This window comes from Mangrovibacterium lignilyticum (genome assembly GCF_010882175.1).
GTDB lineage: Bacteria > Bacteroidota > Bacteroidia > Bacteroidales > Prolixibacteraceae > Mangrovibacterium > Mangrovibacterium lignilyticum.
Map to the genome: position 1 here is coordinate 11,425 of NZ_WKLH01000004.1, position 230,686 is coordinate 242,110.

The following is a 230,686-nucleotide window of genomic DNA, read 5'->3' on the forward strand; positions in this document are numbered from 1 at the left end:
CAGGAGCATGTCCGCAGGAATACAGTGTGACCCGTACGTGGACAGCCACCGATTGTGTAGGCAATTCAAGCAGTTGCAGCAAAACTATCGACGTTGTTGATACTACTGCACCAGTGATTACCTGTCCGACAGTTGTATCACCGGTTGAGTGTCCGAATACACCAGTCTTTGGAGATGCAACGGCAGTTGATGCCTGTGATGACTCTCCGACGATTACGTATGAAGATGTAACCACACCAGGAGCATGTCCGCAGGAATACAGTGTGACCCGTACGTGGACAGCCACCGACTGTGTAGGTAATTCAAGCAGTTGCAGCAAAACGATCGATGTTGTTGATACTACTGCACCAGTGATTACCTGTCCAACAGTTGTTACACCGGTTGAGTGTCCGAATACACCCGTCTTTGGTGATGCAACGGTAGTTGATGCCTGTGATGACTCTCCAACGATTACGTATGAAGATGTAACCACACCAGGAGCATGTCCGCAGGAATACAGTGTGACCCGTACGTGGACAGCCACCGACTGTGTAGGTAATTCAAGCAGTTGCAGCAAAACGATCGACGTTGTTGATACAACACCGCCATCAATCACATGTCCTGGAGACAAAACACTTGAATGTGGCGAATCACCCGGAATTACCTTGCCAACAGCAGGTGATGCATGTGACAACGATGTATTAGTTACTGCCAGTCGTTCGGATGGTAAGACGCTGAATGAGCCTGTTGAGGCAGATGATTCACCGGTTACCGTAACACTGACTGCTACCGATGACTGTGGAAATAGTGCAACTTGTACATTTATGTTGTACTCAGTGCCGTGTGACCACATTTTCCCGACACAGACCACTTGTTGTCACTACCGGACGGAATCGGCTACCCAATTGTATAATATTTGTTACACGCCAAGTAACAAAGGTGGTGGTTCTGTAGGTAATGCAGTACCGGGGGTATTCTTCTATTACACTTATGTTGAAGCTCCATCAAGTTCCTTTACAATAAGAGTTGAGCAGGGAAATGATGGCAAGTTGAGTAAGTTGTTTAGTGTTGCTCAGTTGGATATCAAACTGTTTGATGAAAATTGTGACAAACTGAATACCGTCGAAGTTTCGGTGGATGGCATTGACAATAGTGTCGCTCATATGAAGGTAAGCGGTGCGAATACGGGAACAGTTTATGTTCTCGGTGTGAAATACGATACGAAGTCAATTATTGGAGCGACCTATACAAAACCTGCTCCGATTAGTTCATATTGGTTTAAAACTTACGTTAATAATACCTACGAGGTTGGTAGTACCGGTATGATCGATGCAGTACCAGGTTGTTCAGATGATACGCCGTTGCCAGGTAATTGTAGTTTGCCACAAGTTGCTTCAACGTTTGAATCAACTCAGACTTTGACTACGTTGAGTATGAAATCTGCAACAACGATTACGGCTTATCCGAATCCGTTCTCTCATGAGTTAACCTTTGAGTTTACAGCTAACCAGGATGGAAAGGCTACCATCGAACTGTTCAATATGTTTGGACAGAAAGTAGCTACCGTACTGAAACAACTGGTAACAGAAGGTGAATATGTTAAAACGACGTACAATCCGGAAGGACTTGTCTCAGGAACTTATATCTATCGATTTATTCTGGGAGACACCGTTCTGAACGGAGAGTTGATCTATCAGCAACAAAAATGACAGACCAAATAAATAAAGGAAAGCCATTTTTGATACGAGACTACTTTAATACGAGGTAGAGAGTAGTATTTCTGGAATCACAATGGGAGGCCGGGCAAGAGTGCCCGGCTTCTTTGAGTTCGACTATAGATTGTGAAGACGGGGAGCTGGATGTATTCGGCTCCCTGTTTTTTTAGCACAAACTAAAATTTATGGGGTGAGGTTGATAAAAAAAAAGGGAACAGATTTTCATCTATTCCCTTTTTATTTTCTGTAGCGAGAGGCGGGCATGATCCGCCGACCTCATGATTATGAATCATGCGCTCTAACCAGCTGAGCTACCTCGCCATTTTTTGTTTAGAACTCTCGATAAATGGCCCTATTTGTTGACCCGTTATCCAAAATTGCGGTGCAAATATAGCATTTAATTTTTAGCATTTGCAAGAATTTTTTTAGAAAATATTTTCACAATTTTAGGGCCATTGGTTAATTAGCCGATAATACCTATATTGCGATAAAGATTACAACCATGACCGCGAAATCGAAAATTCAATTAGAGTTCCCAATAAAATGTTCTCCCAGTGTTTTGTATAATCGGCTGAGTACGGCTTCCGGCTTGACTGAGTGGTTTGCCGATGATGTAAACGTGAAAGGAAAGCGATACATATTTATTTGGGATGGTTCAGAACAAGTGGCTGAAATGATTCAGAGTAAGGACAGTCGTTTGGTGCGGTTCAAATGGGAGGATGATGACGATGATGATACTTACTTCGAGTTTTTGATTGCCAAAGATGAGTTGACAGGCGATGTTACGCTATTGATAACAGACTTTGCCGATCCAGGTGAAGAAGAAGAAACGACAGAGCTCTGGAATAGCCAGATAACAGATTTGAGACGGGTGCTTGGTTGTTAATCTCAATTTAACTTTAAATTTCTCCAAAATAGCTTAGTTTTGTATCGTTTCCCAAAGGAATAAAATGAAACGATTACACCAATATGTGCTAAAGAGCTTTCTGGGCCCTTTCTTTATGACATTTTTTATCTGTGTTTTCATCCTGCTGATGCAGTTTTTATGGAAATACATTGATGATATGGTCGGGAAGGGATTGGAATGGGGCATTGTTGCAGAACTATTGCTTTATGCATCAATGGGCTTGATCCCAATGGCTTTCCCTTTGGCAACGCTTCTGGCTTCAATCATGACTTTTGGTAGTCTGGGCGAAAACTATGAGCTGGTTGCCATGAAAGCTTCCGGCATATCGCTATTCCGAATCATGAAACCCTTGGTTTTTGTTGCTATTGGCTTATCGCTTTTTGCTTTTTACTTTTCCAATAATATTCTTCCACAAACCAACCTGAAGTTTGGCGCTTTAATGTCCAGCATTAAGAAACAAAAGCCGGAGATGGTTATTACAGAAGGAATATTCACGAATGACATCGATGGTTATAGTATCAAAGTCGACCGGAAAAGCAAAAAGACCAACATGCTTTATAAGATTCTGATTTACGACCACAGAGACAATCATGGAAATACCTCGGTGACTGTAGCCGATTCAGGATTTATGAAAATTTCGGAAGATAAGAAGTTCATGATTATGACGCTGTTCGCCGGCGAAAATGCGAAAGATGAAGATCCTACGCAGAACAAGCGAACGAAGCGATACACCTTTCGACGAACGCATTTCCAGAAACAAGTTGTGACAGTTCCTTTGCGCGGATTCGATTTCAAACGAACCGACGAGGACAATCTCCGGAATATGTATCGCATGTTGACTTTAAATCAGCTGGAACATGTCGAGGATTCCCTGTATAAAGATTATAATTATCGGGTGAGGCGCTTTGCGATTAATATGCGCTACAATCAAAAGTTGAACAAATCGGTTGTCGACCTCTCAAATGTCGAAGATTCACTTCGTAGTTATACCCCGATCGTAGTTGATCGTGAATTGAATTACGATTCGTTGGTGTCGAATCTTGATCCGATGCAGCGAGATGAGTTGTACTCGACGGCTGTGAACCAAGCCCGAATGAATAAACAAACCATTGATCAGAATATTTTCGAACTCTATAATATCAAAAAGAACCTGAATAAATACACGATGGAGAAACATCGGAAGTTTACCTGGTCGGTCGCTTGCCTCATCTTCTTTTTTATTGGTGCGCCGCTTGGCGCGATCATCCGAAAAGGAGGGTTGGGGATGCCAACTGTGGTATCAATATTCATGTTTATTCTGTATTATATGGTCTCGATTTCAGGCGAAAAAGCAGCTCGGGAGGATGTTTGGACAATGACTGAAGGAATGTGGCTGGCTTCAATAATTTTCTTTCCGTTAGGATTTTTTCTCACATACAAGGCCGCTACCGATTCGGGCTTGATGAATGTTGAAACCTATCAATATAAATTAAAGAAATTCATAAATTTTATTCTGAGAAAAAAGAATCAACCTGAAAATTCAGAACATGCGAATTCTGCAGCTAACCAATAAAAATCCGTGGCCGCCAACCGATGGTGGTGCTATTGCGACCCTCACATTATCCAAAGGTTTCTTTCTTTTGGGTAACCAGGTGACCATTTTGGCGATGAATACGGCGAAGCATTATACTTTGTTAGAAGAAATTCCGGAACATTTGGCCGCTCAGATCGATTTTAAACTGGTTGATGTACCGGCAAAAATAACATTTACGGGTGCTGTGAATAATTTGCTGTTTTCCGATTTACCCTACATTGCAGCCCGTTTTATCAGCGAAGATTATAGCCTGGCTTTAATTCGGTTGTTGCAGGAACAGGAATTTGATGTGATCCAGCTGGAAGGGCTTTATTTGTGTCCTTACATTCCATTAATCCGCAAGCACAGCAAGGCTTTAGTGGCATATCGAGCTCATAATATTGAGCACGAAATTTGGGATCGGTCCCGCAAATTGTCGGTCGGATTCCGGAGACTCTATCTGGCCATGTTGACCCGTCGGATAAAAAAGTTTGGGATGAGTTACCTGAACGAATATGATGTTTTGGTTTCCATTACCGAGCGCGATGGCGAATTTCTGGATAAGCTGGGGAATATAAAACCACGAATCACTTCCCAAACCGGGATTGACTTATCATCGCTGGTTCCGACTGCAAAGGACCTTGAATTTCCTTCGCTCTTCCATATTGGTTCATTGGAGTGGGGGCCAAACCAGGAAGGTTTATTGTGGTTTTTGAATGAATGCTGGCCGCTGATCTACCGCAAGTATCCGGAACTCAAATTCTACGTTGCCGGGAGAAATGCGCCACACTGGCTCGAAACGAAATTGAAAATGGCCAATGTGGTTTTCCTTGGAGAGATAGAAGATGCCTACCAATTTATGAATTCAAAAGCCGTCATGATGGTTCCGCTGCGTTCCGGATCAGGTATGCGAATCAAAATTGTAGAGGGACTCGCCTTAGGGAAAGCAATTGTGTCGACTAAAATTGGGGTTGAAGGGATTGCCGCGAATGATCACGAACACATTCTCATTGCCAATGAACCGCATGAATTTCTTGATGCAGTAAGCGAGCTGATCGAAAATAAAGAGCTTTACAAAAAACTGTGTAAGAATGCCGTTCAATTTATTCGTGAAAAATTTGATAACCTCGCGATCGTTTCGTCCCTCATTGACTTTTACAAGAAACAACTAGATGATTGAGTGGCTGTTTTGGATAGCAGTGCTGGTTGTCGGCTATACTTTTGCCGGTTATGCGTTTCTATTAGCAATTCTTGTTCATCTCAAACGACTATTTTTTAAACGGACAAATGCTCCGGAACAGGAAGAATATCCAGAGGTTTGCTTGTTTGTTACCGCTTATAACGAGGCCGATTCGGTTGCGGCTAAAGTTGAAAACTCCTTTCAACTTAAATACCCGAAAGAAAATCTGAAATTTTTGTGGATTACAGATGGTTCTACTGATGGAACGCCCGAATTGCTTCGAAAATATTCACAAATTAAAGTTGAACATTTACCGGAAAGACGCGGGAAGGTTCATGCGATGAATCGCGGGATGCAGTTTGTCGATTCTCCTATTGTTGTTTTTACGGATAGCAATACCTTGTTATCACCTGACTCGATATTAAAAATGGTTCGTCATTTTCAGCATCAAAAGGTGGGCTGTGTGGCCGGCGAAAAGCGGGTGTTGAAAGGTGATGAAACGAATATGGCTGCGGCTGGTGAAAACTTGTACTGGAACCTGGAATCGCTCGTTAAGCAACTGGAATCTGACCTGAGTTCCGTTGTTGGTGCTGCAGGTGAGCTTTTTGCCATTCGGCGTAAGCTGTTCCGCCCTTTAGCCGATGACTGTTTGTTGGACGACTTTCAAATTTCGATGCAACTGGCAGCTGAGGGGTATCAGCTGGTTTACGAACCGGAGGCGGTGGCTTGGGAAGATGGATCGATGAATGTGAAGGAAGAGTTGAAACGTAAAAGCCGTATTGCTGCAGGAGGCTTACAGGCGATGGTTCAATTGCCTGTTTTGCTTAACCCGTTTCGGATGGGCTGGTTGAGTTTCCAATATTTTTCACACAAAATTCTTCGGTGGACGCTCGCTCCCTGGGCGCTGGTGATTACTTTCTTCTGTAATATTTATCTTGCTTTCGGCACAGGCAACAATTCTTTAGAATTAATTTACATCTCGATAATAGCAATACAAACGATCTGGTATTTGTTTGCGTTTGTGGGTTTTATGCGTGAGGGCGTCAGCTCAGGCAACAAGTTGTTTTATATTCCGTACTATTTTACTGCCATCAATTATGCCGCAGTGAAAGGGCTTTTTCGCTTCGTTAGTGGTCGCCAGTCAGTAACTTGGGAGAAGGCACAGCGAGCTTAACAGGGCGAAAGTCATTTGTAAATCGATAATTTTCCTTAGTTTTGCAGCGGCATTTTGAAAACCAACGAATTATAATGACCGAGTTCAAATTAAATACGATACCAGAAGCGATTGCCGCCATTAAAAATGGTGACTTGGTGATCGTTGTCGACGATGAAGATCGCGAAAATGAAGGTGACTTTATTGCCGCCGCAGAATTAATGACTCCCGAAAAGGTGAATTTTATGGCCACTCATGGTCGCGGACTGATTTGCGTTCCGTTGACTGAAAGTCGTTGTGAAGAACTGGAACTGGATTTGATGGTGGGGAAAAACACTTCCTCGCACGAAACACCATTTACTGTTTCTGTTGATTTAATCGGCTATGGCTGTACAACAGGGATTTCAGCAAGTGACCGATCGCAGACGATTCGCGCTTTGGTCAACTCAGAAACAAAGCCTGAAGAATTGGGACGTCCGGGGCACATTTTCCCGCTGAAAGCTAAAGATCGCGGTGTTTTGCGCCGTGCAGGTCATACCGAAGCAGCAGTTGATTTGGCACGTTTGGCCGGATTGCAACCAGCTGGTGTCTTAATCGAAATCATGAATGAGGATGGGACAATGGCTCGTCTTCCTCAGTTGATGGAAGTAGCTGGCCGTTTCGACCTGAAAATTGTGTCAATCAAGGATTTGATTGCCTATCTGCTTGACAAGGAAAGCCTAATCGATCGTGGCGAGGAAGTTCCGATGCCGACACGATATGGCGATTTCAATATTATTCCATTCCGTCAAAAATCAAACGGTGCAGAGCATGTTGCGTTGATCAAAGGAACTTGGGACGAAAATGAAGAAATACTGGTTCGGATGCACTCATCTTGTATGACCGGCGATATTTTTGGATCAATGCGTTGTGAGTGTGGCGACCAACTGCACAAATCAATGGACCTGATTGAAAAGGCTGGTAAAGGTGTTGTTGTATATATGATGCAGGAAGGACGCGGAATAGGCCTGATGAACAAGATTGCAGCCTATAAACTGCAGGATGAAGGTATGGATACCATCGAAGCGAATATTCACCTGGGATTTCAGGCTGATGAACGTGACTATGGTGTTGGAGCACAAATCCTGTGTAGTCTGGGTGTGAAAAAAATGAGACTGATGACCAACAATCCGGTGAAACGCGTTGGTATTGAAGGTTACGGATTGGAAGTAACTGAAATCGTTCCGTTGGAAGTTGCACCGAACGAGTTCAACCAACGTTACCTGAAAACCAAGCGTGATCGCATGGGCCACTTCCTTCAAAAATTCAAATACGATTAATTGCGATGGGAATGTTTGATCACATGTTCAGCGATGGATATGACGATTTTGTTGAAGGAGTTGATTTTTATCTGAGCAAAGAAGGTTACCGGGTCATGACAGAAAGTTATTTGGTGAAACGGGGCTATTGCTGCTCAAATGGATGTATGCATTGTCCGTATGATCCGAAGGCTCAAAAAGGAAATCGAAAATTAAGGCCCGATGTGGCTAAAAAATATTAATACCAAGCAAAGGCTGTCCGAATGGATGGCCTTTTTTATTGCCCGCCCCAAAGACCAGCGCATCTAAATACAAAGTGCGACGAATTCTATTGAAGTCTCGCGCAAACATTTTTCGCTTTTCTCCCTTATATAGAAAGTATTGTTTTGTTTTTATTGCGGAATAATGCGTAAACTTGTTTTAACGGTAACACCCGCTCGAAGAAAGGTGTTACGATTTTAAATGAAAGAATGATGAGTGACATGCAAAATCAAAATAAACTCGACCAGCTCGAAGAATGGTTTAAAGACCGAAAAGGCTCAATCGTTGCTTTTTCCGGAGGAATCGACTCAACCCTGGTGCTTTTTCTGGCTCGTAAGTTTCAGGGAAAGGACAATGCTATTGGGGTGATTTCGAATTCGGAGAGTTTAAAAGCGAAGGATTTCGAGTTAGCCCAGAACTTCTGCCGTGATTTCGACATCAAACTGGAAGTGATTAAGACCGAAGAGCTGGTTGACGAACGTTACAACCAAAATCCGGAGAACAGGTGCTATTTCTGCAAAGAACACTTGTTTCACTATCTGCAGCAGATCAAGGAAAAGTATCCCGATTTTGATGTGTTAAGCGGAACCAATCATGATGATTTGGGCGATTATCGCCCGGGCTTGCAGGCAGCTGCTCAGTACAAGGTTTTGGCCCCAATGGCCCAATGTCAGTTAACCAAAGAAGAGATTCGCGATATTGCCCGTAGTTTCGATTTGCCAAACTGGGATAAACCGGCAAGCCCGTGTCTGAGTTCCCGGATTCCTTATAATCATCATATCACCCGTGAAAAATTGCAGCAGGTGGAAGCAGCGGAGAATTTTCTAAACGAGTTGGGCTTTGTCGATGTTCGGGTACGCCATTACGGTTCTTACGGTCAGGTTGAAGTACAACAAACAGAAATAGAGCGTTTGTTTGCCATGGAAAATCAAGTGGTGAGCCAAATCAAAAACCTCGGTTTTCAGGATGTAAAGATCGATCGGGAAGGCTTGGTGTCCGGAAAGCTAAACCGGGTTATCAAGGGCATAAATCAAACAGAAACGAAATAATGAAAATATTATACTACGATTGTTTTGCCGGCATCAGCGGCGACATGAACCTCGGCGCTCTCGTTGATTTGGGCGTGGATGCCGAATATTTGAAACAAGAATTAGCGAAATTGAATATTGAAGGTTTTCATCTTGAAATCAAACAAGATCAGCGTCGTGGAATTACCGGAACAAAAGCGGATGTAATCGTCGAAAATCCGGATAACGAAAAGCACCGCCATTTGCGACATGTCGAAGAAATTGTGAATGGCAGTACGCTGTCGGGTACCGTGAAATCCAATTCGCTTAAAATCTTTCGGCTGATTGCAGAAGCAGAAGCCAAGGTGCATAATATCGATATTCAGAAAGTCCATTTTCATGAAGTGGGAGCCTTGGACTCCATTGCCGATATTGTTGGTGCGGCCATTTGTTTCGACTACCTAAAGGTTGACAAAGTGATGGCTTCACCGATCCAGTTGGGCGGAGGAACCGTAAAATGTGCTCATGGCATAATGCCTGTTCCGGCTCCGGCCACAGCCTTAATTGTTGAAGGGCTGCCGGTAAAAACCGGGTTGGTCAACCACGAAGCGACTACACCGACTGGTGCGGCTATTTTGGCTGCCATGGTTGATGAGTTTTCAAGCCAGCTTGAATTGCCGATCGTAAAGACCGCATACGGTATCGGGAATCGCGATGCTGAAGTGGCCAACGTACTTCGGGTATATTTGCTGGAAGATCAGGCAGCGCCAACGGATGTGGAAACCGTTGAAGCCGTTATGCTCGAAAGCAATATTGATGATATGAACCCCGAGCATTATGACTTTATTTTAAACGAGCTGTTTGAGGCAGGAGCTAGCGATGCCTGGCTGACACCGGTTATCATGAAAAAATCGCGGCCGGCGGTGACACTGTCGGTGCTATGTCAGCCTGGATTGGTAGAAGCCATGAAAACCATCATTTTTATGCACAGTACTTCGTTGGGTATTCGCGAGAGTCGTGTGAAAAAGCACATGTTGTTCCGCAAGGAGATTGAAGTGGAAATCAGTTTAGGGACGGTTCGTGTGAAGCAAAGTTATTACCAGGGAAGATTGTTGAAGTCGAAACCGGAAACCGATGATTGTAAGCGTTTGGCCCGCGAAAACGGGATGACCATGCGCGAAGTAGAGAGAATGGTCATTAATCAGTTGGAAGGATGAGCCCGAGAGAAATTTTAGAACGTTATAAGGACGGTGAAATTACCTTGACCGAAGCGTTGGAGCATTTGCCCAAGCACGGAATTGAAGAGATGGGATTTGCCACCATCGATACGGATCGGGAGCAACGCACCGGTTTACCCGAAGTAATTTACGCATCGGGGAAGACGGCTGAGCAGGTGGCACAAATCGCCGAACGCATGCACCAAAAGGGCATTGATGTACTGGCTACCCGTGCCACTCCCGATATGTTTGAGGCGGTAAAACAAGTAATTCCGGGAGCGACCTACAACGAACTGGCGAAGACCATTGTGTATCGGCACAGCGACCGGGAAAACAGCAACGGTTATATTGCTGTGGTAGCTGCCGGAACCTCTGATATGCCGGTGGCTGAAGAAGCCGTTGAAACTGCCCGCTTTTTGGGCAACAAAGTCGAGTCGGTTTACGATGTGGGTGTGGCAGGCATTCATCGCCTGTTTAATAAGCTCGAACTAATCCGCAATGCACGGGTGATTATCGTGGTTGCGGGGATGGAAGGCGCTTTGACCAGTGTGGTTGGTGGCCTGGTTGATAAGCCTGTAATTGGTGTGCCCACCAGTGTCGGATATGGAGCCAATTTCGAGGGACTTTCGGCTTTGCTGGCGATGCTGAATAGCTGTGCCAGCGGTGTGAGTGTTGTCAATATTAATAACGGTTTTGGAGCTGCTTGTCAGGCTTCGCTGATTAATAAATTATAAGATGAACGAATTGTATTTATTGGCGATATCAGCGTTGTCGCTGGGCTTTATCCATACCTTGTTGGGCCCCGACCACTACCTGCCATTTATTGTCATTAGCAAAGCGCGGAATTGGTCGACGGCAAAAACCATGCGGATTACCTTTGTTTCGGGTATCGGGCATGTGGGAAGTTCGGTACTCATCGGGATGATCGGTATTGCACTCGGCAGCAGCCTCAGCAAACTGGAAGGTATTGAGACTTTTCGAGGCGAACTCGTAGGCTGGCTGCTTTTTGCTTTTGGTCTGGCCTATACGTTTTTCGGTATTTATAAGTACATGACCAGTTCGCACCACGCGCATTTACCGGCTTTCCTGATGCCAAAGAACGTCCGCGAGAATCATCATTTGCCAACCAATGAGGAAGATGCGGAGAAAGTGAATATTACTCCATGGATTATTTTCCTGATTTTTGTATTTGGTCCTTGCGAAGTGCTGATTCCCTTACTCATCTTTCCGGCGTACTCGCATAGTGCGGGAGGGATGGCGTTGATCTCATCGTTGTTTGCCGTTGCAACAATTACGACCATGATGACCATTGTTTTCCTGGGACATAAGGGGGTGTCACGCATCAATTTTAAGAAGCAGGAACGTTATGTGCATTTGCTGGCTGGTGTTGTCATTTTGATCAGCGGAGCCGGAATGGTTTTCCTGGGCTGGTAGTTTGAACGATATTTTTTGTGGAAAGCTCCCTGGATTGGGCCATCGATAACGGCTAAATTGGGTGTTTGATGATTGGGGTTTAATTTTTTAAATCGGAGGCCGTAATTACAACGAAAACCAATACGAAAATTTTACCAGAAACACATTGTGTGGTTCAATTTGGAAGAGCTCGCGCATATCGCGCCCGTAATCGAACGAACCATCCGAAACGGATCCGGTTCGGCCCTGCGACCAAACCAGAAAAAGTGTCGATCCGGGTTTATATTCCCAACGCACCACAAAATTGGATCGGAACTGTCGGAAATTAAAGTCGGGATTATCGACTGTGTAATCACTTGATCCGTCACCGTTTTCATCAAAGGCATAACTGTTTTCCTCCGCATTATAACTAATTTTCTCCGACTGATAAATTCGGTATCGGTCGGCAAAACGATCGGCGTTAGTATTGGTCGTTCGCTTGTATTCACTGTATTTCCCGGCTGATATAAACGGTTGTCCATAGTATTCGAGCGATAGTTCCGGACTGAACGTGTAGTTTAGCCGGAAGGTGAAAATGGCCGTTTTCTGGTCGAGCGTGGCAAACAGGTAACGCGGATCGTCATTCATGTCGGTAGTTTCCACATACTGCATTTTGTTGTTCCCGATTCCATAGCTTGGTTCAAACGAAACAGAAAGAGCATTGGTTGGTCGAGCTTCAATTCCCGCCCAGTATTCCCGGTAGCGGTAGCTATTTACATCACCTAATCCGAGGTAGGAGCCCAGGTAAAAAGCCAGTTTTTTCGAATGGTCGGTTGATATATTCAGGTTCATTTCGCTGGAGCCGGGCACGGTAAATGATGGTCCTCCCCGCAACAAGCTAGTCGAAATATTCTCGCTAACCCAAGTGAAATTTCCATTCAGGCGCCATTTATTTTTGAACTGGGTATTGAAGTTTGTGTTGGCGAAGGTCGCTAATCGTTTCCCCGAAAAGTTCCAATACATCCAATAATTAGTGTTTAGGTAGAAATCGCGGAAGATGGCGAAAGGTTCGCGCAGGTAGTAAGCCACCCAAGAGCCGTGGTGAATGATATCGGAATAGCGCATGTAGCCAATATCGTTGAACTCGAGTCCCGGCGAACGAACCGTGAAGCTGGTTTCGAACTGAATGCGCTTTTTGCTCGTCCGCCCGAATCGAACTGTGCCTCCGTAGCCGGAAAGTGATGTTCGGGTTGAGTCGACCGACACATAGTCGGCATCAGGGCGTTGGTAGTAACGGGCCGAAGATTGCTGAAGTTCCAGCATGGCTTCCTCATCTCCTTTCACATGACTGAATTCAACGTTTCCTTTCACATACCAGGTCCGTTCGTTCCAGCTGTGGCTGAAATCAAGTCCGCCGGTGTAGGCAGCGGTTGGCAGAAAATCCATCGTGGGGTTATCGATGTCGCGGTTCACGGCTGTAACAATGCCGCCGAGAGTGGTTTCTCCTTTCTTAAAATCCTGTTGTACCCGGCCAACAAAATAGTTCGTCAGTGGCTCAACCGATTCTTTTCTTCTCGCTCCGTTGTAATCAATTGTCGCTTTTTCGTTGGCTGTCAGACTTTCCAGGATGCCAATTGAAAGTCCGTTTTTCGTTTTTCCCGACAGTTTCATGGCGCCCAATATCGTTGTGGCTTCGGGCAGATCGGCATACTCGTTATCATTCAAATCAGGGGAGTAATGAGGAAATCGCCCGATTCTTCTCGAATAAAAGAGATTGTCAGCGCCCATATTATGAATAACAATGGTGTTTGATGGCTGAAACTGGTAGATGTTTTTACCCTCCACAAAAAATGGCCGCCGTTCCGAAAAATACGATTCAAATGCCGACAGGTTTACTTCGGAAGGGTCGGCTTCGACCTGTCCAAAGTCCGGGTTAATGGTAAAATCGAGCGTGAGGTCGTTGGTGATGGCCGCTTTGCCGTCGAGACCGGCTGTGAAACTGCTTTTTTTACCGTCGAGGAATGGGTCGTCTTCATCTTTTTGAAAACGTTCAATTTTAGCCAGCGTGTATGGCAGCAACTCAATTTGCCTCTTCGGTTTGATGCCTTTAATACCATGCAGCTCGCCAAACAAGTGTACCATACCCGGCGACCCTTTAGGAATCATCTGCCAGGTTGAGCGTTCTTCAAGCCTAAAAATGTGGCGCATCACCTGGATTCCCCAAACGTGAACGTCTTTTGTTCCGAAGCGTAACTGGCTGAAAGGAATGCGCATTTCGGCACACCAGCCCTCATCATCGATCGAGGTCTTCAGGTACCAGACCGGATTCCAACTTGAGTCCCAGTTGTTGCCATCCTTGGTAACGGCTTCCTCACCTTTAGCGCCCGAGGCCATGGCCGTAAATGAAAAAGCGGTTTGCTGATCGTAATAGCTGTCAATATTAATTTCAACCATGTCGCCGTCAAAGTTATCGCGGCGGGAAATGCGGCGGCTAATTTTGTCGGGCTCGGTATCGTAGGCTCGAATAAACACATACAAATTGTTGTCGTCGTAAAGTATTTTGAAAGCTGTTTGCTGCGAGGGTGGTTTATTTTCGTAAGGCTGACTTTGAATGAAATCACCACCCCATTCCACCTGGTTCCAGCACGAATCATTTAAGAGGGCATCAATTCTCGGGGGAGAATCGGTCGATGCAGTTTGATAACTTTTTTTAGCAATTGCTTGTTCCTGTCCCGGAGAAAGGAAATATCCGAAGAGCAGGAATAAGAATGTGACACACTGGATTAACTGTTTCATCTCAGGTTGTTGTTCTTTGGTCAGTGAAACGGTATTATTTGGAAAGACTTTATTTTGTCGACTTTGTTACATCAATTTCAGCCGTTTTTAATAAAGATGTTGAAAAACAGCGGATTGTGATTGGTGGGAATGTGCTTGTCCGCTCAGAGAGTATACATTTTGCTAAAGTTGATATAACTCAATTGAATGAGAATGTGGTTTTGAGAGCTATTCAAGATCAATTCAAAATAGTAGTTTCGTGACGCGTAAATGAAAAGAAACAGCTGCTGATGGGAAACTTCGATCGTAAAAAGCATTGGGATAATATCTATCAAACAAAAGATCTTCACGAAGTGAGTTGGTTTCAGCCTAATCCGGAAACTTCACTCAACTTTGTTCACCAGTTTAAGGTGCCATACTCCGCCAAAATAATTGATATTGGAGGTGGCGACAGTCTTTTTGTGGATTACTTACTAGATGAAGGCTACAGCGATATTACCGTTCTGGATATTTCTGAATCGGCCATCGAACGGGCGAAAATTCGTCTGGGAGAAAGGGCTGGTTTGGTAAAATGGCTTGTAGCTGACGCTGCCAACTTTAGCCCATCTGAAAAGTATGACTTTTGGCACGACCGGGCAGCATTTCATTTTTTGACCGATGAGAAAGAGATTTCAAATTACCTGGAAACAGCTCAGAAGAGTATCAACCCGGTGGGAGTTCTGATAATCGGGACTTTTTCAGAACAAGGTCCCCAAAAGTGTAGCGGCATTGAAATTCGGCAGTATTCCGAAAATTCGATGACCGAGAGATTACAGCACTTTTTTGAGAAAGTAAAATGCATTAAAGTGGATCATAAAACTCCCTCCGAAACTATTCAGAATTTTGTGTTTTGTAGCTTCAAAAAAATAGAGCGTGTGTGAGTGATGTGCACTGTCGGACTTTCGGAAATAGAAAAAGCCTGAACATGTGATAACATATTCAGGCTTTTTTAAGCTGTTTGCCGTTTTAGACGTACGTTAGTCGTTCATTTTGTTCTTGTCCGATTCGTTGGTGAAAATTGCATCCAGAGCGGCAATTGTTGCCATGTTCACAATCTCACGAACGGTACTTTCCATCGGTAAAACGTGTACCGGTTTATCAATTCCCAGTAGGATCGGGCCAATGATCTCGTAACCCGAAAGCTCGTGCAGCAACTTATGAGTGATGTTGGCTGTTTCGTGGCTTGGGAAAATCAAGGTATTCACACTTTTATCACCCCATTTGGCAAAAGGGAATTTCTCCATCCGCAGTTTCTTGTTCAGGGCGAAGTTGGCTTGAATCTCGCCATCAACGATGATGTCAGGGTTTTCCTCATGCAACAATTCAACGGCTTTCCGCGGGGTGGCAGGATCACCTTGTTCAACTGATCCGAAGTTCGAGTGCGAAAGCAGGGCGATTACTGGTTCAATGTTAAAGCGGCTTACAGTTCGGTTAACCAGTAAGGTGATTGCTTTCAAGGCTTCGGCATCAGGGTTCGAATTGATAATGGTGGTGTCGGCAAGGAAAATCGGGCCGCGTTTGGCCATCACCATGTACATTCCCGCGATGTGTTTGCCCGGGTTGTTGGTGCCAATAATTTGTTTGATCGGGCGGACGGTATCTGAATATTTGGTGGCATAACCTGACACAAAGGCATCGGCATCGCCCATTTCAACCATCATGATTCCGAAATATTCATTGGCATACATCATCCGGTTGGCTTCCTGTAAGGTAACTCCTTTGCGTTTGCGCTTTTCGAATAAGGCCTGTGCGTAAGATTCGCGTTGAGCAGCTCCTTCTTGTCCGTAAAACTCAAGAATGGTTGCACCGTCAATATCCAATTTGTTTTCCTTGGCCAGCTGAAGAATTCTACTGCGGTTACCCAACAGTATCGGAATACAAATACCTTCCTGAATCATGGCTTGCGCTGCCTGCAACACATTTAAACGGCTGCCTTCAGCCAGCACAATGCGCTTTCCTGAATTTTTTATCCGATCGCGGATGGTGCGGATGAGTGAGTTGTCATGTCCCAGGCGGCGATCCAGTTCGTCACTGTATGCATCCCAGTCAACTTTTGTTTTTCGGGCAACACCTGACTCAATTGCGGCCTTGGCCACAGCGGTTGAAATCGTTGAAATCAGTCGGGGATCAAGTGGCTTTGGAATCAGGTAATCACGTCCAAAGCTGATTGTATTTTGGTTGTATGCTGTTGAAACAATTTCAGGAACTGGCTCCTTGGCCAAAGAGGCAAGTGCTCTCACGGCAGCTATCTTCATTTCCTCGTTAATGGCTTTGGCACGAACGTCCAATGCACCGCGGAAAATATAAGGGAATCCCAGTACGTTGTTCACTTGGTTGGGATGGTCACTTCGTCCGGTACCGAAAATAATGTCGGGACGGGCAGCGATTGCTTTTTCGTAGGCAATTTCCGGATTGGGATTAGCCAGTGCGAAAACGATGGGGGTGTCATTCATCGTGCGAATCATATCTTCAGTTAAGATATCGGCGACCGACAAACCGAGGAACATATCAGCGCCTTTCAGCGCATCTTCGAGCGTATGTACGTCACGACTGGTCGCAAATTCGGTTTTCATGTGGTTCAGGTCGGTCCGCGAACGATGGATGACACCTTTCGAATCGCACATGACCAGGTTCTCGCGTTTCACCCCAAGCGAGAAATATAACTTCGAGCAAGCCATTGCCGATGCTCCGGCACCATTCACCACAACTTTAACTTCTTCAATTTTCTTTCCTGCAACTTCCAGAGCATTCAAAAATGCTGCAGAAGAGATGATCGCTGTTCCGTGCTGGTCATCATGCATCACCGGAATATCCAATTCGGCTTTCAGGCGCTCCTCAATCTCGAAACACTCCGGTGCTTTAATGTCTTCCAGGTTAATTCCCCCGAAGGTCGGAGCGATAATCTTTACCGTTTGAATGAACTTCTCAATGTCCATGGTATCCAGTTCGATATCGAATACGTCGATGTCGGCAAAGGTTTTAAACAGAAGACCTTTTCCCTCCATAACCGGTTTTCCGGCTAAGGCACCAATGTTTCCAAGGCCAAGAACCGCAGTTCCGTTGGAGATAACACCAACTAAGTTGCCTTTGGCAGTGTAGTTGTAGGCATCTTCCGGATTTTTTTCGATTTCGAGGCATGGAACCGCCACGCCAGGGCTATATGCTAAAGAAAGGTCTTTTTGGGTACTGTAAGGTTTAGTCGGAACGACTTCAATCTTTCCAGGTCTGCCTTGCGAATGATATAGCAAAGCGTCCTCTTTGAGTTGTTTTGACATTTTTTTTTGATTTTATTGGAACTCTAAATTTAAGGTTTTCGCAAGAATAATTAGTTGATGCTAATTCTAAATAAAAAACGATCTTGTTGTGAGTCAAATGATAAGAGAGATTGTAGGGTTCCACAATATTTAAATCTTAATAATAGGCTAATTTTGACCATCGTTTCCTACCGATTTGTAGGTGATTCGGACATCGAAAGTACAGGATGCGGTAAAAAAGGAATTGTTTATTTTTGTTTGAAACGAGTGCATTCCGAAACAACAAAGACAATTAGAAATGGTATATAAAGGCGTAATTTTCGATTTAGACGGTACTTTACTGGACACCCTGGACGATTTAACGGATGCGGTGAATGCGGTGATGAAAAAACAAGCTTATCCGCTCCACGATAAGCAGGCAATCCGATCTTTTGTCGGATCCGGACTTCGCTCATTAATGCAGCGGGCAATTCCGGAGAAGGAACGATCGGAGGAAATGATTGGCCAATGTTTTGGGGAGATGATGACCGTTTATCGTGAAAATTATAAAGATAAGACTGCACCTTATTCCGGCATCGCAGGTTTGCTGGATTGGATGGTCGGACAGAATATCCCGATGGCTGTGTTTTCCAATAAAGCCGACGAGTTGACGAAAGGTTTGGTTGCCGAGAAATTGCCCTTCAGCTTTCAGGCGGTGAAGGGCATGACGACAGAAGAACTGAAGAAACCCAATCCGACAGTCGCTTTGGAATTAGCTGCGGTAATGGATCTGAAACCGGAAGAATGTCTGTATGTAGGCGACAGCGATACGGATATGATTACGGCGAATAATGCCGGGATGTATGCTGTTGGAGTGACCTGGGGCTTTCGCGACCGGGAAGATTTGATTAGTTCAGGTGCCCGCCAACTGATAGAAGAGCCGACGGAATTGATGTCGCTTTTTGGAGCCTGACCGGTGTTGCGGTGAATTTGTTTTTTGAGCTGAAAAAACAAATAACTTTTGGTGATGGAGCGAAGTATAAATGCAATGAAAACCAAAACTAACCACATGAAAAAGTCTATTTCAACCATCGTTTTGATGGTCTCGCTCATATTGACCGCCAATTCAACCTTTGCGCAGTTCAGCACTTCGACCATTTCAGGTACTTGGCTTCGGATGGGGCACGATGGCCCGGTTCGCCTTCATTTTACAGCGGATAACGAGGTTGAAGTGGATTTTGGCAATGACCAGTTTGTTGATGTTGTTTCAAGTTATGAGCTGTCGAATGATACCATTTCCTTTCGTGATCAGGAAGGAGCAACCTGTCCTCAACCAGGGACTTATAAGATTTACCGAACAGATGACTATCTCGCTTTTGATCTGATTGATGACAACTGCGGAGGTCGCCTTAAAATGACCATGGGGTTTTGGGTGAAGCCGGATTTTCAGGAGCGGCTGAAATCATTAAGTGCCGAAATTGAGAACACGGGTAATCCGGAATTACGCCTAAACCGTGGTCGGATGTATATGGCCTTGGGGAGGTCTGCTGACGCCAAAGCCGACTTTGATTTTTATTTAACGAAACGGGAACCCGATGCTCGAGTGCTGGTTAATCGTGCCGGAACGCGCTTTCCCTCCGATATGGATGGTGTGATTGTTGATTGCACAGCGGCCCTGAAACTTGATTCGGTTAATAAAAATGCCTGGTTTCTGCGAGGGCTGGCTTTGTACGAAACGGGTAGGGCAGAGGAGGCCTGCAGTGATTTTTACCGGGCTATTGAGTTGGGATTTGCAGTGCTGAAAGAAGCCGAAAGAGAAAAATGTGCTGAGTACTGGAAAGCGATGACCGAGCTTGAATAGAAAAGTGGAGAGGACTGCGGAATTTGGTTTTTATTAAGCTTCCCCGAAAGGTAATTTCATCGAAATTGATTCTGAGTTATGGGAGCACTGGTGTTCTTAAAAAAATCCCTCTTGCGAGATGGCAAAAGGGATTGATATTAAATATAAGTGTGTTTGCTATGGACTTAAGCTAAAATGGCGCTACTGTATTCTTTGGCGTTGGCTTTTACAGCTTCTTCTTCCAATCCGTGGCTGGCACCGTAAATACGGTGTGTTGGCAACACTTCGCAACCGCAAAACTTGAAACTAATCGTCATTGGTTTTAACAAATCATCTAACGATACGCCACCTTCATAAGCTGCTTTGTCGCCACCGGTAGAAGCCGCTAAACGGATTTTCTTACCTTTCATGTTTTCTCCGCCCGGGCCAAAAGCCCAACCGTAAGCCAAAACCTCATCAATGTATTTTTTGAGGGCATAAGGAACGTTGAACCAGTGAATCGGGAATTGAAAAATGATCTCGTCGTATTGCGACAAAAGTTCTTGCTCAGCTTGAATGTCGAATTTCAAATCGGGGTACTTTTCGTACAGCGAATGAACTTTAACGACCTCGCCCAGATTTGCTAATTCTTCAATCCATAAACGGTTGACTAGTGATTGGTTCAGGTTAGGATGGGTTACAACAACTAACTTTGGCATAAATTTAAAATTTAGATTTTCAATGCAAAGTTAGTTTCGGAGATTTGTTTTCGTCTTATCAATTTGCACGGATGATTATCAATCGCCGAATTGAGCGCGGTAAGTTGCGGGCGTGAACCCGGTGTGGGTTTTAAAAAAGCGTGTGAAGTTGGACGGAGCTGAAAAATTGTACTTATAGCTAATCTCAGCAACCGTCATCGGGCTACTTAGCAAATCGGTTTTGCAGGCTTGCAGCAGTTCGTCGCGAATAAGTAAGTGGGCTTGTTTGGCAAAAACCTTCACGCAAAGCTCATTCATTTTATTGCGGGGCATTCCCATCATCTCGGCATATGCCTGTACTGTTTGAGTATTGTGTATGTGTTGTTTTAATAGCGTTCTGAATTGAATGATCTCCGAATTTCTATTCAAATTCGGATCCAGCTCGTGGTAACCGGTATAAAACCGGTTGAAGTGCAGTAGTAGTTGGTAAAGGTACGACTGCAACAAGTATAGGTTGTCGGGGCGGTGTTGCTCCAATTCGCTTCTCAAAGCCAAGATCAATGGACTAATTGCCTGTTTTTGATTTTCGCTTAATGGTAAAACGGGTACCCTTAAACTACAGCTGAAAAAATGAAGTCGGTGTAAAAATGCGGAGTCCTTTAAAAAAGATTCCATGAACTCGCCTTCAAAAAACACCAGATACGATTCATCATCAAATTGAATATCCCACTGCCGCGCTGTTAACGGCGGAAAAAGTACAGCTGTGGGACCTTTTAGTGGTAGTTTTTCCCCCTCGACGATCAGTGTTCCTTCAACCTGGTTGAAAAAGAACAGCTCGTAGAAAGTCGTTGTATGCAACTCGTCCATCGAAGGAGAATAGCTATTTAAATCCCTCACGCGATGGCTGTCAACCAAGAGGTCGTTCCCATTTCCTGATCTTTTAAAATAGATGGTGTGCATCGTTTTCGGGTTAAACCCGGTTTTGTATTTGTTGAATTACAAAGATTGAATTTTTGATTTAAATACGGACGGTTTTTCGCTCTAATCTCAACTCTCGAAGTGTCGAAAATTTGCCCTGATTCGACTCATTCAAACGGACTTCTACAGGTTATTTGTCAAAATCAGTCCAATTGGATTTCTTAAAATCGACCCAAACGTCGGTGAAATCCGCCCAAACTTCGATTGCTTTTTTAATAGCGCAGCACTCCCGGTACATTTGGAGTCAAATCATCAATGTACAGAAAAATGAATCGAAAAAAATTAGTAATAGTGAGTATCCTGTGGATCGGTTCCCTTGTTGGGGTACAAGCCCAAACGCAGACATGGTCACTGGACGACTGCATTGACTACGCGATCAGCAAAAATGTTGATGTGGTGAAGGCGCAGTTGTCGAATCGGGATAGCGAGCTTGATGTGGAACAAAGCAAAGCGAACCAGCTACCCTCATTCAGCGGGTCTGCAAGTACCAATTACAGTTGGAGTAAAGAGGTTTATACCGAATCGGATAACTTCGGCGACAGAAGCCGTTCAAATACCACAAACTTTTCAGTCAATGCAAGTATGACCTTGTTTAACGGGTTCAAATTGAAGAACCAGGTTGAGCAGTCAAAACTCGATTTACAAAGCAGTCAGTACTATTCCGAAGCCGTAAAGGAGTCGTTGGAATTGAATATTCTGAATGCATACCTGCAGGTTTTATATGCGCAGGAGACATTGAATAATTCGTTGGAACAAATCGCCGCTACCCAGGAGGAATTGAATCTGGCTGAAGAGCGAATGAATGTTGGGGTAATTTCTAAATCAGATTACCTGCAAATTAAATCCGAGTTATCGACCGAACGCCTGACAGCAGCCAATGCGCAAAGCACGCTGTCGATTGCCAAGTTGGATTTGATGCAGCTGATGGAACTACCGGTTACAACAGACTTCAGTGTTGAGTCACCGGATTTGACGGTTCTGCTGGCCAACCAAGAGATTCCCAACGCTGCTGATGTTTACGCGCAATCGCTTGGAATAAGACCTCAGATTAAGCAGGTAGAAACAGAATTGGAGAGTGTGAAATTGAATGAACAGATTGCCAAAGCATCGTTGATGCCCAGCTTGTCGCTAAACTCAGGTTTGTCAACCGGTTGGTCGGATAATATTACCGGGTTTGATTATAGCGAACAGTTGAAAAATCAGTTTACACCAACCGTTGGATTGAGTTTGTCTATTCCGATTTTTCAGAATAAACAAGGGACGATCAGTGTGAAGAAAGCGAAGATTGCGACCACGGAGGCTGAGGTTGATCAAATGAATACCAAAAACGAATTGCGCAAAAATGTTGAACAAGCTTGTTTGGATGTGATGACCGCGCAAACGCAGTACGAAGCCAGCATGGAGCAATATGAATCAGCAACTGAATCGTATGACGTAGCTTCGGAAAAATACACCGAAGGGTTGGTGAATTCAGTTGACTTTTTGACCGTGAAAACCACCATGATCACTTCAGAAAGTGACTTTACACAAGCAAAATATAACCTGGTTTTTAGTAGTAAAATACTTGATTTCTATAAAGGATTACCCATTCATTTGACAAATTAAAATCTCAGCCATGAATAAAAAATTGATATACACGATTATTGGGGCAGCCATTATTGCCGGTGGTTCATTCGCCTTCAAAATGTTTGGCGGCAATGCGCAGACGATCGCTGTGAAAACCGAAAAAGTCGGGCGTGCAACGATTAGCAATGTGGTGACTGCTACCGGAACAATTGAAGCAACTGTAACCGTTGAGGTTGGTACGCAGGTTTCCGGACGAATAAACAAGATTTACGTCGATTACAACTCGGACGTTAAAAAGGGGCAGCTGCTTGCAGTGCTGGATACCCAGTCTTTGACATCGACTTTACAATCGAGTGAAGCGTCGCTGAATAAAGCCAAAGCCGAATTCGAGTACCAGGAGGCTAATTACGAACGCTATAAGCGATTGATCGAAAAGAAACTGATTGCTCAGTCGGATTTCGATGAAGTGGTTTACAATTACCAATCAGCCAAAGCGTCACTTAAGTCGGCCGAAGCACAGTACAATACCAATAAAACGAATTTGGGTTATGCTTACATTTATTCACCGATTGATGGAATTGTGCTGGAACGCGATGTGGAAGAAGGTGAAACTGTTGCTGCCAGTTATTCAACTCCGACCTTGTTTACCATTGCCAACGACTTGACTCAGATGGAGATTGAGGCAGATGTGGATGAAGCAGATATCGGTCAGGTGAAATTACACCAACGGGTTGAATTTACAGTTGATGCTTTCCCGGACCGCATATTTCAGGGTTCAGTGAAGGACATTCACCTAAACCCAACGGGAGACGAGTCGGTCGTGACCTACACCGTTGTGATTGATGCTCCGAACCCTGAAAAGATCTTGATGCCGGGGATGACCGCCAATGCTGAGTTTTATGTGACCGAGAAAAAAGACATTGCTGTGATTCCGAATTTGGCTGTTGAATTTCATCCCGATCCCCAACTATTGATGCAATACCAGGAAGCCCATCCAGACGTTCAGGTTCAGATGCCGAACCCGGGTGATGAGCAAGAAGGAAATACCGTTTGGGTGAAAGCGGCTAATAAGATTTATCAGGAAAAAGTGTCAGTCGGAGAAACCGATGAGATTAATTACGAGCTGATTTCCGGTCCGAAAGAGGGAACCGAGTTGATCGTCTCTATGACTTCACAAAACGGCGAAGTGGCACAGGCCGACGAAGCGGCAAGAAGTCCATTTATGCCAACGCCTCCGGGAGGCAATAAAAAATAAGCGTTATGAGCAAAAAGATTATACAAGTTCAGGAATTGAAGAAAGACTTCCATGTGGGTGATATTACAGTGCATGCACTGAAAGGAATCAACCTGGAAATTGAAGAAGGAGAGTTCGTTGCCATTATGGGAACCAGTGGTTCCGGAAAATCGACCATGCTGAATATTCTGGGATGTTTGGATAAGCCGACTTCCGGCACTTACTCCCTAGATGGGGTAAGCATGGGAGGACTTAACAAGAACGAGCTGGCCGGATTGCGGAACAATAAGTTGGGGTTTGTTTTCCAGTCTTACAACCTGCTTCCGCGTACGACCGCCCTGGAAAATGTCGAGCTGCCTTTGTATTACAACACCCGCATTCGTGCGAAAGAACGTCGCGAACGGGCGCTGGAAGCGTTGGAAGCCGTGGGCCTTGCAGATCGGATGCATCACATGCCCAATCAAATGTCGGGTGGGCAGCAACAACGGGTAGCCATTGCGCGCTCACTGGTTAATGATCCCCGCGTGATTTTAGCCGATGAAGCAACCGGTAACCTCGATACCCGCACCTCATACGAAATTATGACCTTGCTTCAGGAACTGAATGATCAGGGGAAAACCATCATTTTCGTGACACATGAGAGCGATATCGCCCGCTTTATGAAACGCAATGTGGTTTTTAAAGACGGTCGCATTGTGAAAGAAGAATGGGTTAAAGACCGGTTTAATGCCAAACAAATGCTGGCCGATCTACCAGTCGATCAGGACGTCATTTAAACGTGAAAAAACATGAATTACACAAACTCAATAAAAATAGCGGTTAACGCCATCAGACGAAACAAGTTTCGGGCTTTCCTGACCATGTTGGGAATCATTATTGGTGTGGCTTCGGTTATTGCCATGCTGGCCATTGGACAGGGATCGAAGAAAAGCATCCAGGATGAAATGTCGTCGATGGGAACCAACATGATTTTTGTGATGCCGGGAACGGATCAACGCGGAGGTGTTCGGATGAGCGCCAGTGAAATGCAGACCCTAAAACTGGATGATGTTGAAGCTATTCGTCAAAGCTGCCCGGCTATTTCTGCGGTATCTCCCGTAGTGAGCTCGTCCGGACAGGCGGTAGTTGGCAACAACAACTGGCCAACTACAGTTTACGGAGTCAATGATGAGTACCTGGGAATTCGGAAATATGAAGTTGAAACGGGCCGAAACTTTTCGGATCGCGAAGTACAGACGTATGCCAAAGTCTGTTTGGTTGGTCAGACAATTGTTGAGAACCTTTTCCCGGATGGTGAAAATCCGATTGGACAGTCGGTCCGTATTGGAACGATTCCATTCAAAATTATCGGCATTCTGTCTGAAAAAGGAGAAAATGGCATGGGACAGGATCAGGATGATTTGATCATGGCGCCATACACCACTGTTCAAAAGAGGATGCTGGCGATTACTTACATTCAGAATATTTTCGCTTCGGCAGCTTCCGAGGGCCAAAACGATGAGGCAATTGAGCAGCTCTCTGAAACGTTGCGCAGAACACACAAAATAAAGGCTGCTGATGCAGATGATTTTAATGTTCGTTCACAGGCTGAAATGGTGCAAACATTTTCGTCAATCAGTGACGTGATGACCGGCTTGCTCGGTGCTATTGCCGGAATTTCACTCTTGGTTGGTGGTATTGGTATCATGAATATCATGTATGTGTCGGTAACCGAGCGAACCCGTGAAATCGGCTTACGCCTTTCGGTCGGTGGACGCGGTAATGACATTATGACTCAGTTTCTGATCGAGTCCATTTTGTTGAGCGTCAGTGGCGGTATTATTGGTATTTTACTTGGTCTTGGTGCCTCAGCCGGTGTTTCTGCTTTTATGAACTGGCCAACCGTTATTATGCCGATGTCGGTGATTTATGCTTTTGCGGTTTGTTCGCTGATTGGTGTGTTCTTTGGCTGGTATCCGGCTCGCAAAGCGGCAGCTTTAAACCCAATTGATGCACTTCGTTATGAATAATTAATCAAAGGATTAGAACTATGAATTGGATCAAAAGTAATTGGAATTGGATGCTTGTCGTTATCATTGGGTTTTTACCGCTGACCGGCATCCTCGCGATGATTAACCTGGATTTTTCTTCATCGGCGGACTCCTGGATATCGATGGATTCATTAACTGTTCCAGGCAGGAATCCGGGTGACGCTCCACGTATAATCTCAGGAGCTCATATGGCAGTGAAGGAAACCGGCGAATGGGCAATTCGCTGGTTAGTCGCTATTCTTAGCTTAAGTCCGATTGCTATTCTCACCGGTATCAAATCCCGCTTATATGTGAGACAAACGATGGGAATAACAGCATTTGTTTATGCCGCGCTGCATTTCCTGTTTTTTTGCATCGATAAAAGCTGGGTGGAGACGTTTAAGGAATTTGGATTTGTGTTGGGATTGCTTGCAACGCTTGTTATGCTGGTTTTGGCCATCACCTCAAACCGCAAATCCATGAGATACCTCCGAAAAAAATGGAAGAAACTGCACCGGATGGCGTACCTCGCCGGTTTTCTGGCAGTGTTGCACGTTGTTTTATTAGAGCACGGAAGTTGGGCTCCTTACCTGGCTATTTTGGTAGTCGGCTTCATTTTGCGGACCACCTTTGTGAAAAGCAAGATCTCCCGGTTAAGAACAAAGAAGACCGTCGAATATGTTACAGCTTAATTTCACGGGAAGCGAAGTGGAACTTCTATTCAGGGGAGATCGCAACATCTCCTTCCTTTTTCGAGCAAATAATTATCTTTGGTTAAAATGAATCATTCTTGATGCAATTTACTTTACACTCCAATAATCGTCTGACTATTTTGCTCCATGCCTTGGGCTGGTGCATTATCCTGTTCATTCCCCGTTATTTGATAACAACTTACGGTGGAAGTCAGGGAAGTCATTTCCTGCACCAGTTTTATTTCAATGCGGCAGTGTACGGTACGATTTTCTATTTGAACTACCTGTGGCTGGTGCCGAAATATTTCATAGAAGATAAGAAAATCGCCTATTTCCTATTAGCTGCTATTGTCGTAGTTGGGTTGTATTTCCTGATGCATTATGTGAATGAATTTATTTTTCATGAGCCGGAGCACGAAGCAAAAATGGCCAGATTGATGGCTGAGCTGAATCAGGAGAAAGGTGAGTCCCGCCCGCCAATCGAGCAGTTTAAGATTTACAATTATTTCTCAACTGCCGCTTTGATAACCGGTTTTTCATTAGGATTAGGTGTCATACAGCAATTGTCGAAGAATGAGCAAAAGCGAAAAGAACTGGAGAAGGAAAAACTGAACTCCGAGTTGGCCTTCCTGAAAAGCCAGGTTAGCCCGCATTTCTTCTTCAATACACTGAATAATATTTATTCACTCATCGAAATTGACACCGAGGAGGCACAGGCTGCTGTCCTGAGATTGTCGAAGTTAATGCGCTATTTGCTGTATGATTCGGACAACGGGAATTCAAAGTTGATTGAGGAAATCAACTTCATGAACAATTATATCGACCTGATGAAATTGCGTGTTAGCAATAAGGTTGACCTTGTTGTGAACATGCCCGAGCAAGTTCCCGATATCAGCATTCCCCCTTTGCTGTTTGTCGCGTTTATTGAAAATGCGTTTAAGCACGGGGTTAGTTACCGGGAGCATTCGTTCATTCATATCAATATGACTATTGATGACAATGTGCTCCGGTTTGAGACTCAAAATAGTCTTGGTAAAAGCGGAGGTGAAGGAGAATCAAAGCATTCCGGAATCGGTCTGGAGAACGTGAAGAAACGACTGACCCTGCTGTATCCCGATAAGCATGATCTGCGGATTAGTCGGACCAATGATACCTTTAAAGTGAAACTGGAAATTGAGATTTAAAAAGGCTGACTATGAAAATCCGCACAATAGCGATCGACGATGAGCCGCTGGCTCTAACCCTTTTATCCGGCTACGTGGAGAAAACACCTTTCCTTGAACTGGCAGGTTCGTTTGACAATCCGCTGGATGCCATGGAATTTTTGTCGGAGAATGAGGTCGATTTGATTATTCTCGATATTCAGATGCCTGATTTAACCGGAATTGAATTTGCCCGGGTTCAGGAGACAAAGGCTAAACTAATTTTCACCACAGCCTACGAGAAGTACGCCTTGGAAGGCTTTAAGCTGAATGCAATCGACTATTTGTTGAAACCATACAGCTACCAGGAATTCCTAACGGCCGTTAACAAAGCAAAAAAACAGCTCGATTTGGAGCAGGGTGCTGCCACCACGATGGAAGCCAATAACCAGTTCCTTTTCCTGAAATCGGAGTATAAAATTCGCCGGATTAACTTCAACGACATTTTATACATCGAGGGAATGAAGGACTATGTGAAAGTTTACCTGCTTCACGAAGAAAAGCCGGTTCTTTCAATCAGTTCGGTCAAGGCAATCGAAGAAAAGTTGCCGGCCGGTAATTTTATGCGGGTACACCGTTCGTTTATCGTCAACCTCGATAAAATTGAAGTGATTGAGCGCAGCCGGATCGTGTTTGGAAAAACCTATATTCCGGTTAGCGAGCAATACAAGGAGAAGTTCCAGAATTACCTGAACCGGAATTTTTTGTGATGGCGCGGGGCCGAAGCCTCCAATACACGGCTACCAGCCAATCGCCCGCCGGGGATAGTCAATTTCCCCGATGTACTTAAGCCAATCCCGCGGGGGATAATCAATTTCCCCAATGTACTTAAGACGATCCCTTTGGGGATAGCCTATTTCCCCCATGTACGCGGCTTGTTCCCCAAGGGGATTGTGGCTTTCCCCCATGTACTTTTCATTTTCCCCGATGTACCCGACTATTTCCCCAAGGGGATAATCACCGTCCCCAATGGACCAGGCATTCTCCCCGGGAGGATTGTTGTTCTCCCTCGGGGGTTTGCCGCTATCCCCGATGTTTGTACTATCTTTGCACCAAAATTATTCAACAGACGTTATGACCGGAAAAGATTTACGGATTGTATTTATGGGAACGCCCGATTTTGCCGTGGCCAGTTTGAAAGCATTGGTTGATGGCGGTTATACGATTGCAGGTGTCATTACCGCACCCGATAAACCCGCTGGCCGGGGGCGCCAGTTGCAACAATCGGCAGTGAAACAATATGCCGTTGAGCAAGGGCTTCATGTGATGCAACCCGAAAAGTTGAAAAATCCGGAATTTATCAGCGAATTGGAAGCGTTGAAAGCCGATTTGCAGGTGATTGTTGCCTTCCGAATGTTGCCCGAAGTGGTTTGGCGCATGCCTCGTTTGGGCACCTTCAACCTACACGGATCGTTGTTGCCGCAGTATCGCGGAGCTGCCCCCTTGAACTGGGCGGTGATGAACGGCGACAAAGAAACAGGTGTCACAACTTTCCTGCTTTCGCACGAAATTGATACCGGAGCCATTCTTTTTCGCGAGAAAATTACCATTGGCGACGACGATAATGTGGGTGACATTCATGACCGGCTGATGGAAATTGGCGCCACGCTTGTTGTTAAAACGGTTGACGCTTTAGCCGCCGGAAACTTTCAGGCAATTGAGCAGGATGACATGGGAGCTGAAACTTTGAAGCCGGCTCCGAAAATATTTAAAGACGATTGTAAAATTGACTGGACAAAACCGGCTGTTGCAGTTCGGAACCAGATTCGGGGATTGTCTCCGTATCCGGCAGCCTGGACCGAACTGATCGACGGGAAAGGGAAGGCGTTGGGATTGAAAATCTTTAAGGCTGAAATAGAACCCTTGAATGGAGCCGCACCGGGAACACTGGAGACCGATGGTAAAACGTATCTCAAAATTGCGGCTTCGGATGGCTGGCTTGCGATTTCGGATTTGCAACTGTCGGGTAAAAAGCGGATGGCAACAGCCGATTTTCTTCGTGGCGTTCAGGATCCCGGTCAATTTAAAGTGCAATAAGAATTTATCGAAATAGCGGAACAAAAAAAGCTGACAGTCCACAAAGGATGTCAGCTTTTTCAATTCTTAAAGTTATGCTTAAGGTCGATTTACTCGCTATCTGGGTTTTTTGTCTCTGAGATAAATGACGGTTCCGGCAACCGGCCGTTCACCATATCTCATCCGGTTTAACCGATACAGTTTTTTAAGGCGAATGCCATACCGTTGCGACAGGTAGTGCATCGTATCGTCCGATTGGAAGACATGTGTTTTGAAACTTCTTAGTGCTTTGTTTCTTTTGGGAACGATGTAGAGGATTTCGTTCACTTTGATGCGGTGCTCCTCCGGCAGGTCATTGTATTTATACAATTCCCACATTTTCATATCAAATTCGTTAACAATACTCTGAGGAGTATCGCCCGATTTGACCACAATTGATTTTAAGCCGTTGCGGAATACAACTTTGCGGGTTTGATAAGGATTGATCAGATTTTTTGCTGGCTGTTTGGGACTGCTGTCTGTTGAAATCATGTCAATTTGCTGCCCGTCGACAACATGGTCGTAAACATACAATTTGTAGTCTTCAATGATTTTGATCAACGATTCGGCGTAGTGCGGAGCAGTGGCATAGCCCGCTTTTTTTAACCCGCGTGCCCAGCCTTTGTAGTCGGTAATTTCCAGTTGAAAGAGCCCACTGTAACGGGGGTTTGCAATCAGAAAATTACTGTGGTCGATAAATGACTCTTCCACCGAGTTGTAATGGCGGAAACACTCATTACGCATGTCATCATCGTGAAAAACGCGCTTTCCTGTCCAGTTACTTTTACATTTTATCCCGAAGTGGTTATTTGATTTTTGGCTCAGTTCGCTGTTCCCGTTGCCCGATTCGAGGCAGGCTTGTGCTAATTTAATGCTTGCCGGGATGCCGCAGCGTTGCATTTCGTGTACGGCGAGAGTCCGGTATTTTTGAATGTATTCCTCCCTGGTCAGCACACGCTGGGAAAAACTTACTAACGCAAGAGCGCATAGGGAAATAAGTAAACCAATTTTCCTGATCATAGTTCTTGTTTTCAACTTATAATAAATGCCAGCCCGTCCCGTTCGTGCACAAATACAATTTAAAAGATGTATTTTTGAAAAAAAGGCTTCCAGAATATGCGAACAAAAGAAATCAAAATATTGGTAACCGAATGTAAAAATTTGGAAGAGTTAATAACAACCGATCGTGAATTAGTTTTAGCAGCCAGACGGATTGCGGAAACCGCTTATGCACCCTACTCGATGTTCAAGGTTGGGGCGGCACTGCTATTAGAAGACGGGAAGGTGGTTACCGGCAGTAACCAGGAAAACGCCGCAACACCGGTGGGCGTTTGTGCCGAACGGTCGGCCTTGTTTTGGGCCAATTCCAACTACCCCGAATCAGCTGTGACCGCGATTGCTGTGAGCGCGATTGATCAGTCAGGGCAACAAGCATTGCGTTTAAGTCCTTGTGGGATCTGCCGTCAGGCGTTATTGGAAAGCCAGCACCGTTTTAAGAAGTCCATCCGGGTGATTCTTGACAGTCGAAATAAAATAGAAATACTGAATAGTATCGAGAGTTTGTTGCCTCTCAGCTTTAACGGCGATGCGTTGAATAGTGTTGAATAAGCACCTTCGTCGATATGTTTGAAGCAAATAAAAAGCTCCGTCAGGTTTGGCGGAGCTTTTTTATAGCGATTTATTCTTTTAAATCTTTGATCAGAATCAATTCATCCCAAATGGCATCGCCTTTGGGTGGACGGGCAACAATTTTAATTGGTACCTTTTTTATCGGATGAATAAACTCTAGTTTCCGGGCGTGCAGGTGAATACCACCATTGGTGTTACTGCGATCCGATCCGTACTTTAAATCTCCTTTGATGTGACACCCAATGGCATGCAGCTGAGCCCTGATCTGATGGTGACGGCCTGTCTGCAAATCAACAACCAGCAAATGGTAGCGATTCAATGTGGCTTTGTGCACATAGCTTAAGCTACAAAGCTTCGAGCCTTTTTTCTGTTTCTTTGAAGCAAAACTTTTATTCTTGGTTTCGTCCTTCCACAGGTAATGTTCCAGTGTTGCTTCCTCTTCTTCCGGCAATTCGGCAACAACGGCCCAATAGGTTTTTTTGATCGCTTCTTTGTCCTGAAACATTTCGTTTAAACGAGTCAGGGCTTTACTGGTCCTGGCAAAAAGAACAATTCCACTGGTTGGCCGGTCCAGCCGATGGGGAGATCCCAAATAGACATCGCCGGGTTTATTGTATTTCTCTTTGATGTAAGCTTTAACCTGGTCAATTAAAGTCTCATCACCGGTTTTGTCACCTTGTACGATTTCGCCGCAAGCCTTGTTGACAGCAATCAGGTGATTATCTTCGTATATAACTTGCATTTTAACAAGAGGTTTTAAGTTTAAAGTTTGAAGTTCAAAGCTGGTCAACTCAAAACTTTAAACTCGCAACTGGTAACTGATTAATATTGTTCGAGATCGTTCGGGAAATCTTTCGATTTGACATCCGATACGTAATGTGCCACTGCACCTTTGATTTCGTCGGCCAGGTTGAGGTAGCGACGAAGGAAACGCGGAGAAAACTCCTGTGTGATACCCAACATGTCGTGAATGACCAAAACTTGCCCGTCAACGCCATTACCGGCTCCGATACCGATAACCGGGATATGGAGCATTTCAGCAACCTTTTTTCCTAATGAGGCCGGGATTTTTTCCAAAACGACTGAAAAGCAACCTGCTTCTTCCAGTAACCGGGCATCTTCAATCAGTTTATTCGCTTCTTCTTCTTCTTTGGCGCGAACCGAATAAGTTCCGTAACGATTAATTGATTGTGGCATCAATCCTAAGTGTCCCATGACAGGAATACCGGCAGTCAGAATCCGATCGACAGACTCGATAATTTCTTTTCCACCTTCCAGTTTCACCGCATCAGCGGCTGTTTCTTTCATAATGCGAATGGCAGAGTGCAAAGCTTCTTTACTATTACCCTGGTATGTTCCAAAAGGAAGGTCGACAACAACTAATGCACGGTTGACAGCTTTACGCACTGAGGCTCCGTGATAAATCATGTTGTCCAGTGTCATCGGAAGGGTTGTTTCATTTCCGGCCATCACATTTGAGGCAGAGTCGCCTACCAAAATGACATCGCAACCGGCCTGATCAACCAGTTTAGCCATACTGTAATCGTAGCTTGTTAACATGGAAATTTTTTCACCTCTCAGTTTCATTGCTGACAAAACGTGAGTGGTTACCCGCTTAACTTCTTTATGTACTGACATCTTTTAAAACTTTATTTCAGATTGCAAAGTAAGTAACTTTTATCGAATCCGGCGGAATTCCCTGAACGATAAAATTACAGCCCGATTTTATGTCGTTTTGTCACCAATCCTGTCAGCATGAATTTCAGGAGACGCCGTATTGTGTCAATTTTTCACTTCAGACGACTGTTTTTTCCTTGGCATAAGGTTTGAATAAAACTGAGCGTGTTCAATTAATTCAAATTGCTAATAAATTAAAAACTATAGATAAGATGGGAAAAATTATTGGAATCGACTTAGGAACAACAAACTCATGTGTTGCCGTAATGGAAGGTAACGAGCCTGTTGTAATTCCTAACAGCGAAGGGAAAAGAACCACTCCGTCAATTGTTGCTTTTATTGAAAATGGAGAACGGAAGATTGGAGATCCTGCCAAACGTCAGGCTATTACCAACCCGCAAAAAACGATCTCTTCGATCAAACGTTTTATGGGTGAAGGTTTTTCAAATGTAAGTAAAGAAGTTGGCCGTGTACCTTATACTGTTGTAAAAGGTGACAACAATACACCTCGTGTACAAATCGACGATCGCAAATATTCACCACAAGAGATTTCTGCAATGATTCTTCAAAAAATGAAGAAAACTGCTGAAGATTACTTGGGACAAGAAGTTACTGAAGCTGTTATTACAGTTCCTGCATACTTTAACGACGCGCAACGCCAGGCAACCAAAGAAGCCGGTGAAATTGCCGGTCTGACAGTTCGTCGGATTATTAACGAGCCTACTGCTGCATCATTGGCCTACGGTTTGGACAAAATGCATCGGGATATGAAAGTTGCCGTATTCGACTTGGGTGGTGGTACTTTCGATATCTCTGTTTTGGAGTTGGGTGATGGCGTATTCGAAGTAAAATCAACCGATGGTGATACGCACCTTGGTGGTGATGACTTTGACCAGGTAGTTATTGACTGGTTGGCTCAGGAATTCCAAAACGAAGAAGGCATTGACTTGCGTAAAGATCCAATGGCTTTGCAACGTTTAAAAGAAGCTGCAGAAAAAGCAAAAATCGAATTGTCAAGTTCTACATCAACTGAGATCAACTTGCCGTATATTATGCCGGTAAATGGTATCCCAAAACACTTGGTGAAAACATTAAGCCGTGCCAAATTCGAGCAATTGGCTGACTCGCTGATCAATGCAACGATTGAGCCTTGTCGCAAAGCATTGCAAAATGCCGGCATGACTTCAGCAGACATTGACGAAGTAATTTTGGTTGGTGGTTCAACCCGTATTCCTGCTATTCAGGAAAAAGTACAACAGTTCTTCGGTAAAGCTCCTTCAAAAGGTGTAAACCCGGATGAGGTTGTTGCTGTAGGTGCTGCAATCCAAGGTGGTGTGTTAACCGGTGAAGTAAAGGATGTATTGTTGTTGGATGTTACTCCGCTTTCATTGGGTATTGAAACCATGGGTGGTGTAATGACAAAATTGATTGAAGCCAACACCACTATTCCAACTAAAAAGTCGGAAACATTTACAACTGCTGCCGATAACCAACCTTCAGTTGAGATTCACGTGTTGCAGGGTGAACGCCCAATGGCAAACGGTAACAAAACAATCGGACGTTTCCACCTGGACGGAATTCCACCAGCACGTCGTGGAGTGCCTCAGGTAGAAGTTACTTTCGATATTGATGCCAACGGTATTTTGCATGTAAGTGCGAAAGACAAAGCCACCGGTAAATCACAATCAATCCGTATCGAAGCTTCATCTGGTTTGAGCGATGACGAAATCAAACGGATGCGTGAAGAAGCAGCAGCAAATGCTGACGCTGATAAAGCTGCCCGCGAAAAAGTTGATAAACTGAACCAGGCTGACAGTTTGATTTTCCAAACTGAAAAACAAATGACTGAGTTCGGAGATAAACTTCCAGCAGATAAAAAAGCGCCTATCGAGGCTGCATTGAATAAGCTGAAAGAAGCACATAAAAATCAGGATGTTGATGCTATTGATGCTGCAACTGCTGAGCTGAACCAAGTGTTTCAGGCTGCTTCGCAAGATATGTACAATGCTCAAGGTCAACCAAACGGACAGCCCGGACCAGACGGCGGTGCCCAACCTGGACCTGATGCTGGTGCTAAATCGTCGCAGGACGGTGAAGTAACCGATGTGGACTTTGAAGAAGTAAAATAAAAAACCACGCGATTATATTGGAGCCCTGACAGTTTCGCTGTCAGGGCTTTTTTTATAGTCTAATTTTTGTATCCAGTGGAAGATGTGCTGGCTTTTCCTTCATCCTTGCGGGAATGTTATCACTCATCACGTCCAGAAAAACCTGGGCTGTTTTTTTCAGCCCGGTTGTTTTCAGGTAAGCAGCGCTGATTTCCCTTGTAGGAATTGGTGACGCGATGTCTTTGATCATGCTTTCATATTCAGCGGGGATATTACTTGTTGCCAATTCCGGTATAAATGTCAGCCCTCCCTGGTTTTCTACAATCCGTTTCAACGATTCGATAGAATTTGACATGTAGTTGAACGGGAGTTCATCTTTGTCCTGATTACTCATTTGACAAACTGAATTTACTTGATTTTGAAAGCAATTCCCTTCGTGTAAGTACCACAGTTCGTCCATATTCAAGTCTTTCAGATCAATCTCATCTGCCACGTATAAAGGATGCTTTTCGGATATATACAGATAAAAACGTTCGTAGAACAAGGGAATAAAACCGATATTTTTAGCTTTTACCGGAGTTGAAATAATACCTAAATCGATCTCATTGTGTGTTAGTTGAGACATAATATCTTCTGTCTTTAGTTCTACAATATTGATTTTCAAGCCCGGGTATTTTTCCTTCAGCCTGTCGATAAATAGCGGTGCTAGATAAGGAGATAGCGTTGGGATGATTCCAACTCGGAGCGTTCCTTCTACTTTATTTTCCATGTCCAGACTTAGTTGATCTAAATCGTCAACCAACTGTACAATTTGCAGCGCTTTCTCGTAGAATATTTCTCCTTCTTCTGTCAGGGACAATGGTTTCTTGGTTCGATCGATTAGTGTGAAGTCGTATTCTTCTTCCAATTTCTGAATTTGAAGGCTCAACGCCGGCTGGGTAATATCCAATACTTTGGCAGACTCAGTAAAGCTTTTGTGACGAACTAATTCAATGAAATACCTTAATTGGTTGAAATTCATATACTATAAATTTAATTAATAGGTGCATAAAAATAGTAAATATTGCTTATGGTATATTTGTAGTAACAAAAAAATAAAGACAGATAAATAATTAAAAGATAGTAACTATGAAAACAGAAGTAAAAAACAACACAGTAGATGTTTTATTGGTCAATGAGTTAAATCAATTTGTGGCAGACTTGCAAATTCACTATCAAAACCTGCGTGCATTTCATTGGAATGTAAAAGGAAATATGTTCTTTGTCCTTCACGCTAAGTTCGAAGAATATTATACCGAGACAGCAGAAGTAATTGATGAGGTGGCAGAACGGATACTAATGGTTGGAGGTCAGCCGTTGCACGCTTTCTCTGATTATTTGGCGAATGCCAGTTTGGATGAAATTAGAAATGTAACTGATGGTATAACAGCTGTCAAGTATGTGATCGCTCAATCGGAGCTTCTTCTGGAGCAGATGAATAAAATTCAGGCTGATGCTGCTGACAGAGCTGATGAAGGAACCAATGCGTTGTTTAGCGGTTTGATCAGCAATACCGAGAAAAGAGTGTGGATGTTGCGTACATTCCTGGCTTAATAATACATACAAGAGAATACAAAAAAGGGATCTTAGCAGATCCCTTTTTTGTATATGAAAATACAGCGTTTGCTCAATGAATGTAATCCATGATTTCTTCTTCGTCGGTTATTTCGCTGTTCGAAATTGTGATAGCCGTTTCGATTAAAGCCAGATGAGAATAGGCTTGCGGAAAGTTCCCAAGCATTCTTTTTGTTTCAAAATCCAAATCTTCGCTAAACAGTCCCAGGTGATTGGAATAAGTCAACAGTTTTTTATACTTCTGGATAGCTTCTTTCTTTCGGCCAATTTTATAGAGGGCGTTGATCAGCCAAAATGAACAAATGGTGAAGGCTGATCTTGGCGTTCCGAAATCATCTTTATTCCGATAGCGGAACATCAACCCGTTATATTCCAGGTCTTTTTGTATCGCGAAAACCGTATCAACATAGCGCTGATCGGTGGCTGAAATAAAACCATAGGTTTCCATGAGTAATACCGATGCATCCAGATCTTCGGAGCCATAGGCCTGAGCGAATGCATTTTTCTTTTCGGACCAGGCATTTTTATGGATGTCTGCCGATATCCTGTCGCGGAGGATAGTCCATTTGTCAATATATCGTTCGCGTTTGAGTAGTGCCGCAATTTTGACTGCCCGGTCAACGGCAGTCCAGCAAAGCACCTTGCTGAAGGTAAAATGTTTATTTTCACTTCTGATTTCCCAGATACCGCGATCCGGTTTTTGCCAATTGTCTTTGACAACTTTGATGATGTTTCGGACAATCGTCCAAAGTTCCTCGCTATGTTCCAGGCTATTGGTGTATAACTCGAAATGCTGATAAATTACATCGAGTAAAATGCCGTAAATATCGTTTTGTTTTTGTTTGTAGGCGGCGTTCCCAACCCGAACCGGGTACGAATTTTCATAGCCGGAAAGATGCCCGAGTGTTTGTTCTGTTAATTTCTTCTCACCGCGAATGCCATACATGATTTGCATTTTTTCATCTTTTTCGGGCAAAATGTCGATGATGAAGTTCAGGTAGTGGCGTGCCATTTTGAAGTGGCCTAGCGAGGTCATGATTTTCACGACCATTGATGCGTCGCGAATCCAGCAGAAGCGGTAATCCCAGTTGCGTTCCTCCCCAATAGTCTCTGGTAACGAAGTTGTTAAGGCAGCTAAAATAGCACCACTTTTGTCGAAGCTCAACATCTTAAGGGTGAGTGCACTGCGGATAATCTCTTCCTGGAAAACCTTGAAAAAAGTTGTTCTTTCAGACCAATTCAGCCAATACACCTTTGTTCGCTCCAGTTTTAGTTTTGATCGTCTGACATTTTGATGCAGTAATTTTTGGTTGTAGCTGATCAGGCAGAATTCATCCTTGGTCAGTTTTGCTGTTTTTGACCCGTCGAAAACAGTTAAATCGATGCTGGAATAGAAATAAAGCGAATCGTAAGGACCTTTGGTTGTGGATGATTTGATGTAATCCTGCTCAATCTCATTTTTAGTTTCGTGGATACCATATTCGAGTTGCGGCTGATAATGAAATACAATTTCCGGATCGCCCACGATATGTTTGATGTAGCGGACCAAATCGGGTGGAGTATAGTAAGCATCATTATTATCGATTCGGTACCGAGGCATGAAATCATGAATTTCAAAAACGCCATCCAAACAATGAAATCTGGTTACCAGAATGTTGGTTCGTTCGACATAGTGTTGTGTCGTGTTTTCAAGGTATTTTGGGGTGACAGAAAAGATACCTCCCTTTTGCTTATCCAAAATCGATGCAAAAACCGATGAGGAGTTGAATTGGGGCAAACAGAGCCATTCAACAGATCCTGTTTTTGAAATTAAAGCGGCACTCCTGCAATTGCCAACTATTCCGTAATCTAAGTTCTCCATATGTAAATATTATAAGGCTAGTCAAAGATTCTATACTGTTAAATATTTTGTTAACTAAGGAAAAATGACTATATTCGTAGCTCTTAATCAGAATGTCTGTTTATTGATGAGCCTTACTTTTAGCTCTTCATCCTAATTCTCAAACTTAGGCATTCTGTTCCGAAGCACCTGTATGAGGTGATATACCGGAAATGCCACATAAGCTATCCAACATTTTGCAGGCGAATATGTTGATACTACTGAACGTGGTTTTAGAAACAAATGATTTAAGATTAAAATAAAATACAGACTATGAACAAGATTCATATCGTTTCAAATCGATTACCTTTAAGTATTAACCAAGTAAAAGACGAATTTACCTTTACTCCCAGCGTTGGTGGCCTGGCTACCGGTATGCGCTCTATTTACAAAGATTTTGGAGGCCAATGGATTGGTTGGTCAGGTATTCCTTCAGAGGATTTAACCCAAGAACAATTAAACGGAATTGATGAAAAATTAGTTGATGAAAACTGTAAAGCCGTTCATTTGTCGAGCGAAGAGATTAATCTCTACTATGAAGGTTTCAGTAATAATGTCATATGGCCATTATTTCACTATTTCGCACAATACATAGAATACAATGTTGACTACTGGGAGGCTTATAAAAAGGTTAACCAGCGTTTTGCCGACAAAGTTGTGGCGGTTGCCGAAGAAGGTGACACTATTTGGGTGCATGATTACCAGCTGCTGCTTGTTCCGCAAATGATTCGCGAAAAGCTGCCGGATGTTACGATCGGTTTTTTTCTGCATATTCCTTTCCCTTCATTCGAGGTATTCCGAATATTACCTTGGCGGAAAGAGCTTATTTCAGGCATGTTGGGAGCCGATGTAATTGGATTTCATACCTACGATTACGAACGACATTTTTTCAGTTCCGTTCGTCGCCTGCTCGGTTATGAAGTTTCTTTCAATCAAATTCACATGGAAGACCGGATAATTTTGGGAGATGCATTCCCGATGGGGATTGACTACGAGAAATTCAGGTCGAATGCCGATTTGGTCTTCCGGAAATCCTTACCTGAGAAATCAGATCTGCACAAAGAGCTAGAGAAGTATTTTCTGATGGCGCCCGATCGGAAATTGATTCTTTCCATCGACCGATTAGACTATACAAAGGGGATTCCAAACCGGATACGGGCCTTTGAATATTTTCTGGAGCATTATCCGGAGTTTCGCAACCGCGTTACCTTAATCATGCTGGTGGTACCTTCGCGTGCCGAAGTGGAACAATACAAGCTTTTGAAGAGTGAAATTGATGAGTTGGTCGGTCGGATCAACGGGCGTTTTGGCGGAATTAATTATACTCCAATCTGGTATTTTTACCGGGCATTGCCATTCGAAAATTTAATTGAATTGTATAGTTCCTCTGATGTTGCCTTGGTAACACCAGTCCGTGACGGGATGAACCTGGTAGCAAAAGAATACATTGCGTCCCGGGTGAATCAAACCGGAGTCATGGTGATTAGTGAAATGGCCGGCGTAGCGAAAGAGTTGGGCGAAGCTATTATTATCAACCCAAATAACGAACCTGAAATTGCTGAAGCTATTTATCAGGCTCTGACGATGCCGCTGGAAGAACAGCGAGAGCGCATGGCGGTGCTTCAACAACGAATCAGTCGGTACGATGTCTTTAAATGGGCATCCGAATTTGTCGATTCAATGAAGAAAGTACAGACTCTGCAGCAAAACTTTTTGGCCAAAAAGATTACTGCCAATATTCGGAAAGAGTTGGTTACCCACATTCGGACAGCCAAGAAACGAGCTATTTTTCTGGATTATGACGGAACTTTGGTTGGTTTTAAAAACGATCCGCAGGCAGCCAAACCAGATCAGGAGTTGCATGATATTTTAACGGCACTGGAAAGTGATCCGGACAACATGGTTACCATCATTAGTGGACGTGATCGCGAAACTCTGGAACGTTGGCTGGGAGATCACAAAGTAAACCTGATAACAGAGCACGGAGTGTGGTTGCGGCGCATTGGAGAACAGTGGGAAATGATCGAAAACCTGAGTAGCAGTTGGAAACCGTTAATTCGCCCGTTGCTCGAGTCCTATGTCGACCGGACGCCGGGAACTTTTATTGAGGAGAAAAATTACTCGCTCGTTTGGCATTTTCGGAAAGCAGAACCGGAGCAAGGAGAGATGCGCGGCAATGAGTTGAAAGATGAATTGCATAATATGATTTCTAATCATAACCTCGAAATCATGGAAGGTAACAAAGTTATCGAGGTGAAAGCCGGAGGTATCAATAAAGGTGTGGCGGCTATGCGCTTTCTGGCTAATAAACAAGTGGATTGTATTTTGGCTCTGGGTGACGATTGGACGGATGAATACATGTTCCGCGAATTGCCGGAGTCTGCGATTACCGTGAAGGTTGGTTTAAAAAATACTGCTGCTTCATATAAAGTTGAATCGGTTAATTCGGTTCGCCAGCTACTGAAAGCATTGATTGAATAAGCTGTAGATATCAAAATACGACCTAAAGCGGCGTCTGTTTCAGACTCCGCTTTTTTCATTAGTTTTGGTGGTGGAAGGCTTTTGAAAGAGTTTAATAAAAATAAAATCGGATGAGAATGAAAGCAGTAATAACGTCAATTTTACTCGTTTTAATTTGTGTTGGGTCGGTGGTGGCCCAGGATGCTTTGAACCAGATGGATGCTGCAGGACTGAAGCAAGGGCATTGGGAGAAGAAACAAAGTAACGGGAAACTGATGTACAGTGGCGATTTTGAAGATGACTATCCCGTTGGGGAGTGGAAACGCTACCATCAAAATGGGGTCGTGAAGGCACTGATTAACTATCCGGAGAATTCAGACACAGCTTCTGTTACGCTATTTGACGACTACGGGAATAAGGTGGCCGAAGGATTTTATGTGGGACAAGAAAAGGCTGGTCATTGGGAATACTTTGAAAAAGGACGGAAGGTTTCGGAAGAAAATCAGGCCAACGGCAAAAAGAATGGTACCGCCAAAACTTATTATCCAACGGGTGAGCTTTTTGTTGAAACGACCTATGTTGATGGATTGGAAGAAGGAGTTTACAGAGCATATTATAAATCGGGAGAATTGTATTTCGAATGCCAAATGAAGGCCGATAAGCGAGACGGTTTTTGCCAGATTTTCTTTTCGAATGGGGAAATGGAAACCGATGCTTTTTACCTAAAAGGTGTTCGACAGAATGAATGGAAGTATTTTGATGAAACAGGGAAATACAGCTATTCGTTGATCTACGACAAGGGAGTTGTTGTGAACCCTGAGGTGCAGGATAGCATTGAGCAAATTCGGTATCAAAAACTGGATGATAATCGCAATAAAATCGTGGATCCGGAGCAATTTATGAGCGATCCGGTTGAGTACATGATGAAAGAAGGGATACACTAAATTTTATGCGTTCGACTCCAAACATATTGATTTTGGTTTGTATTTGCTTTAGTTCAACATTATCGTGGGCACAAAGCAGTCAAAATTATTATTGGGTAGCTTTTAACGATAAATCAGGCACAAATTATTCCATTGATCGGCCCGGAGAGTTCCTGTCGGCCCGAGCTATTAACCGGCGCGAAAAACAGGGAATCTCAATTGATCAGTCTGATCTTCCGGTTTCGCAAGTTTATATCGACAGCATCAGAACATTTGAGAGCCAGATAATTCAGCAATCCAAATGGCTGAATGGTTGCACTATTCTGGCTGCTTCGGACGTAGCGGGACAGATCGAAGGATTAGGCTTTGTTACTGAAGTGCAACTAACCAAGCCGGCTGTTTTAGCGAAAGGCATGAGACAAAAATGGGCTGATGAGCAATTTTATAGCCAGATAGACACAGCGTTTTATGCCGCTTCGGTCGATCAGGTTAGCCAGTTAAACGGGCAATATTTACACAATCAAAATTATACCGGGAGCGGACTGCAAATTGCCGTGTTTGATGCCGGTTTTTATAAGGTCGATGAATTTGACGCGTTTGCACAATTGTTGACTGACGGTCGCTTATTGGGCACCCGTGATTTTGTATCTCCCGTCAATGATGTTTTTGCTGAGCATACGCATGGTTTAAGTGTTTTATCGACGATGGGCGCTTATTTGCCGGAGCAATTAATTGGTACGGCTCCCGATGCTTCCTACTACTTATTTCGAACCGAAGATTCGTCTTCTGAGTTTTTGATAGAAGAAGACAATTGGATTGCTGCTGCCGAGTATGCCGACTCGCTTGGTGTCGACCTGATCAATTCTTCTTTGGGATATTACGAGTTTGATGATCCTGCAATGAATCACAGCTATGCCGATATGGATGGTGCAAGTACCCGGATAACGCTGGCTGCAGAGATGGCTGTTCAAAAAGGCATGTTAGTTTTTGCCAGTGCGGGTAACGAAGCGAACGATCCGTGGCGCTACCTCATCGCTCCTTCCGATGGTGATTTGGTTGTGGGAGTAGGTGCGGTAAATAAAGAGGGCATTTGGGCACCATTCAGTTCGTTGGGGCCTTCCGCCGATGGTAAAGTGAAACCAAATGTCGCGGCGATGGGCTGGGGCACAGCGTTGATTACGTCTGGCGGTACCGTCGGTTTTTCCAGTGGTACCTCTTTTTCTTCTCCGGTTTTATGCGGAATGGCTGCTTGTTTGTGGCAGTCCAATCCGGATGCTGGTGCAGTACAAATCAAGCAGGCGATTGAGCGAAGCTCAAGTCAATATGCAAACCCGGACTCATTGTTAGGCTATGGCATTCCCGACTTCGAATTGGCAGATCAGTACCTGAAATCAATTTTGTCCGAATCAGAGCTCGATTGGAAGGCTTATCCAAATCCTTTTTACCAGGATTTGTATTTGTATAAGTTTGGAGACATTCAGTCTGAATGGGTTGAGATTAGCGTTGTCAACCTGAATGGGATGGTCGTTTACAAGGAAAAAATTGCCGCAGCCAAGCAGCTATTCCTGTCGAATTTGGCTAACTTACCGCGGGGTTTGTACTTGGCGCGTATTCGTTCGGGATCAGCGCAAACAACCTTGAAATTGGTGAAGGTTGATCGTTAATTCGAGCCTGTCAATTTGAAAAATAAAAAGGCAATTCTGTTTATGAGTAAGATACAACTTTCTTTGTTGGAATTGAACCAACAAATTAAAGGCACACTGGATGATGCATTCGCAACATTGGTTTGGGTGAAGGCCGAAATCAGTGAAATAACGGTCAACAGGACCGGGCATTGTTACCTCGAGCTGGTTGACATGGATCCGTCAGGCAAGGAGGTGTTAGCGCGTGCACGGGCAACAATTTGGTCGTACAGTTTTCGCATGTTGAAACCTTATTTTGAAACAACCACCGGTCAGGCGTTCACCCAGGGAATTAAAATTTTGGTTAGTGCCAAAGTCGAGTTTCACCCGGTGTATGGCATGAGCTTGAACATCCGCGATATTGATCCCAGTTATACCATGGGGGACATGGCTCGAAAGAGACGGGAGATAATTCTGCAATTGCAGGAAGATGGTGTGTTCGACATGAATCGCGAACTGGAGTTGCCATTTGTGCCGCAGCGTATAGCGATTATTTCGTCGCCAACAGCAGCGGGCTTGCAGGATTTTATGAACCAATTGGAGAACAACGAGCGTAATATCCGTTTTTATACGAAATTGTTTCCGGCTGTTATGCAGGGAAATGAAACCGCCGATTCAGTTATAAACGCGTTGGAGCAGGTTTATCAGTATGAAGATTTTTTCGACGTAGTTGCCATTATTCGGGGAGGAGGTGCGCAACTCGATCTGGCTAGTTTCGATCATTATGAGTTGGCCTATCATGTTGCTCAGTTCCCCATTCCGGTGATTACGGGTATTGGTCATGATAAGGACGAGACGGTGATCGATTTGGTAGCGCATACCAAAATGAAGACTCCAACAGCTGTTGCCGAATTTCTGATTAATGGAGCTGAGAATTTCGAACAACTTTTGTTGGATCTTGAAACTCGCTTTGTTGACTTGGTACAGGTGCATTTGCAGGAAGAAAAATCGTACCTGGAACAAGTCGTTCAGCAATTGAAGCAGGGAGTCAAACAGCTGGTTACGGAAGAAGAACACCGATTCAATATAAACAGCCTGCAACTGAAAAACAGTATTCCGCAATATTTGAGAAAGCATAAAGACCGAATTCGCAACTATTCGCAGGAGTTGTCGGTCTCGGGACGAAGTTTATTGAAAGATCAGATGCATGAACTACAAAATAAAACCGGGAATATCACTTATTTTACGCAGCGAATGATGCGTGCAGGAGAGACCAAGCTGAATGAAAGTCGGCATGTGCTGAAAATAAGAATGACGGACGGCTTTCGGCTGCAACAAAATAGACTGGAAGCTTTTGATGTTAAAAACAGGTTGGTCGATCCGGTTCGTGTATTAAGAAGAGGCTACAGCCTGGTCTACAAAAATGGCAAAATCATAAAGTCGGTTGCTGATTTGCAGGAAGGAGACGAACTGCAAACCAGACTGTCTGATGGTAAAGTAACAAGCAAAATCATAAAAAAATCATAGCATGGCACCCAAAAAAGTAAGCTACAAAGAAGCCGTTGAGGAAATTGATGAGATTCTCGAGAAAATTGAGAATGAAGAATTGGATGTTGATGAGCTTTCAGATAAAGTAAAACGTGTATCGGTCCTCATCAAATTTTGCAAAGAGAAATTACACAAAACACAAAGCGAAGTAGAGAACATTTTGAAGGAAATGGAAGAATAAGTTTTGACTACCGATGAAACTTCAAACGGCAATGAATCTCATTGTTGAACGAGCATATCTAAAATAAACGTTAATACTATTCTGTTTCAGAGCGGAACGAGGGCCTTAATTCAGTCATCTTAGGTTTGTAAGAAAATTAGATTACCTTTGCGGCTCAATTTTCTGCATCGATGGCAAGGGGATATTTTGCAAAGTAAGTTTTTTGTCATCAGTGCTATTTGGACCGGAAGGGCGGTTAGCTCTTCAACTTAAATATACGATGATGACATTTGAACAAACGGGTTTAAAACCCGAATTACTGAGCGCCATTTCAGAAATGGGCTTTGAACAACCGACTCCTATCCAGGAAAAAACGATCCCTCACCTCTTAGACAACGACAACGACCTGATAGCTTTAGCTCAAACAGGAACAGGTAAGACTGCAGCTTTTGGACTACCTTTGTTGCATAATGTTGACTTAAACAGTAAAGCTGTTCAGGCTTTGGTGTTGTGTCCAACCCGTGAATTGTGTTTGCAGATTACTCGCGATTTAGAAGCTTTCTCGAAAAACCTGAGAGGTTTTAAAAATATTGCTGTTTATGGTGGTGCCGATATCGGTAAGCAAATCCGCGAACTGAGAAGTGGTGGACAAATTGTGGTTGGAACACCGGGACGTGTACACGACCTGATCCGTCGCAATGTGTTAAACGTGAGCGAGATTCGCTGGTTGGTGCTTGATGAGGCTGACGAGATGTTGACGATGGGTTTCAAAGAAGAGATGGACGCAATTTTGGCAAATACACCTGCCATTAAGCAGACTCTGCTCTTTTCTGCAACCATGCCGGCCGAAATTACGAACATGTCGAAAAAGTATCTGAATAACCCCGAAGAGCTTTCTGTTGGCCGCCGTAACCAAGGATCAGACAACGTGCAGCACCATTATTATGTGGTGCAGGCCCGCGATAAATACGCTACTTTGAAGCGGATTGCCGATAATTACCCGAACTGTTATGCCATTGTTTTCTGCCGTACACGGATGGAAACGCGTGAAGTAGCTGAGCGGTTAATGGAGGACGGCTACAACGCCGATGCATTGCATGGTGATCTGTCGCAGGCACAACGCGACCAGGTAATGGGGCGTTTCCGGAGCAAAAACCTGCAAATGTTGGTAGCAACTGACGTGGCAGCCCGTGGATTAGATGTGACTGAATTGACTCATGTAATTAACTACAGCTTACCGGACGATCCGGAAGTATATATTCACCGTAGTGGTCGTACCGGACGTGCCGGTAAAAAAGGTATTTCGGTTTCTATTCTGCACATGCGTGAAACCGGTAAAATGCGCCAGATTGAAAAAGTATCGAATAAAAAATTCGATCGGAAAATGGTACCGGGAGGTGAAGAGATTTGTGAAGTTCAGCTGATGCATTTAGTTGATAAAGTTGTTCAGACCGAGGTTGATAACAAGCGTATCGATCCTTATTTGGACGCCATTAAAGAGAAGTTCGAAGGCTTAAATAGCGACGAAATATTGAAACGCTTCGTTTCTGTTGAGTTTAATCGTTTCTTGGAATATTACAAGAATGCTCCGGATTTGAATGTACACGAGAGAGAGTCTCGTGGACGTGATCGCGGTGAAAGAGGAGAAAGAGGTGGACGTGGCGGAGATCGTGTGAACTTCTCTCGTTTGTTCATCAATGCCGGTAAAAAGCAAAACCTCAATGCTTCACGCTTATTAGGTGTGATCAACGAAAACCTGAAAAAGAAAAATATTGAAATCGGCAAAATCGATATTCAGCGTAAATTTTCATTCTTCGAAATTGACAGTCGTTACGAGTCTGATTTGATCAATGCCATGAGTAATGCGTCAATGGACGGACATACTTTGAAAGTTGATAAAGTTAGCGGTAATGCTCCAGCAGGTGGTTTCCAAAGCCCAAGAGGAAAGAAAAGAGATTTTTCCGGCTCGGGTAATAATAGCCGTAGAAGGCAACGTTAAGACCAAATTAAACAAAACATAAAGTCAGCGGCTGCAACAGGGTTTTAAAACCGGGTTGCAGCCGTTTTATTTTTACGCAGTTCCCAAAAATAAAGAGGACCATCAGCATTACTAATGGTCCCCGAACAAAAACTAAAAAAATTGAAATTTCGAATTAATGTACATTAGTGAGAAGTTGTTCTGCTCGCTCTAATATCTGTGTGTCGTCTAATAAAACGATTCCTCCATTGGGCCCTGGTTCGACGTGAATTCCAACTGATCTTCCCCGATCATAATTAGCCCCTCCAAAATAATTCCTGACGGTTTCAACTTCCAGGTTAAACTCATTGGCTAACTGGTGAATTGTACCCTCAGGTAAACTGTCTTTGATTTTACGAAGCTCGTTGAAGGTGATTTTTCTCTCCATGGCGGTAAAATTTTATGTGGTTTAAAAATCCATGTTAACTACCCTAAAGTTAGAATTAATAATTTAATAATGTAATAAGGCAGAAGTCTGAGTCAGGAGGAGAACATGGATTTTGGAAAAGTAAAGACAAGTGTAACCTTTTTTGCCTTTCGAAATACCCATCTAATGGGAGGTTGGGAGAATATAACTACTTGAAAAAGATCGAGATGTTAAAAAACATTTTAACAATTTTTAATAATCTCAAATTCCTCGGAACAGGGCGTCGTAAACGACTTGGTGCATGGCGGGACGAATGTTCAGGCGGCTGAGTTTGTTATTATTGCGGGTTGGATAAACCCTGTTGGAAAGAAAGATGAAAAGGATGTTGTATTTAGGGTCCATCCATACAAAAGTCCCGGTAAAACCGGTATGCCCAAAGCTCTCAGGGCTGGCGTCCACCGCAGGGAATGCATTCTCCAGGGTATTTTTGTAATTGTCGATGTAGGGCTTGTCAAATCCCAATCCGCGGCGGTTGTCATTTTTCGGATATTGTACTCTAGTAAATTCCGCGATACTAGTTGAGTCCAGGTATCTAATCCCGCCATAATGACCAAACTGCAGATACATTTCCATTAGTTTTGCTAAGTCGTTTGCATTGCTGAAAATACCGGCGTTGCCGGACACTCCGCCAAGCATGCTGGCCCCTTCATCGTGAACGTATCCCTGAAGCAGTTCGTGACGGAAGGAATCATCCTGTTCCGTTGGGACGATCCGTTTTTGTGGGAAATGCTTATATGCATTGTAAGTAATATTTGAAGCGCCCAATGGAAGGTAAAAGTTTTGTGCTAAATAGCTTTCATAATCCTGATTTGCCAATTCCTGAATAATTTTAGGGAATATCAAAAATCCGAGATCTGAGTAAGTGTATTTAGATCGGGATAATAGCGGAGAATCCTTTATTTCATTGTACATCCGGTTGATGTTGTGATGGTCCATGTACAGATGAGAACTGACACGAATATTGAAATCGTTATCAGGTGTTTCGCGAAAAACAGCCGATCTCAGGTTGCCGTTATTTTTCAGTTCGTTTTGCCAAAAGGGAATCCATGGTTTTAAACGCGCTTGGTGAGACAGAATCTGCCTCGAAGTCATTTTCTCTTTATCTGTTCCTCTGAAAGGAGGCCAATAAAATGAAAATGGCATATCGAGCTTAAATTTTTTTTCGTCGTAAAGTTTTATCAGGGCTGGGGTCGGGCCTGTAATTTTGGTTATTGAGGCAATATCGTACACATCACTTTCAAGAACCGGTTCTTGATCATCATAGGTATGATATCCATAGGCTTTATTCAAAATAACTTTACCATCGACTGCAATAAGTACCTGGCACCCAGGGTAGGCTTGCCGTTCGATGCCCAGCATGACAACACTATCAATTCGATGTTCCAGGTAAGTTGACGATATCTTCACTTCCTCGGGAATGGTATATTTCAGTCGGTCTATCTTTTTTAAATTAAGGCCATCGTTTAGCCGAAAATAAGCATTAACATTTACCGGAAGCTTTCCGTTTGCTTTAATCGATCCGAAAATGGCTTGGGCTGACAGCTCTTCGGTGATGCTGTTTTCCTGGTAGCTCAACAATAGTCCGTCTGCTGTTTCGATGTTTTTGATCTTATCCAAAGCATATGGGTTCCCAAAAACAGAAAGTATAAGTTTTTTATCCTTCAGTTTTTGAATGAGTTCACTCATCCCGGTTGTTGTGCCGTAATTCTTTATCGGTGATAAATTGAGATTGTGAATACCGCATATAACGAGGTTGTAAGGTTTTAGCTGATTGATTAGTTGATTAATCTCGTCAGCAGAGGCTTCCTTGCGAAGGTTGAATAAATCCACTGTCATGTATCGGGCTGCCATTTTTTGAAAAGCGGTTGTTGATGTCTTTCCAAATGAAACGACGGCTACTTGCAGTGTGTCAAGTTTTTGAAGTGGCATCATGTTATCCCGGTTTATCAACACGGTCATGGATTGTTCGTGCAGCAACCGACGGGTTAATTCGTAGCCTGGTTTGTTCAGGTCTTCCTGAATATTAACAGGATCAACTGTTTTTAGACTGTCCAGCTCCATCCATTTTTTTAGGGCTAATATTTTCCGGCAATGCAGATCAATCGCTTTTTCGCTGATCTGATTTTTACGAACAGCTTTGGTAACCTCTAAAATTGCCTCGCTCAGGTCGGGAACAATTTCCAGCATGTCATTCCCTGCTTTCAACGCTAAAACAGCGGCTTCTCCGGGGCTGTGCAGTTTAGTAACTCCCTGCATGTTCATGGCATCGGTGAATACGATTCCCCCAAATCCAAATTCGTTGATCAGTTTTTTTTGAATAATGGCAGGCGATAGTGAGGCCGGAAGTTTCGGGTCTGGCTCCAATGCCGGAACTTGAATGTGGGCTGTCATAACTCCGCCAATACCTTCCTGAATAAGTTCCTTGAATGGATACATTTCGACTTGATCTAAGCGTGATTTATCATGCTTAATAACCGGAAGGCCGATATGTGAGTCAACGTTGGTGTCGCCATGTCCCGGAAAATGTTTGGCTACCGCGAGTAGTCCGACATCTTGCATTCCTTTGGCGTATAGCCACGCTTTTTTTGCTACGTTTTCCGGGTTTTCGCCAAAGCTTCGGTAGTTGATCACAGGGTTGTTGGGGTTATTGTTGACATCGCTGACCGGCGCAAAATTGATGTGGACACCCATTCTTCTGAATTGTGTTCCAATCTCACGCCCCATTTGGTAAATCAGGCTATCTTCCTGGATAGCTCCCAATGCCATTTGAACGGGATAGCGTGGTGTGTCTTTTAGCCGGAATGCCGGCCCCCATTCGCCATCAATCGCGATTAGTAATGGGATTTTGCTTGCTTCCTGAAATTGATTCGTCAATTCAACCTGCCGAGGTGCTGTTCCTTGCATAAAAATTATACCACCAACCTGGTGATTTCGAATATCAGCTAAAACCGCATCAGCTGTTTTCCCTTCCGTGCTGTATGCCTGAACAATAAACAACTGCCCGATTTTTTCATCCAGACTCATGTGATCAATCAAACTGTCGACCCAAGCGTCATGCAAATGGTCGAGAAATTTGGGCTTTGTTTGTGCGGTGGAATATGAGGTTGAAAGGCAAAAAATCACTACTACAACTAGTGCTCTGCTAAGGTATTTCATAGTTCTCTGTTTTCACTGTCAAATTTAATAAAGAATAATTGAATGGGGAAAATCCGAAGCTTTTATACACGAATTATTACATTCGTAGAAAACAAACGAATTGATATGAAGTTGCTATTATTAAGTCTTTTATTTTTTGCGGCCTCGTGCACGGTTGATGCTCAAGCGATCTTATGTGGAGCTGACCAGCCCAGTGAATATTTGGGCTTGTTAGAAGGGAAAAAAGTTGGCCTTGTTGTGAATCAAAGTTCGCAAGTTGGCGATCAGCATTTGCTCGATTTTTTACTTGATAATGGGGTGGCTGTTCAATCGATATTTTGCCCGGAACATGGTTTTCGAGGCGATGCTGATGCTGGAGAAGAAGTTGGTGATCAGAAGGATGAGAAAACGGGCTTGCCGGTCATCTCTCTTTACGGCAAAAATAGAAAGCCGACATTAGCGCAATTGGCTGGTTTGGATGTGTTGGTGTTCGATATTCAGGATGTTGGTGTTCGGTTCTATACATATCTCAGCACATTGAATTATGTGATGGAAGCCTGCGCCGAAGAAGATTTGTCTTTGTTAGTTCTGGATCGGCCCAATCCCAATGGTGATTATGTTGCCGGACCAATATTGAAGCCTGAGTTTAAATCATTTGTGGGCATGCATCCGATTCCTGTCGTTCATGGTTGTACTTTGGGAGAACTGGCACGCATGATCAATGGCGAAGGATGGTTGGAAAATAGTGTTGCCTGTCGTTTGACGGTTATCCCGGTTCAAAATTATACCCATCAAGCAGCCTATTCTTTGCCCATAAAACCGTCCCCGAATTTGCCCAACGATCTATCTATTCGGTTGTATCCGTCACTTTGCTTTTTCGAGGCAACAAACATGAGTATCGGGCGTGGTACTTACTTTCCTTTTCAGGTCATCGGTTATCCGGATCCGAAAATGGGAGAATTTCAGTTTACTCCGGAGAGTATTGCGGGCATGGCCAAGAATCCCAAACAGGAAGGGAAGATCTGCTATGGTGTGGACTTACGGGATGCAAGTTTATCTCATCGGTTTAGTCTTGAATATTTTTTGAGGTATTACCATCAATTCAATAATGAAGCCGATTTTCTGAGTTCTGCTAAGTGGTTCAACTTGCTGGCTGGAACCGATGAACTGTTAAAAATGATTCGTTCCGGTGCCGATTGGCCCGAAATTGAAGCCTCATGGGAAGGGGAGCTGGACTCATACAAGAGCATGCGGAAAAAATATTTGCTGTACTCTGATGTTGTCGATTAACGTCGAGGTCTTTCTTTGTATCGACTGCTGATATTAAATTAAAGGTAAATTGATTACGGAATTCTTTGGATTAAACAAAACTGTTAAAAAATGTGAAAATCATTTTGTACTTTAGCATACTACCGACAGGGAAAATCTCGTTAAACCTAAAAGAGTTGTTTGAGAAAAATCGCCTACATATGCCTTGTTATCTTTTCGTTGGGTTACCTGGTTTCCTGCGAAGATGAAAAGTACCTGTCTGCAACCGATGCAAAGTTGATTTTTTCAGTCGACACAGTTATGTTTGATACTATTTTTACCACTGTCGGATCTACTACACAGCATCTCAAGATTTACAATCCCTATGATCAGGCCATATTAATTTCGAGCATTCGTTTACACGGGAACGGCGATTCAAAATTTCGGTTGAACATCAATGGCATTTCATCGGACGAATTGTTTGATGTGGAACTTCCGCCCAAAGACAGCATTTATGTGTTTGTTGAGGTTACAATCGATCCGATGGGAGATGATCAGCCAATAATCGTTAAAGATTCAATCGAATTTATTACCAATACGAATTTGCAGCACGTTAACCTGGTAGCCTGGGGGCAAGATATTGAACTTGTAAAAGATCCGATTTTGCAATCCACAACCTGGACGGGTGAAAAGCCTTACGTCGTATATGAGAATATCAGTGTTGAGGAAGAAGCCACTTTGACCGTCGATCCTGGTGCTCGTGTCTATTTTCATCAGGGGACGGGTTTATATGTGAAAGGTAAGCTCCTGGTGAACGGTACGCTCGAAAAGCCGGTTGTTTTCCAAGCTGATCGGTTGGAAGATGTCTACAAGGATGTACCGGATCAATGGAACGGCATTTTGCTGTATTCCGGTAGTCATGACAATGTGTTGAGTTACGCTGAAATTAAGAATGCCAACATTGGCCTTCAAGTCGGGAATATTGAAAATGATGGATCTGCTTCTGTGAGCATTCAAAATACAAAAATATACAACCATGCTTACGCCGGTATTTTTGCTCTCAAATCGAAAATTACAGCTTATAATTCTGTGATTTACAATTGTGGCTTTTATGCTGCTGCATTATTGATTGGAGGCGAGTACGAATTTTACCATACAACGATTGCGAATTACTGGGGGGGCTATTCCACGCGCACCCGCACAACTTCTTCATTGATGATTTCTGATCATGTCGTCGTGGAACAGGCGAACGGCAGTAATGTGACTTTTTCCGGCGATCTAACGAAAGCTTACTTTGCCAATAGTATTGTTGCCGGAAATATTATCACCGGAAATGAATTAGAACTCGCAAGTTTAGGAGAACTGGAATTCAATTATCACTTTGATCATTGCTTGCTGCAACTGGCCGATACATTTAGTGTCGAAAATCCCACTTATTACAGTGATGTTCTAAAGAATGCGCTGCCCAGGTTCAAAGATCCGTATGTTAAAATGAATTTTGAACTCGATACCCTTAGCGATGCTAAAGACGCTGGTCTTTCTGAAATCGGTCGACTCTTTCCTCATGACATTCTCAATCAAAACAGAACCTTGGATGCGGCTCCCGATCTTGGTGCTTACGAAAGAGTGGAAGAAAGTTCAAACTAGTATTTTCATTCTTATTATAGCGGGTTTTTTCGGTAGGAATTGCGTTGCCCAGAATTCTCCTCCGGATCGTTCCATTTCCGTTATGTTTTATAATGTTGAAAATCTTTTCGACGCGGAAAATGATCCTGTGACCGAAGACGATGAATTTTGTCCGGGAGGAATGCGGAACTGGAATAATTATCGGCTGAAAGTAAAGCTGAACCAAATTTCGAAGGTAGTAATGGCGGCTAATGGTTTTGAACCTCCGGTTATAATTGGTTTGTGTGAGGTTGAGAATCGGCACGTATTGGAACGTTTACTTAGCCAAACTCCACTTGGGCGGTTCAATTATCGGATTGTCCATAAAAATTCACCCGATAAGCGCGGAATTGATGTTGCAATGTTGTACCGTGCTGATAAACTGGTGCCACTTCGGTACAAATATCATCCGTTGATTGATGGCGGCGGAGATACTTTGAGCTCCCGTGAAATACTTGAAAGCTCCTTTGGCACGGCCAACGATACGTTGCATGTTTTGGTGAATCATTGGCCATCGCGTTATCGGGGTCAAGCTGAAACAGAATCCGACCGGTTGTTGGCTGCAACACAATTGAGAAACGTGGTCGAGTCTATTTATAGAAAGGAACCCAAGGCTAAGATTATCATTCTGGGGGATTTTAATGATCAGCCGGATAATGCCAGTTTAAAAAATGGACTGAACGCTGTTGTCACGGATCACCCCGAGCAAGAAGGTGAGCTGGTCAATCTTTCTGCACAATGGAAGCCAAAGGGAACATTAAAGCATCAGCAAAGTTGGCAGATTTTTGACCAGATCATAGTTTCTGATTTTCTGCTTTCCGGGGAAAAATTGAGTTGTACTCCGGCTGACACACACATTGTTGAATTCCCCTTTTTATTCGAGGAAGATTCGCGCTGGGGTGGAAAACGTTTGTTTCGCACCTATCGCGGCTACCGGTATACCGGTGGCTTTTCCGACCATCTTCCGGTGGTGTTGCGAATTCACACAATAAATTAAGACTGAACAGGAGTTAATCCCATTTCGGAAGCGATCTTTAACATGAACGCAAACGCCTCATCGTGATTGTTGTGTATTTCTCCCTCCAGAATAGCTTCTTTGATGGCATTTTTGATTACACCGACTTCCCGACATGGTTGCAGTGCAAAGGTTTCCATGATTTCCTCGCCCGAGACAGGGGGCTGGAAATTGCGAACGTGATCCCGTTCTTCCAGGTCTTTCAGTTTCTCGCGAACCAGTTGAAAGTTTTTCATGTACCTTTTTACTTTCTCCGTATTTTTCGAGGTAATATCGGCTTCGCAAAGAGTCATGAGATCATCGATATCATCGCCGGCTTCAAAAAGTAATCGTCGAACAGCAGAGTCAGATACTTCTTCTTCCGACAATACAATCGGGCGCATGTGCAATGAAACCATTTTCTGAATGTATTTCATCTTTTCATTCATGGGCAGTTTCATCCGCCGAAATAAGCCGGGAATCATTTTCTCTCCAATGTGATTGTGGGCATGGAAAGTCCATCCAATTCCGGGAACGAATCGTTTCGTTCTTGGTTTGGCAATGTCGTGCAGCAAAGCCGACCAGCGTAACCACAGATTGTTGGTGTTGGGCACAATGCGATCCAGTACTTCCAGTGTATGGTAGAAATTATCTTTGTGTGCTATTCCGTTTCGTTGATCAATTCCCTTCATCTTATGGAGCTCAGGAAAGATCAAGGGGAGCAGGCCCGTTTTATCAAGCAGTTTAAACCCGATTGATGGCTTGTCCGAAAGAATAATCTTATTGAGTTCTTCGATGATTCTTTCCTTGGAGATGATTTCGATCCGTTCTTTAAAATCAGAAATAGCCTGAAGTGTTTCATCTTCAATTCTGAAATTTAGCTGGGTTGCAAATCGAATCGCCCGCATCATTCGCAGCGGATCATCAGAGAATGTGATGCCCGGCTCAAGAGGAGTACGGATGATTTTCTTTTTCAGATCCCCTATGCCGTCGAATGGATCAATCAGGTTTCCAAAATTGTCCTTGTTCAGACAAATGGCCAGTGCATTTATTGTGAAATCTCTACGTTGTTGATCATCTTCCAGGGTGCCGTCTTCAACAATTGGTTTTCTTGAATCCCGGTTGTATGATTCCTTTCGGGCTCCCACAAATTCAACTTCCCAATCGGCACTTTTTATCATAGCCGTTCCGAAATTTTTGAATACGCTCACTGGTGTTTTGGGCCCCAAACGTTTAGCAACACGTTTGGCTAATTCAATCCCGCTTCCCAGGGTTACAACGTCAATGTCTTTGGAATTTCGTTTGAGAATTAGATCTCTGACAAAACCACCGATTACAAAACAAGCTTGTCCTAACTGGTCAGCTTCTTCTGAAATAACAGTAAATACAGGGTGTTTTAAATGCTCTCTCATGAATCAACAACTAGCTGTTTTAAACGATCATAAAGGATTAATATGTCATTTTGTTTAAAACCGTGACAAAATTACAATTATTTCCCTAGTATGAACTGGAAATAAAGTTTTAAATTTAATGGCATGACAATTGATATTTAGATATCTAAAAAAGTATATATTTGTATTCATTTAAAGTATGAGCTATGTTAGAACATTTGACCAAAGAAACATTTAAAGAGAAAGTCTTCAATTTTGAACTCAATAAAGAATGGAAATACGAAGGTGATAAACCTTGTTTGATTGATTTTTACGCCGACTGGTGTGGACCATGTAAAATGGTTGCTCCTATTTTGGACGAGTTACAGAAAGAATATGGTGACAACCTACATATTTACAAAGTTGATACCGAAGATCAACAGGAATTAGCCGGAATGTTTGGTGTTCAAAGTATCCCATCGTTACTGTTTGTTCCGGTTGACGGACAACCACAGATGGCCCAGGGGGCACTTCCTAAAACAACTTTTGAACAAGCTATTTCGGAAGTTCTGAAGGTTGAAAAGCCGGTTTTATAAGAAATTTAATTTAGTGAGTATTGGTCTCTGTATTAAAGATGATCCAAAATCTTTTCGAGGTGAATACCTCGGGACCCTTTAATCAGGATCAAGTTACTTTTCATTTGTTTTTGTTGAAATAGGTATTTTGCGAGAAGTTCGATTGATTCGAACTTCTTTGCTTTTGTAGCGGTTTCAACCTGGCAAAAACTGGGTCCCACCAGGTAGATGTCGTCAAAATCCTGTTCGGTTAAGAAGTCAGCAATTTTCTGATGTTCTTCCTTTGCATATTCGCCCAATTCGAGCATGTCGCCCAAAATCACAGTTTTAGAGGAGTGATTGATTTTTTTGAAATTTTCCAACGCTGCCAACATGCTTGTCGGGTTGGCATTATAGGCATCCAATATGATGCGGGTGGCACCATGCTGAATGAATTGTGAACGGTTGTTGGTAGGAACGTATTTCTCAACCGACTTTTGAATGAGTAGGGGATCAATGTCGAAATACAAACCCACACGCGCAGCGGCCATGATGTTTTCAAAATTGTAGGAGCCGACTAATTTGGAACGAAAGTAAAGCCAGCCTTTCGGAAACAGAATCTTGGCTGTCAGAAAATAAGAGGATCCCTCGGATTCGCCTTTTAATTGTGCTTTGTCGCTTGTTCCGTAACTCAAGTGTTCCAGTCCTTCAGCTTGTTTAAGTAGTAACTCGTTATCAGCGTTAATGAAGCATTTCCCGTTGTTTGACCTTAGGAAATCGTACATCTCCGACTTTGTTTTGATCACTCCTTCAAACGATCCAAAACCTTCGAGGTGAGCTTTACCCATATTTGTCACCAGTCCGAAATTTGGTTCTGCGATTTTACAGAGTTCAGCAATTTCGCCCGGATGATTGGCTCCCATTTCAATAACAGCGATCTGGGTTTCTTCGGTCATTCGGAGCAAGGTTAGCGGCACTCCAATGTGGTTGTTTAAATTCCCTTGGGTGAAAGTGACGCTGAATCGATTCTTCAGAACTGTTGCAATCAGTTCTTTGCTGGTCGTCTTACCATTTGTGCCGGTAATTGCCAGCACCGGTAATTTTAGCGTCCTCCTGTGTAGATTCGCTAAATCCTGCAAGGTAGATAAGACATCGTCAACCAATATTATTTTGGGATCATTGGCGTACTTCGGATTATCGACTACGGCATATTCAGCACCTTTTTGAAGAGATTCAGCTGCAAATTGATTCCCGTCAAAATTATGACCTTTTAACGCGAAAAATATACTGTTCTCCAGAATATGGCGACTGTCTGTTGAAATTGTTGGATATTTTTTGAAAAGTTCGTAGAGTTCTGATGTATTCATAGGGGTATAAAAAAAATAAAACCTCATTGCAAAAATGAGGTTTTTATCTGTTATATCAATTTGTTTCGAATTAAAATCCTTGCGGGCTTCCGACACGGGTCATCGCACAGCGGAATCCAAGGTCGTTTGTCGATTCTGTTTGATCTTTGTAACGACGTGTTCCCGGGACCATCCAATAAGGGCGATCTTTCCATGAACCACCTTTGTAAACACGTATCTTGTCGGTTATTAAAGATGTGAATCCTCCGTCAGTACCGTCTGACTGGACATACATGTTTTCAGTATTCAGGTTGTCTTTTTCCATATTCCAGTCTTGGCCTTCAATAATTTGAGATTGATAATCTCCATCCTGGAAATTGCGGAAGTCAGCGACTGTATCAACCAACAATTCACCAAACTCATCACGCATTAGGTTTCCGCTTTCATCCTGACGATATTTGGTGTAAACAGTTCCGCGGAATGGTTGGAACTCGTTTACTTCTTCCTGAGAAAGAGGACGGTAAACATCGGCGACCCACTCGTTAACGTTACCCGCCATACAATACAAACCAAAGTCGTTTGGATTATATGAATTTACGGGAGCTGTAATATCTGCATTATCATTTAACGCACCCGCCATACCCATCATATCACCACGTCCACGAACGAAGTTGGCATTCATTTGTCCACGTTCTCTGCGGCTATCGTCGCGTAAATAGCTTCCGTTCCAAGGATATAGTTTGCGTTCTGTCAACAATTCACCATCTGTATTACCGATTAAGCCGTAAGCAGCGTATTCCCACTCAGCCTCCGTTGGAAGGCGATAGTCGGGAAGTAAAATACCATCTTCCCAACGTATTTTACGAGCGTTTCCACTGGCATCTTCAATTGGTTTCTCGCCTTGAGTACCTTCGTACATTCCTGCGAGATAAGTTTCTGTTGTAAATACATTTTGACCGCCTTGGGTGGCATCGTGCGCTAAAACACCGCGATTAATCAATAGTTGTTCGTTTACACGATCGGTACGCCATTTGCAATAAGCAGTAGCTTGTTCCCAGTTTACACCAACTACCGGATACTTACTATATGCCGGGTGACGCAAGTAGTTATCAAGGTAGGGTTCGTTGTAGGCCAACTCTTCACGCCAAACCAGCGTGTCAGGCAGTGCCTGCAAATATCTTTCGCGACTTTCCGGGTAAACTCGTTGGATCCAGAATAGATATTCCCGGTAATCAACGTTTGCAACTTCAGTCTCATCCATATAAAAAGAAGCAACAGTTACACGGCGGGGTATGTTGTTCCAATCGTACATAACATCTTGCTCTACACGTCCCATCGTGAAAGTACCGCCTTGAATGAATTTTAATCCAGGCCCGGCAAATTGTGCATAATCTGCATCGTTTTGAAAACCTCCGTTTTCAGGGTTATTATATTCCCAGCCAGTTGTGTTTGAAGAATTTTTATTGCTAAATCCACCTCCATCTTTCTTAAACAGACTACAACTGGCGAAGAGCACGGTCAAACCCACGAATAATATGGCCTTAAATTTCATCTTTCTGAATTTTCAGTTTGGTTTATTCTCGACAAATATAATTAAATAGTTCAAGTTGAATTGAACAGCTTTTAGAACTTTGATCTAACGCTGCAATGCTTATTCTTATTGTATGCTTGCTGTCTTTTGTCGTAAAAAGATTAAGGCATACGAAGATTTTAGCTTTCCTGAAATAAACACAGCACAAACTCGTTATTAGTCAGGAATTGTTAAATTGCCGCATGAGAAAAACGCTCCTTCCGATAATATTATTGCTTCTGTGCATAAATCTTTTAGGAATCTGTCCTCTTTTTGGCAGTTTGCCTCAAGATCGGGCAATGACAGGATTATCGCTTGCAGATCAAACGACTCCAGAGCGCTTTTCTGCAGCAGTCCAAACTAGAAATGGTATCGCGGATTGGGTTTCCTCGTCAGTATTGGCAAGTGGAAAATGGGTGAAAGTTAAAGCTGAAAAGCGGGGAATTTATAAAATCAGTTTCAATACGCTGCGAAGCTGGGGATTTAATGAACCGGCTTCTGTTTGTTTATACGGGAACGGTGGTTACATGCTTTCAAAGTTGAATAGTGATCCCACGATAGACGACCTGCAACAAAATCCGGTGTGGTACGGTAAAGATGCCAGCAATGCAGATTGTCTGTTTTTCTATTCGTCAGGAACTGTTGAATGGACGTATTACAAATCGGTTGATGCGTTCAAACACATTGGAAATGATTATTCGGATGTCACCTATTTTTACTTGTCCGATCAGGGAACACCAATGGAAGTGCCGGAACTGCCGGAAGAAACTTCCAGTTATACAGATAATGTGACGACCTTTTTGGATTATCAGCTTTATGAAGTTGATCAGGAGAACTTGATACAATCCGGGCGACGGTGGTTTGGAGACCGATTTCAAAACGGGCAATCACGGCAATACAGCTTTACCGTGAATAATCCCGTGACCAGTGAGCCATTCAATATATATACTGAAACCGCAGGTCGGTCTTCTCAGAGTTCGTCTTTTTCTGTTTATTACAATGGCGCATTACGAGCCTCTGTGGGGATGGTTGCTGTTGATACCAGCGATCCGATCGGACAATATGCTAATGTTGGACAGGTTCGAACCTTAGTGTCCAATCCGGACGTTTCGAGTGTTTTGGGATTTGACTATGGGGCATCGAATAGTTCGGCTGTTGGTTGGTTGGATTATATTGAACTCAATGCATACAGATACCTGGAGATGGATGGCTCGGTGCTAAATTTCAGGGTACCGCAAAGTGTTGGTGTTGGAAAAGTAAGTCGCTTCAATTTGAGTAATGCAAGTGATAATTTGCAAATCTGGGATGTGACTGACTATTTGAGTCCCAAAACGGTGTCATACACGAACCAGACGGCTTTGACACAATTCACCTTAATAACAGACTATTTGAGGGAGTTTGTTGCTTTTTATCCCAATGGAACGATTCCTGAAGCCGAAAAGGTTGAAGATATCTCAACTCAAAATCTGCATCAAATGGATATTCCGGATATGATTATTATTAGTCATCCTGATTTTTTGAGCAGCGCTGAAGAACTGGCATCTTTTCACTTTGAAAAAGATCAGATGCAAATCGCGATTGTTGAACCGGAACAGATTTACAATGAATTTTCATCGGGAATGCCAGATGTTGCAGGGATCCGCAATTTCTTGCGCTTCTGCTACAATAAATCAACTGATGAATCAGGGCGATTGAAATATGTGTTGTTTTTAGGTGATGGCTCATATGATAATAAAAATATATTGGGTGAGGGGTTGAATTTTATTCCCACCTATCAATCAGAGAATTCGTTATTGCCGACAGCCTCATTCGTTTCGGACGATTTTTTTGTTTTGCTTGATCCGGAGGAAGGGGAGTACAACGGATTAATTGATTTGGGCGTTGGACGAATTCCCGCAAAAACAGAAGAGGAGGCGCAGGTTGTTATCAATAAGATAAAAAACTACGTTAGTTCTGCTGCCTTGGGTGAATGGCGAAATGTTATTTGTTTTATTGCTGATGATGAGGATTCGAATGCGCATGTTTCGCAAGCAGATCGTTTAGCGACGATTGTCAATACTGATATGCAGGCTGTGGCAACGAGTAAAATTTATTTTGATGCCTTTACCGAGCAATCAACACCGGCAGGAGATCAATATCCGGAAGTTACGACGGCAATTAACAGCAGGGTGAAAGATGGCGTATTGGTGCTGAATTATACCGGACATGCCAACGAAACGGCTTTGGCTGCTGAGAAAGTGCTCGGAGTTCAGGATATTGACGAGTGGACCAACTACAATAAACTACCGGTTTTTGTGACCGCAACCTGCGAGTTTAGCCGATTCGATGGGGAGGAGCAGTCGGGAGGGGAGCACATTCTTTTTAATCCCAACGGTGGTGGCGTAGCGCTCTTTAGCACGACCCGAGTCGTGTATTCGAACCCGAATTTTGTATTAAACAGCGAGTTCTATAATCAGCTTTTTAAACGCGATGCAGATGGTAATTACTTGCGGATGGGAGATGTGATGAAACAGACCAAGAATGCTGTGTCGACTGGGATAAACAAACGAAATTTCATGTTTTTGGGAGATCCGGCACTTCGGTTGGCAATACCAAAATACAATGTTGTTACGCGGACAATCAATGGTGTTGATCCTGCGATGCTGATTGAGCCGATTGGTGCGCTGTCGAAAGTAGTGGTTACCGGTGAGGTGGTTGATGGAGACGGAATTCTTATGAGCGATTTTAACGGTGAGCTGGTTCCGGTCGTCTATGACAAGGAAATGACTGCCGAAACATTGGGGAATGCAGGGCAAACACCTTTCGAATATAATGTTCGAAACAACAGGATTTACAGCGGTGTTTCCTCTGTGAAAAATGGTCAGTTTGAGTTTACATTCATTGTTCCAAAGGATATTTCCTACGCCGTTGGAACAGGGAAGATTCTATATTATGCCAGCAACGATAGTATTGATGCGCATGGGGCGAACTCTGAGTTTATCATCGGGGGCAATTCGGGGAACGAAGTCTCCGATATGGAGGGCCCGAAGATGGAACTTTATTTAAATAATCCAACTTTTCAATCCGGCGATCAGGTTGGTATAAATTCACTCTTATACCTGAACTTGACCGATGAAAGCGGCATTAATACTTTAGGGACGGGCATTGGGCACGATATAACAGCAGTGCTGGATGGTGATTATTCCAATGTGATTGTTTTGAATGACTATTACCTGGCCGATCTGGATAGTTACACTTCGGGAACACTGGTTTATCCGATGAGTGGATTAACAGTTGGAGAGCATACCCTGACTATAAAAGTTTGGGATGTGATGAATAACTCAACTGAAGTAACGGTTCATTTTGTTGTTAGTGAGGATTTACAGATTGACGATGTCATTTGTTATCCCAATCCAATGTCGGAATACACCCGGTTTAAAATTATTCACAACCGACCGGGAGAAGTTTTCGATGCCCAAATCGAATTTTTTGATTCGCGAGGAAGTATCATAGATATTCTGAAAGAGAAGTTAATTTCGGAGGGAACAGAAACCGAGCCGGTCTTGTGGCAGCTTTCAGACAGACAGGTACTTGTTCGAAGTGGTTCGTGTTATTACAGGGTTGTTATGACCGGTTCAGATGGCACTTCTTCCAGTAAATCTGGAGTCTTGATTATTTTGAGAAGATAAGCGTTGAGATTATACTTTTTAGGGACAAATTTCGTTTCATAAGTTAAAAGTCCGATTTAATTCAAAAATATATCTTTGCAGCACAATCTATAAAATGAAAAAAATGAGAGGTCAATTGGTGTTGACGATACTTGTGGTGGCCCTTTTGTTAGGTACCGGCAGGTCTTTCGCTCAAAGTTCTACATCAGGGTCGAATGTGGTTTCGACAGCTGTTCCGTTTTTAACAATTGCTCCCGACTCCCGGGCCGGTGCAATGGGGGATGCAGGTGTTGCAACTTCACCCGATATGAATTCGCAGCACTGGAACCCCGCGAAATATGCATTTATCGAAACAGATTTGGGAGTAGCCTTGTCATATTCTCCCTGGTTAAGAAACCTGGTCGACGATATTAATCTTGCTTATTTGTCTGCTTTTAAGCGCATTGATGACCAGCAGGTTGTGAGTGCTTCTCTACGGTATTTCTCATTGGGTGGGATTACTTTTCGCAACGAATACGGGGAACTACAAGGACAGCAAAATCCGAACGAGTTTGCTTTTGATATGGGCTATACCAGAATGTTATCAGAGAAGTTTTCGGGATCAGTTGCACTGCGGTATATTCGTTCCGACCTGACCGGTGGAATGCCTGTTGGAGGAGTTGAGTCTCATGCCGGAAATTCATTCGCTGCCGATATTGCATTTTATTATCGCAACGAGATGCGCCATAATCGTCAAAATTCAGTTTTCTCTGCGGGTGTTAACATTTCAAATATTGGTAGCAAAATCTCTTATACCGACGGGGAAACGAAGGATTTTATTCCTACCAACTTGCGGTTAGGGGTTGCTTACGAAATGGAACTGGATCAATATAATTCATTGAACTTTGCAGTAGACCTCAACAAGTTGTTGGTTCCAACTCCAAATGCCCAGTCTATTACCGATGATAATGGCGTAATTGTTGGTGGCGGTTTTAGCCAGGATAAATCTGTGATTGGAGGTATCTTTAGCTCTTTTTCGGATGCTCCGGGCGGATTCAAGGAAGAAATGCAAGAGATCACGGTATCTTTAGGTGTTGAATATTGGTACCAAAACCAATTTGCACTACGTGCGGGATATTTTCATGAAAATGAAAACAAAGGTAACCGCAAGTATCTGACTGCCGGTGCAGGCTTTAAATTGAATGTGTTTACATTAGACTTCTCATATTTATTTCCAACACAGCGGAATCATCCATTGGAGAATACCTTGCGTTTCTCTCTGGCATTCGATTTCGATCAATTAAGCGGCAAAAGAAGATGATAATAAGAGTAGGGCTCGGCTATGACGTACATAGTCTGGCAGAAGGTGAAAGTCTGTGGATTGGCGGCATCCTTGTTCCGCATACCAAGGGAACGGTTGCACATTCTGATGGTGATGTGTTGATTCATGCCATATGCGATGCGATGTTGGGAGCTGCAAAATTGCGTGACATCGGGTATCATTTTCCGGATACTTCGTCGGATTTTAAAAATGTAGACAGTAAGATTTTACTTCGGAGATGTAAAGAACTGATAGCCGAAAAAGGCTATGAAATCGGTAATATTGATGCGACCATTGCTGCTCAAAAACCGAAGTTAAAAGATTTTATTCCAGCTATGGAGGATAAGATGGCAGAAGTGCTCGATATTGAAGCTGACGCCGTTTCAGTAAAAGCCACAACCACTGAGAAATTAGGGTTTGAAGGCCGACAAGAAGGGATTTCAGCCTATGCAGTCGTATTGATTCAAAAGACATAACAGATGAAGAAAACATTGGTGATTGGAGCCAGCGAAAAACCGGAACGCTATTCCTATAAGGCGATAAAGGCCTTGCGACAACATAATCACGAGGTTGTTGCTTTAGCGCCTCGTATCGGAAAAGTTGAAGATGTTACGTTTGAAACTGAAGCCAAAGAATTTAGTGACATTGATACCGTGACTTTGTATGTCGGTCCCCAAAATCAGGATGGATATATGGATTATATTGAACGGCTGAAACCTCGTCGGGTGATATTTAACCCGGGAACAGAGAATCAAAAATTTAAGGAGCGGTTAGATAAGGTCGGAATCGAATCGGAGATTGCCTGCACCTTAGTATTGTTAAGCATAGGTCAATACTGATGACTGAATTTAACGGGACAAGCCTCCAGTTTTCATACTTCGTGCAACAAAGGCCCGCTGTTATCGCTTACTTCTCGACCAATGATTGTCAGGTTTGCAAAGTCTTGAAGCCCAGAGTTGCAGAAATGGTTGAGGCTAACTTTAAACAATTAAACTTAGTCTATATTTCATTGGATAAGCACCCTGATATTGCAGGGCAGTTTCGTATTTTTACAGTTCCAACCATTGTTGTATTCTTTGAAGGCCGTGAATTTTTGCGAAAAAGCAGGAGTTTTGGCGTTGAGGAACTAAAAAATGATATTTCTCGTCCCTATCATCTCATGTTTTCTTAAGTCATATTTGAAAAACAGGGAAATAAGTCTATTTTTAATCTCACGAAAAAACGGATTTGCTTGAAGAGAACGCTTTATAAATTCATTTGCCTTGTCGTTTTTAGCTTAAGTGCGCTTATAAGTTATTCACAAACGGCGAAGATTGATAGTCTTTCAGCTTTGTTACCTCAGGTTAAGGGAGAGGAGCTGGCTGATTTGTATCTGGAGCTTTCTAAGGAATATTCATTCGTTGATCCATCCAAGACTATTTATTACGGGAAATTAGCTCTGCCAATTGCATTGGAGCATCATAACAGGGAGCAGGAGTGTGCTTGCTATCTGCGAATTGGAGCTGGTCATATTTTTACCGGGAACTTTGAAGAAGGTAAAGCTTTCAGCGAAAAGGCACTGGCTTTAGCAAAAGAGTTAGAGGATGAAGAATCCGTTGTCATGGCCATGAATTCGCTGGCTGCCTACCATATGAATCTGGGACACTACTCCGAATCATTCGATTTGTTTTTTAGCTCGTTGAAAAAAGCTCAAGAGTTGGGGCTGGATGATCGGGTTGCTACAATTGAGCTGAATATTGGATCAATATTGACAACGAGAGGAGATCGGGTCAACGGACTGAGGTATTTACTCAAATCATTAAGTTATTACGAGCAACACAACGATGAAAAAATACAGGCGCGGATATTAAACAATGTTGCTGTTAATTATCACTATTGGAAGGATTACGATAAGGCATTGGAGTATTATGAGAAGACGCTGGAAGTCGACAAACGCTTAAATGACTTTGTTGGGCAATCGGCTGTTCTGAACAATATCGGCGAAATATATAAAGACAAAGGCCTTTTTGACAAAGCGATCCCTTATTATAATGAAGTAATTCACATTGCAGATAGCATTGATATGGGCGATTACTATAAAGCCTACGGATGGATTGGTTTGGCAGAGGTATATTTGAAAAAGAAAGAATTCCGGAATTCAGATCATTATATCGGGTTAGCACTTTCGATCTTTGAAGAGGTTAAAATGCAAGAGGGGATTGCAACTGCCAATTTATTCTTAGCCCAGATTAGCTACAACTTGAATTATCTGGATCAGGCACTGAGGCAGATAAACGTGTGTCTGGATATTGCGAAAACCTGCGGGATTATCGATTTGGAGCAGCAGGCGTATTTGATCAAGTCGCAAATTCTTGACCGAAAAGGGAAGAGCAAGGAGGCTTATGAAAATCTGAAGCAATACACCGTAATTACAGATACTTTATACAGTCAGGAAAGAACGAGTGCCTTTACTCAGGCTAAGGCTGAGATGGAAATGACCCAAAAGCAGAGTGAAATTGAGCTGCTTCAAAAGGATAATCAGATCAAAGACCTGAAGATTAAAAAGCAAACGTCGAACACGCTTATTTTGTCGTTAGGAATTGCGTCCCTGTTTGTGGTTTTTCTGGTCATGCTGAGCTACATTAAGTCGCGGAAAAAGGCGAATGATTTATTGACTGAAAAGAACCGCAAGATTGGACTTCAACATAAGGAGCTTTTAAAAGTCAATGAAACCAAGGATAAATTCATGTCGATCATTGGGCACGATCTTCGAAATCCGATTGGTGCATTTAAAGATGTGATTGGGCAATTGGCTGATTTCCCCGAAATGTTTACCGAGGAGCTTCGCCGACAAATCATCAATGAGCTTCGCGATGAAGCAGAAAGCACCTATTTCTTGTTAGATAATTTGCTTTCGTGGGCAAAAAGCCAGAAAGACACGATTAACTATAAGCCCGAAAAATTGGATATACCGACCTTGGTGAAGAATAATATTCAACTCAATTTTCGCGCCTCTGAAAGTAAAAAAATTAGAGTGGTGACAGAATTTGAGGGTGATCTGGTAGCCTATGCGGATCACAATATGGTTAACCTGATTCTTCGGAATTTGATCTCGAATGCGATTAAGTTTACAGAGTCTGGTGGATTAGTTCAGGTGCTCGCCAAATTGGAAGGCGATTTTCTGGCGATTTCCGTGAAGGATTCGGGCATTGGCATTTCGCAATCCGATCTTCCAAAGTTGTTTGACTCTACAGCTCATATTACAACCTATGGAACCAATCACGAAACCGGTTCCGGCTTAGGACTTTTGCTATGTAAGGAGTTCGTTGAAGCGAATGGAGGAGTGATTAAAGTCGAATCGAAAAAGGGGAAAGGCAGTACTTTCACATTTACACTCAAGCAATACAGCGATACCATTTAACGGTTATTTCGTTTTTTCTTCTTTCCTCCCTTGCTTTCTAAAATCAAATCAGGAAATTCTGGCTGATTCTCCGTAATCCGTTCAAAATCTATCCCGTTTTGTCAGGTTTTTCTTTTTGGTCCGCCTTTTGATAAATACTATACAACGGCAAAATCGGAGTATTCCCCGAAAAAGTGGAATTTCAACCGAGCTTTTTCGCAATATTTATGTTTCTAAAATAAAGTCAACGATTAAAATTTAATTTATAATGAAGAAATCTTGGATAATTCTAGCTGTTGTAGCGGTTGTTATTATAGTTATTTATTCGTCATTTAAGGGAACCTACAACAACATGGTTCGGATGGATGAAGGAGTGAACTCAAGTTGGGCACAAGTTGAAAACGTTTATCAACGTCGTGCTGATTTGATCCCCAATCTGGTAAATACAGTGAAAGGCTACGCTTCGCACGAGCAGGAAACGTTGCAGGGAGTAATTGAGGCCCGTTCGAAAGCGACTTCAGTAAACTTAAATGCTGACAATTTAACGCCACAAAATTTGGAGCAATTTCAAAATGCTCAGGCTGGCCTAAGTTCGGCATTGAGTAAATTGATGGTTGTTGTTGAGCGTTATCCTGATTTAAAGGCAAATCAAAACTTCCTGGATTTGCAGGCCCAATTGGAGGGAACTGAAAATAGAATTGCTGTTGAACGGCGTAAATTTAACGAGTCGGCTCAAAGTTTCAACACCTATATTCGTTCTTTCCCGAAGAATATTTATGCCAATATGTTCGGATTTGAAAAGAAAGCTTATTTCGCAGCAGAGCAAGGTGCTGATAAAGCACCGGTTGTAAACTTCGACTAAAACAAAAAAAATGTCAATAGCAGATTTTTTTACAGCAGAAGAGAAGAAGCATATAACTGATGCCATAAAGGCAGCAGAATTGGACACTTCGGGCGAAATCCGGGTGCATGTGGAAGGACGTTGTAAAGGCGAAGCGCTGGATTGTGCCGCCTATTGGTTCGGCCAACTGAAAATGCACAAAACAGCCGCTCGGAATGGTGTCCTGTTTTATCTGGCAGTTAGCGACCGCAAGTTTGCCATTTTAGGTGATGCCGGAATTAATGCAAAAGTTGCTGATGATTTTTGGGAAAATATTAAAGAGCACATGCTTTTCCTGTTCAAGGAAGGGCGTTTTGCCGATGGCCTTTCGGAAGGAATAATTATGGCCGGTGAGCAGTTGAAAAAACATTTCCCGTATCAAAGTGACGATGTGAACGAACTTTCGGATGAAATATCGTTCGGAAAAAAATAAACATGATGAAGAAAAGAATTCTCTTTTTAGTAGCCTTACTAGTTGGTTTTTCAACTTTCGCACAGGATATTCCCGATAAAACGGATCGGCTGGTCAATGACTTTGCAAATGTTCTGAGCTCGCGCGAAGTGAACCAGTTGGAAGGTGAACTTGAAAACTTTGCCCGGCGAACTTCAACACAAATTGTGATTGTAACCGTACCAACATTGAATGGTTATGATGCTTCAGATTATGCATTCCAATTGGGTGAGAAGTGGGGCGTTGGCCAAGGAGATAAGGACAACGGTGTTGTTGTATTGTTTAAGCCAAAAACAGCAGACTCCAGAGGCCAGGTTTTCGTGGCTACCGGATATGGCCTGGAAGGAATTATTCCGGATGCTGTTGCCAATCGCGATATTGTGGACAATGAGATGATTCCGCGTTTTAAGCAGAATGATATCTATGGCGGTTTGGTCGCCGGAACACAAGTTATTATGGCTTTAGCCTCGAAGGAATACACTGCAGATCAATATCACGAGAAAGTAAGTGGAGCTCCGGCTGGTGGCGTTGGAATCGGCTTTTTGCTCTTTATTATCATTATTGTGATCGGAATCTTTCGCAGTCGCCGATCTTATTATACCGGTGGTAGTAATTTACCTTTCTGGCTGTTACTGGGCGGAATGATGGGATCAGGGAGTCATCGCGGATCGTATGGAAACTTCTCAAGCGGAAGCGGCGGTTTTAGCGGAAGCGGCGGTTTTAGTGGAGGTGGCGGTTTTGGTGGCTTTGGCGGCGGCGGCTTTGGCGGGGGCGGAGCTGGCGGAAGCTGGTAGTTACAAGCTAAAAGAACTTAATTGAGAAGGATTCGTTCCTGAAAAAAAAAAAAAGGCCGACTTGAACAGTTGGCCTTTATACAATCTTTTAAATCCAAAATTAACGCTGGGTTACAATGCTGCTTTAATCTTATCGATTACCGCAATATACTCTGCGTCTGACAAGCTTGTTTTTTGAGGATTCATCTCGAAAACACCTCCGAAACCATACGCATCCTTGTATTTTGGAACGATGTGCATGTGCAAATGCGATAAGGTATCGGCATAGGCTCCGTAATTAATCTTAGTTGGATTGAAAGCTGTAGCAATTGCTTTTCCTACTTTGGCAACATCGCGCATAAAGGCATCGCGTTGTTCGTCGCTCAATTCATGGAATTCAACTCCATGATCCTTATAAACCACATTGCATCTTCCGTGGTACGATTGTTCTTTAAATAAAAAAAGTTGAGAGACTTCCAGATCGCAGATTTTAATCATTAAACTGTGTAAAGTATCGTTGTTCTGACAATACAGACACTCTGCTATTGGTGATGGCATAATTTAAAAATTTATGGATGATTATTTTCAGCGCAAGTTACTCCACCCGATTTTAAATGCAGGGGTGTAAATTGGTGGATGTTTCGTCTATTTACTCAAGAATACTTGATTGGTGATGTTTCCAGGGTAAATTTAAAAGGATAGGTACTCAATAGAATGTAAATATCCTTCGGGGCAATTCGGGGCGATAAAAGATTTTTAATAAGTCAATTTCGTTGTTCAGACATGGTTAATTTTTTTTCGATAGACTTTACGCTGTAGTCTTCAAAAATGATGGCGATGGCAATTTTAACGAGAAAAGTAAAGAGTAAAAACCCTAGTGAAAAGATCATTGCGGCAGTGCGGATTTCGGTCATCGAAGGCGTGTAGACATAAATTTGTCCCAGTGTGTCGGGGGTAAAGCCGGGAATAATAAGGGCGATTCCCTTTTCAACATAAACACTGGCATAAATTAAAACAGCCCCAATGTTGAGTGTGACAAAATTCTTCCGCGTTCGCGGTACTAAGAACAGCAGAAAAGCGATGCACCCCATGATGATAGAAGACCAGCTGTAGGGGACCAATTCTTTGTTGTCGCCAATTCCAAAGAGTAAATATTTCCAATACAAAATATGTTCTGTGCCCGAATAGAACTCTTTGAATAGTTCGGCAACGGTAAAAAACAGGTAGATAAACATGGCGTAAACCATCAGTTCTGCAATTGTCCAAATGGCTTCGTCTTTGATTTCGAAGTGTGTGAATTTTCGTAGCAGTTGAAACAGAATGAGTAGGATGGCAGGTCCGGAGCAGAAGGCCGAAGCCAGAAAACGGGGAGCCAACAATGCGCTGTTCCAGAATGGTCTGGCCGGAATAGCATTGTAAAGAAAAGCGGTAACTGTATGTATGGCAACAGCCATGGGGATGCTGATGAAAACCAAAACGAGCACCGCTTTTTTGTTGTATTCTTTACCGTAGAAAATACTGTATAGCAAATGCGACACGACAGCAAAATTGATGATCAAGTAAGTCAACAGCACAAAAAAGTCCCACGATAGCATGGAGGAAGGGAAGTTCATCGTTCCCAGGCCGGGGAGCATATGCCAGAACCGTTGCGGATTACCGATATCGACAATAATAAATGCAATGGACATGATGACAGCACAGACGGCCAGCAGTTCCCCGAAGATCACAATTTCTTTAATCGGTTTCCAATTGTAGATGTAGGCGGGAATAACCAACATAACCGCTGCCGCAGCAATCCCTACTAAGAAGGTGAAATTGCCGATGTAGAAAGCCCACGACACAGAATCGCGCATATGTGTTTTTACAAGTCCTTCAGCGAGTTGGTTTCCGTATCCCAGCGCACCCCAAAGAATCATCAGAAAAAGAAAGAGCAACCAGGCATAGTACATTTTACTACCTTGGAAAATTATTTTCAAACTACCTCGAATAAAATGGATGAAATTCATATCTCTGCTATTAAAAGTTCGATTTGTTGTTTGGTTAACCTTTGTTACACACCAAAGAAATAGTAGAACTTTGGCTGGGTGTTCAGTTCCTGTTTCAATACCAACACCCGCTTGTTCTCCAGAATATACCTGATCTCACTTTCCGGGTCGAGTAGGTTGCCAAATTTGCGTGCTCCAACAGGGCAAACTTCGACGCAAGCCGGATAGCGTCCTTCTCTTACCCGCTGAATGCAGAACGTGCATTTTTCAACAACACCCTTGAGTCGCGGACGGTTGCCCAGGTAGTGAGTCTCTGTATTTATCTTGTCAGCCGGGACATTGGGTTCAGCCCAGTTGAAATGCCGCGCTCCGTATGGGCAAGCTGCCATGCAGTAGCGGCAACCAATACACCAGTTGTAATCGACCACCACGATGCCATCCGGCTCCTGCCAGGTAGCCTTTACCGGGCACACGGTTGTACATTGCGGATTTCTGCATTGCTGGCATTGTACAGGCAGGTAGAAATGCCCTTCTTCCGGTACTTTCTCCGGATTGTAGTGCACATCGGAATGAGCAAAGTCAACACCTTTTTCTTTTTCCATCTGCAAAACCTGTATCCAGTGAATTTGCGGGTCACGCGACTGGTTATTTTCTTCGACACAGGCGTAGACGCAACGTCGGCAACCGATACACCTGGAGATATCCAATGCATAACCGAACAGTGTTTGATCAGTCGCAGGTTTGGCAGACACATGAAATTCTTTCCCGTATTTGGTTTGGTAATCTTCCTCCAGTTCTTTTATCATTTGGTCGATCTCCTTCTTTGAGAGTGTTCTGAAATTTTTCTGAAAGAATTTGTCCAATGATTTTAATTCGCAGGAAGACAGCGCTAATGCGGAGGCAGTTGCAAATGATATATTTTTGAGAAATGACCTTCTTGATTTATTTGCTTTCATTCGGATGAATTTTTCAGTTATCAAAATAATTATTGGATATCCTCCTGACGGACGGGAGGAGGCTCTGGTGTTAAACTCTCAAACTTCGGTGCATGCGGATTATGGCAGTGAACGCAAAGCAGGTACTCTTTTTCCCCATTCCATTCGCCGGTTCTTTTGCCGTGAACCCCGACTTTCCAGTCCCTGAGTTTTTCCCCGTGGCATTGTCCGCAGAGTTTGTACGATTCTTTGAAATTCAAAAGCTTTCCACTTGCCAGTCGCAGCGAATCTCTGTTTTCGAGGTCGTGACAATCTAAACACCAGCGATTTTCACTGTCATGATCAAAAATGCCGGTAATCTCCTCATGCCAGTCCAGAGTCCGGCGTTCCGGATTGGGCTCCAGTTCGCTGTGACAATCCGAACAAGGAAAGATGCCTTCTGTTAACGGCGGCGCTTCAACAGCATATTCAGTCGACTTTAAGGTGTCTTTTATCGCTTGATTCGGAAGAACATTTTTGTTGTAAGCCGACTCTTTACGGTGGCACGAAAATATAAGTGTCGCGCAGAGGAGCAATAGAACTAATTGGGGGAAACTTCGCTGGACCTGGAATCCTTCGGCTTTATCTGGACTGTGAAGTTTCCGGTTTGTTGGTATGTTCGTTTTTTTAGTCATAATTTGGTCAGACTTATTTGTTGCTATTCTTTTTTCTGCTTGTAAAATTTGGTGTAAAGAATGGAGGCTGTTATTGAGATGATGGCAAAAACAAGGAATAAGAGAACCCGGTAGCCGATGTCAATATTGGCCATGTCGGAAAAAATGAGCTTAATCGCAGAGGCGACCATTGATGCAATGGCCAGCCATCGATATTTGACATTCTTCAATACCAGGCTTGTTACAAAAAACAGGATCGCTGCCAGTATCCACGATGCGGTAATCAGGGACTCGGGAAACGCATGATAGAATGCGACCAGGGTCATCATAAAACCAGCGAGCAGGTAGACATTTCGGATTAATTCGGTTTTCAGGTTTAAGCGTTCTTTTTTCCAGTTGATGACCCGTGCTGTCACAAAGGCAACGACCATGAACGAAAAATTGGTGCCGGAATAATTGGCTTCATCACTTAAATACAAAACCAGCAGTACCAAAAACAGGATCGTATTCATCACAACAATAAAGCGAGAACGAAACCAAAGTGCCATAGAAACAACCAGCATACTTTGCAGTGCAAGCAAGGTGTAGGCTTTGGGCAATAGAAAGATACCATAAAACGCCACGCTCATCGCCAGAAAACTATAGAGAGCGTACATGGCCGGAATTATTTTTACCGCCGATTTTGACTGTAGCAGAATGGAATAAAACAGGCAGACTGCAGAGATTGAAAGAAAAAGAAGGACATACGAATCCTTGTAGTATAGTAGGGTTGAAAATAGCAGTACGATTGAGAAACCAATGCCGTTCCAGATTATCGCTGAAATTAGAAATTCATCTGATATTTTTTCTTTTTGTGGAAGGATGGCAATCAAGGAAAAGATAATGGCAGTGAGCAGGAAGGCCAGGTATTTCAATCCGGGTGATTCGGGCAAAGTCAACTGATTACCCATGATCGGGTTGTTGAGCAGCCAATTGGAATGAAAGAGGTACACAAGTAACACAAAAGCAAAAGCGAGTTTGAGCCATCCGTACCGGGCGTATACCACGATGGCCAGTATCGATACGAATAGTGTAATGACAGCTGTGACTGGTAATGAATTGCCGATGAGCCCAGTAATCAGGAGCATGATTAAGGACAGGAATGTCAGTGTCGCAGATTGACGTCTATAGGCCAAATAGAACAAGATCCCGGAAACTACTATTAACAGAGCAAGGCCCGTAGTTTTGCTTGCGATTAACGGATCGGTTTCAAAAAAATGGAGCCTAAGTGTTACATAGAACAGTAAAAGGTGTCCGTTAACGGTGAAGAGTTTCGAGAGGTAGCTAAAAGATGCTTGGCTGAAGTGAGCAGCGGAATATATTGCAGCAACAGCAACAAATCCGACAAGAGCAGACAAAAGTGGATTTGTAAGGTATTGGACAAGAAAAGCTATTCCAAAAAGCAAAACAATATTGCCTAACCAAGCCATCCCGTATTCACCAACTCTGAACTCAACAGATTTTTCATTCTCAAGTGAAATGCCGATATCGATACTTTCGTTGTCTGCTGAATGCCTTTCCGGTTGAATCGCAGCTTTCGTCGCCGACATGGTCTTTACTGATGATTCAATTCGATCCAGTCGTTTCTTCAAGAGTTCGATTTCGTTATTAATCTTCTTTAATTCCGATGAATCTGATTTTTCCATTCCTTTCGTTTCAGCGTTTAGGCATGATTCCCTTTGCGGGGAATCGTATTCAATTGCAAGCCCGCCATTCGGGCAAGTCCACTAGTGGGTGTGTGTTTGTTTCAAAGGAATGATTGGGGCAGTGTCAATTCTCCTACAAACGAAGAGAATGGTTTTACAAAAAGACTGCCGATCAAACGAAGGAGGTATTTAAAGCTAGGAATTAATTTTGGAGAAATGCTCGATGAAAGAATGATATTTGTCAATTAAGGTGCTGGTGAATAGTTCGTTAAGGGTTATGTGGATGTCGATTGGGCAAAATCGCAAACGAGAATTAGTAATTTGGAAGTTCGATTCCCGACCCAAATAAATAGAATTTCGGATTATGGTTAACCGCTGATTTCTCTTCGCTTAAAGCGAAGAACGAAGTAGCGGGAGGGAGCTGTAGCAACCGTTTTTGTTGAGAATATTGGAATATTAGTATCTTGTGGCCTGACATTATTAAGAACATAGAAAACGAAAAACAATGTTTAAATCTTTATTAGCAGCACTGGTATTTTTCACTGCCGGCCAGTCCTCTGCATGGGCTTGTACCAATATTTTGGTGAGCCCCGGTGCATCTAAAGACGGATCGGCGATGATTGTGTATTTGAATGATGGCGAATGGATTCAGCAGTTGCAAAAATATCCCGCAGCTGATCATGAAAAAGGAGAGTGGCTGAAAGTTGGAAACGGACAAGTGAAGCAAATTGCACATACCTATGGCCGAATTGGTTTCCAAATGAATGAGAAGCAAGTCGCCATTGGTGAAACGACATTTACAGGCCGGGAAGAGTTGTGGAATCACGATGTCTTTTTAAAATACTGGCATCTGATGGAACTGGCACTTGATCGCTCAGCTTCAGCTCGCGAGGCGATTGAGGTGATGACTTCGTTGGTTGAAGAGTACGGCTATGGCAGCGAAGGGGAATCTTTCTCAATTGCAGATAAGAACGAAGCCTGGATTCTTGAAATGATCGGTGCGGGAGCGGATCAAAAAGGAGCAGTTTGGGTCGCACGGAAAGTTCCTGACGGCATGATTTCCGCTCATGCAAATCATTCTCGGATTGGTGAATTTCCACTGGATGATCCGGAGAATTGCCTGTATTCTGAGAATGTGGTTTCGTTGGCCATTGAACGAGGTTACTACGATCCGAATTCGGGTGAACCTTTTCGTTTTAACGAGGTGTATTGCCCCGCAACTCCGGCGAGTTTGCGGTATTGTGAATCCCGCGTTTGGAGTATTTTTCGCAGGGCTGCACCGTCACAAAATTTCTCACCCGACTATCACCGGGGCGTGAAAGGTGCAAAACCTTATCCTTTATTCATTCAGCCTGATTACAAAATTGGGGTGGCTGAGTTGATGGCTTTGGTTCGCGATCATTACGAAGGAACACGCTGGGACATGACCAAAGGGTTGGAGGCAGGTCCCTACGGAACGCCAAATCGCGATCGCCCGCTGACTTTTAAGGTGGATGGTGAGGATTGTGCCTGGGAGCGTCCGATTTCGAATGTAAACACGGCGTTTTCGTTCATCAGTCAAAGCCGCGCCTGGTTGCCTGATGCAATTGGTGGAGTGATGTGGTACTCCCCCGACGATACTTTTACCAATTGTTATACGCCCTTCTACCCGGCTATTCAGGAGATCCCGGAAGCTTATGCAAAAGGTGATCAGGGAAAATTTTCCTGGGAATCGGCCTGGTGGGCCTTTAATTTTGTTTCAAATTACATCAATTTGAAATACAGTTATATGATTCAGGATGTACTTCCGGTTCAAAAACAATTGGAAACACAGGCGCTTGCGCGACAGGATTCGGTTGAACAAGCTGCATTGAAAATTTATGCTACAAAACCAGCCGACGCTATTTTGGCCCTGAATAACTATTGCTCTGGCAATGCAAATGAGGTGGTGAAGGAGTGGCGGGAACTTGGACAATTTTTGGTCATGAAATATATTGATGGCTATATGAATGATGAAAGAGGTTCAGGGCAAACAGCTGGCTATACGCAGGAATGGTATGACCGGGCAGTTCAGGATAAATCAAGCTTGAGAAATGCTGTGTGGAATGAAAAGGAAGAAAGTAAAGAGCCCCAAAGTTATTAGCAAGACAAGTTAAAAGTTGATGCAAAATAAAAGTCCATCAGGCATTTGCCTGATGGACTTTTTATATAATCATTCTTGATTTAAGCTTAATCCTCAATGACAGCGTCAGGATTCAGAATGTCCTTGTCAACCAGGATGCGACCACAGTATTCGCATACAATAATTTTTTTGCGGTTGGCAATGTCCATTTGACGTTGTGGCGGAATTTTATTGAAGCAACCACCACAGGCATCACGCTGCACAGTTACAACAGCCAAGCCATTGCGTGCGTTTTTGCGGATACGTTTGAAGGCAGTCAGTAAGCGCGTCTCGATCATGTTTTCAATCTTTTCGCCTTTACCTTTCAGCTTTTCTTCTTCAATTTTTGTTTCAGCGGTAATTTCGTCCAATTCCTTCTTTTTACGATCTAAATCTTCTTCGCGGTCAGAAAGCTGAACTTTTGAACTGTCAATCGTTTCTTTCTTTGAATTCATTTCTGTTGTGAATTCGCGGATGCGTTTTTCAGAAAGTTCGATTTCCAATTTTTGGAATTCAATTTCTTTGTTCAATGAATCGTACTCGCGGTTATTGCGAACATTGTTTTGCTGTTCAGTGTATTTTGTAATCAGCGCTTCAGATTCTTTGATAGCAGCTTTCCGGTTCTGAATAGAAGTTTCCAGGTTTCTTACATCGTCTTCGAAATTACTGATACGTGTTTTCAAACCAGTGATGTCATCTTCAAGGTCTTGAACCTCCAAAGGAAGCTCGCCACGCAGGATCTTGATTTTGTCAATGTCTGACGCAACGGTTTGTAATTCGAAAAGTGCTTTCAGTTTCTCACTAATTGGCACGGTTTTGTCTTCTTCGCGATACTGTGTATTCATATTTTGAATGCTGTTTTGTTCTTTTTAAATCAAGTAGTTAATCGGGTTCGTATTGATACCCGACAAACGGATGGCAAATTTAGGGAATTTTTTCGTAAGTAATTCATAAAAAACTTCTTTAGTGTATTGTTCACTCTCAAAGTGACCAATATCGGCTAAAATGATTTTCCCTTCAGCCTCGAAAAATTGATGATATTTTAAATCGCCGGTAATGAAAATGTCGGCTCCCGAATTGATTGCCTGACGAATAAGGAAACTTCCGGAACCACCACAAACCGCCACTTTTTGGATGTTTTTTCCGAAAAGCGGACTGTGGCGAATGACTCCGCAGCCGAACTGTTTCTTCACCATTTGCAGAAATCCAACTTCGTCCATAGCTTGCGGCAATTCACCAACCATTCCGGCACCAACCGTTTCAAATTGATTGTCGAGTGAAAAAATATCGTAGGCAACTTCCTCGTATGGATGGGCTGATAGCAGTGCTGAAATCACATTTCTTTGTTTGTTCGCCGGAAAAATGGTTTCAAACCGGACTTCTTTTTCAGTATGGAGCTCTCCTTTTTCACCTACAAAGGGATTTGTATTTTCATTACCGCGAAAACTACCCTCGCCGTTTAGGCTGAAACCGCAGGAATCATAGTTTCCAATATGCCCGGCGCCTGCTTCAAAAACAGCTTGCTGAACCGATTGAGCTTGCTCTGTTGGAATGAAGGTGACAAGTTTCTTGAGCTGGTTTTTCGCGGGAGCCAGAATCTGACAATTCGTCAAACCGATCTTTTCGCATATTTTGCTGTTAACGCCACCGTGTACACTGTCGAGGTTGGTGTGTGCCGCATAAATGGCAATATCGTTTTTGATCGCTTTCAGCAAACAACGCTCAACTTCATTTTTCCCGTTTAGTTTTTTGATGCCGCTGAAAATAAGCGGGTGATGGGCAATGATGAGTTGAAAACCTTCGGTGATAGCCTCGTCAATAACTGCTTCTGTAACATCGAGGCAAATCAATGCATTCGAAACATCATCGGAGGGGCTGCCAACCAGCAAACCCGCATTGTCATAACTCTCCTGGTATGCTAACGGAGCAATCGATTCAATATGTTGGGTGATTTCGCTTATTCGCATGGTTCAAATTTCTTCTGGTATGTTGTCGGCAATCAACAGATTCCCGCATGGTAATCTCAGGAAAAGCCGGCAGTCTATTGCTCGTCGAGCTCGTTTTTAATATCAATGAGCATTTGGCGGATCGACTGCAGCCGGTCAATCATTTCATGATTGTCAACGGTTTCTTCTTTGTTGTCTTTCAGCTTCTGCTTGGCGCCTTTCAGGGTCATGCCTTTTTCTTTTACCAAGTGGTAGATGAGCTTTAATTGCTCAATATCATCTTTGGTAAACAGCCTGTTGCCCTTTTTGTTTTTATGTGGTTTAAGGACATCAAATTCCTTTTCCCAATAGCGGATGTGCGACGTATTTACATGAAACATGTCAGCCACTTCGCTGATGGAATAGTAAATTTTTTCTATTTGAGGCTTTTTGTAAGGCACTGATCCGAAGATTAATCGTACGATTGTCCGGCATTGGTTGAAAGAGCGATCATTCGGTCGTACTCTTCCGGTGTCAAATCTTTGAAATAATAGAATTGCGGATTGACAGCCTTGTCGTTTTTATGAACCTCGTAGTGAAGGTGAGGACCTGTTGATTTACCGGCATTGCCAACGAACCCAATAATACTTCCGCGTTTTACTTTTTGTCCAACTTTCACATTGAATTCATTCAGGTGACCATATAAAGTTTGGTATCCAAAGCCATGATCAACAACAATCCAGCGTCCAAATCCACTACGCGAAGTTTTAACTTCTTTCACAACCCCGTCTCCTGTCGAATAAACTTCAGTACCAATCGGTGCACTGAAATCCATCCCGTGGTGGAACCGACGAATCTTATAAATCGGGTCAATACGGAATCCCCATCCCGAAGCTGTCCGCTTCAGATCTTTATTGGAAATGGGCATAATTGCCGGAATGCTGGCGAGCATTTTTTCTTTGTCCATCGCCAGTGTCACTAACTCGTCGTACGATTTGGATTGTACGTATGCTTGTTTGGAAATAATATCCAGTTTACGAGCTGTCTTGATAACCAACTTGGAGTTGTCCAGGGTTTCCAGTTGGGCGTATTTATTAATACCACCAAACCCGGCTTTACGAACAGAGTTCGGAATCGGATCGGCTTCAAAAATCACGCGGTACAGATTGTCATCTCTCTCCTGAAGATCGCCAAGAACTTTCTCAACGTCCTGCAAGTTTTTGAACATCAGTTCGTATTGGGTGGCCAAGCGTTTATTTTCCCGCTCTAAAGATCTCGTTTTCGGAGTTTCGTAGAATTGAAGAAAAACCACCAACATGATGATTCCCATCATCAAGCTGACAGAAAAAAGAATAAGCAGGCGAGATAGTTTAGCTTTAAAGTTGTGTTCAACCTTCACATAACTCAACGTTTCGGGGTTGAATTTATACTTTGCTTTTACCATAGAAAAACCAATTTCTTTTTTACAAGTGTAACAAATTTAAGTAAATAATCTAACTTTGCAAGACTTTTGGTCGAGCTGGTTTGACAGGCGCAAAAATACGTTTTTTCGGTTGGAAAGCAGTTTGATAGGATTGCAATTAAAGCTTTTTAACAAATATTATAACTTATCAGAAACGATGGATATGAATTCCAAAGCGATTCGGAAGGCCTTTCTGGATTTTTTTATTTCAAAGCAGCATACAATCGTTGATTCTGCCCCGATGGTGGTAAAAGATGACCCGACGTTGATGTTTACCAATGCGGGTATGAACCAGTTTAAAGATATTTTCCTGGGGAACCAGCCTGCCAAATCGGTCCGTGTTGCCGATACGCAAAAGTGTTTGCGTGTCAGTGGTAAGCACAACGACCTGGAAGAGGTTGGACACGACACCTACCACCATACCATGTTCGAGATGTTGGGAAACTGGTCGTTTGGCGACTATTTTAAGACCGATGCGATCGACTGGGCGTGGGAATTTTTACACGATAAAATGGGTATAGCAGCAGATCGGATGTATGCCACCGTTTTTGAAGGAAGTGAAGATGATAAACTTGAACTGGATGAAGAAGCCAAAAATTTATGGCTGAAACACCTGCCGGCAGAACGCGTTCTGCATGGTAATAAAAAGGATAATTTCTGGGAAATGGGAGAATCCGGTCCCTGTGGTCCTTGTTCCGAAATCCACGTAGACTTGCGTGATGATGACGAGCGAGCCAAAATCTCAGGCGCCGAATTGGTGAATAAAGATCACCCCTTGGTGATTGAAATCTGGAACCTAGTATTCATCCAGTTTAATCGGAAAGCTGATGGTCGGCTGGAAGAGTTGCCTGCCAAACATGTGGATACCGGAATGGGATTCGAACGTTTGTGTATGGTGCTTCAAGGTAAAAAGTCGAATTACGATACTGACGTTTTCCAAACCATCATTGGAGAAATTTCGACTTTGTGTGGCATCAAATATGGCGAAAACGATAAATCGAATATCGCCATGCGCGTAATTGCCGACCATTTGCGTGCGATTTCTTTCGCTATTGCCGATGGTCAGTTACCATCAAACAACAAAGCAGGCTATGTGATCCGTCGTATTTTGCGTCGTGCCGTGCGTTATGGTTATACTTTCCTGAACTTCCGCGAGGCATTCATTTACAAGCTTGTTGATCAGTTGAAAGAAAACATGGGCGACGCTTTTCCTGAATTGAAAGCACAGCAGGTGTTGATCGAAAAGGTGATCAAAGAAGAAGAAGAGAGCTTTTTGCGTACACTTTCAACAGGTATTAAATTGCTCGATGATATTATTGAAAAGGCAAAAGCAGAGAACAAAACGGTTATTGAAGGGAAAGATGCATTTTCCTTATACGATACGTTTGGCTTTCCACTTGATTTGACTGAACTGATTGCTCGTGAGAACAACATGACTGTTGACGGAGCCGGTTTTAACGATGAAATGGACGCACAGAAAAACCGTTCGCGAAGTGCAGCCCAGCAGGAAACTGATGACTGGGTTGAGTTGATGAGGATTGAGTCGACCGAATTTTTGGGCTACGACAAGCTGGAAGCGGGAGTTCATATTGCTCGTTACCGAAAAGTGACACAAAAGAAAAAAGCATATTATCAGCTGGTATTCGACCAAACACCATTTTACGGCGAGTCAGGTGGTCAGGTTGGCGACCAGGGGTACATTGAAGCCAAAGGTTTGAAAACCGCGGTTTTCGATACACAGAAAGAAAATAACCTGATTGTTCACCTGGTTGAAAAGCTGCCTGAAGATCCGGAACGAGCTTTTAAAGCCGTCGTAAATGTCGGTCGACGTCAGCAGATTGCGAATAACCACACAGCCACGCACTTGTTACATGCAGCTTTGCGCGAAGTGTTGGGAACGCATGTTGAACAAAAGGGTTCGTTGGTGAATGCTGATCATCTGCGCTTTGACTTCTCGCACTTCCAAAAAGTTAGCGATGAAGAATTGGCTAAGGTCGAATTGTTGGTGAATGAAAAGATTCGGCAAAATGCAACTCTAACCGAAAAAAGATCGGTTCCTATTGACGAGGCAAAAGGGATGGGAGCAATGATGCTTTTTGGTGAAAAATATGGCGACCAGGTGCGCGTGATAAAGTTTGGCGATTCGGTTGAACTTTGTGGAGGAACACACGTGGAAGCTACCGGTCAAATCGGGATGTTGAAAATTGTATCAGAAAGCGCTGTGGCTGCCGGTATTCGTCGGATCGAAGCAATTACCGCTGCTCGCGCCGAGAAATATATCAATGATCAGCTTGGACTGCTCCAGCAAATTAAAGAAGCGATTAAAGGCTCGAGTGATGTCTTGGGAAGTGTTTCGGGATTGATTCAGCAAAATAACGAGCTGTCGAAACAAATCGAAATTTTCCAGCGCGAAGGCTTGAAAATTGTGAAGTCGAACCTGAAGAGTAAGGTGCTGATGGAGCATGGTGTAAATATCATTGCCGATAAGGTTGAACTCGATAATGCAGCCCTGGTTAAGGATCTGGCTTTCCAATTAAAAGGAGAGGTTGAGAACTTGTTCCTGGTTGTTGGAGCCGAAATAGAAGGCAAACCGTTGCTTACCGTAATGATTGCAGACAATATTGTTGCTGATAAAGGCTTACATGCCGGCAAAATTATTCGCGAGGCAGCCAAGGAAATGAAAGGTGGCGGTGGCGGACAGCCATTCTATGCGACTGCAGGCGGCAAAGATGTTGCCGGTTTGGAAGCAGCCATCGAGAAAGCTTGCTCATTCTTGAAATAAGAATCGATTCGTACAAAATAAGTCAACCATCGGCAGCAATGTCGGTGGTTTTTTTGTGCCAATATGCTAGTATTCCAATTTGTCGCTCGTGTTCCCGCGATGTAACAGCAAGCTGCGCGTTTTATCCTGGTAGGTGAGCTGAATGATGTTTTGCTGGTCTTTATATAGTTCGAAGAAAAGGGTATTAGTGGCTTCAAAAGTTTGAATTGATGCGACATTATCAACTTCAATGTAGGCCCAAAGTGAGGAACCGTCAAAATCCTTGCCCAGGTAATTCAGTTCTTTCTCCTCGCTGTTTATTGTTAGCAATAAAACTTTTTGCAGGTAGGTTTTTAAGATGAGGTCTGCATCTTCCTTTTCATCGGCTTCTCCAAAATGTTGATCTTCAATTCCGCTCTTGCTCAATGCCATATTCAAGTCGTCAATGAAAATTTTCAGCGCAATTTCGAGACGCTGTTCATCGGCATTGTATTTCACCTCGCACATGCTCACGTGAAAAGGATGAGCTTTAGCTTTTTGCGGTAATGCAGCGATCAGTAAAACTGACAAAATGAGAATAAAAAAGCGCTTCATTCGGGTAATTTGTGTAATAAATTCGGATATTCGATACAAATGCATCGATTGCGAAGATAGAAATTCGCGATTAGAATCAAACAATTTAACTTTCCATGAGTACGTTTCAGCTTTATTTGAAGTTAGGTTTTGAGCACATCATCAACCTGAACGGATACGATCATATTGTTTTTGTATTGGCCCTGTGTGCCGGTTATCAATTTGGCGAAGTGAAAAGATTATTGATTTTAATCACTGCATTCACAATTGGCCATTCGGTGACCCTGGCCCTGTCAACACTGAATTACGTCCTGATTTCACCCGGTTTGATTGAGTTCTTAATTCCAGTCACCATTCTCATAACAGCGCTTTCCAATTTACGTCAGCCAAGTGACCGGCAACGCTACTTGATTTACATCGTCGTCCTGTTTTTTGGATTAATTCATGGCCTGGGTTTTTCCAATTATCTGAAAGAATTGTTAGGAACTGAGGTGTCAATTGTTGGTCCGTTGCTGGCTTTCAATTTAGGACTCGAATTCGGACAACTGCTTATCCTGCTGGTCTATTTCATGGTGTTTGCTTTATCAACGCTTTTGTTTTCGATGGAACATCTTCGATGGAAGATATTCATATCGGGGGCTGCTGCCGGCATCGCCCTGACAATAATCCTTCAACATGAATATATCGCGTTGTAAACTTTTTTCAAGAAAAAATGTCATCTAACTGTAATTATGACCTTGTAGATAATACAAATTGCTTGTTAAAATTAATCCCAATGAGAAAAATGTCCGTTTTTGTTTTCCTGCTGATGATTGTTGTCAGTGGAATGGCGCAGGAAAATACAAATCACAACAAGTTTCGTCAGTTGAAACAAGAGTTTGCAACGCCCAATGTTTACCGCACGGCCTCCGGCGCCCCGGGACATGAGTATTGGCAACAAAAGGCAGATTATAAGATTAAGCTGGCCCTGGATGACGAGAAACAACAAATTCATGGTTCCGAAACCATTACGTATCACAACCAGTCTCCGGATGCTTTGAACTACCTGTGGTTGCAGCTGGATCAAAACATGCGGGCCAAAGATTCTGATACTCCTTTGGTGGCAACCTCGAAATTGGATAACCGCACTGGATTATACCAGTTGAAAAAGATCACAGGAAGTGATTTTGAAGGGGGTTTTAAAATTGAAGCGGTGACAGATGCCAAAGGCAATGAGCTGTCGTATGTGATCAATAAAACGATGATGCGCATTGATTTGCCAGCGCAGCTGAAACCCGGAAGTGAAGTGAGTTTTTCGGTAAAATGGTGGTACAATGTGAATGACCGCGAGAAAGATGGCGGGCGTTCAGGCTACGAGTATTTAAAAAATGACAGCAACTACATCTATACCATTGCTCAGTTTTATCCACGCATGGCTGTTTACAATGAAGTTGAAGGATGGCAAAACAAGCAGTTTTTGGGACGTGGTGAATTTACGCTTCCATTTGGCGATTTTGAAGTAAGCATAACTGCTCCTGCTGATCATATCGTTGGTTCTACCGGAGTTCTTCAAAATAAATCGACCGTATTGACAAGCGAACAAATGAATCGCCTTAAAAAGGCTGAGAATGCTGACCAACCGGTTCTGATCGTTACGCAGGAAGAGGCTGAAAAAGCAACTGCCGGTCGTTCTTCGAAAACGAAGACCTGGGTATTTAAAGCTGAAAATGTACGCGACTTTGCTTTTGTGAGTTCCCGTAAGTTTATCTGGGATGCGATTGGAGTAAAATTCGGCGATCGTACCGTTATGGCTATGTCGTATTATCCCAAAGAAGGTAATCCGCTTTGGGGACAGTATTCGACTAAAGTGGTGGCCCATACGCTTCGGACTTATTCAAAACATACCTTCGATTATCCATATCCGGTAGCGATTTCGGTGCATACCAAAGATATTGGCATGGAGTACCCGATGATTTGTTTCAACGGTGGTCGTCCTGAAAAAGATGGTACCTACAGCGAAAGCACAAAAGCCGGAATGATCGGTGTGATTGTGCATGAGGTTGGCCATAATTTCTTCCCGATGATTATTAATTCCGATGAGCGTCAGTGGACCTGGATGGATGAGGGACTAAACTCGTTTCTGGAATACCTGACCGAAAAGGAATGGGACGTTGATTTTCCAACCAACCGTCGTGGTGGGGAGCCCTACACGATTGTTGACTACATGAAAATGGATAAGAAATTCTTATCGCCCATCATGACCAACTCTGAGTCGATCTGGAATTTCGGCAGCAATGCTTATCACAAACCAACCGTTGCCTTGAACATCCTGCGCGAAACAATCATGGGACGCGAGCTTTTTGATTACGCGTTTAAAGAATATGCGAATCGTTGGAAATTCAAGCATCCGTCGCCGGAAGATTTTTTCCGCACCATGGAAGATGCTTCAGCTGTTGATTTGGATTGGTTTTGGAGAGGCTGGTTTTATACCACCGACAATGTTGATATTTCATTGGACAAAGTGACCTGGTATCAGGCAAATACAACGAATCCCGAAGTTGAAAAACCCTTGCAGAAGGAGCGTGACGCTGACCAAAGACGTTCGATGACAACGATTCGGAACGAAAAGAACCGTACCAATACAATGGTTGAATTGGATACATTGACTCGTGACTTCTACAATAGCTACGATCAATATCTGGTTACCGAGGACGATATGAAAGATTATGAAAAAGGATTGAAAGGATATTCTGAAGCGGAGTTGGCATACCTCAACAATGGACACAACTACTACCAGCTCGACTTCAAAAATATTGGCGGGTTAGTGATGCCTTTGCTTCTCAAGTTTGAATTCACTGATGGCACTTCAGAGGACGTTCGCATTCCGGCAGAAATCTGGAGACTGGACAATGAGCAAGTGTCGAAGGTATTTGAATTTGAGAAAGAAGTTTCGCAGGTAATTCTCGATCCATACCAGGAAACGGCGGATGTCGATATGAATAATAATTACTGGCCTCCAAGGGTTCAGCCAACAAGGTTCGAGTTGTACAAATCCAGTGGATGGAACCGTTCGCGCCCGAACCCAATGCAAAAGAGCTTGAAAAAAGAAGAAAAGACCGAAGAATAAGTTACGTAGAAGAAGGGGCAAAAGTTAAAAGGCAGCCAGATGAGTTGGGGGACTCAAAAGGCTGCCTTTTGTATTTCTTGAATTTACGATTTAATAGTACCGGAACTAGAGAGGCTTGAGGTGTCGCAGTGATTCCTCAACAACCGACTTGTATTAAACCGGGCCCATTTTACCTGTTTTATAGCCGATGTTATCAGGCTAGGAGAATTACTGGTTTAAGGACGTTTCAGCAATTGCAACCTGTTTTGTTTTTCACAGACCTGATGATTCCATTAAGTGATTTCATCCTTCAATACCCAGCTGGTCGAAAATGAAAGCATCTTCCAAAGCCAATTCCCGAATCCATTCAAAACGTCCGGATGCGCCACCATGACCGTAATCCATGTTGATTTTAAGGAGCAGCGGATTGTCGTCCGTTTTCAGATCTCGCAGCTTGGCCACCCATTTGGTCGGTTCCCAATATTGCACTTGCGAATCGTGCAAGCCGGTTGTAACCAGCATGGCCGGGTAGTCTTTAGCTTCCACCTGATCGTAGGGCGAATAAGAAAGAATATAGTCGTAGTATTCTTTTTCCTTCGGATTACCCCATTCATCAAATTCTCCGGTGGTTAGCGGAATAGATTCATCAAGCATGGTGGTGACCACGTCAACAAAAGGTACTGCAGCGATTATCCCTTTGTACAAGTCGGGACGCATATTGACCACTGCACCCATCAGCAAACCACCGGCGCTACCACCTTTGGCGAACAATTTATCGCTATTGGTGTATTTGCTGTCAATCAGGTGTTCGGAGCAGGCTATAAAGTCGGTGAAGGTGTTTCTCTTTTTCAGCAACTTGCCATTGTCGTACCACTTACGGCCGTTAATTTGTCCACCACGAATGTGAGCAATGGCGTAAACAAATCCCCGATCGAGCAGACTCAAGCGGCTTGAGCTGAAAGTTGGATCAATCGTATTGCCGTACGATCCGTAGCCGTATATCATAGCCGGATTGTTGCCATCTTTTTTTAGCCCTTTGTGGTAAACAATGCTCATGGGTATTTTGGTGCCGTCGTCGGCTATGGCATATTCACGTTTGGCTTCGTAGTTCGCCGGGTCAAAATCACCGATCACCGGTTGTCGCTTCATCAGTTTCTTTTCCCGGCTGTCCATATTGTAATCGAAAACTGAGGAGGGAGTTGTCAATGATGAATAGCCAAAACGCAGCATATTGGTATCATACTCCTTGTTGGTACTAATCCACGCCGAGTAGACTTCTTCATCAAATGAAATGTAATGTTCATCACCTTTCCAAGGCATTACACGCAGTAAGCTTAGCCCTTCCTTGCGTTCCTGAACCACCATGTAGTTTTTAAACAGGTCGAATCCTTCAATAAAAACATCTTCCCGTTCCGGAATCACTTCAATCCAGTTGTCTTTGCCAGGCTTTTGGACCGGTGTTTTCATCAGTCGGAAGTTTTGTGCATCGAGGTTGGTGCGAATGTAAAAGTAGCCATTGTAGTAATTCGCACTGTATTCCAGTCCTCGGGTACGGGGCTGTAAAACTGTAAAATTGCCCTCCGGCTTATTGGCATCCAAAAACTGGTATTCGGTTGTCAATGTGCTGAACGAAACAATCATCAGGTAATCGTAGCCCTTGGTTTTGAAGATACCGACCCCAAAGGTTTCGTCATCTTCGTAAAACACTTCCTGGTCATCTTCGATAGGTGTTCCCAGCACGTGTTTCATAATTTTGATGCTGCGCAGGGTTTCCTCGTCGCGCAGGGTATAGAAAACGGTTTTGTTATCGTTTGCCCATACTACATGGCCGGTTGTCATCGGAATTTCATCAGCCAACAGTTCGCCGGTTTCCAGGTTCTTGAAATAGACGGTATAATTGCGTCGGCTGACCGTGTCGGCTCCGTACGCCAGAATCTGGTTGTTGGTGCTCACCGAACTTCCGCCAATAGCATAGAACGGATGACCTTTCGCCAGTTGGTTGACATCCAGCAGGATCTCTTCGTCACTCTCGGTCGAGCCTTTTTTGCGGCAGAGCAAGTGATATTCTGTTTCGGGAACCGTGCGTGTATAATAATAATAACCATTGGAGAGAAAGGGGACTGATTCATCATCTTGTTTGATTCGGTCTTTTATTTCTTCGTACAGTTTTTCCTGAAGGGCCGCGGTATGTGCCATCACCTTTTCGGTGTAGGCGTTTTCTGCATTCAGATAGTCTAATACAGCACTGTCTTCCCGCTGATTTAGCCAGTAGTAGTTGTCAACGCGGGTGTGGCCGTGGACAGTTAACTCATGTGGGATTTTTTTTGCCATCGGGGCTTCTTCAACTTTTTTTGTTTGGCAAGAAGTTATAAAAAATAACGCTGCTAAAATCGTAATCAGTGGAAGTTTTAACATGGTAATTTGTTTTGGTTTCCTTTTTGGTGTTACTCGATATTACAAGTTACGCTAATTGATTAAGATCGCCACAGCCTACCCGAATTTTGCAGCTTCTGTCTTGCCGGTTATTTTTGCAGCCTTGTACAATTACAACGGTTGCTGATATTCTGTTATATGCTTTGCGGTTTGCTCAGCTAAACTGTGATCACAATCATGCCGTTCGTGATTTGAAGCGGATATGTTTTAAGAGGACCAAAGGGTAAATTATCAACATCAATTTGTTCCAGTAAATCCTCATCGATTTTGTCGACGCGTATTTCTCCTGTTTTTAAATCGAAACAAGCGCCGTGATTTGAGCAGGTTAATGTTCCTTCTTCAACTCTGCCGCTGATTAAGCGGGTGCGTGCATGGGGACAGATATTGTCTACCGCAAAATATTCACCATCTGAATGGATGAGTAATATTTCCTGTCCGTCAATCGTCAAGACTTTTTTTCCCAATGAATTACATTCTTCCACTGTGCAAACTTCGATGTTTTTCATGCTTAATCTTTCGTCTTAAAGGGTTCAGTAATGAGTCTTTCAGTTGAAACAGGAGTGTAAATCCCGGTTGTTGGACTCACTTTCGGTTTTCAATTTACAAAACTTTGCAAAAGATATTCCACCGGGAAGCCAATCTGCCTTCGTTCTTAATAAAAGCAGTTAACTATCGGGAAGGAGCGTTTTCAAGGAGGAAAGTATTCCGGCAAGAGAACTTCGGATCAACGATTGCCGATGGTATTTGGAATAAGGTTACTTTGTTGCCAATGGCGGTAAAACAACACCAGCGAACAAGCAGCGATTAAATAACCGGCACCAATAATGGCGGTATAGTTGACTCCTTTGTTAGCCGCGATAGCCAGTCCTCCATTCCACGCGCCAATGGCATTTCCCATGTTAAAGGCAACTTGCACAAAAGCAGCTCCCATCATTTCTCCCCCGCGTGAATTGCGTAACAGCAATAGTTGCGTCGGCGACGAGATTGCAAAGAGCGATGCCGAGCAAATTATCAGCATCGGGAGAACCAGCAAGGGAGAGGTCGAGAAAAAGAAAATGGCGATCAATGAGAGTCCTGCTACAGCATGAATACTGCTCAGCACATTGTGCATCGGGAATTTATCAGAAAGCCTTCCGCCGATGATGTTGCCAATGACCATGGCGAGTCCGCAAAGAATCATAATCCAGCTCATGTCGGCAGCACTGAAGCCTGCCATATCGGTCATCAGCGGGGTAACGTAGCTGTACATGCAAAATATGCCACCGTTTGCGAGGGCCGTTGAGCCAATTAACAGCCAGGGTGAAAGATTTTTCAGGAAGGCAAATTGTCCTTTTAACCCGGTATTGGGCATGGGCTCCAGGTCAGGCAACCAGCGGATGATCGCCAGTAGGTTAAGGAGTCCCCAGACACCGTTGGCAATAAAGATGATGCGCCACGAAAACAGGTTACTCAGGAAAGTTCCCAATGGCACACCTGCCAGGTTGGCAACTGTCATCCCGGCTACCATCAGGGCAACGGCACGTGCACTTTTCCCTTTATCGGCCAGTTTCTCAGCAACGATTGAACCAACACCAAAGAAGGCGCCGTGGGGCAATCCCGATACAAAACGCATAAACAGAATCGTCCAGTAGCTGGGAGTAAAGCCGGTGAAGAGGTTTCCCAGGGCATAAACCGCCACCAGGACCAACAAGATTTTTTTCAGTGGAAGGGTTCGGGCAACAAGTACGGTTAGCGGTGCGCCAACACATACGCCCAGGGCATAAGCCGAAATTAAATGTCCGGCTTGTGGAATACTAATATTAAAATCGCGGGCAACATTGGGGAGAATTCCCATCATCACAAACTCGGCTATACCAAGCCCAAAGGTCCCAAACGATAGAGTTAACAGACTTTTCTTCATTCTAATGTTCACTTAATTGCAATATCAACTTCACTTGTCCCGGTCTGATTAGTCTGTTTCTTGCATGCAAAAATACGAAGGAAATGATTCGGTGATGTGTGTCGGTGCTACACTTTAACTAAAAGTAAAGGAAATTTAAAAGATGCAGGTGTCTTTTAAATAAGCCAGACAAAGTCAAGTGCGCAGATTGGCGCTGGCGGCGAAACATTGAACAGTGTGGATGTAAAAAACGGAAGTAAAGCAACGTTTCAAGAACGCTTACAGAAACACAAAAAGATCCGATCTTTTGCAGGACCGGATCTTTTTGTTTGTTGATGCTGTAAGGAAACTTTCAATGGAGATTAAAATTCAAATACAGGTTTTCCGTCAGCATCAAAGTTTACTTCCATCACTCTGGCATGTCTATTTGGATCGTATAACGGATCCTTAATGATTTCGTCCAATGGTCGGGTGTCGCTCTTCGGAACAACAGTCGGATCGCCAACCGCATTCTCGTAATCGCGGGCATGATAAACACACAGCGGTTTGACATCATCCTCGGCTACTGTAAAGCAGTTGTGTCCCGGTCCGTAGATGCCTTTTTCGTAGTCGGTTTTCAATACCGGGTATCTCGATTTTTTCCAGGAGTTCCGATCCAGCAAATCTGCATCTTCATCGGCCTCCATCATTCCCATACAATAGCAGGCACCGGTAGCACTTGCTGAGAATGTGATATATATTTTCCCCTTATTTTTGATCACTGCCGGTCCTTCGTTCACCCAGAAACCAATGCGTTCCCAGTCGTAGTCGGGTGTTGTCAGCATAAACTGCACCGTTTTCAGTTTAATGGGCGATTCCATTTCAGCCAAATACAGATTCGATGCAGCAAATTGTCCACCGGTTTTTTCAGCCCAGCAGTAATAGCGTTTTCCTTTATTTTCAAAGATGGTGGCATCCAGCGAGAAGTCGATGAATGTTTTTTCATCGCCATCGGCTGCCTGCATCTGTCCCAGTTCAATCCAGTCGTCTTTTAATGGATCCTGACCGGAACATTCCAACACGTAGGGACGCAGTTTCCAAATATCCTCTTCTTCACTGGCCGCAAAATAAACATACCATTTCCCATCGAGGTAATGAATCTCGGGTGCCCAGATATGCCGGCTCATTGGCCCCGATTCGTGTTTGTACCAAACATTGAATGTTTCAGCATCCTTCAGTCCGGTCAGCGTTTTCGAACGTCGAAGCTCGATGCAATCGTAGGTCGGAACCGAACCCGTGAAATAATAGTAACCATCGGTATGTTTGTAAACGAATGGATCGGCGCGTTGCTCGACCAGCGGTGCATTTGTTGGTGTTGTATTCATTAGATGTGTATTTGCGCTTTTATAACAGTTTCGTAGTATTCATCGGTAATTTTGTATCGCATAATCAATAGACCGTTGATGACATGGAAGACGGCTGGTATGAGCGTTAGCATGAGCGCAATGCCCAAAAGAGCTGTATCTGTTTGAACAGGGAGTGGAACCGCTTCGGTTGGTGCAGCGTAGTTGAATGCGCTAAGCAATAAACCAACGACACCACCGGCAATACCCATTCCGGCTTTCTGTGCAAAGGAAATCCCACCGAAGGCCAATCCTGAAACACGAACGCCTGTTTCTGCTTGTCCGTAGTCAACCGCTTCGGCAATGGCTGTCCAGAATACCGGAGCATGAACATCAACCACCAATGACAACGTAAAATAAAGAATATAGGCCATCATCATACTATCGGGTTGTGGGTTTACCAGGAAAAACATCAACGCACTAAATATGCCGACTCCAAATTGCGATATCCAGAAGAGTTTCACCTTGCAAAAGTGTTTGGTGATTAAGGTTGAAAGCGGCATGGCTAATATTGCTGCCGCTACGCCGGTACCCATAAAGGTTGACTGTACAATCTCGTCGCCGCCCAGGTAATACTTGGCGTAGTAAATGGCCACCGACGCACGAATAACATAGCCTGTTGTTCCCGATAAACAAGAACCAACCAACAGCATCCACTGTCCGTTTTTAACCAGGTATTTCAATTGTTGCAGATAGGGTGTTTTTTCGACGATATGCTCCACGCGTTCTTTTGTTGTCACGAAGCAGAACAGGAACAGCAATGTTCCGATCAAGGCCATAACACCCATGGCCAACTGGTATCCGTGGGCCAGGTTTCCGGCACCAAAGGCTTTCGCCATGATTGGCACCAGGATGGAGACTCCAAAGGCTGCTACCTTCGCAAAAAACAAGCGATAGCCACTGGCCTCCAGTCGTTCCTGCGGGTCGTTCGTTAATACCCCGATTAACGAGATATAGGGGATCGTAACGGATGTAAACATCAGTGTCACCAAGATGTAGGTGGAATAGGCCCAGATCAGTTTGCCTGCATAATCAAAGTCAGGAGTTGTGAAGGTTAGGAAGACTGAGATCCCAAAAGGGACGGACAGGTAAAGGAAGTAAGGTCTGAAACGACCCCATTTTGCTGATTTATATTTATCCGTGATGATTCCCATTAACGGGTCACTTACGGCATCGATCAACCGAACCAGTCCAAACATTAAAGCAACATCGGTTGGTTTGATGCCAAAAATATCGGTGTAAAAATAAGTGATGATCAGGAACATCGAGGAAATAACGACGTTTACGGCGGCATCTCCCGATCCGTATCCGATCTTTTCAAGAACGCTTAGCTTTTGAGGTTTCATTGGTTGTTTTAGACGTGATTAGTTAATGACAGGTTTGAGAGTTGTTGCTCTTTTGCTTGACGTTGCGGATGACTTCTTAAAAAAAAGCCACCACCGGCAATGATTGCTTATCCTTGCCAGTAGTGCAAACAATACCTGCACAGCTCCAACGCAAATATCGCTGACAAATTTATAAAACAGGTGGAGTATTGGGTAATATAGGTGGAGATATGATACCCTTCGCTGGTTGAATAAAATGCATTAGGCGTAGTAAGTGGTTTAATGATAGGTTTTTATTTGAGTTTTAACTGGCTGCTGCGTTTAGTCGGTCTCCTTCTGTTCGCCTGTTTACAAACGAGGGTGTTTTTGTTGACTGTTTTATGAATGCCCCGGAGACTGTCGTTACAAACGACCATAGAACAAACGCCTCGTCACCGAAGCGGAGACGAGGCGTATATGGGAAGTCGAGTACTTTCATTGCCATTACTGATGTAAAATGTTGGCAGCGGTTAATTCTCGTAAACTGTCATTCCTTCTTTTATCGTTTCAACAACTTTGGTGTTTTTTATATCGTCGATCGTTGATTCATCTATATCAAGTGGATTTTTATCTAAAATAACCAGGTCAGCAAGTTTTCCCACTTCCAGCGTGCCTTTGGTATCTTCTTCATGATATTGATAGGCAACATTGGAGGTCAGCATTTGTAAGGCCTGATATATCGTGGCTCGTTCTTCCGGACCAATAATCTGACCACTTCTGGTTTCTCTTTTAACTGCCGTCCAGATGGTCATAAACGGATCTAAAGGAGTTACAGAATAGTCGGTATGATTGGTTGGACGTAGTCCTTTTTTGTAAGCCGATTCTATTGGAGATAGTTTATTGGCGACCTCAAATCCAAAATTTTTAATGTGAACGTCGCCCCAATAGAAAGCATGGTTGGTAAAAAATGAAGGGACCATTCCTAACTCTGCGATTTTATCTAATTGCTCATTGGTAACGAACTGACAATGGACGGAGCACCACCGTAAGTCTTTCGATTTGTCGTAATTAATTTCATCCATGCCGTCGATCATTTCTTGTATTGCTCCGCTTCCGTTCGTATGGACATTTAATTGCAGGTTGTTGTCATAACAAGTTTGCATGACTTTAAAGAATACATCTTTAGGAACAAAAGATACCCCCTGCCAATGGGCTTCTCCATTCGGCCCGGGAGTTAAATAGTCCTGCATGGCTGTTCCGCCTTGGGGAGAACCATCCAGCAACACCTTGATTCCACCGACCTTTAAGTGCTTCTTATATTGCCCAAAATTTTCTTTGCCTATAATTTTATCCATATCAATAAATAAAGGATAGGAAATAATATCGATGACCAATAAATCGTCGTCACTGGCTTTTTTCAATAGTTGCAGATCATCAAAGGAGCTTGCTCCTTCCTGAGCCGTAGTATAGCCCCATTTCGTATACTCTTCCTGTGCTTTATCAAAGGACTTTAAGAGGTCGTCGATCGTTGGTTTGGGCATATTTTGGTGAACCGGGAGGAAGGCATTTTCCATCAATAAACCCGAAGGTTTCTTTGAATTGGGCATCCTGGAAATTACGCCCCCAGCCGGATCTTTTGTTTCAGCGGTAATATTTGAAATTTCAAGTGCTTTTGAGTTCAACAAGGCTCCATGAGATGAAACATGAATAATCAAGAGCGGGTTATCGGGCACAACTTCATCCAAATCGTAACATGTTGCTTCCCGATCTTCAAACATGGTTTGATCATAGCCGTACCCAACCAGCCATTCGTTTTCTTTTAGCGGTTTGTTTTTAATAAACTCAGCAATCGTATTTTTTAGTTCTTCAACGCTATTTACCTGACCAACTGGTCTTGGTGAAACATTTACCCAATTCACCAATTGTGTTGCATTAATAAAGTGGCTATGAGGATCGATAAAGCCAGGTAACATCGTTTTGCCTTCAAGATTATTTATTATGGTAGAATCGCCTCGATATTTTTTAGCTTCTGCCTCCGAACCGACAAAAAGTATTTTTCCATCTTTAACCGCAATTGCTTCAGCATACTGTGCCGAATCGCCTTTCATGGTAATAATATTTCCGCCAAGATAAATTGTATCGGCTGGGTTGTCCGGTGTCGAATTGCAGCTAAGCAGCGTTAGCAGTAAGGCGTACAAGAGTATTCGTTTTTTCATGATTTGTATTTTTTTATTGTTGTCAATGCTGTTCGTTATCAGAGAAAGCTACCTGATATGAGGCTATTTTCATGTTTTAGATGTCGCTTTTGTTATCGCATAAATTCAAGTCTTTCAATCGGTTTACTTTCGTATCCTCAAATTACGAAACCTTTCTGAGTTTAGCATAAGCAAAATTCAACTTATTGCCATTCGAACTGATTTTCTTTGTTGCCGAACGGTTGCATCGTGTGGCAAAATAAACAGCATATGAAAGTTTGCTTGCAGCAGTGAGGGATTCGCGCGGTAGCCGGGGGAATTGGTTCTTTGTTAGAAAAAATTCCCGTTCAAATCAAAACAGGCAATGCAGCCACTTTTAGTTTCGCTCCTACGGAGCTCTTGTTTTCTCTCTGTCCTTTTCTACAAAGATGCCGTCCCTACAGGACTGGCCTTGGGGGTGTCCTAACATTCCGTTTTAATTGTCGTTACAAACGACCATCGAACAAATGCTTTCGTCGCTGCTTTGCTAGCAGGAAGGGGAGAAGGATAAATTCTTTAGGGAACATGAATTTTTCTTTTTCGCCATATGCGAACGATGATAAATACGATCCAAAAAGCTGCGGCGACACTTATTACAAATCCATAAGGAAATAGTGGAATGATCGCATAGGCATTCAATTCCTTCAGTGAGATATTTGTCAAGCTTTTTAGGATATATTGGGTACAGGGATGATTCATGCTGTTTATCATGACGACAAGAGTCAAATGTTGCTTCGGCAGATAAACCATCGTGGCCGAAGTTCCAATATTCGCGCCGCTATGTCCGTATGACTTTTTCCCATTTGAATACTTTCTTTTAAATAATTCCACGCCTAATCCATAATCATTCATATTCGTGTTTAGCCCGGAACTTACAAATTGCAACATTTCATCCATGGACTGTTGATTTAAGATATGCCCTTCAAAAAGGGAATGGCACCAAAAAGCCAAATCCCCGGCAGTTATAAAAATACCGCCGGAACCATGAGTTATACTTTCATGTGATGCTCGCGGAAGGAATGTTACATCTTGATACGAACCATCATTGTTGAAATTATCGCCATACACATGTGCTTGATTGTCGGGTATTTTCTCTTCGATTGAGAGATAGGCATTTTCAATCTGCAATGGTTTCCAGAAACGGTCCTTAAATTCAGCCGAAAGACTGGAACCGGTCGCTTTTTCAATGATCATCGCCATTAGCAAATAGTTCGTGTTGGAATAACGATACCCTTCTCCCGGTTCAAAATAGGGTTCCCTGATATAGCTTAACACTTCTTCGGGAGTAAATATTTTATCTCTTTCTTTTTTCAGATCATCCCATATTTTCTGATTGCTCCAGAACATATAGACCCCACTGGTATGATTTAAGAGTTGCCGGATCGTAATGGCACTATTTACATGTTGATATTCAGGTAGCCATTTAGATAAAGGGTCATTGAGGGAAAGTTTGCCTTCCTCAGCAAGTTTTAGGGTAAGTGCGGCAACAACATTTTTTGTGATACTCCCAATCGCAAAAACCATATCCGGTTTCATTTTAATGCGATCGTGTGAGATCCCACTTGTTCCGATCCATTTTTTTCCATCCGGAAAAATTATTGCTGCAGAAGCACCTTCAACATGGTATTTATTGATGCCCTTATCCAGTGCGGTTTGTAGTTTTTGTTCTAGTGGCACCTTATTGTCGTCAACGCACGAAAGAAAAACAATAACGACGATGAATAAAATAGAAGTCAGGTAAATCTTATGCGTTTTCATAAGCCAGGTTTGTTTCGATTAATCTCCCCCCCGCATTGCGCACCCCGCATCGCCCCTACAAGCAATTTACAATTTATTAGCGGGAATTTGTTTATTTAATGAATCAGCATGACTTATGATTTCGTCAATCTTATCACATTCATTTTCCCTGGCCATCTTAACCTTAAAGCTGATTTCTTTCAATTCAGGCGCGTTCGGATTCGGATATAGCTTGACCTTATAGGAGATTAGATAAACGTTCTCTTGAATAGAATCTCTGGCAATTTCCTGTTAAATTACAAGAGAAATGAAACGAACAAAGGCGCTTACATCTCCATTATCCGGCTATTCTATTTGAAGACATCGCTTTCAACCTTATTGGAGCCGAAGAAAGGTCGGAAATATATCGTTCTTTTCGGTTGAACGATTGATGAAAAAACTTCTTCTTGTTCTGCCGTCGTAAATTGAGATTTATAACAACTCATTGCCTCTCTGGCAGCTTGCATATCTTTTTCGTCATAGGGTATTCGGTAGGTCAAGTATTTATTTTGATTTTTGGAAGCTTTTCATTTTGTTTTATTTATCCTTTATGTAAGTAAAAACTTTATCCGACAAATCTGTGTCAATATAACTTTCGGTAAAGTTGATAGTTCCAGTTGCTAATATTTTAAATTCAAGCCTCCAATACATACCGTCCGGATTATTTGCTTCTTCAAATATATTATTTCCTATATACTCGAATTTGTTACCAAATGCTTCGTTCTTCATCCAAAGCCTATTTTGAAATTTAAATAGTTCTATTACTTTTTCTTTGTCATTAACTTGAGTGTATTTACCAAGCAGCTTATCAATACTTGCAACTTCCAAATTCAGCACTTCAGACATTCCTACACTGTATTCTACTTTTGTCGTGCCGGTGCTCATTTTTTTAACTTCTAAGATCCTTTTTTTGGCATTTGGAGATGACGCATAAAGATCGTCATCAATATGCTTGTCCCCTTTGAAATATAATTGAGTTATCAGGGGTTGATAGCTTTCAGCTGTAATCATCATGTGAAAATGGGCTGGACGAATAAATCCTTCGCCTGCATAGGCTACAGGAAACACTGTTTGAAAAGAATAAAAGCCTTTTTCATCCGTAAAAACAGTGCCTCGGTAACGGAATTCCGGAGATTGATTGTCATAAATCCCATTACGGTCGCAATGCCATAATTCTACTTTAGCATTCTTATATGGCGTAAGACAATCATTATGCCTAATATAGCCACTTAACTCGACCAGTTCATGGGTATCTCCTGTAATTCTTAAATTACTTCGGACTGGACTATTCGGACGATAATAGGGACCTAAAATATCGCTTGTTGTTTCACAATCACCAATATATTGTTCCCCATCAAAATGTATAAAACCATAGGCACTAATTGCAAATGCAGATAAAGTGCTGGTTTTGATAAAGTTCCTTCGTTTCATAACTGTTATCTTATAAATTATAACTATCAACTATACCTGTAATTAAATTACCGCTAACGGTTGGTATAAATACTGTGCGGGATTTCAAAGCTACTACCTTTAAAATCATCCCAATGTTTGCTAAAAGCTAAACCGCCAATGATTAGCACTTCACTCGCATGGAATTTATAACTTGTGTGTGTGCACAGTTTTTATCGACTTTTTACATATTCGACAAATCCGATATAATAGTCGTCAATATATTTGTTATAGCTTCCCAATCGTATTTGGGTTACTTAATTGAAGGAATTTAAAATGGTTTCCAGTCCAATAATATCACTAGTGCTTAATTGATATTTTCCCAGGTTATAGATTTGCATAAAAAATTGCAAAAGAATTAAACCATTCCGTTTGTACAATTATATCTACAGTTAGTAACATTGATACGTAATAAACCAACAAAGCTGCATAGGGCCAGCGAGACCTTTTGCGCCATCGCTCTATGACAACCAATGTGGCCATAAGCACGATAAGCGTAATAACTGATGTGTAAAAAGCGACATTGAAATTTGGGACAAGGCTGGGAGTCCCATAAATATATGTCCTTTCCAATGCAGCTTCCAGGGGAATAATTGCAGTACAGGCCATCAATCGCATATGAAGCGAAAAATCACCTTGTCGTGCAGCTTTAATCGCCAACCAAAGGAAAGTGCAAAATAAAAATAGAGCAGTAATATCAGCATATAAAAACTTAATAGCGAGCAAAGGATTGCTTCCATCCACACTATTATCTTTAAGCAGCATGGTTTGGAGTACTCGAAGCCCGCTTAGTACCAATATAACCGCAAGCACAAGCGATGCATAACCTAAAGTACGATGGTGTTTGCGCCATCTGTTTTTAATCAACCATGCTTGAACCACTGCCAATAACATCCAGGAAATTGCACTAATTCCATGAATAATAATGTGCGTCTCGATATTGACAATTGCTGAAAAGAAACTGGGCCAGAACGATATAAATGTGAGTATGAAAATTGCTGCGAACCATACCCACCATTGTTGTAACCAACTAGACATGGATCTGAGTGATTTTGTCATGGCGTTCTATTTAAAAATAGATTAAGCGTAAGTTATAATAAAAAGAAATAGAAAGTAAAAGTTAATTTCAAATGATTGATAATAAATCAAATCAGACTTTTCTTTGCTCTATAACGCTTGTTTTTAGGTATTGCACTTTGCGGACAGTTTATAGCGTGAAACAAATTATAGCTCCTGAATATTCCATGTTCAAGCTCGCATACGATCACAATTGTGCATAACGAATGGCGGTCTGATTAGAGCGGGTTTCGAAGCACTTACTTATCAAACCGTTGCTATTTTCATTTAATGTACTCATGTTGAATCTATCACATCGCCCCGCATTACTTATGACCGCATGCTGTACACGGGTTTATTTTATTTTATAAACTTTATACCTTACACCACCTTCAATTAATTCACCTACTCCAACGGCAATTGTATAATTCAACCAACCATACTTTTTCGAAGAAGTTTCAAATACTGGATTAGTTCTGAAATAATAACTTCCATCAGTATTCCAATGAATAAACCCACCGTAATGAGTATATATTTTTTCACCTTCATTGGTTTCTAAAACTGCTCTAACATCTAATTTTTCTGTTAAAGAATCAATCATTATTACCCAATCTCCACCGTTTGGCAACACTTTACCTTTTATTTCTGGTCCGTTGAAGGTTCCTCCAGATACAGGATAAATAGTACGCTTCCCCATTGGAGAATCACCAATTTCTATCGGTTCATCTAACAAAGCTGTCATCTCAAACAAAAGTTCATGTTCTAACTCAAGTTTTTGACTACTAGCGGTGAAAGGGATAACGAAAATTGAAAAGAATAATATAAAAAATACAACTTCTATTTTATTCATGTCATTATGTTTATTTAGTTTTTCAACTTGTGTACAACGAACACCACTGCACCAGCAATGCAATTTACAAATTATTGAACGAAACCTAAAGGTAGCTAAAGTGCTCAGGTTCCGGTACCTTTAGTGTGTTGACTTCAAATCTGTTGATGATGAAAAAAAAGCACCACCTTAATTGAGCAAGCTTGTTTTTCACTCTCTGAATTTAAGCAAGTTTATGAAAAGCTGCAACGCCAGGTTGAACTTTCAGGCAAAAGTGAGCGTCCCCTTAACAACTATGCGCTATACTTTAACGAACCACTGTACATGTACCTGGAATTTAAATGCCCGGGGGGACAATTGAATTGAAAAGGAGGAACGTAGCTCGCGTACGTATCCCGATAGCTATCGGGAGTGTGAGAGGCTCTCCCCGCCAGTTCTTACTGGCGGGGCAGTCTACTCGATTATAGCACGTTTTTATAGTTTATCAAGAGACAGTTTTACTATTGTGTCTTCTAGTTTCTCTATTAATTCATCTTCATGTTTGAATAGTAATATATTTTTCGATTTTATATCAAAAGTCGCATCATTCAAATTCTCCGATATTATTATTGTTGGTTTGTTTAAAGCATGCGCAATACCTAATTCATAGAAAACATTTGGATTTCTTCCTGTGATATTTGCTATAATAATCTTTGCACTTACAATATGTTTTAAAATTTCAGGAAAGATATCTCCATCTACAAATTTTTCGTCTCCACGCAAACATCTAAGTCCAAATCTATTACATACGCTTGAAATAGCTCTATACGTGTTATTGAATCGTTCATTAAATGGTGTTAGAACAAACACTAAAGAATTGTCAATTTTTGAATTTCTTTCATTGACCTTAGAATTACGTAGAAACTCATTATAATAAACTTTTTCTGATTTATTTAGGTCGTAATTTATTTTGTCTTGGGAAGAAATGATTAAATGATTTAAATCTTTCCATCTCCTTTCTGTTTCTTCCATTTTCATTGCAAGTTCATACTGCTGGCGTTCCAAGTTTTTTCTAAAATAATCTAATTCAATCATTTTAGAATTCTCGTCATAACGTTCCATTGAACTTTTATTCGATTTTTTTCTAACAATATTTAATGCTATTGCCAGTGCCGCACCAAGAATACCTAATAAACCCAATACGATTGCTATATATTCAATTTTTAAATTATCCATAGTTTAATTTGTAAGGGTTATTATAGAATAGACAAATAAAGGGGCAGCTATTGCTAGGTTAAGTATTCCCAACCAAAAAGCAGGTTTAAGTTTTTCTCGTTCGTAGTAAACTACCGAGCGTTTCCAGAAAAATACGCTAAAAATTGAAGCTATCAATGTCCCTAGAAACCATTTGAAACCTAAATCTGCCTGACTAATATTTGTTATTACAAGTGCTGCAAAAAAAGACAAACTTAGGAACATTATACTCAATGGTAATTCCAAAATTGATATGACAAAATCATATGTCGTAGCCTCTTTGTCAATAAAGAACTTATAACAGAATTGAAGAGTTAATAGCATGAGAGGTAAACCCCCAGCTTTTAGTATTATATCCATATTTTAATATTTTATTTCAGTCATGTAATATTTATCGTTGTCTTTAAATGTGCTATAACGTCTGTGTATATGTACTGGTACATATATTCCACTATTAGCGGTTAGCTGTGTTAAGCTACCCAAAGTACAAAACCTTCCCGAAACTTAGCATAAGCAAAATTCAATTTATTCCCATTCCAAATAGTTTCGTTAACAACAACAAAAAAAGGGAAGCTTGCGCCTCCCTTTTCTTGATTGGTTTTGTTGGTTGAAACCGCAAAACCGATTTACTGTTGTTTGTTCTCCCTTACTTAATGTGTTGGATCGGTTAAAGTACGAAGCTGCTTACCTCGTTACTCCAATTACGTTGCGGATTACTCCCTACCGCCATCACACGGAAAGCATATTGGCCTCCGCTTACTAAGCCGGTAACGAGTATATTGTGCTTGGTCGAATCAACACGGATCCAACCATTATCTGATTCAGTTTGCAACTGGCGGTATTCGAAACCATAACTGCCGGCTCCGGCTACCCGTTTGCAACTCACGCTGAGCGAACCTCTTGCGTTACCCGCTTTTACCTGCAGGCCTTCAGGTGCGTCGAGTGGTCCAACCGCTTCGGCTTTTTTAGCCAATTCGAAACCACTGCTTAACAAGATCGCTTCGTCGCCATCGGCTGTCAGGTTCACATAGACAGCCAGGGCATGAAGCAGTTTCTCCAAATTCTTCCTTTTCTGATTTTTAATCGCCACATCCTGGTGTGAACCAGTTTTCGATTTTTCATCAGAAGTCAGGAATTCATCCGTAGCAGTTTGTACGGTAATCAGCTCCGGCGAAGGAGTAGGGAAGTGCGGGTTGCCATTCATTTGACTGCAAGCCCCGCCGCTTAGTACAATCAATTCAGAATCGGTTAATCGATTGGGTGAGAAACTGGTTAAAACTTTATTCATAATGACTCATTTTTTTGGTTTTTAATTTATCGGGATTTGAAACAACAATTTCAGTGAAATGACCGAATTGCCCGGTTTGGGAGAACACAGTCCGGCAGCTCCCTTGCTGAAACCGACGGAGTTGGTTCGTAGAGGTGCTTGTTGACTTGTTTTTACGGGTTTTTCGGTGTAACGCGAACAGTTGATGCTGGTGTGGCCCTGGAATACGAGGCCTGAAGGCGCAGATACAACCAGATAGTCGGCGGAGACAGTTAATCGGGCAGCCTGTACAATGTATACGAGCCCATATACAACCATATTTTAAGCGGATACAGTTAACAATTTTGCAGATACGGTTGTATATGCCGTTTATATGGTTGTATATGTCATTTATATGGTTGTATATGTCGTTTATATGGTCATATAATTCATTTATATGGTTGTATATGCCGTTTATATGGTTGTATATGTCATTTATATGGTTGTATATGCCGTTTATATGGTCGTATAATTCATTTATATGGTTGTATATGCCGTTTATATGGTTGTATATGTCATTTATATGGTTGTATATGCCGTTTATATGGTCGTATAATTCATTTATATGGTTGTATATGCCATTTATATGGTTGTATTTTAGTGGATATTGTTCAATACAGCCCCTTTTTGGGCTGTTTTGGGGCGAAATGGCCCAAAATGGCACTTGTGTTGGTTGATCGATTGGCGATCGTTCTAAAAGATTTAAACAGACCATGGGTGATGGTTAAAGGTTTTAGTTGTTTATTTTCTGTCGAAAACAACTTTAATCGCTTTTAGAATGATCCACTTGTAGTAACCGCTTTACTCTTTGTCCTGTCAGGCTGCACAGAGGCAATCCTTTTTAAAAATCGATGCTGCCAGGCACCGCAAAATGCGCTGCAGCTTTTTATTTGTTCCTTTGTTGAACGGGTCGGCAGACTTTATGTCTACGGAACAGCAAGTTATGACTGTTAAGCATAAGAATTGCAAACAATGAAACAATAAAATGCACAAATGTGCTGAACAGCAGGTTTGTGGGTGCTTGTAACTAGGGGGTTGCTTATTTAAATTAGTTTCATTTTTGCTTGTAGGCAGGTGTTGAGACCGGGTTTCCGGCCATTAGTCGGAGCGCATCGTTACCGCCCGATTCAGTCGCGTTAACTTGTTTTAGCTTCCATTCGGTAAACCTCCCGGAACGGTGAGGCTTCAGTCGTCTTTAAGGGGATTCAGGTGTCAGGAACCCGGGCCGGCCTTGCAAGCTAATTGTACCGACAAAACTCAATGGACTTTCGGCCCAAGCCCCTTCCGTTTCCGGGCACAGTCTTCCCGGGCGGTCACTCTTTCGGGCAGCAGATTTCAAATCACGGGTTGATGGCAACCGGGCGAAACATTTAGGCGAAGGGTTTGGTGTGCCTTATTTTCCACCATTGATCATACCCGAAACAATACCCCGGGATTTTCCGATATCGGCTAGAATAACGCCGCTCAAGTGAAAAAAGATAAACGCATAAATGAGGTATTGGCCAAAACCATGAATCTCTTTGATTAAATGGTTGGTATCGCGCGAGAGGCCCAGGTCGCGACCAAAAGCCAGTGAAAGACCACTGAGAACCATATACAGGATAAGCAGGTAAAAAAGCGTGTAGCTGAATTTGACAATCAAATAGTGCTTTGCTTCTTTCTTGTTCCAGCCATTTTGTTTGGACAAGTTAAGCGCATTCTTGAGTTTCGATTTCAGTTTCTCATCGGTTGGTTGTGTCAGTTCAATACCAATACGGGCAAGCAACAGGAACGAGAGGCCATAGCCCAGCAATTTATGGAGATCCCACAATTTATCGTCGAAGATATGGGTAACGGAGAATGCCTGGTTGTTGTCGATAACGATTCCCTTGCCGGCCAGCTTATTTTGTACCTCGGGAATATTTTGCCTGGGACTAAACAGCGTTGACGCCAGCAAAACAGTGAGTACGATAAAGCTTATCACCAGAAAAGTCAGCCAATGCCAAAGACGGATGGCGACTGAATGTGTTTGAAGAAAGAGCGATTGATTTCCGTTGGTCTGGCTTTGTGTTTGTCCCATCATCATTTTGCGAGTTGATTCCACTTTTTAAAGCAATATAAACCCATTTGCGGTCAGTAGGTTTATGGATGGGCAGTTTATTTTGGTGGTTTCGGCCAAATTGGGTGAATGACGACACGGGGCAGGGGCATTGGGCTGTTTTTTCGCCGGTTTTCCGTTCGACGTTTCAGCCAAGGCTTCGATCAGCGACAATTCCGGTGAGCTGTTTTCACTGTAAGCGGGCGGCAACAGGCGTTTAGCGGCACTTTCCTTTAATGGCGAGTGCTCTGCCCAACAGTTTAATCGAGCCATCGGCCTGGGTGGGCAATTTTTCGCTGAGGGTATTTTTTAGCTTTGCCTGTAATTCCGGGCTTAAAGACGATAAGTAACCGGGAGCAGGTCCCTGTCCTCCGAGAAACGGATTCCAGTAATCGTCAAAATCGGTGAAAACCGTGTCAATGTCTAAAACGGTTGATTCAATTTCGACCAATCCGGCTTGTTGAAACGCTTCCGTTAGCCGGACCGAATGACAAAGGGGGAATCGGATGCCCTCGTCAAGTTTTTCGGAAGTGGGATCGACCTCGAAAGCCGCATCCCAGAAATACCGTAAGAAATCCATGCGTCCTGCATAGTCCCACACGTAGGCGCCGACAAGTCCATGCGGTTTTAGCACCCGTTTTATTTCCGCCAGTGCCTGATCCAAATTCGGAAAGAAATTTAAAGCCAGTCCGGAGACGGCTATTTCGAAGCTTTCGTTCCCGAAGGGCAAATGATCGGCCGTGCCAAGCCGGAATTCGGCCCCGGTGGCCAGTCGTTTGCTGACTTGCGCAATAAAACTGGCCGATGGGTCGACACCGGCGATGCGTTGAGGGGTGCCATGTTGCTCAATCGCTTGACTCAAGGCACCTGTTCCACAGCCAATGTCAATCCAGCTGCTGTTGGCAGGGGCATTGAGCCAGCTCACGAATTTGGGTGCCATTAATGTACTCCATCGGCCCATGAAATAGTCGTAAGGGTCGCCATTGTTCCATTTATCGTCGATGTTGCTCATCATTTCCGGGTTTGTGCAGTTACGAAACGGTATAAAGCTCAGACAATCGGGCCATGCAATTTGTTTTCGTTGCCGGTTCGAAGGGAGGAAGCCGGTGGTGTTGAACGGTCTGGTGCTGAAGGTCAGCCTGAATTGGGTTCAACCGTCCGATACCGGCAGGGGACAGCTTGTTGCGTCGTTGTTCCTTTTCGTCTGAACGACGCGGGCAATTCCTGTTTTCCGGCTTTCGCACGGAGGCGTTTAGTTTTTCTCCAAAACAAGAATCTTTTCCCCCGTAACCAGGTTTTCGTTGGCTTGCAAAAGCCGCACTTCACCTGCTTCATTTTCAATTAAAACCGGTAGTGTTTGTTCGAAGTTGAAGGAACGGCTTTTCAGCCATTCGTCGTAACGCTGGTTTTCGGTTACCGGTTCAGTTTTTTCGGTTACCCGCTTATTGGCTATGGCGTGGAACCATTTGCTCAACTCAACCGGAGCGGAGAACAATGGTGCCGCGTTGTATTTTTCCAGTAGTCCGGCGCTAACATCCGATTCCCGGCCCGAAACGGCAACATAGATCTCCGGAATCAAAAAAGATTCGCGGGCCAGCTGTGCAGCCAGTAAATTCACCTGGCTATTGGTGGTTAAACCAATGAATTTCTGGAGGTTTTCGGGCGAAGCATCAGCAAAGTTGTCTTCGTTGAGGGCGTTCCCGTAAATACAGTCCAGTCCCATTTGTTGGGCACGGTTTACCATTTCGCGGTTGTTGTCGATTAATGTTACCGGCTGTTTTTTCGCGAGGCGTTGCGCCATCAGTAAGCTCAAAGGGTTCACCCCCAGGATCAATGTTCCCTTGCGTTTGTCCATATAGACCAGCTCTCCCCGCCGACGCAGCCAGTTCGAGGTCCAGTTTAGCAACACCGGAACTGTCAGTGTCGTGAAGATGGCCATGAATACCAGGATCGAAAAGATGGTATTGTCGATAATGCCCATTTGCAGGCCAATTTCGGCAATGATAATCTCCACTGCGCCGCGACCGTTCATCCCTGTTCCAATGGTGAGCCCTTCGCGCCATCCATTTCGCGAGGGTAGGTAGAAGAGGGCGGTTCCTACGATTTTGCCGACAACAGCCAACAGGGTAATCAGGATTAACAGGGCCAGGTCGGTTTTAAAGACATTGATGTCGACAAAGAATCCGGCCGACACAAAGAAGATTGGCGCCATGAAACCGATGGACACATCGTAAAAAGCCTTGTTCAGTTCTTTGGATATGTTTTTGGGGAACAGGTTTGCCTTTAGAAACAACCCGGCCATAAAGGCTCCGAGGATACTGTGCATACCAGCGAGTTCGGCCAGCTCGCAATAACCAAAAGCAACGATTAAAATGAGGGTGAAATAGGCGGTACTGTTTTTGAGGCCCGAGCGGGAAATGTATTTTCCCAGGCGTGGCAAAACGAATACCCCGATTGAAATGGTCAGGCCGAAGAACACGATTATTTTACCGCCGATAAAGAGTAGTTCAGTCAGGTTGAAACCACTTGATTCGGCAAAATTGGTAATGCCTGAAAAGATAACCAGCGCCAGCGTGTCCGAGATGAGGGCACCTGCCATCAGCACATAGGCAATTCGGGTGTTCAGTAGTTTCAGGTCGATCAGGATGCGGCTTTTGGTGGCCAGGGAAGTCACCCCAATGGCAATGGCTACAAACAAACCCGACATCGGTGTGCCGCCGTACCAAACAATGGCGAAATACCCCAGCGCAAAAGGGACGAAGAACCCTCCGAAAGCAGCCAGCAGTCCGGGCCACGAAGCTTTCTTCAGGTCGTGGAAGTCAATTTCCATCCCGATGTAAACCATTAATAAAATGATTCCGATTTCGGCCAATACTTTGATCGATTCGGTGTATTCGAGTACTCCCAGCAAGCTTGGTCCCAGCAGAATTCCAATCAGCAGTTCACCCAAAATAGCCGGATAACCGATTTTCCGGATTAACAGTCCGCCAAGGTAGGCCGACAACAAGACAGCAGAGATGTTGAGGATATTCAAATGAAATTCTTCCATCGTTCAATTGTTTTAAGGCATTAGGTCATTGACAATTTAAAGATTTTCGGGAAATAAAAGATGAAAAAGTGTTAAATGGATTGTTAATGGCAGGTGGATTTACAGCTTTTTCAGTATAAATTGGGTGTTGTCCATTTTTTCGCAGAACGCCAGAAAAAGATTGACCATGGTAAATTTCTCCGGTGGGTAATTTCCTTTGTTGATTCGGACATTACGCTGAATGATCACTTTCCCGTCTTCCTGCCGGTAATTGTATTGGCAGCTTCCATAGTCGGTTTTAAGGCCTGTTTCCTTGGGGACAAATTCAATGGCATAAGCATCCGGAATTTGAAAAACCAGCGAGTCGTTGTATTCATAACCAACTGGTTCGTACACAGCGCTTGTTCGTTTGAGACTGATCTTCTCCGGGAATTCATTTGAAAACAGGAAGTTTGGTTTGACCAACAGGCGGCTGCCCGCTTTGGCTGTAATGCCAACCAGCTTACCACTCAAATCAACCCGAACTTCCGCCAGCGAGTCAGACAGGTCTGTGAACACATAATCAGCTAATTCCAGCCCGTGAGCATCGAGTCCGCGGAGCAAGGCTTTCTTTTGGTCGTCTTTCGAGCGGTGAATTAAGCCAAAGATATTTTCAAACTGGGCATTTTTGAAATCAGCGTTCACTTTAATCCGGGCTGTTCCGCTTTCATCAAGCAACAGCTCAATGGCACTTTGCCGCAGGTTGTTCTCCGCATCGTACACCGGAGTTTTCGCTAAACGGCCGCCATCCTCCGTAATGAGCAAGGCGTAGCGGTCGGAGTTTTCGGCTCCGATGTAGCCAAACGGAATATGCTGACTGGTGCATTCGAGCCAGGTTGTGTCCTGTTCGGTTGGTACGCACAAAATAACATGGTTGGTTTGCGTTGCTGACGGAAAATCAGGGAACTGAATCTTTTGATCAAGCCCGTGACCGATTTCGGCATAGTACGAACGGATTCCCGCCTGTTTCAACAAGCTGCGCATGTAGTTGCTTAGTGCTTTGCAGTCGCCGTATCCTTTTTCATCCACATCTTTGGCAAACATGGGGCGAAAACCACCAATGCCGAAACTGATGTTGACGTAGCGGGTTTTTTGTTGCAGGTAGCGATATAGCAATTTGACTTTCTCCTTTTCGGTTTTTGCCGTTGCCGTTAGCTGTTCAATTTCGGCAATCGTTTGTTCCGACAGCTCATCGCGACCGGCAAGCAGCTGGTAAACCCATTGCCCGTACGATTTCCAGCTGGAGAAGTCGCCATCGAACCCATCGTAGGAAAATTGCGTTGGCATCACTTCAACAACCGGGAAAATATCGAGGTATCCCGGGCGTCCGTAGTCGTATTTGGATGCTTTCAGGTTGCTGGCCGACCAGCTGAGCGTTGTTTGTCCATCGGACGCGTCTTCTTCAAAATCGAAGGCGTAGTTCCGGCTTTTGTGACGGATTTCAAATTCATCGGGTGAGCGAACCGTTAAGCGTGCCGATTCGACAGCGACATGAAAACTCTCGCAGGGAATCCAGTTTGTAAAGCTGATGATACTTTTATATTCGACACGGTAGCTATACGCAATCGTGTAGGGATATTTGCTGACCGAAGGCTCATAGTATTTTACCCGGTTATCGCTGAGCAAGGTGAAACTGTTGTTGGTCGCTTCGTCCGAAAAATCATTCTTGCGAATGGTATTGATCTCATCGCCGTTGGCATCGTAGAGGGAGCCTTTCAGCGATGTTATTTCCGAATCATCGTCATAGTATACAGCAATACTTGAGTAGCGCTCGCCTTTGGGGTTTAAAATCGTGATGATTTTGTGAACATCCATGCTGTATTTATTCAGCGATGTACGCGTGTATTCCGTTTGCGAGCTGCGGATAACGGCCCATGCGTTTTCTTTTAACGAGTCGGGGATCTGGTCCGCGGTGTAGGATTCCTGTGCGGAAAGTTGAAAGCCACAAAGCAGGATTAGCAGGAGTATGTTGCAGTGTCTCATCGGAAAGGTTTATGATGCCGGGCCGGATCATGAAAACGAACCAGCCCGGCAATACTTGGGAAAAAAAATGCTAAATGGACTTCAAAACCACCATCTCATTTTGTTTTTCAATGATGGCTTGAATGAATTGTTTCAGTTCCTGGTATTCTGTCGGCAGGAATATGTCTTTGCGAATAGAAATCGCCGAATTGATCAGCAATATGCCTGCCATCGATTTACATTGATAGGTAAATGTTCCACCGGAATTGGGCAACTGAAAGGTCGTTGTTTGCGGCAGCTCCGATATCTCCAGGTTTGGTGGAAGTGTGATGGAGAATGATTGTTGCAGGCTGATGGGGTAATCAAATTCAACCGGGAACCCGCGTTCATCCAACTTGAACGGGTTTTCATCAAAAAACGGGTCAATGCCGGTATTGAAATAAATCAGCTCCCCGGCATCCATCACCAAATCGTTCGCCTCCAGGCTGTAGCTGTATTGTACGTTCATTCCCATCGAATCGATGGGAGGAACTTCCATGTCGGATATTGTATGTTTCGATTCTTTGTCTTCCATCGTTTCGATGAATTCGTCCAGACTGTTGGCTTTTCGTGCATCGGTTTTAAAGGAATAAGCGGCATAGCCTGCCAGTCTCTTTTTGATTTTTCCGCGAACATTCAGGCTGCTGTCCACCTGCATGACTGCATACGATTTCGAAGCATAAGGCTGAAAACTGTGCAGGTTAATCCATTTTTCCGGCGTATTTCCGATGATGCGTCCCTGGTCATTCAAACATCTCACCGGAATCAGGTTGATGAACGAATTGGGATCAGTTGCATCCAGTAAGAAATAATGATCATCCACCTGGACATAAGCAATGACGTAATTGAAACGGGTCAATGATGGTCGTCCCAATAGAATTACGCCATGATCTTGGGTGCTTAAAATTAGCGGGTAGGCATTGAATCCTAATTCGCGCAACAGGATAACGAGGTTGAGATTAATATCGGCAACATTCCCTTCACCGTCTTTAAACGCCTTTGGCACCGATGAACTGGTGTAGTAGCCTCTCGACCCGTTCCAGTTCATATTTAGTTGCATGTAGCGGAGGGCATCGCCCATCAGGCTGACATCGGTTGTGCCTGTGCTTTTCAGTTGCGCAACAGCATCGCTTAAATGATTTGTTTTGTTGAGTTCCCGACCGAAATTATAGCTCTCATTAAGTTTCTCGTCAATGTTTTCCCAGGTGGTGGTGTACGAATGCATGGGTGAATTCGGAAACTTGGTGTAGGCCAGTTCAAATTCGACCTTGGTCAGGTAGTTCTCAGCGGTATGCAGGAATTTTTCATTCGGGAACGCCGGAATTTCATCGGCTGAATAATTGTAGCGGTATTCCGTGAAATCATAGTCCTTGGTGTACTTGTATCCATCCAGCATGCCTTCATCTTTTTGAATATAGGTGATGGTGAATTTGTTTTGCCGGCGATCGGTCTCTGTATTGATTGGGAAATAACCCTTCTGCGATTGGTTATAGTTGAAATATTCAGGGATGTCAACCAGGTATTCGCTATGCATGACCGGGATCGATTTTTGAAAATACCACTCCTGCAGGTTGAACAGAAAATCGGAAACAATTTCATACTCGACTTCAATAATACAGCCTTCCTTTAAATTGGGCATGGCGAATTTGAGCGTGTTGACGTGCTCGCTTGTCTCTTCAATGTCAGCGTCTTTATTGTCGAGTTTTGTTTTTTCAATTTTCCCGTTTTCAAGGGTGTAGGTATATGCCTTGAATCCGATGAGTTTTTCTTTGTCGCCACCGTCAACGTACAGCGGGATACTGAAATCGCCATAGTCAAAACCTTCCTTCCGGAGGATTTTAATGCGGAAATGACGATTGAAGAAAAGCTGAAATCCTTTTTGGCTTGAAGAAACATCGTCCGACCGGATTGTTGACTCGGCATATCGAAAATCGGTTTGGCCTTTGTTGAAGATGTAGTAAGCATAGGCGTTTGAATCAATCGGACAAACAGTGGAAGTCATTTCTTCCATGCTGATTTTCCCGAACTTAATTTTCTGGTCACCGTCAGCCTTGGCTTCAATTTGCATAAAGAGCAAACAAAGACCAGCTAATGAATACAGGATTTTTTTCATTGCAGTAGTGGGATTTACAGGTTAGTTCAAACAAGCTTTATTCTTTCTGTACAAGCCTGATTAAATTAAGCAGAATTTCGAATTTATTATAATATTTCTTTGAGATATTAATCAATTGTGGCCTATTTAAATTAAATATACATAAGATGATAACTTAGTGAACTACTTGTGAGTCCCTTAGTTTGGCGGTTTTAACATCCGATATTGAATGCTTTTGTCTGTTGTGATTAGTCCTGCGTTGGTATATGATTGACCGGTAGCGGCGAATTTTGCTTTCCGGGGAAGGTCCCGGAAGGGGAGATTAGCGCCATTTCTAAATACTTGTTAATGGACCGGGGATATGTTTTCCGAACATTTCCCAATCCGGCAGAATTTAGTTTATTTAGTATTCGATTTATAAACTGCCTGATGAAACAGACAAACTGCATCCTTTTTTGTCGCTGCGGTGCTAAAGTTATTGCTGACGCCCGTGCTGATGATTTGTCCAACCGGCTAAAAAAGCTGGATGCAGATGTCATGGAGTTAAGCGACCTGTGCGCTTTTTCGGTTCATTCTCCTCAAAGTCTTTTGGATATTACTGCCGGTTACACTCAAAAAGTCATCGTTGCCTGCTATCCGCGCGCTGTGAAAAACATGCTGCGACAAGGCGGGGCCACACTCGAAAATGTGACTGTTGTAAATTTCCGTGCGTTCGATAATGACGAAGTTGTCAGCACATTGCAATCGGATTATGGGTTTGAAGCCGGAGCGGCCAATTACCGGATCGAAAAAACCGGGTTGGATGTTCCTGCCTGGTATCCGGTCATCGATGAGTCGCGCTGTACTTCATGCGGGCAATGTGCCCGTTTTTGTTTGTTCGGCGTTTACAAATTTGAGCGTAAGAAGCTGGAAGTTACGAATCCGTTGAACTGTAAAAATAATTGTCCGGCTTGCGGGCGAACTTGCCCGACACAAGCGATTATTTTTCCCCGCTTGGGGGAGAATAGTGTGCTTTCCGGTGCCGAGCCGGTGGAAAAAGCCCAACAAAATCACGGGAAGCAAGGCAGTTTGTTTGTCCTGCTGAATGAACGAAACAAATCACGACTATCAATCTTCCGTGAGGGAGTGGTGCAATTGGCCGAAGACGAACGGCGCAAAGCACTGGAGGAATTGAAGAACGTTAATAAAAAGAAAGAATAAACGATGTTGAACCAATTGCTCTTTAAAACCGATCGCCGATGCCTGCGCAAATTTGTGTATAATATGGGCATTAAAGGAGCAATAGGCTTTGCCCGGTTTCAGCGACGGCTAAAAAAGGGGGAGTTTTTCCCGGCCTTTCATTTTATATCGGTTACCGACGATTGTAACCTCAATTGCCAGGGGTGTTGGGTGATGGGTAAAAAGAAGAATAGCCGCATGTCGCCCGAACAGCTCGACCGGATTATTACCGAAACCAAAGCACAGGGATCCTATTTCTTTGGGATTTTGGGTGGAGAGCCCTTACTTTATAAGCCCTTATTTGCCGTTTTTCAGAAACATTCCGATTGTTATTTTCAGTTGTTTACAAACGGAACGCTACTGACGGAAGAGATCGCTGAAAAGCTTCGGGTGTGTGGGAATGTTAATCCGCTGATCAGTTTTGAAGGCGATGAAGACGTGGCCGATATCCGCCGTGGTGCGTCGAATGTTTTTCAACGCACGCAGCAAGCCATCGAAAACGCCACGCAGGCAGGGCTGATAACGGGTGTTGCCATCAGCGTTTGTAAGTCGAATCTCGAAATGGCTTTGTCTGAGCGCTTCATCCAGTCATTGATCGATCAAGGAGTGTTGTATTTGTGGTACTACATTTACCGTCCTGTTGGCGAAAATGCCACTGTGGAGCTTTGTCTGGACAAAGATGAAATTGACCAATTGCGGCAACACATGGTGGAGGCGCGTACGAAATATAAACTGATGATTATTGACGCGTATTGGGATGGTGACGGGAATGGGCTTTGCCCGGCAGCGTCCGGATTAAGTCATCACATTAACGCTTCAGGAAATATTGAGCCTTGCCCGGTTATTCAGTTCGCAGCCGATCATGTTGACGATAAAGCGTTGGTCGATATCTACCGGGATTCGGCGTTTCTGCGAGACTTAAAAGTGGAATTGCCAAAGAAAACATCGGGTTGCATTGTGATGGAAGATCCCCAATGGCTGGCCGATTTTGTTGAGAAGTACAACGCGGCGGACAGCTCGGGAAGAGATAACGAGGCCGAAAGATTACGGGCAATGTCCCGGGTTTGCAGCCACGGATCAGGAAAGGTGATTCCGGAGAAAAACAAGTTATACCGTTTTGCAAAAAACCGCGCCTTCTTCGGACTGGGCGCTTACGGATAAAGATTTATGATCAAGTCGCAACGATTATTGAAAGTTCCAAAGGATGTGAAGTTACGCAACCTGCTTCGTCATGCGGCTAATGCTGAGGTTACTGAACGGCAGTTGCAGCCTCCAATGGGCTTTGAACAGCTGGAGACTCTGGCCGAAGAGTTGCTGGAGAAACAGAATGTTGATCGGGAATACCTCGATTTTACGATCGTTTTGTGTGGCAATGCCTTGTGGCGCGATGTGATTGCCGCGACACCTTTTGACCGGCGGCTTTTATTGCTGCCTCAATGTTTAAAAAACACCCAGTCCTGTCAGGGCGAAATGGATTCACTGGGATTGATTTGTGCCGGTTGTAAAGGTTGCCAGATTGACTCCGTCTTAAGCAAAGCCGAAGCGTTGGGATATACAACTTTGGTCGCCGAAGGAACAACAGTGGCAGTCGGACTGGTGGAAGAAGGAGCGATTGATGCGGTTATCGGGGTCAGTTGTATGCCGGTGCTGCAGCGTTCGTTTGGTCCTGTTTCGCGAGCTGCTGTTCCGGTGATGGGTTTGCCGCTTTTATATGACGGATGTGAAAATACAAATGTCGATTATGGCTGGTTGTTCGAAGAGATGCACCAGTATCGGCCCCATCCGGATAAAGAGCCTTTGTCCGTTTCTTTGTTGAAAGATCACGTTGAGGATTATTTTACCACTTCCACCCTAAAGAACTATTTTAAAGGGAAGGATGAGACGGAACATCTGGCGGTGAGAATGCTTGAAATAGGCGGGCAACGCATACGACCGTTATTGACTGTCTTGGCTTATCGTTCGTATACCGATCAGCCCAATGAGGAAGTGCAGCAGCTGATGGCGATTATAATTGAATGTTTTCACAAGGCATCGCTGATTCATGATGATATTGAAGATGATGACGACTATCGGTATGAACAGGAAACCCTGCATCGGACCAATGGAATCCCGGTTGCCATTAATGTGGGAGACTTTCTCATTGGGAAAGGATACCAATTGTTGGCTGCCCTGAAAGTTGAACCGGTTTTGATTGCGGAATCGTTGAAGGTTGTTGCGGAGTCGCATCTGAATTTGTCGCGCGGGCAAGGGGATGATCTGGCGATGAATAAGGATCTGTTTCGCTTTTCGGTTGATGAAGTGCTGCACATTTTTACGCAGAAAACCGGCGAGGCGGTGAAGGTCGCTCTTTTGTTGGGTGCCATCCAGGGAGGAGCACCGCAGTGTGATTTAGCGGTTTTAGCTCAATTTGCAGACTGGTTTGGCATTGCCTACCAGATTCGCGATGATCTGAATGAATTTCATTCCGAACAGGTACAGGAGCATGCGCATCATTTTCCGTTTCTATTGGCTTTGTTGAAGGAGAGGCTTCGTGAAAACGGCGGATCTGACATGATTGATTCCGTCGGGCCCGATAATTTTTCGCAGCTTTGTGCCATCATTCGGAAAGAGCAAGTTGATTTACATGCTGATGCCTTTCAAAAGTTATACGTTGACAAGTGTTTCCGCGAACTCGACAAACTTCAAAACCTGAAACTCAGACTCAGCCTTTATGGGGTGTTGGGTAAAATATTCTAAATATCGGTCCGAACATGGTAACTCATCAGGTTTTATACCGCCAATTTATCGCCAAAATAAAGCTTGGTCTGCGTTTGTTGGGAGATGAGCAACAAACGGAAATCCGACAATTTGTTATCAATTCACAACATCAGTCCGGTGGTTTTACCGACCGCGGAGGAGCTCCCGATTTGTACTATTCCGTGTTTGGAAGCTGGATGGCTGAGGCATTGGATTTAAAGCCGGAAATAACAAGGCTGGAAAGCTGGATTAAAAGCTTGAAGGACGAGGAACAAGGCAATGGTATTCACCGCTTCTCGCTGCTGTTTCTGCAACAATCGCTTATCCAACAGCGAATGTCTCCTCTGAATTTGACGAAGAAGTTGTTGCTTCGGGATTTCCCGGTGAACTTCAGCTATCAGCTGTTTTTGGCTTTGCTACTGGTTGATACTGCTTACGGGCAAAAAAGGTGGGTACGAGTTTTCGGGAGGATAATGCTCACTTTTTACCGCTTGCCTCAACAAGTTCCTTGCAGTATGGTTGCTGCTTTGTTGGTCGCGAGATCAAGCCTGAAAATGAGGACGGCATCGTTGCAGAAAAACTTAGTACAATATTTCCGGCCGGAAAAAGCTTTTGTGGCCTTTGCTCCAATGGAGGAGCCGGACCTGTTATCAACCGGAGTGGCTTTGTTTGCGTTGGAAAAAGCGCAAACTGATTTGAGAGAAATTGCCCCGGACTGTTTAAGCTTCATTCAGCAAAATTATCGCGATGGTGCATTTCTGGCGGGCGACGGTGATCCGGAATGCGACCTGGAGTACACCTTTTACGGATTGCTTGCGTTAGGAAGTCTCGGCTCTTTTTTAGCCAGAACAACGGGTGATCAGCTAAAAAAATGAACCATGAACCAGGGAGAACTGAACGATAAATCGACACAACTCACCAAAATGCTTTTGGATGAAATGAATCCGGGTGGATTTTGGACGGGAGAATTGTCGTCGAGTGCTTTGGCTGTGGCGGTTGCAATTGCAGCCCTTCATTTTTATGATCCCCGGGAGCATGCTTCTCAAATTCAGTCGGGTTTAAAATGGCTGCAAGCGAATGTGAATGCCGATGGTAGTTTCGGAGATACGCCCGATAGTCCGGGAAATGTGAGCACAAGCCTGTTGGTTTATGCCGCTACGAATTTGTATGCCGGAAAGGATCGGGCGACAAAAGCGCTTCAACAAAAAATCGGTAGTTGGCTGGCTGGATTGGGTATTGATGTCAATTCAGAAGATGTGTCTCAGTTCATTTTAAACCATTATCAGAACGACTACACTTTTTCTGTTCCTATTTTAACGCTCTGTGGCTTGTGTGGTGTTCCCGGGCCGACTGCTTTTCAGTTTGTGCCACAATTGCCTTATGAGCTGGCCCTTTTACCCCGAAAGTTTTATCGCTTCCTGAAATTGAGTGTTGTCAGTTATGCGATTCCGGCTTTGGTCGCAGTAGGAATTGTTGTTTATAAGAAGAAAAAACAGCATTGGTTTTGGCGCTCCGTACGTCATTTTTCGATTTCTCCGGCGCTCAAAAGACTGACTGCTATGATGCCGGCGAGTGGTGGCTTTTTGGAAGCAATCCCGCTGACTGCATTTGTTTCCTTAAGCTTGGTTGAAGCAGGGTACAAAGAGCATGAGGTGGTTAAAAATGGAATCAGGTTTTTGAAGCAAACACAGCGGTTGGATGGCAGTTGGCCAATTGATGTCGATTTGTCAACCTGGGTGACAAGCTTGTCGGTAAAGGCACTCTATCGAAAGGCAGATTTCACACTGGGAGCCGGCCAAAAGCAAAAACTGGTTACACATCTGCTGGATTGTCAGAATAAGCAGGTGCATCCGTTTAACGGGAGCAAACCCGGAGGATGGGGATGGACTCATTTTCCCGGCTCGGTGCCGGATGGTGATGATACACCGGGCGTGATTTTGGCTTTATTGAAGCTTAGTGACGAACCGGGAGTTTTGGCCGCAGTTTCGACAGCTTGCCTTTGGTTGAGGGAATTGCAGAACTCGGATGGTGGGTTCCCGACTTTTTCGCGTGGCTGGGGAAAATTGCCCTTTGATCAAAGCAGTTGTGACTTAACCGGTCATTGCGTGTTGGCATTATCAGCTGCCTTAAATCGTTGTTCGGATGTTTTTACACCGTCGGACAGGCAGAAGGTTGAAAAGATGGTTTTAAGAGCAGTTCAATATCTGGAAAAGCATCAGCAGCGTAATGGCAGTTGGTTGCCGCTGTGGTTCGGTAATCAGCATACAGCGAATCATGCCAATCCGGTTTACGGAACAGCCCGGGTTACCAGCTATCTTCAGGACACCCTTCAGCTTGGATTGATTCCGGACCCGGTAACTCATAAATTGACCATTTTGATCCCGAAAGCACAGCATTTTTTAGGGCAAGTACAGAATCCGGATGGAAGTTGGGGAGGAGACTTCGAAGTTGCAGGCAGCATTGAAGAGACAGCACTCTCCATTTCGGCCTTGTCGGACAGCGCATTGTATCAAGCACCCTGTAAACGAGGCTTGCAGTGGCTTTCTATAACCGGGTTAAAGGGGTACAAAGCATCGCCTATTGGGCTTTACTTTGCCTCCCTCTGGTATGATGAAAAACTTTATCCGCTTAGTTTTTATCTTGAAGCTGTTAACAGATTGCTTGAAGCTGAATCATTGCCGGAATAGCTCGATTGGTCGCAACCCATCATGGGAATATATTCCCCCTCGGTTGTCATGTAACTGCCCATTAGGTTTGCGGTTAAACAACTGTGTGCCGGGATGATTTCAATTAAATCTCCGACCTTGAAGTTGTTAAAGGCTTGGATCGTTGTTCGAATGACACCGTGTTCCTGGCTCAATTTATAGAGGTAATTTCTTTCGTCCAGTAAGATCTTTTCTCCGTTTCTATTTACAACGATCTGTCCGTATAAACGTTTCCCGTCGATATTGATGATTGAGTCTTTGGAGATGTGTGCTGCTCCTCCGTAAACGATGACTTCGCTGCGACTGCCGTGTTTGCCAATTACCGGGCATATTAAACGAAGCGCGATATCTTCAAAATCGCACGAGCCGAGCTTATATTGCATCAGGTCGAAGAATATGAAGTTTCCTGGTCTGATTTCGTCAATTCCGTCAAAATTTTCGCAAAGACATGCTGAAGGCGTGTCGCCTAAGGATAAAATCAAATCGGGAAATTCTTTCTTGTAGTGGTTCTTCAGTGCTTTCATTTTTAGCACAGCGTCAAAGTGGCGGTTGTATATATCATGTCTGCTTTGTGCAAGATAGGTATGGCCGGTGTGAGATAGAAATCCGATAAACGAGAACTTCTTTGTGCTTTTAATTACATCGAGCATGGCATTGATACCAAGGTATTTGTTCGAGGCAATGCCGGTCCTGTTGTGACCCGTGTCTATTTCAATGAAAATCCCCACTTTTTGTTTGATCTGGGTGGCAAGTACCTCCACTGATTCCAGGTTCTCAATCAGCAGGTTTAAGTTGACATCCTTGGCTAAAGCATTAATTTCTTCTATTTCAAGAATATTAACCGGGAATGCGATTGTAATATCGTTCCATCCGTGTTTGGCGAAGTATTGAGCCATTCGGACTGAAGATACCGTAATGGCAGTGACTCCAAAGTCACGAAACCAGTTTCCGATAATCGCAGATTGATGTGTTTTAAAATGTGGACGAAAAACCAGGCCTTTTGCTTTGGCTTTTTCTGCCATCATGGAAATGTTCCGTAAGCAAATTTCCTTGTCCAGTAATAATGTGGGGCGAACGAAGTTCATTATATCAGAGTTTTAACAATTACCTGGTTAAAAGTGATTATCCCGGTCATTTTGCCGACTAAAAACAAGAGCATGGAAGCTTTGCTTTGTTAATCTGTAAAATAACATCAGAACAACTAAACAAAAGTCAGATTTGTACGAAATACAAGAACTTACACATAGCGCACTTAGGTTCTTTATCGTAGATAAGAAGTCAATATTTTCTCGAACAGCGTGTTTAAAGGTAATCAAATCGCTATCTGAGGCAAACTTTTTCAAGAAATTTGTAACAAAAAAAAGAGCCCAAACGGGCTCTTTTGTCTTTTATCGTAAAAAATACAATTATTCTTTTTCCAGCATAATCGTTTGAGCACGGTTAGGGCCAACCGAAGCGATCGTGATTGGTAATCCGGTTTCTTCTTCAATGAAGTTGATATAGTTGTTAAATTCTTCCGGAAATTCATTTTCATGCGTCAGCTTGGTCAGGTCTGTTTTCCATCCCTGTAGTTCTACATAAACAGGTTTCACATTTTCATTCAGTTCGAATGGAAACTTATCAGTCACTTCACCATTGACTTCATAGCCGGTACAAATTTTAATTGTATCAAAGTCATCCAAAACATCAGCTTTCATCATGAAGAGTTCAGTCACCCCGTTAATCATATTTGAATATTTCAAAGCAACCAGGTCTAACCATCCACATCTTCTGGGACGACCGGTTGTTGATCCGTATTCATTTCCCGCATCGCGAAGTTTTTGACCTGTTTCGCAAAACAGTTCAGTAGGGAATGGACCCATTCCAACGCGGGTACAATAGGCTTTGAAAATTCCGTAAACCTCACCTATTTTTTGCGGAGCAATACCTAACCCGGTACATGCACCGGCGCAAATGGTGTTGGAAGATGTTACGAAAGGATAGGAGCCAAAGTCAACATCGAGTAATGTTCCCTGTGCACCTTCAGCCAAAATGGACTTATTGTCGGTAATCAAATCGTTGATCATGTGCTCACTGTCGACCAAGGTGAACGATTTAAGAATTTCGATGCTTTCCATCCATTCTTTTTCCCATTCGGCTAACAGATCCTTGTAGTCGAACTGGAAGAATTTTTCCAGTAATTCTTTGTGAGCAGCAACACGGCTGTTATATTTTTCTTCAAAATTTTCAACCAAATCACCTACGCGCAAGCCATCTCTTCCAATTTTATCTTTGTAAGTCGGCCCGATACCTTTCAAGGTAGAACCGATTTTTGTGTCTCCTTTAGCCGCTTCAGAAGCAGCATCAAGCAACTTGTGAGTTGGTAAAATAAGGTGAGCTTTTTTCGAGATGTAAAGATTTTTGTGCAAGTCGATTCCCAGTTTCAGGATACCGTCAATCTCTTTTTTAAATACAATTGGATCCAGAACAACACCGTTGCCGATGATGTTGGCTTTATTTTCATGGAAAATTCCGGATGGAATTGAATGAAGGACGTGTTTAAGGTCATTAATTTCCAATGTGTGACCAGCGTTTGGACCTCCCTGAAAGCGAGAAATCGCGTCGTATTTTGGTGTTAGGACATCAACGATTTTTCCCTTTCCTTCGTCTCCCCATTGGAGACCTAAAATGACATCTACTTTCATTATTAGAGTTTTACAAATTCCCAGACATATTAAACCGCGGAAGATAGCCAACGAACTTAACAGCTAATTTCCACGGTGCCAGCGTGATTAATATTTGGCAGCTAAAAGTACAAATTATTTTGGCATCAGGCATAAAAAATCCCCTATTATATGATAGAGGATCTAATTTATAATGAGTTTATTCCGTGCGTTTAATTATTTGCTCACCGTAAATATACAAGGTGTGATGAGATAGCTTGAAATTGTGTTTTAAACAGGCTTCTTCAATGATCTCGCGAATGCGTGGATCATAGAATTCTTGTACTTTCCCGTTGCTTGTATCGATGATATGATCGTGTTGAAGTGTTGCAAATGCTTTCTCGAATTGCGCGATGTTTTTTCCAAATTGGTGCTTGACAACCAATTTGCATTCCAATAACAAATCGATTGTATTGTAAAGTGTAGCCCGGCTGACCCTGTAATTTTTGTTTTTCATTGAAATGTACAGTGATTCAATGTCGAAATGTCCTTCACGCGAGTAGATTTCTTCGAGAATGGCGAAACGTTCGGGAGTTTTCCGGTGTCCGTTTTTCTCTAGATATTCGGTGAACATGTTCTTTACAGTCTCTCTGGTCCTCGGACTATTCATATTAAAACTAATTAAAAATAAAGCCCAAAAATAGGAATTTTTTTAAAATAGTTTAGACTAAATAAAAATTAATCCTCGATTTTTTCCATTCGTTCAATGTTGTCTACTCCCTTGATTTTCATTAATCGAGCGATGAGATTGTTTAAGTCGTCGACGTTATGGATATATAAAAAGAGCTCACCTTCGAAGATTCCATCATGGGTGTCGAACATAACTGTTCGCATGTTGATGTTGTTAAGTTTGGAAATGATATTGGTGATCTCACTGACGATACCGACCCGGTCGAACCCGTTTAATTTTAGGCGGGTAAGGTAAGAACGTTTCTTGAACTTGGTCCATTCGGCGGTGATGATGCGGTCTCCTTGCTGCGACATTAATTTGTTCGCAGCCGGACAATTTCGTTTGTGTATAACAACATGGTTATTAGAGGTAAGATAGCCCAGAACATTGTCTCCGGGAATGGGCTGACAACATTTAGCCAACGAGTAGTTGGTCTCTTCCGGGTTTTCTTTCAAAATAAAGGTCGTCTTCTTATCTATTTTCTTATCCGGAAGTTCCAAATCCAATTCGTCATCTGCGTTCTTTTTACCGAACGATAAGTTCCAGTATCGGGCAAGTTTATTTTGACGTCTGGTCTTCAGGATATTTGCAATGTCTTCAATATCGATAAAGCCCATGCCAACCTGTGCGTACAATTGATCTTTGTTGGAAAGATTATAGTAGGCCGTTAATTTTTTCAGGGTATCTGAAGTTGGCTTGATGTTAAATTCTTTCAGCTTTTCCTCGATCAAGTCCCGGCCTTGCTCAAAGTGATGTTTTTTATTGGTTTTAAAAGCTTGTTTGACTTTCGATTTGGCCTTCGCTGTTGTAATGAACTTCAGCCACTCGATATCGGGCTTTTGAGACTTGGACGTTAATATCTCGATTTGATCGCCGCTTTCAATGACGTGGCTCACCGGCACTAACTTGTGATTAATTTTCGCCCCGATACAGTGGTTTCCCAGGTCGGTGTGAATTTCGTATGCAAAATCGATAACGGTAGCACCTTTCGGCAGGTTGACCATTTTCCCTTTTGGCGTGAAAATAACGATCTCTGATGAGTAGAGATTCATCTTAAACTCGTCGAGAAATTCCAGCGCATCGGACTCTGGATTTTGAAGCAACTCCCTGATTTTCTCGAGCCAACGGTCTAATTCGGTTTCAGGCGATAGTTCTCCTTTATATTTGTAATGAGCTGCAAATCCGCGTTCTGCAATTGCATCCATTCTTTCCGTGCGAATTTGCACTTCAACCCATTTCCCGGCAGGCCCCATAACAGTAACATGCAGTGCTTCGTAACCGTTTGCTTTTGGAATGGTTATCCAGTCCCGAATTCGATCCGGTTTAGGCTTGTAAATGTCTGTTATTAATGAGAGAATGTCGAATGACTGTCTTTTTTCGGAAACATTTTCCTTCGGGGTGAATACAATCCGAATCGCCAGCAAGTCGTAAATTTCATCGAAGGAGACTCCCTTGGTCTGCATTTTATTCCAAATGGAATAAATTGATTTCAACCGGCCAGAGATGTTGAACTGAATCCCTTCGCTGCTCAGCTCTTCCTTTATCGGTTTGATGAATTGATTAACCAGGTAGTCCCGTCTTTCTTTTTGGCTGTGGAGCCTAAACTTAATTAAGTTGTAGGTTTCGGGTTGCTTGTACTTCAAGCTTAAGTCTTCGAGCTCGGTTTTTATCGCATACAATCCAAGACGGTGAGCCAGAGGTGCAAAAATATAGAGCGTTTCAGCAGCTATTTTCAGTTGTTTGTGCGGAGCCATGCTTTCCAACGTTCGCATGTTATGCAGGCGGTCGGCAAGCTTGATCAAAATTACACGAACATCGTCCGATAGTGTCATTAACATTTTGCGGAAGTTCGTGGCTTGTTTCGAGTCGTGCTGAGCGGTAAACTCATCGGAAAGTTTGGTTAAGCCATCCACAATACGGGCTACTTTGGCACCAAACAGATTTTCCATGTCTGTGAGCGTGTAGTCGGTGTCTTCAACAACATCGTGTAAAATAGCTGCGATGATCGAAGTTACACCAAGGCCTATTTCGCTGGAAACGATGTTGGCAACGGCAATCGGGTGGATGATATAAGGTTCTCCGGACTTGCGCTTAACTCCGGCGTGGGCATTGTTGGCAAATTCAAAAGCCTTTCGAATGCGTTCTCTCCCTTCTTCTGAAATACGCTGATCAAACGAACGATACAAGTCGTCGTAGTAATCGGCGATGAGTCGCTGGTCTGCTTTTGTCTGTAATTTGCTAATCCCTTCCTCCATAAAATTGCTCCGGAAAATTTATTGTAATGGGTAAATATATATTTTTAACCTACATGGAGGTTTTAAATGCTTAAGGTACTTTATGAAAATTCACCAATCTTTAATATGAATAAACGTTTTACCCAGCTGTATTTGTTCAAAAACGAAAGCGATAATTAATTACTCGAAATAAATGCTCAGGCTTTTGTCGGAATGTTTTCGGCGACCTGCATAAATGCTTTGACCATATTTTCCCATGAGAACTTCTTCTTTTCTTCTTTAATGTTTACTTCGAATGTCGATTTTCGGTTATTTGCATAAAAGTCAACCAGGGCATCGGCAATTTCCAGTTCATTGGGTTCGGTAACATAGCCAATCACATTATGGGGGATAATCTCAGCAAGGCCTCCTACATTTGTTACCAGCATCGGTTTCTCAAAATGGTAGCCAATTTGGGTAACACCACTTTGGGTGGCGCTTTTGTATGGTTGAACAACAATATCGCATGCTCCAAAGTAGCGGGTGACATGTTTTTCAGCGATGAACTCTGTCCGAAGAATAACGCGATCTGTCAGCTGTAGCTTTTTGATCAGTTCGAGGTATGGTTCCGGTTTGGTGTAAAACTCGCCGGCTACGATCAATTTTACCGGGTAATTTTTTAGCCGCTTGTCGGCAAAGGCTTTCAACAGCAGATCAAGTCCTTTGTATTCCCGAATAAATCCGAAGAATAAAAGATAATTTGTGTCTCGATCGAGTCCGAGTAGGCTTTTAGCTTCCAAAATATCAGTTTTTGGACCGTAGTTGTCGTACAAAGGGTGAGAACACAAGGCACGTGGCAATCCGTCGTGGAACTGGTCAATATCGTCTAAAACAGACTGAGACATGGCAACCATTCCATCAATGCTATTCATGAAATAATTGGTCAGGAGTTGGTCGCCGGGGCGTTTTTCGTGGGGAATGATATTGTCGGCCAGGCAGATGACCTTGGTGTGCTTATTTGATCGAACCAAGCGGCAAATACTCCCTAATGCCGGTGCCATAAAAGGCAACCAGTAGCGGATCATTAAAATGTCCGGTTTCTCTTTTTTGATACGCTTTCCGACGCTAAGCCAGTTAACAGGGTTGATTGAGTTGACGGTTCGCTGAATCGAAAGGTGATCCGGTTCCGGACCATCGACATATTGCGTTTTGCCCGGAAATAGCAAATTGGGGTATTGCAGGGTGAAGGTTTCTATGGACACCTGATGCCCCTGAGTCAGAAACTCCTTTGCCAGGCGTTCGTTGTAACTTGCCAAACCTCCCCGATACGGATATGCCGGCCCGATAATTTTAATGGTTTTTGATACAGTCATTGTTGAAATCTTTCTCGGAGTAAATTTGCAACATGTTTATCAATTGGGAAAGTAAATTCCTCGGGATTTAATTTTTCAATTGACAGCCACCTGAATGATTGATTTCCATTCTGTCCGGGTTCAAAATCGAATGCCTTGTTGCTGATTTTGAAATTGACCGGTTCTTGTAGCTTTGCAAGGTAATAGATGCTGATGAGTTGGTGATCATCGAAGTACAACGCTTGTTGGAAAAATTCGGTGGTGTAAAAATGCTCAATATCGACGATTTCCTGTTGGCACTCCTCACGCATTTCCCGACGCAAACAATCAATTGTTCCTTCGCCAAAATCCAATCCACCTCCCGGAAATTTGGTCATGGAGGTGTCCAGCTGAAATTCGTCAGTGACAAGGACTTCGTTGTTATCGTTCAACAAAAGTCCGTAAACACGAATATTGAAATGCTTAATTGGTTTGTTGGTCATCCCTGCAATTTTGTTCTTCAATGAAACGAATGATTGCTTCAGCTTGTTCTGGATTGAACCAGTTAATTTCAGAATCGCGGCGGAACCAGCTTAATTGCTTTTTGGCATAGCGGCGTGAATTCCGTTTGATCAATTCTATGGCTTTATCCCGATCAATTTCTCCTTCAAAAAAGGCGAATAATTCTTTATACCCAACTGTGTTTAACGAGTTTAAATGATGAAATTCGAATACGCTTCGAGCTTCTTCTTCAAGCCCCATTTCCATCATTTTGTCTACCCGCAGGTTGATCCGATCGTAAAGTTCTTCACGATCACGAGTCAGGCCTATTTTTATAATTCGAAACGGGCGCTCTTTTTTCTGCTCCGTACGCATCGAAGAATAGGCTCTTCCGCTTGTCAGGCAGATTTCGAGGGCATGTAAAATTCGTTTGGGATTTTTCAGATCAACTTTATCGTAGTATGCCGGGTCGAGTTGTTTCAATTGCAAACGCATGTGTTCCAGTCCTTTTTCTTTAAATTCCTGAACCAGTTGTGTGCGAACTTGGGGATCTGTATCCGGGATGTCGTCAATGCCATTGCAAAGGGTATCAATGTATAACATGGATCCTCCGGTCACGACTAGAGTGTCCTTTGAATTGAAACGATCCTCAATTATTGCGAGTGCTTCTTTTTCGAACAGGGCAGCGCTGTAATAATCCTGTATCGAGTGATGGTGAATGAGGTGGTGTGTTACCTTATTTAGATCTTCGGAGGGAGGAACAGCAGTTCCGATGGACAGCTCTTTGTAGATTTGCCGGGAATCGGCAGAGATAATTTCGGTGTTGAAGTGTTGTGCAATTTGAATGGATAAATCGCTTTTGCCGATACCTGTTGGCCCCAATACAACAATTACTGTCTTGCTCATTTAATTTTTCTTGGAGCGCAAAGGTAGAGCTTTTTATGAAAAAAAGGAGGGCTAAAGCCCTCCTGTGAGATCCTCCATTTCACCAAAAATTTCGGTATAATCATCCAGATCACCATAATCCAGACATTCTTCCTGGTTTTTTACTTCTGACTCCTGCGTCAAGAGTTCTTCCTCTTCTAACAATTGAGAAGGAGCGTTACCCTTTTTGAAGGTAACGGAAGGTTCTGATAGACTTTTTCCCATAAAAATTAGCGTTAATTCAATAAAAAATAATCTGTCCATGAAAAAATCGAAAACATAAAGCATTTTCTGATTTTCGTGATTCAATAGCGCTTGAAGTGGAGTTCGTTTCATGATGAATTGATTTATTCCATCAAACCCCAAATCAAGTTGAGTTATTTCTATTTGCCTTCCGCATTTGGTTCCCGCAATAAAAAAAGATGCTAATTGATCGGGATTGAATCCACATGCTTGCTGAATGCAAATATGAAGATCAGCAAATGTGTGCTTGCCGTCGAGCTCGACGATAAGTATATAATCTGGTATTTCAGTGGTTGTAATTTTGAACTGGTAGACCATTTGTTTTAATTGTAATTTGAAAGTTTCTTGTCAGTTTATCTTTCATTTTTGCACACAGCTGAGTTTAACGCTGATGGTTTTAAAAAGGTTAGGTAATAAATGTTAAAAAATATTAACTCGGATTATTGTAGGTTTAACAGTTTGGTAATGCGTTTGTTATGTGTTTGTTTTTTATCAACAAATTGCGTTGAATAGCTGATTTTCGTTATCATATACTTCCGGCGGACTCCAATTTTACCTGACAGAATGACCGTTGTTCATTGCATTTTAAACTGTATTCTAGTGGCTATTTCCCAATTTTGTAATTACTTTCGCAAGTGTTCGTTTTGGCTATTACGTATTTGTTTTGAACGTATTTAACTTTAGCTCGACAGTTTATGCGATTTAGTACACTCTTCTACGAAAACCTTCGAATAGCACTTCATTCGATTCGGGCAAACTTGCTGCGGACGATTCTTACAGTGCTAATCATTGCTGTTGGAATTACGGCCTTGGTTGGCATTTTAACAGCGATCGACTCTATTAAAGGTTCTATAACGAAAGAATTCACGTTTATGGGAGCGAATACTTTTACCATTACTTCGAGGGGGATGCGGATTCAGGTAGGGAATAATCGAATCCGGACTAAAAATTACAGCTATATTAACTATTACCAGGCGAGAGAATTTAAGGAACGTTTCGATTTTCCTGCTTTAACGTCAATTTCGGTTAGAGGTAGTGGAACGGCAACAGTAAAATTCGGTAATAAGAAATCGAATCCGAATGTTTCGGTAACTGGCGTTGATGAAAATTATATCTATACGTCAGGGTTTGAACTTGAAAAAGGGCGGAATATATCGAAGCAGGATTTAGATGCCGGGTTAAACGTTGCTCTTATTGGCGATGGTTTGGTCAGGCGGTTATTTGATAAGAATGAAGATCCGGTTGGCAAAGAGATTCGTGTGGGTGGCGGACGTTATCTGGTGGTTGGTACATTGGCAGCAAAAGGCGGTGGTTTTGGCGGTGGGGGAGATGAGATGTGTTTGTTGCCTTACTCCAATGTTCGTTCGTATTTTTCGCGCCCTCAAATGAATTTTAACGTTCAGGTGAAATGCGACGATCCGAGGCTGCTCGAAGCAGCGATTGGTGAAAGTGAGGGTTTGTTTCGGATTATCCGGGGCTTAAATCCGCAGGATGAATCTGATTTCAATATCGATAAAAGTGATAATCTGGTACAAATGCTACTCGATAATATTGGCAAAATTACAATGGTTGCTACAGTTATTGGCTTTATTACCTTGTTAGGCGCTGCCATCGGTTTAATGAATATCATGCTGGTCTCGGTTACAGAACGTACCAGAGAGATTGGAGTACGCAAAGCGATTGGCGCCAACGCCCGATTAATTCGTCAGCAATTTCTGATCGAAGCCGTGGTGATTGGCCAAATTGGTGGCGCTTTAGGGATTGTCTTAGGGATATTAACCGGTAATATTGTGTCTGTTTTTATCGGAAGTAATTTTATTGTGCCTTGGTTTTGGATCTTCAGTGGCGTGTTGATTTGTTTCGGTGTAGGCATTGTTTCCGGCTATTATCCGGCTCAAAAGGCTTCTCGTCTCGATCCTATAGAGAGTTTGCGTTATGAATAAAGGAGTGGTTTGCTGCGGTTGCTTCGGCAGTGCACTATTTTAGTCTTACCTGTTTCGGGTTTTCCCTTTGGTTTTTGAGTCAAAATGTCGAGCTTCTTTGTGCGCGGAAATATCTGGCGGGGGATATTTCCATTGTTGGGTTATTTTGTTTTTCAATATAAATACGAGAGTTGATTGATGTTTTTATAAAAAAGAAAGGGCACCCGATTGGATGCCCTTTAATATTATATCTGGTTTCAGAATTATTTTACTGAATCCATGTATTGGATCAATTCGCAAACTTTTGCAGAGTAACCCATTTCGTTGTCATACCAAGAAACAACTTTTACGAAGTTTGGAGACAATGAGATACCAGCACCAGCGTCGAAGATAGAAGTACGAGTGTCACCAACGAAGTCGTTAGAAACAACTTGATCTTCAGTATAACCCAAGATACCTTTCAAAGGACCTTCAGAAGCAGCTTTCATTGCAGCGCAAATTTCAGCGTAAGAAGCACCTTTTTCCAAACGAGCAGTCAAGTCAACTACAGAAACGTCGGGAGTAGGAACACGGAAAGCCATACCAGTTAATTTACCGTTCAGCTCAGGAATTACTTTACCTACAGCTTTAGCAGCACCAGTTGAAGAAGGGATGATGTTTTGACCAGCTCCACGACCACCTCTCCAGTCTTTCATAGAAGGACCGTCAACAGTTTTTTGTGTTGCAGTAGTTGCGTGAACAGTAGTCATCAAACCTTCAACGATACCGAAGTTATCATTCAATACTTTAGCGATAGGAGCCAAGCAGTTTGTAGTACAAGAAGCGTTTGATACAAAGTTCATGTCGTTAGAGTAAGCAGTGTGGTTAACACCCATAACGAACATAGGAGTATCGTCTTTAGAAGGAGCAGACATGATCACTTTTTTAGCACCAGCGTCGATGTGACCTTGAGCTTTTCCTTTTTCCAGGAACAAACCAGTTGATTCAACAACGTAGTCAGCACCAACAGCACCCCAGTTAATGTCAGCAGGGTTTCTTTCAGCAGTAACGCGGATTTCGTCACCGTTTACAACAAGTTTACCATCTTTTACTTCAACAGTACCTTGGAAAATACCGTGAGTAGAATCGTATTTTAACATGTAAGCCATGTATTCAACATCGATCAAGTCGTTGATAGCAACTACTTGGATAGTACCTTTTGCGACAGCTTGACGGAAAACAAAACGACCGATACGACCGAATCCGTTAATGCCGATTTTAATTTTTGACATAGTTGAAAGTTTAATAATTAATGAAAGATTATTCTTTGATTTATTAGCTCATTTTTTAAAAGCCACACAAAATAACGAACTAAATTCAACATGGTCAAGTTTTTTAATTTCCTTTTGCCCTTTTTAAGGCTCAGTTTAAAATTTAGTTAATGTTGGTGTGGACAGTTATTTTTGTACTTTGGTTAATTGTCTAATGTTTAATGAAGTAGCTGTTTTTTGCCTGTTTCTCTATTGCAGGACTATATATTAATAATATAAGAGGTGATATTGCGTCTGTTTTTGGTGATGGAACAAGGGGCCTGTTTCCTTAATACGGTGTTATATACCCGAAGAAGCGCTTTATGGTTACGTGTGGTGTTGTTTTAGGAAGACAACAGAACCAATTCAGAAATTTTCTAAATAGTTTTGGAGTCAAAGATGTGGGTTCAGAGTCTCGGATGAGATCGTTTCTTGCTGCGAAGAGCCCGAATTTTGCGCGTTTAGCACGATATTTAATCCTGTTTAGTTTAGTTTTTTAAACAAAAGATTGCAAATGAATAGGTGAAAGGTCTGTTTTGATAGCTGAAATGGTGTATTTGATCACCGCTTTTTAGGTATGTTAAATGGATATAATTATGTTTCGATTCGTGGTTTCCGAAGCGTTCTTTTCCAATGAAAATCTTCTGCTGTTGTGTTTTTGAGGTTGAAGAATAGGCTGGACATTCGCAAGTTTTACATCCGGAGTATAGAATTGAAATTAGAAATAGAAACAAGAACGCTTTAGCCTCTTTTTTTGTGATTGTTTGTTTGATGATATGTCGATTTGTTGTTCTTTCTGATTGCATAATGTCTCAGATAATTAATGTGTTATGAGTTATTTTGTTTTGCGAGGCCTTGCATTTCCAATGATTATGTTTGTTTTATCATTGGGCCACAAGTTGTCATAAAATTAAACTACCAAATAGTAAAGTTTATTGCTACCCTTCACGTAAATTTTTATCCTGATTTGACTTTGTTGATCCCATGTCTCTATTTGTTATTACATAATGAAAATTATATATAAATAATTTGAAATTTAGATGAAACGCCTTTATTCGTAAGGGTTACAGGAGGTGAATTTATAAAAAATGTCATCAAAAATTAGTTGAAAACTATTGTTTGTTGAACAGAAATGTTTTAGGTTTGTATGAGTTTGACTATAGTGCGTAGCTTTCAACCTAAGCAAGTTGGAGCTGAGATTTTATAAACCTATTTAATTTTTCACCTTTTCCGGAGTAATATTAAATTGAATATTATGAAGAGAAACTCTACCTGGTATATTCATAAGACCATTTTTGTTCTTGTGCTTGCGATTTGGGCATATACAGTTGAAGCCCAGGATGCTGTTGTCAATATCGACGATAGTTCTCTTGCCGGGACTTCTCAAATTGATCCGGGCGTGCTTAATTCTAATGGGGTTGCGTTGAGTAATTCAACTGGAACAGATGTTTATAATTTCCAATTTCAGACTGCTGCCGACGATGTTACTTTCCAGCCGGATAACGGCGACGCAGCAACACCAACTTTAGTTCCAGCCGATCAAGCATTCCAAATAACGTTTAATGGACCGTTGTATACATTTGTATCAGATGCTCAGTTTAATAACATTGCTATCGATGCAGACTACGAAGACTATCTTCAAAACTGTTTTAGTTTGGTCAAGGTGGTTGATGGAAGCGATATAACTTATACAGCTACTGTCGATAGCTGGTCGTCATCTTCAACTGTAATTTCCATTACTCCTGATACACCGCTGGAAAGTGATACCGAATACAATTTAATTATTTTGGATGACAAGATGCAGTATGGCGTTGCAAACCAGCAACCCTTGGGTGATAACAATGGAACCACTGATATTTACGATCAGAATAATTACATCACAGCAGATACATCAGCGCCAATGCTGGATGCAGATGCAGATGCCGGACCGTGGGAAGATGGATACTATGTAGGCGCGGGCGAAACTATTCTGAACGACGATTATTTGAAACTTGATTTTACCGAACCAGTTATGGCTGGAGCCGGTGAGATTCTGGTTTACACATGGAATGGTATTTTGGTCAAGACCATCGATGCCAGTACCCTCGCGACAGATCCGTCGGATGATTCGATTATCATTCTGACAGACGTAGCTGGCTTAGAGGTCGGTGAAGATTACTATGTGATTGTTGAACCGGGAGCCATAACAGATTTGTCAGGTAATGGCTTTGCAGGGGTTGATGAAGAGGATGACTGGTATTTTACCGTGGAAGAAGATCAGATTCCGGATGTAATTAGTTATAGCCCAACAGGGGCCAACATTTCTGTAACACCCGATTTGATGATTGAATTTGACCTGCCTGTGGTTTTGAGCAGTGCCGGTACTGTAAATATTTACCTGGCTGATGGAACGCTGGTCCAAACATTGGATGTGGTTGCCGACGCCATGTACTTTTCGATGATTGGAAACAAGGTCTATATTGACATTGACGATCTGAATGAATCTACAACATATAAAGTGTCGGTTGATGCCGGTACCTTTGAGTCTTCTGTGGGAGAACCTTCGGCAGCGATCTCTTCAGACGACTGGCAGTTTGAGACTGAGTCGAACCAAGAGTTGTTGTTGGTTAGCCTGACTCCTGTCGATAACTCGGTGGACGTGCCGTTGGATCAGGTTTACCAAATGGAGTTTAACCAGGATGTTCAAGCTGGAACAGGTATTTTGGAACTGCATGAAGCAGATGGCGCAAACACAACGATTGCCTCATTCGACGCCGGAGACACCAAAGTTTCTATTTCAGGAAGTACTGTTTCGGTGAACTTAACCGGCTTGACAGAAGAAGGAAAAGAATATTACATTATTGTCTATCCTGACTTTGTTCAAAACACATCGGCTACTCCCGAATCGTTTGCAGGTATCTTAAAGGTTTTCAACTGGAACTTTACGATTGTAAGTGAGCAAGTAGCTCCGGAAGTTTTATTGTTGTCTCCCGATGAAGAAACGATTGCAGACAACCACCCTAATTTAGTGATGACTTTTAACGAAGCAGTTGAATTATCTTCAGCTGGTGGAAACGCTTATATCTACAAAGTAGGGGATACATCTCCTACGTTGACAATTCCTCTTACATCTGATATGTTTAATAATAATGAAGTGAATATTGTTTACGATGCCGCAGCTTTAGGCGGTGGCTTGGCAACTAGTTCAGATTATTATGTGCTGGTTGACAGCGGTGCCATTCAGGATGTGAGCGGGAATCCATTTGCCGGAATTTCGACTGAGAATGAATGGACATTCACAACCGGAAGCGATTACGCTTTGGGTATTGAAGATGAGTTGGCCAATGCGGACCAGTTTGTTGTTTATCCAAACCCATTTAGCGATGTGCTCTACATTAGCAATTATGAGCAAATCAACCGGCTTTTTATTACCAATGTTGTTGGTCAGCGGGTGAAAGAAATCACCAATCCAACAAACATGGTATCAACTTCAGACTTGCGCAATGGAATATATTTTATTACCCTCATGTTAGACGATGACGTAATAGTTAGTACGCAGAGAATTATCAAGCGCTAGGAATGCTAAGAGAGAAAGAAAGGGAGGTGCCACAGCCTCCCTTTTGTTTTTTATGCCGGTTGCTGTTTTTGTTTTCAGTTTTCAGACAAGCGCTTAACTTTGGGAGCTAAAAATATTACATGATGAAAACAATCTTTGAGCACCGCTCTATACGCAAGTATAAACCAACTCCCATACCCAACGATCTTTTACGCAAAATTCTGGAAGCCGGCACCCGGGCTTCAACCACCGGCAATATGCAATTGTACAGTGTTGTTGTTAGTCGCGACCAGGAACGAAAAGCAGCATTAGCGCCATTTCATTTCAACCAACCAATGGTGAAAGAGGCACCTGTTTTGCTAACGATCTGTGCCGACCTGAATCGTTTTAACCGGTGGTGTGAACTCCGGAATGCTGAAGCCGGTTACGATAACTTCTTGTGGATTTTGAATGCTCTGACGGATGCTTCCTTATTTGCACAAAATATTTGTTTGGCGGCTGAATCGGAAGGTTTGGGGATTTGCTACCTGGGAACTGCTTTGTATAATGCGCCCGAAATCAGTCAGGCTTTGGAACTGCCCAAAGGTGTAATTCCGGTTACAGCCATTACGGTCGGTTATCCGGATCAAAACCCACCGTTGACAGACAGGCTTCCGTTGGATGCGATCATTCACGACGAGAAGTACACTGCAAATACGGATGATCGGATTAATGAAATTTTTAGTGAGAAAGAAGCGTTGGAGAGTTCCGCTCAGTTTGTTGCTGAAAATAAGAAGGAAAATCTGGCGCAGGTGTTTACTGATATCCGATACAAAAAGGCTGATAACTTACATTTCTCGGCTAAGTTGCTGAAGTATCTGAAAGAACAGGGCTTTGAACTTTAAGCGGGATAGTATCCCGGATCATTGAAGCGCGAGTACAAAGAGACCTTTTCCAACAGCGTTGCAGCTCGCACCGGCTTTACGAGGTAATCGTTAGCCCCGTATTCCAGGCATCGGTTACGATCATTCTCCATATTACTGGTTGTAAAAACCATAATTGGAGTTTGCCGGGCTTGCAGGCGATCGAGCTGTCTGATGCGTAGCGTCGCTTCGGCACCGTCCATGATTGGCATCCACAAATCCATAATGATTAAGTCGTAGTTATTAAACTCGGCTTTCATTACTGCTTCTTCTCCATCATTGGCCGTGTCGATCACATGCGCACTGCGAAGCGACAGCTGGACAAACTTCTGATTAATTGGATTGTCATCCACTACTAGAATTTTCAAAGCGCTCCTGTTTTTAGAATTTACCTTTTTAAAAATAGGAATAATCAGAAGAAAAATAAGTTATTTTTGCTAACCGATAGTTCTGTTTAGATAGTTTGAATGTCGTGTTTGTATGAAGAAAATAATATATATAAAATATGAGTGACGATAAAAAAATCATTTTTTCCATGTATAAGGTAAGTAAAACTTACCCTCCGCAGAAACAAGTCATCAAAGACATCTCACTGTCCTTTTTTCTGGGTGCGAAAATTGGCATCATCGGGTTGAACGGCTCCGGTAAATCAACCTTGTTGAAGATCATTGCCGGATTGGAAAAATCATACCAGGGCGAAGTTGTTTTTTCACCGGGCTATTCTGTCGGATACCTGGAGCAGGAACCTCATTTGGATCCGACCAAAACAGTAAAGGAAATTGTTGAGGAAGGTGTTCAGGAGATTGTTGATGTGCTGAAGGCTTACGAAGAAGTCAACCTGAAATTTGGCGATCCCGATGTGTTGGAAGATCCCGACAAAATGGATGCTCTGATTAATGAGCAGGCGCAGTTGCAGGAAAAAATTGACCACTACGATGCCTGGAACCTCGATTCGAAACTGGAGCGGGCCATGGATGCACTGCGTTGTCCTCCGGGCGATCAGTTGGTGAAGGAGCTTTCCGGCGGAGAGCAACGTCGCGTGGCTTTGTGCCGCTTGTTGTTGAAAGCGCCGGATGTGTTGTTGCTCGATGAGCCAACCAACCACCTGGATGCCGAGTCGGTGCAATGGTTGGAGCTTCACTTGCAACAATATAAAGGAACCGTTATTTGTATCACCCACGACCGTTACTTCCTCGATAATGTTGCCGGCTGGATCCTTGAACTGGATCGCGGAGAAGGAATTCCGTGGAAAGGAAACTATTCGTCGTGGCTGGAGCAAAAATCAAAGCGCCTGGCTTTAGAGGAAAAGCAGCAATCGAAACGTCGCAAGACGCTGGAACGCGAGCTGGAATGGATTAAAATGGCTCCTAAAGCGCGGCACGCCAAAGCGAAGGCGCGTTTGAATGCCTACGATCAGTTGATGAACGAAGATGTGAAACAGAAAGAAGACAAGTTGGAGATTTACATTCCTAACGGTCCTCGTCTGGGACAGCATGTCATCGAAGCTCATGGCGTAACCAAGGCGTTTGGCGACCGGATTTTGTTTGAAAACCTGGATTTCGTGCTGCCGCCCAACGGTATTGTGGGGATTATCGGGCCGAACGGTGCCGGTAAGACCACCCTTTTCAAATTGATCATGAAACAGCTGCAGGCTGACAAGGGAACTTTCGATGTTGGCGAAACGGTGAAATTCGCTTATGTCGATCAATCGCATGCTGGTATCGATCCCAATAAATCCGTTTTTGAGGTGATCTCGGGTGGTAACGACCTGATCGCAATGGGCGGACGCCAGGTGAATGCACGGGCTTACGTGTCGCGCTTCAACTTTACCGGATCGGATCAGGAGAAAAAGTGTGGCATCCTGTCGGGTGGTGAGCGTAACCGCCTGCACCTGGCTATGGCGCTGAAAGAAGAAGGGAACGTATTGCTGCTCGATGAGCCGACCAACGATATCGACGTGAATACGTTGCGTGCACTCGAGGAAGGTTTGGAAGCTTTTGCCGGCTGTGCTGTGGTTATTTCCCACGACCGCTGGTTTCTCGACCGTATTGCGACACACATTCTGGCCTTCGAAGGCGATTCAAGCGTTTATTATTTCGAGGGAAGTTACTCGGAGTACGAAGAGAATAAGAAGAAACGTTTGGGCGATGAAGGTCCACACAGGATAAAATACAAGAAATTAGTTGAATAAAACAGTTGAATGGCTGCCCGAAAAGGTGGCCATTCTTTTTTGCTCTGTTGCCCGGCGGCAGGATCAAACCGGTTCGTGGTGAAGGCTGTCGCCCGGCAGCAGGATCAAACCGATTCGTTGGGGGAGGCTGTTGTCCGGCAGCAGGGTCAAACCGGTTCGTGGAGAAGGCTGTTGCCCGGCAGCAAGGTCAAACCGGTTCGTGGAGAAGGCTGTCAGCCCGACAGCAGGATCAAACCGATTCGTTGGGGGAGGCTGTTGTCCGGCAGCAAGGTCAAACTGGTTCGTGGAGAAGGTCGTCAGCCGTTGGCTTAATAGTTTGTTTAATATTTTTGACAAAATTTTGCAATTCGATCACTTAAATTTGAAGGTGTTTTAGAAAAGCAGAGTTGAATCATTGCAAAAACGTGCTACCATGAAAAAGTCAGTTTCTCTTTTGATCCTGCTGCTTGCCGGTCTGATGGTGCAAGCGCAAACTGAAAAAAAGACAACACAACCCGATGAGCAGTCGAAGGTAACCCGCGAGTACGACGAGAGCGGGAACCTGATTCGGTTCGATTCGACCTACGTGAAGAGCTGGTCGTCTGATTCAACCATGAATCAGGCAGATCTGGAGCAACTGCAAAAACAGATGGAGGAAATGTTTAAGGGTTCGTTCGGTGACGACTCGGACAGTTTTTTCGGTGATCCTTTTCCCGGTTCGGCAAAGGAATTTTTCAAACAGTTCGATCAGCAGTACGACGACAGTACGAAGGCGATGCCTGGGTTTCAGAACTCATTTCCCGATCTGGAAGAACTACACCAACAGATGATGCAGCATTTTGGCCAGTTTTTCCAGAGCGATTCCATCCAAATACGCAGCGATTCGGTTCCGGATTTTAAGTTCGACTTTTTTGGTGACCCCAAAGAGTTTGAAAAGATTCAGAAAGAATTTGAGCAGCACTTTGAGCAGTTCCGAAAGCCACAAAACCAGTCGGGGCAGTCGAACGATGTGCAAGGGGCAATGTGACTTTGCAAAATAGGCCGGAGACGATTTACCGGCCTGCTTCGCCTGAGAACATACCGGTGTTGTCCCGACCTGTAGGGCAGCGGGCCGGACTTGCGCGCCCATGGAAACGAACCCGGATGCCGGACGAACTTCGGCAGCGGAACGAGGCTTCCTTGAAAATCAGTTTTCCTGCAACAGGTCAATTGTTAATCACCTAAAAACAAGCAGTTCCGGTTACTGCGGAAATTTATTCCTAAAAAAAAGCGGGTTCAGACAACAGGTATTCCTGCGCTGTTGTTATTTTCGCCTTTGTATTCGGTTCTTATTGATTAAAAAGGAATCCTGTGAAAATCAGGAACTATCCCCGTAGCTGTAAGTTCCATCATCAGTTTTATCACTACTGCCACTGTTCTTTTGTAACCGAACGGGAAGGCGATAAAACCGGAGCAAGTCAGAAGACCTGCCGAATACAAGATATCGTAGCTTTCGGGAGAAAAGCGAAAGATCAATTACTTCTGTAACGATTCTTTTCGATCCCCCGCAGGTTATCATTTGCTAAAACAGTTGGATGAACCACATCCTTATCATTAAACAAAATTTACATGAAACGTTTAACAATTGCTTTCTTGTCTCTTTTTCTTTTCGTTGGGGTTCAGGTGAATGCCCATGTCCCGTTTTTAAAGCCCAATCAGTTTATTGTCCTCCACAATCGTTTACAGATTGAATCGTCGTTCACCGAATTTCCGTTTCAGGCCGACTTTGCCATGGATTCTCCCTGTTTCTCGATGATTGAACCGGGAGGCGGGCAAACCATCCTGCAGCCAACAGCAAAAACCCGTGTTGCCAATTACCTGGAACCAAGGCTGGCTGGCGATGGAACCTATCGAATTAATGCCGGAGTAAGAAAAGGGCCCAAGTACAAAGCACTGGAAACGCCTGACGGCAAGCTTTATTTTTCTGATGACATGCAGAAACACCAGGGGAGGGCAACTTCGCTTCAGTATTACAGCAGCGCCGATACTTACCTGGCTAAGGGACAGCCCGACTATAAACCACAGTTGATGGAAAAAGGAATTGAAATCATTCCCTTATCGTCACCCAACGCCATTCAGGTGAAGGATGAAAGCTCGTTTCGGGTTTATCAGGATGGAAAGCCTGTCGCCAATGCCCGCGTGGTTGTGGTGTACGACAACGAACATTACGACAAACACCGGATTGGAGACCTTTATGATGTTGAAAATACCCGGGAGAGTACCCTTAATGCCAATGCTGACGGGGTTTTTACGTTTAGTCCTAAAAAAGCCGGCTTGGTTCTGCTGTTTGTTACCGTTCATACCAAAATAGACGATACGCTTTGGGAAAGCTATAATAGCTCGCTTTCATTGGAGGTGAACTTGCCGGGAGCATAAAATCAGCTTGCTGAAGAGGCATGGCGCTTCTTCAATCGCGTGGCTGCTCCGTCCGGCCTCTGCAGAAGCCGGACGAAATCCTCTGTTCAATTATTTCCGTATACCCGAATTAATAATGTTGGGAGTTTCTAAAACGATTAAATTGAATTGATATGGACAACACTGATTTTGATACCCTTTCTCAAGCGATAAATGCGCTGACTAAAGCCGGGTATAAAGAGGATTTTACAGCAGGCGACACGAAGATTATCGCTAGTATCTCGAAAAAGGAATACCTGCCGGTTGATCTCGAAATTGTCAGTTTCTACCGATTTGATGGTATGACGGATCCCCAGGACGATGCGATCGTTTTTGCAATCGAAGCGACGGATGGCCTAAAAGGAACCTTGGTGATGTCGTATAGCGCGAGTCACGGGCAGAATGTCGACCTGATCTCCCAAATACGCGGGGTTAAACGGTAGGCAGAAGTTAACCGAATTAGCGTGGGATGTGGCTTATCCATTGGTGCTCTACGCCCCATGTTTTATTCGGGTTAGGTCCGGTTTCAATAACTAACTTGCCTCCTACTGATAGTTCTGCCTGTGTCAGCCAGTTGCGCATGAGCGGCTTTCCGTTCAGGCTGGCTTTTTGAATGTAGCAATTGTCTTTCTCGTAATTTTTCACTTCGATGGTGAAACGCTTGCCATTGCCGAAATCAATATTGATCGTTTTGAAGATAGGTGCGGTCAAATAGTAGATCGGGTCGCCGATGTTTGCTGGCGACAATCCCATGCTACGCATCACAAACCAGGATGACATGGTGCCGGCATCGTCGTCCATTGTTCGCAAGTATGCCCGTGGTTTATTTTTATAAATTCGCCCGATGTAGGGATTGATGCCTTTGCTGTTGTCATTGAAGTAGCATTGTACAACAGTGTCGAGTAGCAGTTCGCGGAACAGTTTCTGCGATTTCCAGGGTTCTTTCGTCGCATTGTACATGCCCGGAACCTGCAAGTCGGGCTGGTTGGCGTGGTTGTAATTGTTCTTATCGAAGAAGCGGTCGAGTTGGCTGATAAATTCAATTTCACCTCCGGCCAGTTCTTTTAGCCCGGCCAGGTCGAAAGGCACAAACCACCTGTATTGCCAAATAGTTCCCTGGTAAAGGCCGCGAGCCTGCATCCGGTCTACATCATCTTTGCTCAGGTCGGAAAAGTCTTTTTGCCAGTATCTTTTGTAGTCGAGTGCTTTGTCCCGGTATTTCTGGCTTAAAACTGTGTCGCCGGTAACTTTCAGAATCGCGGATAAAGCCCAGCAGTCGTAGGACGACTCCAACGCTTTGTCGGGGGATCCATAATCCAGGGTTTCAGCTTCTGCGATCAACTGATTTTTAATTTCATTGAAGGGCACATCATATCCCTTATTCCAGGCATCGAGCAGAACAACCATGGCGTGCTCGGTACGAACCGTGGGAGAGGGCTCATGCATGGTTGCCCAGTTCTTTTTGCCATAAGGGTACAAGTTGGCGATCGACTTGGCAATGTCGTCAAACTGGTCGGGATAAAGTAGTGACAGCATGGGGAGCTGTTCGCGGTAGTTGTCCCAAATGGCCCAGCCGTTGTAAATAGGCGTTGGGCTTTGCTGAATGCTGCCATTAATCGCACGGTAAACGCCGTCGTCTTCCGACACCCGGTAGGGGGCCTGCAAGCCGCGGTATAAGAGTGAGTAAAACAAATCAACCCGGTCTTTCTCGCCTTCCACCTGAACATGGGATAGCAGCTTTTCCCATTGCTCGTTTGCGTCAGTTCTAACTTTATTGAAATCAGCGTCGGTGATTTGGGCTTGTGCATATTCGCAGCTAACTGATGAAAAACCGATACGTGCATCCAGCTCCTCTGTGCCGTTGCCTTTTACCCGGAATTGGTGTTCCGAAATTGAATCTATACCTGCAGATCCGGGAATCTGCAGATAATAATAGATCCGATAAACGCCGGCACTGCACGTTGTTTGTGTGTCGATCCATCCGCTGATGGCGTCTTTTGTAAGCTGGTGTTCCTCGGCTACAAAACGGCGGGGCTGTGTAAACGAAAGGTCGACAAACAGGCCATTTTTAGATTCGGGAAAATGATAGTGATGTTGGCCGTAATTGTGTGCAACGGTCATTTCAGCCTGAATCCCGTTTTCAAAATCCACGGCATAATAACCGGGAGTGGCCTGCTGGTTCTTACGGATTAGTGAAGTATTCCCGTCGTCATTTAAAATTGGCTTGATCAGAATATTACCTCCGGCACCGGTACATCCAACCCCTTCGAGGTGCGTGTGCACAAATCCCTCGTATTTTTTCGCATAGTACTCGTAGCCGGTATGCGTGTGCGGCGTGGTAATTGGCCCAATACTGAGCATGCTAAACGGGTACGAGGCGGAAGGCGACATCTGCCCATGGTCGCCCGAAGTTCCAAGGAATACATTGACGTGGTCGGTTAAAGACGCGGCCTTCGATTGACCAGAACTATTTTGCTCGCACGAAGTTGAAAGACTTACGGAAAGGATCAGATAGAGTATTTTACCTTCCCTGAATCTAGAAAAAAACTTGAACATGGCTTTATTTTTTCTGTCAGCCATTTGGGGCTGAGTTAAACATTTAGTGCATAATCTGAAAAAGAATCATCCTTTGTCTATCATGGACAAAGGATGGTTCTTATAGATCTAATACAATTAACCGAATTGATGTTCGCACAATCATTGGGCATTTTTTCATATTTCAATAAAATCCAATGTGGCTTTTGGTTTCTCTGTTAAGAGTTGATGGGTTTTTTATGGATCCAGCGGATCTTTGTTGTCGATAAAAAGCGATTCTCTTGTTGGTACAAACTCAACATCATTCCTACTCAGCCGGTCTTTGGAGATGTAGGGCATGTAACCCAGTTCCTCGGCACAGCGTTTCTGAAAATACTCGTGGGTAATGTAAAAACTCTGATCGACTGTTGTCGTACAAAGCGCTTTTTTAGTCATCGGAATCCCGTACTTTTCAATCAAACGGGCGGCATTCCTGAAGTTTGTTGTGGTGTGTCGCGCATGAGGTTCAATGATCAATGCTGACTCCGGAATTTTGTAGCGGTACATCAGTACCTTTTTCATTTCTGTAGCTTCGCAAAAGGGGGTTTGAAACGGGTGAACATATCCGCCGGACAGAATAATTAATGGGGCCAATCCTTTGAAATAGCGATCAGCAGCCAGTTTGCAGCGCATCATCCCCAGTGGGCTTAGATCCACTCCTTCTTCTTCGGGGCCGTGTCCGGGAACAAGAATGACTGAATAAGGATATTCATCCCAGTTTGTTGCTTTGATTTGAGCGACAGCTTTCGCGTTTTCGCCGTATTCCATGGGCTCAAACCGGGCAGCTTCATCCCGCTTGTTGATTTCGAGCAACCACAAAGCGAACGAAAGAGAAGGCTGGTAAAACACGTTCAGGGTATCCAGTTCGTCGGCCTGATTCAAAGCTGTTATATGAATGACTTTCCGGTAATAATCGCTGCTAACTTCATAGCTAACCGAGTCTATAAAGGAATAACGGGTTTTTTCGGCCAGCGCGTAGGTGTTGATCAGCTGATTGACGCCGGCGATTTCCCGTTTGAATGTTTCAACGATGAGCTGCCGGTCACTTATGGTGCTGTCGATTGCAAAGTATTTTTCAGCACGCATTTTTTTCAGGATTTCAGGCATGAAATCGAGTTCCGATAGCGAGGCGAGTTCTGCATTCGCTGTCGCCAACTCTTGTTCGTTTATTTTGAATGGAGCCACAATAAATTCGTTGGGTTTAGGTTCCATTCTTCCATTCAAGGCAACGCTGTCCTTGATCTCTTGTTTTTTCGCCAGGAGCAATTCTTTCAACGCTTCGTTTTGCTCCATCCAGTTTTTTAGTTCGGGTGTCTCCAATGCCATTTGTAAAAACGGAAATATTTTTTCTGACAGAATTTGTCTTTTGCCAGCGATTTCCATGGATTTTAAAACTTGCCGGGCCGACACCTTTTGGCAGGGCTGAAAAAAAACTATTCCGGCAACCAGTAAAAATAGAAGGGTGAGTTTTCTTTTCATTTTTCAATGGATTTATAAGTAAAGTGTGGGGTTCGAGTTGATTGAACGGTTTTTATGAAGTAGCGCGCAACAATTTGATTGCCGCTACAAACAATCCGGATTCGCTTTCGAAGCGAAACAAGATCCGGATAACTTTATTTGCTTGTCACACGGGACTATTGAGAGAAGAAAGGTCCGGAATTAATCCGGACCTTGAAAGTTGTTAGTAGTTTGGATTTTGCTGCATATCGCCTGTACACAAATCAATTTGAGTTTGTGGAATAGGCTGGTATTCGTTTTTCCCCGCAACAAAAGAGGCGTTTGTTAAGTGTGAACGAATAAGTCTTTCGCTTGAGAAATAAGCATTCATGACATCAGCCGCAATTCCCCAGCGAACCAGATCGAAAAAGCGGTGTCCTTCCTGGGCAAATTCCAACCGACGTTCCATTCTCAATGCAGCCAGTGCTTCATCCTGATCAGCAAACGAATCGTATGTATCAATGAAGTAGTTCGCAGCATCGCCGGTACCGTCAATATTCTGAACATACTCACTGTCTTTTGCGCGCTCGCGAACCATATTAATGTAAATCATTCCTTCATCCAGGTTGTCCAGTTCGATTTCGGCTTCCGCTTTCCAAAGTAAAACATCAGCATAACGGATGATGTAATAGTTCAATGCATTTACATATGGCCACGAAGATGTGTAATAGGCTGAATTTGCCGATACCATTCTCTTTTTAGGGCTGTACGGGCCATAAACTGTCGCTTCACGAGGAGTCCAGTCATAAACTCCTAAATCGAGATATGGAATTCCTGGTCGTGCCAATGTGTGGTCGACACGAGGGTCTAAATTGTCGCCATCAGCCAGCTCAACATTGTCAAAGGTTGGCAATCCATCAGCAGTTGTGCGATAAGCATTAACCAGGTTTTGAGATGGACGCAGGAATCCGTAGTTCGCGTAAAAGCTTCCTCCGGGAGACATTAAGCGGTCGCTGATACTTCCACTGTAGTCGCTTGTGGTACCATCGTTGATCGAGTGTTGTACAGAAAATACAATTTCAGGACCATTGTCGTTTTCGGGAAGAAATACATCTCTGAAGTTAGGTTCCAGACTATATTGAGTCGATTCAATAACTTCCTGAGCAGCATCGGCTGCTGCAGTCCATTTGCTTTCGAAAATATAGCATTTGGTCAAGTATGCTTTTGCTGCCATCTTAGTGGGGCGCCCAACTTCATCCTGGGATGATGGCAATGCATTAAAAGCATCAGTGAAATCGGCCTCAATTTTTGCCCACTGCTCTGCGCTGGTTAAGTCGGTATTTGAAATTGAATAGTAATCTTCTGTGCTTTCAACGGTTTCGTCAATCCAACAGATATTATTATAAATTTTCTTGGCCTCGAAATGGTAGTGTCCGCGTAAAAACTTCATTTCGCCAATGCGTTGTGCTTTTAGCGCTGAATCAAAATCTTCTGATTTTTCTAACAGGCGAATGGCTAAATTAGCCCGTCGGATCCCTTCGTACAAACACGACCATTTTCGGCCAACATCTGTAATCGTGGCATCATGAGCAAAAATTTCCATCAAGTGGATCTGGTTTTGGTCACCGGTACCGCCACCACCTTTGTAAGCATCGTCTGAAACAACGTCGCCGAAACTCCAGTTCGAATCCGGAGAGTTATACGCATTTGAAGCGCCGTCGAACTGGCCGTTCAACACAGAATAAGCCGAGATGGCAATGCTCTCGATATTTTCGGCAGTGGTTACCTGCTCCTCGGTTAATTCACCGACAGGTGATTCTTCAAGGAAGCTTGAGGAACAGCTTGTCGCGAAGAGTAATATTGTGAATAGATATATTAGATTTTTCATTTCTTTTACTTTATGTGTTCTTTTGATTAAAAGCCAAAATTAACGCCGACCATAAATGTCCGTGCAGTTGGGTAAAGTCCGCGGTCAACACCAATATCTAAATTCCGGGTACTGGAGCTATAGCTTTGCAGGCCAACTTCCGGATCCATTCCGTCGTAGCCGGTAATGGTAAACAGGTTTTGAGCCTGGATGTAAATTCGCAGTTTTTCGCCGTTTATTTTCTGTGCTAATTTGGTGAAGTTGTATCCCAACGTCAGGTTTTTCATCCGCAAGTAAGAACCATCGGAAACAAAGTATGAAGATGGGCGAACGTTGTTGTTCGGGTCGTCCAACGATAAACGAGGAATTGACGTATCGGTGTTGTCTTCGCTCCAGGCATTGGTTGTACTCTCAAATTTATTGTAAGCCGATTGATTGAAGAAATCACCTTTGTAACGGGTCAGGTCATAAATATCATTCCCAATACTGGCATTAAAGAAAGCCTGGAGATCGAAGTTTTTATAATTGAATCCCAGGTTTAAGCCAAAGGTTAAATCGGGATGAGGGTTTCCGACGAATGTACGGTCTTCACCATCCAGTTCTCCGTCGCCCGAAACATCTTTGAATTTCAGGTCACCTGGTTGTGCGTCAGGTTGAACTCCGTGGGCGTCAATTTCGTCCTGGTTTTGGAAAATGCCCAGACATTCATATACATAGAAAGAGGCGATTGGCTCTCCGACTACAGAACGGGCAACTTCCTGGTCGAAATTGATACTGTGCAATGTTGAGCTTGGCAACGTGATGTAGCTTACATCTTCAGGTAATGAGGTTAACTTATTTGTTACATGCGACAGGTTTAGGTTAGCATTCCACGAAAAATCACCTTTCTGCTTACTGTGATAGTCAATGACCAACTCAAAACCTTTGTTCTTCATGCTGCCAACATTGTCCCAGACAGTCTGGTTTGTACCGCCGATAATTAAAGGGAAGGTGCGCTCGATCAACATGTCCTCGGTTTTTTTGATGAAGTAATCAGCTGTTATGTTGAACTGATTGTCGAGGATGCCAAAATCAAGACCTATGTTTGTTTGTGTGGTTGTTTCCCATTTCAGATCATAATTTCCGTTACGTGTTTGGGTGTAACCGGTGTAAACAGACCCTTGAGAACCATCAATTGCATAGTTGGAATTGTATGAGTTGGAAGCGTAACTTTCAATTGTCGCATATTCCGGAACATCCTGGTTCCCGTTTTGTCCCCATCCGAAGCGCAATTTGAAATTGCTGATCAGATCACTGTTAAAGAATTCTTCTTCACTAAGACGCCATCCTAAAGACAAGGCAGGGAAGTTTCCCCATTTGTTATTTCCAAGTTTTGAGGAGCCATCGCGGCGGAACGTAAAATTAAAGAGGTAACGATCGTCATATGTATAGTCTACCTTGGCAAAATAAGAAGCCAGTGATGATTTTGAACCTGATCCTGAGTTTTCCATGGTTCCGGAATCTCCGGCATCCAGATAGCGAAAGTTATCATCGTCGTAAGCAAACCCTTCACGATAGGCAGAGAAAGCCTCGTAGTTGGTTTCAATGGCTTCCATTCCGGCAAAGGCAGAAATATGGTGTTCATCAAAATCCTGCGCATAGCTAGCCGTGTTGGTCCAAACCCAGGTAAACTTCTTGCTGTTTGTTGTAGTCAGTGTACTTGTTGAATTTGGACTCAAAGCGCCGGTTTCGATATAAGCCGGGTTGTAGTTCCGCAGGTAGTAGTCATTATAGTCGATTCCGAAATTCGTTTTTACTTTCAAGCCTTTAACGATATCAAGTTCGGCGTATGCATTTCCAAAAAGCTTTAATCGCTTGCGTTTATCATCTCGGCTGTAATACAACGATGCCAGCGGGTTTCCGGTATCATTCAGGAAAGCACCTGCATAGTTTCCGTCCAGGTCCTTAATTGGGGCGATGGATGGAAATTGATACGCAGATAAAACGACGCTACCCAAAGCGCTGTTGACTCCTGCTTGAGTTGACCACGAATGAGAAAGTGAGAAGTTTTCGCCGATCGTCAGGCGGTCGAAGAAGCGGTAGTCCGAGTTAAACCGTGCCGAAACCCTCTTGAATCCGGTATATTTTACAATACCATCCTGGTCGAAATAACCGAGAGAGAAAGAATGTCTTGAATTTTCGCTTCCCTTCGAAATTCCCAGGTTGTACGAATGTACCAAGGCATTTTGGGTGATCGCATCAATCCAGTTAACATCATCCGTTGGTACCCGCTGAGCTTCATCAAGAAAATCTGGAATTACAGCAGTTGAGCCGGTTCCGTAAACATCGTTTGATGGTGTTTTGCCATCGTTGAAGTGAGCCTGCCACAATAGATCGCCATACTGCTGGGCATTCAGCGGTTTCAATAATTTGGTTGCACTTTGAACACCGGCATAAGCATCGAAAGTGATCTTTGATTCTCCTTTTTTCCCTTTTTTCGTGGTAATAATCACAACCCCGTTGGCAGCACGAGAACCATAGATAGAGGCAGAAGAAGCATCCTTCAGAATTTGCAGCGATTCAATATCGCTTGGGTTGACCAGGTTGATTCCCGATTCAACCGGAATACCGTCGACAATGTACAGCGGATCGTTGTTACGGATTGTGCTGAAGCCCCGTACCCGAACGGCGACACCACCACCGGGATTATTGTCGGCAACAACATTAACCCCGGCCATATGCCCCTGAATCATTTGGTCAACCCCGGCTACCGGTGTATTCGAAATCTCGTCGACTTCAACAACAGACACAGCGCCCGTCAGGTCTTTTTTCTGCATGGTGTTATAACCAATCGCCACAATTTCGTTGAGCTGAGTGGTCTCTTCTGTCATCACAACATTGATGGTTGACTGGCCGTTGATTACCACTTTCTGGCTGTCCATCCCGATAAACGAGAAAGTCAGTGTTGTTGCATTTGCCGGCAGGTCAAACTCATAGTTTCCTGAAATGTCTGTTACTGCACCCGTGGTTGTTCCTTTCACGATGACAGAAACACCGGGCAACGGATTACCATCCGTATCAGTTACCTTTCCCGAAACCGGAGTTGTTTGCTGTGCCGTTTCCGAAACGGCGGTGCTTTCCGGAACCTGCGCTTCTTTCACGTAGATCGTATTGTTTATTTGGCGAAAGTTGAGGCTGTAGGTGTTTGCAACCTGCCCAAGGATTTCAAAAACCGGTTGGTCGTCAAAAGACAAAGAGCATTTGGCATCGGTCGCAAGAATTTCGGCATCGTAGATGAAGACGAAGTTCGTCTTTTCTTCGATTTCAGAGAAAATTTCATTCAGACTGGCCAGTTCCAGGCCAACAGAAATTTTGACTTGTTCAATGCTTTGGCTTTTAATTGCGTTGGCACTGACCAGCTGCAGCGTGACTAGCTGCAACAGAAAGATGTAAAACATCTGTTTGGAAGCAAACATGAGTTTTTTTCGTAAGTTAATTTTCATAATTTTGTACAAGTTTGTTTAAAACAATTTTTTGTTTTGCCCGCAAAAGTTTGGTCGCTGCTGCGGGCTTTTTAATTTTGCCTGTTATGAGTTGGTCGCTGCTTCAGGCTTTGACATTGAGCTATTTCATTCTTTTAGTCTTTTCTCATTCACTTAGCTTTTTGTGTTGTTCGCAGATAATTTTTTCTTTAATCAAAATCGTACTGTCGTTGAGGTATTCATACTCCAGGTTGTAGATGTAACACAAGCCGTCGAGTATATTGTAGAGTTTCTTGTCCTTGTAATTACCATTGATGTATCGTCGATTTTCAGCATTGGCCGCCTTTAGCTTGATGGTGACGTTATACCAGCGTTCGAGCATTTGCATGGCCTCGGGAAGCGTTTCGTTGTTAAAGCAAATGGTTCCGTTTTTCCAGGCATAATAGTCTCGTGAGTCAACAGTGTTTTTTTGTAAGCCATTTTGGTAGGCACTCCACACAGCCTGCTCGTTGGGCAGCAAATAGAGTTCGTCTGTTTGGCTATTATCGCTGGTGTGTGCAACCCTGACTTTTCCGGTGGCAACCGTTACAGTCGCTTCGTTTTTGGTAAACGCTTTGATGTTGAAGGAGGTGCCTAGCACCGTTGTGCTGACTTTCCCTGTTTGAACAACAAATGGTTGGGCCGGATTTTTAGTTACTTCAAAAAAGGCTTCGCCGGTAAGCGTCACCTCCCGACAACCAGGTAGAAACTTTTCCGGATAACTGACCGTGCTTTCACCATTCAGCCAAATGACCGATCCATCGGGAAGTGTGACCCGCATTTGCTCGCCCGGCCCGGACGTTTTGGTCAATGTGGCGATTTGCGGGTTGGACACGGGCGCCGGCTGAATGTTTTGTTGATAAACAAGGTAGGCACCCGAAACCAGAATAATGGCCAGTATAGCGGCAATTCTTAAAACTGTTTTTGGCAGGGGGATGCGTCTTTTCTTCTTTTTCGCAGCTGCCTGTATGCGTTTCAAGGCTTTGTTTTCGTCGAATGGTAAGGAGCGTGTGTAGTCTTGGTTCCAGATCTCTTTTAATTCAATATACTGATCCAGGTTTTCAGGGTTTTCCATCAACCAGTTGCTGAATTTATCGCGCTCGGCTGGTGAGCTTTCTCCGTTCAGCTGGCGCAAAATCATCTTTATTTTATCTCTTTTGGGCATTTCTGTCATTTACCCGTTGAGACGCCAATAATTGATTTTACCCGAATAAAGAGCGATTAAGTGTAGGTTACAGTTCGGTAAAAAGCGCTAGAGGGATATTTTTTCTTCAATCAGTTCCCTGTGAAGAATTTTTAGCGCAGTGGTAATATTCTTTTCAACGGCAGCGACAGAGATTTCCATGACGTTGGCAATCTCCTTGTATTTCAGACCGTCGAAACGGTGAAGCTTGAAGGCCAGTTGTGCTCGTTGAGGCAGGCGGGAGAACACGGCAGCAAATTCGTCGTTCAGTTCGTTGGCAATGAAGAGTGCTTCGGGGCAGTGCCCTTTTTCCTGGGCAGGCTCAAATTCGTCGGCCCAGGATTGCTGGTCGATTTTTCTTTTGCGCAAATAAGAGAAGGTTTGGTTTTTGGCCGATTGGAACAAATAGGCGCGCAGGGTGTAGTAGATCGTAATCTTGTTGCGGTTTTCCCAAAGCTTGATAAACACATTGGCCGATAGTTCTTCGGCCACTTCGTTTTCGGGAATAAAAACGAAAACAAAGCGGCACAGCGGCTGGTAGTAACGTTGAAACAACAGCGTGAGTGCCTGGGCATCGCCGTTCTTTAGCTGCGAAAGCAATTCCGCGTCGGTTGGGGTGAATGTTTCTGTCACGGTGTTCTGATTTGCCGGCAAAGCTACAAGGGCAACATGTCTTTAAGCTTAATTCGCTGTGAAAAGAATGTGCCATTTTGGTCACGATATGATTAAACCGGGCGCCAGGTTTGTCGTCGCAGCCGCGCGAGATAAGTCCTGACCTTGAATTATACTCCTCCAAAAATCCTTCTGTTAATTGTTTTCGTATAGGTGAAGTGATATCTTTATTCAAAAACCTGATCCATGGATCTCGAGAAATACTTACCGTCCGAAATCATCAACTTCATTTTGGTGTTGGTGTTTTCGCTGCTGATTGGGATGGGGCAGCGGCGCCATCACCTGGATCAGGATGATAGTGAGCTATTTGGTACCGATCGCACGTTTACCTTCATCGGACTATTGGGCTACGTTTTATATTTGTTCGATCAGGAAAATAAGGTTCCTTTTTTGATCGGTTTCGCCGTCGTCGGATTGCTCATTGGGATTCAGTATTTTCAGAAAATTAAGCGGCAAAAGGATTTCGGGTTGACATCGTCTGTGTTGGCGCTGCTCACTTACTGCTTATCGATTATGGTTTTCACACAACCGGTTTGGCTGGTGCTGTCGTTTGTTGTGGCCATCTTGATTTTGACAGAAATGAAAAGCACCTTTCGGACGATTTCGCAAAAAGCTTCGCGCGAAGAATTCATCACCTTGGCCAAGTTCATTGCTTTTGCCGGAATTATCCTTCCCTTGTTGCCTACCGGCTATATTGCCGATTTTATTCCTGTTTCGCCGTACCAGATTTGGCTGGCCATTGTGGTTGTGTCGGGCGTGTCGTATATCAGTTACTTAATTAAGAAATTTATTTTTCCGGATTCCGGCATCCTGCTGACCGGCGTGTTGGGCGGAATATACAGCAGCACCGCCACGACCATCATTTTAGCACGTCGCGAAAAGGCCGAGAAAAGCGGCCTGGCATCAGTTTCTGCAATTTTGTTGGCAAACGGAATGATGTATTTGCGGGTATTGGTGTTGGCTTTTGTCTTTAACGCATCGATAGGTCGGCTGTTGATTTGGCCATTTTTGTTGCAGTTTCTCGTGGCATTCGGTTTATCCCGTGTTGTCCTGAGGCAGTCGGGCAAAGGTGTCGTGAATAAAAAAGGAGTGCGTGAGAGCATCTCCAGAAATCCGCTGGAATTGAAAACGGCAACCATCTTCGGTATTTTGTTTGTCGGCTTCGGGTTGATCACCCAGTTTGTGATGAATCAATATGGCGATAGCGGGGTCGTCGGACTGGCTTTTGTCATCGGTGTATTCGATGTTGATCCATTCCTGATATACCTGTTGCAGCAAAATTCCGGTTTGGTGGCGATGATGATTGCTTTGGCGGTCATTAATGCGACAAACGGCAACAACATCATGAAAATGATTTATGCCTTGGGATTGATCAGTCAACCGTCGAGAAAGCCATTGCTCTATGGATTTCTGCTACTCGTCGTTTCTGGCTTAATCGTTTCGGTCGCATTTTACTATATTTATCGGTAGCGATTATTTCGTAAGTATTTTAAACCCTGAAAAATAGATTTTATGGAACGAATTATTGATAATCCTGATGAACGCACCTGGGGGATGTTGTGCCATTTATCGGCTTTGGCCGGAGCTATTATTCCGTTTGGAAATATTATCGGGCCAATCATTGTATATAGTGTCAAGCGTGGCGAATATGATTTTGTGGAGGACCAGGGCAAAGAGTCCTTGAATTTTCAAATTACCATGACATTGGCATTGATCGTCTCCGGAATTCTGGTAATCCTGCTCGTGGGGTTTTTACTATTGGCTCTTGTCGGTTTATTTGCGCTGGTATTTACCCTAATTGGAGCCATAAAAGCCGGGCAAGGCGAGTTTTATCGGTATCCGATCACCTACCGGTTCCTTAAATAAGCGTTATCAAATAGAATCAGAATAGCAATTGACTGGTCTTTCTGTAGCGGCAGCTCTTGAAGACCAGTCATTTTTGTTTATTTTTGCAGCCTCACAACGAGAACGATTGTTAAAGTTCGCCGATACGGCACATAAACTATAAAAGATAAAATGGCACAGAAACCTTCGATTCCAAAAGGAACAAGAGATTTTTCACCGGTAGAAATGGCTCGCCGGAATTATATTTTCGATACGGTTAAAGCCGTTTTCCAGTTGTACGGTTTTCAGCCGATTGAAACCCCGGCAATGGAGAATTTGTCAACCTTAATGGGAAAGTATGGCGAAGAAGGTGATAAGTTGCTGTTTAAAATTTTGAACTCAGGTGATTTTGCAGCCAAAGCAAATGATGCTGACCTCGCTGATCGGAATAGCATCAAGCTGACTAATCAAATTTCGGAGAAAGGTTTGCGCTACGACCTGACTGTGCCCTTTGCCCGTTTTGTTGTGCAGTATCGAAACGATATTTCATTCCCATTTAAACGATACCAAATTCAGCCGGTTTGGCGTGCCGACCGTCCGCAGAAAGGGCGTTATCGCGAATTTTACCAGTGCGATGTTGATATTGTCGGAAGCGATTCACTGTTGAATGAATTTGAATTGGTGCAAATTATCAGCGATGTGTTTACGCATCTTCGGGTGAACACCGTGGTGAAAATAAACAACCGTAAAATTTTAGCCGGTATTGCTGAAGCGATTGGAGAGGCTGACCGTATTGTTGATATTACCGTGGCAATAGATAAGCTGGATAAAATTGGTCTGGAGAAAGTGAACGAAGAACTGCTGGAGAAAGGCGTATCGCAGGATGCTGTAGATAAATTGCAACCGATTCTGAAGTTGAGTGGTACTACCGATGAAAAACTCGACAGCATCGAACAAGTGATTGGTGCAACAGAACTAGGTAAAAAGGGAATTGAAGAGGTTCGGACGTTTTTCAATTATATCAGCTCTGTTGAATTGAATACCGAGGTCGAGTTGGATTTGACGCTTGCCCGCGGGTTGAACTATTACACAGGAGCTATTTTTGAAGTAAAAGCCAAAGATGTGCAGATCGGCAGCATTTGCGGTGGTGGCCGTTACGACGACCTGACCGGGATATTCGGAATGCCGGGTGTGTCGGGCGTTGGTGTTTCATTTGGGGCCGATCGGATATACGATGTGATGACTCAATTGGAGTTGTTCCCCGAGGAAGCAGTGGCATCGACAAAGTTGTTGTTTGTCAATTTTGGTGAAAAAGAAGAAGCTTTCTGTTTGCCAATTCTTCGCCGGTTACGTGAAGCTGGCGTCAATGCTGAAATTTTTCCCGAAGCAGCCAAAATGAAAAAGCAAATGACCTGGGCTGATCGCAAAAATATCGCCTGGGTAGTCATGGTGGGTGAAGATGAAATGAATCAGGGAAAAGTCAACCTGAAAAACATGAAAACAGGTGACCAGAATTTGGTGAGTCCTGAAGAGTTGGTGAGGCTTCTTGCTGAGTAATTTGAGATCGATAGATATTTTACAATAATGACAAAGGCCGGAATTTCCGGCCTTTGTCATTATTTATTTATTTATTTATTGTCGTCATCTCGTTCTTTCTGTCGGAATTCCCGGATCATCTTAAAGCGGAATTCGTTTTCTGTTGGGCCAACCAAAATCACCTTCTTTACTGGCAGAACTTTCAGGAACTGATCATTATAGGTTTTCACCAATTGGGCTTCTTTTAAGTAAAGATTCACAATTTCTTGGTTCATCTTTTTGAAGTCGGCATCAGAGATTGAATCATATTTGTCTTTGACCTCCCGTTCCAAATCTCTGCGTCTCTCATGACAGTCCCATCTGGCTTTATCAAATTCATTATAAAGCGGCCAAAATTTTTGAGCTTCGTCCGGGGTGAGTTGCATCTTTTCCGTCATGAACGAAACCCGTTTGGCTTTATATTGCTCCCAATCTTTTTGTTTGTCTTTTTGCGGTTGAGCAAAGCTTCCCAGTGAAAAAACAGTTAATAGTATGAAGACAAATAATTTTTTCATTTTTGGTCTAATTATATAGTTCTGCAAAAACTTCATAGTCATTTAATTCGGATGATACTGTCGCAATTATCTCGTCTGATTCGCCGGGTGAGGTTGTTTCGTTGTTATTCATCACCTGTAGCAATGCTCTGTCATCGATAAAGATGGAGTTGCTGAGAATGATCTCCTTCCAATAGTCTGAATCTTCAACAAAGCTGCTATCATCCAAGGATGTTAAGGAAGGTGTAATTTTATTTAAAGGATACTTCACTAAAAGCATAATCAACAGGAAACTCGCAGCCAGCCCAACTACCGGTTTTAAAATCCGGATAATCGTTCTGCTTCGGCTTGGTTTTTCTTCCATGGCCGTTATTTGAGCTTCCAGTCGGTCTTCGAAAGTTTCGAAGTAACCTTTCGGAACGTCAAACGGGGAGTTTTTAGAACCCTCCTTTTCTGGATTGAATATGTCGTTCATGTTTTTCATCTGTTCTTATTGACTCGGATTTTGACAAAAAGTTTAAAAAGTGGATTAAAATTCTATCCCTGATTTTTCAGGAAGTCGCTGATTTTCTTTACTGCATGATGATAAGATGCTTTTAACGCACCTTCTGATGTCTCAAGAATTTTCTCCATGTCCTGGTATTTTATATCATCGTAATAACGCATATTGAAAACCAGTCGCTGTTTCTCCGGTAAACGGGCAATCGCTTCCTGCAATTTTAGTTGCACTTCATCGCCATTGAAATACAGATCGGCTTGTAGGTTTTCCACCAGGTAATCATTCAGCTCCTCATCGGTTCCTCCGAACGTTTTTTTCTTTTTCTGATTTAGGAATGTTAATGATTCGTTGGTCGCAATACGATACAGCCAGGTGTAAAGCCCCGATTCGGCCCTGAAAGAATCAATGTTACGCCAAACCTTGATAAAGGTATTTTGCAATATGTCGTCGGTATCCTCGTGATCCAATACAATTTTTCGGACGTGCCAATACAGACGCTCTTTATAAAGACCGACCATTGAACGAAAAGCCGTTTGTTTGGTAGCTTCGTTTTTTAATTCGCCTATCAGTTGCTTCTCATCGATCATGTACCGTCGCGAGGGATTATTTGCTAAGACCGTATTTATACGGCAAAGTTTAAAAGAATATTTTCTTAGCGAGGAATAAAAGTAAATTTTTATTCAATCCTGAATTTTAACCCTTCTTCTTTTAGCCGATGGTAGATATGCTCGTCAAATTGATAGAGCTTTGCCGCCCGGTGTGAAACATTCTGTTGCTTTTGGTTCGAATCAATCAGTAATTCCATCTTTGCTATTTTCTTCCGGAAATTACGGGTGTCCATTTTCTTATCCAGAATGACTTCGTAAAGGGTTTGAAATTCGGTCAACGTAAATTTATCAGGGAGCAAGTGAAAACCGATCGGTTGGTAGCGCACTTCGTGGCGCAAATGTTCCAGCGCTTTTTTTATTATTTGTCCATGATCGAATGATAATTTAGGCAGGCTGTTCAGGTTGAACCACTTCAGGTCGTTCAGTTCGATCGATTTCCGGATAATATAATGAGAAGGATTAATCAGGGCATAGTACCCAATTGTCAGAACCCGATTGTTTGGTACGCGGTCTACGTTGCCAAAACAATGAAACTGTTTGAGGAAAACATCATTCATGCCTGTTGCCATGTAAAGCAAATCGCGGGCAAACTCATCCAAATCTTTGTCAGCAGGAATGTGAGCGCCAAAAACGTTCCAAACTTTTGGATCAACAAAGGAAGGGTGATCGTCGTAGAGTTCTTTTATGTCGTTGAAGTCTTCTTGCTCGCTCAGCTGTTTTAGCACAGCTTCCGGATTTTGCTTTGAAAGTAAAACTTTCAGTGAATTGCCGTCGAATCCGAAAATAACGCAGTCAATAGAGACAGATTTTAAAATCATGGGAGTTTAGTTTAGCTTTATTCGAATACTGAATATAGTAATAAAAGTTCAATAGTAGAGCGGCTGAATAACATATAATAACAGATAGGAACGCGACAAGGGAATGCTTAATTCATGCAAACATTGTAATATGCTTTCGTCCGATACCATGCTATAGTCAAAAATAGGGAAAAAGGTTTAACTTTGCAGCGCAATTTTTAGAACTTAATAGAATGGCATTAAAGTGTGGTATTGTAGGGCTTCCAAACGTCGGGAAGTCAACTTTGTTTAATTGTTTGTCGAACGCCAAAGCGCAGTCTGCAAACTTTCCCTTTTGCACAATCGAACCAAATGTGGGAGTAATTACCGTTCCGGATGAACGACTGACTAAATTATCTGAATTTGTAAAGCCCGAACGGATTGTTCCAACAACTGTTGAGATCGTCGATATTGCCGGATTGGTGCGTGGTGCGAGTAAAGGTGAAGGTTTAGGAAATAAGTTCCTTGGAAATATCCGCGAGACTGATGCGATTATCCATGTGTTGCGCTGCTTCGATAATGACAATATCTCCCATGTCGATTTGACCATTGATCCGGTTCGTGACAAAGAAACCATTGATATTGAGTTACAATTGAAAGATCTGGAAACAGTTGAAGCCCGTTTGCAAAAAGTGGAGAAGCAGGCAAAAACAGGAAATGACCGGGAGGCTAAGCGCATGGTTAATATTCTGTATACATACCGGGATGCGTTAGTGCAAGGGAAATCGGCTCGTACCGTTGAAATTGACGATTTGGATGTGAAATTGGCTAAAGACCTGCAATTGCTAACGAATAAGCCCATTCTGTATGTTTGCAATGTTGACGAGGCTTCGGTTATTGATGGAAATGCCTATGTTGATGCTGTCAAAGAAGCTGTCAAAGATGAAAATGCCGAATTGCTTGTTATCGCAGCAGCAACCGAAGCAGATATTGCTGAGTTGGAAAGCTACGACGAAAGACAAATGTTCCTAGAAGATTTGGGCTTAACAGAGTCAGGTGTAAACAAACTGATTAAAACAGCTTACAAATTGTTGCAATTGGAAACCTACTTTACTGCAGGAGTCAAAGAAGTTCGTGCCTGGACTTATCATCGTGGATTCAAAGCGCCGCAGGCTGCCGGAGTAATTCACTCTGATTTTGAAAAAGGTTTTATTCGTGCTGAAGTGATTAAGTACCATGATTTTGTGACTCTGGGGTCGGAGCAAGCTTGTAAAGAAGCAGGTAAAATGGCTGTCGAAGGAAAAGAGTATGTCGTTCAGGATGGCGATATTATGCATTTCCGATTTAACGTGTAAGAATGATAATGCGAGATATTTTAAAGCAGTTTAATTTTAAACTGCTTTTTTTTTGCGTTTAAAACTTTTAAATGAACTTTGTATGCTGATCCTGTGAAAAAGATATATTTTGCGCGTATACCCCACTGGAGTGTGGGGGAGTAAGAAAAAAAAAGATCAATTTTCGAACTGACTACTGACATAAAGGGGGTGTTTTGAATAATTCTTATTTCATTTTGAAATGTAAACATCTGTGTTTTCGAATATTTGTTTGAAATGAATTTGCATCGGTGGAAAAATGTCAGCGTATGTTTTGTTTGTAAGACAAATCGATTATTTTTGTCGGTTCAAATTTGAAAGACTTTATAACACAATAAATTTTTGGCATTATGTGTGGAATTGTAGGAGTATTCGACTTAAAAACTGATGCTCAGGAGCTGAGATCTCAAGTTTTACAACAATCAAAAAGATTAAGACACCGTGGACCGGATTGGTCAGGAATATATTGCGGAGACAAAGCAATTATTGCTCATGAACGTTTGTCAATTGTTGACCCCGAATCTGGTGGTCAGCCTTTATACAGTAAAGATAAAAAGTTAATTCTCGGAGTTAATGGTGAAATCTATAATCACCGTGAAATCAGAGAAAAAACCAAAGATAAATACGAATACCAAACTGGTTCCGACTGCGAAGTAATTCTGGCCCTTTATCAGGAAAAAGGAGTTGACTTTCTGGATGACCTGAATGGTATTTTCGGTTTCGTTTTGTACGATGTTGAAAAAGACCTTTACCTGGTTGGTCGCGACCATATCGGTATCATTCCGTTATATATGGGATGGGATGCAAAAGGGCAGTTTTACGTTGCTTCTGAGCTGAAGGCTTTGGAAGGATATTGTACAAAGATTGAGGAATTCCCTCCTGCACACTATTTATTAAGTTCAGATGGTGAAGTAAAACGCTGGTGGAATCGTGATTGGATGGATTTCGAAAATGTGAAGAACAACACGACCAGTATAGACGAACTGCACGATGCAATGGAAGCTGCCGTTCAACGTCAGCTAATGTCTGATGTTCCTTACGGCGTGTTGCTGTCTGGTGGGTTGGATTCTTCTATTACTTCAGCTTTAGCTAAAAAATTCTCAGGAACACGCGTTGAATCAGAAGGTACTAAAGAAGCCTGGTGGCCACAATTACACTCTTTTGTAATTGGTCTCGACGGTAGCCCTGACTTGGCTGCTGCTCGTAAAGTAGCTGATTTTATTGGTACTATTCACCACGAAATTCACTATACAATCCAAGAGGGGTTGGATGCTATTCGTGATGTAATTTATCACATTGAAACATACGATGTAACGACTATTCGGGCGGCAACGCCGATGTACCTGCTTTCCCGGGTTATTAAATCAATGGGGATTAAGATGGTACTGACAGGTGAAGGTGCTGATGAAATTTTCGGTGGTTATTTGTATTTCCACAAGGCTCCAAATGCTGAGGAGTTCCACAAAGAGACATTGCGAAAAATTAGCAAGTTGAACTTGTACGATTGCTTGCGTGCCAATAAATCGTTGGCTGCCTGGGGAGTTGAAGGACGTGTGCCTTTCCTCGACAAAGAATTTATGGATGTAGCCATGCGATTGAATCCGGTTGATAAGATGGCCGGAAACGGTAAAATTGAAAAACACATCGTGCGTAAAGCATTCGAAGATATGTTGCCAGAAAGCGTTGCATGGCGTCAAAAAGAACAATTCTCTGATGGCGTAGGTTACGGATGGATTGATACCCTGAAGCAAATCGCAATCGACAATGTTTCGGACGATATGATGAATAATGCTCATTTCCGTTTCCCGGTAAACACACCGCGCTCAAAAGAAGAATATTTGTATCGCTCAATTTTTGCAGAGCATTTCCCTTCAGATCAGGCAGCTGCATGTGTACCTTCGGTACCGTCGATTGCTTGTAGTACTGCTGAAGCTTTGGCTTGGGATGCTTCATTCCAAAACAATGCTGACCCGTCAGGTCGCTCAGTACTTGGCGTGCACGAGCATGATTCTAAAAAGTAAGAATTGAAACAAAACCCAAAACAATACAATGACTGCTAGTCAGTCAATCATTTTGCCAAAAATGAGTGTGAAACCAGTGTCGAAAGATGCTGGTTTTTTTTCGTCCGGAAAATCTGCGAGTAAGAAATAAAATGAGCTTATAGAAAGGTACTCCCGTCAATAAGCCGGAAACAGACCAATTACTCATACTTCGAATCCCGTATTGGATGAGATAGCCCATGCAATCGGTCTTTAGAAACTGAAGCAGTTCATCAAAGTTCATGGTGAGTTGTATGCTCGATAGCTCACTGAAAAGAAAATTTCCACCAACAAAAAAGGGGAAAGCCAATAGTAGTTGTAAGGGAGCAATCAGGATGTTTACAAGTAGAGTTATTGGTTGATTTAAGCGGAAAATATACCCGGCTAACAGACAAAGAACTGTTGTGAACCCGAAAATCGGGAAAATCCCCAAATAGAACCCGATAGTCAACGACAGTGCTGCTTGATGCGGGTTGGATGATTGAATCAATTTGTAATTCAATACCCTGATCAGTCTCGCCGGTTTACAAACCTTTTTAGAGGAGAAAGGCATGATGCTCTGTTTAAGATCTTAAACTTATAAGCCCGTTTTTGCAGAATGATTATTAAACGATTAAAAATATGGGAGGGGACAAAAAAAGACCGCTGGTGCGGCGGTCTTTTTAATCATGAGTAACAAAAGAAGTTGATTTCACTGCTTCTGCATTGCCATCGCTGACAATATCGTTGTTTTATTCTAATTCCAGAGTATGCGGTAAAGATAATTATAAAGTGCGTTTTTTTAGCAATTACATTCATTTTTAAGGCAGTTCGCAAATCCTGACAATTGATTGAGACTTTCTACCACGTCAATTGGGCTTTTACACCATTTGGATTATTTTCAAATGAAAGGAAGTACGTTTTACTTGTCTCATCCCAAGATGAATCCGTTTGGCTGATGTCCGTCCCATCGGCGCCGGTAAGTTTTACTTGTTCCGGTTGGGCCGGCAAAATAATTTGCATGCTGTTTGTCGTGTTTAATGGACTTTTGGCAGAAAAGCTCAAATAGTCGCTTCCGGATTCTTCGTCATAGATTCGAGCAGCTGTTGCCAGTACTGCCGGTTTCTTTTTGTCAGCAACCCGGTTTAGATTGAATAATAAGGCCTGTGTTCCGGGTTTAACCTCCTTGGATGAAAGAACTGGAAGTTTCGGATCGAATAAGTCGATAACAGGACCTTGAATTACAAAACTTGTGTTGCTAACGCTTTCTTCCATCACCGATACAATATCGTACGGGCCACGTTGCAAGTAGAAATGGTTTTTAAATTTGAGTTGTTCGTTGCTTGCTTCGGTGAAGGCATGGGCAATTACCTGGAGGTAATTTTTATCGCCGTTTTCATTTAGCACAAAATCTTTCGGGTCGTTTTTGAGAATATAAACATGACCCGACCCTACTGCAAAATCAGAAGACGAATTCGTTGGATCGATCTGCAATAGGCTGAATAAATGTTCTGCAGGTTTGCTGTAGTGATTCGCTCCGGTATTCCACCATTCCATGACCGACTGGTACGGATCTTCGTCTTTACTGCAATAAACTAGCGTTCCTCCATTTTTCACCCATTCAGCCAAGAGTGCATGACTTTTGGCTTCCATCGGTTTCATATTGGAGTAGCTCAGCACCAAAACTTTGATGTCTTTCAAACTTTCCGGATAAATGAGATTCTCCATGTGAACGATTTGAACGGGAACGCCACGTTTTAACAACGGGAATACTTGTCCGAAGAAGTTAGAAAAAAGTGGGTCTTCATAGCCGGCATGAACCGGGAACCGTTGAAACATCAATGAGTTCGACATTAAGACTCCTATTCCCTGTGAACCGTCAACTTTATTTTCCGACAGAGGCATTTGGTTTAGAGTGTTAACCATCACCTGCATTTGGGTTGAATAGAAGCGTGGAATTAGTACTGCGGAGTCGCTGGTGGTTAATTTGTATGGGCGCGTATAAATGCGTTCCGGCCAAGGCATCACTTCATAGTTATTAACTGTTGGGTAGAGTATTTTGGCCGTAAAAGTTGCTTCGTAATTTTTTTTGTAGTCGGCCCAATCACGAACTCCATCTTCAATTGGGTCGGTTAGTAAGAATACTTTACGGTTTGTAGGGGCAGTCATCGATACCATGCACCCGTATTCCATAAAGGCGTTTTCAAAGACGCGTTCCGCTTTTTTCCCGTTGAAATAATTGGGTGTTCTCGACGTTCCCGTCCAAACCTGGGCAATGTAACCATCAATTCCCGGCAACGATGCCAAACTGGCTTCCGGGCTCACTATTTCCCATGACGAGTAGTTGATAAGTGAATGGGTCGGAATAAACACTTTGATGTCCATTCCTTTACTTTTTCCATAGCTTTTGGCATATTCTGAAACCTCTTCAATGGCTTTGTAAAACATCTGGTATTTGAGCTTATTGGATAAGTATGTGTTCTCAACAGACTCATCCTGAGCTTTCCAAGGGAACCCATAGTACCTCTGCCAGGCTTTTTTGAAATGATCGCTGTAGCCAGCTCGTGCCCAGAACTCAGGTTCTTCAAGATAGATCGTGTTAATGCCGGCGTCGATAACTTTCTTTACAATGGCCGTTTTCATGTAGTTAATAAAAGTTGAATCAGGCACAACATACGGGCTGCCTTCTCCGTGCATAATTCGCGTGCCGTCTTGTTCCAACTGGGCAATGTCCTGATGATCGGTGCCATCCCATTTCCCGCTGTAAAAATCGAAATAGTCACCCCAGGCCATGCCGGTCATGAATTGTGTCGTGTAGTCGTGTTCCCGCCATGAGTTCAGGCGTTCGGAAAAGCTCATGTCGGCATGATCATTCGCTCCATAGATGATGGCAATGTCGGAACGAACATCAATCTCGGGCATCCAGTATGTGCTGGTTTGAAAGGCTGTCTTTTCAGCTCGCTGTGGAGATGCTTGTGGTTGAGGGGATTTGCAGTTAATGCATAGAAATACCAGTGCCATACTGGCAAGTACTAATTTTTCAAATCTCATGGTTAAAAATGGTATAGGTTAAAAAATCAACAAAGCTGATTTGACTGCTCCACTTGCTTTTTGCCTGTAATTGTTGCTAAGCTTAACTTTTTACAGGTCATTTGCATTCAGTAAGTAGCTTGGTTTCGGTATGAGGCTAAAAATAGAAATAATTCAACGGGTTAGTGACTCATCATCTCAATTATAACTTAAAATTGATTTTCATGTAAAGTGGACACATTGAATAAGAGGGAGTCTTTGAATTTTATTTTGATGCTGTTTTTAGGCGGTCATGTTTGTCAACTAAAACTTGTTACTTTTGGTTCTTCTAGAAAAGAATTATTAATAATCTCATCTCCCAGTTTTCATGAATTATTTTGGAGAAATTGCCGCTTTGCTAACTGCTGTTTTCTGGACGGTGACTAGTATGGCTTTTGAGTCAGCCGGGAAAAAAGTTGGTTCACTATCGGTAAACCTGATTCGTTTGGTTATCGCGTTTGGTATTTATGCTGTCTATACCCAGATAAGCCGGGGCATGTGGTTTCCCTTTGATGCCGGGACAGAACGTTGGTTGTGGTTGGCACTTTCTGGCTTGATTGGCTTTGTTATTGGAGATCTGCTTTTGTTTCAGGCTTTTGTTGTTATTGGTGCCCGGGTTTCAATGCTTATCATGGCGATGACTCCACCTTTCACTGCTTTTATTTCCTATTTTGTTTTGGATGAGGTTTTGTCACCCATGAATTGGGTTGGCATGATCGTTACCCTTGCCGGAATTAGTATGGTGATTCTGAAGCGCGATAATCGGGCCATCAGCGGCGAAGAAAAAATACGGAAACGATTGACTTCTGCTTATCCTGTTTGGGGCGTGCTGTTAGCTCTTGGTGGTGCTTTAGGGCAAGCTACCGGATTGGTGTTGAGTAAAAAAGGAATGGGGGATTATGACGCATTCGCGGCCTCTCAAATTCGCGTATTGACAGGTATTGTTGGATTTGGCTTGATGGTGCTGTTTATGAAACGGTATGGTCGGATTTGGGTTGCTGTGAAGGACAAATCGGCGATGAAACGGATTACTTTAGGATCGGTTTTTGGACCTTTCCTCGGTGTGTCTTTTTCATTATTGAGTATTCAACATACGAAAGCGGGCATTGCAGCGACAATTATGGCGATTGTTCCGGTGTTGATCATCCCTCCGGCGATACTCATCTTTAAGGAGAAGGTGAATATTAAAGAAATGTTGGGCGCTTTTATAACGGTAGTTGGAGTCGGTGTCTTTTTTCTTTAGTTTGATATTTGACTTTTGTCCTCGAAATATTTCCTGTAAAAAAATAAAAGCCGCTAATTGCGGCTTTCTGCTTATTTTAAGGTTGTCTTCAACAAGAGGTATCCTCCGATTCCAGAGATGAGTGATCCCAGTAAAATTCCAATTTTTGAGGCATCAATGAAAGCTTGATTGTCAAATGCCAGGTTGGTAATAAATAGAGACATGGTGAATCCAACGCCTCCTAATAGGCCGGTAATGGCTATCTGTTTAAAACTGGTATTGTCCGGCAGGTTTGCCATCTTTAGTTTAATTGCCAGGAATGAAAATAGACTAATTCCAATCACATTCCCGAGAATAAGGCTGGCTGCGATGATGAGCGAGAGATCAAGGTTGGCAAAACTTGATGAGTCGATTTTTACCCCGGCATTGGCAAAGGCAAAAATCGGCATAATAACAAATGCTACCCAGCCGTGTAGCTTATTTTCCAGGTGCTGCAGCGGCGATTGAATCCGATCGGTTAGTTCGTCCATCTGGTTAACTGCTCCCATCTGTTCATGCGTTAAGATGTACTTGGGGCGAAGTTTCCCGGTGAGACTCTTGAATTCATTGACCGTTTCCTGCATCTGTTCTTGGAAATGAACGACTTTAATGTTTTTGCGGATTGGAATGGCAAAGGCAACCAAGACTCCGGCTAGTGTCGCATGGATTCCGGACTTTAGGAATAAGATCCAGATAATGATACTCAGGACGAAATACAGATATTTGTTAAAAAGTCCCAGGTAGGTTAAAACCAGCATGACTGCGAACAAGCCAAGCGCACTCATAATAAGTGCGATTTCGATCGATGAACTGTAGAAAACAGCAATAACGAGTATTGCTCCCAAGTCGTCGACGATTGCGAATGCTGTCAGAAAGATCTTCAAAGCATAGGGGACACGCTTACCCAACAACTTCAGGATACCTAAAGTAAAGGCAATGTCGGTTGCCATGGGAATAGCCCAGCCCTGGTGCGTTTCGGGTGTTTTATTTAGAAGTAGGAAAATTGCTACGGGAAGTAACATTCCTCCGAATGCTGCAAATACCGGTAGGCTGGCTTTCCGGACAGACGATAATTCACCGACCAATACTTCTCGTTTAATCTCGAGACCAATAACAAAAAAGAAAATGGCCATTAACCCATCGTTGATCCAAAGGATTAAGGATTTGGATAAGGTGAAATTTCCAATCCCGAAGGTCAGTTTTTGGTGCAATAAGTTATAATAGAGATCATAAAAGCCAACATTGACCCCGATCAATGTTATCAATGTAACTCCAAGTAATAAAATACTGGAAGAACTTTCCTGTTTGAAGAACCTATCAAAAGGCTCTGTAATAAATTTCACTGGTGACATAGAAATCGAAATTGATGAAGTCTGACCTCAGTTAATAAAGACCTGTGTTGATCAGACATTTTTTAGATATTTACATGCAAAATACGGGGAAGCACATTAGCAAAAAAGAGTAATGACCCGATTTAACGATTCCCTAACAAATACTTTGCCATTTAAGTTCGGCCAGGCTACATGCCAAGCATTAAAAAAGAGCTCTTCAATGAAGAACTCTTTCTCGATTTGTCAGATGTTTTGGCGTATTTATCTTAAGGTAGTAAAACTTTATCGATTACATGGATCACGCCGTTTGTTGCCTGAACATCCAGTAAGCTTGGGATTAACCCAGATTCTCTTGAGTTAGCATCGGTAATTTTCAGCGTTGACGTGTCAATATTGAATGTTCCGTTTAGAGTGTTAACCGGACCACTTACTAAGTCGCTACTGTAAACACGACCCGATACTACATGATATTTCAGAACAGCCACTAATGTTTCCATAGGAATTTCATCAAGGCTTGCGTAACCCAATTCAGTTAGCAAGTCGCCAAAGGCATCATTGGTGGGAGCGAAAATGGTGAAAGGGCCGCCGGTTTCAAGAGTTTCTTGCAGTCCAGCTTTAACGACTGCTTGGACGAGTATCGTGAACTCCGGATCGTAGCTCATTGCAGTCTCAACAATATTCATGCTCGGAGGCAACAGCACGGCGTCAATAATGTGAATGATTCCATTCGCTGCCTTCAAGTCGGCGATAATCACATTTGCATCATTAATCAACACTCCGCTTGAGAGATCGACTTTCACAGCAGAACCATTTACAGTCTCAGTATAACCAGACGACAGATCGGATGACATGACCGTTCCTCCAACAACGTGATACAGTAGGATTGGAGTCAATTGTTCCGCTGTCAGATCGTCGATACCTCCAATTCCCAGGTTGTCGAACAAGGTTTCAAACGCTTCGTCGGTTGGAGCAAAAACGGTTAACTCGTTTGAGGCTACGGTGCTCACCAGACCTGCCTTTACCAGAGCTTGACGAAGATGTTTAAATTTTGGCTTCTTGGCTTTGAGGCTTGCACTCTTCGTTTCGTCAGTCGGAAAGTCGTCAGGATTAGAAGTGATTTGATCGAGCACCGAAACGATATCACCGGGTTCAGTGTTTAATTCTGTCATGTCGTTGTCATCGCTACAGCTAACAGCAACAAAGCTTACTAAAATAGCAATCGCGAGCGTGGCGAAAAAATTCAATCTTGATTTTTTAAGTTTTATTGTTTCCATCTTATTTGTGTTTAGTGTTTGGGTATATAAACGTAAACAAACAAAAAAATGTTTAAGAAATAAACAAGAAGATTAAACAAAAATATAAATAGCCGATCGATTTTCTTGATTGGGAGTATGGGGGCGCTAGTTGTTTTTAGCTTAATCAGTTGGTCCAGTCGCTAATTGCGTAACAGTTGCTTTGCTGATTCGGATTAAGTCCTTTGGCGGTAATTTGAGTTGTGTCCCCCTTTTCCCGGCACTGATGTAGATGGATTCGAATTGCAAACAGGAATTGTGGATGAAAACGGGGTACTCCTTTTTCATACCAATAGGGGAGCAGCCACCCCTGATGTAGCCAGTTAGTGGAAGCAGTTCTTTCATGGGCACCATTTCGACTTTTTTGTTGTCCGACACTTTTGCTGCTTTCTTAAGATCTACTTCTTCGTCACCTGGAATCACGCAAACAAAGATTCCCGTGTTTGTTCCCCTTAACACCAGGGTTTTAAAGATCTGTCTTATGTTTTGTCCCATTTTGGAAGCAAGCGTTGTGGCACTCAAATCTGACTCGTCAAATTCGTAGGCGATCAACTCGTAGCTTATTTTCTGTTTGTCTAGTAGGCGGGAGGCATTTGTTTTGGCTGGAGATTTCATGGTTTTTAATTTCGCGTTTAAAAATAAGGAATTGAACTGATGATCTGCTGTTCGGACCAAAAAAAGACACACTGATTCGATCGTCTTTCTCCTTTGGTTTGGACGTTCATTACGCTAACATGTTATTGAATTTTTACGAAAGAGGAGTTTTTCAGTAGTCCAGGTGTCAATGTTATGGTTGCGTCATTCTTTGCCTGAATTCGGCGAACTTAGCTGTCATTCGGACTTAAAAGGCTAATTGTGAAAATATTTCAGTATCTTTGTGCTTTCAGATTTGAAAATGGGTTTTCACCCGTACTGATAGCTTTAATTTATTGGTGTAGTTTGGCTCTTTTTTGAATCGTTATTTTTGATTATTAACTCCGGGTTTTGTTTTACGGCAAATGATTAAGACCATTTGATGTTCGTAAGCCTCCGGCCTGAAACATTGGACCAAGTTCCTTACTTCCTTCAAAACAGGCCAAGCCCGCCAAAAACGATAAATTATATATGGGTAGATCACAAGAATCATTTCAAAAAAAAGAACTCCGAAACAAAAAAGAGAAAAAGAGAAAAGAAAAAGAAGCTAAACGTCTGGCGCGTAAGGATAATGACAAGCCAAGTAGCCTGGACGATATGATTGCCTACGTGGATGAAAACGGCATGCTTTCAGATACGCCTCCGGATCCGGATAAGAAAACGGTAATCAATGTTGAAGATATTGTCATTGGGGTACCCAAAGACGACCCTAATTTAAAAGAAGATCCAATCCGAAAAGGTACTGTTACTTTTTTCAACGACGGTAAAGGATTTGGATTTATTCGAGATGGAGTTACCCGCGAAAGTTTGTTTGTGCATGTGAACAACTTGATGGAGCCAATTAAAGAAGGTAATGCGGTGTTATATGAAATGGAAAGAGGTCCCAAAGGAATGGTGGCCGTAAATGTGAAAGTTGCCCGATAAAAGCAAAGATTCAAATACGTTAGTATACTAAGACAAGAAGCAGGGTTTATCCCTGCTTTTTTTATGCTCAAAAATGGAGACTTTGGTAGTGGTACAAAACTTCAGTTTTCTTTTTGCATCTTTTGTAATGCCCTGAAATGAAACTGAAAATTCTACCATTGAAGGATTGAGTAGCCGCAAAAATGCTTCAAGTTTTCGCTGTTCCACATACGATTTGAAACACAAAAAAAGGCCTTCCTGTCGGAAAGCCTTTCATCATATGACTGGAGTAAGAATTAATTCTTAGCAATCCATTCGGCAATCCAGTCACCTACTTCAGAGGTGCTGTACGATTTACCGTCGGCGATATCGACAGTTGCTACGCCTTCAGCCATTGAAGCGGCTACAGCATCGCGAATAAGTTTGCCTTCTTCCATCAGGTCGAAAGCATATTCGAATAGCATGGCAGCTGATAAAATAGTTGCAATTGGGTTGGCAATATTTTTACCGGCAGCCTGTGGGTATGAACCATGAATTGGTTCGAACACCGAAGTGTGAATACCGATAGATGCAGAAGGCAGCAAGCCCATTGAGCCGGTGATTACACTCGCTTCGTCAGTTAGAATATCACCAAACATGTTTTCAGTCACCATAACATCGAAGTTTTTTGGCCACTGAATGATTTGCATGGCAGCATTGTCAACAAACATATACTCGGTCGTTACTTCCGGATAGCTTGGTGCCATTTCCTGTGCCACTTCACGCCACAGGCGAGAGCTTTCCAATACGTTGGCTTTGTCGACTACCGTCAATTTTTTACGGCGTTTCATGGCAAATTCGTAAGCCAGTTTCAGAATGCGTTCTACTTCAACTCGTGTATAAGTACAAGTATCGAAGGCTGTGTCTCCACCGTCTTTCCGGCCTTTTTCACCGAAATAGATACCTCCGGTTAATTCACGAATGGCAACAAAATCGGCACCTTCAACCAGCTCGCGGCGAAGTGGTGATTTGTGCAACAACGATTCGAAAGTTTCAACAGGGCGAATGTTAGCATACAGCCCCAGCTTCTTGCGCATCAATAGCAATCCCTGCTCCGGACGAACGGTCGCCTTTGGATTGTTGTCGAATTTTGGGTCGCCGATAGCACCGAACAACACGGCATCAGCTTTCATACAAATTTCGTGTGTTGTGTCGGGGTAAGGTTCGCCAACCTGATCGATGGCGGTAGCACCGGTTAGTGCAAATTCGTACTCCAGTTCGTGGTTGAATTTTTCAGCGATTGCTTTCACTGATTTCATGGCCTGATCAACAATCTCAGGACCGATTCCGTCTCCGGGGAGAACAGCTAATTTTAACTTCATCTTTATCTTCGTTTCAAATATATTATCTACTTAATCAACTTTTTTCGGTCATGGTGTGCTCCACCAGATTGAGCATTCGGAGTGTAGCTTTTATGGCGGCTGCGGTTTGATCCGGTGCCAATCCCCGTGTTTTGAATTCCCGGTCCAGTTCCCAAATGATAACTGTTTCAACCAAGGCGTCGGTATGACCGCCTGGAGGGATCGTTACGGAATAGTCCAGCAGTGTTGGAAAAGGTTTCTTGAGTTTTTTGTAAATGCTGATGATCGCTTTCACAAAAGCGTCGTATAAACCGTCGCCTGAAGAGGATGCTTCGTATGATTTTCCATTAATGCTGATGCTTACAGTTGCATGCGGGCGCAAGCCCATAGCGTGTGTTAGCGCATAGTTGTTGATGAAAATACGTTGTTCAACGCTTTCCTGCAACACATCGGCAACGATGTAGGGAAGATCCTCTGCAGTTACTGTTTCCTTGTGATCGGCCAGCTCAATAATGCGATCGGTTACCATCTTTAGGGCATCAGGAGTTAGTTGAATCCCCAAATCTTCGAGGTTCGCTTTGATATTGGCTTTTCCTGATGTCTTTCCGAGCGCGTAGCTGCGAATTCGTCCGAATCGTTCCGGAAGCAGGTCGTTAAAATACAGTTTGTGTTTGTTGTCGCCATCAGCGTGCACACCGCTGCATTGTGTGAAAACGAATTCACCAATTAGTGGTTTATTGGTTGGGATACGAATGCCTGAGAAGCTTTCAACAACTTTTGAGATTCGGTTGAGCTTGCTTTCGTTTACTTTTGTTTTAATGCCCATGTGATCTTTCACAGTTGCAATCACACTCGAAAGTGGCGCGTTGCCGGCCCGTTCACCCAACCCATTTACGGTTGTGTGCACACAGTCGATACCTGCTTTCAGTGCGTTGAAAACGTTGGCGATGGCCAGATCATAATCGTTGTGAGCATGAAAATCGAATTGAACACCAGGGTAAGTATCAATCATTTCCTTACAGAAAGCAAAGGTTTCATCCGGGTTCAAAATTCCCAGGGTATCGGGAAGCATAATCCGGTTGATGTCCATTTCTTTCAAGTGCGAAATCATGAAGTGTACATAGTCCTTGGAGTTGCGCATTCCGTTCGACCAGTCTTCCAGGTAAACATTCACTGCAATTCCCAATTCCTTTGCGTAATCAATTGTTCTTCGGATATCAGCAATATGCTCTTCCGGAGTTTTGCGTAATTGATGTGTTACATGGTTAAGAGACCCCTTACACAACAGGTTGAGTACTTTTCCTCCGGCTCGGTTGATCCAGTCCAAAGAGGTTTTGCCATCTACAAAACCCAGGATTTCGACCTGGCTGAGGTGGCCTTTTTCTGCTGCCCATTCCATGATGCGCCGGGCAGCTGCAAATTCGCCTTCAGAAACTCTTGCTGAGGCAATTTCAATCCGGTCAACTTTCACATCTTCCAGCAGCACCTTAGCTACGCTGAGCTTCTCTGTATCCGTAAATGATACTCCCGAAGTCTGTTCACCATCGCGCAATGTGGTGTCCATGATCTGAAGTTGACGCTCCGCTACTGCGACTGATTTTACCGTCATGTGTTTTATTTTTTCCTTTAAGCCTTCAATTAACGTATAATTCCGATTAGCGTGCCTACGGCTAATCAGGAAAAGAAAAGCAGAGATCGTCGCAATCTTTTCGGACGAATCTCTGCTTTTGCGGCATTATTTTTCAAATGCTGCGATCTCATCTTTTAAACTGACGAGATAGTCGATATCGTCAAGCCCGTTTTGCAGGCAGTGTTTTTTGTATGGGTTGATGTCGAATTCTTCTGACTCGCCTGTCGCTTTGATTGTGAACGACTGGCTTGGCAGGTCGACTTCGAATTCAGCCGTTGGATCTGCTTCAATTGCAGCAAAGATCTTCTCAAGGAATGCCGGACTGACAACAACCGGAAGCAATCCGTTGTTAATAGCATTTCCTTTAAAAATATCAGCGAAAAAGCTGGAAACAACAACGCGGAATCCATAATCGTAGATGGCCCAAGCCGCGTGTTCGCGGCTTGATCCGCTACCAAAGTTTTTTGCACCAACCAGGATTTTACCGGTGTACTTACCATCGTTCAACGGAAAGTCGGCGATTGGCTGATTGCTCTTGTCGTAACGCCAGTCGCGGAACAAATTGTCACCGAACCCTTTGCGTTCAACTGCTTTCAGGAAGCGAGCCGGAATAATCTGGTCAGTATCCACATTTTCAATCGGCAGTGGTACAGCCGGAGATACTATTTTTGAAAATTTATCGTAAGCCATATTTTTATTTTTGAATGTTAGACTATCAGATGATTAGAATTAGAAAGCTGTTTTCTTCAAATTCTAAAGACCTATAAAAAATCGCGAGGGTCAGCAATTACTCCTGTTACTGCAGCTGCGGCAGCTGTCAGCGGGCTAGCCAGCAGTGTGCGGGCTCCAGGTCCCTGACGGCCTTCGAAGTTACGGTTCGACGTTGATACAGCGTATTTACCTTCCGGAATTTTGTCATCATTCATGGCCAAACAAGCTGAACATCCTGGTTGACGTAAAGCCATTCCGGCTGCTTCGAAGATTTTATCCAATCCTTCAGCGATGATTTGTGATTCAACAGCTTTTGAGCCCGGAACCAACCAAACTGTAATATCTTCCGCTTTTTGTTTTCCTTTGACAAAATCAGCAAAAGCGCGGAAATCTTCAATACGGCCGTTGGTACAACTTCCAAGGAACACAAAGTCCACTTTCTTACCCTTCATGGCATCGCCAGGGTTGAAATCCATGTATTTCAACGATTTCAGGAAGGTTGCTTTATCTGTTCCTTCCATATCGCTTCCTGTCGGAATTGTTTGGCTTACACCCAATCCCATTCCAGGGTTTGTTCCATAGGTGATCATTGGTTCAATGTCAGCAGCATCAAAGGTATATTCAGTGTCGAATTGAGCACCTTCATCAGATATCAATGTTTCCCAGTATGCGACTGCTTTGTCCCAAGCTTCGCCTTGAGGAGCAAATTTGCGGCCTTTTACATAGTTGATTGTTGTTTCGTCCGGAGCGATCATACCACCACGGGCTCCACTTTCAATACTCAGGTTACACAATGTCATACGGCCTTCCATGCTCAGACTAGTGATTGCAGGGCCTGCATATTCGATAAAGTGACCTGTACCACCACTGGTTGTGATTTGAGAGATAATGTAAAGGGCGATATCTTTTGCGGTTACGCCTTTTCCTAACGTACCGTTTACTGTGATGCGCATTTTCTTTGGTTTTGGCTGCATAATACATTGGCTGGCCAATACCATTTCAACCTCGCTTGTTCCGATACCGAAAGCGATAGCGCCGAAAGCACCGTGTGTAGATGTGTGGCTGTCACCACAAACAATAGTCATCCCCGGTTGAGTCAATCCCATTTCAGGTCCGATGATGTGAACCACACCATGGCCATCGCTTCCTAAACCGTAGTGGGTGATTCCACTTTCTTCGCAGTTTTTCTTCAACATCTCAACCTGGTTGCGTGACAACTCATCTTTGATGCTCAGGTTCTGATCGATGGTTGGAACGTTGTGGTCGGGTGTTGCAGTTGTTTGATCCGGACGGAAAACTTTCAGTCCGCGGGTTTTTAATCCCAAAAAGGCTACAGGGCTCGTTACTTCATGAATAAAGTGACGATCGATATACAATACATTGGGACCTCCTTCGACTTGTTTCACTACGTGTGCGTCCCAAATCTTATCAAATAATGTTTTAGCTTCCATAAAATTATTTTTTCTTCCTGACCGGATTTTTAAATCCGACATTTGAGAGTATTAAGTTTTTATTTGACGTTATTCTAACTATAAATAAACCAAGGTTGATTAAACCTTCATTTTGTTGATGGCATCCAGGAAAGCTTCGACAGAAGCGGTAATAATATCGGTATTGACACCAAAACCGTAATATTTTACGTTGTCATATTCAAGCTCCATGTGAACTTTACCAACATCGTCGCTTCCTCTTGTGATTGCCTGAATCAGGAATTCTTCGAGAATTACCTGGCGCTTCACAATTTGTTTCACCGCCCGAATTGCGGCATCAACCGGTCCGTTGCCCGAAGCTGTTGCGTCGAATTTCTCGCCGGCGATATCCAAGCGAACCGAAGCCATTGGCTGCAATGTTTTTCCGGTTACAACTTGCAGGAAGTCCAGTTTAATGCGGCGTTCTTTTTTCTCGGCATCGTCAACCAACATGGCAACATCGTCATCGCGAATGTCTTTTTTCTTGTCGGCCAAGTCCAGGAACTTCGTATATACATCTTCCAATTGTTCTTTAGTCAGTTCGTAGCCCAATATTTCCAAACGGTGCTTCAATGCAGCACGTCCACTACGGGCAGTCAATACGATTGACGATTCGTTGATTCCTACTTCAGTCGGATCAATAATCTCGTAGTTCTCGCGGTTTTTCAACACGCCATCCTGATGGATACCCGATGAGTGAGCAAAGGCGTTACGGCCAACAATTGCTTTGTTTGGCTGTACCGGCATGTTCATTAGGTTTGAAACCATACGGCTGGTTTTGTAAATATTTTTCGTATTGATGTTGGTGTCAATTCCCAACACTTTATAACGGCTCTTCAATGTCATTACGACTTCTTCCAGAGAAGTGTTGCCGGCACGTTCGCCAATACCGTTGATGGTTACTTCGGCCTGACGGGCTCCGTTGATAATACCTGAAATGGTGTTTGCAGTCGCCATACCCAAGTCGTTGTGGCAGTGTGTCGAAATGATTGCATTTTCAACCCCGCGAACATTATCAATCAGGTATTTAATTTTCTCCCCAAACTCGTAAGGCATTGTATAGCCCGTTGTATCAGGAATATTCACAACTGTTGCTCCGGCTTTGATGACTGCTTCAACTACACGGGCTAGGTATTCATTGTCTGTACGACCGGCATCTTCAGCATAGAACTCGACATCTTCAACGTATTTTTTAGCGTATTTAACTGCACGAACTGCACGCTCAAGGATTTCATCAGGATTCGAGTTGAGTTTGTGGTGAATGTGGTAAAACGATGTTCCAATACCAGTGTGAATACGACCTTTCTTGGCGTATTTGAGGGCTTCAGCTGCAACATCAATGTCTTTTTCTACCGCACGGGTTAGGGCACAAATAGTTGGCCAGGTAACCGCTTTTGAAATTTCGACTACTGATTTGAAATCACCAGGGCTGGAAATCGGGAATCCGGCTTCAATCACGTCTACGCCTAATTCCTCCAATGCTTTGGCCACTTCAATCTTCTCAACTGTGTTTAACTGACACCCCGGAACTTGTTCTCCGTCTCGTAAAGTGGTGTCAAAAATGTACAATCTGTCGCTCATGATGAAATGATTTGTTTTTATATACTGTTACTTTCTTATACACATCAAAAAAGCCACTCTCTGCTGAGAATGGCTCTATGTTATCTTTTATATTTAAATTACATCCATACCATTCTCAATCGCGCATCCAGAGTAGAATACCGAGTAGAATACCGAGAATAGAAATGGTGCTAATTTTTGTCATCTTTTGTGTAGATTTCCTGCAAATATCACAAATATATTTTAAACTGAAAATTTTTGCCCTTTTTATTTTACGATCTTTAAGGAAAAGATTCAAATTGCTTATTGGACAATAATTTAGGCGCTTGGTTGTTTGTCAAATAAAGGACGAATTGCTTGACATGGGATCGTATATTTCAGACAAAAGTATCCTTTGTAATATGAAATGGAAGGAAATTCTGTCAATCCGTTAATTTTGTTTGATTAAGTTGCTGGAAAAGAGATTCAGTTGAGTTCAAGTATTATTTTTTTGTTTCTCGGCAGATTGATGCAAAAGCAGGATGAGCGGTATCGCTCATCCTGCTTATGATGCTATTGCCATTTTGCTTTTAATACGAATGACTTGGCAGGGTTTGGGTAACGCTCAACCTTGGGATTTCTTCCTGCTTCTCGAATTCGATGGTTACCGATGTGGCACTTCCATCGTCCCAGCATACCGGCGGACAGGTCAATGTTAGTTTTTTGCCACGGACCTGGGCATAGCGTAATTTGTCGAGTCCTTCATTGTTTGGGAACAATGAGCCTTCAACATGATGAATGATATAATCTTTTTCGCGGTTGTATTCAAATTTGCCGAAGTAGGAGATGCCCCTCAGGTCACCTGATCCTTGTTCTTTTGGCATATATTGAACGGAGAAATATCCCGTATCTGCATAAACTACTAATCCAGTCGCATCCTCGCCAAATGGATAGCTGATTTCCCCGTTTTTTAGATGGATCTCAAAGGATTTGAGTTTCCATGTTCCAACAATTAAATGATTCATAATGCGTCTATTTTAAAGGATTATTTAATGTTAATCCTTTTTACGTAGAATGACAATATGTTGTTAATGCAGGAATTGGAAAGTCAGTTTAGCCAAGTGCTACATCCAGCATCATCATGACTGCAAAGCCCAACATGGTCCCGATCGTAGCGATATCTGTGTTTTTTTCCAATTGGGACTCCGGAATTAGTTCCTCGACAACGACATAAATCATGGCACCGGCAGCAAACGACAATGCATACGGCAGGATTGGTTGCATGATAATGACTGCGCCAGCTCCAATAACTCCGGCAATAGGTTCAACAATACCCGAAGCTTGTCCGTACATAAATGCTTTTCGGCGACTGAAACCTTCTCGGCGTAAGGGAACGGAAACGGCTGCACCTTCCGGAAAATTTTGTATCCCAATACCAATTGCCAGTGCGATCGCTCCGGCAGTAGATGCTGAAGGTAAATCGGCTGCGATTGCTCCAAAGGCGACTCCAACAGCTAATCCTTCGGGAATGTTATGCAGTGTAATAGCAAGAACCAGCAAGACACTTCGTCTCCAGGAAGTAGAAACCCCTTCGGCTTCTTCAGTTGGAAATCCTAAGTGGAGGTGAGGTAGAAACTGGTCAGTGAGGTAAAGAAAAAGTCCTCCGCCCAAAAATCCAATAACGGCAGGAATCCACGCAATGCCGCCGGTATTCTCTGTCATTTCAATGGCAGGACTCAATAGTGACCAGAAACTGGCGGCAATCATCACGCCGGCAGCAAAACCTAGCATACCGTCCAATACTTTTCGGTTGATTTCTTTAAAGAAAAAAACAAGCGCGGCACCCAAAGCGGTTATAAACCAGGTGAAAAGTGTCGCCATCAAGGCTTGCATGATGGGGGTGAGGGATAGGAACCAGTTGATCATAGGCTGGGGTTAAATTGTTCTGATACTATAGCAAAAATAGGGAATTCAAAGGATAACTTCCATCTAAAATAGAAAAAGCCTGCCAAACACAAGGTTGGGCAGGCTTTGCAGAATATCTTAAAATTGCTTAGACAATTTTCTTCATCGCAGTCATTGATTCGCGCAATTCGTAGCCAATCAATTCAACCGGGTGGAAACGGATGATTTCGTTTACCGCGATCAGTTGTTTGTTGTCAACGCCGTTGTCAGAACCTTCGCCATAAGTTTCGCCAATCACATCAGTTTCGATGGTCTTCATGAAATCAGTCAGCAATGGCTTACATGCGTGGTCGAACAGGTAGCAACCGTACTCGGCAGTATCAGAAATTACACGGTTCATTTCGAACAGTTTTTTGCGGGCAATTGTATTCGCGATCAGCGGAGTTTCGTGCAGAGACTCATAGTAAGCTGATTCTTCTTTGATACCAGCTTCAGTCATTGTTTCGAAAGCTAATTCAACACCTGATTTTACGAAAGCAACCATCAATACACCATTGTCGAAGAACTCTTGTTCGCTAATTTCAACATCACCTGCAGGTGTTTTTTCGAAAGCAGTTTCGCCGGTAGCAGCACGCCAGGTCAACAGGTTTTTATCGTCGTTTGCCCAGTCAGCCATCATGGTGCTAGAGAACTCACCGCTCATGATGTCATCCATGTGTTTTTGGAACAAGGGACGCATGATGCGTTTCAATTCTTCAGACAATTCGAAAGCTTTAATTTTTGCAGGGTTCGATAAGCGATCCATCATATTGGTGATACCACCATGTTTCAACGCTTCGGTGATTACTTCCCATCCGTATTGGATCAGTTTAGAAGCATATCCGGGCTCGATACCTTTTTCAATCATTTTGTCGAAAGACAAGATTGAACCTGTTTGCAACAAACCACACAGGATAGTTTGCTCACCCATTAAGTCTGATTTTACTTCAGCTACAAAAGATGAACGCAACACGCCGGCGCGGTCGCCACCAGTACCAACACAATACGCTTTAGCGATTTCCAAACCATCACCGTTCGGGTCATTTTCAGGGTGAACAGCGATCAGCGTAGGAACACCGAATCCACGTTTGTATTCTTCGCGTACTTCAGAACCCGGAGATTTTGGAGCAACCATCACAACTGTGAGGTCTTTACGGATTTGCATGCCTTCTTCAACGATGTTGAACCCGTGAGAGTAAGACAACGCAGCACCTTTTTTCATCAATGGCATCACAGCGCTAATTACGGCAGTGTGTTGTTTATCCGGAGTCAGGTTGATTACCAGGTCAGCAGTAGGGATCATTTCTTCGTAAGTACCTACTTTGAATCCGTTTTCAGAAGCGTTTAGAAACGATTGACGTTTTTCTTTAATGGCGGCTTCACGCAATGTGTAAGAGATATCCAATCCGCTGTCGCGCATGTTCAATCCTTGGTTTAAACCTTGAGCACCGCAACCTACGATGACAATTTTTTTACCTTCCAGTTTTTTAACACCATCAGCAAATTCAGATTTATCCATGAATTCGCAGGTTCCCAATTGTTCCAATTGTAAACGCAATGGGAGTGTGTTGAAATAATTTGCCATTTTTTGAGTATTTAAATATTTGTTTTAAGTCTGTAATTCAAATTTGAACCCGTTTGATCGGGTGAATTTCTCCTTTTGAAATTTACCAATACAAAGCAAAAGAATTCTCGGAAGAAAGCCGAGTAAAAAAGCGTGTATTTTTGGTAATTTTCATGGATTGGTGAAAAAGTATTTGTTTCGTTTGATTCGTCCTGATTAAATTTCAGTTGTTTACGATTTAAGAGACTTTTGGTTAGAATGGTAATTTTTTATCGGGATGCTGCACCATTCCGGTACTGGAGGGGCGAAAATCCGCTTTCGCGTTTAAAGAATTTGGTGAAATAAGATTGGTCCTCGAAGTGAAGCTGGTGCGCAATTTCGGCGACACTCAAATTGGTATGTACCAATAGCCGTTTGATCTCCAGAATTTGTTTGGCTTTGATAATTTGGCTTGAGGTTTTGCCGGTCAGTATTTTAACCGTTTGAGTGAGGTGGTTGGGTGTGACAGCCAGCAAGGCAGCGTATTCTTTCAGCGAAAGATTTTTATGGTTGTTTTCTTCGACCAGGTGATAGAACTTTTTCACCAGAATGTGTCCTTTGCCTTTACCGCTCATATTTTCCGATGTCCGGTAGCGGCTGCTGCAGGTTGTTAAAATTAAATCGAGAAGTGATCGGAGCATGTCGAGCCGGTTTGTTTCATTCGATTCCAATTCACCAATACTTCTTTTGAAAAGACCTTCCAAAAAACTGATATCGCTTTGTTGCTCGAGTAAAAGAGGTGGGTTGTCCTGCTTCAGATTATAAAAGAAGGGAAATTCAATCAGGCTGTTTTGGTTGCTGCGATTGGCCAGGTAGAAGTCGGCCGTGAAAATGAAGATGTAGCCCTCAATGTCGTGCGAAAATTCGATTTTGTGGGCTTGCCCCGGCGACATGAAAAACACACAAGGTGGCTTAATTTCGTAACGGTTTCCATCGATGACATGAAAGCCGGAGCCTTTCAGCAGGTAAAGGACCTCGAAGAAGTCGTGCCGGTGCGGGTATCTTACGCTGAAGTGCCGCTTGGCATCAAACACTTCAACCTGGAACTGCTGGCTTTTTCGCTCGTTCGAGCTGAAGTTGTCGAGGCTGTATACCGGTAAATGTTCGTTGATCGAATTCATGCGGGGAGTCATGCAAATCGATCGGATGACTCGAGGTCATCCGATCAATGCTATTTGGCTTAATCCATAGATTCCAGTAGTGCGTCGCGTTCCTTCAGGAACTCGGACAGTCGCTCGATTGGGTCGCGGGTAATGGCGATGCGGCCGGAGCGAATAAATTGCAAGACGCCGAACTGCGACAGATCGTCAAACATTTTTTGAGTTTCTGTTTTGTGTCCGGTTTTTTCAATGACGGTAAATTCGCGGGTAATTTCCAAAATGCGGGCACCTGATTTGCGAACCAGCTGTTCAATTTGATCGCTTTCGTACAGCGATTCGGTTTGAACTTTGTAAAGCGCCAGCTCCTGGTACACCATTTCTTCGTTGGTGTGGTAGAAGGCTTTTAAAACGTCAACCACTTTCTCCAACTGGGAAACGACTTTCTTCACCCGGTCTTCAGTTTCGTTAACCACGATCGTGAACTTTGAAATTCCTTGAATTGCCGAGGCTGAAACAGTCAAACTTTCAATGTTGATTTTACGACGTGTGAAGTTGATGGTGATTCTGTTTAAGAGACCAATATGGTTTTCCGAATAAACGGTGATGATAAATTCTTGTTTCATAGTGATAATCGTTAAAAATTAAGCTTCAAGAATAATGTCAGAAACCGAGGCTCCTGCCGGTACCATTGGGAATACATTGTCTTCTTTCTCGCAAACAACTTCAAGCAGGTAAGGGCCATCGTGCTCCATCATTTTTTGAACACCTGCTTCCAGATCTTCGCGCTTGCTTACTTTGTGTGCCGGCATGCCGAATCCGTTTGTGATCATGATGAAATCCGGGTTCTGCAATTCGGTGAAGGAATAACGTCTGTCGAAGAACAATTGCTGCCATTGACGGACCATTCCCAGGAAGTTATTATTCAGCAGAATAATTTTCACCGGAAGTTTGTTTTGTACAATGGTGCCCAGTTCCTGTAAGGTCATTTGAAAACCACCATCGCCTACGAAGCAACAAACAGTGCGGTCTTTTGCACCCAACTGTGCACCCATGGCTGCAGGAATGCCGTATCCCATGGTTCCCAATCCGCCGGAAGTCACATTACTTTTCGACTGGGTAAACTTGAAGTAGCGGGAAGCAATCATTTGTTGTTGGCCAACATCGGTTACCAATACCGCGTTGTTATTCACTTTTTCCGAAACCATGCGAACAGCTTCACCCATGGTTAAGCCTTCTTTTGTCGGGAAAGTGTCTTTTTGAATGACTTTTTCCTGTTCAATTTTGTCGCAATCGCGGAATTCCTGAAGCCAGGCTTCGTGTTTATTTTCTTTCACATTCAATGTGAGCATTGGCAACGATTTTTTGGCACTGCCCAATACGCCAACATCGACTTTTACAATTTTATTGATCTCTGCAGGATCAACCTCCAAGTGGATGATTTTTGCGTTGGTCGCATACGCGCTTACTTTTCCGGTCACCCGGTCGTCAAAACGCATACCAACGGCAATGATCAGGTCAGCTTCGTTGGTCTTGATGTTTGGACCATAGTTTCCGTGCATTCCCAGCATGCCCACGTTTAGTGGGTGATCTGATGGTAATGCCGAAAGACCCAGCAAAGTCCATGCTGCCGGAATGCCGGTTTTTTCAATGAACGTTTTCAGTTCATCTTCAGCATTGGCAATAATAACCCCTTGTCCAAACAGCAGTAAGGGTTTTTTCGCTTCATTAATCAAATCTGCTGCTTCCTTGACTTTGAATGGATCAACCGGATGCTCCGAAATGTAGGAGCGGATTTTGGTGCATTTTTTATATTCAAAATCCAGTTCCTGAACTTGAGCATCTTTAGCGATGTCCAGCAATACTGGTCCCGGACGGCCGGATTGTGCAATGTAGAAAGCCTTGGCAATTGCCTCTGGAATTTCTTCAATATTCGTAACCTGGTAGTTCCATTTGGTTACCGGCATCGAAATACCTACCACATCCGATTCCTGAAAGGCATCGGTACCCAGCAGAGGCGATGCTACCTGCCCGGTAATGCAAACCAACGGAATAGAGTCGATTTGAGCATCGGCAATTCCGGTAATCAGGTTTGTAGCACCTGGCCCTGAGGTTGCGAAACAGACCCCGGCTTTACCGGTGACTTTAGCATAACCTTCCGCGGCATGCACGGCACCTTGTTCGTGGCGCGTTAATATGTGGGTGATTTGCTTATCAAAATCATAAAGGGCATCATAAATCGGCATGATTGCTCCGCCCGGATACCCAAAGATGGTATCAACTCCTTCCTCTAACAGAGAAAGAATAACAGCTTGTGAACCTGTAACTCGTTTTGTTGCCATTATAAATACGTGTTTTGTTGGTTACTAATCTATTAAGCGAACTGCACCTTTGTCGGCCGATGAAACAAGGCTGGCATAGGCTTTCAGTGCTTTGCTTATATTTCGTTGACGATTAACGGGTTTGAACGCGTCTTTCCCTTTCGCCTCTTCTTCTTTTCTTCTTTGATCCAGTTCTTCCTGGCTGATCAGGACATTTATTTTCCGTGCAGGAATGTCAATTTCAATCGGGTCACCATCCTGAATCAGGGCAATGGCTCCACCGGCTGCTGCTTCGGGTGAAGCATGACCGATTGATAAACCGGATGTACCGCCGGAGAAACGTCCGTCGGTCAGCAGGGCGCATTTTTTGTCCAGTTGCATCGACTTCAGGTACGAAGTCGGGTACAACATTTCCTGCATTCCCGGTCCGCCTTTTGGTCCTTCGTAACGGATAATGACCACATCGCCGGCCTGAACAGCATCGCCCAAAATACCGTTGACGGCATCGTCCTGCGATTCGAAAACACGCGCTGTTCCTTTAAACCGGTAAACAGAAGGATCAACACCGGCCGTTTTTACAATACAGCCGTCTTCGGCAATGTTTCCATACAAAATAGCAATTCCACCATCTTTGCTGTAAGCATGTTCAAGGTCGCGGATACAGCCGTTTGCACGGTCTTTATCAAATTCTTCGTAATAGTTTTCCTGCGATCCCAGTACCAGGTTGCGGAACCCTCCGGGAGCAGATTTATAGCGTTGCGTATCTTCTTCTTTTGCGGTGTCGCCCATGATGTCGTATTTGGCAATTGCTTCGGCCAATGTCAAACCATCGGCACGTGAAACAGACGTATCCAAATGGCCGCCGCGACTCAATTCGGCGAGAATTCCGAGGATTCCACCGGCACGGTTGACGTCCTGAATGTGGTAGTGTCCGTTAGGAGCTACCTTACAAAGGTTCGGTGTTACCCGCGATAATTCGTTGATATGCTTCATGGTAAAATCAACTCCGGCTTCGTGGGCTATAGCCAGAATGTGAAGTACTGTATTGGTTGATCCGCCCATCGCAATATCTAATTTCATGGCGTTTTCGAATGCAGCTTTTGTTGCAATATTTCGGGGCAGTACCTTTTCGTTTCCGTTTTGGTAATAATCGTAAGTGATTTTTACGATTTGCTCCGCAGCTGTTTCAAACAAACGTTTCCGGTTGGCATGGGTTGCCAGAATGGTTCCGTTACCCGGCAGGGCAACACCTAAAGCTTCAGCCAAACAGTTCATTGAGTTGGCTGTAAACATACCCGAACAGCTACCGCAGGTCGGGCAGGCATCGCGTTCAACGCGTGCTAAGTGAGCTTCATCCACATTGGGATCGGCACCCAAAACCATGGCGTCAACCAGGTCGTATTTTTTACCGTCAACAACGCCGGCTTCCATCGGGCCTCCCGAGACAAAAATCACGGGAATATTCAACCGCATGGCAGCCATTAGCATGCCCGGCGTAATTTTATCGCAGTTCGAGATGCAAACCATGGCATCTACTTTATGCGCATTGCACATATATTCAACACTGTCGGCAATGACATCGCGCGATGGCAGGGAATAAAGCATTCCATCATGCCCCATGGCGATTCCGTCGTCAACAGCAATGGTGTTAAACTCTGCAGCAAAGCAACCTTGCTTCTCAATTTCTTCTTTAATGTATTGTCCGATGTGGTGCAGGTGGACGTGCCCGGGTACAAATTGCGTAAACGAATTAACGATAGCAATCATCGGTTTCCCAAATTGCTCTTCTTTCATCCCGTTGGCCCGCCATAAACTGCGTGCTCCGGCCATCCTTTTTCCTTGGGTGGTTGTAGCTGATCTTAACTTGTTCTGCATCTCTTCGTGCTTATGTTTGTTTCCTAAAAAAAAGCCCTTCTCGTTTAAGAGAAAGGCTTATTCATATTTTGACTCAACAATCTTTAGCCTTTCTCAAAGTCTTCTAAGAATGACGAGGCGGACTGCCAAATGATATGTCGAGTAATGTTTCATATGCGTTTTATAAAATGAAAAAAGCCATTCCCTTTTGAGTGAGAATGGCTACCAGATATACCTACGTGCATCATCCTCACTTCGCTTGCGAAATGACCACTACTAGAAGGACAACAACGTTAGATATGATAGCCGAGATTTTCATCTTTTATTTTTATATTGAAGCAAAAGTATGAATTAATTCTGAAATGCAAAATTAAATTGTAAGTAAATGGTCTGTTTCCAATGTGAAATAGATTCGAAAACGGGTCCTGTACTTCGGATTAGTAATTAAAGAGGGAACGAATTTCTGTTTTTTGGAGGTATCATAATTCTCAATCTGTGAATTTGTTATTAAAACAGAATTCCAGATGACAGTTTGATTAATTTCGGAAACGAGCTGATTTCGATACTTTTTGATAAAATGGAAAGCGGCGATCAAGAAAGAATTAATTTTTAGTTGATAAAACTTGCTTGCTTTTAAAGCATCGATTTTTAATTTCGAGCTTTGTAATTTTAAATAGATAGACAATTATGGGAAAAAGAATGCTGGGCTCACGATCAAATGAGTTTGTTGAGAATTTGTGGCTGCTGCTGTTGCGGGTTGGTTCGGGCGCGTTTCTGTTAACGCACGGAATTCCGAAGCTCTTGAAATTAATATCGGGCGACACTGCCTTTGCCGATCCCTTCGGAATCGGGCAATTGCCTTCATTTATACTGGTTGTTTTTGCCGAATTCTTCTGTTCGGTCCTGGTCATTTTGGGAATTATGACCCGCTTGGCAACAATCCCGATTATTATTACCATGCTTGTCGCTGCTTTTATGATCCATGCCGGACAAGGATTTGGTAAGCAGGAAATGGCTTTGTTGTACCTGTTGCTGTTCGCAACAATCCTCGTGTTCGGAAGCGGACGTTTTGCATTGGGTAACCTCATTCGCGGAAACTAAGACGCTCGATACCACAAGTGATATTATTGAAATGACTAATTATTCGTTATTGATGACGAGTAATTAGTCATTTTTGTTTGGTATTTACTTGTTGTTAGCGAATAAGTAGTCATTGCTTGTCAAAAAGTAGTCATTGTTTTGTTGTAAGTGAATCTTGCATGCTAATAAGTAGTTATTTAGGGTGCTGAAATAGCTATTGTTGTCAGTTTAGTAGTTATTGTTTGTCAGAAAGTAGGCGTTTTTTGTTTATATTTAGAAATTGCTTAGCAATTAGTAGTTGTTATTGGCTAATATTTAGATGTTTATTATTGGTTTTTAGTTGAAAACCATGTAGCTTATTGCATCTTTAAGTATTCATCAATTAACGAACTACAATGGAACATCTACCGGTTATTCAAATGGTCAAGCGCGAGGCTGAAAAGCGTCGGATGACGACCCGCGATTTGGCCAAACCCCTTGGTTTAAGTTATTCTGCCGCCCGAACTCTTTTCGATCGGTCCACCATGCAAGTGCAACGTCTGGCTGAATTGTCGGACTTGTTTCAGTATAATTTTTTCCGCGAGTTGGCGCAAGCGCTGCCTTACCCCGAACCTGAATGTAAAACATCCGGCGGAACTGAGGTCAAGGATGAAATTGAAAAGCTGAAAGCCCGGATCTTTGAGCTGGAAATTGAAAACCGCACCTTGAAAGAAGCTTTTTGCGGAGCAATGGTGCGCTGACACGAACAACATCGCAGCGATATGAATTCAGAAGTTCCCAAGCCTTTTCGGTTCAATGCCTTTAAGCATCATCGGGCTTACTTGTTGTCGGTCCTGAAAAATGTGTCGGCCGAGCTGGTGGACGAGCAATTGTTGCCGGTTTGCAATAACTATGTCGATGTATATACCGGGAATTTAACGATCACAGAGATCTGCCGGGAGCTTGAGGCTTTGCTGCGGAAAGGGAACACGTTTGAAGCGTCTGCTTTTCAGGTCTGGGTGAAAACGCCGCGTGGATACCGCGATCTTTTACTTTCTGATGGTTCCGTTTGGATTATTCGCGAAGGAGGGGATTCGGATCGTTACATTCATTTGCATCCGGCGCGCACGGGGCCGCATGTTGTTCGCTATCGGGGATCGACGCTGAAAACCGTTTTCATGTTGAAGCTGGACGGAAACGAAGAGCCCGGGCTGGCCGATTTAAATCGCTTGCGGCAGCAAATTGGCTTGTCGCCGGTTCGAAAGTTGGAGCCTCAAAAAGGAATTCTGAAATGCTACCGGGAATTTTTCAGGGAATAACTGCGAACCATTCAAGGTGATGTAACTTTAGTTCCGGATTACCAGAACTTTTGCGCCCCGTATTTTTCGCTGCTTAATTTCCAGGATGGCTTCATTCGCCCGATCAAAAGCATAGGTTTCCACTTCCGGTTTAAACGGCATCTCTGCCGCCATCCGAATAAATTCCCGCACATCGGTACTGGTGACATTGGCCACGCTTTTAATTTCTTTTTCCAGCCACAAATGCTTCGGGTAATCCAGCTGCAGCAAATATTCCTGGTCGATACTTTCTTTGCGAATGGCATTAATCACCAGTCGTCCTCCCGGCTTTAAACATTCCAGCGCATGAATCACCGGTTTCCACACCGGGGTGGTGTCAATAATGCAGTCGAGTAATTCGGGCGGAGTGTCGGTGGTGTTACCTGCCCAAACGGCAGCCAGTTGCCGGGCAAATTCCTGTTCTTTTTCGCTGCGGGCAAAAACACAGACTTCAGCGTCCGGGTATTGATAAAGAAGCATTTTCAACACCAGGTGAGCTGATGCTCCAAAACCAGTCAATCCAATTCGTTTACCCCGGGCCATCCGGGTCAGGGCCACCGAGCGGTAGCCAATAGCGCCGGCACAAAGCAGAGGAGCAGCCTCCGCATCGGTAAAGATGTCCGGAATGGGGTAGGCGAAGCGTTCGGGAACAACCATGTATTCGGCATAGCCACCATCGACGTCGCGGCCGGTGGCTTTGAAAGCGGCACAGAGATTTTCGGCTCCGCTTCGGCAGTATTCGCAATGTCCGCACGCAGAGTAGATCCATGCCACACCGACCCGGTCGCCGATCTTAATCCTGCCTTCAGTCTCGTTGCTTTCTTCCACAATCCCCACCACCTGGTGCCCCGGAACAACCGGGAAATTGGGCGGAGGTGTTCGTCCTTCAATCTCGTCAATTTCGGTATGGCAAATACCGCAGGTGCTGATCCGAACCAACAGGTCTCCTTTTGCCGGAATCGGTTTCGGAAGTTCAACCTGCTTTAGTGGCTGGTTTTCATGGTTTAAATCGCAGATTTTGTCAATAATCCATGCTTTCATCTGTTAAAGTTACGATCTATTTTCATCCGGGGCAAGATGAATCTTGCGGGCAATGAAATACGTAAACGAGCAATATGGGTATGAATTAGCCACCGTATTCAATGGATACTTTCTATTTGAAATTGAATGTTTAACAGGTGAAACAGAACTGGAACTGAAAACTAAACGCGATGTACCAAATTCCGATAAAAGTTGAAAGTCATTCCGGCAATCAGACGGGAGAATATCCTGTGGAGTTTTTTTGGAATAAGTTACGTTTCGTTATAATCAAGATTACGGATCGATGGTATCAGATGGATGTAGGGGGGAAGGAATCGGTGGCTAATTACTTTAAAATATGCACCAAAAGCGGCCTGTATTTCATCATGAAACATGACACCAGAACAAGACGCTGGTATTTGATCGCCCCCGAGGACAAGAACGGCTTGCTAACCTTGCCTTATGACCGTTTAAACTGAAAGCGCACTTCACCCTTTCTGGAATTACCATGTTTGTACCTGGTCTATTGATTCTCAATTTTCACAAGCAATTTCTCAATCGTTTTTATTGCCTGGCTTTGGCTGCACGAGAAGTTATTTAAAAGAATGGCAAACAAAACATCCCGCTTGCTTTGTGTTTTCAGTTCGCCCGCAAAAGACCGGACACGGGTCATGCTTCCGCTTTTGGCACGCAAGGCCTTTTTCGGAAAATAGGAGTGATTGAAATACCACAAGGTCCCATTGGGGACGACTGGCAGGCTGTCGAAAAAAGCGTCGCTGTTAGAGCTTTTGTTTTTCATGTAGTTTAAAACGAAGACCATTTGTTTGGGCGTAATGGCATTGAAACGCGACAGGCCGCTCCCGTCTTCCATAAACAAGGGTTTGATGTCCATGCCCTGCTGTTCCCAAAATTCCAGAACCAGCTCGATACCAGCTTCGGTCGTTCCCAGGCCGGTTGTTTCGTAAGCGATTTGCTTCAGAATGTGCTCGGCAAACAGGTTGACACTTTCGTGGTTGGTTACGCTGATGATTTCGGCCAGTGTCGGTGATTTGATCACCGATATGGTTGTCATGTCTTCCGTTTTATCACCGCCCCCACACTGGATGGTGCCCGACAGTTCAATATTTAGTAAGCCGAGTTCCTGCTCCAACTGTGTTCCCACTAAATAAGGGGGATTGGGAATTGAAGCTTTCACAACAAAGTCAGTTCGGTCTTTGGGGATGGTTCCGCGAATGATTCTTTTGTGATCCAGCGGGCTACCAAATACGAAGGCTTTATCGCTGTTTTCGCTCGATGAAAGCACCCGGTTGTCGAACTCAACATCCGGCAGAACCGGTAAGGTGTAAAGCAATTGGGTTGGTTTTTCGGGAGCCGTCGGCGAAGAAAGATGCAGCTCGTACAAGTTGTCATACGCGCTCAGGGCAAAGACTCCGGCTCCGTAATAGTTTCCCATATCTTCCCAAATCCAGGTGGCAGGAATGCTTTGGTCGTCGTATACCGATGTGTCGATAATCAGGTTCCCTGTAATGTGTTTGATATGTTGCTTTTTGATTGCCTCAGCCCACTTCCCGACGAAGTTTTGGTACGGTTGATAATCTTTGAAGTACTTCGAACCAAGTGCCGGATCGCCGCCGGCTATAAGAATGATATCGCCGAAAAGGGTATCGTTTTTCAGAACGCCGTTATAGGCAAGTTTAGTTTCAAAACGATAATCGGTGCCCAGCAACTCAAGTCCCGTACTGGTGGTGAGTAGTTTCAAAATAGATGCCGGAACCAGACTTTGCTGGGGCGTTGAGGCCGCCAGTAATTCGCCGGTTTTGGCATCAACCGCGTAAAAACCAACCGATGCATTTTCCAGAATTTCCTGCCGGCTCCAATCGTTGTAAATATGTTGTATCCCTTCTTTTTCCTGAGCTTCAACAACTGTTAAAGTCAAACAAAAGAGCACAAAAAGCAGTGTAATTCGGAGGTAATGTTTCATAGTTTTCCTTGTTTCTGTTGGTCAAAAATAATGGAATGACTGAAACCTACTCCATTTCTGTGGGTGAGAATTCGTGGTGTTCGATGATTTTGTAGAGAATATCTACATCAATAATGTAGAGTCCACATCATTTTGAGAATTCAAAGTACCCGTGCCAAATAGTTGTGGTTGTTTTTAAGTTGCTGTTTTTAAGTGTTTAGTGTTGTGCCGGGAGTTGGTTCTTTGGTTTTGGCATACTTTTCCAATAGAAGACTACCAGCGAACGATAAACAAACAATTTTTAAACATTTAAAATTAATAGTCATGAAGAAGACAGTATTATTTTCAGTAGCAGCGGTAACAATTGGTTTAATGGTTCCTCAATTTGTTGGGGCAAGTCCACTTGCAAAAGCAAATACAAACATGGAGATCATGGCTCAGGAAGTCAGTTTCGAAGAGATTGAAACCAGTGCTTTGCCTGAGGCAGTAAGCACAGCGTTGTCGGCTGATTATTCGGGTTACACACTCGACAAAGCTTTCAAAGGAAGCGACGGATCATTTAAAGTTAGCGTTAGCAGCGGTGAAATGAAATATGATCTATTTTATACAGCAGCAGGAGAGTTGACAAAAGTTGAAGCACCAACAGCCGAGTAATGATTCGCCACGCATGAAACTCACAAGGGAAACAAGCAATTTGTTTGCTTTCAGAGCATGAGTTTTCAGCAAACAGGACAACCTCTGCCAGCGCTATTTAGCCTGCAGAGGTTCTGTGCGTTTGTATTGTTTGTCGCACGGGATTGATGCTAAAGCCAATAAAACGAGAGCCGAGAAATTTTCTTAATTGAAAAATGTATGAATAAAATTTTGATTGTTGATGATGATTTAGCCTTCGGGCAGATGTTGAAGAATTACCTGACCCGAAACCATTTTAACGTAAAAATTCTGCACTCCCCCAACGAAGTTCAGAAGCACATTCGCCAGAATATTTACGACTTGGTGCTCACTGATCTTCGGATGCCTGATTTTAGCGGAATGGACATTATCCGACTGATCCGAAAGGAGTCGATGAAGACGAAAGTCATTATGATGACGGGGTATGCCGATATTACCACGGCGATTCAGTCGATCAAGCAGGGTGCTTTCAATTATATTCCCAAGCCTTTTCAGCCCCAGGAGTTATTGAATATGATTCGCGAGGCGCTGTCGCAAATGCCAAAAGGAGAGACGAAGGCCGAACCGAATAGGAAAGCTCCCACCGCTGAGTTTTTCGAAGGAAAGAGCAACCCTTCGAAACGGTTGGCCAAACATATTGAATTGGTTGCGCCAACGCCGATGTCGGTTTTAATTTTGGGTGAAAGCGGAACCGGAAAAGAATATGTTGCCCGGTCTATCCATCAGAAAAGTAAACGAGTCCATCAGCCTTTTGTAGCGGTCGATTGCGGCGCCATTCCGAAAGAACTTGTTGCCAGCGAATTTTTTGGTCATGTCAAAGGATCTTTTACCGGAGCGGCCAACGACAAAACGGGTTATTTTGAAGCTGCCAATGGCGGAACAATTTTTCTGGATGAAGTTGGGAATCTGTCCTACAGTACACAAATCCAATTGTTGCGGGTTTTGCAGGAGCGAAAGGTGAAACCGGTCGGTAGCAGCAAAGAAATCTCGGTTGATATTCGAATTATTGCCGCAACCAACGAAAACCTGAAATCAGCTCAGGCCGATGGACGTTTCCGGGAAGATTTGTATCATCGGTTGAATGAGTTTCAAATTGATGTCCCATCGCTCCACGAACGGAAGAATGATGTGATGGAGTTCGCGCAATTTTTTCTGCACCAGGCAAACGAATATTTATCGCGCGATGTTGCCGGTTTTGCGCTGGAAGTACAATCAGCTTTTGAAAACTATGCCTGGCCGGGCAACCTTCGGGAAATGAAAAATGTAATTAAGCGTGCCGTTTTGTTGGTGCCGGGACAGGAGATCTCGCTCCAGGAAATTCCGGATGCACTCTATCAACCCGAGCCGAAAGAAGATAAATTGACGCTGTTTAATGAAGGCAATGAAATACAATTGATACAAAAAGCATTAGAGACAGCCGATTACAATAAAAGTAAAGCAGCTCGTTTACTTCAGATCGATCGAAAAACATTATATAATAAATTGAAACAATATCAGATTGAATTACCGGAAAAGGAAAATCATCGTTTGAACTGAGTGGTTGTTGGGCTTGATTAAAAGTGACGCAATTTGATGTCATTTAATACAAGCTCAATCTGAATTAGAACTGTTTTGGCAATCGCAAAAAATTGTTCGTCCGGGAGAAGTTCGTTCCCTACTTGTTCCAGTTGCTCCAGCGATGGGGTTATTTTAGTTGCTTGCAGTTGTTTGAAGAGCGTCAGCATTTTATGAGCTAATTCGCAAGCATTTGCCCGGTTTTGCAGAGTAATCTCGTTTCTGAAGGCAGCGACGTTGAGGCCGGCGGAGTCGACCAGCAACTGAATGAGTTCTTTTTGTTCCTCCAAACTGGGGCCTGCAAAAGCAAGCACTTGATTCAGTGAATATTCCGGTGACTCTGTGTTGGTGGTTTCCATGCAACAGTTTGTTTGTTATTTTGATTATAACGATAAGCTGGTTAGATAGTTTTCGCGTTCCCGTCATGCCGAATATCTTACACATGTTCAACATGATAACTTCTTGAAAAGCACATAAGATTGAATGTTGCAAGGCTTTTGTCTTAACGGTCTGTAAAATAGTTACTTCTATTAAGGTTTTTTAATAAAAAATTTAAACAAAACGACCTGAAAAGAAGTAGTAATTTAAGAGAGACTAAAGTATCAATTTTAAAATATGAAGTTATGAAAGGCATTACAAGTTTATTAAAGATTTATGTTTCGGCTTCAGATATGGTCGGAAAGACCCCTTTATACGAAGAAATTGTTCGCGAAGCCAGAGATTTTGGCTTAGGAGGTGCGACCGTTTTTCGTGGGGTATTATCTTTTGGTGCGAGTCATTCTATCCACAGTGTTAAAATGGTATTTACAACAAATCAGGTTCCTGTAACAATTGAAATTGTCGATGAAAGATCCAAAATCGAGTCCTTCAAAAACGTCGTGAAAAAGCTGATTGATGTTTCGGAAAAAGGTGCTTTGGTGATTGTTCAAGATGTTGAGGTCTTGGAATATAAACGCGGCAAGAAATACAACCAGTTTGCTAATTTTTAAAGGATGAACAGGTTCATTAATTCGGGTTAAATTTAAGTTATTCCTTCGGAGCCAAGACAGGGAAAGTGTAGCGGATTTATTATATTTGTTGCGGCTTTTAAAAAAGCTGACTTAAAACAGTCTTGTAAGGTTATATATTAAGTTTAATTCAAAACCATAAATCATGTTAATTAGTAACGTTGTTGGTAGAGAAATCCTCGATTCTCGCGGAAATCCAACTGTAGAAGTTGAAATCACACTGGAATGTGGTGCTGTAGGTTTAGCAGCTGTACCATCAGGTGCATCAACAGGTGAAAACGAAGCACTGGAATTGCGTGATGGCGATAAAGGCCGTTACCTGGGTAAAGGTGTTTTGAAAGCTGTTGAAAACGTCAACACAGTGATCGCGAAAGAAATCATTGGTTTGGATGCCTCTGACCAAGTTGCTTTAGATGCCAAATTGCTGGCTCTGGATGGAACTAAAACTAAATCTAAATTGGGTGCCAATGCCATGTTGGGTGTTTCTTTAGCTGTTGCTAAAGCTGCTGCTGCTGCATTCGGTCAACCTTTATATCGTTACATCGGTGGAACAAACGCAAAAACATTGCCTGTTCCAATGATGAACATCATCAATGGTGGTTCTCACTCTGATGCTCCTATCGCTTTCCAGGAATTTATGATTCGCCCAATCGGTGCTCCATCATTCCGCGAAGGTCTGCGTATGGGTGCTGAGGTTTTCCATAGCTTGAAAAAAGTATTGTCAAAACGCGGTTTAAGTACTGCTGTAGGTGACGAAGGTGGTTTCGCTCCTGCATTGGATGGTACCGAAGACGCATTGAATTCAATCATCGAAGCAATCAAAAACGCCGGTTATAAACCAGGTCGTAAAGAAGATGGCGGTGATGTTTCTATCGCTTTAGACTGTGCTGCTTCAGAATTCTTCAGCGATGGTATCTATGACTATAGCAAATTTGAAGGTGCTGATGGCGCAAAACGTAATTCAGTTGAACAAGCTGCTTTCTTGGCCGAATTGGTTGAGAAATTCCCAATCGATTCAATCGAAGACGGAATGGACGAAGGCGACTGGGATGGCTGGGTAGCATTGAACGCTCAGTTGGGCGACAAATGCCAATTGGTTGGTGACGACTTGTTCGTAACTAACGTTGAGTACCTGCAAAAAGGTATCGAATTGGGTGCTGCTAACTCAATCCTGATCAAAGTAAACCAAATTGGTACATTGACTGAAACATTGGATGCTATTGAAATGGCTCACCGTGCTGGTTATACTTCAGTAACTTCTCACCGTTCAGGTGAAACTGAAGATTCAACTATCGCTGACATCGCCGTAGCAACTAACTCAGGTCAAATCAAAACAGGTTCATTGAGCCGTTCAGACCGTATGGCTAAATACAACCAATTACTTCGTATCGAAGAACAATTGGGTGCTTCAGCTATCTACGGATACAAAAAAGTATACAAGAAGTAATTCTGAGTACTCCAGATATATGAAAGCCGCTTTCCGAAAGGAGAGCGGCTTTTTTTGCATGGAGGGTTTCACCCGAAGTCAGTTCTTTTATCTTTTCAGCTTACAGGAAATTAAACACCAAGCTGAAATAGAAGCTTCTTCCCGGTGAATACAATGGACGGCTGGAACCGGTCATATTCCGGCTCAGGTGCTCGTAGTAAGCTTCATCCAGCAAATTGTTGACCCCGGTATTTACGCTAATAGCCGATGTAATCAGGTAATTGGCCTTTAGGTCGACAACATTGAAAGCGGGCGTTTCATTTTCACCATAGCTGGTTGCTATTCTATCTTGCTTAAATGAATGCCTGAAGCTGATTTCTGCCTGTAACTTTTGCCGAATAAAAGAACCTACTATTCGGTAGCGAAATTCCATAGGTGGAATTTCCGGCAAGGCTTCACCACTGTCTTTATTTTTGCCATAAGTGTAGGCCAACTCAGCAATCTGGTACAAATGTTCTCCATATTGCTGTTTCCAACTCAATTCAAAACCAGCGTGTAATGCCTGGTCAATATTGATGTATTGCCGAACGCCGGGAGCACTTGTCATCCTTGGAATTAAATCATCCCTGATTTCAGATGAAATGTAATTGCCGATAAAAGCTGAAAAAGCATTCAGGTTGATGTTTGTCTGTTTCGACTTCCACGACAAAACGAGGTCGATTTGCTTGTTTGTTTCAGCTTTCAGATTCGGGTTTCCAACCAGTTCGTACGGATCAAGACCGATTGGGAAATAGTTGATGTAGCGTTCGGCCAGCCCCGGACTGCGTTGTGTCAGTCCCAACCAAAGCCCGGCTGAAAACCGATTCGTCAATATCTTCGTTCCCCCCAAACTAAAAGCCGGATTAACCAAATCTGATGTCAAGTCACCTTCGTAAAGGTCGGAAAAGGCAGCATCCGGATTTTGAGTCTCTGCATGATTTAGCTCTAGTCGGCCCGAAAATACCAGCTGATAGCTTTCGCCCGGTAAATGATATTCAGCAAAAACACCATTCTTCCGAATTTGAGCATCCTGCCATACATTGTCATACACGGTCATTCCGGCCATGGGCCCCATCAGCATGGTTCGCTGACGTTCTCCTTCGGCCTTTTCAACACGCATGTCGGTACCCGCAAACAGGTAAGATTTTTCAAAGTCGAAGTGCATTTCTGTTCGCCCGCCGAAATTTTGTGTTTTAGCAAATGTGATCGCATCCACCATTCTTGGATTTATCAGCTTGTCGTAATTATCCATGGTATGATTCACCTTGGTTGCGTACAGGCTTGTTTCCCAATTTGTGAGGTTGCTCTTGCTAAAATGTGCGGCATGTCCGAGATTAAATAACCAGGTATCATCTTTCCGCAAATCCATAGGGAGGGTGGGAAAGTCAACGTTTTCGGCGTAGTTGTTGGCAAGCATTGCACTCAATTCTTGTGAGTCGGTGAGCTTGATTCCCAATTTTCCTCCCAGGTTACGGCGATTGAAACTGGCCGGAACAGTCATGCCATCCCCGTCTTTATAGTCATCGCCTGTAGCATAGGCTCCAAATAATTTCAAGTCAGAAAAGCGATTCGTGTAATTGGCGAGCCCTTCGGTTCTCGAAATATTACCGTTGGTTTCGTAACTGCTGCTTAGGCGACCGCCGAGCTTTCCTGCTTCTGAGAAATCAAGGCCGGCACTTTTAAAATTCACCGTTCCGCCAAAAGCATTCCCGTAACGAAGACTGTAGGGGCCTTTGACTATTTCAACCTGGTTAATCATGTTCATCGGAACCTGGCTCGATGAGGGATCCATTCGGTTGGGACATCCGGCTGTGGCACCCTGGACGCCGTCGATCACCAGGTTTACCTGGTCGTATTTAAAGCCCCGGATGACCGGATCGAAACCGTAGCTGCCACTTTTTCGGATGCTTGAAATGGCCATAAACCGATCGAGTAGATTCCCGGCATCGTGCTCCAACATTTCTGCCGACTGGAAATTCATACTTTCTTTTTCGCCTGCTGTCGGGTGTATCTGGAAATAGACGACCGGTTGCAGCAGGTGAGATTGAGGATTAATTTTCAGCTCACCGGTTTGAGCCGCCAATGCAACTTCTTTTGGCGAAAACTCTTGCTTGCCAAATTGAAGATGACTGATAAATAAGGAGCTGGATTGATCCTGTTCCAGCTGGATTATTCCGTTGTCACCGGAGTTGCCGGCTTGTTTTCCATATTGAAAGTTGGCCTGTCTGATTAGTTCCCCGTTTTCGGGATTAATTAGGCGGAAAGTTACGGACTGCGCCCATACTGACTGACTGCTAAGCAGCAACAGCACACATAGGAACAGCACATATTTCAGCCCTTTCCGCTGAAAAGGCATATGCTTCATGTTTATTTGGTGTTTCTTTAGTTAATGATGTGGGAAGGAATTTCCCTTTTTTCAACTTAAAACGAATGAAAGCAGATGCTTTTTAGGTGGGTGAAAAATCTCGTTTCCTCCAAAGGGATGAAGGACAACGTTGCGTTGTGATTTTTGCTTTTCAACGTGAAGAGGTAAAAGACTGATGTCTTTAGATGAAATTGGGAAGTATTGAATTTCAATCTTTTTGACTTGATTGTCCGGCATTTCTGATTTCGTTTCGTGCTGCTCCTGCAATTCTTTTTTCAGCTGACAGCAGCCATGACACGCTGACTCCGGATTATCCCGGTTCACACACAAATACTTTTCAATGTAATCCTGATTGATTTTGAAAGACAGGTAAACAGCAGCTTCCGCAAGAATATGCCATGCGATTGATGAAATAATAAGAATGGCCAGAAGCTGCTTACCCATGAATTTTTGATCAGTTGATTTAACAGCATAGACAAAATTAGCGGTCATTTGTTCAGCATTTTGGCTGTTGTTGCAAGAGATCGTTTGCATTTTTATTCTTCGAACGACTTGACTACTTTTGCAGACCAATATAAAAGCATGTATACACGAGAAGAAGCCAAGCAACTACGGAAAAAATTTTGGACCACTTTTGGCAAGCGCTGCGAAATTGTTCCTGAACTGCTACACCGCAAAAAGAAGTGGATCCTGTACGACACTAAAATCGGCGGGTTAGATCTGAAGTTCGATATCGATCGGTTTGAAGCTTGGGTGATGATTGAGGTGAATGCCAAGACAGAGGACCGTCGCCTGCAAATTTTTGAGTTGCTTGAAAAGTATAAGTCGATTTTGGAAGATGGCTTCGAAAATGGCATGGAATGGGAACTTTGCTACACCCGTGAAAGCGGCGCGGAGGTTTGTCGAATTTTTGTGATGGATGATGGTTTCGATATTCACCGTGAAAACCAGTGGCCCGACATTTACAACTTCTTCATCGATAATATGCTCCTCATGGAACACAATTTTCTGGAAATTCGCGATTTACTGCAAGAGGAATTAGGATGAAACAATGCCCTCTCTGACAGTCATTCCTGCGAAAAATTGAAGCTGTCAAAAATCATCAATTAGGACGAGAAACTCTTCTACTTTTGAGAATTCGTAAAATAAATGCCAAAGCGGTGTAACGATTCGGCATTTTGGCGACTTATGCCACTGTTGAATCATTATTTAAGAAAATTCCTGACATGAAGAGAGAAGAGATTGATGCAATATTGTGTTTGATCAAGCGTGAAGTCGTTCCGGCTATTGGTTGTACCGAACCGGTTGCTGTTGCCCTGACTGTTGCTAAAGCAAAAGAAGTTTTGGGTGAGAAAGCTGTCCGTTCGGAATTGTTTCTTAGCCGCAATATCCTGAAAAATTCATTGGGTGTCGGTATTCCGGGAACCGGAATGATTGGTTTGCCTATCGCAATTGCGTTGGGAATGGTTATTGGTAAATCAGCGTACGGGTTGGAAGTCTTGAAAGATATGAATCCCGAGGCTTTGGAAGAGGCCAAAATAATCGTCGATGAAAAACGTACTTCTGTCGAGCTAAAGGAAGATGCCCCTGATAAATTGTACATCGAAGCCCGTTGTTATGGAGAGAAAGGGGAGTCGAAAGCCATTATTTGCGGAAGCCACAACAACATCGTTTATGTGGAATCGAACGGCGAAGTTATTCACGACGAATTTACCAACGGAACGTTTAAGCAGCTCGAGTCCAATGATATCGAATTGGATTTCAATACGATTTATGATTTCGCCATGGAAACGTCCGTGGAGGAAATCCACTTTATGCTCGAAGCGGCCCGGTTGAACAAACTGGCAGCAGAGGAATCGAAGAAAGGTTCTTTTGGCCACTCGGTGGCGCGGGTTATCGAAAGCGATTCATTCAAACATGTCATGGGCAATAGTATTTATAACCGGCTGGTTGCGGTAACCGCTTCGGCTTGCGATGTGCGGATGGCTGGCGCGATGATTCCTGTGATGAGTAACTCAGGCAGCGGAAACCAGGGAATTACCTGTACTTTGCCGGTGGTTGTTTTTGCTGAAGAGATGGAAAAGCCGGAAGATGATTTAGTCCGCGCTTTGGTATTGAGCCACCTGATGGTAATCTACATTAAACGACGTTTGGGGCGTTTGTCGGCACTTTGTGGCGTAACGGTTGCGGGTATTGGTGCGGCGTGCGGAATCACTCACCTGATGGGTGGTAATCGCGATCAGGTAGCTTATTCGGTGAAAAACATGATTGGTAACATTGCCGGAATGTTGTGCGATGGAGCCAAACCAAGTTGTGCATTGAAGGTCTCGAGTTCGGTTTCATCGGCCATGTTTTCGGCCATGATGGCTATGGATAATAAAGTGATTAGTTCGCTCGAAGGAATTGCCGATGAAGATGTGGATAAAACCATCAACAATTTGAGTGATATTGGTTCTGAAGGCATGAGCGAGGTCGATAAGATGGTACTCAACATCATGCTGAAGAAATAGGTAAATATAATTTTAGGGTTAAAAAGGGCCGTTCCTCAGGGGATGGTCTTTTTTTTCGTATTTCCGCTCGTTGGGAAGGCGAAGTTGCAAACAGATTTTCATTTCCCCATGCCGCGACGTCAAAGTTGACAGTCAGGAATGTCTTCGCGGGGCGGGAAAATGAAAGTTGACGATCGGTTTTCATTTCCGCGAGCCGCGAAGCCCAAATGGACGGCTGGTTTTCATTTCCGCGCACGGCGAAGCCAAAATGAATTGTTGGATTGTTCTTCCCGCAGGCGAAAAATGAAAGTTGACGATCGGTTTTCATTTCCGCGCGCCGCGAAGACCAAATGGATGGCTGATTTTCATTTCCGCGCGCCGCGAAATGAAAACCAGCCGTCAGGAATGGCTTCCCCGTCCCGCGAAATGCTATTTTCGCTTAAGCCGTTTGTGGATTTACGCAAGCTTCCTGGTATTCGGCAATAATTTTAGCCACTTGCTGCGGCGAAACCCGTCCGTAGACTTTTTCGCCAACCAATACGACCGGCGCTAATCCGCAGGCACCAACGCAACGCAGGCAACTCAGTGAGAACCTCCCGTCAACCGATGTTTGGCCAACTTCAATTCCTAACTGGCGTTTGAATTCGTGCAAAACTTTCTCGGCACCCCGCACATAACAAGCTGTTCCCATACAAATTGAAATGGGATGCTGCCCTTGTGGTAGCATGGTGAAGAATGAATAGAAAGTAACTACCCCATAAACTTTGGCAACCGACATATTCAGTTCCTTGGCAATAACTTCCTGCACTTCCGCAGGTAGGTAGCCTAATTTGTGTTGAACCTGATGCAGCACATTGATCAGCTCTGATTCCTGGTTATTAAATTGAGCACAGATTCCTTTAATCAGCTCAACCGCTTTATCTGCTAGTTTTATTTTGGTCATGATGTTGTCTTTTTTTGTCTAAAGTCTAATATCTATAGTTTCCAAGGTCTAGCCTTAGCTACGGTCGAAATACTTTGTGTGCAACAAATGGTGTGCTTTCTCACTCATAGGTGCACCCAGGAATTCTTCGTAAAGCTTCTGGATATGCGGATTTTCGTGCGACTTGCGCAAGGTTTTGTTTTTATCTTCTGAGTAGATCGCCTTTTGCCGTTTTTTCAGAATTTCAACATCTCCATGATGATAGGGCTGACCGCCACCGCCAATGCATCCTCCCGGGCACGACATGATTTCGATGGCGTGGAATTCGCTTTCCCCGGCTTTGATTTGTTCCAGCAATTGGCGGGCATTTCCCAACCCATGGGCGATTCCGATATTGATCGGTGTTCCGTCAAAATCGATGGTTGCTTTACGAAGCCCTTCCATGCCACGTAATTCTTCAAAATCGAGGCGGGGGAGTGATTTCCCGGTTTGGATTTCGTAGGCCGTTCGGACAGCCGCTTCGATTACACCACCTGTTGTTCCGAAAATCACCGCTGCTCCTGTTGATTCACCTAACGGTTGATCGAAATCTTCTTCAGGCAACGATTTGAAATCGATATTTGAAATGTTGATCAGCGAAGCCAGTTCGCGGGTAGTCAAAGCATAATCCACATCCGGATTACCATTTACGGCAAATTCATCGCGGCTGCTTTCGTATTTCTTTGCCACACAAGGCATGATGGAAACCACCACCAGGTTTTCCCGTTTTACTTCTATTTTATCGGCAAAATAGGTCTTGGCAATAGCACCAAACATTTGCTGCGGCGAACGGGCTGTCGATGGGATATCTTTTAATTCGGGGAACTGATGTTCAAAGAATTTTACCCACGCAGGACAGCAGGAAGTCAAGATCGGCATCTTCACATTTTTATCGCCTCCAAGGTATTTGCCCAGTCTGTTCAGCAATTCGGTACCTTCCTCCATGATGGTGAGGTCGGCTGCAAAGTCGGTATCAAAAACATAGTCGAAGCCTAAACGACGAAGGGCTGAAACCATCTTCCCTGTCACCAGTGTTCCAGCTTCCATCTCAAACTCTTCGCCTAAAGCGGCACGAACGGCCGGAGCGGTTTGCACAATGACTGTTTTTGACGGATCGGAAAGTGCGCGGATAACAGCGCCTGTTTCGTCAACCTCGGTTAACGCTCCGGTTGGACAAACAGCCACGCACTGGCCGCAGTAGGTACACACTGAATGGTCGAGATTCATTTCGAAAGCCGGTGAAACAACAGCTTCGAAACCCCGGTTGATGGTTGAAAGCACACCAACCGACTGCACTTTGTTACACATGGTTTCGCAACGGCGACATAAGATGCATTTGTCGAGTTCGCGAATTATGGCCGGAGAGGTGTCCTCCCGATAATGAGACTGTGCTCCCTGGTAGTGAATTTCGCGGATTCCCATGTTTTGAGCCATCTCCTGCAAGTCACACTTTCCCGATTTGGCACAGACCAGACAATCAGAAGGGTGGTCAGACAGAATCAGTTCCAGCACGGTCCGGCGGGCATTTACGGCCCGCATCGAGTGGGTGCTGATTTCCATGCCTTCAGCCACTTCGGTGCAACATGCAGGAGCCAGGTTGCGTCGGCCTTTTACTTCGACCACACATACCCGGCAACCGCCCGGTTTGTTTTCAATATTCATGTCGTGCAGCTTCATGTGGCACAATGTTGGGATGTCGATTCCAACCACAGATGCTGCATCCAGGATCGTCGTCCCCTTAGGAACTTCGAGCGTTTTATTGTCGATATTTAATTTGATTTTTTTCATGTTTAATCCTCTACCTTAAGCAATTTTAATCGCGTCAAACTTACATTTCTCGAAACACACGCCGCACTTAATACAAAGCTTTTGGTCGATGTAATGCGGGCTGCGTTTTTCGCCCGAGATTGCACCAACCGGGCAATTGCGGAAGCACAGTGTACAGCCGGTACATTTTTCGTCTTCAATGACATATTGCATTAAAGCTTTACACTGGCCAGCCGGACAAGATTGATGTTCGACATGTGCTTCATATTCGTGCAGGAAGTTATCCAGAGTCGACAAGATTGGGTTGGGAGAGGTTTGGCCTAAACCGCATAAGCTTGTGTCTTTGATCACATGGCTCAACATGCGCAGCTTGTCGATGTCCTCGCTGGTGCCTTTCCCTTCGGTTATTTTTACCAGTATTTCGTGCAAACGCTTATTGCCGATTCGGCAAGGCGTACATTTTCCGCACGATTCATCCAGCGTAAATTCGAGGTAGAATTTGGCGATGGACACCATGCAGTCGTCTTCGTCCATCACAATCATACCTCCGGAACCCATCATTGAGCCGGCAGCAATCAGGTTGTCGTAGTCGATTGGTGTATCCAGAAAATCTATCGTGAGGCAGCCGCCGGATGGGCCTCCTGTTTGCACAGCTTTGAATTCTTTGCCGTCTTTGATACCACCACCAATGTCGTAAATCACTTCGCGCAGGGTAATTCCCATAGGCACTTCAATCAAGCCCACATTGTTTATTTTACCGGCTAAAGCGAAAACTTTGGTTCCTTTTGATTTTTCGGTTCCGATGCTTGCAAACCAATCAGCCCCTTTATTGATGATCGGAGGAATGTTGGCAAAAGTTTCCACATTATTCACGTTGGTTGGTTTGCCCATATAACCCGATTCTGAAGGGAATGGCGGTTTGAAAGTCGGTTCGCCGCGTTTACCTTCCATCGAGTGAATCAGGGCTGTTTCTTCACCACAGACGAATGCGCCGGCACCATAACGAATTTCAATTTCAAAGTTGAAGGCGGAGCCCAGAATTTCCGGCCCCAGTAAGCCATATTCTTTGGCTTGTTCCAACGCTATTTTTAAACGTTGAATGGCCAATGGGTATTCGGCCCGAATGTACACCAAGCCTTTTGATGCTCCAATGCAGTACCCGCAAATTGCCATCGCTTCAATGACCGAGTGCGGATCGCCTTCTAAGATGGAACGGTCCATGAATGCTCCGGGGTCTCCTTCATCGGCATTACAAACCACAAATTTTTCATCGCCCGCAACGTTGTGCGTAATTTCCCATTTCAGCCCTGTTGGGAATCCACCGCCACCACGTCCACGCAGTCCGGATTTTTTGATGAGATCAATGACTTCTTTGGGGCTGTAGCTTTCGAGGCATTTTCCAAGCGCTGCGTAGCCATCGTTCCCAATGTATTCTTCAATATTTTCGGGATTGATGAAACCGCAGTTTCGCAATGCAATACGGACTTGTTTTTTGTAGAAGTCCATGTGTTTGCTATCGCCAACTTTCTCCTCCGTTTTTGGATCTTTATAGAGCAGGCGTTCAACTTTTCGCCCTTTCAGAATATGTTCGTCTACAATTTCATTGGCGTCTTCCGGTTCTACCGATACATAAAATGTATTGTCGGGTTGAATTTTGACGATCGGCCCTTTTTCGCAAAAACCAAAACAGCCGGTTTGGAGCACTTGCACCTGTTCGTGCAGGCCATGGTCGATAATGCGTTTCGTTAAATTTGTTTTCAGCAGGTCGGCTTGGCTGGCTTTACAGCCCGTTCCTCCGCAGACCAAAATATGCGTATTAAATTCTGCCATGTTTTTTCGGTTTGTTAGTCTTCGAGCGTTTTGTAATTGGCCGGTATTATTCCGTCAACCAGTTCGTTTAGTTTGATGTGCTTTTCAATAATTTCCTGTGCTTTAACCTTGTCTACGAATCCATAGACAACCGATTCTTTCCCGGGAATTAGAACTTCAATAGTCGGCTCTGCATAGCAATAGCCCATGCAGCCGGTTTGAGTGACGACAGCATCAATACCTTGGTGGTCTAACTCTTCAACCAGATAGTTCATGGTTTCTTTTGCGCCTGACGCAATGCCACAGGTGGCCATGGAAACTTTTATGTGAACCAGATTTTCGGGATGATCTCCCTTCTCCCTTAGCTGAATTTTCGACTGAACCTCGTCTTTCAATTTACGCAGGTCAGCCAGTGATTTGATTTTTGTCATATTGATTTTAGGTTTATGAGTATGATTTTTTAGGTTTATTAATTTCGTCTTTCTTTCATTCAGGTAACAGGTCAAATGTCATTATTCGCTTATTTGTATTTGCTCCAGATTCTCCAGAATCATGCTTTTTAAGAATTGTCTGATTTCTTTCGTTACTAAGGGGACTCCACCCAAAATATTTTTGATTTCGCGGGAGTCGAAATTGAATTCGCCCTGTAGCGTTTGATGGCGATACAGGATGTCGGTGTCATTTTCGTTAGCCAGTAAAATGAGCATTGTCCCGGCTATATCGCCCAGAATGGGTCGATCGATGTGCCGGTAACCAAATGTGGCGACCAATGTTGTTCCACCTCCGGGAGTTGATTCAATTAGAAAGGAGCCGCCGCATTGCTCTGTATTTTGTTTCAGCATCGGAATACCCAGGCCAACTTTACGGGTGCTGCGGGAGGTAAAAAAAGGATCGGTGACTTTGTTTAGGGTTTCTTCATCCATCCCGATACCGTTGTCTTTAATTTTCAGTTTGTAACAATCTTTCTCAGGGTTTTCCCGAATGTAGATTTCAACCAGGCTGGATTTAGCCCGGATCGAGTTTTGAGCGATGTCAAGTATATGTAATGATAGTTCAGTCATTCTTCAATTTTTACAGATCGCCCTTTTTTCTGATTCAGGGCCCATCGTATTTCCTCGAACGAAGGTTTTGCCAGTTCGAAGATGGTGCATGCAGTGCCAATATCTTCCGGATAGTGGGCGTCGGATGCCTTAATTAATGTAATGTCGGGGTGTATGTCAAATAGTTTGCGAATCTGGCTTTCCTGAGCACGCTTACTGATTTGCATGGCATCGATCTTCAGTTCGTGGGGGAGAAAACCCAGTTGGCTGAAGAGGCTGTTCATCGGCCGGTCGATGTGTGCCGGAATGAATAGACCATTCAATTGGTGTATGAAATCAGCAATGGTTTCCAACTCAACTTGTAAGCCGTTTCCCAGATACCAGGGCATTTCTTCAACAATTTGGTTGTCTCTGTCTACCACAACCTGGTAGCCAAAATAATTGGGTTTATTCGGGATTTGCGGTAAGTAGTGTTCAATGAATGCCTGAAACTCATTCATGCTATGGTCGTCTTCAAACAAACAAAGGGAGTGAACCTCCTCGAGGCTGTTTACCTCACATCCATTGATAACCACAATTCCCGAATCGGCTGCCATTTCACGCACCACCCGGCACTGTTTGGTGCTGTTGTGGTCGGTTATGGCAATAATATCCAGTTGTTTTTGTTGCGCAACGGTAATAATCTCATCAGGGCTCATAGCCAGATCGGCACAGGGCGAAAGTACCGTGTGCAGATGCAGGTCGGCTCTGAACCGCCGCATCATTTGTCAGCTAATAAAGCGTGCAATTTACCGGCAATATCAAATGTTGAGAGAGAGCTTGACAGAATGGGGATTTGTTCCTCATTACTGTGTTGGATCGTATTGGCGTTGGCTTCCAGATCTTTCACCAGTATAACTGCCGCCAAATCTTTCAGGGAGGCAATGGCCATTACATTTTGGTGTACTTGCAGGGTGATCCAGATTTGTCCTTCACGGGCGTTTCCCATTACATCGCTTAACAGGTCGGAGACATATGCTCCGCTTATTTCGCGGTCGAGACCTTTCTCGCCGGCGATTACTTTCAATCCTAGTTGGTCAATTATTTCAGAAACCTTCATTTCGTCTTCCTCTTTTGTTACAATCAGCTTTAAATCTGTCTTTGCCCCATTTTTTCTCCATATTATTCAGGGCCTTGGAGGTTGATATTTTATTTTCTTCCTGCCATGTTTGTTGCAGGAATACGCAGTCGGACATTTTCGCCTGTTGGCAAGCCATATCTTCAGCCAGGGCTTGGCAGTTTGGCGCTCCGCATGCACCACAATCTATTCCCGGCAGGAAACAGATAATTCGTTGCATTTTGCTCATTTTCTCCAATGCTTTTTCACGGTTTTCATCTAAAATGAAAGCGGGGTTCGCCTTCAGTGGTTCAGATATGAGCTTGCTTTTCAGCACGGGTGCCATCTCCTGGATGGGATGATCTTTGAACTTTAGCGACGATTTGTAACGTTTTGCACGGTGTTCCAATCGTTCGGCAGTCAGGAAACGGTTGCCCGAAAGCAGGTTGCCACCAGCACAACTTTGGTCGCATGCTCTTAGCTCCAGAAAGTCAAGATCCGGAACTTCTTCATTTTCGAGACGCTCCAGAAATTTGATCACATTGTGGATACCGTCAATGGCCATGCTACGTTCGCCAAAGTGTTTCGCTTCACCACGGGTGAGACTCCACAGAATACCATCGCGTGTGAGGTTTTCCCGTTGGTCGCTTGTATCGGGTACTTCGGCTGTGCTTATATTTTTTCGTACCCGGTTGTATAGCTCGTTCATATTAATGATGCCATCAACGATGGATTCTTCACCATCGGCCGGGCTTTTTACAGAGCTCATTTTCGCAATACACGGGGTCACATAAAACAATCCGATTTCTTCGCGTTTGGCTCCTAACTTTTTCATCTGTTCCAACGCAAAACAGGCTCCCAAATCCTGGGGCGATTTTCGTGGAATCACATTGTCAACCAGCGAAGGATAGCGAATCTGGATGAGTCGGACCACCGATGGGCAGAAGGTCGAAATATGTGGTTTGTATGTTTTGTCTTTTCGGCAATATTCGCGAATAGAATCCTTCAGAAAGCCGATAGGTTGCTCTACCTCGTAAACATGTGTGAAGCCAATTTTCAACAATGCTGCATAAATCTGGTCTTCCGTATATTTTTCAGGAAACTGCCCGATCATCACCGACGGAAAAAGCACGACCCGGTATTTGAATGATTTGATTTTATCCAAGTCATCCTGCTCGGCATAAATTGCTTTTGCCGGACATTCGCGCATACAGCGTCCACAATCGACGCATCTTTTTTGCTCAATAACAGCCAACCCATTACGAATCCGAATTGCTTCGGTAGGGCAAGAGGTCATGCAATGTGTACAACCGATACACTTTTGCGCATCAACCTTGAGGGCGTGATATGTTGGTGTGGTTGTACTCATCTTAAAAATAATTTACCATGCTTACAGTTGTACTCTGCCCAACGACCGAATCAATTTTTAATTCGTCAGTATTTTTTTTGATGTTGGGAAGTCCCATTCCGGCTCCAAAACCCATTTCGCGAACCTTTTTGCTGGCCGTGGAAAACCCTTCTGTCATGGCCATCGCAATATCCGGAATACCCGGACCTTCATCAGTAATCAGCGTTTGGATTTTGTCTTTGTCAATCTGAATGTGAATTTGTCCCTTGTAGGCATGTGCCACAACGTTCACTTCGGCTTCGTACAGGGCAATAACAATACTTTTGATACACTTTGCATCAACTCCCAATTGCTTCAACACCTTCTTTACCCGGCTCGACGCTTGTCCGGCCTGGGTAAAATCTCCTCCCTCAATTGAAAAGTCAAGTTCCATATTTAGTATACCGGTTTTAGTCCCTCTTTAAATAATATTCCACTTGCTTTGAACATGGTAAAAGGCGATTCCATGATGCAAATACCGTGTTCCTTGGCCAACTCCAGCATTTCGTCGGTCAACTTTTTGTTGCGGACAAAAACGATAAACCGGATATCTGCCATTTCGGCTGTGCGAATAGTTTGCAGGTTGCACATGCCTGTAATTAACAGCAGGTTGTCTGTGTCGAGTGTCAGAACATCACTCATTAAGTCAGAGCTGTAGCCTTTTTCGATTTGAACATTGTTCTGCGTTTCTCCGCAAATCACCTTTGCAGCTAGTAATTCGCAGATTTTAGAGATCTTCATTCATTCAGGATTTGTTTACAAATATGGTTCAAAAGGCTAAAATGAACGATTATTTCAGTCACAATGTGAGTTTTATCAGCTAAATTTAGATTCATTATAAAGTACTGCATTCTCCCGAATTCGTGGAAGTTAGATTGATGTTCGGAGTTAGTCAGCCTGAATATTAAGCACCTGGTTGTATTTTTGATTTTCTGCAATCGATTGTCTCGTTTGAAAGCTTTTTCGTGGTGGAAATGAAAATAGGGCTCCCACCGTCCATTTCGGTTTTATAGCTGAAAAGTTGATCTGAATTCTGCTGTATTTTTTGTACTTTTTGAAAGAAAAATCAACGACTGAATTTAAACCGAAGCTCATGATCTACGATGAAAATTCTTTTCTTCCCGACGTCCCCGATTCTCAAGGCTTTTCGCAACACTTAATCGATGCTTTACCTATGCCGGTTTATTTGAAAAGTGAAGGCGGCACAATTCTGATGGGCAACAAAGCATTTTGTTGTTTGCTGAATTGCGGGAATATGGAATTGAGAGGAAAAAAAGTGATGGACTTTTTAGAGGAAGATCAAGCGGGGCAGTTCGATCGGTTTGATCAGGATTTGTTGGCAGATGAGGGAACGCAAAACTACGAAGCCCGGATCAGGACCGGAAGCGGGGTGTCCTGCGAATATGCTTTCCAAAAGTCTTTGTTGCATGATTCGAAGAATGAGGTGATCGGGATTGTTTGCTCTATGATTGATTTGAGTGAACAGAAAAAGGCGGAACGACAGATGGAAGAAGCACAGGAAGCCACGGTAATGGCATCGGCCATGTTGCACAAAATTCGGGCAGGAATTGTGATTGTTGGCAGTGACATGCGGGTAATCGATTCGAATCCGGGTTTTGCCAAATTAATCGGTGGTGATGTTGAGGAATTGGCTGAAACCGTCCCCGGGCTCTCCGGAGCTGATTTGAAAGAACTGGTTCCCGATGTCCTTTATCGCATGTTTGCCACTTTGATGAGTTCGGGTGAAAATATGGTTGAGCGGGATCTGCGTTACCAGAATAAGTTGCTGCATGTGTCGGTTATCTCCATTTATAAAAATCGGGTGGTAGGCGCTCTTATTCGCGATATGTCGGCGCCGGCTTTGGTTCGTGAAGAAATTATCAGCCGCGCACAGCGCGTGAACAAACAGAATATGGAAACGGTGCAGAAAATCGCTTTTCTGCTGGGTGAAAATGCTTCGGTCATGGAAGAGCTTCTGCATTCAATTATCGAGTCGTACAAATATGGGGAGGATGAGCCATCATGAGTGAATTACACGTTGATGTTGATTTTCAGCAGAAGATGGCTCACGGAGAGGTCGTCTGCGGCGATGTTTTCCACTCGCGACGGATTAGTGGTGAGGGCCGTTACATTCTGATTCTATCCGATGGTTTGGGACATGGTATTCGTGCCAACGTCATGGCAACGCTTACGGCTTCCATGGCGATGAATTACACCTCGTTTCATACTAAACCTGAAATTGCTGCCGATATTTTCATGCGTGTTTTGCCGCAGCACAGCGAAAGTAAAGAAAGCTATGCCACCTTTACCATTATTGAAATTGACAACGATGAGTTGGTGAGAATCATTAATTACGATAATCCGCCCAGTCTGATCTTTCGACATGGAAAGCCGTTTGTTCCGCGTGAATTGGAAATTCCGATCCGTGGAGAAGAGAACATCGGGAAGATTCTTCGAATTCGGGAATTTAAGCCGATCAAAGGTGATCGGATTGTTTTTACCAGCGATGGTGTCACGCAGAGTGGGCTCGGTGGAAAACGTTTTCGCATGGGCTGGGGCAGGCAGTTGCTTTCCGAATTTATTGAAAATCAGTTGGATCGTGAATCGGAAATGACAGCTACTCGACTGGCACGTAAGATCATGAACCAAACAGCGATGAATGATGGTTTCCGGATGAAAGACGATGCCAGTTGTGGTGTGGTCAATTTTAGGAGACCTCGCGAGTTTATGCTGATAACAGGACCACCGTTTTATAAAATAAAGGATATGGACTTTGTCGATCGGGTGACGAGCTTTCCCGGCAAAAAGATTATTTGCGGTGGAACAACAGGTGAAATTATTGCACGTGAACTGAAACTGGATGTAACGATCAAACACCACTATGAAGGAGACGATATTCCTCCCGCTGCGGAGATGGAAGGTTTTGAAATGGTTACTGAAGGCATTTTAACCATGGGGCGGGTAGAAGAGATGTTGGAAAATTACACGAGCGATACGAGGCTGGAGAATTCGCCACCGGAAGAAGTCGTCAAACTGCTACTGGACCACGATATCATCCACATTCTATTGGGTACCCGTATTAATCGGGCGCACCAGGACCCCGAACAACCGTTCGAAGTACAAATCCGCAAGTTTGTTGTGAAACGAATTGTAAAGATTCTGGAAGAACGCTTTTTCAAAAAAGTCTTTCTGGAGTTTATCTGAGTTGAAAAACAGAAATTCAGAATTTAAAGTTATTTTGCCTCTGTGGAACGAATGATGACCATTTTTTTATGAAAGACCAAACGATAAAAGAACAGCTCCTGCACAAACTGAATCAGCTATTGGATGAACGCATTGTCGCAGCCGATAAATCCATTCAATCGGCTAAAGAATCGCGCGACAATGATACCAAAAGCAGCGCCGGCGATAAGTACGAAACCGGGCGCGAGATGATTCAACAGGAAATGGATAAACTGCAGGCTCAACTGGCAAAGGCGCAAAGCATGAAAAATGATCTGCTGCAAATCAATCCGAACAAAGAATATACACAGGCTGAATTTGGAAGCTTGGTTTGTTGTAACCAAGGGAACTATTTCTTCTCGGTGGCTTTAGGTAAAATTGAGTTGGACGGTACTCCCTACTTTTGTTTGTCAATGGTATCGCCTATCGGTCAGGCTTTGATGCAAAAAAGGGTAGGAGACGAGCTTACTTTTAATGGAACCCGAATTGTCATTCAGAAAATTTATTGACCGAAAAATGGTTCAATGATGATCGATGAATTAAATATGTATATATTTACATGTTTAAAATAAATGAGATGGAATTTAAGAAATTAGAACTTAAGCCTCAGGGCAATTGGTTTCAACGAAATATTTGGACACAACATGGCAAGAAAACGATATTGTACATGGTTGCTGGTGCTGTGTTGAGTTTGGTTTTTTCGCTTATAACAGGAGATATTGAAAAACTAACATTTGGTGAGAATGCCTATAGTTTGCTGATTGGAGCCTTCTTCGGTTTTTTAATTACCAATAGCCCATGTGCACGAGGTAAATGCTAATGCTTTCGCTGCCTTTACATGGAGGTTGATTGATTTCGTACAGGTTACTTCCAACCTTTTACCCACGTCTGTTGCTCTTTTTTCGAAAGAAAAGTCCAGGCCACTATGCGACTGATTTTATTTCCCTGTCCCATGTTGATCGTTTTTATGTCTATTGCTTCGACCTGTTTTAAGGTTTGGTAGATTCGCGGCAGACGTTCGCTTTTTGATACCAAACTGGTGAACCACAGGCAGGACTTTTCAAATTGTTTACTTTGGTGAATCATGCGTTGCAGGAACATTTCTTCACCACCGTCGCACCAAAGTTCGTTGCTTTGACCACCAAAGTTGAGGCTTGGTTTCATGGCTGCCTTTTGCTTCAGGTTTCTGTTTTTACGCTGGGTTCCGGCTTGCGCTTCAGCAGCTGAAGCATGAAAGGGCGGGTTGCAGATGGTCAGGTCAAATTTCTCGTTGGCTTCAATGATGCCCTCAAAGATATTCGTTGCCTTGTTTTGTTGGCGAAGTTTGATCTTTCCCGATAAAATGGAATTTTGATTGACAATTTTGTTCGCCGATTCAATCGCGATGGGATCAATGTCAGCACCCACAAAAGACCAACCATATTCCATCGTTCCAATAATCGGATAAATGCAGTTGGCCCCGACGCCAATATCCAGGCAGTTGATTGCTGATCCTGTCGGTAATTGCCCACCGTGTGAGTTGGCCAGTAAATCAGCTGCATGATGAATGTAATCGGCTCGTCCCGGAATCGGCGGGCACAAATAATTATCGGGAATGTCCCAGTAATTTAAGCTATAATTCGCCGACAGAATCGCTTTGTTGAGAATTTTAACAGCTTTGGGATTCCCAAAATCAATCGATTCATCACCATAGGGATTCAATTTCACGAACGACTTCAGTTCCGGACAAACTGCAATGAGTTGCCCAAAATTGTAGCGCTCCCTGTTTTTATTACGTGGGTGCAATTTCGATTTTATGGTTGGATGAATCTTTTTCTTTTCGGCCATGGAACTTATTTTCTGAGTCTGCAAATTTAGCCTTTATCGGGCAGAAACAAATTCCCTTATCTTTGCGCCATGTCGAAGTCAATTAAAAATCAGAAAAATATACTGGCCAAACTGAATATTGCACAGCTGAATCCGATGCAGGAGGAAGCTCAGTTGGCCATTCATTCCAACGCAGAGGTCGTTTTGCTTTCACCAACAGGATCGGGTAAAACACTGGCGTTTATGCTACCGCTGGTTGCCGGGTTGGATCGCGAGTGTGCAGAAGTGCAGGCGATGGTGATCGTTCCGACAAGGGAGCTGGCCATCCAAATCGAACAGGTTACTCGAGAAATGGGCGCTGGCTTTAAAACCAACGCGGTTTATGGGGGGCAGTCATTCTCGAAAGATAAGCTGAACCTGAAAACGACACCGGCAATACTGATTGGAACACCTGGTCGTATTGCCGATCATTTACGTCGCGAAACTTTTGTAACAGACCATGTGCAGACACTTGTACTCGACGAGTTTGACAAATCACTGGAGGTTGGTTTCGAGCTTGAAATGAGCGAAATAATCACCTTCCTTCCGAATTTGAAAAAGAAGGTGTTGACTTCAGCCACCATGCATGCGTCTGTTCCGACTTTTGTGGGACTGAAAAAACCGGCTGTGCTGGACTTCCTGGAAGAAGGCGAGTCTCAACTGACGATCAAAACAATCATCTCACCATTGAAAGATAAGTTGCAAACCTTGGTTGAGGCGCTGTGTCACATCGGGAACGAGCCCGGCATTATTTTCTGCAATTACAAAGAGAGTATTGAGCGGGTTAGCAACTTCCTGGCAGAAAAAGGAATTACACATGGTTGTTTTCATGGGGGCATGGAACAGATTGACCGGGAAAGAGCGTTGATCAAATTCCGCAATGGGACGCATCAATTGTTGTTAGCGACAGACCTGGCAGCACGAGGGATTGATATTCCTGAAATTCGGTTTATCATTCATTACCAACTTCCCGGACGAAGCCATGAATTTACGCACCGGAACGGGCGTACGGCTCGTATGTTCAGCGATGGTACAGCTTATATTTTACAATGGGAAGAGGATCAGTTACCCGATTTCATTAGTGAGGTGGAAGTTGAAGAGCTCAAGACTGCTCCAGTTCCTGAAGCGTCAATCTGGACGACCTTGTTTATCTCCGGTGGCCGAAAAGATAAAATTTCAAAAGGTGACCTGGCAGGATTATTTTTCAAGCAAGGAAAATTGGGAAAGGATCAGTTAGGTATGATAGAGCTGAAACAGGACTGTGCGTTTGCAGCGGTTCATTCAGTAAAAGTGAAACAATTGCTTCAATTGGTTGATAACAGTAAATTGAAGAATAAAAAAGTCCGCGTCTCAATTGTAGAGTAAAGATTTCAATCACGAATATTCAAAAAAAGGGAAATAGCATCATTCCTCAAGAAACCCATAGTGTCCCGCAGCTGAGTTCTCCTATTCGCCTTCAGGAATATGGCGTCGGTATTTTCACCCTTGCATCAACAAAGTCTGCCTTGAAAAAGGCCATCAAGAAAGAGTTTGTGACGGTGAATGGTGAGCTGGCTTCAACAGCAACATTTATCAGGGGCGGTGAAACCATTTGTTTGGCTATTTCGAAAGAGATCCTTTCCCAAAAGAAACTCATTTTACCGCTTGATGTTTTGTTCGAAGATGAATACTTAGCTGTCATTCATAAACCGGCGGGTATTTTGGTCAGCGGCAATCGGTTTAAAACAATTGCTAATGCCCTGCCCCAAAATTTAAGACCGAGTAAACTTCTCGATGCGACGATCCCGAAGCCGGTTCATCGGCTGGATTATGGTACTACCGGCGTTCTGTTGGTTGGAAAAGCGAGCAGTAGTATTCAGGCATTGAATCAGCTATTCGCTGACAAAGTAATTGAGAAAACTTATTATGCTGTTACAATTGGTGAAATGAAGGAGAGGGGAGAGATTACCTCGGACATTGAGGGCAAGGAAGCACGATCGCATTATCGTTTAATCGATTCGGTGCCGTCTCCGAAATTCGGACAATTGAATCTGCTCGAGCTAAAACCGCAAACCGGAAGAAGGCACCAGTTGAGAATTCACTTGTCTGCAAATGGTAATCCAATATTGGGTGATAAAACATACGGAACAGAAGGCTTAATTTTAAACGGTCAGGGATTGTACTTACATGCCTGGTCGTTGAGTTTTGTCCATCCGTTTACCGGAGAGAAGGTTTGTTTTATAGATGAATTACCACAACGGTTTAGAAATATATTTCCTGATTTTTCAGCTGTCGTAAAAAAATGATTTGGCCGGTATCAGTGGGCAAACAATTCATTTTATTTGGTTCATGGCAAAAAAAAGCTCCTGATTCAGGAGCTTCGTATGATGAATTAAGTCGATTTTAAACCATTGGATGTGTCTTGAAAATTTCTTCCGATTTCATCAGGATGTCAACATACTGTGCACGTTGATAAGTAAACGGATCTTTCAGATTTTTGCGAGATAGTTTGCCTCGGAAATCACTAATCTTTTTATAGCCTTTGTTGTCCATCCATTCATTTAGTTCTGTGATTAAAGTGGCTGCATAAGAAGGTTGGTTTCTGTAGAAAGCTGAAACCATTTGAACAACATCGGCACCGGCAAGTAACATTTTGATGACATCGGCAGAGTTGGAAATACCGCGGCTGGCACAAATGCTGGCATCAATGTTTCCATGTAACAGGCCGGCATAACGCAATGCCAATTGATGGTCGCGCTCGTGTGTCAAATCCCAGGGGTAGTAAAATTTTTCGGTATCAATATCAATTTCCGGTTGGAAGAAACGGTTGAATAAAATGTATCCGTCAGCACCTGCTTCATCTAGTTTTTTTATAAAATTCAGGGTGTTGGAGTAAAATGGGCTCAGTTTCACACTCACCGGAATTTTAACGGCTTTCTTCACGCTTTTCACAACTTGAATTTGCTTTTCTTCCAGCTTTTCACCCTCAATTTCGAAATAACCGGGAACAGCGTATAAGTTAATTTCAAGTGCATCAACTCCGGTTTGTTCCAATTCCTTGGCGTAGTCAACCCAAGTTGTCTCGTAAATGGCATTCAGACTGGCAATGACAGGAACGTTGACTTTTTTCTTAAGAGTCTTGACATTCAATAAATGTTCTTTTGGACCGGCATGCTCCATATCAGGAAAGAGCTTGGTCATTTCGGCATTTCGCTCTTCGTATTCATGTAAGTCTTCATCCAATTGGATGGATTCCAATTGAATTTGTTCTTCGAATAGCGATTTATAAACGATTGCGCCGATTCCTGCTTCTTCAATTTGTTCTATTGATTCAGGCTTTGTAACCAAATTGCTGGCGCCTAAGATAATTGGGTTCTTTAATTTTAAACCCATGTAGCTGGTGGATAAGTCTGCCATAATATTGATTTTTTTTGGATTGTTGTCTGCTAGTTAAACTGTCTTAATCAATCTTTTGTTCATGGTTTAAAAACAAATAACTGATTGTAGCAAAACGATTTCTAATCGCTTATTAAAATAGCAAGAATTTAGCTGAAATTAAAGTTTCAGGCCGGTTAATATTTGGGGAGAATAGAAAAAAACCTGCAAGCCAGGCCTGCAGGTTCTCAAAATCCAAGTATTCGGGTTGTTTACATTAGAGACAGTGTTACAGTCAAACCAGCCATTACAACTGAAACCATCGTCATCAATTTGATGAGGATATTCAGAGAAGGACCGGAGGTATCTTTAAAAGGGTCGCCAACGGTGTCGCCAACCACACTTGCTTTGTGGGTCTCACTACCTTTTCCACCGTAGTTTCCTTTTTCAACAAATTTCTTCGCGTTGTCCCAGGCACCACCGGAATTATTCAACATAACGGCCAATGTAAATCCGGATGTCAGACCACCGGCGAGCAGACCAACGACACCTGCAACGCCCATTATAGCGCCAACGGCAACCGGAACGATAATCGCGATGAGTGATGGCAGCAACATCTCGCGTTGAGCGCCTTTAGTTGAAATTTCAACACACTTGGCATATTCCGGAGTGGCTTTACCTTCCATAATTCCGGCAATTTCGCGGAACTGACGACGAACTTCTTCAACCATCGCTCCTGCAGCACGACCAACTGCTTTCATGGTCATCGCGCAGAAAACAAAAGCCATCATGGATCCAATAAAAAGTCCACCCAAAAACAGCGGGTTGAAGAGTGTGATATCGTAAGCAGCCGAGAAGTCCTTGACAGAAGCTGCAGAAATTTGAACTGTTTTCATTCCTTCTTCGATGGCTGGTTTTACCGAAGTGTAGAAGATATAGTCGCCTTTGGTGACAAATCCATCCGGACCGGCTATTTTTCCAAACCACAGTCGAATTTCTTCCATATAAGCCGAAATCAGCGCCATGGCAGTCAACGCTGCTGAACCGATCGCAAATCCTTTTCCGGTGGCGGCGGTTGTATTTCCCAGCATGTCAAGTGCGTCTGTACGTTCACGAACTTCTTTGGGTAATTCAGCCATTTCTGCATTACCACCGGCGTTGTCGGCAATAGGGCCAAAAGCATCTGTTGCCAATGTAATTCCTAAGGTTGACAGCATCCCTACTGCGGCGAAACCAATACCATATACGCCCATGGCAAAGTCGGTAGCACCACCTGCAGACCAAAATGAACCGATAATGCCAAGTACAATTGTTATGACGGGAATCCAGGTCGAATACATACCAACAGCAATACCGTCGATAATCGTTGTGGCAGGACCCTGCAGAGCTTGTTTGGCGATCCCCTTGGTTGGACCGTATTCATCGGACGTGAAATATTCAGTCGCCTGACCAATAATAACACCGGCAGCCAGTCCGATCACTACTGATCCGAATACACCGTAAGTAATCCAACCCATGTAGGCCATCCCAAGCATGGCTAGTAATATCATGACAGAAGATCCACCGGTACCGAGCAACAAAGCGTTCAGCAGGTTTTTCTGAGTGGCAGATTCCTTGGTGCGAACCATGAAGATACCGAGAATGGAAAAGATGATTCCTACGGCAGCAACGATCATTGGCGCAATAACCGCCATCTCGGTTTCCATACCGGATTTTTGGAGCGAAAGGGCAGGTAGTGCAGCGCCCAGGGCAGCGGTTGCCAAAATCGATCCGCAGTACGATTCGTACAAGTCGGCACCCATACCGGCAACATCACCAACATTGTCACCCACGTTATCGGCAATTGTAGCCGGGTTGCGAGGGTCGTCTTCCGGAATTCCGGCTTCAACTTTACCAACAAGGTCTGCACCAACGTCGGCAGCTTTGGTGTAAATTCCACCACCGACACGGGCAAATAGTGCTTGGGTTGAAGCACCCATTCCGAAGGTTAACATGGTTGTGGTGATCTCAATTAATTTTTGATGGTCAGTGGTTCCGGCATGAACCAATTTTAGTCCGATCAGATGGAGACCGTTGGCCATATGTTCCGGCGTGAAGATCACTTTATTCAGGAATAGGTACCAGGCTGCGATATCTAAGAGGCCAAAGCCAACGACAACCAATCCCATAACAGCTCCACTCCGAAAGGCAACTTTCAACCCTTGGTTCAAGGATTTTGAAGCTCCATGCGCAGTCCGTGCAGACGCGTATGTGGCTGTTTTCATTCCCAGGAATCCGCAAAGACCGGAAAAGAAACCTCCGGTAAGGAAAGCCACCGGAACAAATGGGTTTTGTACACCCAGGTATGCGAGCAGCAATAAAATAAGTAATAAAATAACGAAGACGATGCCAACAACTTTGTATTGGCGGTAAAGGTAGGCCATGGCCCCTTCGCGCACGTACTGTGCAATTTCAATCATTCGGGGTGTACCTTCCGAATTTTTCATCATGGACTTAAAAAAGAACCATGCGAAAATCAGGGCCACTATAGAACAGAGTGGTACAAGCCAGAAAATAGCATTCATAAGGTTTTGTTTTTATGCAACATGGTTGCGGTTAGATGTTTGTTTTAGCGAAATACACCTATGAATTTAGCAATAATCGGGTGGCAGGATTCCTGTGATTTAATGTTTTTAGGCAGAAGTAAATCAGATAGTTAAAAAAAGACGGAGTCTAACTGTCTGATATCAAGGGACTGAAATTAATTATGCGTTGTGTTAATTTGAAATCAATCTAAAGAAGTAAGTTAACTTTTGAAGCGAATTCAAGCGAAAAAGTATTGAATTGAACTCGATGTAGCCCTTATCTGGTGTTCGATGAGTCTTTTATCACGACCTTTCCTTTCCACCTACCTGTGAAATAATAGACGATTAAGATGATCATTCCAATGAGCCAGGCCGCCGGTTCGGCCCACCAAATCCCGTTTACTCCAATCAAGTCGGATAGCCAATAGGCCAAGGGAATTCTGACCAGATATAAAGAGGTGAGGGTGGTCAGCATGGGAATTAATGTTGCTCCGGCACCTCTCAAAAAACCAGTGAAAGCGAACATGACAGATAAAAGCAGGTAGAAAGATGAGACAATAACCAGGTAATCCTGACCAATGGAGATAACAGCCTCGTCAGGAGTAAATATTCGAATAATGTATTTTCCGAAAACGATAATGATTAACGATATGATGACCGAATAGGTTAACGAAAAGACGATGGTCATTTTTAGTCCGCGACGTGCTCTTTTTTCCTGAAAAGCTCCCAGGTTTTGTCCCACAAATGACGATAAAGCTGAACTGAAGGTCAGTGCAGGCATTTTTGCAAAGGAGTCGACCCGCATCGCAGCGGTGTATGCCGCAACTGCATTGGTTCCGAAGGTATTTACAATACCCATAATTGCCATCATACCAAAAGCGATAAACGATTGTTGAAACCCGGTTGGCAACCCGATTCTAACACAACTCTTGAAAATCGATTTGTCAAAAAAGTATTTGCGAAATGATAGATTAATGATGGGGTGTTTCTTGTTTAAATACCAGGTTGCTGAGAAAAAAGCCAATGCTTGAGAAACAACAGTTGCCAGCGCAACACCCTCAATTCCCCACTTGAATACGACAACGAAAAGCAGGTCGAAAACAATGTTGTTGACTGTGGATAAGATCATGAAACGAAGGGGCGTTTTGGCGTCACCCATTCCCCTTAGAATTGAGCTAATTCCAGCAAATCCAAAGAAAAAGAACATTCCCGAAAGGTAAATATTCAGGTACGTGATGGCCTCCGGAAGCATTTCTTCAGGCAGCTGAAGTAAAACGAAAATCGATCGACTGAAGACTATTCCGATTGATGTGACGAGTATTGAAGAGAAGAGGAAGAAAATGAAAATTGTATCGATTGTTCGGCGTACCTGGTCCAGTTGCTTGGCTCCGAAGTATTGCGATATGACAGTAGATGCACCAGACCCGATGCCAATCACCATTGATATTAATGTGAAGATGATAGGGAAGGATGCTCCAACGGCTCCCAAAGCTTCTTTTCCTAAAAAATTGCCGACAATAACACTGTCCACAATGTTGTATAAATTTTGGAAGATATTTCCAAGTACAAGCGGAATAGAAAATTGCAGAATTAGACGCGCCTCACTCCCTTCGGTAAAGTCTTTCATATATCAAAATAAAGTGACCAAATCTCTCTAAATTTAAGTGAAATTCAAAATAAAGTGCTGAAAGTTAATGTTGGGTTAAGTTTTTGTTGTTCTGTTTCAAGGAATAAGGAAAGCACTAATTTTGTTTGGTGGGTCTCTGCGATGCGGAGTGGAACTTATGTTGATCTTAAATCAGATTGACCATGAATTTGAATTGTTTACATTATGAAGAAAAGAGTATTATTTGTCTGTCTTGGTAACATTTGTCGGTCACCGAGTGCAGAGGCGGTCTTTAATGGTCTGGTAAAAAAAGCCGGGCTTACTGATATGATTGAATGTGATTCAGCTGGAACCGCGGCTTACCATGAAGGTGAAACCGCGGATCAGCGTATGCAGAGCCATGCGATTCGACGGGGGTATCGTTTGACTTCGATTGCGCGAAAATTTGATCCTTCTGTTGATTTTGATCAGTTCGATTATATTATTGGGATGGATGACGATAATGTAAATGATTTACAGGACCTGTCTTCGTCGATTGAAGATATGGGCAAGATTTTTAAAATGACCGATTTTTGTAGCCATGGTGGACATTATTCCGTACCAGATCCTTATTACGGAGGAGCCGATGGTTTTGAATTGGTACTGGATATCCTGGAAGACGCTTGTGAAGGCTTATTGAATGAGGTCCGTGGATAGCTTTTGGGGGATCTCAAGGGGCAAAACTTTCTGTTTGTTGGGCTGTTTTAATAGAGTGGAGGACGAAAACTAATGGGGCAGGAAGCATTTTATAGTTCTATTGCAAGCTATTACGAGCATATTTTCCCGTTAAACAATCAGCAGATCAGATTTATTCAATCAGAATTTAGCTCGTTGGAGGAATTCACTTTTATGGACATCGGTTGTTCAACCGGGCAGGTGGCTGGTGCTTTGTGCCAACTTGGAGGGCTGGGAATCGGTATTGACCTGAATGAAGATATGATCAAAAGAGCAGTGGCTGAAAATGGCTCTGTTGATCTATCGTTCAAGACGATGGATATGATGACCATTACTTCCCATTTTCCGAATCACTACTTTGATGCGCTTATCTGTTTTGGCAACACGCTCGTTCATTTGGAGTCGGTAACCCAGATCCGTAATTTTTTTCAGCAGTGTTCTCAGTTGCTGAAACCCAATGGGAAGCTTTTGTTTCAAATCTTGAATTATCAACACATTCTTAGTAAACAGATCACTAGTCTGCCTTTAATCGAGAATGATTTTGTGCGTTTCGAACGGAATTATAGGCTGCCGGATCCAAATCAACCTAAAATTGACTTTATTACGCGATTGGAAGTCAAGCAGGAGAATGTTGTTTTGGAGAATTCGGCTAAGTTGATTCCTGTTCAAAAGAATGAACTGGAGAAGTTGTTGCTGTTGGCTGGCTTCTCTAAGCTTATTTTTTACAGCGGATTCGATAGAAAGCCATTTGGGGAAGACCTTTTGCCCTTGGTTGTTGTTGCTCAGATTTAGCCATTCAAGAATAGTTCCGGAGATTTTATTCTTGTTGAGATTTTACTGCCTGAAAGTCGATTAGTTCGTATGTTCCTTGTTTTTGGTCGCAACGGTAAGTTAACTTACAGTTTGACGGTTCGTATTTCCAGTTTTGCAGCAAATCATCCTTTTGTTCCTTGATCTTTGCAAATACAAATAACCGGTCCATATCCAGAACAAATTTGTTAATTCTAATCCAAACAAATTGATCAAACTTCTTTTGCACCTTGTATTTCGATGTTTTTGATATTTCGATGCCTGAGAAAGAATCCGGAATCCGTCGAAGGATAAATTGATCTGCTGAGACGACAATGGCATTGTTGCCATCTTGCCCAATAACAAAGGAAACCAATGTGTCCACAACGTTACTGTACAGATTTCCTTCATTCTCTGGTTCTCCTTTTAGTTTCTGTGCGTGCGAAACGGAGTAGCAAAAAACAAGAATGAATAGCAGCAAAATTTTTCTCATAACACCAGGTTTTGACGAGGAAGCACCTCTTGTTTATTTTAGAATGTTTCTAAATATACCAAATTGAAAGTAACTTGTGACTGAATAGGATGTTGAGCGCTGAAAATTAATTCAGCAATAACCTCAACTTAATTCTGAGTTTAAGTTCGTTGTTGCAGTTGGGGAAAGCTTCTCAGTATTCTAGTTTAGATGTATATCGATTAGAGTTTTGATATTGGCCAATACGATATCTTTTTTAGCATCAATTCTTATGCGACTCCTTTCTGCATAAACTGTTTTCCGCTTCCAAATTCGTGACAATTTTGTTTGATGCATTACTTTGAGAATATAGTCAACGTTTTGTTGTCAATAACAAGTCCAAGTTGAAAATAAGTCTAGTAGGTTATGAAGTAGCAAATAGCTTTGCCGGTATTTTCTTTAAAGCTCCTGTGATATTTCTGTCCTGGAGGGATTCTTGATCCCGGTACAACCTTGCAATTTACTTTCGGGTGGTTGATCTGATTTAGTTCTGAAGGTACCGATTTAGTTTTGTCGAATGCGAAGTTTTGAGCAAAAAAAACCGCCGTAAAAGGCGGTTAAAAAGTTTTTTCTTTACTATCCAAGATATGATTTTAGCAATTTACTTCTGGATGTATGCCGCAATCTGCGGATGGCTTTTTCTTTAATTTGGCGTACCCTTTCGCGGGTTAAGCCGAATCGTTCTCCAATTTCTTCCAGGGTCATCTCCTGGCAACCAATTCCAAAGAACATCCTAATGATGTCACTTTCTCGTTCCGTAAGGGTTGCAAGGGCGCGTTCAATTTCTCTTGCAAGTGATTCCATGATCAATGCACGGTCGGCATTGGGGGAATCGTTGTTGACAAGGACGTCGAGGAGGCTGTTGTCTTCACCTTCCACAAAAGGAGCATCAACTGAAATATGGCGTCCCGATACCCGTAAGGTGTCAGCAACCTTTTCAGCAGGCAACTCCAAGGTTTCCGCTAATTCTTCCGGAGACGGCTTTCGCTCGTTCTCTTGTTCGAACTTTGAATACGCTTTGTTGATTTTATTCAACGAACCGACTTGGTTTAGCGGTAAACGAACAATACGAGATTGCTCGGCCAAAGCCTGAAGAATTGACTGGCGAATCCACCATACTGCGTAGGAAATAAACTTGAACCCACGCGTTTCATCAAACTTCTCAGCAGCCTTTATAAGTCCCAGGTTTCCTTCATTGATTAAGTCAGGAAGACTCAACCCTTGGTTCTGGTACTGTTTTGCTACAGAAACAACGAAACGTAAGTTAGCACGGGTCAGCTTTTCCAAAGCAGCTTGGTCGCCTTTTTTAATGCGTTGTGCTAATTCAACTTCCTCTTCAACAGTGATAAGTTCTTCTTTGCCAATCTCTTGCAAATACTTGTCCAAAGACGCGCTCTCACGGTTGGTAATAGATTTTGTAATCTTTAATTGTCTCATACCCTTTAAAAAAAATCGTGCAAATATAGACTTTGTAAGTCAATTATTCAAATTAAAAAGCAACTTAGGGTAAACAGTATTGAAATGTTAATATACCGATATCTATCTATTCTTCTGTTGAAAAGACAAAATATGCCCGTTCTCCGTTCGGGTATACACCTTCAATAAAAATGCCTCCTTTAGCCCTTTTTACAATCGCTCGCATATCATTAACCCCGCTCACCTCTTGCTTGTTCACATGGGTAATGATGAATCCTTCTCTCAGACCGGCATCCTTTAATTTACCTCGACTTAATTCTGTAATTTTTATTCCTTGGTTTATGCGCAGTTTGTACTTCTCGTTTTCTGTAACATTGTCAAATTTGGCTCCAAGAAATTCATTAACGTCAGCGGTAAGAATTTCCGTATCTCCGTGCATGTTACGGAGGGTAACGGTGTAGGGTTTCGATTTATTATCTCTTTTTATCAAAACTTTTACGCTGTCGCCAGGCCTGTGTTTGCCGACTTGTTCCTGTAATTGTGCGACAGAATTGACTGAAACGCCATCAACTGATAGAATCACGTCATTTTCTTTGATTCCGGCTTCTTCGGCGGCACCACCCGGACTTACACTTCCTACAAAAACGCCTTCAATTTTAGCCAAATCAAATTTTTCAGCGACACTCGCATTGATATCGGAGATTCCGACCCCTAAAAGTGCTCTTTGTACCTGTCCGTATTGTTTTAAATCGCCAATTACTTTTTGGACTATTGCTGAAGGAATAGCAAAGGAATAACCGGAGTATGATCCCGTTTGCGATGCAATTGCTGTGTTAATTCCAACTAATTCTGAATTCATATTGACCAACGCTCCTCCACTATTTCCGGGATTAACGGCTGCATCGGTTTGAATAAAAGATTCGATACTCATATCTGCACGGTTGATCCCGATATTTCGCCCCTTTGCACTGACGATCCCTGCCGTAACAGTCGATGTGAGGTTGAAGGGGTTGCCAACCGCCAAAACCCACTCTCCAAGTTTTAAGGCATCCGAGTTGCCAAATTTCAATGCAGTCAATTGTTCTGCTTCGATTTTTAGAAGTGCGATGTCGGTCGTTTCATCTCGTCCAACCAGCTTGGCTTCAAATTCTCGCTTGTCGTTTAATACAACTTTTATGTCATCTGCCTGGTCGATGACATGGTTGTTTGTAACAATGTAGCCATCCGATGAAATGATTACACCAGAGCCGGAGCCTTCTCTAACGCGGGGCTGTTGTCTTTGATAACGATCACCGTAAAACCAATCGTAGAATGGATTACTGTAGGTTGTGACATCCTCTTTCGAAGTAACTTTGACGTGAACGACTGCATGAACCGAATTTTCTGCAGCGTAAGTTAAGTCCGGAGCTTCACCTTGCGGGGCTGAAGGCAAATTTGCATATTGCATAGCTTGTTTTTCTTCAACCCGAACAACCTGCGGTTCTTCAAAAAATTGGGTGTAAGCCCACAGGGTCACAAATGCACTTCCAAAAGCGATAATCAGCGTTAAACCTAAATTTTTAACATTCTTCATAGCATTCAGTATTTTTTATTCACCATATAAAATCGTTTGAATTGCGTGTAAATTTAACGCATAAAGAGTGCCAGTGTTTTTGTCTTTTTATTTTGTTCAAAATGTTTAACATGTTTTAACAGCGGAAAATAACGATGGTCGCTCGTCTTCAGCTCTTTAAGTGCAAATATTAAGGTGTATTTTCAAATTGGACACTTCCATCGGTATTTTGTAACTATTTTGAAGAAACACTGACATTATTTCATTATTTAGATAATTTAGGGTCGGATTTCAGATTAACTATTCAAACCTTAAAGATTAATGGGAAAGAATATAGTTGCACCACGAATACCTGAGTACATTAGGAAGATTGTCATTCTCTCAACGGTTTTGATAACAGTGGGTGTAGGCTTTACATTTACAATCCAGCAATTTGTTTTCTACCAAAGGACGAGTAAACAAATGCGGGAGGATGTTATTGAAAAACACAAGCAGTTTATCAAGGATTTGGTGGCTATAGAGGTTGAATATATTGCTAACCAGAAAAAGGAATTTGACAACCGAATAGCTGATGAGTTGAAAGAAAGCGTCATTAAAGCCAGTCAAGTTGCAGAGGTCCTTTATTCGAATTATCATAATTCGATGGCGGAGGGGGAATTACAAAAACTGATTATTACAGCTGTTTCTTCATTGAGAAGTTTCTCTCCATACTCACATGTTTTCATTAATCATTTAGATGGAAGAGGTATCTATTATCAAGGGAATCCTGAGTTTAGCGGAAAGGATCTGTTGGATATGGAAGATCGCCATGGTAATTTGGTTGTTCAATCCGAGATTGAACTTATTCATGAAAAGGGAGAAGGTTTTCTAAATTATAAACTTGGCTCATTTGGAGAGCATGATGAGTTGACAGCAAAGGTTTGTTTTGTAAAGAAGTTGCCGCATTATAATTGGTACTTGGGATCAAAGTGCTATTTAGATGATTATTATGGTGATTTTAAGTTGGAGATTGCCCGAAAAATCAGTTCCGAACGTTTTCGCCTTGGTGGTTATGTTTTTATGAATGAACTAGATGGTCATCCTGTTGTGTTGGATGGAGAAGTTTACAAGGGGGATTTCAATTTTAATGATGGGACCGATACACATCGGCAACAAGTATTCAAAGAGCAAGTAGAAGCGGCAACAAGTAGTGCTGAAGGTGGATATTTTAGTTATAAGTGGAATAAAATAGGTGAAGAGGAGAATTCGGAAAAGATTTCGTATGCCAGTTTTTTTAAACCTTGCGGTTGGATTATTGGAGCCGGCTTCTATGTTGAAGATATTGAGTCTGAAATTCAAAATCAGAATGCCGAGTTGAAGAAGGGGCTTCTTTGGAATATCATCCAAATTTTGTTGATTCTTGCTATTGCAGTGGTGCTTGAACTGTATTTACTGTACCGTTTTAAGAAAAACTTTCAGGCAGATTTTTATCATTTTACGCGGTTTTTCCGGGTAGGAAAAGGGCGATACCAACGAATTAATTTGGACAAGATTCATTTTCGGGAATTTCGAAATATGGGGAAGGTGGCAAACGAAATGATAAAGGAGCGTGCCCGGGTTCATGAACAATTGGTGGAAGAACAATATCGGGCGCAAGAATCGGATCGGCTGAAAACAGCCTTTTTGGCCAATATGTCACATGAGATTCGAACACCGATGAATGCTATACTTGGGTTCTCTGAGTTATTGAACGATGAAGAGATTGCTCCGGAGGTTCGGAAGGATTTTGTGCGCTTAATTCTCCAAAATGGCGAGATGCTTATGACTTTGATTAATGATATCATTGATATTGCTAAAATTGAGTCGGGGCAAATCGCAATAAATCAGGCTGAGTTTAATTTGAATGAATTGCTGGACGATTTATACCGACATTTTGAGGGAGTTATTGAGAAGGATCCGAATAAGGATATCACCATTGAAATGCAGAACAGGGTTTCGGAAACTTTCGTGTGTAATTCAGATGAATTCAGGTTGAAACAGGTTTTATACAATTTGATCGGTAATGCCATTAAGTTTACGACTACCGGTTCTGTTCGGGTGGAGGTCGAACTGAAGGACGGTCGCCTCTATTTTAAGATTATCGATACAGGTATTGGCATCTCAAAAGAGGATCTCAAAAGTATTTTTGAGCGTTTTATGCAAGCGGGTAATCATTTGTCGAAACATTTTGGCGGAACCGGTTTGGGACTGGCAATATCCAAGAATATTGTCAACTTATTGGGGGGCGAAATCTGGGTCGAGTCGGTGGAAAATCAAGGCTCTGAATTCCAGTTTTATATTCCGGCCGCTATTGTAACTGATTAAGCGCTAAGGGGAAGGTAAATAAAGAATCGGCTGCCTTGGTTTGGTGAACTTTCAATGCCAAGTTTCCCTTTATTTTTCTGCAGAAAGTCTTTACAAATCTTCAGTCCTATTCCGCGATCTTTTTCGTAATTGGCTTCGTTGTATCCAATGGCGATCGGATCATCTTCCATGATTTCGTCAATCATATCCCGAGACATGCCAACTCCCGTATCAGCAACAGTCAACAATAGCCGATCCTTTGCAACTTGCGAGTAGAGTGATATTTTTCCGGAAGTGCGAGTGAATTTTACGGAGTTTGAAATAATATTTCGAATTACGATGTTGATCATTTCCATATCGGCATAAGCGTAATGATTATCATCGACATGGTTTTCAATCGTGAAGTTTTTGTGCTTGATCGAGCTAGTGAATAGCATCAGGTTTTCTTTGACTAAACTACCGATGCTTATTTTTTGTGGATTGACAGACAGGTTGCCGGTTTGGCTTTTCGACCAGTTCAACAGGTTTTCAAGCAGGTTGAATGAGCTGTCTACGACCTCTCTCGATTCATTTAAGATACTTTTCAGCTCTTTCGGATCATCCATGTCTTGTTCCACAATCAAATCGAAAATGCCTTTCACGCTTCCAATGGGGCCGCGAAGGCCATGACTGATCAATGAGAACATGCGATCTTTTTGCTCGTTCAAGCGCAGGAAATATCGTTTTACCTGCAAATGTTTTTGCACTGCAATAATCAGGGCAATGGCGACAAGCACCAAAAGTCCGATAGCTGTGATCAGAAAAATGTCATTGGCTTTTTGCTTTTCTTGCTGAACAGCGATCAACCTGTTCTCAGTGTTCGAAATTTCTTCTTCAAATTGGTTTTTTAAGCCGGCGATTTGGGTTTTCTGGCTGGCAGTAGTCAGGCTGTCCTTTAGATTTTGGTAGTCTTGCAGGTGGGCTAAAGACCTTTGGAAATTTCCTGATTGCATTAAAATGTCGGATACCTTTTTATGCAGACGAAGTGAATTTTCTTTGTCACCCAGTTTTTCATTCAGGCGTATGGCTTCCTCGTAACATTCAATTGCTTTTGGTTTGTTGTCGAAGCCAAAGTAATTTTTGGCGAGATTTTCGTTTGCCAAAGCTGCTTCGCCCAGAAGACCATATTTTTGGGACAGATCCAATGCAGTTTGGCTCAGTTGCATGCTGGTCATGAAATTTTCATTATCAGCTTCCATGCCGGCAAGCTCATTCAACGCATTGATTTTTTCGCGGATATTTTCAAGCCCGTTTTCATTGGCAGCAAAAAGCAGCGGAGTCCAAAACAGACTCACAGCAATGAAAAGTAAAAATGTTTTTAAGCTTCGGGCCATTATCTCAATTTAATTGATCTTCTATTGTTTCTTTCAATTTAGCAAATTCATTCTCATCGAAGCCAATCGAACTGTAAATTATTTCTCCATTTGCATCAATTAAAAAATTGCGTGGAATAAATTGGGTGGCAAATTTAGAATAAATTTCTCGTTTGGGGTCTGCTATGATGTTGAAATTGAATGCTTTTTTGTCTTTGAATGCTTTCATTTCCTGTTGGCTATGTTCACGGCCAATAGTCAATAGAACGAAATTGGGGTTGTTGCTATATTTATCGAAAATTTCTTTTTGAACATGTGGTAATTCTTGCATACAGGGGCCGCACCAAGTAGCGAAAAAATTAACAAGGACGACTTTTCCCCTTAAATCCTGAAGTTGATGGGTTGCTCCGTTTTCGTCAATGAATGAAAAATCGGGGCACTGTTGGCTAACAGCTACCAGTGTCGATGAATCTGATCCCTCCTGAGCTTTCAGATTAATAGTTAGGAAGTTAAATGCAACCAAAAATAGAAGAAACCACGCTTTCATTTCGATTGGAATGGATTTGTGAAAGCAATATAGAAATTATTCGCAAGAATGCTGTTGCATATTGTTTAATTATCGGGGGAGTTATTAACTTCCGGCTGTTAATTGCCGGAAGTTAATTTTTTGTCAATGAGGTACTGACGACGCAGCTTAAATTGTTTCCAGAAATTTGCTCACGTTCGTCTCAATCCGGGACTGAATTTGCTCGATATCCGATTTCACAAATTCGTCACCGGTAATGTTTTCAAACAGCTCAATGTAGCGGTCGGTTACCGATGTTACAAACGCTTCGTCCATGTTTGGGATCGTTTGTCCTTCTTTTCCCTGGAAGCCGTTTTCGATTAACCATTGGCGAAC

At 43.3% G+C, this 230,686-nt stretch carries 192 protein-coding genes, 1 tRNA gene and 1 riboswitch (1 of these 194 cut by a window edge); of the genes, 87 read left to right on the forward strand and 106 right to left on the reverse strand.

The genetic code is table 11. The features are described 5' to 3' along the window. The coding region (locus GJV22_RS17660) for a T9SS type A sorting domain-containing protein (RefSeq protein ID WP_163717050.1) at window positions 1-1,688 on the forward strand (1,688 nt) is incomplete at its 5' end. A gap of 253 nt (window positions 1,689-1,941) precedes the next feature. Here GJV22_RS17660 and GJV22_RS17665 read toward each other — a convergent pair. Beyond that, window positions 1,942-2,015: transfer RNA gene (locus GJV22_RS17665), tRNA-Met, on the reverse strand. A gap of 181 nt (window positions 2,016-2,196) precedes the next feature. Between GJV22_RS17665 and GJV22_RS17670 the strand changes: the two genes are divergently transcribed. The 10 genes from GJV22_RS17670 (at window position 2,197) to GJV22_RS17715 (ending at window position 11,703) form a co-directional block, all read left to right on the forward strand. Next, window positions 2,197-2,580, forward strand: a complete 384-nt coding sequence (locus tag GJV22_RS17670) for an START-like domain-containing protein (RefSeq protein WP_163717052.1) — start codon at window positions 2,197-2,199, stop codon at window positions 2,578-2,580. Window positions 2,581-2,644: 64 nt separating this feature from the next. Further along, window positions 2,645-4,153 carry an LptF/LptG family permease gene (locus GJV22_RS17675; RefSeq protein ID WP_163717054.1) on the forward strand — a complete coding sequence of 503 codons (1,509 nt, stop codon included), beginning with the start codon at window positions 2,645-2,647 and terminating at the stop codon, window positions 4,151-4,153. Next, window positions 4,128-5,333: a glycosyltransferase family 4 protein gene (locus tag GJV22_RS17680; RefSeq protein WP_163717057.1), complete on the forward strand. Its 1,206-nt coding sequence runs from the start codon at window positions 4,128-4,130 to the stop codon at window positions 5,331-5,333. Before GJV22_RS17675 ends, GJV22_RS17680 begins: the two co-directional genes overlap by 26 nt. Next, a complete protein-coding gene (locus GJV22_RS17685) occupies window positions 5,326-6,507 on the forward strand; it encodes a glycosyltransferase family 2 protein (RefSeq protein WP_163717060.1) in 1,182 nt (393 codons plus the stop codon). Before GJV22_RS17680 ends, GJV22_RS17685 begins: the two co-directional genes overlap by 8 nt. 74 nt (window positions 6,508-6,581) lie before the next feature. Next, complete coding sequence (locus tag GJV22_RS17690) at window positions 6,582-7,805, forward strand: bifunctional 3,4-dihydroxy-2-butanone-4-phosphate synthase/GTP cyclohydrolase II (protein ID WP_163717063.1); 1,224 nt, start codon at window positions 6,582-6,584, stop codon at window positions 7,803-7,805. A gap of 11 nt (window positions 7,806-7,816) precedes the next feature. Continuing rightward, the gene (locus tag GJV22_RS17695; protein ID WP_205461941.1) at window positions 7,817-8,026 is read left to right on the forward strand and encodes a DUF5522 domain-containing protein; all 210 of its coding nucleotides are present in this window, start codon (window positions 7,817-7,819) and stop codon (window positions 8,024-8,026) included. 231 nt (window positions 8,027-8,257) lie between these two features. After that, entirely contained in the window at window positions 8,258-9,094 is an 837-nt protein-coding gene (gene larE / locus GJV22_RS17700) for an ATP-dependent sacrificial sulfur transferase LarE (RefSeq protein ID WP_205461942.1), read from the forward strand. Beyond that, a complete protein-coding gene (gene larC, locus GJV22_RS17705; protein WP_163717068.1) occupies window positions 9,094-10,269 on the forward strand; it encodes a nickel pincer cofactor biosynthesis protein LarC in 1,176 nt (391 codons plus the stop codon). The genes larE and larC overlap by 1 nt, the downstream gene beginning before the upstream one ends. After that, window positions 10,266-11,003, forward strand: coding sequence for a nickel pincer cofactor biosynthesis protein LarB (gene larB / locus GJV22_RS17710; RefSeq protein WP_163717071.1), 738 nt, complete (start codon window positions 10,266-10,268; stop codon window positions 11,001-11,003). The genes larC and larB overlap by 4 nt, the downstream gene beginning before the upstream one ends. 1 nt (window position 11,004) lies before the next feature. Next, window positions 11,005-11,703, forward strand: coding sequence for an urease accessory protein UreH domain-containing protein (locus tag GJV22_RS17715; protein WP_163717074.1), 699 nt, complete (start codon window positions 11,005-11,007; stop codon window positions 11,701-11,703). 105 nt (window positions 11,704-11,808) lie between these two features. Here GJV22_RS17715 and GJV22_RS17720 read toward each other — a convergent pair whose 3' ends face one another. Then, entirely contained in the window at window positions 11,809-14,457 is a 2,649-nt protein-coding gene (locus tag GJV22_RS17720) for a DUF5916 domain-containing protein (RefSeq protein WP_163717077.1), read from the reverse strand. Between the two features lie 38 nt (window positions 14,458-14,495). Between GJV22_RS17720 and GJV22_RS17725 the strand changes: the two genes are divergently transcribed. Together GJV22_RS17725 and GJV22_RS17730 are read left to right on the forward strand one after the other, a co-directional pair. Then, the gene (locus GJV22_RS17725; RefSeq protein WP_163717078.1) at window positions 14,496-14,699 is read left to right on the forward strand and encodes a hypothetical protein; all 204 of its coding nucleotides are present in this window, start codon (window positions 14,496-14,498) and stop codon (window positions 14,697-14,699) included. Between the two features lie 27 nt (window positions 14,700-14,726). Next, window positions 14,727-15,356 (forward strand): class I SAM-dependent methyltransferase, encoded by a 630-nt coding sequence (locus tag GJV22_RS17730; protein ID WP_163717081.1) that lies wholly within the window; start codon window positions 14,727-14,729, stop codon window positions 15,354-15,356. Between the two features lie 96 nt (window positions 15,357-15,452). Here the strand turns inward: GJV22_RS17730 and GJV22_RS22355 are convergent, their stop codons facing one another. Beyond that, window positions 15,453-17,750, reverse strand: a complete 2,298-nt coding sequence (locus tag GJV22_RS22355; protein WP_163717084.1) for an NADP-dependent malic enzyme — start codon at window positions 17,748-17,750, stop codon at window positions 15,453-15,455. Window positions 17,751-18,027: 277 nt separating this feature from the next. On the opposite strand from GJV22_RS22355, the gene GJV22_RS17740 reads away from it, so the two are divergent. Further along, the gene (locus GJV22_RS17740) at window positions 18,028-18,681 is read left to right on the forward strand and encodes an HAD family hydrolase (protein WP_163717087.1); all 654 of its coding nucleotides are present in this window, start codon (window positions 18,028-18,030) and stop codon (window positions 18,679-18,681) included. Between the two features lie 96 nt (window positions 18,682-18,777). Then, complete coding sequence (locus GJV22_RS17745; protein WP_163717090.1) at window positions 18,778-19,569, forward strand: tetratricopeptide repeat protein; 792 nt, start codon at window positions 18,778-18,780, stop codon at window positions 19,567-19,569. A 164-nt stretch (window positions 19,570-19,733) separates the two neighbouring features. On the opposite strand, the gene GJV22_RS17750 is transcribed toward GJV22_RS17745, so the two are convergent. Both GJV22_RS17750 and GJV22_RS17755 read right to left on the reverse strand, forming a co-directional pair. Continuing rightward, window positions 19,734-20,246 (reverse strand): NAD(P)H-dependent oxidoreductase, encoded by a 513-nt coding sequence (locus GJV22_RS17750; protein WP_163717093.1) that lies wholly within the window; start codon window positions 20,244-20,246, stop codon window positions 19,734-19,736. Between the two features lie 78 nt (window positions 20,247-20,324). Beyond that, window positions 20,325-21,185: a helix-turn-helix domain-containing protein gene (locus GJV22_RS17755; protein WP_163717095.1), complete on the reverse strand. Its 861-nt coding sequence runs from the start codon at window positions 21,183-21,185 to the stop codon at window positions 20,325-20,327. 285 nt (window positions 21,186-21,470) lie between these two features. On the opposite strand from GJV22_RS17755, the gene GJV22_RS17760 reads away from it, so the two are divergent. From GJV22_RS17760 to fmt, 8 genes are all read left to right on the forward strand, one after another. Beyond that, the gene (locus GJV22_RS17760) at window positions 21,471-22,808 is read left to right on the forward strand and encodes a TolC family protein (RefSeq protein ID WP_163717098.1); all 1,338 of its coding nucleotides are present in this window, start codon (window positions 21,471-21,473) and stop codon (window positions 22,806-22,808) included. A gap of 10 nt (window positions 22,809-22,818) precedes the next feature. Further along, the gene (locus GJV22_RS17765; protein ID WP_163717102.1) at window positions 22,819-24,024 is read left to right on the forward strand and encodes an efflux RND transporter periplasmic adaptor subunit; all 1,206 of its coding nucleotides are present in this window, start codon (window positions 22,819-22,821) and stop codon (window positions 24,022-24,024) included. A 5-nt stretch (window positions 24,025-24,029) separates the two neighbouring features. Next, the gene (locus GJV22_RS17770) at window positions 24,030-24,779 is read left to right on the forward strand and encodes an ABC transporter ATP-binding protein (RefSeq protein WP_163717104.1); all 750 of its coding nucleotides are present in this window, start codon (window positions 24,030-24,032) and stop codon (window positions 24,777-24,779) included. A gap of 12 nt (window positions 24,780-24,791) precedes the next feature. Continuing rightward, the gene (locus GJV22_RS17775; RefSeq protein WP_163717107.1) at window positions 24,792-26,012 is read left to right on the forward strand and encodes an ABC transporter permease; all 1,221 of its coding nucleotides are present in this window, start codon (window positions 24,792-24,794) and stop codon (window positions 26,010-26,012) included. Between the two features lie 20 nt (window positions 26,013-26,032). Continuing rightward, window positions 26,033-26,704, forward strand: a complete 672-nt coding sequence (locus GJV22_RS17780) for a ferric reductase-like transmembrane domain-containing protein (RefSeq protein ID WP_163717110.1) — start codon at window positions 26,033-26,035, stop codon at window positions 26,702-26,704. Window positions 26,705-26,805: 101 nt separating this feature from the next. After that, window positions 26,806-27,888: a sensor histidine kinase gene (locus tag GJV22_RS17785; RefSeq protein WP_163717111.1), complete on the forward strand. Its 1,083-nt coding sequence runs from the start codon at window positions 26,806-26,808 to the stop codon at window positions 27,886-27,888. An 11-nt stretch (window positions 27,889-27,899) separates the two neighbouring features. Further along, window positions 27,900-28,616, forward strand: a complete 717-nt coding sequence (locus tag GJV22_RS17790; protein WP_163717114.1) for a LytR/AlgR family response regulator transcription factor — start codon at window positions 27,900-27,902, stop codon at window positions 28,614-28,616. 364 nt (window positions 28,617-28,980) lie between these two features. Then, on the forward strand, window positions 28,981-29,943 hold the full coding sequence (gene fmt, locus GJV22_RS17795; protein ID WP_163717117.1) for a methionyl-tRNA formyltransferase: 963 nt from the start codon (window positions 28,981-28,983) through the stop codon (window positions 29,941-29,943). Between the two features lie 96 nt (window positions 29,944-30,039). Here the strand turns inward: fmt and GJV22_RS17800 are convergent, their stop codons facing one another. Further along, window positions 30,040-30,981, reverse strand: coding sequence for a glucosaminidase domain-containing protein (locus GJV22_RS17800; RefSeq protein WP_163717120.1), 942 nt, complete (start codon window positions 30,979-30,981; stop codon window positions 30,040-30,042). A gap of 96 nt (window positions 30,982-31,077) precedes the next feature. On the opposite strand from GJV22_RS17800, the gene GJV22_RS17805 reads away from it, so the two are divergent. Beyond that, window positions 31,078-31,569, forward strand: a complete 492-nt coding sequence (locus GJV22_RS17805; protein ID WP_163717122.1) for a cytidine deaminase — start codon at window positions 31,078-31,080, stop codon at window positions 31,567-31,569. A 70-nt stretch (window positions 31,570-31,639) separates the two neighbouring features. Here GJV22_RS17805 and GJV22_RS17810 read toward each other — a convergent pair whose 3' ends face one another. Continuing rightward, the gene (locus GJV22_RS17810) at window positions 31,640-32,332 is read right to left on the reverse strand and encodes an RluA family pseudouridine synthase (RefSeq protein ID WP_163717125.1); all 693 of its coding nucleotides are present in this window, start codon (window positions 32,330-32,332) and stop codon (window positions 31,640-31,642) included. An 80-nt stretch (window positions 32,333-32,412) separates the two neighbouring features. After that, on the reverse strand, window positions 32,413-33,228 hold the full coding sequence (gene panB, locus GJV22_RS17815) for a 3-methyl-2-oxobutanoate hydroxymethyltransferase (RefSeq protein ID WP_163717128.1): 816 nt from the start codon (window positions 33,226-33,228) through the stop codon (window positions 32,413-32,415). Between the two features lie 251 nt (window positions 33,229-33,479). Here panB and dnaK point away from each other — a divergent pair, with 251 nt between their 5' ends. Continuing rightward, the gene (dnaK, locus tag GJV22_RS17820; protein WP_163717132.1) at window positions 33,480-35,396 is read left to right on the forward strand and encodes a molecular chaperone DnaK; all 1,917 of its coding nucleotides are present in this window, start codon (window positions 33,480-33,482) and stop codon (window positions 35,394-35,396) included. A 52-nt stretch (window positions 35,397-35,448) separates the two neighbouring features. Here dnaK and GJV22_RS17825 read toward each other — a convergent pair whose 3' ends face one another. Next, window positions 35,449-36,396 (reverse strand): LysR family transcriptional regulator, encoded by a 948-nt coding sequence (locus GJV22_RS17825; protein ID WP_163717135.1) that lies wholly within the window; start codon window positions 36,394-36,396, stop codon window positions 35,449-35,451. Window positions 36,397-36,503: 107 nt separating this feature from the next. Between GJV22_RS17825 and GJV22_RS17830 the strand changes: the two genes are divergently transcribed. Beyond that, window positions 36,504-36,968: a Dps family protein gene (locus tag GJV22_RS17830; RefSeq protein ID WP_163717138.1), complete on the forward strand. Its 465-nt coding sequence runs from the start codon at window positions 36,504-36,506 to the stop codon at window positions 36,966-36,968. Window positions 36,969-37,041: 73 nt separating this feature from the next. Here the strand turns inward: GJV22_RS17830 and GJV22_RS17835 are convergent, their stop codons facing one another. Further along, window positions 37,042-38,850, reverse strand: a complete 1,809-nt coding sequence (locus tag GJV22_RS17835) for a glycoside hydrolase family 15 protein (RefSeq protein WP_163717141.1) — start codon at window positions 38,848-38,850, stop codon at window positions 37,042-37,044. 291 nt (window positions 38,851-39,141) lie between these two features. Here GJV22_RS17835 and GJV22_RS17840 point away from each other — a divergent pair, with 291 nt between their 5' ends. From GJV22_RS17840 to GJV22_RS17865, 6 genes are all read left to right on the forward strand, one after another. Beyond that, window positions 39,142-41,349, forward strand: coding sequence for a bifunctional alpha,alpha-trehalose-phosphate synthase (UDP-forming)/trehalose-phosphatase (locus GJV22_RS17840; RefSeq protein WP_163717143.1), 2,208 nt, complete (start codon window positions 39,142-39,144; stop codon window positions 41,347-41,349). Window positions 41,350-41,465: 116 nt separating this feature from the next. Beyond that, window positions 41,466-42,272 carry a toxin-antitoxin system YwqK family antitoxin gene (locus GJV22_RS17845; protein ID WP_163717146.1) on the forward strand — a complete coding sequence of 269 codons (807 nt, stop codon included), beginning with the start codon at window positions 41,466-41,468 and terminating at the stop codon, window positions 42,270-42,272. A gap of 5 nt (window positions 42,273-42,277) precedes the next feature. After that, on the forward strand, window positions 42,278-43,915 hold the full coding sequence (locus GJV22_RS17850; RefSeq protein ID WP_163717148.1) for a S8 family serine peptidase: 1,638 nt from the start codon (window positions 42,278-42,280) through the stop codon (window positions 43,913-43,915). A gap of 42 nt (window positions 43,916-43,957) precedes the next feature. After that, window positions 43,958-45,400 carry an exodeoxyribonuclease VII large subunit gene (xseA, locus tag GJV22_RS17855; protein ID WP_163717151.1) on the forward strand — a complete coding sequence of 481 codons (1,443 nt, stop codon included), beginning with the start codon at window positions 43,958-43,960 and terminating at the stop codon, window positions 45,398-45,400. A gap of 1 nt (window position 45,401) precedes the next feature. After that, entirely contained in the window at window positions 45,402-45,602 is a 201-nt protein-coding gene (gene xseB / locus GJV22_RS17860) for an exodeoxyribonuclease VII small subunit (protein WP_163717153.1), read from the forward strand. A 259-nt stretch (window positions 45,603-45,861) separates the two neighbouring features. Beyond that, window positions 45,862-47,580 (forward strand): DEAD/DEAH box helicase, encoded by a 1,719-nt coding sequence (locus GJV22_RS17865; protein WP_163717155.1) that lies wholly within the window; start codon window positions 45,862-45,864, stop codon window positions 47,578-47,580. Between the two features lie 154 nt (window positions 47,581-47,734). On the opposite strand, the gene GJV22_RS17870 is transcribed toward GJV22_RS17865, so the two are convergent. Continuing rightward, a complete protein-coding gene (locus GJV22_RS17870) occupies window positions 47,735-47,986 on the reverse strand; it encodes a DNA-binding protein (protein WP_163717157.1) in 252 nt (83 codons plus the stop codon). Window positions 47,987-48,226: 240 nt separating this feature from the next. After that, window positions 48,227-51,181: a glycoside hydrolase family 3 N-terminal domain-containing protein gene (locus tag GJV22_RS17875; RefSeq protein ID WP_163717158.1), complete on the reverse strand. Its 2,955-nt coding sequence runs from the start codon at window positions 51,179-51,181 to the stop codon at window positions 48,227-48,229. A 105-nt stretch (window positions 51,182-51,286) separates the two neighbouring features. On the opposite strand from GJV22_RS17875, the gene GJV22_RS17880 reads away from it, so the two are divergent. From GJV22_RS17880 to GJV22_RS17890, 3 genes are all read left to right on the forward strand, one after another. Beyond that, the gene (locus GJV22_RS17880) at window positions 51,287-52,450 is read left to right on the forward strand and encodes an exo-beta-N-acetylmuramidase NamZ family protein (protein ID WP_163717160.1); all 1,164 of its coding nucleotides are present in this window, start codon (window positions 51,287-51,289) and stop codon (window positions 52,448-52,450) included. 159 nt (window positions 52,451-52,609) lie between these two features. Continuing rightward, window positions 52,610-54,055, forward strand: a complete 1,446-nt coding sequence (locus tag GJV22_RS17885; RefSeq protein WP_163717162.1) for a hypothetical protein — start codon at window positions 52,610-52,612, stop codon at window positions 54,053-54,055. Window positions 54,056-54,137: 82 nt separating this feature from the next. Then, window positions 54,138-55,070 (forward strand): endonuclease/exonuclease/phosphatase family protein, encoded by a 933-nt coding sequence (locus GJV22_RS17890; RefSeq protein WP_163717163.1) that lies wholly within the window; start codon window positions 54,138-54,140, stop codon window positions 55,068-55,070. Here GJV22_RS17890 and GJV22_RS17895 read toward each other — a convergent pair. Further along, window positions 55,067-56,479: a CCA tRNA nucleotidyltransferase gene (locus tag GJV22_RS17895; protein WP_163717165.1), complete on the reverse strand. Its 1,413-nt coding sequence runs from the start codon at window positions 56,477-56,479 to the stop codon at window positions 55,067-55,069. The genes GJV22_RS17890 and GJV22_RS17895 overlap by 4 nt on opposite strands. A 185-nt stretch (window positions 56,480-56,664) precedes the next feature. Between GJV22_RS17895 and trxA the strand changes: the two genes are divergently transcribed. Continuing rightward, window positions 56,665-57,033 carry a thioredoxin gene (trxA, locus tag GJV22_RS17900; RefSeq protein WP_163717167.1) on the forward strand — a complete coding sequence of 123 codons (369 nt, stop codon included), beginning with the start codon at window positions 56,665-56,667 and terminating at the stop codon, window positions 57,031-57,033. Window positions 57,034-57,065: 32 nt separating this feature from the next. Here the strand turns inward: trxA and GJV22_RS17905 are convergent, their stop codons facing one another. Both GJV22_RS17905 and GJV22_RS17910 read right to left on the reverse strand, forming a co-directional pair. Further along, the gene (locus GJV22_RS17905; protein ID WP_163717169.1) at window positions 57,066-58,358 is read right to left on the reverse strand and encodes a UDP-N-acetylmuramoyl-tripeptide--D-alanyl-D-alanine ligase; all 1,293 of its coding nucleotides are present in this window, start codon (window positions 58,356-58,358) and stop codon (window positions 57,066-57,068) included. Between the two features lie 70 nt (window positions 58,359-58,428). Continuing rightward, window positions 58,429-59,889 carry an SUMF1/EgtB/PvdO family nonheme iron enzyme gene (locus GJV22_RS17910; protein WP_163717171.1) on the reverse strand — a complete coding sequence of 487 codons (1,461 nt, stop codon included), beginning with the start codon at window positions 59,887-59,889 and terminating at the stop codon, window positions 58,429-58,431. Between the two features lie 317 nt (window positions 59,890-60,206). Between GJV22_RS17910 and porU the strand changes: the two genes are divergently transcribed. The 9 genes from porU to GJV22_RS17955 all read left to right on the forward strand — a co-directional run bounded on the left by porU (window position 60,207) and on the right by GJV22_RS17955 (window position 70,358). After that, window positions 60,207-63,575, forward strand: a complete 3,369-nt coding sequence (gene porU / locus GJV22_RS17915; protein WP_163717173.1) for a type IX secretion system sortase PorU — start codon at window positions 60,207-60,209, stop codon at window positions 63,573-63,575. Window positions 63,576-63,678: 103 nt separating this feature from the next. Then, window positions 63,679-64,854 carry a type IX secretion system outer membrane channel protein PorV gene (gene porV, locus GJV22_RS17920; protein WP_238480358.1) on the forward strand — a complete coding sequence of 392 codons (1,176 nt, stop codon included), beginning with the start codon at window positions 63,679-63,681 and terminating at the stop codon, window positions 64,852-64,854. After that, window positions 64,851-65,330 carry a 2-C-methyl-D-erythritol 2,4-cyclodiphosphate synthase gene (gene ispF, locus GJV22_RS17925; RefSeq protein WP_163717177.1) on the forward strand — a complete coding sequence of 160 codons (480 nt, stop codon included), beginning with the start codon at window positions 64,851-64,853 and terminating at the stop codon, window positions 65,328-65,330. The genes porV and ispF overlap by 4 nt, the downstream gene beginning before the upstream one ends. A 3-nt stretch (window positions 65,331-65,333) precedes the next feature. After that, a complete protein-coding gene (locus GJV22_RS17930; protein ID WP_163717178.1) occupies window positions 65,334-65,693 on the forward strand; it encodes a CoA-binding protein in 360 nt (119 codons plus the stop codon). Next, window positions 65,693-66,025 (forward strand): thioredoxin family protein, encoded by a 333-nt coding sequence (locus tag GJV22_RS17935; protein WP_163717180.1) that lies wholly within the window; start codon window positions 65,693-65,695, stop codon window positions 66,023-66,025. Before GJV22_RS17930 ends, GJV22_RS17935 begins: the two co-directional genes overlap by 1 nt. A 60-nt stretch (window positions 66,026-66,085) precedes the next feature. Further along, complete coding sequence (locus tag GJV22_RS17940) at window positions 66,086-68,254, forward strand: tetratricopeptide repeat-containing sensor histidine kinase (protein WP_163717182.1); 2,169 nt, start codon at window positions 66,086-66,088, stop codon at window positions 68,252-68,254. Between the two features lie 247 nt (window positions 68,255-68,501). After that, complete coding sequence (locus GJV22_RS17945; protein ID WP_163717184.1) at window positions 68,502-69,095, forward strand: LemA family protein; 594 nt, start codon at window positions 68,502-68,504, stop codon at window positions 69,093-69,095. Window positions 69,096-69,105: 10 nt separating this feature from the next. Continuing rightward, window positions 69,106-69,546, forward strand: coding sequence for a TPM domain-containing protein (locus GJV22_RS17950; protein WP_163717186.1), 441 nt, complete (start codon window positions 69,106-69,108; stop codon window positions 69,544-69,546). A gap of 2 nt (window positions 69,547-69,548) precedes the next feature. Further along, a complete protein-coding gene (locus GJV22_RS17955) occupies window positions 69,549-70,358 on the forward strand; it encodes a TPM domain-containing protein (RefSeq protein WP_163717188.1) in 810 nt (269 codons plus the stop codon). 111 nt (window positions 70,359-70,469) lie between these two features. On the opposite strand, the gene GJV22_RS17960 is transcribed toward GJV22_RS17955, so the two are convergent. From GJV22_RS17960 to GJV22_RS17980, 5 genes are all read right to left on the reverse strand, one after another. Then, complete coding sequence (locus GJV22_RS17960) at window positions 70,470-70,895, reverse strand: HIT family protein (protein WP_163717190.1); 426 nt, start codon at window positions 70,893-70,895, stop codon at window positions 70,470-70,472. A gap of 206 nt (window positions 70,896-71,101) precedes the next feature. Further along, complete coding sequence (dsrP, locus tag GJV22_RS17965; RefSeq protein WP_163717192.1) at window positions 71,102-72,343, reverse strand: sulfate reduction electron transfer complex DsrMKJOP subunit DsrP; 1,242 nt, start codon at window positions 72,341-72,343, stop codon at window positions 71,102-71,104. A 44-nt stretch (window positions 72,344-72,387) separates the two neighbouring features. Next, window positions 72,388-73,278: a 4Fe-4S dicluster domain-containing protein gene (locus tag GJV22_RS17970; protein ID WP_163717194.1), complete on the reverse strand. Its 891-nt coding sequence runs from the start codon at window positions 73,276-73,278 to the stop codon at window positions 72,388-72,390. Window positions 73,279-73,307: 29 nt separating this feature from the next. Then, a complete protein-coding gene (locus GJV22_RS17975) occupies window positions 73,308-73,931 on the reverse strand; it encodes a cytochrome c3 family protein (RefSeq protein WP_163717196.1) in 624 nt (207 codons plus the stop codon). 23 nt (window positions 73,932-73,954) lie between these two features. Continuing rightward, a complete protein-coding gene (locus tag GJV22_RS17980; protein WP_163717198.1) occupies window positions 73,955-75,595 on the reverse strand; it encodes a hypothetical protein in 1,641 nt (546 codons plus the stop codon). Between the two features lie 505 nt (window positions 75,596-76,100). Between GJV22_RS17980 and GJV22_RS17985 the strand changes: the two genes are divergently transcribed. Continuing rightward, window positions 76,101-77,717, forward strand: coding sequence for a dipeptidase (locus GJV22_RS17985; RefSeq protein WP_163717200.1), 1,617 nt, complete (start codon window positions 76,101-76,103; stop codon window positions 77,715-77,717). 86 nt (window positions 77,718-77,803) lie between these two features. On the opposite strand, the gene GJV22_RS17990 is transcribed toward GJV22_RS17985, so the two are convergent. From GJV22_RS17990 to GJV22_RS18005, 4 genes are all read right to left on the reverse strand, one after another. After that, on the reverse strand, window positions 77,804-78,580 hold the full coding sequence (locus GJV22_RS17990; RefSeq protein WP_163717203.1) for a zinc ribbon domain-containing protein: 777 nt from the start codon (window positions 78,578-78,580) through the stop codon (window positions 77,804-77,806). Window positions 78,581-78,604: 24 nt separating this feature from the next. Then, entirely contained in the window at window positions 78,605-79,702 is a 1,098-nt protein-coding gene (locus GJV22_RS17995; protein ID WP_163717205.1) for a Nif3-like dinuclear metal center hexameric protein, read from the reverse strand. A gap of 74 nt (window positions 79,703-79,776) precedes the next feature. Continuing rightward, a complete protein-coding gene (locus GJV22_RS18000; protein WP_163717208.1) occupies window positions 79,777-80,121 on the reverse strand; it encodes a MerR family transcriptional regulator in 345 nt (114 codons plus the stop codon). A gap of 11 nt (window positions 80,122-80,132) precedes the next feature. Next, window positions 80,133-81,104, reverse strand: a complete 972-nt coding sequence (locus GJV22_RS18005; RefSeq protein WP_163717209.1) for a M23 family metallopeptidase — start codon at window positions 81,102-81,104, stop codon at window positions 80,133-80,135. 181 nt (window positions 81,105-81,285) lie between these two features. Here GJV22_RS18005 and alaS point away from each other — a divergent pair, with 181 nt between their 5' ends. After that, window positions 81,286-83,904: an alanine--tRNA ligase gene (gene alaS / locus GJV22_RS18010; RefSeq protein ID WP_163717210.1), complete on the forward strand. Its 2,619-nt coding sequence runs from the start codon at window positions 81,286-81,288 to the stop codon at window positions 83,902-83,904. Between the two features lie 66 nt (window positions 83,905-83,970). On the opposite strand, the gene GJV22_RS18015 is transcribed toward alaS, so the two are convergent. Beyond that, window positions 83,971-84,477, reverse strand: a complete 507-nt coding sequence (locus GJV22_RS18015; RefSeq protein WP_163717211.1) for a DUF6702 family protein — start codon at window positions 84,475-84,477, stop codon at window positions 83,971-83,973. Between the two features lie 95 nt (window positions 84,478-84,572). On the opposite strand from GJV22_RS18015, the gene GJV22_RS18020 reads away from it, so the two are divergent. Further along, the gene (locus GJV22_RS18020) at window positions 84,573-85,151 is read left to right on the forward strand and encodes a HupE/UreJ family protein (RefSeq protein WP_163717212.1); all 579 of its coding nucleotides are present in this window, start codon (window positions 84,573-84,575) and stop codon (window positions 85,149-85,151) included. Between the two features lie 80 nt (window positions 85,152-85,231). Next, window positions 85,232-87,562 (forward strand): M1 family metallopeptidase, encoded by a 2,331-nt coding sequence (locus GJV22_RS18025; protein WP_163717213.1) that lies wholly within the window; start codon window positions 85,232-85,234, stop codon window positions 87,560-87,562. 282 nt (window positions 87,563-87,844) lie between these two features. Here the strand turns inward: GJV22_RS18025 and GJV22_RS18030 are convergent, their stop codons facing one another. The 18 genes from GJV22_RS18030 to GJV22_RS18115 all read right to left on the reverse strand — a co-directional run bounded on the left by GJV22_RS18030 (window position 87,845) and on the right by GJV22_RS18115 (window position 113,680). Further along, on the reverse strand, window positions 87,845-89,872 hold the full coding sequence (locus GJV22_RS18030; RefSeq protein WP_238480359.1) for a S9 family peptidase: 2,028 nt from the start codon (window positions 89,870-89,872) through the stop codon (window positions 87,845-87,847). A gap of 260 nt (window positions 89,873-90,132) precedes the next feature. Further along, window positions 90,133-90,480, reverse strand: a complete 348-nt coding sequence (locus GJV22_RS18035) for a Rieske (2Fe-2S) protein (RefSeq protein ID WP_163717215.1) — start codon at window positions 90,478-90,480, stop codon at window positions 90,133-90,135. A gap of 218 nt (window positions 90,481-90,698) precedes the next feature. Next, a complete protein-coding gene (locus GJV22_RS18040) occupies window positions 90,699-91,874 on the reverse strand; it encodes an MFS transporter (RefSeq protein ID WP_163717216.1) in 1,176 nt (391 codons plus the stop codon). 341 nt (window positions 91,875-92,215) lie between these two features. Continuing rightward, window positions 92,216-93,217, reverse strand: a complete 1,002-nt coding sequence (locus GJV22_RS18045; protein WP_163717218.1) for a glycoside hydrolase family 43 protein — start codon at window positions 93,215-93,217, stop codon at window positions 92,216-92,218. Continuing rightward, on the reverse strand, window positions 93,217-94,581 hold the full coding sequence (locus GJV22_RS18050; RefSeq protein ID WP_163717220.1) for an MFS transporter: 1,365 nt from the start codon (window positions 94,579-94,581) through the stop codon (window positions 93,217-93,219). The genes GJV22_RS18045 and GJV22_RS18050 overlap by 1 nt, the downstream gene beginning before the upstream one ends. Before the next feature lie 488 nt (window positions 94,582-95,069). Beyond that, window positions 95,070-96,755: an amidohydrolase gene (locus tag GJV22_RS18055; protein ID WP_163717222.1), complete on the reverse strand. Its 1,686-nt coding sequence runs from the start codon at window positions 96,753-96,755 to the stop codon at window positions 95,070-95,072. Window positions 96,756-97,289: 534 nt separating this feature from the next. Then, window positions 97,290-98,531, reverse strand: coding sequence for a serine hydrolase domain-containing protein (locus tag GJV22_RS18060; RefSeq protein WP_163717225.1), 1,242 nt, complete (start codon window positions 98,529-98,531; stop codon window positions 97,290-97,292). Between the two features lie 555 nt (window positions 98,532-99,086). Continuing rightward, window positions 99,087-99,980: a dioxygenase family protein gene (locus GJV22_RS18065; protein ID WP_163717227.1), complete on the reverse strand. Its 894-nt coding sequence runs from the start codon at window positions 99,978-99,980 to the stop codon at window positions 99,087-99,089. A gap of 345 nt (window positions 99,981-100,325) precedes the next feature. Continuing rightward, window positions 100,326-101,057, reverse strand: a complete 732-nt coding sequence (locus GJV22_RS18070; RefSeq protein WP_163717229.1) for a DUF2306 domain-containing protein — start codon at window positions 101,055-101,057, stop codon at window positions 100,326-100,328. A 352-nt stretch (window positions 101,058-101,409) separates the two neighbouring features. Next, window positions 101,410-101,904: a DUF3237 domain-containing protein gene (locus GJV22_RS18075; RefSeq protein WP_163717231.1), complete on the reverse strand. Its 495-nt coding sequence runs from the start codon at window positions 101,902-101,904 to the stop codon at window positions 101,410-101,412. Window positions 101,905-102,357: 453 nt separating this feature from the next. Beyond that, window positions 102,358-103,098, reverse strand: a complete 741-nt coding sequence (locus GJV22_RS18080; protein ID WP_163717232.1) for a hypothetical protein — start codon at window positions 103,096-103,098, stop codon at window positions 102,358-102,360. A 3-nt stretch (window positions 103,099-103,101) separates the two neighbouring features. Further along, a complete protein-coding gene (locus GJV22_RS18085; RefSeq protein ID WP_163717235.1) occupies window positions 103,102-103,476 on the reverse strand; it encodes a hypothetical protein in 375 nt (124 codons plus the stop codon). A gap of 307 nt (window positions 103,477-103,783) precedes the next feature. Next, window positions 103,784-104,404, reverse strand: a complete 621-nt coding sequence (locus tag GJV22_RS18090) for a fibronectin type III domain-containing protein (protein WP_163717237.1) — start codon at window positions 104,402-104,404, stop codon at window positions 103,784-103,786. 1,411 nt (window positions 104,405-105,815) lie between these two features. After that, the gene (locus GJV22_RS18095) at window positions 105,816-106,505 is read right to left on the reverse strand and encodes a cytochrome b/b6 domain-containing protein (RefSeq protein WP_163717238.1); all 690 of its coding nucleotides are present in this window, start codon (window positions 106,503-106,505) and stop codon (window positions 105,816-105,818) included. Between the two features lie 211 nt (window positions 106,506-106,716). Next, window positions 106,717-107,511, reverse strand: coding sequence for a class I SAM-dependent methyltransferase (locus GJV22_RS18100; protein WP_163717240.1), 795 nt, complete (start codon window positions 107,509-107,511; stop codon window positions 106,717-106,719). Window positions 107,512-107,751: 240 nt separating this feature from the next. Further along, window positions 107,752-109,548 carry a cation:proton antiporter gene (locus GJV22_RS18105; RefSeq protein WP_163717242.1) on the reverse strand — a complete coding sequence of 599 codons (1,797 nt, stop codon included), beginning with the start codon at window positions 109,546-109,548 and terminating at the stop codon, window positions 107,752-107,754. Window positions 109,549-109,647: 99 nt separating this feature from the next. Further along, a complete protein-coding gene (locus GJV22_RS18110; protein ID WP_163717243.1) occupies window positions 109,648-111,549 on the reverse strand; it encodes a DUF3857 domain-containing protein in 1,902 nt (633 codons plus the stop codon). Window positions 111,550-111,619: 70 nt separating this feature from the next. Next, entirely contained in the window at window positions 111,620-113,680 is a 2,061-nt protein-coding gene (locus GJV22_RS18115) for a DUF3857 domain-containing protein (RefSeq protein WP_163717246.1), read from the reverse strand. Between the two features lie 408 nt (window positions 113,681-114,088). On the opposite strand from GJV22_RS18115, the gene GJV22_RS18120 reads away from it, so the two are divergent. Genes GJV22_RS18120 through GJV22_RS18140 form a run of 5 tightly spaced genes read left to right on the forward strand, consistent with a single transcriptional unit; the run spans window position 114,089 to window position 120,300 of the window. Continuing rightward, window positions 114,089-114,859: a 4Fe-4S binding protein gene (locus tag GJV22_RS18120; protein ID WP_163717248.1), complete on the forward strand. Its 771-nt coding sequence runs from the start codon at window positions 114,089-114,091 to the stop codon at window positions 114,857-114,859. Between the two features lie 3 nt (window positions 114,860-114,862). Next, entirely contained in the window at window positions 114,863-116,038 is a 1,176-nt protein-coding gene (locus GJV22_RS18125) for a radical SAM protein (protein ID WP_205461943.1), read from the forward strand. Between the two features lie 6 nt (window positions 116,039-116,044). After that, entirely contained in the window at window positions 116,045-117,613 is a 1,569-nt protein-coding gene (locus GJV22_RS18130; RefSeq protein WP_163717252.1) for a polyprenyl synthetase family protein, read from the forward strand. Window positions 117,614-117,627: 14 nt separating this feature from the next. Continuing rightward, entirely contained in the window at window positions 117,628-118,488 is an 861-nt protein-coding gene (locus GJV22_RS18135) for a prenyltransferase/squalene oxidase repeat-containing protein (RefSeq protein WP_163717254.1), read from the forward strand. 3 nt (window positions 118,489-118,491) lie between these two features. After that, the gene (locus tag GJV22_RS18140) at window positions 118,492-120,300 is read left to right on the forward strand and encodes a prenyltransferase/squalene oxidase repeat-containing protein (protein WP_163717256.1); all 1,809 of its coding nucleotides are present in this window, start codon (window positions 118,492-118,494) and stop codon (window positions 120,298-120,300) included. Here GJV22_RS18140 and GJV22_RS18145 read toward each other — a convergent pair. The 8 genes from GJV22_RS18145 to GJV22_RS18180 all read right to left on the reverse strand — a co-directional run bounded on the left by GJV22_RS18145 (window position 120,249) and on the right by GJV22_RS18180 (window position 129,220). After that, entirely contained in the window at window positions 120,249-121,403 is a 1,155-nt protein-coding gene (locus GJV22_RS18145; RefSeq protein ID WP_163717258.1) for an alanine racemase, read from the reverse strand. The genes GJV22_RS18140 and GJV22_RS18145 overlap by 52 nt on opposite strands. A gap of 321 nt (window positions 121,404-121,724) precedes the next feature. Further along, complete coding sequence (locus GJV22_RS18150) at window positions 121,725-123,002, reverse strand: adenylosuccinate synthase (RefSeq protein ID WP_163717260.1); 1,278 nt, start codon at window positions 123,000-123,002, stop codon at window positions 121,725-121,727. Between the two features lie 178 nt (window positions 123,003-123,180). After that, window positions 123,181-123,630, reverse strand: coding sequence for a Fur family transcriptional regulator (locus tag GJV22_RS18155; protein ID WP_163717263.1), 450 nt, complete (start codon window positions 123,628-123,630; stop codon window positions 123,181-123,183). 68 nt (window positions 123,631-123,698) lie between these two features. Beyond that, window positions 123,699-125,945 (reverse strand): RelA/SpoT family protein, encoded by a 2,247-nt coding sequence (locus tag GJV22_RS18160; RefSeq protein ID WP_163717265.1) that lies wholly within the window; start codon window positions 125,943-125,945, stop codon window positions 123,699-123,701. A gap of 176 nt (window positions 125,946-126,121) precedes the next feature. Next, on the reverse strand, window positions 126,122-127,276 hold the full coding sequence (locus GJV22_RS18165; RefSeq protein ID WP_163717267.1) for a glycosyltransferase: 1,155 nt from the start codon (window positions 127,274-127,276) through the stop codon (window positions 126,122-126,124). Then, on the reverse strand, window positions 127,273-127,737 hold the full coding sequence (locus tag GJV22_RS18170; RefSeq protein WP_163717269.1) for an NUDIX hydrolase: 465 nt from the start codon (window positions 127,735-127,737) through the stop codon (window positions 127,273-127,275). The genes GJV22_RS18165 and GJV22_RS18170 overlap by 4 nt, the downstream gene beginning before the upstream one ends. Beyond that, window positions 127,718-128,641, reverse strand: coding sequence for a tRNA (adenosine(37)-N6)-dimethylallyltransferase MiaA (gene miaA / locus GJV22_RS18175; RefSeq protein WP_163717271.1), 924 nt, complete (start codon window positions 128,639-128,641; stop codon window positions 127,718-127,720). Before miaA ends, GJV22_RS18170 begins: the two co-directional genes overlap by 20 nt. A gap of 51 nt (window positions 128,642-128,692) precedes the next feature. After that, a complete protein-coding gene (locus GJV22_RS18180; protein WP_163717273.1) occupies window positions 128,693-129,220 on the reverse strand; it encodes a plasmid pRiA4b ORF-3 family protein in 528 nt (175 codons plus the stop codon). Window positions 129,221-129,597: 377 nt separating this feature from the next. Between GJV22_RS18180 and GJV22_RS18185 the strand changes: the two genes are divergently transcribed. Continuing rightward, complete coding sequence (locus GJV22_RS18185; protein WP_163717275.1) at window positions 129,598-130,845, forward strand: ABC transporter permease; 1,248 nt, start codon at window positions 129,598-129,600, stop codon at window positions 130,843-130,845. Between the two features lie 242 nt (window positions 130,846-131,087). Here GJV22_RS18185 and gap read toward each other — a convergent pair whose 3' ends face one another. Continuing rightward, window positions 131,088-132,095 carry a type I glyceraldehyde-3-phosphate dehydrogenase gene (gene gap, locus GJV22_RS18190; RefSeq protein WP_163717277.1) on the reverse strand — a complete coding sequence of 336 codons (1,008 nt, stop codon included), beginning with the start codon at window positions 132,093-132,095 and terminating at the stop codon, window positions 131,088-131,090. A gap of 1,273 nt (window positions 132,096-133,368) precedes the next feature. Here gap and GJV22_RS18195 point away from each other — a divergent pair. Together GJV22_RS18195 and GJV22_RS18200 are read left to right on the forward strand one after the other, a co-directional pair. Further along, entirely contained in the window at window positions 133,369-135,669 is a 2,301-nt protein-coding gene (locus tag GJV22_RS18195) for an Ig-like domain-containing protein (protein WP_163717280.1), read from the forward strand. 119 nt (window positions 135,670-135,788) lie between these two features. After that, entirely contained in the window at window positions 135,789-136,532 is a 744-nt protein-coding gene (locus GJV22_RS18200) for a nitroreductase family protein (RefSeq protein ID WP_163717283.1), read from the forward strand. Here the strand turns inward: GJV22_RS18200 and GJV22_RS18205 are convergent. Beyond that, window positions 136,529-136,918, reverse strand: coding sequence for a response regulator (locus tag GJV22_RS18205; RefSeq protein WP_163717285.1), 390 nt, complete (start codon window positions 136,916-136,918; stop codon window positions 136,529-136,531). The genes GJV22_RS18200 and GJV22_RS18205 overlap by 4 nt on opposite strands. A 137-nt stretch (window positions 136,919-137,055) precedes the next feature. On the opposite strand from GJV22_RS18205, the gene ettA reads away from it, so the two are divergent. Then, window positions 137,056-138,741, forward strand: a complete 1,686-nt coding sequence (gene ettA / locus GJV22_RS18210) for an energy-dependent translational throttle protein EttA (protein WP_163717287.1) — start codon at window positions 137,056-137,058, stop codon at window positions 138,739-138,741. Between the two features lie 63 nt (window positions 138,742-138,804). Here ettA and GJV22_RS18215 read toward each other — a convergent pair whose 3' ends face one another. Then, entirely contained in the window at window positions 138,805-139,077 is a 273-nt protein-coding gene (locus tag GJV22_RS18215) for a hypothetical protein (RefSeq protein WP_163717289.1), read from the reverse strand. 76 nt (window positions 139,078-139,153) lie between these two features. Here GJV22_RS18215 and GJV22_RS18220 point away from each other — a divergent pair, with 76 nt between their 5' ends. The 3 genes from GJV22_RS18220 (at window position 139,154) to GJV22_RS18230 (ending at window position 141,596) form a co-directional block, all read left to right on the forward strand. Beyond that, window positions 139,154-139,747 carry a hypothetical protein gene (locus tag GJV22_RS18220; RefSeq protein ID WP_163717291.1) on the forward strand — a complete coding sequence of 198 codons (594 nt, stop codon included), beginning with the start codon at window positions 139,154-139,156 and terminating at the stop codon, window positions 139,745-139,747. 278 nt (window positions 139,748-140,025) lie between these two features. Beyond that, window positions 140,026-140,208: riboswitch (cobalamin riboswitch) on the forward strand. Between the two features lie 120 nt (window positions 140,209-140,328). After that, a complete protein-coding gene (locus tag GJV22_RS18225; protein WP_163717293.1) occupies window positions 140,329-141,135 on the forward strand; it encodes a DUF4198 domain-containing protein in 807 nt (268 codons plus the stop codon). A gap of 152 nt (window positions 141,136-141,287) precedes the next feature. Continuing rightward, complete coding sequence (locus GJV22_RS18230; RefSeq protein ID WP_163717295.1) at window positions 141,288-141,596, forward strand: phosphoribosylpyrophosphate synthetase; 309 nt, start codon at window positions 141,288-141,290, stop codon at window positions 141,594-141,596. Window positions 141,597-141,612: 16 nt separating this feature from the next. Here the strand turns inward: GJV22_RS18230 and GJV22_RS18235 are convergent, their stop codons facing one another. The 6 genes from GJV22_RS18235 to GJV22_RS18260 all read right to left on the reverse strand — a co-directional run bounded on the left by GJV22_RS18235 (window position 141,613) and on the right by GJV22_RS18260 (window position 152,347). Further along, entirely contained in the window at window positions 141,613-143,733 is a 2,121-nt protein-coding gene (locus GJV22_RS18235) for a glycoside hydrolase domain-containing protein (protein WP_205461944.1), read from the reverse strand. Between the two features lie 192 nt (window positions 143,734-143,925). After that, window positions 143,926-145,206: a YdcF family protein gene (locus tag GJV22_RS18240; protein ID WP_163717297.1), complete on the reverse strand. Its 1,281-nt coding sequence runs from the start codon at window positions 145,204-145,206 to the stop codon at window positions 143,926-143,928. Window positions 145,207-145,408: 202 nt separating this feature from the next. Continuing rightward, window positions 145,409-147,052 (reverse strand): RagB/SusD family nutrient uptake outer membrane protein, encoded by a 1,644-nt coding sequence (locus GJV22_RS18245; protein ID WP_163717299.1) that lies wholly within the window; start codon window positions 147,050-147,052, stop codon window positions 145,409-145,411. A gap of 26 nt (window positions 147,053-147,078) precedes the next feature. Continuing rightward, window positions 147,079-150,513 carry a SusC/RagA family TonB-linked outer membrane protein gene (locus GJV22_RS18250; RefSeq protein ID WP_163717301.1) on the reverse strand — a complete coding sequence of 1,145 codons (3,435 nt, stop codon included), beginning with the start codon at window positions 150,511-150,513 and terminating at the stop codon, window positions 147,079-147,081. Between the two features lie 145 nt (window positions 150,514-150,658). After that, entirely contained in the window at window positions 150,659-151,696 is a 1,038-nt protein-coding gene (locus GJV22_RS18255; RefSeq protein ID WP_163717302.1) for a FecR family protein, read from the reverse strand. Window positions 151,697-151,783: 87 nt separating this feature from the next. Next, on the reverse strand, window positions 151,784-152,347 hold the full coding sequence (locus GJV22_RS18260) for an RNA polymerase sigma factor (protein WP_163717304.1): 564 nt from the start codon (window positions 152,345-152,347) through the stop codon (window positions 151,784-151,786). Between the two features lie 225 nt (window positions 152,348-152,572). On the opposite strand from GJV22_RS18260, the gene GJV22_RS18265 reads away from it, so the two are divergent. The 3 genes from GJV22_RS18265 to hisS all read left to right on the forward strand — a co-directional run bounded on the left by GJV22_RS18265 (window position 152,573) and on the right by hisS (window position 155,767). Beyond that, a complete protein-coding gene (locus GJV22_RS18265) occupies window positions 152,573-153,856 on the forward strand; it encodes an MgtC/SapB family protein (RefSeq protein WP_163717306.1) in 1,284 nt (427 codons plus the stop codon). A gap of 42 nt (window positions 153,857-153,898) precedes the next feature. Further along, on the forward strand, window positions 153,899-154,252 hold the full coding sequence (locus GJV22_RS18270) for a DUF4870 domain-containing protein (RefSeq protein WP_163717308.1): 354 nt from the start codon (window positions 153,899-153,901) through the stop codon (window positions 154,250-154,252). 150 nt (window positions 154,253-154,402) lie between these two features. After that, window positions 154,403-155,767, forward strand: a complete 1,365-nt coding sequence (hisS, locus tag GJV22_RS18275) for a histidine--tRNA ligase (protein WP_163717310.1) — start codon at window positions 154,403-154,405, stop codon at window positions 155,765-155,767. Window positions 155,768-155,838: 71 nt separating this feature from the next. Here the strand turns inward: hisS and GJV22_RS18280 are convergent, their stop codons facing one another. From GJV22_RS18280 to GJV22_RS18295, 4 genes are all read right to left on the reverse strand, one after another. Further along, complete coding sequence (locus GJV22_RS18280) at window positions 155,839-156,300, reverse strand: hypothetical protein (protein WP_163717312.1); 462 nt, start codon at window positions 156,298-156,300, stop codon at window positions 155,839-155,841. 7 nt (window positions 156,301-156,307) lie between these two features. Beyond that, a complete protein-coding gene (locus GJV22_RS18285) occupies window positions 156,308-156,763 on the reverse strand; it encodes a hypothetical protein (RefSeq protein ID WP_163717314.1) in 456 nt (151 codons plus the stop codon). Window positions 156,764-156,816: 53 nt separating this feature from the next. After that, window positions 156,817-157,365: an RNA polymerase sigma factor gene (locus GJV22_RS18290; protein WP_163717316.1), complete on the reverse strand. Its 549-nt coding sequence runs from the start codon at window positions 157,363-157,365 to the stop codon at window positions 156,817-156,819. Between the two features lie 89 nt (window positions 157,366-157,454). Next, a complete protein-coding gene (locus GJV22_RS18295) occupies window positions 157,455-158,204 on the reverse strand; it encodes an NUDIX hydrolase (protein ID WP_163717318.1) in 750 nt (249 codons plus the stop codon). A gap of 212 nt (window positions 158,205-158,416) precedes the next feature. Between GJV22_RS18295 and ychF the strand changes: the two genes are divergently transcribed. Next, a complete protein-coding gene (gene ychF / locus GJV22_RS18300; RefSeq protein WP_163717320.1) occupies window positions 158,417-159,517 on the forward strand; it encodes a redox-regulated ATPase YchF in 1,101 nt (366 codons plus the stop codon). 368 nt (window positions 159,518-159,885) lie between these two features. After that, window positions 159,886-161,556 (forward strand): asparagine synthase B, encoded by a 1,671-nt coding sequence (gene asnB / locus GJV22_RS18305; protein ID WP_163717322.1) that lies wholly within the window; start codon window positions 159,886-159,888, stop codon window positions 161,554-161,556. A gap of 43 nt (window positions 161,557-161,599) precedes the next feature. Here asnB and GJV22_RS22450 read toward each other — a convergent pair whose 3' ends face one another. Both GJV22_RS22450 and GJV22_RS18315 read right to left on the reverse strand, forming a co-directional pair. Then, entirely contained in the window at window positions 161,600-162,127 is a 528-nt protein-coding gene (locus GJV22_RS22450) for a DUF2062 domain-containing protein (protein ID WP_163717325.1), read from the reverse strand. Between the two features lie 287 nt (window positions 162,128-162,414). Then, window positions 162,415-164,604 carry a hypothetical protein gene (locus GJV22_RS18315; protein WP_205461945.1) on the reverse strand — a complete coding sequence of 730 codons (2,190 nt, stop codon included), beginning with the start codon at window positions 164,602-164,604 and terminating at the stop codon, window positions 162,415-162,417. Between the two features lie 346 nt (window positions 164,605-164,950). On the opposite strand from GJV22_RS18315, the gene GJV22_RS18320 reads away from it, so the two are divergent. Continuing rightward, complete coding sequence (locus tag GJV22_RS18320; protein ID WP_163717327.1) at window positions 164,951-165,865, forward strand: DMT family transporter; 915 nt, start codon at window positions 164,951-164,953, stop codon at window positions 165,863-165,865. A gap of 71 nt (window positions 165,866-165,936) precedes the next feature. On the opposite strand, the gene nhaA is transcribed toward GJV22_RS18320, so the two are convergent. From nhaA to ybaK, 3 genes are all read right to left on the reverse strand, one after another. Beyond that, window positions 165,937-167,235, reverse strand: a complete 1,299-nt coding sequence (gene nhaA, locus GJV22_RS18325) for a Na+/H+ antiporter NhaA (protein WP_163717329.1) — start codon at window positions 167,233-167,235, stop codon at window positions 165,937-165,939. A gap of 245 nt (window positions 167,236-167,480) precedes the next feature. Then, window positions 167,481-168,488, reverse strand: coding sequence for a fasciclin domain-containing protein (locus tag GJV22_RS18330; protein WP_163717331.1), 1,008 nt, complete (start codon window positions 168,486-168,488; stop codon window positions 167,481-167,483). 141 nt (window positions 168,489-168,629) lie between these two features. Continuing rightward, window positions 168,630-169,121, reverse strand: a complete 492-nt coding sequence (ybaK, locus tag GJV22_RS18335) for a Cys-tRNA(Pro) deacylase (protein ID WP_163717333.1) — start codon at window positions 169,119-169,121, stop codon at window positions 168,630-168,632. Window positions 169,122-169,610: 489 nt separating this feature from the next. On the opposite strand from ybaK, the gene GJV22_RS18340 reads away from it, so the two are divergent. Continuing rightward, window positions 169,611-170,063: a cold-shock protein gene (locus GJV22_RS18340; RefSeq protein WP_163717335.1), complete on the forward strand. Its 453-nt coding sequence runs from the start codon at window positions 169,611-169,613 to the stop codon at window positions 170,061-170,063. A gap of 275 nt (window positions 170,064-170,338) precedes the next feature. Here GJV22_RS18340 and leuB read toward each other — a convergent pair whose 3' ends face one another. The 12 genes from leuB to ilvD all read right to left on the reverse strand — a co-directional run bounded on the left by leuB (window position 170,339) and on the right by ilvD (window position 185,571). Further along, window positions 170,339-171,403 carry a 3-isopropylmalate dehydrogenase gene (gene leuB, locus GJV22_RS18345; protein ID WP_163717337.1) on the reverse strand — a complete coding sequence of 355 codons (1,065 nt, stop codon included), beginning with the start codon at window positions 171,401-171,403 and terminating at the stop codon, window positions 170,339-170,341. A 34-nt stretch (window positions 171,404-171,437) separates the two neighbouring features. Then, entirely contained in the window at window positions 171,438-172,991 is a 1,554-nt protein-coding gene (locus GJV22_RS18350) for an alpha-isopropylmalate synthase regulatory domain-containing protein (RefSeq protein WP_205461946.1), read from the reverse strand. Window positions 172,992-173,117: 126 nt separating this feature from the next. Beyond that, window positions 173,118-173,702, reverse strand: coding sequence for a 3-isopropylmalate dehydratase small subunit (gene leuD, locus GJV22_RS18355; RefSeq protein WP_163717339.1), 585 nt, complete (start codon window positions 173,700-173,702; stop codon window positions 173,118-173,120). A gap of 71 nt (window positions 173,703-173,773) precedes the next feature. Beyond that, window positions 173,774-175,174, reverse strand: a complete 1,401-nt coding sequence (gene leuC, locus GJV22_RS18360; RefSeq protein ID WP_163717341.1) for a 3-isopropylmalate dehydratase large subunit — start codon at window positions 175,172-175,174, stop codon at window positions 173,774-173,776. Between the two features lie 99 nt (window positions 175,175-175,273). Continuing rightward, entirely contained in the window at window positions 175,274-176,773 is a 1,500-nt protein-coding gene (locus GJV22_RS18365; protein ID WP_163717343.1) for a 2-isopropylmalate synthase, read from the reverse strand. A 548-nt stretch (window positions 176,774-177,321) separates the two neighbouring features. After that, window positions 177,322-177,756, reverse strand: coding sequence for a lipocalin-like domain-containing protein (locus tag GJV22_RS18370; protein WP_163717345.1), 435 nt, complete (start codon window positions 177,754-177,756; stop codon window positions 177,322-177,324). Between the two features lie 88 nt (window positions 177,757-177,844). Further along, window positions 177,845-178,657, reverse strand: a complete 813-nt coding sequence (locus GJV22_RS18375; protein ID WP_205461947.1) for a ZIP family metal transporter — start codon at window positions 178,655-178,657, stop codon at window positions 177,845-177,847. Window positions 178,658-178,784: 127 nt separating this feature from the next. Next, complete coding sequence (gene ilvC / locus GJV22_RS18380; RefSeq protein WP_163717347.1) at window positions 178,785-180,260, reverse strand: ketol-acid reductoisomerase; 1,476 nt, start codon at window positions 180,258-180,260, stop codon at window positions 178,785-178,787. Between the two features lie 248 nt (window positions 180,261-180,508). Further along, window positions 180,509-181,399, reverse strand: a complete 891-nt coding sequence (locus GJV22_RS18385; RefSeq protein ID WP_163717348.1) for an AraC family transcriptional regulator — start codon at window positions 181,397-181,399, stop codon at window positions 180,509-180,511. 59 nt (window positions 181,400-181,458) lie between these two features. Further along, window positions 181,459-182,001 carry an acetolactate synthase small subunit gene (gene ilvN, locus GJV22_RS18390; protein WP_163717350.1) on the reverse strand — a complete coding sequence of 181 codons (543 nt, stop codon included), beginning with the start codon at window positions 181,999-182,001 and terminating at the stop codon, window positions 181,459-181,461. A gap of 18 nt (window positions 182,002-182,019) precedes the next feature. Beyond that, window positions 182,020-183,717, reverse strand: coding sequence for a biosynthetic-type acetolactate synthase large subunit (ilvB, locus tag GJV22_RS18395; protein ID WP_163717352.1), 1,698 nt, complete (start codon window positions 183,715-183,717; stop codon window positions 182,020-182,022). A 24-nt stretch (window positions 183,718-183,741) separates the two neighbouring features. Further along, window positions 183,742-185,571 (reverse strand): dihydroxy-acid dehydratase, encoded by a 1,830-nt coding sequence (gene ilvD, locus GJV22_RS18400; protein WP_163717354.1) that lies wholly within the window; start codon window positions 185,569-185,571, stop codon window positions 183,742-183,744. Between the two features lie 666 nt (window positions 185,572-186,237). On the opposite strand from ilvD, the gene GJV22_RS18405 reads away from it, so the two are divergent. From GJV22_RS18405 to GJV22_RS18415, 3 genes are all read left to right on the forward strand, one after another. After that, window positions 186,238-186,651 carry a DoxX family protein gene (locus GJV22_RS18405; RefSeq protein ID WP_205461948.1) on the forward strand — a complete coding sequence of 138 codons (414 nt, stop codon included), beginning with the start codon at window positions 186,238-186,240 and terminating at the stop codon, window positions 186,649-186,651. Between the two features lie 374 nt (window positions 186,652-187,025). Further along, complete coding sequence (locus tag GJV22_RS18410; protein WP_163717356.1) at window positions 187,026-187,370, forward strand: hypothetical protein; 345 nt, start codon at window positions 187,026-187,028, stop codon at window positions 187,368-187,370. Window positions 187,371-187,391: 21 nt separating this feature from the next. Beyond that, window positions 187,392-187,928 (forward strand): hypothetical protein, encoded by a 537-nt coding sequence (locus GJV22_RS18415; RefSeq protein WP_163717357.1) that lies wholly within the window; start codon window positions 187,392-187,394, stop codon window positions 187,926-187,928. A 27-nt stretch (window positions 187,929-187,955) separates the two neighbouring features. On the opposite strand, the gene GJV22_RS18420 is transcribed toward GJV22_RS18415, so the two are convergent. Beyond that, window positions 187,956-188,987 carry a zinc-dependent alcohol dehydrogenase family protein gene (locus tag GJV22_RS18420; protein ID WP_163717358.1) on the reverse strand — a complete coding sequence of 344 codons (1,032 nt, stop codon included), beginning with the start codon at window positions 188,985-188,987 and terminating at the stop codon, window positions 187,956-187,958. 170 nt (window positions 188,988-189,157) lie between these two features. On the opposite strand from GJV22_RS18420, the gene GJV22_RS18425 reads away from it, so the two are divergent. After that, window positions 189,158-189,445, forward strand: a complete 288-nt coding sequence (locus tag GJV22_RS18425; RefSeq protein ID WP_163717359.1) for a hypothetical protein — start codon at window positions 189,158-189,160, stop codon at window positions 189,443-189,445. Between the two features lie 44 nt (window positions 189,446-189,489). Here GJV22_RS18425 and dacB read toward each other — a convergent pair whose 3' ends face one another. Continuing rightward, window positions 189,490-190,947, reverse strand: coding sequence for a D-alanyl-D-alanine carboxypeptidase/D-alanyl-D-alanine endopeptidase (dacB, locus tag GJV22_RS18430; RefSeq protein WP_163717360.1), 1,458 nt, complete (start codon window positions 190,945-190,947; stop codon window positions 189,490-189,492). A gap of 303 nt (window positions 190,948-191,250) precedes the next feature. On the opposite strand from dacB, the gene GJV22_RS18435 reads away from it, so the two are divergent. Then, window positions 191,251-191,580 (forward strand): hypothetical protein, encoded by a 330-nt coding sequence (locus GJV22_RS18435; RefSeq protein ID WP_163717361.1) that lies wholly within the window; start codon window positions 191,251-191,253, stop codon window positions 191,578-191,580. 198 nt (window positions 191,581-191,778) lie between these two features. Further along, a complete protein-coding gene (locus tag GJV22_RS18440) occupies window positions 191,779-193,134 on the forward strand; it encodes a sigma-54-dependent transcriptional regulator (protein ID WP_163717362.1) in 1,356 nt (451 codons plus the stop codon). Between the two features lie 17 nt (window positions 193,135-193,151). On the opposite strand, the gene GJV22_RS18445 is transcribed toward GJV22_RS18440, so the two are convergent. After that, window positions 193,152-193,511 carry a hypothetical protein gene (locus GJV22_RS18445; protein WP_163717364.1) on the reverse strand — a complete coding sequence of 120 codons (360 nt, stop codon included), beginning with the start codon at window positions 193,509-193,511 and terminating at the stop codon, window positions 193,152-193,154. A gap of 264 nt (window positions 193,512-193,775) precedes the next feature. On the opposite strand from GJV22_RS18445, the gene GJV22_RS18450 reads away from it, so the two are divergent. Both GJV22_RS18450 and eno read left to right on the forward strand, forming a co-directional pair. Further along, a complete protein-coding gene (locus tag GJV22_RS18450) occupies window positions 193,776-194,141 on the forward strand; it encodes a DUF190 domain-containing protein (RefSeq protein WP_163717366.1) in 366 nt (121 codons plus the stop codon). A 163-nt stretch (window positions 194,142-194,304) separates the two neighbouring features. Continuing rightward, window positions 194,305-195,606, forward strand: a complete 1,302-nt coding sequence (gene eno / locus GJV22_RS18455) for a phosphopyruvate hydratase (protein ID WP_163717368.1) — start codon at window positions 194,305-194,307, stop codon at window positions 195,604-195,606. Between the two features lie 100 nt (window positions 195,607-195,706). On the opposite strand, the gene GJV22_RS18460 is transcribed toward eno, so the two are convergent. Together GJV22_RS18460 and GJV22_RS18465 are read right to left on the reverse strand one after the other, a co-directional pair. Next, the gene (locus tag GJV22_RS18460) at window positions 195,707-197,980 is read right to left on the reverse strand and encodes a TonB-dependent receptor domain-containing protein (RefSeq protein ID WP_163717370.1); all 2,274 of its coding nucleotides are present in this window, start codon (window positions 197,978-197,980) and stop codon (window positions 195,707-195,709) included. 60 nt (window positions 197,981-198,040) lie between these two features. Beyond that, on the reverse strand, window positions 198,041-198,481 hold the full coding sequence (locus tag GJV22_RS18465) for a hypothetical protein (protein ID WP_163717372.1): 441 nt from the start codon (window positions 198,479-198,481) through the stop codon (window positions 198,041-198,043). Between the two features lie 90 nt (window positions 198,482-198,571). Here GJV22_RS18465 and GJV22_RS18470 point away from each other — a divergent pair, with 90 nt between their 5' ends. Further along, a complete protein-coding gene (locus GJV22_RS18470; RefSeq protein ID WP_163717374.1) occupies window positions 198,572-199,036 on the forward strand; it encodes a DUF4268 domain-containing protein in 465 nt (154 codons plus the stop codon). A gap of 179 nt (window positions 199,037-199,215) precedes the next feature. Continuing rightward, complete coding sequence (locus GJV22_RS18475; RefSeq protein WP_163717376.1) at window positions 199,216-200,499, forward strand: L-cysteine desulfidase family protein; 1,284 nt, start codon at window positions 199,216-199,218, stop codon at window positions 200,497-200,499. 418 nt (window positions 200,500-200,917) lie between these two features. Here GJV22_RS18475 and nuoE read toward each other — a convergent pair whose 3' ends face one another. From nuoE to GJV22_RS18525, 10 genes are all read right to left on the reverse strand, one after another. Continuing rightward, on the reverse strand, window positions 200,918-201,421 hold the full coding sequence (nuoE, locus tag GJV22_RS18480) for an NADH-quinone oxidoreductase subunit NuoE (RefSeq protein ID WP_163717378.1): 504 nt from the start codon (window positions 201,419-201,421) through the stop codon (window positions 200,918-200,920). A 54-nt stretch (window positions 201,422-201,475) separates the two neighbouring features. Continuing rightward, on the reverse strand, window positions 201,476-203,227 hold the full coding sequence (locus tag GJV22_RS18485) for an NADH-dependent [FeFe] hydrogenase, group A6 (protein WP_163717380.1): 1,752 nt from the start codon (window positions 203,225-203,227) through the stop codon (window positions 201,476-201,478). Window positions 203,228-203,242: 15 nt separating this feature from the next. Then, entirely contained in the window at window positions 203,243-205,036 is a 1,794-nt protein-coding gene (locus GJV22_RS18490; protein WP_163717382.1) for an NADH-quinone oxidoreductase subunit NuoF, read from the reverse strand. 14 nt (window positions 205,037-205,050) lie between these two features. Continuing rightward, window positions 205,051-205,446 (reverse strand): (2Fe-2S) ferredoxin domain-containing protein, encoded by a 396-nt coding sequence (locus GJV22_RS18495; RefSeq protein WP_163717384.1) that lies wholly within the window; start codon window positions 205,444-205,446, stop codon window positions 205,051-205,053. An 81-nt stretch (window positions 205,447-205,527) separates the two neighbouring features. Next, window positions 205,528-206,076, reverse strand: a complete 549-nt coding sequence (locus GJV22_RS18500; protein ID WP_163717386.1) for an ATP-binding protein — start codon at window positions 206,074-206,076, stop codon at window positions 205,528-205,530. Then, window positions 206,073-206,819, reverse strand: coding sequence for a PHP domain-containing protein (locus GJV22_RS18505; protein ID WP_163717388.1), 747 nt, complete (start codon window positions 206,817-206,819; stop codon window positions 206,073-206,075). The genes GJV22_RS18500 and GJV22_RS18505 overlap by 4 nt, the downstream gene beginning before the upstream one ends. Then, complete coding sequence (locus GJV22_RS18510) at window positions 206,816-207,154, reverse strand: DRTGG domain-containing protein (protein ID WP_163717391.1); 339 nt, start codon at window positions 207,152-207,154, stop codon at window positions 206,816-206,818. The genes GJV22_RS18505 and GJV22_RS18510 overlap by 4 nt, the downstream gene beginning before the upstream one ends. Continuing rightward, window positions 207,141-208,520: a [Fe-Fe] hydrogenase large subunit C-terminal domain-containing protein gene (locus GJV22_RS18515; protein ID WP_163717393.1), complete on the reverse strand. Its 1,380-nt coding sequence runs from the start codon at window positions 208,518-208,520 to the stop codon at window positions 207,141-207,143. Before GJV22_RS18515 ends, GJV22_RS18510 begins: the two co-directional genes overlap by 14 nt. 1 nt (window position 208,521) lies before the next feature. Continuing rightward, a complete protein-coding gene (locus GJV22_RS18520; protein WP_163717396.1) occupies window positions 208,522-208,932 on the reverse strand; it encodes an ATP-binding protein in 411 nt (136 codons plus the stop codon). Window positions 208,933-208,934: 2 nt separating this feature from the next. After that, window positions 208,935-209,279, reverse strand: a complete 345-nt coding sequence (locus tag GJV22_RS18525) for a hypothetical protein (protein ID WP_163717398.1) — start codon at window positions 209,277-209,279, stop codon at window positions 208,935-208,937. Between the two features lie 352 nt (window positions 209,280-209,631). On the opposite strand from GJV22_RS18525, the gene GJV22_RS18530 reads away from it, so the two are divergent. The 4 genes from GJV22_RS18530 to GJV22_RS18545 all read left to right on the forward strand — a co-directional run bounded on the left by GJV22_RS18530 (window position 209,632) and on the right by GJV22_RS18545 (window position 212,580). Then, window positions 209,632-210,564 (forward strand): PAS domain-containing protein, encoded by a 933-nt coding sequence (locus GJV22_RS18530; protein WP_163717400.1) that lies wholly within the window; start codon window positions 209,632-209,634, stop codon window positions 210,562-210,564. Further along, window positions 210,561-211,742, forward strand: a complete 1,182-nt coding sequence (locus GJV22_RS18535) for a SpoIIE family protein phosphatase (RefSeq protein WP_163717403.1) — start codon at window positions 210,561-210,563, stop codon at window positions 211,740-211,742. The genes GJV22_RS18530 and GJV22_RS18535 overlap by 4 nt, the downstream gene beginning before the upstream one ends. A 68-nt stretch (window positions 211,743-211,810) precedes the next feature. Then, window positions 211,811-212,269: a GreA/GreB family elongation factor gene (locus GJV22_RS18540; RefSeq protein WP_163717405.1), complete on the forward strand. Its 459-nt coding sequence runs from the start codon at window positions 211,811-211,813 to the stop codon at window positions 212,267-212,269. A 68-nt stretch (window positions 212,270-212,337) separates the two neighbouring features. Beyond that, window positions 212,338-212,580, forward strand: a complete 243-nt coding sequence (locus GJV22_RS18545) for a hypothetical protein (RefSeq protein ID WP_163717408.1) — start codon at window positions 212,338-212,340, stop codon at window positions 212,578-212,580. Window positions 212,581-212,624: 44 nt separating this feature from the next. On the opposite strand, the gene rlmF is transcribed toward GJV22_RS18545, so the two are convergent. Next, window positions 212,625-213,587: a 23S rRNA (adenine(1618)-N(6))-methyltransferase RlmF gene (rlmF, locus tag GJV22_RS18550; protein ID WP_163717409.1), complete on the reverse strand. Its 963-nt coding sequence runs from the start codon at window positions 213,585-213,587 to the stop codon at window positions 212,625-212,627. 69 nt (window positions 213,588-213,656) lie between these two features. Between rlmF and GJV22_RS18555 the strand changes: the two genes are divergently transcribed. Both GJV22_RS18555 and GJV22_RS18560 read left to right on the forward strand, forming a co-directional pair. Continuing rightward, window positions 213,657-214,970, forward strand: coding sequence for a DEAD/DEAH box helicase (locus tag GJV22_RS18555; RefSeq protein ID WP_163717411.1), 1,314 nt, complete (start codon window positions 213,657-213,659; stop codon window positions 214,968-214,970). 140 nt (window positions 214,971-215,110) lie between these two features. Then, the gene (locus GJV22_RS18560; RefSeq protein ID WP_205461949.1) at window positions 215,111-215,890 is read left to right on the forward strand and encodes an RluA family pseudouridine synthase; all 780 of its coding nucleotides are present in this window, start codon (window positions 215,111-215,113) and stop codon (window positions 215,888-215,890) included. A gap of 97 nt (window positions 215,891-215,987) precedes the next feature. Here GJV22_RS18560 and GJV22_RS18565 read toward each other — a convergent pair whose 3' ends face one another. The 3 genes from GJV22_RS18565 to GJV22_RS18575 form a co-directional block, all read right to left on the reverse strand. Further along, entirely contained in the window at window positions 215,988-217,001 is a 1,014-nt protein-coding gene (locus GJV22_RS18565) for a dihydroorotate dehydrogenase-like protein (protein ID WP_163717413.1), read from the reverse strand. Window positions 217,002-217,231: 230 nt separating this feature from the next. Continuing rightward, a complete protein-coding gene (locus tag GJV22_RS18570) occupies window positions 217,232-219,523 on the reverse strand; it encodes a sodium-translocating pyrophosphatase (RefSeq protein WP_163717415.1) in 2,292 nt (763 codons plus the stop codon). A gap of 277 nt (window positions 219,524-219,800) precedes the next feature. After that, window positions 219,801-221,150, reverse strand: a complete 1,350-nt coding sequence (locus GJV22_RS18575; protein WP_163717417.1) for an MATE family efflux transporter — start codon at window positions 221,148-221,150, stop codon at window positions 219,801-219,803. Window positions 221,151-221,354: 204 nt separating this feature from the next. On the opposite strand from GJV22_RS18575, the gene GJV22_RS18580 reads away from it, so the two are divergent. Further along, a complete protein-coding gene (locus tag GJV22_RS18580; RefSeq protein WP_163717419.1) occupies window positions 221,355-221,825 on the forward strand; it encodes a low molecular weight protein-tyrosine-phosphatase in 471 nt (156 codons plus the stop codon). A 72-nt stretch (window positions 221,826-221,897) separates the two neighbouring features. Next, window positions 221,898-222,635, forward strand: coding sequence for a class I SAM-dependent methyltransferase (locus GJV22_RS18585; RefSeq protein ID WP_163717421.1), 738 nt, complete (start codon window positions 221,898-221,900; stop codon window positions 222,633-222,635). Between the two features lie 25 nt (window positions 222,636-222,660). On the opposite strand, the gene GJV22_RS18590 is transcribed toward GJV22_RS18585, so the two are convergent. The 3 genes from GJV22_RS18590 to GJV22_RS18600 all read right to left on the reverse strand — a co-directional run bounded on the left by GJV22_RS18590 (window position 222,661) and on the right by GJV22_RS18600 (window position 226,132). Next, a complete protein-coding gene (locus GJV22_RS18590) occupies window positions 222,661-223,125 on the reverse strand; it encodes a hypothetical protein (RefSeq protein WP_163717423.1) in 465 nt (154 codons plus the stop codon). Between the two features lie 594 nt (window positions 223,126-223,719). Further along, window positions 223,720-224,580, reverse strand: a complete 861-nt coding sequence (locus tag GJV22_RS18595; protein WP_163717424.1) for a sigma-70 family RNA polymerase sigma factor — start codon at window positions 224,578-224,580, stop codon at window positions 223,720-223,722. A gap of 106 nt (window positions 224,581-224,686) precedes the next feature. Next, a complete protein-coding gene (locus tag GJV22_RS18600) occupies window positions 224,687-226,132 on the reverse strand; it encodes a Do family serine endopeptidase (RefSeq protein ID WP_163717426.1) in 1,446 nt (481 codons plus the stop codon). Window positions 226,133-226,432: 300 nt separating this feature from the next. On the opposite strand from GJV22_RS18600, the gene GJV22_RS18605 reads away from it, so the two are divergent. After that, window positions 226,433-228,454 carry a cache domain-containing protein gene (locus GJV22_RS18605; RefSeq protein WP_163717428.1) on the forward strand — a complete coding sequence of 674 codons (2,022 nt, stop codon included), beginning with the start codon at window positions 226,433-226,435 and terminating at the stop codon, window positions 228,452-228,454. Here the strand turns inward: GJV22_RS18605 and GJV22_RS18610 are convergent. The 3 genes from GJV22_RS18610 to GJV22_RS18620 all read right to left on the reverse strand — a co-directional run. Then, window positions 228,451-229,806, reverse strand: coding sequence for an ATP-binding protein (locus GJV22_RS18610; protein ID WP_163717429.1), 1,356 nt, complete (start codon window positions 229,804-229,806; stop codon window positions 228,451-228,453). The two genes, GJV22_RS18605 and GJV22_RS18610, sit on opposite strands and share 4 nt — an antisense overlap. A 4-nt stretch (window positions 229,807-229,810) precedes the next feature. Then, a complete protein-coding gene (locus tag GJV22_RS18615; RefSeq protein ID WP_205461950.1) occupies window positions 229,811-230,332 on the reverse strand; it encodes a TlpA family protein disulfide reductase in 522 nt (173 codons plus the stop codon). A 147-nt stretch (window positions 230,333-230,479) separates the two neighbouring features. Then, window positions 230,480-230,686: the 3' portion of a phosphoribosylaminoimidazolesuccinocarboxamide synthase gene (locus GJV22_RS18620; RefSeq protein ID WP_163717433.1), read on the reverse strand. It continues 741 nt past the right edge of the window; only the last 207 of its 948 coding nucleotides appear in the window; its start codon lies off the right edge, out of view; its stop codon occupies window positions 230,480-230,482.

Excerpts from the sequence above, each read along its gene's own strand:
- GJV22_RS17670 (WP_163717052.1), top strand. The coding sequence starts at position 2,197 with ATGACCGCGAAATCGAAAATTCAATTAGAGTTCCCAATAAAATGTTCT.
- GJV22_RS17675 (WP_163717054.1), top strand. The coding sequence starts at position 2,645 with ATGAAACGATTACACCAATATGTGCTAAAGAGCTTTCTGGGCCCTTTC.
- GJV22_RS17680 (WP_163717057.1), top strand. The coding sequence starts at position 4,128 with ATGCGAATTCTGCAGCTAACCAATAAAAATCCGTGGCCGCCAACCGAT.
- GJV22_RS17685 (WP_163717060.1), top strand. The coding sequence starts at position 5,326 with ATGATTGAGTGGCTGTTTTGGATAGCAGTGCTGGTTGTCGGCTATACT.
- GJV22_RS17690 (WP_163717063.1), top strand. The coding sequence starts at position 6,582 with ATGACCGAGTTCAAATTAAATACGATACCAGAAGCGATTGCCGCCATT.
- GJV22_RS17695 (WP_205461941.1), top strand. The coding sequence starts at position 7,817 with ATGTTTGATCACATGTTCAGCGATGGATATGACGATTTTGTTGAAGGA.
- larE (WP_205461942.1), top strand. The coding sequence starts at position 8,258 with ATGAGTGACATGCAAAATCAAAATAAACTCGACCAGCTCGAAGAATGG.
- larC (WP_163717068.1), top strand. The coding sequence starts at position 9,094 with ATGAAAATATTATACTACGATTGTTTTGCCGGCATCAGCGGCGACATG.
- larB (WP_163717071.1), top strand. The coding sequence starts at position 10,266 with ATGAGCCCGAGAGAAATTTTAGAACGTTATAAGGACGGTGAAATTACC.
- GJV22_RS17715 (WP_163717074.1), top strand. The coding sequence starts at position 11,005 with ATGAACGAATTGTATTTATTGGCGATATCAGCGTTGTCGCTGGGCTTT.
- GJV22_RS17720 (WP_163717077.1), bottom strand. The coding sequence starts at position 14,457 with ATGAAACAGTTAATCCAGTGTGTCACATTCTTATTCCTGCTCTTCGGA.
- GJV22_RS17730 (WP_163717081.1), top strand. The coding sequence starts at position 14,727 with ATGGGAAACTTCGATCGTAAAAAGCATTGGGATAATATCTATCAAACA.
- GJV22_RS22355 (WP_163717084.1), bottom strand. The coding sequence starts at position 17,750 with ATGTCAAAACAACTCAAAGAGGACGCTTTGCTATATCATTCGCAAGGC.
- GJV22_RS17740 (WP_163717087.1), top strand. The coding sequence starts at position 18,028 with ATGGTATATAAAGGCGTAATTTTCGATTTAGACGGTACTTTACTGGAC.
- GJV22_RS17745 (WP_163717090.1), top strand. The coding sequence starts at position 18,778 with ATGAAAAAGTCTATTTCAACCATCGTTTTGATGGTCTCGCTCATATTG.
- GJV22_RS17750 (WP_163717093.1), bottom strand. The coding sequence starts at position 20,246 with ATGCCAAAGTTAGTTGTTGTAACCCATCCTAACCTGAACCAATCACTA.
- GJV22_RS17755 (WP_163717095.1), bottom strand. The coding sequence starts at position 21,185 with ATGCACACCATCTATTTTAAAAGATCAGGAAATGGGAACGACCTCTTG.
- GJV22_RS17760 (WP_163717098.1), top strand. The coding sequence starts at position 21,471 with ATGAATCGAAAAAAATTAGTAATAGTGAGTATCCTGTGGATCGGTTCC.
- GJV22_RS17765 (WP_163717102.1), top strand. The coding sequence starts at position 22,819 with ATGAATAAAAAATTGATATACACGATTATTGGGGCAGCCATTATTGCC.
- GJV22_RS17770 (WP_163717104.1), top strand. The coding sequence starts at position 24,030 with ATGAGCAAAAAGATTATACAAGTTCAGGAATTGAAGAAAGACTTCCAT.
- GJV22_RS17775 (WP_163717107.1), top strand. The coding sequence starts at position 24,792 with ATGAATTACACAAACTCAATAAAAATAGCGGTTAACGCCATCAGACGA.
- GJV22_RS17780 (WP_163717110.1), top strand. The coding sequence starts at position 26,033 with ATGAATTGGATCAAAAGTAATTGGAATTGGATGCTTGTCGTTATCATT.
- GJV22_RS17785 (WP_163717111.1), top strand. The coding sequence starts at position 26,806 with ATGCAATTTACTTTACACTCCAATAATCGTCTGACTATTTTGCTCCAT.
- GJV22_RS17790 (WP_163717114.1), top strand. The coding sequence starts at position 27,900 with ATGAAAATCCGCACAATAGCGATCGACGATGAGCCGCTGGCTCTAACC.
- fmt (WP_163717117.1), top strand. The coding sequence starts at position 28,981 with ATGACCGGAAAAGATTTACGGATTGTATTTATGGGAACGCCCGATTTT.
- GJV22_RS17800 (WP_163717120.1), bottom strand. The coding sequence starts at position 30,981 with ATGATCAGGAAAATTGGTTTACTTATTTCCCTATGCGCTCTTGCGTTA.
- GJV22_RS17805 (WP_163717122.1), top strand. The coding sequence starts at position 31,078 with ATGCGAACAAAAGAAATCAAAATATTGGTAACCGAATGTAAAAATTTG.
- GJV22_RS17810 (WP_163717125.1), bottom strand. The coding sequence starts at position 32,332 with ATGCAAGTTATATACGAAGATAATCACCTGATTGCTGTCAACAAGGCT.
- panB (WP_163717128.1), bottom strand. The coding sequence starts at position 33,228 with ATGTCAGTACATAAAGAAGTTAAGCGGGTAACCACTCACGTTTTGTCA.
- dnaK (WP_163717132.1), top strand. The coding sequence starts at position 33,480 with ATGGGAAAAATTATTGGAATCGACTTAGGAACAACAAACTCATGTGTT.
- GJV22_RS17825 (WP_163717135.1), bottom strand. The coding sequence starts at position 36,396 with ATGAATTTCAACCAATTAAGGTATTTCATTGAATTAGTTCGTCACAAA.
- GJV22_RS17830 (WP_163717138.1), top strand. The coding sequence starts at position 36,504 with ATGAAAACAGAAGTAAAAAACAACACAGTAGATGTTTTATTGGTCAAT.
- GJV22_RS17835 (WP_163717141.1), bottom strand. The coding sequence starts at position 38,850 with ATGGAGAACTTAGATTACGGAATAGTTGGCAATTGCAGGAGTGCCGCT.
- GJV22_RS17840 (WP_163717143.1), top strand. The coding sequence starts at position 39,142 with ATGAACAAGATTCATATCGTTTCAAATCGATTACCTTTAAGTATTAAC.
- GJV22_RS17845 (WP_163717146.1), top strand. The coding sequence starts at position 41,466 with ATGAAAGCAGTAATAACGTCAATTTTACTCGTTTTAATTTGTGTTGGG.
- GJV22_RS17850 (WP_163717148.1), top strand. The coding sequence starts at position 42,278 with ATGCGTTCGACTCCAAACATATTGATTTTGGTTTGTATTTGCTTTAGT.
- xseA (WP_163717151.1), top strand. The coding sequence starts at position 43,958 with ATGAGTAAGATACAACTTTCTTTGTTGGAATTGAACCAACAAATTAAA.
- xseB (WP_163717153.1), top strand. The coding sequence starts at position 45,402 with ATGGCACCCAAAAAAGTAAGCTACAAAGAAGCCGTTGAGGAAATTGAT.
- GJV22_RS17865 (WP_163717155.1), top strand. The coding sequence starts at position 45,862 with ATGATGACATTTGAACAAACGGGTTTAAAACCCGAATTACTGAGCGCC.
- GJV22_RS17870 (WP_163717157.1), bottom strand. The coding sequence starts at position 47,986 with ATGGAGAGAAAAATCACCTTCAACGAGCTTCGTAAAATCAAAGACAGT.
- GJV22_RS17875 (WP_163717158.1), bottom strand. The coding sequence starts at position 51,181 with ATGAAATACCTTAGCAGAGCACTAGTTGTAGTAGTGATTTTTTGCCTT.
- GJV22_RS17880 (WP_163717160.1), top strand. The coding sequence starts at position 51,287 with ATGAAGTTGCTATTATTAAGTCTTTTATTTTTTGCGGCCTCGTGCACG.
- GJV22_RS17890 (WP_163717163.1), top strand. The coding sequence starts at position 54,138 with ATGTTTTATAATGTTGAAAATCTTTTCGACGCGGAAAATGATCCTGTG.
- GJV22_RS17895 (WP_163717165.1), bottom strand. The coding sequence starts at position 56,479 with ATGAGAGAGCATTTAAAACACCCTGTATTTACTGTTATTTCAGAAGAA.
- trxA (WP_163717167.1), top strand. The coding sequence starts at position 56,665 with ATGTTAGAACATTTGACCAAAGAAACATTTAAAGAGAAAGTCTTCAAT.
- GJV22_RS17905 (WP_163717169.1), bottom strand. The coding sequence starts at position 58,358 with ATGAATACATCAGAACTCTACGAACTTTTCAAAAAATATCCAACAATT.
- GJV22_RS17910 (WP_163717171.1), bottom strand. The coding sequence starts at position 59,889 with ATGAAATTTAAGGCCATATTATTCGTGGGTTTGACCGTGCTCTTCGCC.
- porU (WP_163717173.1), top strand. The coding sequence starts at position 60,207 with ATGACAGGATTATCGCTTGCAGATCAAACGACTCCAGAGCGCTTTTCT.
- porV (WP_238480358.1), top strand. The coding sequence starts at position 63,679 with ATGAGAGGTCAATTGGTGTTGACGATACTTGTGGTGGCCCTTTTGTTA.
- ispF (WP_163717177.1), top strand. The coding sequence starts at position 64,851 with ATGATAATAAGAGTAGGGCTCGGCTATGACGTACATAGTCTGGCAGAA.
- GJV22_RS17930 (WP_163717178.1), top strand. The coding sequence starts at position 65,334 with ATGAAGAAAACATTGGTGATTGGAGCCAGCGAAAAACCGGAACGCTAT.
- GJV22_RS17935 (WP_163717180.1), top strand. The coding sequence starts at position 65,693 with ATGACTGAATTTAACGGGACAAGCCTCCAGTTTTCATACTTCGTGCAA.
- GJV22_RS17945 (WP_163717184.1), top strand. The coding sequence starts at position 68,502 with ATGAAGAAATCTTGGATAATTCTAGCTGTTGTAGCGGTTGTTATTATA.
- GJV22_RS17950 (WP_163717186.1), top strand. The coding sequence starts at position 69,106 with ATGTCAATAGCAGATTTTTTTACAGCAGAAGAGAAGAAGCATATAACT.
- GJV22_RS17955 (WP_163717188.1), top strand. The coding sequence starts at position 69,549 with ATGATGAAGAAAAGAATTCTCTTTTTAGTAGCCTTACTAGTTGGTTTT.
- GJV22_RS17960 (WP_163717190.1), bottom strand. The coding sequence starts at position 70,895 with ATGCCATCACCAATAGCAGAGTGTCTGTATTGTCAGAACAACGATACT.
- dsrP (WP_163717192.1), bottom strand. The coding sequence starts at position 72,343 with ATGAATTTCATCCATTTTATTCGAGGTAGTTTGAAAATAATTTTCCAA.
- GJV22_RS17970 (WP_163717194.1), bottom strand. The coding sequence starts at position 73,278 with ATGAAAGCAAATAAATCAAGAAGGTCATTTCTCAAAAATATATCATTT.
- GJV22_RS17975 (WP_163717196.1), bottom strand. The coding sequence starts at position 73,931 with ATGACTAAAAAAACGAACATACCAACAAACCGGAAACTTCACAGTCCA.
- GJV22_RS17980 (WP_163717198.1), bottom strand. The coding sequence starts at position 75,595 with ATGGAAAAATCAGATTCATCGGAATTAAAGAAGATTAATAACGAAATC.
- GJV22_RS17985 (WP_163717200.1), top strand. The coding sequence starts at position 76,101 with ATGTTTAAATCTTTATTAGCAGCACTGGTATTTTTCACTGCCGGCCAG.
- GJV22_RS17990 (WP_163717203.1), bottom strand. The coding sequence starts at position 78,580 with ATGAATACACAGTATCGCGAAGAAGACAAAACCGTGCCAATTAGTGAG.
- GJV22_RS17995 (WP_163717205.1), bottom strand. The coding sequence starts at position 79,702 with ATGCGAATAAGCGAAATCACCCAACATATTGAATCGATTGCTCCGTTA.
- GJV22_RS18005 (WP_163717209.1), bottom strand. The coding sequence starts at position 81,104 with ATGGTAAAAGCAAAGTATAAATTCAACCCCGAAACGTTGAGTTATGTG.
- alaS (WP_163717210.1), top strand. The coding sequence starts at position 81,286 with ATGAATTCCAAAGCGATTCGGAAGGCCTTTCTGGATTTTTTTATTTCA.
- GJV22_RS18015 (WP_163717211.1), bottom strand. The coding sequence starts at position 84,477 with ATGAAGCGCTTTTTTATTCTCATTTTGTCAGTTTTACTGATCGCTGCA.
- GJV22_RS18020 (WP_163717212.1), top strand. The coding sequence starts at position 84,573 with ATGAGTACGTTTCAGCTTTATTTGAAGTTAGGTTTTGAGCACATCATC.
- GJV22_RS18025 (WP_163717213.1), top strand. The coding sequence starts at position 85,232 with ATGAGAAAAATGTCCGTTTTTGTTTTCCTGCTGATGATTGTTGTCAGT.
- GJV22_RS18030 (WP_238480359.1), bottom strand. The coding sequence starts at position 89,872 with ATGGCAAAAAAAATCCCACATGAGTTAACTGTCCACGGCCACACCCGC.
- GJV22_RS18035 (WP_163717215.1), bottom strand. The coding sequence starts at position 90,480 with ATGAAAAACATCGAAGTTTGCACAGTGGAAGAATGTAATTCATTGGGA.
- GJV22_RS18040 (WP_163717216.1), bottom strand. The coding sequence starts at position 91,874 with ATGAAGAAAAGTCTGTTAACTCTATCGTTTGGGACCTTTGGGCTTGGT.
- GJV22_RS18045 (WP_163717218.1), bottom strand. The coding sequence starts at position 93,217 with ATGAATACAACACCAACAAATGCACCGCTGGTCGAGCAACGCGCCGAT.
- GJV22_RS18050 (WP_163717220.1), bottom strand. The coding sequence starts at position 94,581 with ATGAAACCTCAAAAGCTAAGCGTTCTTGAAAAGATCGGATACGGATCG.
- GJV22_RS18055 (WP_163717222.1), bottom strand. The coding sequence starts at position 96,755 with ATGAAAAAACGAATACTCTTGTACGCCTTACTGCTAACGCTGCTTAGC.
- GJV22_RS18060 (WP_163717225.1), bottom strand. The coding sequence starts at position 98,531 with ATGAAAACGCATAAGATTTACCTGACTTCTATTTTATTCATCGTCGTT.
- GJV22_RS18065 (WP_163717227.1), bottom strand. The coding sequence starts at position 99,980 with ATGAAACGAAGGAACTTTATCAAAACCAGCACTTTATCTGCATTTGCA.
- GJV22_RS18070 (WP_163717229.1), bottom strand. The coding sequence starts at position 101,057 with ATGACAAAATCACTCAGATCCATGTCTAGTTGGTTACAACAATGGTGG.
- GJV22_RS18075 (WP_163717231.1), bottom strand. The coding sequence starts at position 101,904 with ATGAATAAAATAGAAGTTGTATTTTTTATATTATTCTTTTCAATTTTC.
- GJV22_RS18080 (WP_163717232.1), bottom strand. The coding sequence starts at position 103,098 with ATGGATAATTTAAAAATTGAATATATAGCAATCGTATTGGGTTTATTA.
- GJV22_RS18085 (WP_163717235.1), bottom strand. The coding sequence starts at position 103,476 with ATGGATATAATACTAAAAGCTGGGGGTTTACCTCTCATGCTATTAACT.
- GJV22_RS18090 (WP_163717237.1), bottom strand. The coding sequence starts at position 104,404 with ATGAATAAAGTTTTAACCAGTTTCTCACCCAATCGATTAACCGATTCT.
- GJV22_RS18100 (WP_163717240.1), bottom strand. The coding sequence starts at position 107,511 with ATGAGCAACATCGACGATAAATGGAACAATGGCGACCCTTACGACTAT.
- GJV22_RS18105 (WP_163717242.1), bottom strand. The coding sequence starts at position 109,548 with ATGGAAGAATTTCATTTGAATATCCTCAACATCTCTGCTGTCTTGTTG.
- GJV22_RS18110 (WP_163717243.1), bottom strand. The coding sequence starts at position 111,549 with ATGAGACACTGCAACATACTCCTGCTAATCCTGCTTTGTGGCTTTCAA.
- GJV22_RS18115 (WP_163717246.1), bottom strand. The coding sequence starts at position 113,680 with ATGAAAAAAATCCTGTATTCATTAGCTGGTCTTTGTTTGCTCTTTATG.
- GJV22_RS18120 (WP_163717248.1), top strand. The coding sequence starts at position 114,089 with ATGAAACAGACAAACTGCATCCTTTTTTGTCGCTGCGGTGCTAAAGTT.
- GJV22_RS18125 (WP_205461943.1), top strand. The coding sequence starts at position 114,863 with ATGTTGAACCAATTGCTCTTTAAAACCGATCGCCGATGCCTGCGCAAA.
- GJV22_RS18130 (WP_163717252.1), top strand. The coding sequence starts at position 116,045 with ATGATCAAGTCGCAACGATTATTGAAAGTTCCAAAGGATGTGAAGTTA.
- GJV22_RS18135 (WP_163717254.1), top strand. The coding sequence starts at position 117,628 with ATGGTAACTCATCAGGTTTTATACCGCCAATTTATCGCCAAAATAAAG.
- GJV22_RS18140 (WP_163717256.1), top strand. The coding sequence starts at position 118,492 with ATGAACCAGGGAGAACTGAACGATAAATCGACACAACTCACCAAAATG.
- GJV22_RS18145 (WP_163717258.1), bottom strand. The coding sequence starts at position 121,403 with ATGAACTTCGTTCGCCCCACATTATTACTGGACAAGGAAATTTGCTTA.
- GJV22_RS18150 (WP_163717260.1), bottom strand. The coding sequence starts at position 123,002 with ATGAAAGTAGATGTCATTTTAGGTCTCCAATGGGGAGACGAAGGAAAG.
- GJV22_RS18155 (WP_163717263.1), bottom strand. The coding sequence starts at position 123,630 with ATGAATAGTCCGAGGACCAGAGAGACTGTAAAGAACATGTTCACCGAA.
- GJV22_RS18160 (WP_163717265.1), bottom strand. The coding sequence starts at position 125,945 with ATGGAGGAAGGGATTAGCAAATTACAGACAAAAGCAGACCAGCGACTC.
- GJV22_RS18165 (WP_163717267.1), bottom strand. The coding sequence starts at position 127,276 with ATGACTGTATCAAAAACCATTAAAATTATCGGGCCGGCATATCCGTAT.
- GJV22_RS18170 (WP_163717269.1), bottom strand. The coding sequence starts at position 127,737 with ATGACCAACAAACCAATTAAGCATTTCAATATTCGTGTTTACGGACTT.
- miaA (WP_163717271.1), bottom strand. The coding sequence starts at position 128,641 with ATGAGCAAGACAGTAATTGTTGTATTGGGGCCAACAGGTATCGGCAAA.
- GJV22_RS18180 (WP_163717273.1), bottom strand. The coding sequence starts at position 129,220 with ATGGTCTACCAGTTCAAAATTACAACCACTGAAATACCAGATTATATA.
- GJV22_RS18185 (WP_163717275.1), top strand. The coding sequence starts at position 129,598 with ATGCGATTTAGTACACTCTTCTACGAAAACCTTCGAATAGCACTTCAT.
- gap (WP_163717277.1), bottom strand. The coding sequence starts at position 132,095 with ATGTCAAAAATTAAAATCGGCATTAACGGATTCGGTCGTATCGGTCGT.
- GJV22_RS18195 (WP_163717280.1), top strand. The coding sequence starts at position 133,369 with ATGAAGAGAAACTCTACCTGGTATATTCATAAGACCATTTTTGTTCTT.
- GJV22_RS18200 (WP_163717283.1), top strand. The coding sequence starts at position 135,789 with ATGATGAAAACAATCTTTGAGCACCGCTCTATACGCAAGTATAAACCA.
- ettA (WP_163717287.1), top strand. The coding sequence starts at position 137,056 with ATGAGTGACGATAAAAAAATCATTTTTTCCATGTATAAGGTAAGTAAA.
- GJV22_RS18220 (WP_163717291.1), top strand. The coding sequence starts at position 139,154 with ATGAAAAAGTCAGTTTCTCTTTTGATCCTGCTGCTTGCCGGTCTGATG.
- GJV22_RS18225 (WP_163717293.1), top strand. The coding sequence starts at position 140,329 with ATGAAACGTTTAACAATTGCTTTCTTGTCTCTTTTTCTTTTCGTTGGG.
- GJV22_RS18230 (WP_163717295.1), top strand. The coding sequence starts at position 141,288 with ATGGACAACACTGATTTTGATACCCTTTCTCAAGCGATAAATGCGCTG.
- GJV22_RS18235 (WP_205461944.1), bottom strand. The coding sequence starts at position 143,733 with ATGGCTGACAGAAAAAATAAAGCCATGTTCAAGTTTTTTTCTAGATTC.
- GJV22_RS18240 (WP_163717297.1), bottom strand. The coding sequence starts at position 145,206 with ATGAAAAGAAAACTCACCCTTCTATTTTTACTGGTTGCCGGAATAGTT.
- GJV22_RS18245 (WP_163717299.1), bottom strand. The coding sequence starts at position 147,052 with ATGAAAAATCTAATATATCTATTCACAATATTACTCTTCGCGACAAGC.
- GJV22_RS18250 (WP_163717301.1), bottom strand. The coding sequence starts at position 150,513 with ATGAAAATTAACTTACGAAAAAAACTCATGTTTGCTTCCAAACAGATG.
- GJV22_RS18255 (WP_163717302.1), bottom strand. The coding sequence starts at position 151,696 with ATGCCCAAAAGAGATAAAATAAAGATGATTTTGCGCCAGCTGAACGGA.
- GJV22_RS18265 (WP_163717306.1), top strand. The coding sequence starts at position 152,573 with ATGGATCTCGAGAAATACTTACCGTCCGAAATCATCAACTTCATTTTG.
- GJV22_RS18270 (WP_163717308.1), top strand. The coding sequence starts at position 153,899 with ATGGAACGAATTATTGATAATCCTGATGAACGCACCTGGGGGATGTTG.
- hisS (WP_163717310.1), top strand. The coding sequence starts at position 154,403 with ATGGCACAGAAACCTTCGATTCCAAAAGGAACAAGAGATTTTTCACCG.
- GJV22_RS18280 (WP_163717312.1), bottom strand. The coding sequence starts at position 156,300 with ATGAAAAAATTATTTGTCTTCATACTATTAACTGTTTTTTCACTGGGA.
- GJV22_RS18285 (WP_163717314.1), bottom strand. The coding sequence starts at position 156,763 with ATGAAAAACATGAACGACATATTCAATCCAGAAAAGGAGGGTTCTAAA.
- GJV22_RS18290 (WP_163717316.1), bottom strand. The coding sequence starts at position 157,365 with ATGATCGATGAGAAGCAACTGATAGGCGAATTAAAAAACGAAGCTACC.
- GJV22_RS18295 (WP_163717318.1), bottom strand. The coding sequence starts at position 158,204 with ATGATTTTAAAATCTGTCTCTATTGACTGCGTTATTTTCGGATTCGAC.
- ychF (WP_163717320.1), top strand. The coding sequence starts at position 158,417 with ATGGCATTAAAGTGTGGTATTGTAGGGCTTCCAAACGTCGGGAAGTCA.
- asnB (WP_163717322.1), top strand. The coding sequence starts at position 159,886 with ATGTGTGGAATTGTAGGAGTATTCGACTTAAAAACTGATGCTCAGGAG.
- GJV22_RS22450 (WP_163717325.1), bottom strand. The coding sequence starts at position 162,127 with ATGCCTTTCTCCTCTAAAAAGGTTTGTAAACCGGCGAGACTGATCAGG.
- GJV22_RS18315 (WP_205461945.1), bottom strand. The coding sequence starts at position 164,604 with ATGAGATTTGAAAAATTAGTACTTGCCAGTATGGCACTGGTATTTCTA.
- GJV22_RS18320 (WP_163717327.1), top strand. The coding sequence starts at position 164,951 with ATGAATTATTTTGGAGAAATTGCCGCTTTGCTAACTGCTGTTTTCTGG.
- nhaA (WP_163717329.1), bottom strand. The coding sequence starts at position 167,235 with ATGTCACCAGTGAAATTTATTACAGAGCCTTTTGATAGGTTCTTCAAA.
- GJV22_RS18330 (WP_163717331.1), bottom strand. The coding sequence starts at position 168,488 with ATGGAAACAATAAAACTTAAAAAATCAAGATTGAATTTTTTCGCCACG.
- ybaK (WP_163717333.1), bottom strand. The coding sequence starts at position 169,121 with ATGAAATCTCCAGCCAAAACAAATGCCTCCCGCCTACTAGACAAACAG.
- GJV22_RS18340 (WP_163717335.1), top strand. The coding sequence starts at position 169,611 with ATGGGTAGATCACAAGAATCATTTCAAAAAAAAGAACTCCGAAACAAA.
- leuB (WP_163717337.1), bottom strand. The coding sequence starts at position 171,403 with ATGAAGTTAAAATTAGCTGTTCTCCCCGGAGACGGAATCGGTCCTGAG.
- GJV22_RS18350 (WP_205461946.1), bottom strand. The coding sequence starts at position 172,991 with ATGACGGTAAAATCAGTCGCAGTAGCGGAGCGTCAACTTCAGATCATG.
- leuD (WP_163717339.1), bottom strand. The coding sequence starts at position 173,702 with ATGGCTTACGATAAATTTTCAAAAATAGTATCTCCGGCTGTACCACTG.
- leuC (WP_163717341.1), bottom strand. The coding sequence starts at position 175,174 with ATGGAAGCTAAAACATTATTTGATAAGATTTGGGACGCACACGTAGTG.
- GJV22_RS18365 (WP_163717343.1), bottom strand. The coding sequence starts at position 176,773 with ATGAGCGACAGATTGTACATTTTTGACACCACTTTACGAGACGGAGAA.
- GJV22_RS18370 (WP_163717345.1), bottom strand. The coding sequence starts at position 177,756 with ATGAATCATTTAATTGTTGGAACATGGAAACTCAAATCCTTTGAGATC.
- GJV22_RS18375 (WP_205461947.1), bottom strand. The coding sequence starts at position 178,657 with ATGATCAACTGGTTCCTATCCCTCACCCCCATCATGCAAGCCTTGATG.
- ilvC (WP_163717347.1), bottom strand. The coding sequence starts at position 180,260 with ATGGCAAATTATTTCAACACACTCCCATTGCGTTTACAATTGGAACAA.
- GJV22_RS18385 (WP_163717348.1), bottom strand. The coding sequence starts at position 181,399 with ATGAATTCGATCAACGAACATTTACCGGTATACAGCCTCGACAACTTC.
- ilvN (WP_163717350.1), bottom strand. The coding sequence starts at position 182,001 with ATGAAACAAGAATTTATCATCACCGTTTATTCGGAAAACCATATTGGT.
- ilvB (WP_163717352.1), bottom strand. The coding sequence starts at position 183,717 with ATGGCAACAAAACGAGTTACAGGTTCACAAGCTGTTATTCTTTCTCTG.
- ilvD (WP_163717354.1), bottom strand. The coding sequence starts at position 185,571 with ATGCAGAACAAGTTAAGATCAGCTACAACCACCCAAGGAAAAAGGATG.
- GJV22_RS18405 (WP_205461948.1), top strand. The coding sequence starts at position 186,238 with ATGGGAAAAAGAATGCTGGGCTCACGATCAAATGAGTTTGTTGAGAAT.
- GJV22_RS18410 (WP_163717356.1), top strand. The coding sequence starts at position 187,026 with ATGGAACATCTACCGGTTATTCAAATGGTCAAGCGCGAGGCTGAAAAG.
- GJV22_RS18415 (WP_163717357.1), top strand. The coding sequence starts at position 187,392 with ATGAATTCAGAAGTTCCCAAGCCTTTTCGGTTCAATGCCTTTAAGCAT.
- GJV22_RS18420 (WP_163717358.1), bottom strand. The coding sequence starts at position 188,987 with ATGAAAGCATGGATTATTGACAAAATCTGCGATTTAAACCATGAAAAC.
- GJV22_RS18425 (WP_163717359.1), top strand. The coding sequence starts at position 189,158 with ATGTACCAAATTCCGATAAAAGTTGAAAGTCATTCCGGCAATCAGACG.
- dacB (WP_163717360.1), bottom strand. The coding sequence starts at position 190,947 with ATGAAACATTACCTCCGAATTACACTGCTTTTTGTGCTCTTTTGTTTG.
- GJV22_RS18435 (WP_163717361.1), top strand. The coding sequence starts at position 191,251 with ATGAAGAAGACAGTATTATTTTCAGTAGCAGCGGTAACAATTGGTTTA.
- GJV22_RS18440 (WP_163717362.1), top strand. The coding sequence starts at position 191,779 with ATGAATAAAATTTTGATTGTTGATGATGATTTAGCCTTCGGGCAGATG.
- GJV22_RS18445 (WP_163717364.1), bottom strand. The coding sequence starts at position 193,511 with ATGGAAACCACCAACACAGAGTCACCGGAATATTCACTGAATCAAGTG.
- GJV22_RS18450 (WP_163717366.1), top strand. The coding sequence starts at position 193,776 with ATGAAAGGCATTACAAGTTTATTAAAGATTTATGTTTCGGCTTCAGAT.
- eno (WP_163717368.1), top strand. The coding sequence starts at position 194,305 with ATGTTAATTAGTAACGTTGTTGGTAGAGAAATCCTCGATTCTCGCGGA.
- GJV22_RS18460 (WP_163717370.1), bottom strand. The coding sequence starts at position 197,980 with ATGCCTTTTCAGCGGAAAGGGCTGAAATATGTGCTGTTCCTATGTGTG.
- GJV22_RS18465 (WP_163717372.1), bottom strand. The coding sequence starts at position 198,481 with ATGACCGCTAATTTTGTCTATGCTGTTAAATCAACTGATCAAAAATTC.
- GJV22_RS18470 (WP_163717374.1), top strand. The coding sequence starts at position 198,572 with ATGTATACACGAGAAGAAGCCAAGCAACTACGGAAAAAATTTTGGACC.
- GJV22_RS18475 (WP_163717376.1), top strand. The coding sequence starts at position 199,216 with ATGAAGAGAGAAGAGATTGATGCAATATTGTGTTTGATCAAGCGTGAA.
- nuoE (WP_163717378.1), bottom strand. The coding sequence starts at position 201,421 with ATGACCAAAATAAAACTAGCAGATAAAGCGGTTGAGCTGATTAAAGGA.
- GJV22_RS18485 (WP_163717380.1), bottom strand. The coding sequence starts at position 203,227 with ATGAAAAAAATCAAATTAAATATCGACAATAAAACGCTCGAAGTTCCT.
- GJV22_RS18490 (WP_163717382.1), bottom strand. The coding sequence starts at position 205,036 with ATGGCAGAATTTAATACGCATATTTTGGTCTGCGGAGGAACGGGCTGT.
- GJV22_RS18495 (WP_163717384.1), bottom strand. The coding sequence starts at position 205,446 with ATGACAAAAATCAAATCACTGGCTGACCTGCGTAAATTGAAAGACGAG.
- GJV22_RS18500 (WP_163717386.1), bottom strand. The coding sequence starts at position 206,076 with ATGACTGAACTATCATTACATATACTTGACATCGCTCAAAACTCGATC.
- GJV22_RS18505 (WP_163717388.1), bottom strand. The coding sequence starts at position 206,819 with ATGATGCGGCGGTTCAGAGCCGACCTGCATCTGCACACGGTACTTTCG.
- GJV22_RS18510 (WP_163717391.1), bottom strand. The coding sequence starts at position 207,154 with ATGAAGGTTTCTGAAATAATTGACCAACTAGGATTGAAAGTAATCGCC.
- GJV22_RS18515 (WP_163717393.1), bottom strand. The coding sequence starts at position 208,520 with ATGAGTACAACCACACCAACATATCACGCCCTCAAGGTTGATGCGCAA.
- GJV22_RS18520 (WP_163717396.1), bottom strand. The coding sequence starts at position 208,932 with ATGGAACTTGACTTTTCAATTGAGGGAGGAGATTTTACCCAGGCCGGA.
- GJV22_RS18525 (WP_163717398.1), bottom strand. The coding sequence starts at position 209,279 with ATGAAGATCTCTAAAATCTGCGAATTACTAGCTGCAAAGGTGATTTGC.
- GJV22_RS18530 (WP_163717400.1), top strand. The coding sequence starts at position 209,632 with ATGATCTACGATGAAAATTCTTTTCTTCCCGACGTCCCCGATTCTCAA.
- GJV22_RS18535 (WP_163717403.1), top strand. The coding sequence starts at position 210,561 with ATGAGTGAATTACACGTTGATGTTGATTTTCAGCAGAAGATGGCTCAC.
- GJV22_RS18540 (WP_163717405.1), top strand. The coding sequence starts at position 211,811 with ATGAAAGACCAAACGATAAAAGAACAGCTCCTGCACAAACTGAATCAG.
- GJV22_RS18545 (WP_163717408.1), top strand. The coding sequence starts at position 212,338 with ATGGAATTTAAGAAATTAGAACTTAAGCCTCAGGGCAATTGGTTTCAA.
- rlmF (WP_163717409.1), bottom strand. The coding sequence starts at position 213,587 with ATGGCCGAAAAGAAAAAGATTCATCCAACCATAAAATCGAAATTGCAC.
- GJV22_RS18555 (WP_163717411.1), top strand. The coding sequence starts at position 213,657 with ATGTCGAAGTCAATTAAAAATCAGAAAAATATACTGGCCAAACTGAAT.
- GJV22_RS18565 (WP_163717413.1), bottom strand. The coding sequence starts at position 217,001 with ATGGCAGACTTATCCACCAGCTACATGGGTTTAAAATTAAAGAACCCA.
- GJV22_RS18570 (WP_163717415.1), bottom strand. The coding sequence starts at position 219,523 with ATGAATGCTATTTTCTGGCTTGTACCACTCTGTTCTATAGTGGCCCTG.
- GJV22_RS18575 (WP_163717417.1), bottom strand. The coding sequence starts at position 221,150 with ATGAAAGACTTTACCGAAGGGAGTGAGGCGCGTCTAATTCTGCAATTT.
- GJV22_RS18580 (WP_163717419.1), top strand. The coding sequence starts at position 221,355 with ATGAAGAAAAGAGTATTATTTGTCTGTCTTGGTAACATTTGTCGGTCA.
- GJV22_RS18585 (WP_163717421.1), top strand. The coding sequence starts at position 221,898 with ATGGGGCAGGAAGCATTTTATAGTTCTATTGCAAGCTATTACGAGCAT.
- GJV22_RS18590 (WP_163717423.1), bottom strand. The coding sequence starts at position 223,125 with ATGAGAAAAATTTTGCTGCTATTCATTCTTGTTTTTTGCTACTCCGTT.
- GJV22_RS18595 (WP_163717424.1), bottom strand. The coding sequence starts at position 224,580 with ATGAGACAATTAAAGATTACAAAATCTATTACCAACCGTGAGAGCGCG.
- GJV22_RS18600 (WP_163717426.1), bottom strand. The coding sequence starts at position 226,132 with ATGAAGAATGTTAAAAATTTAGGTTTAACGCTGATTATCGCTTTTGGA.
- GJV22_RS18605 (WP_163717428.1), top strand. The coding sequence starts at position 226,433 with ATGGGAAAGAATATAGTTGCACCACGAATACCTGAGTACATTAGGAAG.
- GJV22_RS18610 (WP_163717429.1), bottom strand. The coding sequence starts at position 229,806 with ATGGCCCGAAGCTTAAAAACATTTTTACTTTTCATTGCTGTGAGTCTG.
- GJV22_RS18615 (WP_205461950.1), bottom strand. The coding sequence starts at position 230,332 with ATGAAAGCGTGGTTTCTTCTATTTTTGGTTGCATTTAACTTCCTAACT.